This is a genomic window from Shewanella sp. 0m-6, from assembly GCF_052977325.1.
The window spans coordinates 173,015-371,907 of the sequence record NZ_JBRIMD010000001.1 but is presented as its reverse complement, the minus strand read 5'-3'; the positions used below and the strand labels follow the sequence as shown (position 1 = coordinate 371,907).

General features: G+C 44.8%; 168 protein-coding genes and 1 pseudogene (1 of these 169 cut by a window edge). 94 read left to right on the top strand and 75 right to left on the bottom strand.

What is annotated here, in order from left to right:
- Positions 1 to 349 precede the first annotated feature (349 nt).
- Both pyrE and rph read right to left on the bottom strand, forming a co-directional pair.
- Entirely contained in the window at positions 350 to 991 is a 642-nt protein-coding gene (pyrE, locus tag ACVBJC_RS01610; RefSeq protein WP_447161734.1) for an orotate phosphoribosyltransferase, read from the bottom strand.
- Between the two features lie 119 nt (positions 992 to 1,110).
- A complete protein-coding gene (gene rph, locus ACVBJC_RS01605; RefSeq protein WP_012157036.1) occupies positions 1,111 to 1,824 on the bottom strand; it encodes a ribonuclease PH in 714 nt (237 codons plus the stop codon).
- A 273-nt stretch (positions 1,825 to 2,097) separates the two neighbouring features.
- On the opposite strand from rph, the gene ACVBJC_RS01600 reads away from it, so the two are divergent.
- From ACVBJC_RS01600 to ACVBJC_RS01590, 3 genes are all read left to right on the top strand, one after another.
- Positions 2,098 to 2,961, top strand: a complete 864-nt coding sequence (locus ACVBJC_RS01600; protein WP_447161735.1) for a YicC/YloC family endoribonuclease — start codon at positions 2,098 to 2,100, stop codon at positions 2,959 to 2,961.
- Between the two features lie 225 nt (positions 2,962 to 3,186).
- A complete protein-coding gene (locus tag ACVBJC_RS01595; RefSeq protein ID WP_447161736.1) occupies positions 3,187 to 4,482 on the top strand; it encodes a tyrosine-type recombinase/integrase in 1,296 nt (431 codons plus the stop codon).
- Positions 4,479 to 5,204 carry a hypothetical protein gene (locus ACVBJC_RS01590; RefSeq protein ID WP_447161737.1) on the top strand — a complete coding sequence of 242 codons (726 nt, stop codon included), beginning with the start codon at positions 4,479 to 4,481 and terminating at the stop codon, positions 5,202 to 5,204. Before ACVBJC_RS01595 ends, ACVBJC_RS01590 begins: the two co-directional genes overlap by 4 nt.
- 149 nt (positions 5,205 to 5,353) lie before the next feature.
- Here the strand turns inward: ACVBJC_RS01590 and ACVBJC_RS01585 are convergent, their stop codons facing one another.
- On the bottom strand, positions 5,354 to 6,049 hold the full coding sequence (locus tag ACVBJC_RS01585; RefSeq protein ID WP_447161738.1) for an HNH endonuclease: 696 nt from the start codon (positions 6,047 to 6,049) through the stop codon (positions 5,354 to 5,356).
- Positions 6,050 to 6,246: 197 nt separating this feature from the next.
- The gene (locus ACVBJC_RS01580) at positions 6,247 to 6,747 is read right to left on the bottom strand and encodes a hypothetical protein (protein ID WP_447161739.1); all 501 of its coding nucleotides are present in this window, start codon (positions 6,745 to 6,747) and stop codon (positions 6,247 to 6,249) included.
- A gap of 272 nt (positions 6,748 to 7,019) precedes the next feature.
- Between ACVBJC_RS01580 and ACVBJC_RS01575 the strand changes: the two genes are divergently transcribed.
- The 5 genes from ACVBJC_RS01575 (at position 7,020) to ACVBJC_RS01555 (ending at position 11,337) form a co-directional block, all read left to right on the top strand.
- On the top strand, positions 7,020 to 7,256 hold the full coding sequence (locus ACVBJC_RS01575) for an AlpA family phage regulatory protein (protein WP_447161740.1): 237 nt from the start codon (positions 7,020 to 7,022) through the stop codon (positions 7,254 to 7,256).
- 372 nt (positions 7,257 to 7,628) lie between these two features.
- Entirely contained in the window at positions 7,629 to 8,438 is an 810-nt protein-coding gene (locus ACVBJC_RS01570) for a YagK/YfjJ domain-containing protein (protein ID WP_447161741.1), read from the top strand.
- 73 nt (positions 8,439 to 8,511) lie between these two features.
- Positions 8,512 to 9,216, top strand: a complete 705-nt coding sequence (locus tag ACVBJC_RS01565) for a hypothetical protein (protein WP_447161742.1) — start codon at positions 8,512 to 8,514, stop codon at positions 9,214 to 9,216.
- The gene (locus ACVBJC_RS01560; RefSeq protein WP_447161743.1) at positions 9,213 to 10,700 is read left to right on the top strand and encodes a protein PacB; all 1,488 of its coding nucleotides are present in this window, start codon (positions 9,213 to 9,215) and stop codon (positions 10,698 to 10,700) included. Before ACVBJC_RS01565 ends, ACVBJC_RS01560 begins: the two co-directional genes overlap by 4 nt.
- Positions 10,701 to 10,875: 175 nt before the next feature.
- Positions 10,876 to 11,337 carry a hypothetical protein gene (locus tag ACVBJC_RS01555; protein ID WP_447161744.1) on the top strand — a complete coding sequence of 154 codons (462 nt, stop codon included), beginning with the start codon at positions 10,876 to 10,878 and terminating at the stop codon, positions 11,335 to 11,337.
- 21 nt (positions 11,338 to 11,358) lie between these two features.
- Here the strand turns inward: ACVBJC_RS01555 and ACVBJC_RS01550 are convergent, their stop codons facing one another.
- The 9 genes from ACVBJC_RS01550 to ACVBJC_RS01510 form a co-directional block, all read right to left on the bottom strand.
- Positions 11,359 to 12,684 carry an McrC family protein gene (locus ACVBJC_RS01550; protein ID WP_447161745.1) on the bottom strand — a complete coding sequence of 442 codons (1,326 nt, stop codon included), beginning with the start codon at positions 12,682 to 12,684 and terminating at the stop codon, positions 11,359 to 11,361.
- The gene (locus tag ACVBJC_RS01545) at positions 12,665 to 15,367 is read right to left on the bottom strand and encodes an AAA family ATPase (protein ID WP_447161746.1); all 2,703 of its coding nucleotides are present in this window, start codon (positions 15,365 to 15,367) and stop codon (positions 12,665 to 12,667) included. Before ACVBJC_RS01545 ends, ACVBJC_RS01550 begins: the two co-directional genes overlap by 20 nt.
- Positions 15,368 to 15,733: 366 nt before the next feature.
- Positions 15,734 to 16,615, bottom strand: coding sequence for a hypothetical protein (locus tag ACVBJC_RS01540; protein ID WP_447161747.1), 882 nt, complete (start codon positions 16,613 to 16,615; stop codon positions 15,734 to 15,736).
- A gap of 2 nt (positions 16,616 to 16,617) precedes the next feature.
- Positions 16,618 to 18,213 (bottom strand): AAA family ATPase, encoded by a 1,596-nt coding sequence (locus ACVBJC_RS01535; protein ID WP_447161748.1) that lies wholly within the window; start codon positions 18,211 to 18,213, stop codon positions 16,618 to 16,620.
- Complete coding sequence (locus ACVBJC_RS01530; RefSeq protein ID WP_447161749.1) at positions 18,210 to 19,829, bottom strand: restriction endonuclease subunit S; 1,620 nt, start codon at positions 19,827 to 19,829, stop codon at positions 18,210 to 18,212. The genes ACVBJC_RS01535 and ACVBJC_RS01530 overlap by 4 nt, the downstream gene beginning before the upstream one ends.
- Positions 19,826 to 21,337: an N-6 DNA methylase gene (locus tag ACVBJC_RS01525; protein ID WP_447161750.1), complete on the bottom strand. Its 1,512-nt coding sequence runs from the start codon at positions 21,335 to 21,337 to the stop codon at positions 19,826 to 19,828. Before ACVBJC_RS01525 ends, ACVBJC_RS01530 begins: the two co-directional genes overlap by 4 nt.
- 71 nt (positions 21,338 to 21,408) lie before the next feature.
- Positions 21,409 to 24,825 carry a type I restriction-modification system endonuclease gene (hsdR, locus tag ACVBJC_RS01520; protein ID WP_447161751.1) on the bottom strand — a complete coding sequence of 1,139 codons (3,417 nt, stop codon included), beginning with the start codon at positions 24,823 to 24,825 and terminating at the stop codon, positions 21,409 to 21,411.
- Between the two features lie 599 nt (positions 24,826 to 25,424).
- Positions 25,425 to 26,681, bottom strand: coding sequence for a type II toxin-antitoxin system HipA family toxin (locus ACVBJC_RS01515; RefSeq protein WP_447161752.1), 1,257 nt, complete (start codon positions 26,679 to 26,681; stop codon positions 25,425 to 25,427).
- The gene (locus ACVBJC_RS01510; RefSeq protein WP_447161753.1) at positions 26,678 to 26,989 is read right to left on the bottom strand and encodes a helix-turn-helix domain-containing protein; all 312 of its coding nucleotides are present in this window, start codon (positions 26,987 to 26,989) and stop codon (positions 26,678 to 26,680) included. The genes ACVBJC_RS01515 and ACVBJC_RS01510 overlap by 4 nt, the downstream gene beginning before the upstream one ends.
- 374 nt (positions 26,990 to 27,363) lie before the next feature.
- Here ACVBJC_RS01510 and ACVBJC_RS01505 point away from each other — a divergent pair, with 374 nt between their 5' ends.
- The 3 genes from ACVBJC_RS01505 (at position 27,364) to ACVBJC_RS01495 (ending at position 33,200) form a co-directional block, all read left to right on the top strand.
- Positions 27,364 to 30,564, top strand: a complete 3,201-nt coding sequence (locus ACVBJC_RS01505) for a DUF3427 domain-containing protein (RefSeq protein WP_447161754.1) — start codon at positions 27,364 to 27,366, stop codon at positions 30,562 to 30,564.
- 355 nt (positions 30,565 to 30,919) lie between these two features.
- Positions 30,920 to 31,759, top strand: a complete 840-nt coding sequence (locus ACVBJC_RS01500; protein WP_447161755.1) for a 5'-methylthioadenosine/S-adenosylhomocysteine nucleosidase — start codon at positions 30,920 to 30,922, stop codon at positions 31,757 to 31,759.
- Positions 31,760 to 31,931: 172 nt separating this feature from the next.
- Positions 31,932 to 33,200 (top strand): NupC/NupG family nucleoside CNT transporter, encoded by a 1,269-nt coding sequence (locus ACVBJC_RS01495; RefSeq protein ID WP_447161756.1) that lies wholly within the window; start codon positions 31,932 to 31,934, stop codon positions 33,198 to 33,200.
- Positions 33,201 to 33,272: 72 nt separating this feature from the next.
- Here the strand turns inward: ACVBJC_RS01495 and ACVBJC_RS01490 are convergent, their stop codons facing one another.
- The 7 genes from ACVBJC_RS01490 to ACVBJC_RS01460 form a co-directional block, all read right to left on the bottom strand.
- On the bottom strand, positions 33,273 to 34,511 hold the full coding sequence (locus ACVBJC_RS01490) for a type II toxin-antitoxin system HipA family toxin (protein ID WP_447161757.1): 1,239 nt from the start codon (positions 34,509 to 34,511) through the stop codon (positions 33,273 to 33,275).
- Between the two features lie 11 nt (positions 34,512 to 34,522).
- The gene (locus ACVBJC_RS01485; RefSeq protein ID WP_447161758.1) at positions 34,523 to 34,744 is read right to left on the bottom strand and encodes a helix-turn-helix domain-containing protein; all 222 of its coding nucleotides are present in this window, start codon (positions 34,742 to 34,744) and stop codon (positions 34,523 to 34,525) included.
- A gap of 384 nt (positions 34,745 to 35,128) precedes the next feature.
- Positions 35,129 to 36,136 (bottom strand): YecA family protein, encoded by a 1,008-nt coding sequence (locus tag ACVBJC_RS01480; RefSeq protein ID WP_447161759.1) that lies wholly within the window; start codon positions 36,134 to 36,136, stop codon positions 35,129 to 35,131.
- 108 nt (positions 36,137 to 36,244) lie between these two features.
- A complete protein-coding gene (locus ACVBJC_RS01475; RefSeq protein WP_447161760.1) occupies positions 36,245 to 36,895 on the bottom strand; it encodes a GntR family transcriptional regulator in 651 nt (216 codons plus the stop codon).
- Positions 36,896 to 36,994: 99 nt separating this feature from the next.
- The gene (locus ACVBJC_RS01470; protein WP_447161761.1) at positions 36,995 to 37,897 is read right to left on the bottom strand and encodes a LysR substrate-binding domain-containing protein; all 903 of its coding nucleotides are present in this window, start codon (positions 37,895 to 37,897) and stop codon (positions 36,995 to 36,997) included.
- An 80-nt stretch (positions 37,898 to 37,977) separates the two neighbouring features.
- Positions 37,978 to 39,156: a UxaA family hydrolase gene (locus ACVBJC_RS01465; RefSeq protein ID WP_447170564.1), complete on the bottom strand. Its 1,179-nt coding sequence runs from the start codon at positions 39,154 to 39,156 to the stop codon at positions 37,978 to 37,980.
- On the bottom strand, positions 39,156 to 39,491 hold the full coding sequence (locus ACVBJC_RS01460; protein ID WP_447161763.1) for a carbohydrate kinase: 336 nt from the start codon (positions 39,489 to 39,491) through the stop codon (positions 39,156 to 39,158). The genes ACVBJC_RS01465 and ACVBJC_RS01460 overlap by 1 nt, the downstream gene beginning before the upstream one ends.
- A gap of 520 nt (positions 39,492 to 40,011) precedes the next feature.
- Between ACVBJC_RS01460 and ACVBJC_RS01455 the strand changes: the two genes are divergently transcribed.
- The 3 genes from ACVBJC_RS01455 to ACVBJC_RS01445 all read left to right on the top strand — a co-directional run bounded on the left by ACVBJC_RS01455 (position 40,012) and on the right by ACVBJC_RS01445 (position 43,653).
- Complete coding sequence (locus ACVBJC_RS01455; RefSeq protein WP_447161764.1) at positions 40,012 to 41,604, top strand: BCCT family transporter; 1,593 nt, start codon at positions 40,012 to 40,014, stop codon at positions 41,602 to 41,604.
- Between the two features lie 3 nt (positions 41,605 to 41,607).
- Complete coding sequence (locus tag ACVBJC_RS01450; protein WP_447161765.1) at positions 41,608 to 42,729, top strand: mandelate racemase/muconate lactonizing enzyme family protein; 1,122 nt, start codon at positions 41,608 to 41,610, stop codon at positions 42,727 to 42,729.
- Positions 42,730 to 42,954: 225 nt separating this feature from the next.
- Positions 42,955 to 43,653, top strand: a complete 699-nt coding sequence (locus tag ACVBJC_RS01445) for an SOS response-associated peptidase family protein (RefSeq protein WP_447161766.1) — start codon at positions 42,955 to 42,957, stop codon at positions 43,651 to 43,653.
- Between the two features lie 56 nt (positions 43,654 to 43,709).
- Here the strand turns inward: ACVBJC_RS01445 and ACVBJC_RS01440 are convergent, their stop codons facing one another.
- The 3 genes from ACVBJC_RS01440 to ACVBJC_RS01430 form a co-directional block, all read right to left on the bottom strand.
- Positions 43,710 to 44,777, bottom strand: coding sequence for a phosphotransferase enzyme family protein (locus tag ACVBJC_RS01440; protein ID WP_447161767.1), 1,068 nt, complete (start codon positions 44,775 to 44,777; stop codon positions 43,710 to 43,712).
- Between the two features lie 92 nt (positions 44,778 to 44,869).
- Positions 44,870 to 45,775: an NTP transferase domain-containing protein gene (locus ACVBJC_RS01435; RefSeq protein ID WP_447161768.1), complete on the bottom strand. Its 906-nt coding sequence runs from the start codon at positions 45,773 to 45,775 to the stop codon at positions 44,870 to 44,872.
- A 207-nt stretch (positions 45,776 to 45,982) separates the two neighbouring features.
- Positions 45,983 to 47,113, bottom strand: coding sequence for a DUF805 domain-containing protein (locus tag ACVBJC_RS01430; RefSeq protein ID WP_447161769.1), 1,131 nt, complete (start codon positions 47,111 to 47,113; stop codon positions 45,983 to 45,985).
- A gap of 338 nt (positions 47,114 to 47,451) precedes the next feature.
- On the opposite strand from ACVBJC_RS01430, the gene gmk reads away from it, so the two are divergent.
- From gmk to ACVBJC_RS01290, 28 genes are all read left to right on the top strand, one after another.
- Positions 47,452 to 48,075: a guanylate kinase gene (gene gmk, locus ACVBJC_RS01425; protein WP_447161770.1), complete on the top strand. Its 624-nt coding sequence runs from the start codon at positions 47,452 to 47,454 to the stop codon at positions 48,073 to 48,075.
- Between the two features lie 61 nt (positions 48,076 to 48,136).
- The gene (gene rpoZ, locus ACVBJC_RS01420) at positions 48,137 to 48,421 is read left to right on the top strand and encodes a DNA-directed RNA polymerase subunit omega (protein ID WP_447161771.1); all 285 of its coding nucleotides are present in this window, start codon (positions 48,137 to 48,139) and stop codon (positions 48,419 to 48,421) included.
- A 13-nt stretch (positions 48,422 to 48,434) separates the two neighbouring features.
- Positions 48,435 to 50,540, top strand: a complete 2,106-nt coding sequence (gene spoT / locus ACVBJC_RS01415) for a bifunctional GTP diphosphokinase/guanosine-3',5'-bis pyrophosphate 3'-pyrophosphohydrolase (RefSeq protein ID WP_447161772.1) — start codon at positions 48,435 to 48,437, stop codon at positions 50,538 to 50,540.
- Between the two features lie 39 nt (positions 50,541 to 50,579).
- On the top strand, positions 50,580 to 50,963 hold the full coding sequence (locus tag ACVBJC_RS01410; RefSeq protein ID WP_447161773.1) for a RidA family protein: 384 nt from the start codon (positions 50,580 to 50,582) through the stop codon (positions 50,961 to 50,963).
- Between the two features lie 91 nt (positions 50,964 to 51,054).
- Entirely contained in the window at positions 51,055 to 51,741 is a 687-nt protein-coding gene (gene trmH, locus ACVBJC_RS01405; protein ID WP_447161774.1) for a tRNA (guanosine(18)-2'-O)-methyltransferase TrmH, read from the top strand.
- 305 nt (positions 51,742 to 52,046) lie between these two features.
- Complete coding sequence (locus ACVBJC_RS01400; RefSeq protein WP_447161775.1) at positions 52,047 to 53,702, top strand: AMP-binding protein; 1,656 nt, start codon at positions 52,047 to 52,049, stop codon at positions 53,700 to 53,702.
- A 181-nt stretch (positions 53,703 to 53,883) separates the two neighbouring features.
- Entirely contained in the window at positions 53,884 to 54,810 is a 927-nt protein-coding gene (locus ACVBJC_RS01395; protein WP_447161776.1) for a calcium/sodium antiporter, read from the top strand.
- Between the two features lie 170 nt (positions 54,811 to 54,980).
- Positions 54,981 to 57,056, top strand: coding sequence for an ATP-dependent DNA helicase RecG (recG, locus tag ACVBJC_RS01390; protein ID WP_447161777.1), 2,076 nt, complete (start codon positions 54,981 to 54,983; stop codon positions 57,054 to 57,056).
- 141 nt (positions 57,057 to 57,197) lie between these two features.
- A complete protein-coding gene (locus ACVBJC_RS01385; RefSeq protein WP_447161778.1) occupies positions 57,198 to 58,061 on the top strand; it encodes a DUF3014 domain-containing protein in 864 nt (287 codons plus the stop codon).
- 260 nt (positions 58,062 to 58,321) lie between these two features.
- Positions 58,322 to 59,053 carry a beta-ketoacyl synthase chain length factor gene (locus tag ACVBJC_RS01380; protein ID WP_447161779.1) on the top strand — a complete coding sequence of 244 codons (732 nt, stop codon included), beginning with the start codon at positions 58,322 to 58,324 and terminating at the stop codon, positions 59,051 to 59,053.
- Positions 59,054 to 59,120: 67 nt separating this feature from the next.
- Entirely contained in the window at positions 59,121 to 59,894 is a 774-nt protein-coding gene (locus tag ACVBJC_RS01375) for a lysophospholipid acyltransferase family protein (protein ID WP_447161797.1), read from the top strand.
- Positions 59,891 to 60,145 carry a phosphopantetheine-binding protein gene (locus ACVBJC_RS01370; RefSeq protein ID WP_447161780.1) on the top strand — a complete coding sequence of 85 codons (255 nt, stop codon included), beginning with the start codon at positions 59,891 to 59,893 and terminating at the stop codon, positions 60,143 to 60,145. The genes ACVBJC_RS01375 and ACVBJC_RS01370 overlap by 4 nt, the downstream gene beginning before the upstream one ends.
- 8 nt (positions 60,146 to 60,153) lie before the next feature.
- Positions 60,154 to 60,402, top strand: a complete 249-nt coding sequence (locus ACVBJC_RS01365) for an acyl carrier protein (protein WP_447161781.1) — start codon at positions 60,154 to 60,156, stop codon at positions 60,400 to 60,402.
- Positions 60,402 to 60,950, top strand: a complete 549-nt coding sequence (locus ACVBJC_RS01360) for a hypothetical protein (protein ID WP_447161782.1) — start codon at positions 60,402 to 60,404, stop codon at positions 60,948 to 60,950. Before ACVBJC_RS01365 ends, ACVBJC_RS01360 begins: the two co-directional genes overlap by 1 nt.
- On the top strand, positions 60,947 to 62,326 hold the full coding sequence (locus ACVBJC_RS01355; protein WP_447161783.1) for an AMP-binding protein: 1,380 nt from the start codon (positions 60,947 to 60,949) through the stop codon (positions 62,324 to 62,326). The genes ACVBJC_RS01360 and ACVBJC_RS01355 overlap by 4 nt, the downstream gene beginning before the upstream one ends.
- Positions 62,323 to 62,709 (top strand): ApeI family dehydratase, encoded by a 387-nt coding sequence (locus ACVBJC_RS01350; RefSeq protein WP_447161784.1) that lies wholly within the window; start codon positions 62,323 to 62,325, stop codon positions 62,707 to 62,709. The genes ACVBJC_RS01355 and ACVBJC_RS01350 overlap by 4 nt, the downstream gene beginning before the upstream one ends.
- On the top strand, positions 62,709 to 64,460 hold the full coding sequence (locus tag ACVBJC_RS01345) for a glycosyltransferase family 2 protein (RefSeq protein ID WP_447161785.1): 1,752 nt from the start codon (positions 62,709 to 62,711) through the stop codon (positions 64,458 to 64,460). Before ACVBJC_RS01350 ends, ACVBJC_RS01345 begins: the two co-directional genes overlap by 1 nt.
- Entirely contained in the window at positions 64,457 to 66,016 is a 1,560-nt protein-coding gene (locus ACVBJC_RS01340; protein ID WP_447161786.1) for an HAL/PAL/TAL family ammonia-lyase, read from the top strand. Before ACVBJC_RS01345 ends, ACVBJC_RS01340 begins: the two co-directional genes overlap by 4 nt.
- 133 nt (positions 66,017 to 66,149) lie before the next feature.
- On the top strand, positions 66,150 to 66,602 hold the full coding sequence (locus ACVBJC_RS01335; RefSeq protein WP_447161787.1) for an acyl-CoA thioesterase: 453 nt from the start codon (positions 66,150 to 66,152) through the stop codon (positions 66,600 to 66,602).
- On the top strand, positions 66,599 to 67,333 hold the full coding sequence (locus ACVBJC_RS01330) for an outer membrane lipoprotein carrier protein LolA (RefSeq protein ID WP_447161788.1): 735 nt from the start codon (positions 66,599 to 66,601) through the stop codon (positions 67,331 to 67,333). The genes ACVBJC_RS01335 and ACVBJC_RS01330 overlap by 4 nt, the downstream gene beginning before the upstream one ends.
- On the top strand, positions 67,333 to 69,756 hold the full coding sequence (locus tag ACVBJC_RS01325; RefSeq protein WP_447161789.1) for an MMPL family transporter: 2,424 nt from the start codon (positions 67,333 to 67,335) through the stop codon (positions 69,754 to 69,756). The genes ACVBJC_RS01330 and ACVBJC_RS01325 overlap by 1 nt, the downstream gene beginning before the upstream one ends.
- A complete protein-coding gene (locus tag ACVBJC_RS01320) occupies positions 69,746 to 71,056 on the top strand; it encodes an NAD(P)/FAD-dependent oxidoreductase (protein ID WP_447161790.1) in 1,311 nt (436 codons plus the stop codon). Before ACVBJC_RS01325 ends, ACVBJC_RS01320 begins: the two co-directional genes overlap by 11 nt.
- Positions 71,044 to 71,706, top strand: coding sequence for a DUF3261 domain-containing protein (locus ACVBJC_RS01315; protein ID WP_447161791.1), 663 nt, complete (start codon positions 71,044 to 71,046; stop codon positions 71,704 to 71,706). The genes ACVBJC_RS01320 and ACVBJC_RS01315 overlap by 13 nt, the downstream gene beginning before the upstream one ends.
- A 34-nt stretch (positions 71,707 to 71,740) precedes the next feature.
- Entirely contained in the window at positions 71,741 to 73,033 is a 1,293-nt protein-coding gene (locus ACVBJC_RS01310; RefSeq protein WP_447161798.1) for a beta-ketoacyl-[acyl-carrier-protein] synthase family protein, read from the top strand.
- Entirely contained in the window at positions 73,026 to 73,502 is a 477-nt protein-coding gene (locus tag ACVBJC_RS01305) for an ApeP family dehydratase (RefSeq protein WP_447161792.1), read from the top strand. The genes ACVBJC_RS01310 and ACVBJC_RS01305 overlap by 8 nt, the downstream gene beginning before the upstream one ends.
- 138 nt (positions 73,503 to 73,640) lie before the next feature.
- Positions 73,641 to 74,366 (top strand): 3-ketoacyl-ACP reductase FabG2, encoded by a 726-nt coding sequence (locus ACVBJC_RS01300; protein WP_447161793.1) that lies wholly within the window; start codon positions 73,641 to 73,643, stop codon positions 74,364 to 74,366.
- Positions 74,363 to 75,610, top strand: coding sequence for a beta-ketoacyl-ACP synthase (locus tag ACVBJC_RS01295; protein WP_447161794.1), 1,248 nt, complete (start codon positions 74,363 to 74,365; stop codon positions 75,608 to 75,610). Before ACVBJC_RS01300 ends, ACVBJC_RS01295 begins: the two co-directional genes overlap by 4 nt.
- 402 nt (positions 75,611 to 76,012) lie before the next feature.
- Complete coding sequence (locus tag ACVBJC_RS01290) at positions 76,013 to 76,339, top strand: rhodanese-like domain-containing protein (protein WP_447161795.1); 327 nt, start codon at positions 76,013 to 76,015, stop codon at positions 76,337 to 76,339.
- Here the strand turns inward: ACVBJC_RS01290 and dtd are convergent.
- From dtd to ACVBJC_RS01270, 4 genes are all read right to left on the bottom strand, one after another.
- Positions 76,336 to 76,773, bottom strand: coding sequence for a D-aminoacyl-tRNA deacylase (dtd, locus tag ACVBJC_RS01285; RefSeq protein ID WP_447161796.1), 438 nt, complete (start codon positions 76,771 to 76,773; stop codon positions 76,336 to 76,338). The two genes, ACVBJC_RS01290 and dtd, sit on opposite strands and share 4 nt — an antisense overlap.
- Before the next feature lie 484 nt (positions 76,774 to 77,257).
- Positions 77,258 to 77,830 carry a hypothetical protein gene (locus tag ACVBJC_RS01280; RefSeq protein WP_447158891.1) on the bottom strand — a complete coding sequence of 191 codons (573 nt, stop codon included), beginning with the start codon at positions 77,828 to 77,830 and terminating at the stop codon, positions 77,258 to 77,260.
- Between the two features lie 18 nt (positions 77,831 to 77,848).
- On the bottom strand, positions 77,849 to 78,784 hold the full coding sequence (locus ACVBJC_RS01275) for an alpha/beta fold hydrolase (RefSeq protein ID WP_447158892.1): 936 nt from the start codon (positions 78,782 to 78,784) through the stop codon (positions 77,849 to 77,851).
- The gene (locus ACVBJC_RS01270; protein ID WP_447158893.1) at positions 78,784 to 79,755 is read right to left on the bottom strand and encodes a virulence factor BrkB family protein; all 972 of its coding nucleotides are present in this window, start codon (positions 79,753 to 79,755) and stop codon (positions 78,784 to 78,786) included. The genes ACVBJC_RS01275 and ACVBJC_RS01270 overlap by 1 nt, the downstream gene beginning before the upstream one ends.
- A gap of 121 nt (positions 79,756 to 79,876) precedes the next feature.
- On the opposite strand from ACVBJC_RS01270, the gene ACVBJC_RS01265 reads away from it, so the two are divergent.
- From ACVBJC_RS01265 to ACVBJC_RS01250, 4 genes are all read left to right on the top strand, one after another.
- On the top strand, positions 79,877 to 80,098 hold the full coding sequence (locus ACVBJC_RS01265) for a hypothetical protein (RefSeq protein ID WP_447158894.1): 222 nt from the start codon (positions 79,877 to 79,879) through the stop codon (positions 80,096 to 80,098).
- 26 nt (positions 80,099 to 80,124) lie between these two features.
- Positions 80,125 to 80,772 (top strand): DUF2959 domain-containing protein, encoded by a 648-nt coding sequence (locus ACVBJC_RS01260; RefSeq protein WP_447158895.1) that lies wholly within the window; start codon positions 80,125 to 80,127, stop codon positions 80,770 to 80,772.
- Between the two features lie 183 nt (positions 80,773 to 80,955).
- On the top strand, positions 80,956 to 82,170 hold the full coding sequence (locus tag ACVBJC_RS01255) for a 4Fe-4S binding protein (protein WP_447158896.1): 1,215 nt from the start codon (positions 80,956 to 80,958) through the stop codon (positions 82,168 to 82,170).
- A 488-nt stretch (positions 82,171 to 82,658) separates the two neighbouring features.
- On the top strand, positions 82,659 to 83,855 hold the full coding sequence (locus tag ACVBJC_RS01250) for a DUF418 domain-containing protein (RefSeq protein ID WP_447158897.1): 1,197 nt from the start codon (positions 82,659 to 82,661) through the stop codon (positions 83,853 to 83,855).
- 257 nt (positions 83,856 to 84,112) lie between these two features.
- Here the strand turns inward: ACVBJC_RS01250 and pdxY are convergent, their stop codons facing one another.
- The 3 genes from pdxY to typA form a co-directional block, all read right to left on the bottom strand.
- Complete coding sequence (gene pdxY, locus ACVBJC_RS01245; RefSeq protein WP_447158898.1) at positions 84,113 to 84,976, bottom strand: pyridoxal kinase PdxY; 864 nt, start codon at positions 84,974 to 84,976, stop codon at positions 84,113 to 84,115.
- A gap of 288 nt (positions 84,977 to 85,264) precedes the next feature.
- On the bottom strand, positions 85,265 to 86,719 hold the full coding sequence (locus tag ACVBJC_RS01240) for a disulfide bond formation protein B (RefSeq protein WP_447158899.1): 1,455 nt from the start codon (positions 86,717 to 86,719) through the stop codon (positions 85,265 to 85,267).
- A gap of 651 nt (positions 86,720 to 87,370) precedes the next feature.
- Complete coding sequence (typA, locus tag ACVBJC_RS01235) at positions 87,371 to 89,182, bottom strand: translational GTPase TypA (protein WP_447158900.1); 1,812 nt, start codon at positions 89,180 to 89,182, stop codon at positions 87,371 to 87,373.
- Between the two features lie 713 nt (positions 89,183 to 89,895).
- Between typA and glnA the strand changes: the two genes are divergently transcribed.
- The gene (gene glnA / locus ACVBJC_RS01230; RefSeq protein ID WP_447158901.1) at positions 89,896 to 91,305 is read left to right on the top strand and encodes a glutamate--ammonia ligase; all 1,410 of its coding nucleotides are present in this window, start codon (positions 89,896 to 89,898) and stop codon (positions 91,303 to 91,305) included.
- Between the two features lie 100 nt (positions 91,306 to 91,405).
- Here glnA and ACVBJC_RS01225 read toward each other — a convergent pair whose 3' ends face one another.
- Positions 91,406 to 92,413 (bottom strand): WD40/YVTN/BNR-like repeat-containing protein, encoded by a 1,008-nt coding sequence (locus tag ACVBJC_RS01225; RefSeq protein WP_447158902.1) that lies wholly within the window; start codon positions 92,411 to 92,413, stop codon positions 91,406 to 91,408.
- A gap of 242 nt (positions 92,414 to 92,655) precedes the next feature.
- On the opposite strand from ACVBJC_RS01225, the gene ACVBJC_RS01220 reads away from it, so the two are divergent.
- Positions 92,656 to 92,961 carry a hypothetical protein gene (locus ACVBJC_RS01220; RefSeq protein WP_447158903.1) on the top strand — a complete coding sequence of 102 codons (306 nt, stop codon included), beginning with the start codon at positions 92,656 to 92,658 and terminating at the stop codon, positions 92,959 to 92,961.
- Between the two features lie 47 nt (positions 92,962 to 93,008).
- On the opposite strand, the gene ACVBJC_RS01215 is transcribed toward ACVBJC_RS01220, so the two are convergent.
- Positions 93,009 to 94,124, bottom strand: a complete 1,116-nt coding sequence (locus tag ACVBJC_RS01215) for an aminotransferase class V-fold PLP-dependent enzyme (protein ID WP_447158904.1) — start codon at positions 94,122 to 94,124, stop codon at positions 93,009 to 93,011.
- A gap of 1 nt (position 94,125) precedes the next feature.
- On the bottom strand, positions 94,126 to 95,301 hold the full coding sequence (locus tag ACVBJC_RS01210; protein WP_447158905.1) for a PrnB family protein: 1,176 nt from the start codon (positions 95,299 to 95,301) through the stop codon (positions 94,126 to 94,128).
- A 183-nt stretch (positions 95,302 to 95,484) separates the two neighbouring features.
- Here ACVBJC_RS01210 and ACVBJC_RS01205 point away from each other — a divergent pair, with 183 nt between their 5' ends.
- The 5 genes from ACVBJC_RS01205 to ACVBJC_RS01185 all read left to right on the top strand — a co-directional run bounded on the left by ACVBJC_RS01205 (position 95,485) and on the right by ACVBJC_RS01185 (position 99,485).
- Positions 95,485 to 95,937, top strand: a complete 453-nt coding sequence (locus tag ACVBJC_RS01205; protein WP_447158906.1) for an Lrp/AsnC family transcriptional regulator — start codon at positions 95,485 to 95,487, stop codon at positions 95,935 to 95,937.
- An 87-nt stretch (positions 95,938 to 96,024) separates the two neighbouring features.
- Positions 96,025 to 96,627 (top strand): TetR/AcrR family transcriptional regulator, encoded by a 603-nt coding sequence (locus tag ACVBJC_RS01200; RefSeq protein WP_447159132.1) that lies wholly within the window; start codon positions 96,025 to 96,027, stop codon positions 96,625 to 96,627.
- Between the two features lie 165 nt (positions 96,628 to 96,792).
- Positions 96,793 to 97,950, top strand: coding sequence for an iron-containing alcohol dehydrogenase (locus ACVBJC_RS01195; protein WP_447158907.1), 1,158 nt, complete (start codon positions 96,793 to 96,795; stop codon positions 97,948 to 97,950).
- A gap of 110 nt (positions 97,951 to 98,060) precedes the next feature.
- Complete coding sequence (locus tag ACVBJC_RS01190; protein ID WP_447158908.1) at positions 98,061 to 98,738, top strand: type 1 glutamine amidotransferase domain-containing protein; 678 nt, start codon at positions 98,061 to 98,063, stop codon at positions 98,736 to 98,738.
- Between the two features lie 123 nt (positions 98,739 to 98,861).
- Positions 98,862 to 99,485: a glutathione S-transferase family protein gene (locus ACVBJC_RS01185; protein ID WP_447158909.1), complete on the top strand. Its 624-nt coding sequence runs from the start codon at positions 98,862 to 98,864 to the stop codon at positions 99,483 to 99,485.
- A gap of 194 nt (positions 99,486 to 99,679) precedes the next feature.
- On the opposite strand, the gene ACVBJC_RS01180 is transcribed toward ACVBJC_RS01185, so the two are convergent.
- On the bottom strand, positions 99,680 to 100,366 hold the full coding sequence (locus ACVBJC_RS01180; protein WP_447158910.1) for an MliC family protein: 687 nt from the start codon (positions 100,364 to 100,366) through the stop codon (positions 99,680 to 99,682).
- A gap of 258 nt (positions 100,367 to 100,624) precedes the next feature.
- Here ACVBJC_RS01180 and ACVBJC_RS01175 point away from each other — a divergent pair, with 258 nt between their 5' ends.
- From ACVBJC_RS01175 to glnG, 3 genes are all read left to right on the top strand, one after another.
- On the top strand, positions 100,625 to 101,173 hold the full coding sequence (locus ACVBJC_RS01175) for a DUF4124 domain-containing protein (RefSeq protein ID WP_447158911.1): 549 nt from the start codon (positions 100,625 to 100,627) through the stop codon (positions 101,171 to 101,173).
- A gap of 149 nt (positions 101,174 to 101,322) precedes the next feature.
- Positions 101,323 to 102,363, top strand: a complete 1,041-nt coding sequence (gene glnL, locus ACVBJC_RS01170; RefSeq protein ID WP_447158912.1) for a nitrogen regulation protein NR(II) — start codon at positions 101,323 to 101,325, stop codon at positions 102,361 to 102,363.
- A 17-nt stretch (positions 102,364 to 102,380) separates the two neighbouring features.
- Complete coding sequence (gene glnG, locus ACVBJC_RS01165) at positions 102,381 to 103,790, top strand: nitrogen regulation protein NR(I) (protein WP_447158913.1); 1,410 nt, start codon at positions 102,381 to 102,383, stop codon at positions 103,788 to 103,790.
- Between the two features lie 110 nt (positions 103,791 to 103,900).
- Here the strand turns inward: glnG and fieF are convergent, their stop codons facing one another.
- Positions 103,901 to 104,770, bottom strand: a complete 870-nt coding sequence (gene fieF, locus ACVBJC_RS01160; protein WP_447158914.1) for a cation efflux pump FieF — start codon at positions 104,768 to 104,770, stop codon at positions 103,901 to 103,903.
- A gap of 181 nt (positions 104,771 to 104,951) precedes the next feature.
- Positions 104,952 to 105,440 carry a Spy/CpxP family protein refolding chaperone gene (locus ACVBJC_RS01155; RefSeq protein ID WP_447158915.1) on the bottom strand — a complete coding sequence of 163 codons (489 nt, stop codon included), beginning with the start codon at positions 105,438 to 105,440 and terminating at the stop codon, positions 104,952 to 104,954.
- Positions 105,441 to 105,671: 231 nt separating this feature from the next.
- Here ACVBJC_RS01155 and ACVBJC_RS01150 point away from each other — a divergent pair, with 231 nt between their 5' ends.
- Complete coding sequence (locus tag ACVBJC_RS01150; protein WP_447158916.1) at positions 105,672 to 106,355, top strand: response regulator; 684 nt, start codon at positions 105,672 to 105,674, stop codon at positions 106,353 to 106,355.
- On the top strand, positions 106,356 to 107,726 hold the full coding sequence (locus ACVBJC_RS01145) for an ATP-binding protein (RefSeq protein WP_447158917.1): 1,371 nt from the start codon (positions 106,356 to 106,358) through the stop codon (positions 107,724 to 107,726).
- A gap of 29 nt (positions 107,727 to 107,755) precedes the next feature.
- On the opposite strand, the gene ACVBJC_RS01140 is transcribed toward ACVBJC_RS01145, so the two are convergent.
- Positions 107,756 to 108,403 carry a TetR/AcrR family transcriptional regulator gene (locus ACVBJC_RS01140; protein ID WP_447158918.1) on the bottom strand — a complete coding sequence of 216 codons (648 nt, stop codon included), beginning with the start codon at positions 108,401 to 108,403 and terminating at the stop codon, positions 107,756 to 107,758.
- 121 nt (positions 108,404 to 108,524) lie between these two features.
- Here ACVBJC_RS01140 and ACVBJC_RS01135 point away from each other — a divergent pair, with 121 nt between their 5' ends.
- A complete protein-coding gene (locus tag ACVBJC_RS01135; RefSeq protein ID WP_447158919.1) occupies positions 108,525 to 109,412 on the top strand; it encodes a LysR family transcriptional regulator in 888 nt (295 codons plus the stop codon).
- A 93-nt stretch (positions 109,413 to 109,505) separates the two neighbouring features.
- Here ACVBJC_RS01135 and ACVBJC_RS01130 read toward each other — a convergent pair whose 3' ends face one another.
- The 4 genes from ACVBJC_RS01130 to ACVBJC_RS01115 all read right to left on the bottom strand — a co-directional run bounded on the left by ACVBJC_RS01130 (position 109,506) and on the right by ACVBJC_RS01115 (position 114,189).
- Positions 109,506 to 110,612, bottom strand: coding sequence for a hypothetical protein (locus ACVBJC_RS01130; protein ID WP_447158920.1), 1,107 nt, complete (start codon positions 110,610 to 110,612; stop codon positions 109,506 to 109,508).
- 133 nt (positions 110,613 to 110,745) lie between these two features.
- Entirely contained in the window at positions 110,746 to 111,990 is a 1,245-nt protein-coding gene (locus tag ACVBJC_RS01125) for a hypothetical protein (protein ID WP_447158921.1), read from the bottom strand.
- A 296-nt stretch (positions 111,991 to 112,286) separates the two neighbouring features.
- Complete coding sequence (locus ACVBJC_RS01120) at positions 112,287 to 112,640, bottom strand: cytochrome c3 family protein (RefSeq protein WP_447158922.1); 354 nt, start codon at positions 112,638 to 112,640, stop codon at positions 112,287 to 112,289.
- A gap of 28 nt (positions 112,641 to 112,668) precedes the next feature.
- The gene (locus ACVBJC_RS01115; protein WP_447158923.1) at positions 112,669 to 114,189 is read right to left on the bottom strand and encodes a flavocytochrome c; all 1,521 of its coding nucleotides are present in this window, start codon (positions 114,187 to 114,189) and stop codon (positions 112,669 to 112,671) included.
- Between the two features lie 616 nt (positions 114,190 to 114,805).
- Between ACVBJC_RS01115 and ACVBJC_RS01110 the strand changes: the two genes are divergently transcribed.
- Entirely contained in the window at positions 114,806 to 115,738 is a 933-nt protein-coding gene (locus ACVBJC_RS01110) for a LysR family transcriptional regulator (protein WP_447158924.1), read from the top strand.
- A 341-nt stretch (positions 115,739 to 116,079) separates the two neighbouring features.
- Here ACVBJC_RS01110 and acuI read toward each other — a convergent pair whose 3' ends face one another.
- On the bottom strand, positions 116,080 to 117,060 hold the full coding sequence (gene acuI, locus ACVBJC_RS01105) for an acrylyl-CoA reductase (NADPH) (RefSeq protein ID WP_447158925.1): 981 nt from the start codon (positions 117,058 to 117,060) through the stop codon (positions 116,080 to 116,082).
- A 272-nt stretch (positions 117,061 to 117,332) separates the two neighbouring features.
- Between acuI and exaC the strand changes: the two genes are divergently transcribed.
- The 4 genes from exaC to ACVBJC_RS01085 all read left to right on the top strand — a co-directional run bounded on the left by exaC (position 117,333) and on the right by ACVBJC_RS01085 (position 122,029).
- Positions 117,333 to 118,853 (top strand): acetaldehyde dehydrogenase ExaC, encoded by a 1,521-nt coding sequence (exaC, locus tag ACVBJC_RS01100; RefSeq protein ID WP_447158926.1) that lies wholly within the window; start codon positions 117,333 to 117,335, stop codon positions 118,851 to 118,853.
- A gap of 197 nt (positions 118,854 to 119,050) precedes the next feature.
- Positions 119,051 to 120,619: a YjjI family glycine radical enzyme gene (locus tag ACVBJC_RS01095; protein WP_447158927.1), complete on the top strand. Its 1,569-nt coding sequence runs from the start codon at positions 119,051 to 119,053 to the stop codon at positions 120,617 to 120,619.
- A 59-nt stretch (positions 120,620 to 120,678) separates the two neighbouring features.
- Positions 120,679 to 121,557 (top strand): YjjW family glycine radical enzyme activase, encoded by an 879-nt coding sequence (locus tag ACVBJC_RS01090; protein WP_447158928.1) that lies wholly within the window; start codon positions 120,679 to 120,681, stop codon positions 121,555 to 121,557.
- A 313-nt stretch (positions 121,558 to 121,870) separates the two neighbouring features.
- Positions 121,871 to 122,029 carry a hypothetical protein gene (locus ACVBJC_RS01085; protein ID WP_447158929.1) on the top strand — a complete coding sequence of 53 codons (159 nt, stop codon included), beginning with the start codon at positions 121,871 to 121,873 and terminating at the stop codon, positions 122,027 to 122,029.
- Between the two features lie 33 nt (positions 122,030 to 122,062).
- Here the strand turns inward: ACVBJC_RS01085 and ACVBJC_RS01080 are convergent, their stop codons facing one another.
- Complete coding sequence (locus ACVBJC_RS01080) at positions 122,063 to 122,668, bottom strand: hypothetical protein (RefSeq protein ID WP_447158930.1); 606 nt, start codon at positions 122,666 to 122,668, stop codon at positions 122,063 to 122,065.
- A gap of 1,929 nt (positions 122,669 to 124,597) precedes the next feature.
- A complete protein-coding gene (locus ACVBJC_RS01075; protein ID WP_447158931.1) occupies positions 124,598 to 125,530 on the bottom strand; it encodes a LysR family transcriptional regulator in 933 nt (310 codons plus the stop codon).
- A 185-nt stretch (positions 125,531 to 125,715) separates the two neighbouring features.
- On the opposite strand from ACVBJC_RS01075, the gene trmL reads away from it, so the two are divergent.
- Positions 125,716 to 126,177: a tRNA (uridine(34)/cytosine(34)/5-carboxymethylaminomethyluridine(34)-2'-O)-methyltransferase TrmL gene (trmL, locus tag ACVBJC_RS01070; RefSeq protein ID WP_447158932.1), complete on the top strand. Its 462-nt coding sequence runs from the start codon at positions 125,716 to 125,718 to the stop codon at positions 126,175 to 126,177.
- A 164-nt stretch (positions 126,178 to 126,341) separates the two neighbouring features.
- On the opposite strand, the gene ACVBJC_RS01065 is transcribed toward trmL, so the two are convergent.
- Positions 126,342 to 127,802: a M16 family metallopeptidase gene (locus ACVBJC_RS01065; protein ID WP_447158933.1), complete on the bottom strand. Its 1,461-nt coding sequence runs from the start codon at positions 127,800 to 127,802 to the stop codon at positions 126,342 to 126,344.
- Entirely contained in the window at positions 127,799 to 129,130 is a 1,332-nt protein-coding gene (locus tag ACVBJC_RS01060; protein WP_447158934.1) for a M16 family metallopeptidase, read from the bottom strand. Before ACVBJC_RS01060 ends, ACVBJC_RS01065 begins: the two co-directional genes overlap by 4 nt.
- A 278-nt stretch (positions 129,131 to 129,408) precedes the next feature.
- Here ACVBJC_RS01060 and ACVBJC_RS01055 point away from each other — a divergent pair, with 278 nt between their 5' ends.
- Positions 129,409 to 130,077, top strand: a complete 669-nt coding sequence (locus tag ACVBJC_RS01055) for a flagellar brake domain-containing protein (RefSeq protein ID WP_447158935.1) — start codon at positions 129,409 to 129,411, stop codon at positions 130,075 to 130,077.
- 82 nt (positions 130,078 to 130,159) lie between these two features.
- Here ACVBJC_RS01055 and ACVBJC_RS01050 read toward each other — a convergent pair whose 3' ends face one another.
- The 3 genes from ACVBJC_RS01050 to ACVBJC_RS01040 form a co-directional block, all read right to left on the bottom strand.
- The gene (locus tag ACVBJC_RS01050; RefSeq protein ID WP_447158936.1) at positions 130,160 to 131,131 is read right to left on the bottom strand and encodes a hypothetical protein; all 972 of its coding nucleotides are present in this window, start codon (positions 131,129 to 131,131) and stop codon (positions 130,160 to 130,162) included.
- A 148-nt stretch (positions 131,132 to 131,279) separates the two neighbouring features.
- A complete protein-coding gene (locus ACVBJC_RS01045; RefSeq protein ID WP_447158937.1) occupies positions 131,280 to 131,915 on the bottom strand; it encodes a class I SAM-dependent methyltransferase in 636 nt (211 codons plus the stop codon).
- Between the two features lie 37 nt (positions 131,916 to 131,952).
- Positions 131,953 to 132,270, bottom strand: a complete 318-nt coding sequence (locus ACVBJC_RS01040; protein ID WP_447159133.1) for a hypothetical protein — start codon at positions 132,268 to 132,270, stop codon at positions 131,953 to 131,955.
- Between the two features lie 450 nt (positions 132,271 to 132,720).
- Here ACVBJC_RS01040 and ACVBJC_RS01035 point away from each other — a divergent pair, with 450 nt between their 5' ends.
- On the top strand, positions 132,721 to 134,859 hold the full coding sequence (locus tag ACVBJC_RS01035; protein ID WP_447159134.1) for a putative bifunctional diguanylate cyclase/phosphodiesterase: 2,139 nt from the start codon (positions 132,721 to 132,723) through the stop codon (positions 134,857 to 134,859).
- A gap of 230 nt (positions 134,860 to 135,089) precedes the next feature.
- Here the strand turns inward: ACVBJC_RS01035 and ACVBJC_RS01030 are convergent, their stop codons facing one another.
- Entirely contained in the window at positions 135,090 to 135,683 is a 594-nt protein-coding gene (locus tag ACVBJC_RS01030) for a tRNA-uridine aminocarboxypropyltransferase (RefSeq protein ID WP_447158938.1), read from the bottom strand.
- Positions 135,684 to 135,982: 299 nt separating this feature from the next.
- Between ACVBJC_RS01030 and ACVBJC_RS01025 the strand changes: the two genes are divergently transcribed.
- Complete coding sequence (locus ACVBJC_RS01025; protein ID WP_447158939.1) at positions 135,983 to 136,999, top strand: putative porin; 1,017 nt, start codon at positions 135,983 to 135,985, stop codon at positions 136,997 to 136,999.
- Positions 137,000 to 137,136: 137 nt separating this feature from the next.
- Here the strand turns inward: ACVBJC_RS01025 and ACVBJC_RS01020 are convergent, their stop codons facing one another.
- Positions 137,137 to 138,339, bottom strand: coding sequence for a multidrug effflux MFS transporter (locus ACVBJC_RS01020; RefSeq protein WP_447158940.1), 1,203 nt, complete (start codon positions 138,337 to 138,339; stop codon positions 137,137 to 137,139).
- A 100-nt stretch (positions 138,340 to 138,439) separates the two neighbouring features.
- Here ACVBJC_RS01020 and ACVBJC_RS01015 point away from each other — a divergent pair, with 100 nt between their 5' ends.
- Both ACVBJC_RS01015 and ACVBJC_RS01010 read left to right on the top strand, forming a co-directional pair.
- On the top strand, positions 138,440 to 139,414 hold the full coding sequence (locus ACVBJC_RS01015; protein WP_447158941.1) for a LysR substrate-binding domain-containing protein: 975 nt from the start codon (positions 138,440 to 138,442) through the stop codon (positions 139,412 to 139,414).
- Between the two features lie 187 nt (positions 139,415 to 139,601).
- Positions 139,602 to 139,931, top strand: coding sequence for a hypothetical protein (locus tag ACVBJC_RS01010; RefSeq protein WP_447158942.1), 330 nt, complete (start codon positions 139,602 to 139,604; stop codon positions 139,929 to 139,931).
- Positions 139,932 to 139,992: 61 nt separating this feature from the next.
- On the opposite strand, the gene ACVBJC_RS01005 is transcribed toward ACVBJC_RS01010, so the two are convergent.
- The 3 genes from ACVBJC_RS01005 to ACVBJC_RS00995 all read right to left on the bottom strand — a co-directional run bounded on the left by ACVBJC_RS01005 (position 139,993) and on the right by ACVBJC_RS00995 (position 143,952).
- Positions 139,993 to 141,261 (bottom strand): hypothetical protein, encoded by a 1,269-nt coding sequence (locus ACVBJC_RS01005; RefSeq protein WP_447158943.1) that lies wholly within the window; start codon positions 141,259 to 141,261, stop codon positions 139,993 to 139,995.
- A gap of 386 nt (positions 141,262 to 141,647) precedes the next feature.
- On the bottom strand, positions 141,648 to 143,078 hold the full coding sequence (locus ACVBJC_RS01000) for a DUF4145 domain-containing protein (protein ID WP_447158944.1): 1,431 nt from the start codon (positions 143,076 to 143,078) through the stop codon (positions 141,648 to 141,650).
- A gap of 127 nt (positions 143,079 to 143,205) precedes the next feature.
- Positions 143,206 to 143,952, bottom strand: a complete 747-nt coding sequence (locus ACVBJC_RS00995; RefSeq protein ID WP_447158945.1) for a hypothetical protein — start codon at positions 143,950 to 143,952, stop codon at positions 143,206 to 143,208.
- A 207-nt stretch (positions 143,953 to 144,159) separates the two neighbouring features.
- On the opposite strand from ACVBJC_RS00995, the gene ACVBJC_RS00990 reads away from it, so the two are divergent.
- Both ACVBJC_RS00990 and ACVBJC_RS00985 read left to right on the top strand, forming a co-directional pair.
- Positions 144,160 to 144,678 carry a DUF2780 domain-containing protein gene (locus ACVBJC_RS00990; RefSeq protein ID WP_447158946.1) on the top strand — a complete coding sequence of 173 codons (519 nt, stop codon included), beginning with the start codon at positions 144,160 to 144,162 and terminating at the stop codon, positions 144,676 to 144,678.
- 111 nt (positions 144,679 to 144,789) lie between these two features.
- A complete protein-coding gene (locus ACVBJC_RS00985) occupies positions 144,790 to 145,251 on the top strand; it encodes a tellurite resistance TerB family protein (protein ID WP_447158947.1) in 462 nt (153 codons plus the stop codon).
- Positions 145,252 to 145,422: 171 nt separating this feature from the next.
- On the opposite strand, the gene ACVBJC_RS00980 is transcribed toward ACVBJC_RS00985, so the two are convergent.
- Positions 145,423 to 146,400 carry a LysR family transcriptional regulator gene (locus ACVBJC_RS00980; protein WP_447158948.1) on the bottom strand — a complete coding sequence of 326 codons (978 nt, stop codon included), beginning with the start codon at positions 146,398 to 146,400 and terminating at the stop codon, positions 145,423 to 145,425.
- Positions 146,401 to 146,638: 238 nt separating this feature from the next.
- On the opposite strand from ACVBJC_RS00980, the gene menD reads away from it, so the two are divergent.
- From menD to menE, 4 genes are all read left to right on the top strand, one after another.
- Positions 146,639 to 148,348, top strand: a complete 1,710-nt coding sequence (gene menD, locus ACVBJC_RS00975) for a 2-succinyl-5-enolpyruvyl-6-hydroxy-3-cyclohexene-1-carboxylic-acid synthase (RefSeq protein WP_447158949.1) — start codon at positions 146,639 to 146,641, stop codon at positions 148,346 to 148,348.
- Positions 148,348 to 149,163, top strand: a complete 816-nt coding sequence (gene menH / locus ACVBJC_RS00970) for a 2-succinyl-6-hydroxy-2,4-cyclohexadiene-1-carboxylate synthase (protein ID WP_447158950.1) — start codon at positions 148,348 to 148,350, stop codon at positions 149,161 to 149,163. The genes menD and menH overlap by 1 nt, the downstream gene beginning before the upstream one ends.
- Before the next feature lie 14 nt (positions 149,164 to 149,177).
- Entirely contained in the window at positions 149,178 to 150,263 is a 1,086-nt protein-coding gene (gene menC / locus ACVBJC_RS00965) for an o-succinylbenzoate synthase (RefSeq protein ID WP_447158951.1), read from the top strand.
- Positions 150,264 to 150,332: 69 nt separating this feature from the next.
- Positions 150,333 to 151,766, top strand: a complete 1,434-nt coding sequence (gene menE, locus ACVBJC_RS00960; RefSeq protein ID WP_447158952.1) for an o-succinylbenzoate--CoA ligase — start codon at positions 150,333 to 150,335, stop codon at positions 151,764 to 151,766.
- Between the two features lie 44 nt (positions 151,767 to 151,810).
- On the opposite strand, the gene ACVBJC_RS00955 is transcribed toward menE, so the two are convergent.
- From ACVBJC_RS00955 to ftsY, 7 genes are all read right to left on the bottom strand, one after another.
- Positions 151,811 to 152,149, bottom strand: coding sequence for a hypothetical protein (locus ACVBJC_RS00955; RefSeq protein WP_447158953.1), 339 nt, complete (start codon positions 152,147 to 152,149; stop codon positions 151,811 to 151,813).
- 675 nt (positions 152,150 to 152,824) lie between these two features.
- Complete coding sequence (locus ACVBJC_RS00950) at positions 152,825 to 153,265, bottom strand: YkvA family protein (protein WP_447158954.1); 441 nt, start codon at positions 153,263 to 153,265, stop codon at positions 152,825 to 152,827.
- Between the two features lie 379 nt (positions 153,266 to 153,644).
- Entirely contained in the window at positions 153,645 to 153,890 is a 246-nt protein-coding gene (locus ACVBJC_RS00945; RefSeq protein ID WP_442529482.1) for a hypothetical protein, read from the bottom strand.
- 64 nt (positions 153,891 to 153,954) lie between these two features.
- Complete coding sequence (rpoH, locus tag ACVBJC_RS00940) at positions 153,955 to 154,812, bottom strand: RNA polymerase sigma factor RpoH (RefSeq protein ID WP_447158955.1); 858 nt, start codon at positions 154,810 to 154,812, stop codon at positions 153,955 to 153,957.
- Between the two features lie 337 nt (positions 154,813 to 155,149).
- Positions 155,150 to 156,115 (bottom strand): permease-like cell division protein FtsX, encoded by a 966-nt coding sequence (gene ftsX, locus ACVBJC_RS00935; RefSeq protein WP_447158956.1) that lies wholly within the window; start codon positions 156,113 to 156,115, stop codon positions 155,150 to 155,152.
- A gap of 9 nt (positions 156,116 to 156,124) precedes the next feature.
- The gene (ftsE, locus tag ACVBJC_RS00930) at positions 156,125 to 156,817 is read right to left on the bottom strand and encodes a cell division ATP-binding protein FtsE (protein ID WP_447158957.1); all 693 of its coding nucleotides are present in this window, start codon (positions 156,815 to 156,817) and stop codon (positions 156,125 to 156,127) included.
- 71 nt (positions 156,818 to 156,888) lie between these two features.
- The gene (ftsY, locus tag ACVBJC_RS00925) at positions 156,889 to 157,776 is read right to left on the bottom strand and encodes a signal recognition particle-docking protein FtsY (protein ID WP_447170466.1); all 888 of its coding nucleotides are present in this window, start codon (positions 157,774 to 157,776) and stop codon (positions 156,889 to 156,891) included.
- Here ftsY and ACVBJC_RS00920 point away from each other — a divergent pair.
- The 3 genes from ACVBJC_RS00920 to ACVBJC_RS00910 all read left to right on the top strand — a co-directional run bounded on the left by ACVBJC_RS00920 (position 157,775) and on the right by ACVBJC_RS00910 (position 160,080).
- Complete coding sequence (locus tag ACVBJC_RS00920; protein WP_447170476.1) at positions 157,775 to 158,305, top strand: pentapeptide repeat-containing protein; 531 nt, start codon at positions 157,775 to 157,777, stop codon at positions 158,303 to 158,305. The genes ftsY and ACVBJC_RS00920 overlap by 2 nt on opposite strands.
- A gap of 863 nt (positions 158,306 to 159,168) precedes the next feature.
- A complete protein-coding gene (gene rsmD, locus ACVBJC_RS00915) occupies positions 159,169 to 159,798 on the top strand; it encodes a 16S rRNA (guanine(966)-N(2))-methyltransferase RsmD (RefSeq protein WP_447158958.1) in 630 nt (209 codons plus the stop codon).
- Entirely contained in the window at positions 159,799 to 160,080 is a 282-nt protein-coding gene (locus tag ACVBJC_RS00910) for a DUF1145 domain-containing protein (protein ID WP_447158959.1), read from the top strand. It begins immediately after the preceding gene.
- 513 nt (positions 160,081 to 160,593) lie between these two features.
- Here the strand turns inward: ACVBJC_RS00910 and ACVBJC_RS00905 are convergent.
- Complete coding sequence (locus ACVBJC_RS00905) at positions 160,594 to 161,157, bottom strand: NapC/NirT family cytochrome c (RefSeq protein WP_447158960.1); 564 nt, start codon at positions 161,155 to 161,157, stop codon at positions 160,594 to 160,596.
- A 387-nt stretch (positions 161,158 to 161,544) separates the two neighbouring features.
- Here ACVBJC_RS00905 and ACVBJC_RS00900 point away from each other — a divergent pair, with 387 nt between their 5' ends.
- The 6 genes from ACVBJC_RS00900 (at position 161,545) to ACVBJC_RS00875 (ending at position 168,821) form a co-directional block, all read left to right on the top strand.
- Entirely contained in the window at positions 161,545 to 162,018 is a 474-nt protein-coding gene (locus tag ACVBJC_RS00900) for a hypothetical protein (protein WP_447158961.1), read from the top strand.
- A 261-nt stretch (positions 162,019 to 162,279) separates the two neighbouring features.
- Positions 162,280 to 162,699, top strand: a complete 420-nt coding sequence (locus ACVBJC_RS00895) for a DUF2057 family protein (protein ID WP_447158962.1) — start codon at positions 162,280 to 162,282, stop codon at positions 162,697 to 162,699.
- 117 nt (positions 162,700 to 162,816) lie between these two features.
- Positions 162,817 to 163,233, top strand: coding sequence for a hypothetical protein (locus tag ACVBJC_RS00890; RefSeq protein ID WP_447158963.1), 417 nt, complete (start codon positions 162,817 to 162,819; stop codon positions 163,231 to 163,233).
- Positions 163,234 to 163,378: 145 nt separating this feature from the next.
- Positions 163,379 to 163,813 carry a heavy metal-binding domain-containing protein gene (locus tag ACVBJC_RS00885; RefSeq protein ID WP_447158964.1) on the top strand — a complete coding sequence of 145 codons (435 nt, stop codon included), beginning with the start codon at positions 163,379 to 163,381 and terminating at the stop codon, positions 163,811 to 163,813.
- A gap of 24 nt (positions 163,814 to 163,837) precedes the next feature.
- Positions 163,838 to 165,658 (top strand): efflux RND transporter periplasmic adaptor subunit, encoded by a 1,821-nt coding sequence (locus ACVBJC_RS00880; protein WP_447158965.1) that lies wholly within the window; start codon positions 163,838 to 163,840, stop codon positions 165,656 to 165,658.
- 13 nt (positions 165,659 to 165,671) lie between these two features.
- A complete protein-coding gene (locus ACVBJC_RS00875) occupies positions 165,672 to 168,821 on the top strand; it encodes an efflux RND transporter permease subunit (RefSeq protein WP_447158966.1) in 3,150 nt (1,049 codons plus the stop codon).
- A gap of 99 nt (positions 168,822 to 168,920) precedes the next feature.
- Here ACVBJC_RS00875 and ACVBJC_RS00870 read toward each other — a convergent pair whose 3' ends face one another.
- Positions 168,921 to 169,703, bottom strand: a complete 783-nt coding sequence (locus ACVBJC_RS00870) for a VOC family protein (protein ID WP_447158967.1) — start codon at positions 169,701 to 169,703, stop codon at positions 168,921 to 168,923.
- Positions 169,704 to 169,893: 190 nt separating this feature from the next.
- Between ACVBJC_RS00870 and ACVBJC_RS00865 the strand changes: the two genes are divergently transcribed.
- Positions 169,894 to 171,054 (top strand): GGDEF domain-containing protein, encoded by a 1,161-nt coding sequence (locus tag ACVBJC_RS00865; RefSeq protein WP_447158968.1) that lies wholly within the window; start codon positions 169,894 to 169,896, stop codon positions 171,052 to 171,054.
- 68 nt (positions 171,055 to 171,122) lie between these two features.
- Here ACVBJC_RS00865 and ACVBJC_RS00860 read toward each other — a convergent pair whose 3' ends face one another.
- Positions 171,123 to 172,346, bottom strand: coding sequence for an HlyD family secretion protein (locus ACVBJC_RS00860; protein WP_447158969.1), 1,224 nt, complete (start codon positions 172,344 to 172,346; stop codon positions 171,123 to 171,125).
- Positions 172,339 to 172,685: pseudogene (locus ACVBJC_RS00855) on the bottom strand (MFS transporter). Before ACVBJC_RS00855 ends, ACVBJC_RS00860 begins: the two are co-directional and overlap by 8 nt.
- Positions 172,686 to 172,819: 134 nt before the next feature.
- Between ACVBJC_RS00855 and ACVBJC_RS00850 the strand changes: the two are divergent.
- Positions 172,820 to 173,842 (top strand): AraC family transcriptional regulator ligand-binding domain-containing protein, encoded by a 1,023-nt coding sequence (locus ACVBJC_RS00850; RefSeq protein WP_447158970.1) that lies wholly within the window; start codon positions 172,820 to 172,822, stop codon positions 173,840 to 173,842.
- A gap of 59 nt (positions 173,843 to 173,901) precedes the next feature.
- Here the strand turns inward: ACVBJC_RS00850 and mtr are convergent, their stop codons facing one another.
- The 7 genes from mtr to ACVBJC_RS00815 all read right to left on the bottom strand — a co-directional run bounded on the left by mtr (position 173,902) and on the right by ACVBJC_RS00815 (position 183,209).
- Positions 173,902 to 175,158: a tryptophan permease gene (mtr, locus tag ACVBJC_RS00845; protein WP_447158971.1), complete on the bottom strand. Its 1,257-nt coding sequence runs from the start codon at positions 175,156 to 175,158 to the stop codon at positions 173,902 to 173,904.
- Complete coding sequence (gene plsB, locus ACVBJC_RS00840) at positions 175,158 to 177,581, bottom strand: glycerol-3-phosphate 1-O-acyltransferase PlsB (protein WP_447158972.1); 2,424 nt, start codon at positions 177,579 to 177,581, stop codon at positions 175,158 to 175,160. The genes mtr and plsB overlap by 1 nt, the downstream gene beginning before the upstream one ends.
- Positions 177,582 to 177,834: 253 nt before the next feature.
- Complete coding sequence (locus ACVBJC_RS00835) at positions 177,835 to 179,136, bottom strand: hypothetical protein (RefSeq protein ID WP_447158973.1); 1,302 nt, start codon at positions 179,134 to 179,136, stop codon at positions 177,835 to 177,837.
- Positions 179,137 to 179,145: 9 nt separating this feature from the next.
- Positions 179,146 to 179,829, bottom strand: coding sequence for an ABC transporter ATP-binding protein (locus ACVBJC_RS00830; protein ID WP_447158974.1), 684 nt, complete (start codon positions 179,827 to 179,829; stop codon positions 179,146 to 179,148).
- Positions 179,830 to 179,861: 32 nt separating this feature from the next.
- Complete coding sequence (locus tag ACVBJC_RS00825; protein WP_447158975.1) at positions 179,862 to 181,088, bottom strand: ABC transporter permease; 1,227 nt, start codon at positions 181,086 to 181,088, stop codon at positions 179,862 to 179,864.
- Between the two features lies 1 nt (position 181,089).
- Entirely contained in the window at positions 181,090 to 182,319 is a 1,230-nt protein-coding gene (locus ACVBJC_RS00820) for an ABC transporter permease (RefSeq protein WP_447158976.1), read from the bottom strand.
- Positions 182,319 to 183,209: an outer membrane lipoprotein-sorting protein gene (locus tag ACVBJC_RS00815; RefSeq protein WP_447158977.1), complete on the bottom strand. Its 891-nt coding sequence runs from the start codon at positions 183,207 to 183,209 to the stop codon at positions 182,319 to 182,321. The genes ACVBJC_RS00820 and ACVBJC_RS00815 overlap by 1 nt, the downstream gene beginning before the upstream one ends.
- Positions 183,210 to 184,303: 1,094 nt before the next feature.
- Here ACVBJC_RS00815 and ACVBJC_RS00810 point away from each other — a divergent pair.
- The 4 genes from ACVBJC_RS00810 (at position 184,304) to ushA (ending at position 193,262) form a co-directional block, all read left to right on the top strand.
- A complete protein-coding gene (locus ACVBJC_RS00810) occupies positions 184,304 to 185,356 on the top strand; it encodes a porin (RefSeq protein WP_447158978.1) in 1,053 nt (350 codons plus the stop codon).
- 32 nt (positions 185,357 to 185,388) lie between these two features.
- On the top strand, positions 185,389 to 188,646 hold the full coding sequence (locus tag ACVBJC_RS00805) for an ExeM/NucH family extracellular endonuclease (RefSeq protein WP_447158979.1): 3,258 nt from the start codon (positions 185,389 to 185,391) through the stop codon (positions 188,644 to 188,646).
- Between the two features lie 75 nt (positions 188,647 to 188,721).
- Complete coding sequence (locus tag ACVBJC_RS00800) at positions 188,722 to 191,361, top strand: endonuclease (RefSeq protein ID WP_447158980.1); 2,640 nt, start codon at positions 188,722 to 188,724, stop codon at positions 191,359 to 191,361.
- Positions 191,362 to 191,528: 167 nt separating this feature from the next.
- On the top strand, positions 191,529 to 193,262 hold the full coding sequence (ushA, locus tag ACVBJC_RS00795) for a bifunctional UDP-sugar hydrolase/5'-nucleotidase UshA (protein ID WP_447158981.1): 1,734 nt from the start codon (positions 191,529 to 191,531) through the stop codon (positions 193,260 to 193,262).
- Positions 193,263 to 193,920: 658 nt separating this feature from the next.
- Here ushA and ACVBJC_RS00790 read toward each other — a convergent pair.
- Together ACVBJC_RS00790 and ACVBJC_RS00785 are read right to left on the bottom strand one after the other, a co-directional pair.
- On the bottom strand, positions 193,921 to 194,505 hold the full coding sequence (locus ACVBJC_RS00790; RefSeq protein WP_447158982.1) for a class I SAM-dependent DNA methyltransferase: 585 nt from the start codon (positions 194,503 to 194,505) through the stop codon (positions 193,921 to 193,923).
- Positions 194,506 to 194,644: 139 nt separating this feature from the next.
- On the bottom strand, positions 194,645 to 194,995 hold the full coding sequence (locus tag ACVBJC_RS00785; protein WP_447158983.1) for a cupin domain-containing protein: 351 nt from the start codon (positions 194,993 to 194,995) through the stop codon (positions 194,645 to 194,647).
- Positions 194,996 to 195,906: 911 nt separating this feature from the next.
- Between ACVBJC_RS00785 and lexA the strand changes: the two genes are divergently transcribed.
- From lexA to coxB, 3 genes are all read left to right on the top strand, one after another.
- A complete protein-coding gene (gene lexA / locus ACVBJC_RS00780; protein WP_447158984.1) occupies positions 195,907 to 196,527 on the top strand; it encodes a transcriptional repressor LexA in 621 nt (206 codons plus the stop codon).
- Positions 196,524 to 197,048: a cell division inhibitor SulA gene (locus ACVBJC_RS00775; RefSeq protein WP_447158985.1), complete on the top strand. Its 525-nt coding sequence runs from the start codon at positions 196,524 to 196,526 to the stop codon at positions 197,046 to 197,048. Before lexA ends, ACVBJC_RS00775 begins: the two co-directional genes overlap by 4 nt.
- Before the next feature lie 477 nt (positions 197,049 to 197,525).
- Positions 197,526 to 198,893, top strand: partial view of a cytochrome c oxidase subunit II gene (gene coxB, locus ACVBJC_RS00770; RefSeq protein WP_447158986.1) — the 5' portion only. The gene runs 219 nt beyond the window's last position; the window shows 1,368 of its 1,587 coding nt (coding positions 1-1,368); it begins with the start codon at positions 197,526 to 197,528; its stop codon lies off the right edge, out of view.

Here is a 198,893-nt window from a genome sequence, read left to right as displayed (position 1 = left end):
CTAGGACCTTTTTTGCACCTAGCACCTGTTTGTTAAACCTAGTACTTTCTTTAAGTAGGTTGGGCTTTAGCCCATCAGCATTAATTACAAAATCAAAATAAATGACGGCATAAATGCCGACCTACAAGGTTAAGCGCTTTACCTAGGACCTAGGACCTTTTTTGCACCTAGCACCTGTTTGTTAAACCTAGTACTTTCTTTAAGTAGGTTGGGCTTTAGCCCATCAACATTAATTACAAAATCAAAATAAATGACGGCATAAATGCCGACCTACAAGGTTAAGCGCTTTACCTAGGTTCTAGGTTCTAGGTTCTAGATTCTAGATCCTAGAACCTAGGACCTAAAAGCTTTAAATCCCATACTGGTCGCGGTAAGCGCTTACTGATGCAAGCTGCGCTTCCATACCCGTGTTTTCTGACAGGTAGTTAATCAAGTCTTCGAGCTTAATGATAGACACGATGTCACAGCCAAAGTCGCGCTCAACTTCTTGAATCGCAGAAAGCTCGCCCTTACCCTTCTCTTGGCGGTCAAGGGCAATCAGTACGCCCGCAAGTGATGCCTTATGCGCCTGAATAATCTCCATTGACTCACGAATAGCCGTACCAGCAGTAATCACGTCATCAACCAACATTACGCGTCCTTGAAGCTCGCTACCCACCAAGCTGCCACCTTCGCCGTGCTCTTTCTTCTCTTTACGGTTAAAGCAGTAAGGCATGTCGATATCGTGGTGATCACACAGCGCTACCGCAGTCGTTGTAGCGATTGGAATACCTTTGTAGGCAGGGCCAAATAGCAAGTCATACTCAATACCCGAATCAACCAATGCCGCCGCGTAGAAACGACCTAAGCGTGCTAAATCGCGACCCGTGTTAAACAGGCCAGCGTTAAAGAAATAAGGGCTAGTGCGGCCTGACTTTAACGTAAATTCGCCAAATCGAAGTACCTGACGCTCTAGGGCAAATTCAATAAACTCACGTTGATAGGCTTTCACAATCTCTCCTTAAAAATGTAGGGGTAATACTCTATGTATTATTTAGTAGTATTTAGTATTTTTTGATTTTTTTTACTTACAAAAAGGACCCCGAAGGGCCCTAATAACAAAAACGATGATTAGCTCAATGACGCTTTCTGGATATCAACGATTTCGCGAATACCGTGCTTAGCCAAATCAAGTAAACTTAATAGCTCTTCATGGCTAAATGGCTCACCTTCAGCTGTTCCCTGGATCTCGATGATCTTACCAGTTTCAGTCATAACCACGTTCATGTCAGTTTCAGCAGCGCTGTCTTCGATATATTCTAAATCGCAGATTGGCTCGCCTTTATAGATACCAACACTGACCGCAGCAATCAGGAACTTAAGTGGGTTAGTCTTTAAGATGCCTTTACCACGAGCCCAGTTTAGTGCGTCAACTAATGCAACACATGCACCAGTAATCGCAGCGGTACGTGTACCACCGTCAGCTTGAATCACATCACAATCGATAACAATGGTGTTTTCGCCTAGTAGCTTCATGTCTACGGCTGCGCGTAGTGAACGACCAATTAGACGTTGAATTTCTTGAGTACGACCAGACTGCTTACCGCGAGCGGCTTCGCGCTGCATACGGCTATGCGTTGAACGTGGCAACATGCCATATTCAGCCGTTACCCAACCTTGACCTTGGCCTTTAAGGAAACGCGGTACGCCTTCTTCAAAACTAGCGGTACACAGCACTTTAGTATCACCGAACTCAACTAAAACCGAACCTTCGGCGTGAGCAGTAAACTGACGAGTAATAGTCACAGGGCGAGACTGTGCTGGAGTTCTGTTGCTTGGGCGCATGATGAATTCCTGTATATAAGGGCATTGGGGTAATTTGGCTGCATATTATAGGGACATGTTAGCCACTATGCTATCTGAATCATAAAACAGAGACCCAAAAAACCTAAGCTCAATCACATTGCCTAAGCCTATTACTTACCGCGGCCTAAAATGCTCGCGAACACCCAATCTCATCGAGTTTGCACGCGTAAAATTAACACTAATACCTGCACCTGCAATTTATTTGAGTATATAATCACTACTCACTTAGACGAACTACACTGGAAATCATCCATGATCCAAAGCATGACAGCCTACGCTCGCATTGAGCACAAAGCAGATTGGGGCACCGCCTCTTGGGAAATCCGTTCAGTTAATCAGCGTTACTTAGAAACCTATTTACGCCTACCAGAACATTTCCGCAGCTTGGAGCCTGTTCTTAGAGATCGTCTACGTAAACGCCTTAACCGCGGTAAAGTCGAAGTCAACCTTCGCTATGACCTAAACGAAAAGAGCGACAGCGAACTACAACTTAACCAAGATCTAGCCAAGCAAATTATCAACGCCGCTAACTGGGTTAAAAACGAAGCTGGCCAAGGCGAGCTTAACGTGGTTGATGTACTGCGCTGGCCAGGTGTGATGTCAGGCTCTGAGCAAGACATGGATGCCTTAGCTAAAGAGTTGTTAGTGGCTTTTGATTCGGCAATCGATCAATTTATCGAAGCCCGTGGCCGTGAAGGTGATGCCATCAACACCATGCTGCAAACCCGTCTTGACCAAATCGTTGAGCAAGTCGCCGTTGTCCGCGGTCACATGCCAACAGTTATGCAATGGCAGCGTGACAAGCTAACTAACCGTTTAGCCGAAATCACCGGTGAACTAGACCCTGCTCGTTTAGAGCAAGAGATGGTACTACTCGCGCAAAAGATGGATGTTGCCGAAGAGATGGACCGTCTTGACGCCCACGTAGCAGAAACTCGCCGTATTCTTAAGAAAGGTGGCGCACAAGGTCGCCGTCTAGACTTTATGATGCAAGAGTTCAACCGTGAGTCAAACACCCTAGCGTCTAAGTCAATCAGCAACGATGTCACTGCAGCAGCAGTAGAGCTTAAAGTGCTTATCGAGCAGATGCGTGAGCAAATTCAGAACGTGGAATAAGATTTAAAGCTGTTCTACAGCCCAACCTAAACACCGCTTAAAGCCCGTAATTACGCCTGTAATTACGGGCTTTTTTATATTTCAAATACTTTGTACATGTCCGACATTGTCTGCTACTGTCTTGAACAAGTGGTGACCCAAATGGTGACCATAAAGCCTAAAAACTCAAAATAACTAAGGAAATGACCAAAAATCCCTCTTGGTCACCAATTTCGTGGTAACACTATGAATGATAAGCAAATAAAAGCTTTTTTAAAAAGTGGGGCTGTAGAAAGAAAGGCTATAGGCAATGGCTTGTATATTCGTTCTAGAGGAACGGGCGTAGGCTACTGGGAGCTTAGGTACTCCATACATGGTAAACGCAGGAGCATGGCTATAGATGGGGGGACATACCCTCAAATGAGTCTTGCAGATGCAAAAATGACTGCAGCGATACTTATCCATAAAGCTAAACAAGGAATTGACCCGCTAGCTGAGCGTGAAAGAGATAATGATGAAAAGCTCGTTACTGTCGATGACTTATTCGATGACTGGTATCTCCAGATAGCAAAACGACTAAAGCATCCAGAAATACCTAAACGGATGTACACCAAAGAGATTAAGCCAACAATAGGACGATTGAAAATTGCTGATGTGAATGCTCGAGATATTAGAGCAATCATTAGCAAAGTTGCAATCAGCGACCGTCAGACGGTATCGAATAAAACCCTATTCTGTTGCAAACAACTTTTTGATCACGCTTGTAAGCTAGATCTTATTTCTGCAAATCCAGCCAGTGCTTTTAAAGTAGCCGATGCTGGTGGCGTTGAATCTAGCAGGACCAGAAAACTTACATTTAATGAGCTTCAAGCAACATTTAGAGTCTTACGTGAAAATGATCATACCTTCACTAGAGATAACTATTTAGCAATCGCGTTATTAGTCAGTCTCGGTGTTCGCAAGGGAGAACTTATTGCTGCTAAATGGGATGAATTTGATTTCGACAATCTGCAGTGGCATTTACCAACAGAAAGGAGCAAGACAAAAGCCGCAATCACCATACCTCTACCTGAGCAGGTTGTCCCATGGTTTAAAGAGATCCATGTTAAAGCAAACGGTTCAGACTTTGTTTTTCCATCTAGAAGGGTAAGCAAATCGAAAACAGATAAGCCTAAAGGGCACATATCAAGTGACACGCTCAACCATGCTTTAGCCAAACTATTTGGGAAAAAAGTAGATAGTGACAAGGAACCTAATGAAAACCATTTAGGGAATGCAGGCATTGAACATTTTGTTATTCATGACTTAAGACGAACATGCCGAAGTCTATTAGCAGAGATCGGTGTGCCAAATGATATTGGTGAGAGATGTTTAAATCACAAGCGTAAACGCATTGAAGCGGTATATGACCAATATGACTACTTGAAAGAAAGAGCTGAAGCACTGAGCAAGTTAGCTTCAATGATTGCTCCAATGGTCAACAACCAGTCCAACGTAACACCTTTTACAAAACCAGTTCGCATTAGTGTAGGTGAAAAATGAGCTTCGACATAAATTTAGACTGCCAGATTTGGATAGACGATATAGCTAATCACTTAACAGATGGTGAGCTCACTATAAGTAAAATCAATGAGCTTCGAGCGCTCCCGCAAAAAGACCTTACACCTGAAGCCGTCTGTGACCATGTAAAATTATCACTAGAACATATTCAGACTAATCTAGGTATGAGTATCTCAGAAGCAGAAGAACTCGAATCTCTTTCAAGCATTCTGGCTAAAGCAGGGCGCTTTTCACGGGAATTAACCCAAATGAAAGCCAGTTTGCCAGCAGACAGCCACCAGCAACTAGATAATTTAGTAATGACGTTCGGCGTTCTTAATTATGAAATAGGTATACACAACACAGCAGCACAAACTGAGCAGGCAATGAGTCGAGGAGTAAAATCAAAGAAGGACACTACAAAAGGTGCAAATGTAGTTAAAGCAAAAAACAATAAATTTTGCGACGTAACCGTCGCAATAGCTCAAGACTTTTACCAATTGCCTGAACACCAAACAGTCAAGTACGCCTACGTGGCAAGAGCCATTAAGCAACTCATTAGGGACCGTAAAAACATTTCGGTATCAGAAGGGCTAATCAAGAAGCAGATCTTCGAGCATGTGCCAGTGCTAGCAAGAGCTGGTGGGCGACCTGATAAGGAAACTCCATGTAAAGACATAGTGCACGAGCTCATTCTTAGAGACTATTCCAAATTATTTGAATAGTTCTAAGCTATAACTTTAGGAAACCAGGGAGAGTGACTTAGCAGGGGGATATGTTACTCAGCTAAGTCATTTAGGACAAGTATCGCTACCGGATGTTCGCTAACGGCCAAAGCAATCGTGTGAATTTTCGCATCGATTGCCTTTGCTTGTTAAGTTTTCTCGCCAAGTTTGTCAGGGTTCTCTTTAAACTCTGTGGGAGGGATGTACCTAAAATACATCACATCCGCTGGAGTGCCATCTTCTTTTTTGTGCGTGTCAGAATAATGAATCGTCATTTCTTCGTTTTGCACATAATCATCTGGAATTGATACCCCTAAAGAACTCATAATAGCTTCTAACATTCCACGAGGAGTTTGATTCCACACCTGGTATGCCTGCTCAATACTTCTTCCGTTAAATATGGCAGCATCTGGAATCCCTTGGATTTTTTTAAAGGCATCTAACGCGCCATCACTAAAGTAGTAATAATGCTCTTGAAATAATGCTCTATCACTTGAATCAATAACAAGCGCACCTAGATACCCAGTAAAGAGGTCTATTTTCTCTCCACCTTGTGTATCCATAGGTAGGTTTAGATCAGGCCTTCCATTGAAGCCAGCATGTGGATCCTTATGGCAAATATGGCAAAGTGTAATTCCATTTCCCGTCATGAACCTTAGACTTTTCCATAGGCTTTTTCTAATCACATGGTGAGCAGAAAGGCGTTTTTTTGATTTACAAATGACACATCTATTTCCATCTCTCTCTCTGATAAACTGGCTCCACAGTCTCAGACAATAAGTATTGCTTCTTCTATTCACGACTGCCTTTCTTAACCTGCCGTATAGTGTATCTAAATCTGCCATTAGAACTCCATTTCAATGATAAACTTAACGCTTTAGATATTGAGCCGCTGCTTTATCCAGAAAACCTCATAAAGCCCAAAAGATCGTATCAATAATGGCCTTGTTGAACTGCCGCTATAGCTGTGATGATTGCTCAATTGTTGGTGTCGAATCAGCCGTTCTATTAATCAATAGACTACCTTAAGAAAAAACATTTATCATCCTTGATAACAATACGAGACGGCAGTGCTTCTAGCTTTGCCATAGTCCACTAAATTTATCTTCCTGCTAGTAACACTCTTGATCGAACTATTTTGCCATATCGTGTATTTTATAGTCATAGTTTCCCAGTTTTCTACCGCCTCAATAAAACGCAGGTTATTAATCGTTGTTAATAGATCCGTACCAATATCACTTGGAGCTACATAAAACTTTCGATGTTCATGTTCATTTGAATATTCAACATATGTGTGTATATCTTGCCCATACTCAGTCATCTTTAGTTTCAAAAATTCCGCTTGAAAACCATCTGAGTTATATGCGCAGGTAAACCAAATCCGTTGCTCTCTATCAACATCAAAGCCTACTGATGTAGCTGAATAAGGGGAGTTCTCATGATGCTCGTGCTTTAGCACAGACCAATATTCAAAATTAACTCTCTCAGTAGCATCGACATTTGAGGCCAAAGCACTAACTAATAATAAAACCAATGCTTTCATTTTATCTCCCCTTACACTTTTTAAATTGATAATCCTGACCAGGTTCAATCATTAATCATGTTAGATCAATGGCTTTCTGATGAAATTGTCAGTTGTTACTGATCAAAGTAGGAATTCGACATAAACATGCCAAATAAGCATACCCCCCAATAAACTACCCTACCGCTAGCGAAACTATAGTTTCGCTAGCGATTGCTATTTTTCTTCACAAAAAAACCATAGAAGATGCCCTCGAACTGAAAAGGTCAGTTATCCAATTAATCGAGGTAATTATGAGTAAAACAACTGCTACCACAACATTCGAAGATAGGCTTGTCCGTGAGCATGAGCGTAAGTCCATTACTGGAATATCAAGATCCACAGCTTGGACACTTGAACGTAAAAGCCTTTTTCCTAAACGTCGGGAGTTGATCCCAGGTGGGGATGAAATAGCTTGGTCTTTTACGGAGCTTATGGAGTGGGTTCACTCTCGTAAAGTGATCAATCTTGGAGAGCATCATGCCAAGTAGGTCGTCAGTTCACGACCTAAGGCTTTATATCGAAGACAGTCGAATTATTACTAAGCGAGAGCTACTACCGATCCTAAAGCAAAAGGTATCTAGCTCAATACTGAGTCGCCAGATCAAATCAGGAGAGTTCCCGGCCCCCACTGTAAAAAAGGGAAATGCTCATTGCTGGCTATACAAAGATATTACAAAGCTCATAGAGCTTAAAAAGTTACCAAGCTAACCAAATAGAGCGCACAGCTAACACCCCGAGTTGTGTGCCCTATTTATTTGTCCAAATCAGCGATAAACAAGCTCAAACAAAAAAAGCGGTATTTAAATAATATAAACCGCCACATAAACCTTAGATGTAGTAAACCAATAGAGATAAAGCTCATGTCTTTTCTAATCACAAAACACAACTCCCTCCCTTATGTTTACAAAAATCATAGTTATCCAATCATCAAACCCAAGATAAAAGGACACTTTAAAAGACCGTTAAAGAAGATATTCGAATTATGTGAAACCATGCTAGATCGCTATACAAAAGTGTTCGTGGTTCGATTCGATCTACACCCCACTGAATTCTCTGATTCGAATAAAGATATTGGCTTGTATTTACAAACCGAAAAGAAAAGGCTGCAAAAAGAGTATAAATGCAAAGCGGCCTACTTTTGTACCAGAGAGCAAGCCTCCTCACCGATACAGCACTACCACGTTGTTTTCATGCTAAGCGGCCAAAAAATTCAACATCCCAGCAGACTCCTAGACTTACTTGAAAAGTCCTGGACACGGTTTTGTGGAGGAAAATTAGCAAAGGTACCCCACTCCTACGGCACTATGGTCAAAGGCAACAAAGCTTCCATTGACCCAATTGTTTATCGCATTAGCTACTTAACCAAAGAGGACACTAAAGAGCTCAACGGAAGTGCAAGAAACTTCATTTTGAGTAGGCTAAAACCAAAGGTAAGTATAGATAAGCATAATGATCTGTTGCTTGTAGACCCACTAGTTACGTTCTTAAAAAATCACAAAAGACATGTCTTCTCAAAAACCAATGATTTAATGGGAAAAATCTATAAAAAGCCTAACCGAAAGCATGGCTGGTTTTCTGAAAAAGATTTACCTATATCGATTTATGACCTGATTAACTCAAGCATTCGAGCTCAAACCAAGACTGATACAGGCTTTAACGGCGTCACCTAATGACATAGGTATAACACTAACATCACGCTGAACGCTTCAAACTTAAAAAGTATGCAACTAGGGAGGTGGGAAAATGAAAAAAGCTAACATGACCAAAACAGCTAAACAAAACACTGACTACAGCATTGCCCACAAAACCCGGCGTTCACGGTTCCAAAGTAACAACAGCGCAGCCCTCGTTCATGGCGGTTTCTCTAGCAAGATACCAAAGGAGTTACTTAGCTCAATCTTAGATAATGATCTTGGCTTTGAACTGGGCGTGTTAAAAGGGCAACTGTCTAATATTACCCGACTAGGGCAAGAGGTAATAACGAGGTTAATCAGTGAAGGGGAAGACTCTGTAGCGCTTAGTGTAGTGCTTTCTTGCGCAGATAGAACCGCTAAACTTGTCCCTCAAATCCACAAAGTACTCGATTCATCGTTTGCCCAAACAGAATCAACTCAAGTAATTAAGAGTCGCAACCGCTGGCTAAATAAACTCTATAAAGGAAATTGTTTAGCTAGTGATGTGGCATATCAGTTTGAGGTCCACCAGCTAGGAGAGTTACCTAAGTACGTACAACAGATGCTCTCTAATGAACTATTAGCACAACAAACCGATACCGATCATGCAAACCTAAGTCGGGAGCAAATATTTGAAAAACTCGAAGACTACAAAGTCGCTATTGCTGCGGAAGAGGAGCAGATCAAATTACGTCAGCATGCGGTATCAAAAGAGAAGCAAAAAATTAATCAGCAGCTTTTTACTAACACTGAACCTAGCGAGGATGAAAATTGAAAAAGCTAAAAACAATCCTAGCTGACCCTCGCTATATCGAACTCTTAGCCATGTTCCAACGCGACTGGATTGGCTTTGCCTCAGTATTAGTAGGGAAAAGTCCTACCTGGCAACAAAGACAGATCATCTCAGCAATTCAAAAGCAAGGTGCAAGAGTGTCCGTATCTAGCGGACACGGTACAGGCAAAAGCGATATGACCAGCATTATCATCCTCGCTTTTATCATCTTAAACCCTGAAAGCAGAGTGGTAGTGGTTGCCAATAACGCAGCTCAAGTACGTAATGTCATTTGGAAGTACCTTAAAATCAACTTCAAAGCTCTCTGCCGTAACATTCCTTGGATAGAGCGCTACTTCGATTTGAACGAACGAGAGTTCTACGCTATCGGTTACAAAGGTATATGGAGCTGTATTGCCAAATCTGCTCGCCAAGGCAATGAAGAGGCTTTAGCTGGTGAGCATTGTCATACCTACCTAGTGGTTGTTGATGAAGCCAGTGGTTTATCAGACAAAGCCCTAAACGTATTGAGCTCAGCGCTAACCGAAGCCAACAACAATATGTGTTTACTCAGTCAACCTACCCGAACATCAGGCTTCTTTTACGATACTCACCATAGGCTAGCTAAAACAACTGATAACCCTAATGGGATCTGGGCGGCAATCACCTTAAATTCTGAAGAGTCACCGCTTGTAACACCCGAGTTTATTGGTGAAAAGCTAATTTCTTATGGTGGGGAAGATTCACCGGAATACCAGATAAAGGTGTTAGGACAGTTCCCTGACAATATGGATGGTTACCTTCTTAGCAGAACCGATTGTGAACGAGCGTCAAGAAGCTCACCAACGCTAAATGATGGCCAATGGGGCTGGGTTGCTGCGTGTGATGTCGGAAATGGTAGAGACAAATCAGTAATCAATATCTGCAAGGTATCGCTAGAGCCTGCTAATACTCGGCTGGTGGTCTCTCACTCCATTATCGAAATGCGCGCAGATATAGACCCTATAGACTTCGCCTACGAGATAAAAAGGCACGTAGAACCCTATGAGAGCCAAAATATCAGCATTTTAATTGACGGTGATGGCGTTGGCTTCTCGACTGTCAAAATCGCCTTAGAACTCGGTTTAAACGTTCAAGAGATCCGCTGGGGAAAACCAGTCTTTAATCATAACGAGAAAAGCCGCTTCATCAATCAACGTGCCTATAGTCACATCATGATGCGCGATGCGATAAAGACCGGAAGAATGCAGATTGATGGCTCCGAACTTACTAAAAGCCAGATATCCCGTTTACCTGTCTACCTCAATGAACTAGGCCAATGGGTTGTGTGTGCAAAGAAGGAAATGAGAGAAAAACACAATATCAAATCCCCCGATAGATCCGACACCTATTGCTTCATGTTTTTAGCTAATCCGGAGCCCATATTTGCAAAAGTAACCGAGGCCGAATCAGAGCGAGAAGAGGCTGTAAATCAATGGATGAGTTAAAGTAAACCTAAAACTGAACGTGGTGAAACACCGCGCGCGCGTAGCAAAGATCGTTTGGATCAACAAAAATACGAGGGTTTTATTAAACAGGTGATTTGACACACAATTACTGAGCATAGGATTTGCTCATCCGATTCAGATAAATCAATCTACCGATTTAACAAGAGAAGAAAAAATGAAATTTACGCCAGAAGAAATTTGCTACATGGAACCTGAAATGCTTGAGCGAAATAGCTGCGAACTATATAGAGTTTCTGCAGAACTCAGAGATGAATACCCCAAGGCCGCATCCTTTATATACAGGCTAGTTACATATATAAACGGAGGGTTTATCATATTATCGCCTAAAATTATTAAGCAAATACTTATATCCCTTTCGTCTTCTGGAGGCTCTGAAGAACCTTATCAAATGGATCAAGATTTGATTGAAGAGAAAAACAACAAACTATATGAAATTTGCGATGAGCTCACACCAAATCATACTAATGCAGCATCTATCTTATACGATATTGTATATTTCCTTTACGGAGATAGTCGGTCTACTCCTGAGATCATCAAGCAAAAGTTAATATCTTTCTCACTTGGTGAAAGTACTTTACAGTTAGGCGAACGTTATAAGAACATGAAGTACTTATAGGTTTCGGTATAAATATAGTGGTCAATTAACATTGGCCACGCTTTTAGAGTTTAACCAGAACAACCTTTCTGACTCATTTATAGCGCAAACATCAGTTTCAAGGTCATAAGGCACTACATGTAACTTCAAACCAGATTTGAACTCAAAGTGCCCTATTGGCTCAGTAAAACCCGCGTGTTTAGGATAAATCAGATACAAATTACCTTGGCCTTGAAGATACTTATCACCATAAGCAAACAGCTGGTACATATCAGATTGGCTTAAATTATACTTATGCTTTGTACTGTCGAGTGAAGCATCGAGCAACTTCCACTTGGTATCCATTACAGTGACCACTCGCGATTTATCATAAACAACGATGTCTGGTTTTAGTCTGAACCAGTCTTTGTCCTTGTGCTTTGTTAAGTTGTGGCTAGCGACCTGCTCTTTTAACTTTAATGCTGGTGGTAGTTGACCCTGTAGCTGCTTGGCAACATAGCGCTCAAACAGTTGTTCCATCGGAAATAGGAACGATAAACCGTTATGTTTTCCCACCATAGCAACTGGTGACTGATAACTAAGAATAAGCTCACACCAAGGTTTTAAAGGTCGATAGTGAGCAAGACTTCTATCATCCTTCCAGAGCCTAAAATCGTAAGAATAATTCGATGATAATTCAATATCATGAAACACAAAAAGCAGTTCGCTCGCTAGTCGCTGGTTGGCACTCGATTTGGACCATTTAAGTACCTGCTTTAATGATGAATGCAAAAGGCGATTCTCGGCACGATTAGCATGGTAAATATCGTGAGAAACATGAAAAAAGTGCTGACGACCTGGGCGCTGCCGGATTTGCTTAGAAACCTGCAACTGGCCTTTTAGGTAGGGGGATTCACGCTCTATACGCTGATACTCGCTTCTTACTCCCTGTTTAATTAGCTTAGAGACCGCCTTTAAAAAATGACTGATAAGCAATTCATAGAGCGGTTGTTTCAATAGCTGTAGTTGAGATCGCTGAAACTCCTCCAACTTTAAATTCTCAACCTTTGCTAACATCTTTAGCAGGGTTTTACGGGCAATCTCAGGTTCACACTCTTCAGTAGAGGTCTTAGGTAAAATTTCAATACGAGTCCGACATGGAGTTTCAAGTACGCCAACAAAATTGACCACCTGTAAGGCAATCGATTTACCATATCTCTTTACCTTAACTAGCTCCCGCTGCATTTCACCATTGCTGACTCCATTAGCAAGCAACCACTCAAAGGCACACTTAGGTATTGAGTGACAATCTATGCTACTACTGTCGCCCTCATTAGTTAAAAGAGCAAACTCCCTAACGGTAACATCGTTAACTTTGGAGCGAGTCATATATCCCTATATACGCTTCTGGATTGTTTAATGCCGTCATATTACGTTTATATGGGCGAACGCCATCTTGTAACCAATCACTGCCCATCAGCTGCGATACGGAAGCCTCAGTGAACTTTTCCTCGATGAACATCAACTTCGGTTCTGATTTAAGGTGATCACCCAATACCTGCCCTACACGCTCCCAATCCTCAAAGAAGTATTCCTCAAGCAAAGGCAATATTTCTAGCTCAAAGATACGAGCTAAACGTTCAATCGTAGGCTCATCCTTTAGTGGTAAAAAGAAACTATGACCGATGGTATGCTCACGGTCATATAACAACTCAATGCGCTGGTTTATGGTTTTAAGCAGTTGGGCGATATTGATACCTTCAACATCAATATTCTCAAGCAATTCATGTTTTGGCATCATCTCAACAAACTCAAAGCGACGACGCAAAGCAATGTCGACTTGAGCCAAAGACTTGTCAGCCGTGTTCATGGTACCAATAATATGCAGGTTAGAAGGTACTGAAAATGATTCTTTCGAATAGGGTAATTTCACAGAGAGCGCTTCAGCTCCACCAGCACGTTTACTCGCCTCGATCAGTGTGATGAGCTCACCAAAAATATTTGAGATATTGCCACGATTAATCTCATCAATTATCAATACGCGCTTATCAATACTACTCGTTACCTTATCAAGGCCATAATGGTGTATAGCTTCGACTAGGGGGGCTAAGACATTTGGATAGCCATTAACGATATACTTTTCCATATCGGTATCGACTCTTTCAAATACCCTCTTTGATCTAATATCATCAATCGTCAGTTGATTACTTGAAACCATAGACACAAGGCTATCCACAATCATCCTCGGCATAGGTAATAGCGAACCATTAGGTTTTCTTAGACTGATAATCTCATCAGAAATAGATTCCACTTGATACGATGAAATCTGAGCTCCTATAGCGACAGCAGACACTGAGCCATCTTTTATCGTTTCACCAGCCAGCATTTCCTGAAGCTTTGCTAAATCTAATGCAGGCTCACGTAATCGATACAATGTCATCTGAGATAAATTCTTATTAAACAATTCATCAACGGGTAAAGAGGGCTCATATACACGATGCCATATAACCTTACGTAATTGCGAATAACCATCATCGTCAGTCGCTTTAGGATCAAATTCATAGTCCCCCGTAACTTCTGCTACGGCTCTAAATTTTCGATTCCCATCCGAAACAATGATTAAGTCGCCAATTGACATAACATTCTTAAAATTCTGAACAGATGTTACCCTGTAATCATTGCTCTCTTTTTCTATCTCAATCCCATTAAACTTATACGCATCAATAACACCCTTTCTGTCTTTTGAAGCGCTAAAGTCAACATTGTTACCATACCCAAGCAATACATAGTTGTTATCAATACACTGCTTATAGATATACACCTCATCACCCAACGTATCACCAAGTGACATTTTCCAAACTTTACGCCCAGAAATATCAATTCGACGCTGAGACTGCGCCATTATCGGCGTAGCATTTGCAGCGGCGCACATCCGCTTAAAAATACCATCCTCAATGTCGTAGCTGATTTTCCCTGTTTCATCGCTATTAGCTTTTAGCCCTTCGACAAAGTCTTCGTAACTAAAACTCTGATGAAAAGTCACAAAGCCAATACGATTTTTCACAACAAGTTCGTCAAAACGAGCTTTGATTTTCTTACGGTCAGCCTCATTTTCAGATAGATATTTAGGATCAACAATGGCAAGAGCGTCATTAATCGTATTGTAGGTTTTACCAGTGCCTGGAGGTCCATAGAGTATTTGATTTAGAGAATGATATTGTTCCATATTTAAGATCTCGTCGTTCGAAGAGTAATCACTATTTGAGTCTTCCACACCATTACCATCAAAGGACAGAACTCTATCTAACACAGCAAAATTTATAGGTAAACCTGATGCGTTCAACTGCCTTCGCACCTCTAGAGCGAAATCAGTATAAGCAGTTATACTCTTAAGGTTATTTTTGTTGAATTTGGTGAATCCAAATTCTGACATTCTATCAATTACATAACTATTAATGAGGGGGAAAGCATCATCACGTATTGAAAATAGTACTGAACCTAATGTTCGAACATTGAAAAACTCTGGCAAGGGAATATCCGCTAATATTTCACGGGTTATTTCAATACATTGCTCTGCTGATAACGCCTCAGCGTCATTAGATAAGAGAACTATCAGTAGTCTATAAAGAGACTCACAAAAACCAGATAACTTACTGTCAGCTTCTACTTTTTTTCGGTTCATATTAAGCGCTAGCAATGCTTTACTACTGATTGGCGATGTCCCTACTAGTAACCACTCGGGAGCACTTTCATCTTGAGCGACCAATAAGTAACTATCGAGGGCGCGCCGAGCCTGCTCCAATTGGACAGTTGATATACCTTGTTGCTGCAGTATTAACACCTTCTCTGAATTGGGATAATTAATGCTTAGCTTAATGAGATCTATTATGTTTTGTAAGTTAAACTCACTTAACATATCAATGTATAGGTGCAGTAATTCTCGATTAACCTTTGCTCCATGACATACGATTTTAATTTCTGATTTAATATTTTTTCTATTAAAAATATTTTTAAATTCAGGTGATAAAACAACTGTATTGCCAACATTTTGCCCACGGCGATAACGGTCCAAATTGTTACCTCTTTAATTTTACAAAGTAGCAGCTCTAGTCATTCAGAAAAACCAAGATGATCATTGAGCAATTCAACTCTCGCCAGCGAAGGATATTAAAGGTGGTCCCACACGACCAACACCTGTAAACACGCGATCTGAATAGGAAGCGCTCTTATCTGAATACATCTATTTGAGAATCGCTCCAAGCGAACATCCGCTCAATACTAACTCGCTTCGAGGTTGCACCTATATTACTAGGACATAAAAATATCAACCACAACATTTCTGCAGCTAGCACTTTGGCATTAGCAAAAGTATTCGTCAGCTGGGTTTCTAGCTTTTAAAAAAAGTGTCTGTCACCACAATATCTATCCATGTCAGTCCTTAAGGATTTAAATCCAAGTGAGGTAATACATTCGCCAACCAATCCTCAGCTCTTTTTGGTTTAACAAAAGCTACAGCCGCGGCAGAAAAGGGGGATTTACGGTCACATGCTTTAATTAACCTATGTTCAGCAGTATTAACAACAGATTGCATGGTTTGCCTTGCTACGATAGGTAGCCCCCATGTAAGCTCTAGCAATTGAAGGTCACTTTGTACAGCCTCAATAACTTTCAACCTCTCATCTTTAACCGTTTTATGATTGAGATTGTAATACTTGGCGCTATCTTTAACTCTTTCATATTTATCAGGATCTGTTCTCTTATCATATCGAGAATGAACTAAACCTGGTGACTTATCAAATGAAAGCAATTCGATATCAGTAGCAACACAAGGATCTAATAGCTGAACTTGCTCTTTTGTATGGGCCTTCAGAGAGCATGATCTCCATACTCTTGTAGATTCGTCTGTTAAAGGAAAGTAATCATGTTTGCCACCACCATCCCTAGGTTGATTGGCATACTGACACGAATAGCGATAATTCTTGGGCTCAAAAGCTAACCACCAATATCCAGGATGTTTTTTATTCTTGCCACGAGCTAACATTTTTGTGGCATAAATTCCTTTGGTCTTTTTTACCGCACCTTTCGGACGAAAATGATCAACATTGAAATCGGTATTCATTCGAGGAACCTCTGAGTACCAGCATTTGTCACCGAATTTATTAATAAAATTCGGCTTGAATGGACTCCATACGCTCCCTAAACGATTGAACTCGAGGCTTTTATCCTTTGCGCTTTTAATAGCCAACAGCCAGACTTTGGCGGCTGCATCCCAATTCACAGGCTTACAAGCTTCGACTTGTTGAAGGTCAATGTATCGCACTCTTATAATAGTCCTTTATTCTTGAGTATCATCTGAATCATCTCTAAGCGATAAGCTGTATCGTCTAAACCTTTATCTTCCATTTGTTCCAAGGCTTTATGTCGCTCAATCAAAAACTGCCTGTAGTCTTCATCTGGATGCGTATAACCATACCCTAGCCTTTCAAGAGAACTATTTAACTTTCGTAGTTTTACTTTATCTTCATCATTAAACTCGACTTTTTCTAATATCTTACGCCGATCTTCAATAACTTTACTGGTATGTTGATCAAGTGTGGTCGCCATGCCAAACATGTCGCTAGTTAATATGCCGTTCACTCCCATACCAATAGGACTTTCAGCTGGTTTCTCAGCATAGGAAAGGCCATTTGATTCACGACGAAGCACCTGTATTTGATCTCTATCTAGCTCAGCGATAGCTAATGGATGATGAGTCACCATTACAATATGGCAATGTTTTTGATTAGGAATAAAGCGATTTAAAAATGCATGATATTTAGCAGCCCATGCAGGGTTAAGGTGGGTATCAGGTTCATCTAGTAAAAATAATGAGTCCGATTCTGCAGTAAATTGTAACAAGCCAAATACAGTGAGTAGCTGCTGCTCCCCTTCACTCAGCTCGCTAAAACTAACTACCTCATCATTATTCAGTACAACCTTTACATGAACACTAGAAATCAACTCTGAGAGCAGCGTGCTTTCCAGCATTTTAAAGAAATTTTTAGGGCTGAGTCCTTTGGCTGCACCATTTAGCGCTTGCAAATCAGGCAAGTATAAATGCACAAAATCATTATCAACACCTGATCCAGTAAGAGAAGTAGTTTCCTTACGAGTTGCCTTAACTGCTCCATAGGTGTGGGGTATTAATCGGTCTAAAAACTGTCTTACAACCCCTCGAGAGCCCCAAAAAGTGTCATTTTGGTTTTTAGCTTGGATCCATGAAGGTTTTCTAAAAACGAAGTGAGCAGAGTGAAATCGCTTAATCCCGAGTTGCCCCTCTAGGAACTTGCGGCCAGCATCACTTTGACCACTTAAAAAGAAAGCTAATAACACAAATTGGCTGTGATAGGGCTTGGCGTAAAACAAAGGCCTAACTTCATCTTCAATCTGTAATTTTTCGTTTAACAGACTGCTATAAAAGTTAGTGCGATGACGTATAAACAAGTTTTCAAGTCTGTCACTAGGTCCTGAGTAATAAGCAAAAAGGTGCTTTGGCAAGTATGGTGACTTACCTTCTTTATCTCGCTTTACTTTCGACAAGGAAACTTTATTCCATGTAGGCATGGTATGTGAGTCGACCCTTTCGGTTACTTCTATCAAGTGTTGAGATATCGGGGTGTGTCCATAACTGGGGTCAGCATCTACCTTGACCCAAGTGCTATTTTCAGCACCTAACGAATAAACCAACTCATAACTAAAAGGCGCGACTTCGCCTAAATCTAAAGCCCGGAATATTTTAACCAGAGCTTCAATGATATTTGATTTACCGGAACCATTGCGCCCCACCAGCACCGTCAGTAGTTGGCCTTCATCAAAATCCACTGTTAGATCACTGATGTTTTTAAAGCCAGAGCGAATGGTTAGGTAATCTAACTTCATTTTTTAGTAACCTTAAAGGTACACCTTTCTCCAATGCCAGCTTTGGTTATAGCATGGGCATCGAGCAAACGTTTCAGCTCGGTAAAGAGTACATCGACTTGCTCAAATGTTTGCTCGGTTAACTGATCCATGATCTGCTGCGCACTTAACTCATCACTCGTTTTTTGCAAAATCGACAGCACTTCACTTCCCAATTGACTCGGTTCTACAACTGCGACTGTTACCTTTATTTCTTGGTTCACTTTTTTACTTGGGTTACGAGGTTTTTTTGCCGGTTTGGGAGCATCAAGTTGTTGTTTAATTCGTTCAAGTAGCAGACTTGCTGGTTCATCATTAGGATCTTGTTCAACCAACTCACCACGGAAAGCTTTTGCTAAGATAGATGGCGTCAAACGGTCGAATCGTTTCTTGGCAGTTAAATACTGCTTCTCTATCAGTACAGCTTTTGCTAAAAGTAACTCCACTCTACGAACAACCTCTTGTTGCTCATATAATGTCGGGAAATTGATAGGAGCATTAGATACAACGGACTGGTTAATTTTTGGCATGTTACCCGTTGTTCCAGTAGCGTTGGCTCTAAAATATCTCCTAACTAACTCTGATGACAGACAAAAATATAAAAAATTTGGTAATATTTTCTCATTTGCACGGCACTTCATAATGAGGTCAGGGTAAATATACCGATCATCCTTACCTTTATATATTGCGCTTACACCTACATATTCAATTGAGTTTGCTCTTTGAATTAAAATGTCATCATTCTTAAGCCAAAGATGAGAATCGGGCGAAACATCTAGATCAACAAATTTATATTTATCTTCAACAAAATATCCAAGTGTAGTAGCAGATAAAGTTAAATTTCTAATACCTGTATCATAATCAACACCTCTAGGCGACTTACCATTTCTAGGCTTAGAAATTACAACATCTAACAACTTAACAGTAGACCAAGGCTCGACGATACAGTTATCTTCACGCCACTCACTTGTCAACTCACCAGATGTAGCGGCGGTGAGGACTGATTGACGAAAGCGTTTTAGGATGCTGGGGATTTTTTCGAGGCAAGCTTGAGCTTGGTCAACTTTGGCTAAAATCAAATCCAGTTTATCCACAATACGGATTTGCTCGTTTAGTGGCGCTAAGAGAACTGATGATTTTTTAAGATGTGTCTTATTAAATTTTTGTTGTGCGTTGCCACCAGTGATCTCTTTTAAACCTTCTTGACCTATAGGTGATTTAATATAGTAATTTAAATACCGATTATTACTAGCACCTTTAGCTCGCACCCTTATTCCATTAGGCGCTATTGTCATAGGCTTTTTTAAATCAGGCACTAAAAATGTTCTACCTGGCGCCCCAACATTAGCTAAGAATAAATCACCTGGTATTAATGAACTTTTTGACAAAAACTTATATGACTCTTCTGTTATATATTTAAAAGCGCCATGCCATTTTTTTGTTTCATCTTTTAAACGAACTAAGATGGCATAATCTTCATCATGGCTCTGTATTACATTTTCTTTTAGGGCTGCAAAGCTCCCATTTGCAACATAATCAGTATAGGTGGCAACGTCGTCATAAGTAACTTTAACCCAGCCTTTCGGTAACTCACTCACAGTACCACCTCATCAGATTCTTCCGCCGAGCCAAGCTCTACTAGAATAGCTTGCAGCTCACGCATCGCCCCTGCCATTTCTTCCAGGGCTTCGTTAATCAGTACATCAGGTTCTGGCAAGTTGGCACTGTCTTCTGTGCTATCGTCACGGATCCAGGCTAAATCCAGGGAGTCATCTTTCTTTGAAATTTCTTCACGGCTAAAGCAGCGCAGGCGACAAGTGTCAACATTACCAATCTCGCTGCCATTTTTATGGCTTTTAATGAAGGCATGACGCGCTGCGTCGTCGACTCGGGTTAAGTCACTGCCGATCGCTTGATAAAACTCGTCAAAATGAGTTTTGGTCAATACAGTGCGTTTACCAAATTGCGGCATGTTAGAACGTAGGTCATACACCCAAACGTTTTTAGTTTGACCTTTATCTTGTTTTACATCACTCGATTTTGAGAAAAATAGCACATTGGTTTTAACACCTGCCGCATAAAAGATTCCTGTTGGCAGGCGCAAAATGGTGTGCAAGTTACACTTTTCCATTAGGTCATTGCGGATAGTTTGTCCGGTTGAGCCTTCAAATAATACGTTGTCGGGCAATACCACCGCTGCACGGCCACCGGGCTTTAACATGCGTAAGTACATCAAATGCAAAAACGCTAACTGTTTGTTGCTGGTGTAGGTAACCAAATCATCACGAGTTGGTATACCACCACCTTGCTTAGTTCCAAATGGCGGGTTAGCTAGAATAAGGCTTGCTGGTGGAAGGGCTTTACCTTCATTAGAAAGCGTATCACCAAATAAAATACCTGAGTTTTCATCATCAACTGCTAAGTCGTGCAACATTAGATTCATCATGGCTAGACGACGTGTATCAGGTACTAACTCCATACCAAAAAATGTCTCGTGTTGATACTTATCGTATGCAACAGGGTCTAACGCTTGTACGTCGTTGTACTCAGCAAGGTAATGGTGAGCACTAATTAAAAAGCCGCCTGTTCCTGCCGTCGGGTCAACAATGACATCATCAAGGCTTGGTTTCATCAATTCAACCATGGCATTGATAAGTACGCGCGGAGTAAAGTACTGGCCTGCACCTGATTTTTTCTCACCTGCGTTGATCTCTAATAGACCTTCGTACATATCGCCTAAACCTTCGGTTTTAGCGCTATACCAATCAAGCTTATCAATCTCAGTTACCAACTTATTCAATGTGGCTGGTTTACGAATTACGCTGCTAGCATTAGCGTAAATTGCTTTGGTTATAATTGAGCCGTTTGAGCCTAAGTGAATGAGTAATTTTTTGTATTCTTCAAGGCGCGTAGCTGAATCGTATTGCTCTAAATTTGCCCAGCGGTAACCAGCTGGGATATTTTTATCCTCACGACCTGTTTCATCCACCATTTTAAGAAAGACTAGATAGGTCAACTCATTGATGTATTCATGGTAGGTGACGCCATCATCACGGAGTAAATTACACAGGTTCCACAATTTGGCGACCAGATCTTGAGTGCTCATTTTATTACCTAATTTAATTTGTATAGCTAAACATTGGTTGTTTGAACTTATGCTTTAACATTGAGATTTGTTTATGCTGATTTACTAGCATTGTTCTGCCATAGGGCTTGATTAAACATTAGCAACACTTCTGTTATAGGCCGTTCAAACAGCTTATTTGCGCGTTTAGTGCCGCCTTGATGTGAAAAGATGCCTTGGTCTAGTGCCGCTTCATCGACGATTGTTGTAGCCTTCATTTGCTTTGCGATAGTATTGAGCCATTGGATTTGCGGTGTTTTCCAGTCTTGGTTTGCTAATATTCGCTCAAGCGCATTATCTACCCTTTGCTCAAATGGGATAAGCGCCTCGCCGATAGCAGCTTGTCGGATAAAGCCAATAATGCGAGCGGCGATATCTTCCTTTTTTACCTCATGCCAAGCGACTTGTAGATCTTGTTCTCTAAACTTGTTTTGTTCAAGCACTAATGCCAGTTCTTTTAAGCTTTGTCGGGTTAATTCCCACGGGGCTTGCACGACAGTTTGAATTGCAAGCAAACGGTTGCTATTAGCATTAACAAAGTCATTAAATGATCGTAAATAGTCCTCAGGCTTTTGCCCTTCTCCATAACCTGTAGTGATGTTAGTAACTTCATCCTCATGGTCTGAAATGTAGAGCGGATTACCACCGTTACCACCTTTGACTTTTTCATCAAGCAGCTCACCTAAGCCTGGATGACGTGTGAACCACTCGGCAACTTTCTCTACCGACATGGCTTTCAGGTCTTTAATAAATTGTGCTGGTGGCTGTCCTGTGAGGGTTTCAAACTTATCTTGCTGTTCTGGGGTTAAATGACGGCGCTTAACTTGTAGCTTGGCGATAAACTGATTTTTGGCTAGGGCTTGTAGATCTTCATTAGTGGCATCAGCCATTTCACGCTCTAAATCAACAAAGCTGATGTCCACATTCGTAACAACGGGTTTCATGGTGTTGATATTTTCTAGCTGTTTATAGATATCTACCGCGTCGTAAATTTTAAATGGTCCCTTGCCGATTTCGGGACTAAGTCTGGTTGCGCGGCCTAACATTTGCTCAAATAATATTCGGCTGTTCACTCGACGCAAAAATACTAAATTACAAATTTTGGGGACATCAATACCCGTTGTAAGCAAATCGACAGTAACCGCAACATTTGGCAAACGATCATTTTTGTATAAGCGGATTTTTTCTAGCGGTTTATCTGTTGCGCCAGTGATTTTTTGAATTGCATCGTCTTCAACTTCACCATGATAATCTTCACAGGCTTGTTTGAGCGCTTCAACAACCTCATCAGCATGTTTATCGGTCACACAAAAAATGAGAGTTTTAGCTTCTGAGTATGGGTTAATTGCATCACTTTCTATCAACCATTTAGTGACGACTTTGGTAAAGCTAGGCGCTATCACTTTCTTGTTAAACTCAGCGACTTCAAAGTCGAGTTCGTCAGGGGTGTTATAGATTTGAATATCGTTATTCTCGACATCATAAACTTTCACCTCTTCATTGACGTCGTAATGAATACCTTGTTCAGCAAGCTTTGTATGAATGCGAATGGGCGGTAGGTGATCATTTAAATGGCCATCGAGGACAGCTTCAGTATAGCTATAGCTGAAAACAGGTTCGCCAAATATATCAACGGTATGCAATGCTGGCGTTGCGGTTAGGCCTATTTTGAAGGCATCGAAGTAATCTATTACAGAGCGGTATTTTGATTGATAGTCTTTTTGATCGCGAAATACGATTTCAGTATCGCTGAGCTCTCTATCTAGCAAATAACCACGATGACATTCGTCTACAACAATACAATCATATTGACCTACACCTGGTTTAGTATCTTTATCACTAGGATATAAAATACGCTGCACTAAACCTTGAACTGTAGCCACATGCACCTTTGTACTGTCGTCAGGCTTCTTATCATCAAGCTCCATTAGTTCGAAAGTATCAGCAAAAGTTTGCAGGTTCTCCATCCGGACTTCTTTAAAGTCGTTGACAGCTTGTTCTCCTAAAGCTGAACGATCTACTAAGAAAAGTATGCGTCTAAAACGCTCTGATTTAAGCAAACGATAAACTAATGCAATGCAGGTTTTTGTCTTACCTGTACCAGTTGCCATGGCGACGAGAGCACGGTCTTCACCTCGCTTAATGGTTTGCTCAACAGCCTTAATAGCATCGACTTGGTAGTCACGTAATTTAAGGTCGTAATCAAAATCCATTGCATTGAGCTTTTGCTCAGCTTGCTGTGGAGTCTGCTTTAACAGAGTTTTGATTTCGTGTGGCGAGTACCAACCTTTAAGCGCCTTACGCCGATTTGCATTGTCACGAATATCCAAGAACCAAATGCCACTCTCTTGCTCAAGTTGCTTGAGATAAGGTCGGCCATTAGTGGCAAACGTAAGTGGAACCTTGAAGTCCCCCCATGTAGTTTCTATTGTGAAAGCATTTTTAGTTTCAAGACCTTTAGCGTAGCGCTTTGCTTGATCAATTGAACCATAGACATTCTTTGCTGACTTTTTAGCTTCGACTACCGCAACAGGAATTAGCCCCATAAATAGCACGTAATCTGCGGGGCCCGATTTGGTAGGCCATTCAGCGATAGCCCGATTTTCATTAGCGACTGGACGTACTTTTTTAGAATATCTAAAATTAACAGTATCGGCTTTCCAACCAGCATCATTAAGCTGCTTATCGATAAGAATGCGAGTTTCAGCCTCATCCATATGAAATGGAAGCTTTTCAACTCGTTTAATTTCTTTGGCTTGAGCTTTTTGATCTTTAGCTTGGAAACTAGTACGCAATTCAAGATTGGCAGCGTCCATCTTAGCTCGGTATTCATTAAGCAAAGCTTCTTGTTCGGTAGCAACATCTTCCCAAATTTTGCTATCTGCTAGCATTTGCTCTGAACGCTTTTTCTCTGCTTTAGCTTTTTTCTCTTCAAGTTGCTTTAAAGACTCTGCAGCAGCTAATCGATCAGATGTACGTTGCTGCTGACGCTCGAGCTCCACCATTTTCTCTTCGAGCACACGAACTTCATCAGATGGGTCATTAGGCTTTTTGAAAGGACCTGCTTTAAAACCTTTAGCTTTATCGCCACCGTATAGCTGGTGATACCAGACGCTTAAAGCGTATCCAATTTGTAACGATTGCAAAGCATCTCGATGACTATTAGAGGTAATATCGTGATTGGCTGCATTGCCTAACTTTCTGATGGTATGAAATGCATCTTTGATTCGCTGATCAAGCCTCAACGAATAATCAAGGTTGCGTAGTAAATCAACTTGTTTTACCTCTTTACCTGACTCGACACCTACTCGAGCTGCAATATTTTTAGCTAACTCTTCACCCAGCTGTCGCATTTTCAATAATGTCGTATTTGGGTCAGGAGCAAAACACCACTCAGCCGTTTGAGCCAAACGAAGTAATAACTCATCGTGATGTTTAAGAAAATCGAAGTTACTAATAGTGCATCCCATCAATAGCGCCTTCTGGTGAAGAAATTGAGCAATTCTGTATCAAAAGATAGTACCAACATTCGTTAGAGCAGGCTATAAAATCCAAATTAGTTAGAAGGTTAAGTTTCAATTTTGAGACAGGGAAAGTTAGTGAACTACTTAGAAGGGCTAACATTGCTTAGAGCTCATTATTTGGATCTAATACCAATCAAAGATAAGATTTCAGAACCTAACCAACACAGCGAGGCAGGTTAGATAGGGATTATGTTCTGTGATAAAGGTTCAAGCTAAATAGCTGTTATCTAATAGCGTTAACAAATGATAAGTGGTGACCATATTGGTGACCAAACTCAAAACACGAATACCAACATAGCACCTAAGATATTGTATTTATTTAATTAGACTATTTTAGGCTACATTCAAATTCAGAACGTAGAATAAGCTTTCTACGTTTGGAGAAGCCGCTTTAAAAAATAAGTAGAGCCCAGTTTACCGCTGGGCTTTTGTTTTGCTTTAGTCTGTCTTTATGGGATGTCAGCTCAGCATATGTCGATACTATCGACATATGCACTCAGCACTCGTAAATCATGTCGATAAAACCTGATTTTAACGACATAAAACTAACGAACCTTAAAGTCTGGTGATAACGTTTGCCAATGACTTTGCAAAGCTTCTTTATGCTCATCTAGCATAGGCAATGCTTCGAGCATCTCTGGCCACATAGAGCGAGCCTTCTCTATCGTATCGAGAAGATGTGGTTTAATTGCAACCCATGGAACACCTACCGTATTTGACCATTTCTCAAAATGCTGCAACGTCATTTCATACCACTGTTTTGACTTGGCCATATTCAAAGCAAGGCTGTCATCTTGTATGTAAGGAGCTGTGAATACCACATCATAGAGCGGTGACAAACGAGGAGAACGCTGATCTTGGTAGATGATTGTCCAATTCTTAAGGTGAGCATCATCATTACCTAACAGTATATTAATCAGTAATCTTCTCGCCATTTGCTGTATATCACCCAAGCGATCATTACTTGTACGGAATAGTACCTGCCCTAATTGTTCATAGTTAACTTTCTGATATTTATCTGTAGGATATAGGCCAAAGATTTGAGCAAAGTCTTCAGTATGCACTCGCCCTTCATGAGTACGATCAAAACGTTTTATACCATAAGCGTATGTTTCATCGGGGAGTCTGATATTTGGTAATCCCTCTAACTCATTGAGTTTGATTAAGCGTATATCTGGAATTTTTGCGCCTGCAGCTTCGGCTAACTTCATACAGGTATATTCATTAACAGACACACCTTTATGCACCGTTGAAGGCGTTTTAATAATCCACATATCTTCAGAGATTTCCTGATCAATGTGATAGCGACCATCTACATGAGAAGATGAGAATTTCATCTGTACACCAGCAAGCGAGAATTTAGTATCTGCATGTTTAACGTTAATCTGCTGTGGTTCGGTCACTAAACGTTGTTCTAATGCCCAAATTGGCATTTTACCTGCCCTGATAGGCGTCGCCACCAATGCACCAGGCAAATTAGTCCCCAAATAGGCCAAAATCGAGAACTCGTTATTTACGTGACATTGAAGTGCTTTCGCCACAATATCTCTTAAGATCCCTTCTGGTAATAAATTAGATAATACAGGTGGTATTTTTTCACTGCGGATTTGAGGCTTAGAAAAATAATTAGGATCTTGAAGCTGTCTAAGTGTAAGCACTGGTCTTTCATGCTTGGGCATTGCAATATATTCAGGGTTAAAACTAAGTATGTTCTTTCCGCCAGCATAATGAGCAACAACGCCAATATCGACACCGTGTAGCTGAATATTCAATCCTTCTACTTGCTCTGTTTGTTTGCTCATTTCTGATCCTCAGATCCAAACCAAAACCCTAAATCATCCGAATCATCTTCTAGCGATTCAACACTGGCATCACTTGAAGCGACTTCTAATCTAGGTTGATCAATATTGCTTCCCTTAGGGGTAATAGATAATTCCATATTTAAGCCATCTAGCACACGTAATAGAGTAGACAACTTCATATCGCTACCCGCTTCGATACGCTGATATTGCTGCTGCTTCATACCGATACGCATATACATATCTTTTTGTTCCATCTGGAGCTGTTTACGTCGAGATGAAAGTAGTTTGGAAATTTGATCAATCGTCATCACACCCAACCTTAAACAATAGAAAAGTTGTACACAAACATATAAACAACATATTAGTTGTAAAGCTAGCTATAAACAACTTACCTGATGTATTAAGCCATCAATACAACTTAATAGTTGTAAGCGTATTTTGAAGGATCGATAGTCAGAGCTCTACAAACAGATCCAGAACGTAGAGTAACTGCTTCTGAGCTTGTGAAAATCGTTATAAAAGACAAGCAGTAAAATATGAGTAGAGCCCAGCTAAATGCTGGGCTTTTTGTTGCCGGAAAATCAGTATTACTAATTCCGTTGATAAGTTTGAGCACCACTACTTATTTCTATTAATCAATTCGGTTACTCTTAGCTAACTTCAAATGATAAAAGCATTTTTCATGAACCAAACCGGCATATACGAGCAACTGATAACTCAATTGGTCGAACAGAAATTAGATCGCAAAGCTTTCTATGTTGGCGAACGTTCGTTAGAAAATGGTGAAGCCGCTTCTTGGCTTTCTCGCTTTTTGACTCGAATTATCGAAATAGCAATAGACTCTGTACCTAATGGCAATGATCGCGTTTTTGAGCAAATCAGTTTAGCCAATAAAGTCATCGAATGGCTTAGTTCTAATATTGCCGATAGTGAGCTGATTACCGAAAACTTAATTGATACTCAAGGCAAGATTCTGACAGCATTGCTCGACAAGCAAAATCCAATATCGTCAGATTTGCCAAAGTATATTGACGGCATCATGCCACTAACTGGACTCACTCAAAGCGAGTTATTCTGTGGGAGCAATGCAGGCGTATCTCTTGAAACCGAAATTAAACGTGAAATTCAGTCATCCGATAAGATCTATTGGTTAGTCTCATTTATCAAATGGGCTGGGATCAGGATCTTTAAAAAGGAACTAGAAGAATTTACTCGCAGTGGTAAGCAGTTAAAAGTTATCACTACCTCCTATATGGGAGCGACTGACGCTAAGGCCGTTGAATTCTTAGCATCTTTGCCAAATACGGAAGTAAAGCTGAGCTACAACACCAACAGAGAACGCTTACACGCAAAGTCCTATCTATTTATGCGTAACTCGAGCTTTCATACTGGTTATATCGGTTCATCCAACCTGTCACACTCAGCTTTAACCAGTGGCTTAGAGTGGAATTTAAAGATCACCTCGCAAGAGATCCCACATATTATTAAAAAATCTCTCAGTACATTTGAAACCTACTGGGAATCACCTGATTTCGAATATTTTGATGGTAAGACCCAAAGCAAAGAGCGCTTAGTTAACGCGTTGCAAGAAGCCAGAGGCACCTACGATACATCCACGCAAAGCTTTTATTTTGATATCAAACCCCACTCCCATCAGCGAGCCATCTTGGACAAACTAAAAGTTGAACGTGAATTACATGGGAGGTATCGAAACCTCGTTGTCGCAGCTACTGGAACAGGTAAAACCATCATTTCAGCGTTTGATTTCGCTGAATTTTATGCAGCTAACCCTGAAGCTAAGTTTTTATTTTTAGCTCATAGAGAGGAAATTTTAAAGCAAGCGAGAAGTGCATATCGCGGCGTTTTAAAAAGTAACCAGTTTGGTGAACTACTCGTAGGACAACATAAACCGCAAAGATTTAGTCAGTTGTTTGCGTCAATCCAAAGCTTAAACAATCAACTAGCGACGATTCAATTAACCGAAGATTACTTTGACTACATTGTGATTGATGAAGTCCATCATATTGCAGCAAGCAGTTACCGTGCGATTCTAAAACACTTTACACCACAAGTCTTACTCGGTTTAACAGCCACACCAGAGCGCCATGATGGCGCCGATATTCTTAAAGACTTTTGTAATGTCATTGCAGCTGAAATCAGATTACCAGAAGCCATTAATCAACGTCATTTATCACCGTTCCAATACTTCGCTGTTGATGATAATACCGATCTCACAAATATTTCATGGGCTAAAGGCCGCTATGATATAGCTGAACTAACCAAGCTCTACACTTACAATGACCAAAGGGTCTTTCGAATACTGCAAAGCTTAGAAGAAATCGTCACCGACATATCACAGATGCGCGCATTGGCGTTTTGCGTAAGCAAAGATCACGCTAACTTCATGGCGCAAAAGTTCACTTTAAGCAATATTCCTTGCGGCGTACTCACAAGTGACAATTCGAAAGAACGAGACATTCAGCTGCAACGTTTAAAATCGAAAGACATTAACGTTTTGTTTGTGGTTGATATATTCAACGAAGGTGTCGATATTCCAGAGCTGGATACATTACTGTTTTTAAGACCTACAGAAAGCTTAACCATATTTCTTCAGCAGCTAGGACGTGGGTTAAGACTAACTAAAGATAAAGAGTGCTGTACCGTCATTGATTTTGTTGGTAACTCTCGCCCTGAGTATGATTTTTCCCATAAGTTTAGAGCGCTTATCGGCAAAACAAACCAATCTATTTCAAAAGAGATCAAACAAGGGTTTCCACATTTACCTTTAGGATGTCGAATAGAGCTGCAAGAAAAAACACAGCAAATGATCTTAAAGAACATATCGCTAGCAACCTTAAACAAAAATAGACTGCTTAGCTTAATTTCAAACTACGCTAACGCGACAGATTTACCCCTCACGCTAGCAAACTTTCTACATATCTATCCTGACTTGTCATTAGAGGATATCTATAAAGTAAAAGTGGGTAAGTTTGGTGGTTGGCGAGCACTTGTAGAAACAAGCAGTGGAGAAGAGATACAGCAGAACGAACTAGACATTTATGCCGCTTACTATCGTGCAATCAACAATCGTTTATTAAGTTGTACTTCGATCTCTTATTTACTGTTCATCAAAGCCTTGTGTGAAAGTGATTTTTCACTACCAACCCAAGCTGGTGTTGAGCCGAAAGATGAGCAACACAATCAGCTTTTCTCAACCATGTGCCATTATGACTTTTGGGATAAAACAGGCAAGCAAGCTGGATTTGATACTATTGAGCATAGTTTGTTTGCACTCAAACATAAGAAACTACAAGACGAGCTTAATGACGTTATTTCACTGCTTATTGAACGCTTAGCCACACAAGAATTTAAGATGCCTGCTGTAGGTAATATTGTGGTGGATGGCTCTCCGTTAAAGATGCATGTACGTTATCCCAAGGAACATATATTAGTCGCGTTTGGTGATAGTACATTTGATAAAAAGTCATCCAGTAGAGAAGGCGTACTAAATATTGCAGAAGCCAATGCAGAACTGCTGTTTGTTACCTTAGATAAATGCGAAAAGCAGTTTTCAGCAACGACCATGTACCATGACTACGCGATCAGCCCAACGCTATTTCATTGGCAAACCCAGAACAGCGCCAAGCCAACCTCAGGTAGAGGATTAAGCTATATAACGCAGCAAGAAAACAACAAGACGTTCATCTTATTTGTTAGAGAACAAGCTAAAGATGAATACGGAAAAACCATGGGATTTGTCAATTTTGGTCCAGTAGACTTTGTTAAGCATGAAGGCTCTCAACCAATGAATATTACGTGGAAGCTAAAACAAGCTATGCCTGCATATATGTGGCATGACACAGCTAAGCTAGCTGTTGGCTAATAGATTACTTTGCTAAACCGATCCACCAGCCTATTTTCGACATCACAAAACGAGTGGCTTTACGCCACTCGCTCATTTAAGCAACCTCAACCGCCCCCACTAACTAGCCTGTTTTCTTAAACACTGTTTTCTAATTTAAAGTCATTGCCAAACGCGGCACGTTCAACAAATAAACACCTTTTGAAATATCCTTACAAAATAAGTGGTTACAACACCAAGAAATTAGCTGCTCAAGCCAGAAATTGTGCGTTTTATAGGCCAGCTAAACCGCAACAAGTATTTTACTTTTCATTTCGTTGTTTAGGCTAAATCCCATTGCTACCATCCGCGCACTTTCCATTTGAAGTTATTTGTCATGCCAACTTGCGAGCAGCCAAAAGCTGAAAAGTTAGACCCTGAACACGTAAACTCTGAACAGCCACACAATGAAAAGTTACCCTCAAAAATGCTAAATCCTATCTTAGTTCAAGGCGCGATGGACGTTGAAGTCGAGACGCTTGTTGCCGCTCTAAACGATGTAAAACAAAAGACATATGGTGCGTGGACGTTCTGGCAAGGTCTATTAGATGGCTACCCAGTTGTGGTGTCGCGTACCGAGATTGGTTTGGCTAACGCTGCCGCATCTACCACTTTGGGCATTGCGCACTACCAGCCAAAAGTTATCATCAATCAGGGCACCTCTGGTGGCCACGATCCTAAGCTATTTCGCTCTGACATCGTGATTGGTGAAACCAGCTTTAATATGGGCGCTTACAAAATTGAGTTCGTTGAAAAAGGCCAAGGCATACACCCAACCACTTGGCAGAACTTCGATATGCCAATGTACCTACGTGAAAACGGTGTTGTAGTTGAGCACAATCATTTTAAAGCCGACCCAGCACTAGTTGAAATCGCCCTTTCGCAAGCAAGCAGCTACACCCAAGGTAAAGTGGTACTGGGTAGAATTGGTAGCTGTGACGAATGGAACCGTGAAGTTGACCGTATTAACTGGTTCCACGAGACCATGGGTACCTCAGTTGAAGAGATGGAAACCTCAGCGGCTGCGCAAGTTGCCGAAGCTTACAAGCTACCTTTTGTGAGTATTCGCGTGCTGTCTAATACCGACCAACATAAGCAAGATTTTGAGCCGCAAACGGCGATTGATTGTCAGGTGTATGTGCTTGATGTCATCAAGGCATTAATTAAGACCTTTTAAAGCCAGTTTAAAAAAAGCATCTAATCAACAAGATGAGTGACGGGAATAACAATGGTATTCCCGCCTGCTTTCGCTCGCTTTTAAAACGGTAATTTAACGCTCAATCGCGCAAATATGAGCCTGAGCGTTAGCTAATCCCTTTCTTTAACTTAGAGAGTAATAGACAAAACAAATGCAAATTTTAATCAGTATTGTTGGCATCATTGCCCTACTTTCAGTGGCTTTTCTGGCGTCTGAAAATCGTAAAGCCATTAACTACCGTACGGTTGGTTTGGCATTTTTACTGCAGTTAATTATGGGTGCGTTTGTCATCTATTCATCCTTCGGCCAAGCGGTTATTTTTAATATGGCAGAAGCGGTGTCGACCGTGATTGGTTACAGCAACGAAGGCATGTCGTTTATGTTTGGCGGCCTTGTTAGCGATAAAATGTATGAACTGTTTGGCCCGGGTGGTTTTGTTATCGCCTTTAAAGTCTTACCGATTATCGTGTTTTTCTCGGCGATTTCGGCGGTGCTGTACTATCTCGGAATCATGCAATGGGTGGTTCGCATCGTTGGCGGCGCACTGCAAAAAATCCTTAATACCAGCAAAGCGGAATCTATGTCTGCCAGTGCCAATATCTTCTTAGGTGTCACTGAAGCGCCACTGTTAATTAAACCTTATATTCCTAAGATGAGCCGCGCCGAGCTGTTTGCAGTAATGTGCGGTGGTTTGGCGTCGATTGCCGGCACCATGCTAGCGGGTTATGCCCAGCTTGGGATTAAGATGGAATACCTGTTAGCAGCCTCATTTATGGCGGCGCCAGGTGGTTTACTATTTGCTAAGTTATTAATTCCGCAAACTGAGAAAGTAAACGACCAAGATCTAACCGTTGTAGAAGAAAATCCACCAGCCAACATTATTGATGCGGCGACAACGGGCACCATGAATGGCCTGTCGTTAGCCATGGCAGTGGGCGCTATGCTATTTGCCTTTGTCAGCTTAGTGGCACTAATGAATGGCATGTTAGGTGGCATTGGTAATTGGTTTGGTTTTGACGGCCTAAGCTTGCAGCTGATTTTAGGCTACCTGTTTGCCCCTGTTGCTTGGTTGATGGGTGTGGCGTGGGATGAAGCGCTATTAGCGGGCTCGTTCATCGGCCAGAAAATTGTGATTAACGAGTTCTTTGCTTATATCAACTTAGCCCCATACCTAAGCGGTGATGCGATTGTTGCAGCAACAGGCATGCCTATGTCTGAGCGCACGCAAGTGATTCTATCGTTTGCACTATGTGGCTTTGCTAACCTAGGTACAGTGGCGATTGCGATTGCCGGTATTGGCGGCCTAGTGCCAGAGCGCCGCTCTGAGATTGCTTCTTTAGGCTTAAAAGCACTGCTTGCAGGCGTGCTTTCAAACCTAATGGCTGCAACCATTGCCGGTTTATTTATGAGTTTTGTTTAATCAACGGATTCTCATCGACTAGTTAGCAAACAGGCCCATATGACATAAACGTCATATGGGCCTGTTTTGTTTTTACGCTGCAAAAAAGCAATCCCTTAGTAAGTCCCTTTCCCCTTTGGAGATGCCTGCTTTTTTTGCTAACTCTTCCCATCCTGATACCACTGCAATCATTCTTTCATAAATGTCTTTAGCTTTCTTAGCATCTACATGAAAGTATTCTGTCACTTCAAATACAAGTTCAATATCTAGAGCGTTACTCATATCATCAATATTCAGATGCAACCCGGTAGCATTGGGCGTAGGGTTGATGTCATACGCAGGTGATAGACGCCATCCTGTTACATCAAGAATAAAGCCGTGATTCCTTAAATGGTCGTCACTGTTGGATACCATTACATTGAACAATATACGTGTCCAAAGCTGCTCTAAGTCTTCTTGTGTGTTTGAGCCATTCTGAATTAAAAACTCTGCTAACTCTAGATAACTTGCGCCATCATCATGGCCATCAAAATACTCCAATTGCGTCATAGCCGAAGTGAAGTGGAGTCTTCCCCCCGCCTCATCACGATCAAACCTTTTAGTCAGAAATATATGATGTTCCCCTATGAGTTCAACCTTTGATTCAGTCATATTGATACCAGCTTCAAGCGCCATCTGGTAAACAATAAATTCCCATAGTCCAATATCATAATCATCATAACGGCTGGGGAATTTTGCTAACCACAACGTTTTATCTATCTCTCTTACTGATGCTTTAGGGCGAGCACCTCCTAGTGAAGATCCAGGAGAGATAAGCATATTTAACCATTTTAGGTAGTCAGGGTTATCAAAGTCGGGTTTATCCTCAATACCTAGTGTTGCTTGCTGCAACTCAGCTAGTGACGTTATCGCTGGAGCTGCCAAATCCTCATTATTATCAAGAAAAGGCCCCTCTTCAGAAATACTAAAACGTAGAGCGCCCATACGAAAGGAGTCATGTACACCGAGTAGATAATCAGTTTCAAATAATCTACGTACTCGACGTTTTTCTTGGCGAGCAATCACAGCTTCTCTACGCTGCATCAATAACCTTCCCCAGCGATCTGGGCATGAATCAAGGAAGACTTTGAAATTTCTATCATCTTCGGCATGCTGATCACCGACATATAACTGTAGAGCTGGATCTATTTGTCTTACGTACTTAGAAGCTAACCAATCTTCATCGTAATTAAAACTAAAGTGCTCTTTAGCTCTGATTTCTGATGATCTCAACTTACCGACTAACACAGGTTTTCCTAAGTCAGTCCAATCAGCATAAACGTAGATTTCCAATTGTGGCCCCTTTAACGGTTCTTCTTCAATAGCTCTATATCTTGAAGCTTTCTGCCAAGTTCATCATCAAGCGCCACTTTAGCAAGGTCACCCAGCAAGCCTAAAACAGCCAAAACATTTACGTAGTGGCCAATAGACACAGATGAGTCACCTTTCACTATCCTTCTCAGAGTAGGCTTAGATAACCCTGTTCTCTTATGCATCATGTCTTGAGTTATTCCGCGGCGCTTCATAGCCAGCGTGATATTCTCACCCAGTGCATTTAGGATTTTCTGATTTTTGGGGAAGATGACCGCCCCACGTTTAACTGGAGCATTTATATTATTAAAAATGAAAATACCCTTTCACTTAACCTTAATTAGTGAAATTATAGTTTCACATCAAAGCTAAAGTAAAGAGCCGTATTTAAAGTCTGATTCCATCGAAGGGATTCTAACAACACATAGATGTGAAACTAAAGCACCATAAAAGCGCAATAAGTGAAACCTTAGTTTCACTTTTCTGCATTTCCTACTTAAATCATCAATCGATTCAAAGCTAATTTTTAGGACCCTATCTATGCCGCAGGCATAACATAAGGTTGGTAGATGATGATGTTTACCAAAGCTTATAAACCTTTATGGGTTGTTAATACTGAATTTAAAGGTTTGTATCAGCAGCGGTTGAATATCAACTTTCCTAGACGTTAACTCGCTGATAGAAACTAGCTTAGGCTCAAACGTCACAAATCCCCAAAATTGTAAAAATCGATTAATAAAGCGTGATTCAATCAACATGCTAAGTAACTTTATTGGCGAGAAATGCTCTTCCGATTGTAACTGAAGCAGGATATCTGGAAATGCAGTTTCTACCTCCTCAATCAGCTGGTCAATGCTGCCATGCTTTTGCAGACGCCAAAGCATAAACAACCAGAAAGTTCGTAGATCTATATCTAGCTCCCAACTATCTAGGTAGCCCCAATTATATTTGGAGATTGCGGCTTCGAGCATAGGTAAGAAAAAGACGTTAATCCCATGAGATTGATACAACTTCTGCGCTGACTTCTTTACATGGAAGCGACCACTTCGAAGATAAATAATACCCGCTATTTCCGCCAAAATTCGGGCGTAGTGCAAGGTGTTAAATTTGTCTTCATTGCTACCAGCAAATTCACTGATACTGGTATATTTTTGATGTTGAGAGACTGCAAACTCAGGCAACAACTCACTGGCTTGCTTGACTATCTTTGTTGGTAGGTTGCCCTTACTGGTCGCTTTAAATGAACCGTTATTCTGTATGGCTTCATCTAGAGTCAATTCCAAATAGCGCATTACCGGGCTGCTTAATATGTTATCTGGTGTACTGAATGTTACCCCAGTTAACTCATTAAAAGGGGCATATAACCAGTTAGACATTTGGTTAGGTGTAAGGCCACAAAAATCAGTTTCGGAGCGATTATTACGCTCATGCATGCGCTGCTGCGTAACTAAGTTAAGTTCATCAAGGGTAAGGTTCAGGTTCATTGCTGCGGTTTGTGCAATGTCATCAAACACTTCTGCATGCCGTTTTGAAGCACTGTCCATACAGCAACCCTTGTATTTTTTCCCGCTACCGCAGGGGCAAGGATCGTTTCTACCCGGTTTCATGCTAAGCCCTCTACGCCATTTTAAACTTTTATACCATTATCCTAAGTTAATAAGTATTGCCACTCTATACCTTGTCCACTAAACAAGTAAGGACAGTAACTTATCTGACTATTTTGTTTCGAGCACATCAACATCACGAAACATTGGCGTGATATTAGCTCTGGCTTGCTCGGCTGCAGTTTCGGCGTCGCCTGCGCAGATGGCTTGTACCAATGCCTGATGACTTGAGGCGCTGTCAGACAGGTCATAATCTTGGTGGGTGATGGCAATATACGCCTGCAGTGGGTATAAGATCTGCTTGTATTGATTGAGCATTCGCTCACTGCCGCAGATCTCGATGATCAGTAGATGTAATTGCCAGTCCATCTCGCTGATTCGACGGGTATCGTCACTATTTTGTAAACACAGCAGTTGGTAATCTTGAAAAAAATCCGCTAAACGCGCTTTATCATCGGCGCAGGCCCACTTAGCGGCCATAGCCGCGGCTTCGCCTTCTAGTGCGACACGTAAATGATACAGCTCCCATAAGTCTTGCTGGTTTATCTCAACCACTTGCCAGCCTGAGTAAGGCTTTTGAATGACTAAGCCTTCATTGACTAACGAGTTCAGCGCCATACGCACTGTGCTACGCGATAACTCTAGCTGCTTGGCTAATGCGCTTTCCACCAGCTTTTCGCCTAACTTGATATGGCCTTCCAATATATGCGTGCGCAAATAACGGGTGGCTTGAGACTCCAAACTTTCTTTAATGATTTTCATAGCGCTTACTGCTGGCTCAAATAGTTAATGCTTTTGATAGTAGTGGAAAAAAAATAGGCCACTGACTATAACCCGTTGCGGCCCAAACACAAGATACTGTTAGTTCAGCATGGCTTCTCGGACAAACTGCATAAAACTATGAGCTTGTGGCGATAACGACTTATTCTTGCGGGTTAAAATATAGTAAGCGCGCTGATGACGCACTTTTAGCTCTGGAAATGGCATCACTAAGCGACCATCAGCTAACTCCTCTTGGATCTGCTGATAGGCACAAACGGCTACACCTAAGCCACTCATTGCTAGCGACATTACTACCTGGCTTTCACTGGCATAATGGCACTTTTGTAGCTCTAGTCGAGCGACTGGATAATAATTTAGCCAGTACTTCCAATCGAAGTTATCGCGGTCATGGATAATGTTGGCATCAGCTAAGTCTGCAGGCACCGTCAAAGGTTTACGCTTGAGGTATTCAGGCGAGCAAACGGGTACATAATCAAGACTACACAAAAACTGCGAATCAAAGCCTTCCCAGTCACCATCGCCCCACTTTATCGCCAATTCAGTTTGCGGTAAAAAATCAAAATGATTAGTCGTCAGCATCTGCCCGACCAATAACGTAGGGTACTGAGCTAAAAACTTAGGTAATAATTTGCTGACAACCTGTCGACTAAAAACCGGTTCCATCTCAATATGTAAAGTGTAATGCTCAGCATTATTATGAAAGCCATCAACTACGCCCATTAACTCCTGGATCGGCTGATTGACCTGTAACAGTAATCGCTGACCATCTTCGGTTAACTGCACTTGTCTGCCGCCGCGATAAAACAGCTTTGTACGCAGCACCGCTTCAAGCTTGGCAACTTGCTGGCTAATGGCTGACTGAGTCAGGCATAGCTCACGGCTAGCCTCGGTAAAGCTTTGTTTATCTGCCACCGCTTTAAATGCCATAAACCAAGATAACTGCGGTAAACGGGCACTTGAACTAGCTTGAGTTGTATTCATAACATCCTGCGATAGTATGCCCCTATACAAACATGAGTATAAGGGCGTTGCTTGATTAGCGACTTATGCTTTGAAAAAGCTTAGCAGCCTGGCTTAAAGCGCAACACCGTCTCTAAACGTTGGTCTTTCTGGTACAGGCTACAATAGCTATAACCAATCTCTTCAATATTGGTCTGCTGGCCTTGAGCGACAGTGCCAACTTTGGCAACGATGCGCTCAGCAACACTTTCTACACCTTCTTCGGCGCGCATGATACCAGATGCGTCAATATCTATATCTTCATTTAGCAAATATTGGTTACCGCTCACACGGATCACTGGCACGATAGGATTATTAAAGCCTGCACCGCCGGTTGTCCATAAAATCAGATGCGCGCCCAGTGCCGCAAAGTGCATTCCCGCGCTGCCACATAGGTGCGTGGCTTCCGATAGATAAAAACCTGGCGTGGTGGGTTTTTCATGTACGAGGTGATTAATCTGCAATACATCTTGGATTGGGCGTGTACCGGTTTTACTCAGCGCACCAAAAGACTTTTCTTCTAGTGTGGTTAAGCCGCCCACACTGTTACCAATACTCATGGTTTCCACTTCTGCGCCATCTACATGCCAACGCGCTTCTTCTTGCTGAATAAGGCGCTCTAGTTTATCGGCTACCTCTGGCGATACTGCGCGCTGACGTAGAATCGCTTCACAACCAACTAATTCAATCAATTCACCGGCAATGGCGGTTGCACCGATATCAACTAAGGTGTCTACCGCACGGCCAACACTTGGATTAGAGGCAATACCTGAACTGGTATCTGAACCACCACATTTAACCCCGATAACTAGCTCTGATATCGGCGTTTCGACTCGCGGCGCTGCATTAGCAGCTTGCTGTAACTCTTGTGCTAAGGCTTTACCTTGAGTAATGGTTGATCGTGTACCTTGTTGCTTGATGCACACTAATGAAAACGCAGGGCGGCCGCTAGCGCGAATAGGCGCGGCAACGATTTCAGGATCGATACTGCCACAACCCATCGCGAGTACCAGAACACCGGCCACATTCGGGTTATTGCCCGTATGTATCATGGTATTGATCATCTCTTCGTTACCACCATACATACAGGTGTTGTAATTGGTGACCACAATGCCGTTATCAATACTGTCAGCAATCGCGCGCGCGATGCCGTCACAACATTCATCAACTGCCATAATCAGTACATGATTACGAATACCCACGCTGCCATCGCTGCGGCCAAAACCCATAAATGTGCTCATCATGCTTGCTCAATCCCCATCTGTTTAATGATTTCTTGAATAATGTTGTCGGGAATGTCTAGACGTTGGCTACGCACATTTTGCACATGTGCCAATTGACCACGAGGTATGCCCATAATGGCTACGCCAACGGGGTAACTCGCTTTAGTAATAAGCTGCAGGTTGGCAATATCGGTTAACGCCACTTTATTACCAAAGGTAATGGCTTGCAGGCAGGTCACAACATCTATGACTTGGTTATTGGTTGAGATAATGGCTATCTCATCGCCTTTAGTGGCATCTACGAGTAGCGTGGCGACGTTGTCGCTTGGGTCGAGCTGAATGGCTTTTTTCATTCTGTTTAGCGTTAGATTGTCGGACAATCCTACAATCTAATTGTTTTTTGCTATTTATCAATCCACAAATATCGATATTGAGCCCTAAAATAGCGGCCAGTTATATGAAATGTGATGCAGCATCCACTTTAAGAGATATCTCTTTTGCTAATAACAAAACGTAATTAGTCATTTTACCTACAAGTAGTCAGTGTATGTCGCCACCCGCAAATGTGGTTATCTGCTTTAAAAAGGCGATACCGCCGACACTAAGGGACGCTAAGCAACACAAGATAGTAACAGTACTCACACAAGCTCAACCTCACCCCAAATATAACTACATTTATCGAATGATTCAGCAATCACAGTATTAAAACGCCCTTGGTGAGCCACCTCCCACTATTACATTTTGTAATGACTGAATAAGCTTTTATTGTTGTCACTCAGCGCCTTCTTCGCTCAAAATCCGCCCGAATAAAAATTCCCTGTGCGGTTTACCTTATAACGTAAATCGCACTATTACTTTTGTAAGGATGTAGTCGTGACTGATTTAACAACGGCACCAGTGACAGATGAAACTGTTACTCAGCAATCCCCCGTTCAAAATGATAAAGTTCAAAACGACAAACTACTGATCTCAGTGAGTTTGGCTGTTGTATTTGCTGTCGTCATGATGCTGATCTTTAACCCAGATCAAGTACAAGCTGCTGGTAAATCGGCTTTTGCTGCATTAACCAATACCTTTGGTTCTTTCATCCAGCTGTTTGCCTTTGCTGCTGTGTGTACCATGCTGTACATCGCGGTAAGCCGCTACGGCACCATTAAACTGGGCGAAGGCGAGCCTGAATACAGCAACATGAGCTGGTTATTCATGTTTATCTGTGCCGGTTTAGGTTCAGCGACCATGTACTGGGCGTTCATGGAATGGGCTTACTACTACAACGGTATTGGTCTGAACATTGAAGGCCAGAGCAACGAAGCGCTGCGTACTAGCTTGTCTTACGTGATGTTCCACTGGGGTATTACGCCTTGGGCTATCTATGGCCTAGCGTCTATCACTATGGCGTACCATTTCCACGTTAACCGCGCTAAAGGCCTAAACCTGTCATCGCTTATGGTGTCTATTCTAGGCATGAAAGAAGACAGCACAGCTAGCCGTGTAATGGGACGTTCTCTGGATCTGATCTTCTTATTCGCGACGTTTGGCGGCCTAATCTTAACGACAACAGTGACGGTAAATACGGTTTCAACCGGCTTCTCTGAGCTGTTTGGCATGGAAAATACCTTTGCGATCAAGGCTATTTTACTGGCACTGATCACCCTGACCTTTACCCTAAGCTCTTACATCGGTATTGCTGAAGGTCTACAAAAAATCGCTCATGCTGCTTGTGGTATGTGCTTTGTGTTTGCTGTGATAGTACTAGTACTGGGCGACACAGGCTTTATCGTTGATTTCTTTGTTAACTCGCTAGGTCTGACACTAACTAACTTTGTTGAGATGAGCCTATTTACTGATGCGACAAATGGCGGCACCTTCAACAAAGATTGGACAGTGTTCTACTGGTTATACTGGTTCACTTACACGCCAGCGGTAGCAATTTTCGTTACCCGTATCTCTAAAGGTCGTACGATTCGCCAGGTTGTTTTAGGTCTAATGGCGGGTGGTTGTGGTGGTTGTTGGTTCTTCTTCGGCGCGCTAACTGGCTACTCAGTTGATGCAATGGTAGATGGCATAGTGAATGCACCCGCTCTACTAAACAGCGCTAATGGCGACATCGCAGTGGCTCAGCTAATTGCTAACCTGCCATTTGGTACCATCTTGTCAGTATTCTACTTCGTGCTAATGATGTTGTTCCTAGCTTCTCACTTAGATGCTACCGCGTTCACCGTAGCTGCAGTAAGCACCAAGAACCTAAAGCAAGGTCAAGATCCAACTCGTGGTCTACGCGTGTTCTGGTGTGTGATGCTAAGTCTATTACCACTAGCAATGCTGTATATCAATGCTTCACTGGATACATTGAAAACAGCGGTAACCCTAACTGCGGCACCATTTGTAATCGTACTGATGCTGTGTATGTTTGGCCTAAAGAAATTCCTGTCAAACCACAAGTTTGATGACGTTGCAGAGAAATAAATCATGTTGAAAATTACCGATATTGAAGTCATCCACCTACGCGTACCTTCGATGGATGCCGAGTGTGAATGGGGCGAAGACGCCGTCATTGTTAAAGTGCACACAGATAAAGGTATCGTGGGTATTGGTGAAGCTGACTCTAGTCCACTAGTGGTTCAAGCTTGTATCGAAGCGCCACAAACTAACTTCTACTGTAACGGCCTAAAGCGTCTGTTGATCGGTGAAAACGCGCTAGAAATTGAGCGTCTGTGGAACAAGATGTACTGGGGTTCTAACTACATGGGTCGTCGCGGCGCTGGCATCCATGCGATCAGTGCTATCGACATCGCGTTATGGGATATCGCTGGTCAGTTCTACGGCGTACCAGTACACACGCTTCTAGGGGGTAAATACCGCGAGAAGATCCGTTGCTACGGTACCTTCATCCCGGCTGATAAGCCTGAAGACAACGTGGCGATTGTGCAGGGCTTGAAAGACCAGGGCTTTACTAGCATTAAGTTTGGCGGCGGCGTGATGGGCGATGACCCAGACACTGACTACGCGATTGTTAAAGCAGTGCGCGAAGCAGCAGGTCCAGAGATGGAAGTACAGATTGACTTAGCGTCTAAGTGGCACACTTGTGGTCATTCAGCCATGATGGCGAAACGTCTTGAAGAGTTTAACCTGAACTGGATTGAAGAGCCGGTTTTGGCAGATAGTCTTATCAGCTATGAAAAGCTGTCTCGCCAAGTGTCACAAAAGATTGCTGGCGGTGAGTCTTTAACGACGCGTTATGAGTTCCAAGAGTTCATCACTAAGTCTAACGCCGATATCGTTCAGCCAGACATCACCCGTTGTGGTGGTATCACTGAAATGAAGAAGATTTACGACATCGCGCAGATGAACGGTACTCAGCTGATCCCGCATGGCTTCAGCACCGGCATTTTGTTGCATGCTTCAGTGCACTTCTTAGCCGCTTGTGAGCAAGGCACCTTGATGGAGTTCTCTCAAAGCAGCAGCCCACTATTCACTAGCTTAGTGAAAAACCAGCTACAGTTCGACAACGGCTATGTAGCTGTATCTGATGCACCTGGTTTAGGTATCGAGCTAGATGAAGAGTTGATTGCCAAGTACCGCGCAAATTAGCATCGCGTAAATTAGTATCGCGTGAACTAATAGCGTTAACTTTATCCGCTAAACAACAATGCCAGTAAGTGACAGCTTACTGGCATTTTTTTATGCCCCTTAGTCATTAATAACCTCACTTACCACTACACACTTTGTTGCTAGCTAATCTGGTAGCTTTGCTAGTGTTTTTTATCAGCAAGAGACATACTCTAGCCTAGATACATTAGATTTTTGGATAGCTTAATGTGTGGTCGGCTCAATATTATTGATGACATGTTTGTACAAGCGCTGATGCAAGACTTGCAGGTAAAGAACGCTGAGGAGATGCTGTTTGGGCGCTTCAAGATACCCACCAACGACATTAGTATCGTGCGTGAAATTGATGGCGAGCGCCGCTTACAGACCGCCACTTGGTGGTTACTGCTTGAAACTTGTTATGAGGGCTTTAAACCCAGCCGTTACACTTCTTTTAATACTCGATTTGATAAGTTAAATACACCCAACAGCGCAGGCTTTAACGCATTTAGAGAGAGTCGCTGTGTGATTGTCGCTAGCGGTTTTGGTGAAAACGATAAAAGGGGTAAAGAGACTTACTATCATGACTTTATTGCCGAGAATTCGGCGATGGCATTTGGTGGCTTGTTTCGCGAGTGGCAACATCCTAAAACAGGGGAAATAACCACATCATGCTCCATCATTACCAATCCGCCCCATCCTGATCTTATGCCGTTTCATAGCAAGGCTAGCCCGATGATTTTGCCGCAAAATGATGAGGTGCTCGATGCGTGGTTAAATCCTGCGAACCAGCAGGTGGAGATGTTTGATGATCTGCTCAAGCCAACATTGAGACATGACTTTACTGTGCAACAAATAAATAAGCCGAGTCAGTATCAACCTATCGGTCAAACTACTCGGCTTATTCCTAACGACTATTATTCCTAACGACTACTATGCCTAACCGCTAGCATTGAACATCACGCTGTCGCGACTAAAAAGGCTTAATTAAGATAAGCGCTTAACGTGTCTTGCTGGCTCAATAAGCTTTGGTACAAGGTAAACTGATTGGCTGCGCGTTCTACGTTATGGCCTGGATGATGAATTTGAAAATAGACATCACCGTTTAAATGATCGGTTAAGAATCTCACGCCGATCATCAAGCACATCACTCTAGCGCCTAGCCATAGGCTCTTGCGTTCATCATCTGAAAGTACGTCACCTAGCTCACTTAAATAGCCTTTACAGATAGCTCCGAAGATAGACTCCCTCACCTGCACTTTATCAAGCGCGGTAGAATCTTCCTCTTCAGGACTACAGAAAGTACGCACCATGTCGCCAAAGTCATACATCAGATAGCCTTTCATACAGGTATCTAAATCAATAATGGCAAGGCTTTTCATGTCACGCTTATCAAACAGCATATTGTTGATTTTGGTGTCGTTATGGCAAATACGACGAGGAAGCGTTGCTTCAACTTGTGCCAGTTCGTGTAGCAGATCTTGCTGCGACAATACGAAATCAATCCAGGTTTGACACTCACTTACCCGGCCATGACTGTCAGCGCTAATCGCCTGCTTGAGTAATTCAATTCGCCCAGGCAGGTGATGAAAATTAGCAATAACATCTTCTATCTGCTCTGCATCAAGTTCTGTTAATGCACTAGAGAAATGGCCAAATGCCTTAGCCGCCATTTCTGCATCCGCACTGCTACCAACCACATCGATGCTGTGGCTAAATGGTAGATAATTAATAGCACGCCAGAAACCTTGCTCACCGAGATCGACACAAAGCTCATCGCTGGCAGTTAGCTCAGGTGACACCACTTTTAATTGGTACTCACCCGCAGCCACTTTCATTTTTAAGTGCTGACTAATTTTAGCCGCATTGTTCACCAATGCAGACGGCGTTTTGAAGACTTCGGTATTAATTTTTTGCAGTACAAATTCGCTATCAACGCCACGCACCAAAAAAGTATGGTTAATATGGCCATTCCCCAATGGAGACACTTTGGCACTTTCTGCATCAATGCCAAAATGGGACAAAATATTTTGTCTTATAAAATCGATCACCCAACACTCCAGTTATTCTTTTAGATCTCTTTTGCTATCTGGGCTTTTCTCCAGACTTTCCGTGCAAATTGATTACTTAAATGCGCTTAGAACTAATTTGAGCAAAGAGTTTGCTGTAATTTCTGCCTTACCCATTGCACGTCTTCAGGGTAAGTCACCCCGTACCAAGATTCCTTAGCGACACGGACATTAACTACCCGATTAGACACACCGTTTTGCTGCTGGTCTAAACGTGCTTGTACCACTGTTGGAAGATAACATTCCGTTTTTGGCTGATGGCCATTCTCTTTAATAAAGGCGCTAAACTGCTGCTCAATAACATCAAAGATATCAGGCTTAAAGCCCCAGCAGGTCATCGAAACCACGGCATCATCGTCAAGTGTCTTACGTTGCCCGTCTAACGTACCAGTTAAACCCGCTGTATCACAGCGAATATCAAGCCATTCGGCCACATCGACAAGCTTACCCGCCTCAACCTGGCATAAACCTCGGTTAACGCCGCCATTGTCAGAGAGGGTTAAGCCGATTGGGTAAGCGACCATCATCCAGTCATCATTAACAGTGGATAAACCTTCTGCAAGCAGGCTAAAAGCGCTGTCGCCATAAAAATCATCAGCATTGATCACAGCCATAGGTCCATGGACATGGTTCCTTGCACTCCAGAGCGCATGCGCTGTACCCCAAGGCTTCTGGCGCTTTGCAACATCGGCAAACTCACGTGCCTGTACAGGTAAATCGTCTAACGACTGAACGCAGTATTGGCAGGTAAAATCATCACTCAACTTACCCGCTAAGGCTTGATCTAGCATGCTGGCTAACTCTGGACGGATCACCAATACCGCACGAGTGAAGCCTGCTTTATAGGCGCTTAGTAACGATAGCTCCAACATGGTTTCACCCTTTGGTCCAAGCTGCGCTAACTGCTTGTCACCACCAAAGCGGCTGCCTAACCCTGCGGCAAGGATCACTAAGGTTAAATCCTGCTTGTTATTACCCATTTCTCTCTCTCAAACAATGTCACTCTCTTAAACAATGTCACTCTCTTAAACAATGTCACTCTCTCAAACAATGACACTTAAACAACAGCGCTCTCAAACGATTAAAGTGCCGCCGTGTGATAAGGCGGAGCAGTTTAATGAGTCTATAGCTTAATTTCCAGCGCTATTGCCTTAAATACCTATGCAGATCCAAGCTTATAATAAGAGTTATAAATAAGTACGGAAAGCGGCGACCTTGCCCAATGCTGCTTGGCTGCCCTTTAAACTAAAGTTATAACCACACAGGCTGACATTACCGCGCCTTGCCATATCAACAATAATCGCTTCGGTATCAAGTGGCGAAAATCGTGCTTCAGTGCCAGTATCTGCCAGTAAATCGACAACTAATGGCCTATATTCGGTACCATTATTAAAACGCAGTCGTGAACATGTTTTATCACCTTTAGCAGTAGCTAGAGACCACAAGTTACTCGCAGCCCCCGTTTCACCCAGCCAGCGTATAATCAATACATCCTCTTCGAGCGCTAAGCTAAATCCATCTGGCATCGATGTCGAAATACGATTAACTGGCGCGAGCCCAGCCGTGTCATCAACCACTTGCGAGCTGCTATCGCTAGCACTTTCACTGTCAGCCTCTGATACAGGAATGAGTGACACTAGGCTCACTATTAGCATCAGCCCCACTACAGAGCCTGCAGCAATAAAGACTAACTTTTTATTGGTTTGCAATAGGCCTTGCAGCTGCGCCAAATTAAACGTTGCTTGCTTTTTACTTCTGCGAGAACGCTGCACATCGTCTCTGACAGTTTCTGGGCCTTGCTGCACTTCAGCGCGGGGATATACCTCCTCGGTATGACTAACCGCTATCGCCTCTGCTGTCTCAGCGCCACCTAGAGTGGGCTCAACTCGAACGCGGCTACCTGCCATTCGGGCTGAGCTTTTGTTGCTCGTCATATCCACAGGCCCCGAATAGCCTTGCACATAATCGACTCTTGAAACGGCAGGTAATACCGCTAAATAACCAATAGCAAGGCCTGCTGCAACTAGTAGCGACAGCAATAGCATCATGCTGTGAATATGCACCAAGGTGAGCAACACAAGCCAAAACGGCACTAACGTTAACAGCGTAAACTGTTGTGGCTTAGCGCAGTCTCGTAATCTACGTATGCTCGTAAATGCTAATACCGGCGTAAGTAATAGCCCGACAAAGTACAAAGCCAGCGAAGGACTAAAAACCACAACCGCTAGCAATAAAATGAAGTAAATCAGACCACTAATTGCAGCAAAACGCTGACCATTATCTAAACCATTGACACAAAAAAACGACTTAAACTGCATATTGGTACCGACCTTAACAATATTCTTTAATTCGGCTGCTCCACAATTTATGTAGTTACAGCACACCCTATTTCTATGCCCAGGCGAAAGCATAAAACGTAATGAAGTAGCCTACCCAATTTAGCTCTCAATGTCAGTGTTTTCGGGCAATATTGTCAATTTGAGCCAATAATAAAGCCGTCAACTCACCATGAGCAGAATATCAATTACCATACTAATTCATGCATCTGCGACTAGCGTAAATATCACCCTAGGCTGTATAATGGCTCGCTTAATCTTTTACTCGACCTATTTGGGCTAACCTAGCTCCAATAGTGCCAACATCGGATATGCAGCTCATGACCGCTCGCGGAAACCTATTTATCGTCTCGGCGCCAAGCGGCGCAGGTAAATCATCGCTTATTTCAGCCCTGTTACGAGACCAGCCTGTAGATATGCAAGTTTCAGTTTCGCACACCACAAGACAACCTCGTCCTGGTGAAGAGAACGGTCAGCACTATCATTTCGTCAATCAAGATGAGTTCAAGGGCTTAATTGCCGATGGCGCTTTTTTTGAGTGGGCTGAAGTGTTCGGCAACTATTATGGCACCTCTCGTGTCACGATTGAGCAGACACTCGCGCAAGGTATTGATGTATTTCTCGATATCGACTGGCAGGGGGCTCAGCAAGTTAAACAACTGATGCCTGAATCTATTGGTATTTTTATTCTACCACCGTCAAAAACTGAGCTAGAGCGTCGCCTAACTGGCCGTGGACAAGACAGTGAAGAAGTGATTGCAGGCCGTATGGCACAAGCAGTTTCCGAGATGTCACACTACAATGAATACGACTTCGTTTTAGTCAATGACGATTTCGACAAAGCATTGGCCGATCTTTTAGCGATCATTCGCAGTCAAAGACTAACCTCTGCTAGCCAAATTCATACGCAAAATGGTATGATTAAAGATCTGTTGGCAGACTAACTGTCATCATGTACAATTTTGCGTCATTTTTTCAATCGATTAAACACTGGAGTTTCCAAACATGGCTCGCGTAACTGTAGAAGATGCCGTAAACCAAATCGGCAACCGTTTTGATATGATTCTGGTTGCAGCGCGTCGTGCTCGCCAAATCGCTGTGCAGGGTAAAGACCCTATGGTTGATGAAGAGAACGACAAGCCAACGGTTATCGCCCTGCGCGAAATCGAGCTAGGTTTAGTCACAGCTGATACTTTGGATGCCGATGAGCGCCAAACAGTTCGTGAACGTGAAGCAGCTGAAATTGCTGCTGTTGCTGCCATCGCTGAAGGCCGCAACAACGTCATATAAGGAGTAGAGTCACTTGTATCTGTTTGAAGGTCTCAAGGAGTCTGCGTCAGGTTATTTAGAACCTGAGCAGGTAGAATTACTCAAGCAGGCCTATCAGGTGGCGCGTGATGCCCATGAAGGTCAGATGCGCACGAGTGGCGAACCTTATATTACCCACCCGGTTGCGGTTGCCCGCATCCTGGCCGATATGCGTCTCGATCATGAGACGCTTATGGCTGCCCTCTTGCACGACACTATCGAAGACACCCCGGTAACCAAAGAAGAACTGGCTGAACTATTCAGTGAGTCGATTGCCGAATTGGTTGAAGGCGTCTCTAAGCTAGATAAGCTAAAGTTTCGCGATAAGAAAGAAGCCCAGGCTGAAAACTTCCGCAAAATGATGATGGCGATGACCCAAGATATTCGAGTCATCTTAATCAAGCTTGCCGATAGAACCCACAATATGCGCACCTTAGGTGCACTACGGCCTGATAAGCGCCGTCGCATTGCCCGAGAAACTCTCGAAATTTACGCTCCTATCGCTAACCGTCTTGGTATTCATAATATTAAGAGTGAGTTAGAAGATTTAGGTTTCCAAGCCTACTATCCAATGCGATATCGTGTACTCAAAGAGGTGGTGAAAGCCGCTCGCGGTAACCGTAAAGAGCTTATTCAAAGTATCGAAGCTGCAATCGAAACTCGCCTCGAAGACACAGGTCTTGAAGGTGCGGTAAAAGGTCGCGAAAAAAATCTTTATTCCATCTATAACAAGATGAGCAATAAAGAGCTGCAATTCCAAGAAGTCATGGATATCTATGCCTTTAGAGTCATCGTAGACTCAATCGATACGTGTTATCGCGTGATGGGTGCCATGCACGGCCTTTATAAGCCGCATCCTGGTCGCTTCAAAGATTATATCGCTATCCCTAAAGCTAACGGCTATCAGTCGCTACATACTTCACTTTTTGGTCCTCACGGCGTGCCAGTTGAGATCCAAATTCGTACCGAAGATATGGACCAAATGGCTGATAAAGGGGTCGCGGCTCACTGGCTGTATAAGAAAGGCAGTTCAGCAGAGCAAGGCACGACCACTCAAGTGCGTGCCCGTAAGTGGATGCAAAGCTTGCTAGAACTGCAGCAAAGCGCCAGCACCTCGTTTGAATTTGTTGAGAACTTTAAAACAGAACTCTTTCCTGAAGAGATTTATGTCTTTACCCCTGAAGGCCGTATTTTAGAGCTTCCAGTGGGCGCAACACCGGTCGATTTTGCTTACGAAGTTCACACTGACGTAGGTAATACCTGTGTCGGTGCTAAAGTAAACCGCCAGGCTTACCCATTAAGTCAGCCACTTATCTCCGGTCAAACTGTTGAAATAATTACCGCTAACGGCGCACGCCCGAATGCGGCCTGGCTTAACTTTGTGGTTACCGGTAAAGCACGCGCTAAAATCCGTCAATTACTGAAAAGCTTAAAAGAAGACGATGCTATTTTACTGGGCAAGCGCTTACTCAATCATGCGCTAGGTGAAACTAAGCTCGATAGCTTATCAGCAGAGCAAATTGAAAAAGTCGTTAAAGATACCAAGCATGACACACTCGATGCATTGCTAGCCGATATTGGGTTAGGTAATGCCATGAGCATTGTTATCGCTCAGCGTCTTCGCGGCGACCGAGTTGATACCGAAGAGCAAAAAGAAGCTCACACCATGCCTATTCGTGGTGCTGATGGCATGTTGGTCACGTTTGCAAATTGTTGTCGCCCCATTCCGGGTGATGCGGTTATTGCCCACGTGAGCCCAGGCAAAGGCCTTGTGGTTCATATGGAAAGCTGCGCTAACATTCGTGGTTATCAAGGTGAACCTGATAAGTACATTCCTGTGCAGTGGGATAGCGCCGATGGTGTTGAATACCAGGCTAACTTGCGTGTAGAAATCGTTAACCACCAAGGTGCGTTAGCTAAGATCACTTCGATTGTTGCTGCCGAAGGCTCAAATATTCATCACTTAACCACAGAAGAGCGTGATGGGCGTGTTTTCCTCATCAACTTACGTATTTCTGTGCGTGACCGTATTCATTTAGCTAACGTTATGCGTAGAATTAGAGTACTTCCTGAAGTATTACGTACATCTCGAAACCGTTAATTAACGCTGCATCGCACTCAATAAAGACAAGGACAGATCATGGCAGAGAAGATCATCATAGCAACCGACAAAGCGCCTCAAGCAATTGGCACTTACTCTCAAGCAGTTAAAGTTGGTAGCACGGTTTATTTATCAGGCCAGATCCCACTAAATCCTGAGACAATGCAAATTGTTAGCAGTGAGTTTGAAGCGCAAGTTGTTCAAGTATTTGACAACCTAATTGCTGTTTGCGAGGCTGCCGGTGGTTCGCTCAATGATATCGTGAAGCTAAATATCTTTATGACAGACTTGAGCAACTTTGCCACTGTAAACGAAATTATGGGTCGCTACTTTGAGCAACCTTACCCAGCACGTGCCGCAATCGGTGTTAAGCAATTACCGAAAGATTCACTTGTTGAAATGGATGGAGTCATGGAGATCTAATCTTCTATTACTCTTCCAAATGGGCGCTACGGCGCCCTTTTATGATTTAACGCTAACTATCATCGCCAACAGCATTTTACAGAAGCCCATCATGAGTCCTGAACGTTTCGCCCGCATAAACCAGATGCTTGATAACCGCCAACCTGATTTAACCGTATGCTTAGACACCGTACACAAAGGCAATAACATTGCCGCCGTTTTGCGTACCGCAGACGCTGCGGGTATTCATGAAGTGCATGCCGTGTGGTCTGAACTTGAAATGCGCGTATCGGGCAATACCGCATCGGGTAGCCAACAATGGGTTAAGACCCGAGTGCACCAAAGTATGGCGCAAGCAGTCGATGATTTTCGTGGTAAAGAGATGCAAATTCTGGCGACCACCTTTTCTGATACGGCCGTCGATTTTAGAGACATTGATTATACCCGCCCAACCGCCATCATTTTGGGTAATGAACGTGATGGCGTGAGCCCTGAAGGCATCGCTAGCGCCGATCAACATATCATTATCCCTATGATAGGCATGGTGCAATCGCTCAATGTGTCAGTAGCTGCAGCGCTTATTATGTATGAAGCCCAGCGTCAACGCACAGCTGCAGGTATGTACGGTACACGCAAACTTGATGATGCTTACTGTCAAATAAAGCTATTTGAAGAAGGCCACCCAATTTATGCCAAAGCCTGCCGCCGTAAGAAACTGCCTTACCCTGCCATAGATGAAGATGGCCAGATTGTCGCGGATGAGGAATGGTGGCAAAAAATGCGCGCCCCTTCAGACTAAAACTAAGCATAAGGCTAAAGTTAAAGCTCGGGCTCAACCAAAATTAGCAGCACTTAGACCAATCAATATTAAGTGCTGATATTTTGCATCCCTAACAACTCAATCCCCCGCACGTTCAAATCACCCGCTACAAATAACACTCTCAACCCACCACAACAAAATTGTAACACCCGTTTGAAAAAGTTTGTCTTAGATCACATTTTTCGCCATACTCAATATTGCAGCAGCCTGTTAAACGAACGATTAAAACAAAAAACACTGCAACAGGTTGAATTGGAATCAACAATTATCAATATGGAAATGCGATGGAATCTTCTATGAAAACCCCAATTGAGATGCTTGAACATTGGGTTGAAAAACAAGGCGACCAGGTTTATCTAAAGCAGCCTATTGACGGTCAATACAAGACGTTTACCTGGCGCGATGTGCAAACCAAGATGCAGCAAATCGCCGGTGCTCTTAGACATTTAGGCCTAAACCCAGGCGATAAAGTCGCTGTTCTCTCTAAAAACTGTGCCGAATGGTTTATTACCGATCTTGCCCTAATGCACGGCGGCTATATCAGTGTACCAATTTACCCCACGGCGAATGCCGACACTATTCGCTACACCCTTGAGCACAGTGAAGCCAAAGCAATTTTTATCGGTAAGCTAGATTATTGGGCCGACCAAGAAGCGGGCGTTGGTGGCGATATTCTGCGTATTGCCATGCCGTACGACACCATGCCCTCGCAGTACCATTGGGATAAAATGCTTACCTTAGGTCAGCCATTAATTGATGCGCCTTTGCCTACAGCCGAGCAAGTGATGACCATTATCTACACTTCTGGCTCAACCGGTAAGCCTAAAGGTGCGATTCAAAACTTCGCTAGCTACACCTGGACCTGCACCGCAGTTGTGCGCGATCTTAAAACCGGTGTTGAAGATAGATTGCTATCTTATCTTCCACTGGCGCACATTACCGAGCGTGTTGCCATTGAAGGCTCATCTTTTTATTCTGGCAGCAGCGTTGCCTTTGTCGAGAGCCTAGATAGCTTTGTGGCCGACGTGCAACGCGCCAGGCCAACGGTATTCTTCTCGGTACCGCGCCTGTGGAGCCTATTTCAAAAGAACATTATCGACAAAATTGGTTACAGTAAGCTTAACTTTTTGCTTAAAGTGCCCATCCTAAGTAGCATCGTTAAACGTAAAATCCATCAAGGATTAGGTTTAGAGCATTGCCATTTACTTGGCTCAGGCTCTGCCCCCATCCCACCATCACTTGTTGAGTGGTACCACAAAATTGGCCTCAATATCAGCGAGGCCTGGGGCATGACAGAAAACTGCGCCTATTCCATTATTAACTACCCATTCGATGCCCGTAAAATCGGCTCTGTTGGTCGCGCAGTTGAAGGTTGTGAAGCCAAGTGTTCCGATGTCGGTGAACTGCTAGTTAAGAGTCCTGGCCTAATGCAGGGCTATTATAAACAGGAAGAAGAGAGCGCTAATTGCTTCGATGAAGATGGTTTCTTCCACACTGGTGACTTGTGCACCATTGATGATGAAGGCAATGTCAGCATTACAGGTCGTGTTAAAGACAACTTTAAAACCTCGAAAGGTAAATATGTCGCGCCTGTACCTATCGAGCGCAAACTGGCACAAGACCCACATGTTGAAATGATCTGTGTTATCGGCTCAGGCTTACCTCATCCTGTCGCTTTAGTGCAACTTTCAGAAGGTGCCAATGTGCAACCTCGAGAAGAAGTCAGAGCATCATTAAAAGCCACCGTCGACTCTGTTAACCCCCATCTTGAATCACATGAGACTGTTGATGCGATTGTGATTGTGAGTGAACCTTGGGATGTTGAAAATGATGTATTAACACCGACACTCAAAATAAAGCGCCATGTACTTGAAAAGAAATTTAGTGAAAAAGTAGATGGTGTACGCGGTGGTAAAGTCTGCTGGGAAGATGAAATCTAGATCTTTCAGGGTGTCAAATTAACCCATAACGACACACTTTAAGGTGTGTCGTTTTGTTTTTGTGACAAACAATCAGCAATTAACTAAATTTAATGAGTAAGAAGCAGTTTTTGATTGCGCAATTTTTGAAAGAAACTATTCTTGCCATCCTTTCAAAGAAACCCAAATTATAGAGTTAACCATGTTTATTTTATTGTCGATACTCGGCGGCTTTTTAATTCTAACAATAGGCGCTGAAGCCTTAGTTCGAGGTGCAAGCCAAATTGCACTCAGATTAGGACTTACACCACTTATTATCGGTCTCACTATTGTAGCTTTTGGTACTAGTGCGCCTGAACTCGCTGTAAGTGTAAAGTCAGCTATTGCGGGCAACAGTGGCATTGCATTGGGTAATGTCATTGGCTCAAACATCGCTAACATCGGTCTTATTTTAGGTATTACAGCGCTTATTCGTCCCATTAAGATTGAGTCTCAAATGGTGCGCCGTGATATTCCTATCATGATTGGCGCCTCGCTATTATTTTGGAGCCTATTACTCGATGGCGGTTTAAGCTTCTGGGACGGCGCAATTTTATTTGCGTTACTTGTCGCTTATTTAACTTTCAGCTATTTCACGGCTGAAAAACAAACTGCTGATGACGTTGAAGATACCAAGCAAAATCCAATGTTGTCAGTACTGTTTATTGTTATCGGTATCAGCATGCTTGTTGGCGGCGGTATTTTATTCGTTGATGGCGCGGTGGCTATGGCTAAGTCGTTTGGTATCAGCGAAGTGATTATCGGCTTAACTATCGTTGCTATTGGTACCAGTATGCCTGAGCTTGTCACCTCAATCGTGGCAGCACTTAAAGGCCAGAGTGATATCGCCATTGGTAATGTTGTTGGCTCTAATATCTTCAACGTACTCGGTATTCTAGGTGTGACAGCGCTTATTCACCCTATTATCGGCAGTGAAATTAGTAACCTGGATTGGGCTGCTATGATTGCCTTAGCCGTGCTATTACTGCCATTTGCCTACACAGGTTTACGTATTGGGCGCCGCGAAGCAGGCTTATTAATTGCTGGTTACTTCGCCTATATCGGCTACATAGTATTACAAGCCATATAATTCGCCCTTCCAGCAAATGCTGAAATAAATAGGCCTAACGTGCAATCTGCAAGTTAGGCTTTTTTTTGCGTTATTTTCACTGTTATCGCGACACTCATACGCGCAGATTTGCGTAAACCGATATCTCTGATAATATATGTATAAATTTACAGTGTTTGAGTGTTAACCGTTTGCAAAGACTCGATCTTGTTCCTATCACAGAGCTTAAGGGCGTCGCTAAAAAGATGGCCGAGAGATTAGCTAAGCTGAGCATAACAACAGTGCAAGATCTGTTGTTTCATCTGCCGCTGCGCTATGAGGATCGCACTCAAGTCTACCCCATTTCCTCGCTTTACCCGGGCAGTTACGGCACCATCGAAGCCGTCATTCAATCAAGCCAAATTATTCAAGGCCGTAAGCGCATGCTGACCTGTACGGTCCGCGATGATACTGGCAGCTTAACCCTACGCTTTTTTAATTTCTCAGTTGCGCAGCGTAACGGCCTACAGATCGGCATGACCATTCGTGCTTACGGCGAAATTCGCCGTAGTATGCATGGCGTCGAGATTATTCACCCTGAATATAAAGTGATATCTCCCGGTGAAGACCTGCAGCTGAGCGATACACTGACGCCGGTTTACCCCACAACTGAAGGCTTAAAACAAGCAAGTTGGATTAAGCTGACTGAGCAAGCACTTGCCATGCTGGATAATGGCGGCTTACAAGAACTACTCCCGCCTCACCTGCAGCCAAATAATTTGGATTTAAAGCAAGCATTACAGATCCTGCATCGACCTAATAATCAAGTGTCGTTATTTGAGCTGGAACAAGGCACCCATCCGGCGCAGCAACGCCTCATTCAAGAAGAATTGCTGGCCCATAACTTGAGCATGCTACGCCTGCGTCAACGTAGTAACCGTGACAAAGCGGTCAGCATGCATGCCACAGGTCAGTTACTTAACCCTTTTTTAGCCTCGCTTCCCTTCAAGCCTACTGGAGCACAACAGCGGGTAGTTGCAGATATAACCCAAGACTTAGCTAAGCATGAGCCTATGATGCGCCTCGTTCAAGGTGATGTGGGTTCGGGTAAAACCTTGGTGGCAGCCTTAGCGGCATTGCAAGCGATAGAAAGCGGGTACCAAGTGGCCATGATGGCACCGACGGAGCTATTAGCCGAACAACACGCGCTAAACTTTGCCAGTTGGTTTGAACCTTTAGGCCTAAAAGTTGGCTGGCTTGCGGGAAAACTAAAAGGTAAGGCCAGAGCGCAATCGTTAGCTGATATTGAATCTGGCGATGCCCACATCGTCATTGGTACCCATGCTATTTTCCAAGAGCAAGTGGTGTTCAATAAGCTGGCGCTGATTATTATCGATGAGCAACATAGATTTGGTGTACATCAACGTTTGGGTTTGCGCGAAAAAGGCATTAGTCAGGGCTTTCATCCGCACCAGCTGATCATGACCGCCACCCCAATTCCGCGAACTTTAGCCATGACCGCCTATGCCGACCTCGACACCTCGATTATCGATGAACTGCCGCCGGGAAGAACGCCGGTTACAACCGTCGCAATTTCTGAGCAACGCCGAGAGGAAGTGATAGACCGAGTCAGACAAGCCGCCATTAACGACAAGCGTCAAACTTACTGGGTATGCACCTTAATCGAAGAGTCTGAAGTGCTCGAATGCCAAGCGGCAGAAGACACAGCAGAAGAACTTAAACGTGCCCTACCCGAGTTAAAGGTTGGCTTAGTTCATGGTCGTATGAAGCCTGCCGAGAAACAGCAGATCATGGCTGACTTTAAAGCCGGCGAGCTAAATTTATTAGTGGCTACAACAGTGATTGAGGTTGGTGTTGACGTACCTAACGCCAGCTTGATGATTATTGAAAACCCTGAACGATTAGGTTTAGCACAGCTGCATCAGCTTAGAGGCCGTGTTGGCCGTGGCGCCGTTGCCAGCCACTGCGTGTTGCTTTATAAGGCGCCGCTATCGGCTACTGCAACCAAAAGGATTGGAGTGCTCAGACAGAGTAATGATGGCTTTGTTATTGCGCAGCAAGATTTAGAGATCCGTGGCCCGGGTGAGGTACTAGGCACAAAACAAACGGGTATCGCCGATATGAAAATTGCCGATCTAATGCGAGATCAGGCACTTATTCCTCATGTACAAAAACTCGCTGTTCACGTTATGCAACAAGCCCCTGCTAGCGTAGACCCGATTATTGAACGCTGGTTAGGCGATCGTGAGCAATTTGTACAAGCATAAGCTGCTATGTCAGTCAGTTTTATAAATTAAATATCCTTAATAGAGCTTCAGACTATAGACAATCTCCTGGATTTTTGCAGAATGGATTGAAGCTATACTTTTATCATTAGTCGTATCACTGCCCAGTGCAGAGGAGTTACAATGCAACTCAGTCAAGAAGATAGAATTTCGCCACAGGAAAAGACCTCTGGCACCAATGGCCTGGCTATTTTGGCTATCGTTGTCGTTGTAGCGCTATCTGCAGGTGGCTACTATTACCTCAGTGGTGATGCTCCAATTGAAGAACCACTCATTATTGCCCCTGTGGTGATCCCCGACCCAATCCCAGAGCAGCCACTAGAAACCGAAGCTGTGCCAGAGCCTGAAGTCGTTGAAGTTGAAGCGGTACAGCTACCAGAGGTTGATCCTGTAGCTGAAGTCGAGCCTTTACCCGCTTTAGCTGACAGTGATGGCTATGTACACCAGAAAGTGACCGCTATTGCTGATGGTATGGCAATTGAGCCACTATTGATTGAAGACAACATCGTCCGCCAGTTTGTGGTTTTTGTAGATAACTTAGCTCAAGGCGAATTGGCGCGTAAAGTGAGCCCACTGCAAGCCCCAAGCAATAGCTTTACCGTATCTGAAATTGCCAATAAGACCTATATCAACCCAGATAGTTACCATAGGTATGATCTATACGCTGACTTCCTTTCAAGCTTAAATGATCAAGAGTTAGCTAAAACCTATAAAGAGATGACTCCACTACTGAGTGAAGCATTTAGCGAACTAGGCTATAGCAAGACTTCGTTTAATGACCGTATGCTGCAAGCTATCGAGGTGATGTTGGATGCTCCTATTATCGAGCAACCGATTGAATTAGATGGTGTTAGCGTCAACTATCAATTTGTTGACCCCAAGCTAGAAGCCTTGCCTAATGCGCAAAAGTTGATGATTCGTATGGGCCCTGAAAACGCGCGTAAAGTGAAGTCGGCACTGCGCCGGCTCCAGAAGCAATTAAGCTAACGCCAAGTTTTCTCTTCTATATCCTATCAAAAAGCCCTGCATTAACAGGGCTTTTATTCAATTCCAACATTTTATTACCCAATAGCTACCTACAAGCGACAGCTGTATCATAAAAGGGCTTATTACGCCCACCATTTATGATGTAGAATAATCAGCTTAACCGCTACATTTTGATCGCCAACAGGCACTTGTATCCTGTTCGGTCAAAACTATCTTTTTATTAGTCAGGGCAATACGAAAGGATATTCGTATCTGAGGCGATGCAATTGAAGTTCAGCATTCTTTCATGGGGCGCATGGTCGCCGCACTATCAACACGCTTCAGATTGGCTCAACTGGCCACACGGTGTCATCGATGACGCTATACAACTCAGTGCCGCCCCCAAATTGGCCCATGTGCCAGCTATGCAGCGCAGGCGTCTGAGCAAACTCACCAAAATTATTCTTGAGGCCGTAAACCAATGCTGCCCTGCTGAGCAATGCCGTAGCATTTTTGCCTCCCAACACGGTGAAATTAATCGCACCATTGGCTTACTTAACGATATCGCTGAGCAATCGCCATTATCGCCAACAGGGTTTAGCCAATCGGTACATAATACTGCCAGCGGTATTTTCAGTATTTTAACTGGCAATCAAGCTCAATCGACCTCTATAGCTGCGGGTAGCAACACGTTTTCCCAGGCATTTATCGAATCCTATGGTCAGCTACATGCAGATCCAGAGCCATTATTATTAGTCTATGCTGACGAGCCTGTGCCTGAAGTTTATCGCCAATTTGCCCATGAGCCAGAATGGCCCATAGCAGTGGCTTTTATGCTAGCCCCAGCTAACGACACACAAGATGCACTGGCCACACTAACGTTAACTCCTTTGGATGAACAAGCTGAACTCGACAACGAACTCAGCTTTGCTCTATTGCTATCGAGTTTGGCAGCTCAACACAATATCAGCGGAAATTTGTCTGGTTGGCACTGGGACCTGAGCTGTGACTGAACCCTTTATGAATAAGTCCGCTGCCAATAAGCCCATCAATGACAAGCAGCCTCTGGCTCCCAAACTAATGGGCATAGCTTACGCCCCACGCTGGCTTGGCGGCACCGCTTGCTACATCGCCTTTGGTCTTGGTGGATTGCTAAGTTCACTGACCATATTGCCAATACTTAGATTTTGGCCTGGTAACCGCCAGCAACGCATTGAGCGCGTACAAAGAGCCGTGCACATCATGTTTAAAGGCTTTGTCAAAATGCTCACTTGGGCCGGCGTTATCAAGGTTACTCACGGAGACTTAAGCCGCCTCAGCAATGCTAAAGGGGTCATTGTCACCGCTAACCATCCAACATTAGTCGATGTGGTTGTGTTAATCAGCTTGATGCCTAATGCTGGTTGCATCGTTAAACAGGGGCTATGGCGTAACCCCTTTTTACGCGGCGTTGTCTCTTGCGCTGGCTATATTCCTAATCGCGGTGCGGAGTTACTTCTGCAAGACTGTAAATCAGTGCTTGAACGCGGCACTAACCTCATCATCTTTCCGGAAGGCACACGCACCAAAATAGGTGAGAAAATTAATGATTTTGCACGTGGGGCCGCCAATATCACTGTGCGTACCCATAGCGATCTGTTGCCTGTATTTTTAAAAACCAATACTGTAGGCCTAAGCAAGCAGCAAAAGTGGTACCAGTTGCCTAGACGGACAATTGGCATGCATGTGGAAATAGGCGAAACCCAGCCCTATTTACGTTATGATGCCGATGCAGGTGGCGACGCAAAGATGGCACGACAACTCACTCGTGACTTAGAAAACTATTATAAACAACAATTAGATAGATACTTATGAGCTTAGATAACGAAATAAAACAACTGATCATCGACTGTCTCGATTTAGAAGACGTCAGTATTGATGATATCGACTCTGACGCCCCACTATTTGGTGAAGGCCTAGGGCTCGATTCTATCGACGCATTAGAACTTGGCTTAGCAATTAAAAAGCAGTTTGATGTGAAAATTGAAGCTAATTCTGATGCAACCAAACAACACTTCTATAGCGTTGCCAGCTTAGTCAGCTTTATTGAGTCACAGCGAGCGTAGGAGAAATTATGCAAAGTCGTGAACAGATCCTTGAAATGCTGACTCAAATTTTAGTCGATGAGTTTGAAATTGACGCGAGTGATATCACCTTAGAAGCCTCTTTGTATGAAGAGCTCGATCTAGACAGCATCGATGCCGTAGATTTGGTAATCAAACTACAGCAAATGACAGGTAAAAAAATTAAACCTGAAGAGTTTAAAGCGGTGAGAACCGTTAACGATGTCGTGTCGGCTATCGAAGGCTTAGTCAAAGAGTAATGCGACTCTTTTTGCAAATAGTGACAAGCTTAGTGGTCATCGCTTATCCACTTGCGGTCTATTTTGGTTTGCACTATTTGCCCGCTAGCACCATTGCGATCGTCTTATGCGCAATATTAGTCTTACGACTGGTATTACAACAGCAAAAAGTAAAGTCATTGATGTTGCCACTGCTTGTTGGCATCGGCTTAACAGCAGGAAGCTTTGTTGCTAAAGAGAATAATTGGTTACTGTTTTATCCTGTGGTGATTAACCTCACCATGCTGGGTCTTTTTGGTTACTCACTAAAACATGGCCCTAGCATGATAGAAAGGCTAGCCAGACTGAAAGAACCCGACCTGCCCGATGAGGCTATCGGTTATCTCAATAGCATCACCTTAATTTGGTGCGGCTTATTTATCTTTAATGGCTCGATGGCGCTCTATACAGCGCTGTATACCAGCATCGAAACGTGGACGCTTTATAACGGGCTAATCGCCTACTTGCTCATAGGGTCGCTACTTGGTGGCGAGTGGTTATATCGAACATTTTGGTTAAAAAAGTCATGACGAATCTACTTAAATCTTGGCTATGCCAAGGGCCTACTGCTCAACAGCTAATTAGCTTCAATCATCACGATATTGTAACGGGAGCGGCCTTTACTGCTCAAGTCGCACAATTGCATCGACAATTAAGTGATTCCGATTCCAAACGCTGGCTACTTAGCTGTGAAAGCAGTGACCTTTTTGCCGTCGGACTCTGCGCCGGGTTACTTGCCGGTAAACAGATAATCCTGCCTGCCAATACTCAAGCTGGCACCTTGAGTGAACTCACTCACGAGTATGATGGCGTGCTCGCCAACATGCCAATTTGTGAAGGTAAGGCGTTTTTACGTCTCGATAAAGATCTCAATCCGACTGCGAGTGACTGGCCACAAACACAAAATTGGGGCGAACTGGTACTCTTTACCTCAGGTAGCAGCGGCAGGCCAAAACGCGTAGCCAAAACCATTGAGCAACTCGACGCCGAAGTCAGCGTGCTTGAGCATACTTTTGCCCAGCACCTGCCTCATTGCAGCGTAATATCGACCGTGACTCATCAGCATATTTATGGCTTGTTATTCAAAGTTCTTTGGCCACTCGCTGCCAGTCGCCCCTTTTTGAGCGATCTGGTTGAATACCCTGAAACCTTAAGCTACTACGCGAACCTGTTTCCAAACCTCTGTTTGATCAGCAGTCCTGCCCAGCTGTCTCGATTGCCCGACGCTCTCGATAATGAGCGACAACTGCGTTCACCTAGCTTAGTGTTCAGCTCTGGCGGACCATTGAGCTTTGAAGCATCACAAGGTGTCGCTAACTGTTACGGTCAAGCGCCTATCGAGGTATTTGGCAGCACAGAAACCGGTGGCATCGCCTACCGTCGTCAACACCAGCCTAATGCAAACTGGCAAGCTTTCGCGCCAATTGAGATCCAACAAACGCAAAGTGATGGTGCGCTGATGCTAAAATCACCTTACCTACCTGATAATGAATGGCTAAAGTGTGATGACAAAATTGATCTGCAAGCCGATGGCACTTTTTCTCTGCAGGGGCGCTTAGACCGCATTATTAAAGTTGAAGAGAAACGCCTGTCATTGGTACAGATGGAGTCACTATTAGAGAGCCATCCCTATGTCGCACAAGCGGCATTGGTGATGTTAGAGCAACCTAGAGTGCAACTCGGCGCCGCTATAACGCTTTCCCCTCTGGGCATGGAACAACTCGAAGCTAAGGGTAAACTCGCGCTAAATAACCAACTCAAAAACCACTTGCTCAGCCAATTTGAGCGGGTCACGCTACCAAGGCGTTGGCGTTACCCTGAAGCCTTACCGCTTAATCCGCAAGGTAAGCGGGTACACGCAAACATGTTAGCCCTGTTCGATATCGATAAGTTTAAGAGCAAATGATTACCTCTACATTGCCCACCATTATCAGCCATAACAGTGAGAATGACTCTGTCACCTGGCGGCTAGAGATTGCTGCCGACCTCGTGTATTTCAATGGCCACTTTCCAGAGCAACCCGTGTTGCCGGGTGTCACTCAGCTCGACTGGGCGATAAAGCTTGGCTGCGCGCATTTTGGTTACCCGGTCAATGTTGCCAGCCTAGAAGTACTTAAATTTCAACAACTGATGCTACCTAACTCCCAGGTTGACCTGACCATTAGCCATAATCCCGCCAAGGCCAAACTGGTATTTACCTATAGCGATGGCGATAAACGTTTCGCATCGGGGCGTATTGCACTCAGTAACGAAGCGGTGCAGGCCATCAACAGTACGGACAATAACTAATGCGGCTCGCTCTGGTTATCCCCAACTATAATCACCGCGGTGCCATTGAACGTACCCTAGAGCAATTAGCGGCTTTTAATCTACCTTGTTATTTAGTTAACGATGGCAGCGACGACGAAACGCGCTTCTTGCTGATCGAGCTGGCTGAAAAATATGACTGGGTGACCCTGCTTCACCACCCATATAACCGGGGTAAAGGCGCTGCAGTAATGACCGGACTACGAACCGCATATGCAGAGGGTTACACCCACGCCCTGCAGGTCGATGCCGATGGTCAACACGATTTAAACGATATACCCGCCATGATAGCCCAGGCCGAGTCGACTCCAGTGGCGCTGATTTCTGGCTTGCCGCAATATGACGAATCCGTGCCGAAAGGCCGATTATACGGCCGTTACATCACTCACTTCTGGGTATGGATAGAAACGTTAAGTTTCGATATTCAAGACTCCATGTGCGGCTTTCGTGTCTATCCGCTCGAGGCAACCGAGAAACTGTTTTTAAGCCATGCCTTAGGCGAGCGCATGGACTTTGATATTGAAGTCTTAGTGCGTCTTTACTGGCAAGGCGTGCCGGTGATTCATTTGCCAACCCGAGTGATCTACCCAGAAGATGGCGTGAGTCATTTTCAAGGGGTTAAAGATAACGTGCGTATCTCATTGATGCACAGCAAACTCTTCTTTGGCATGTTGCTGCGTCAACCGAAAAAGCTTTATCGAAAGCTGCAGCAAAAGCTCACAAGTTCAGGCCAGAATAAGCATTGGTCGAGCATGGGTGAGCGAGGCAGTTACTGGGGAATTAAGCTACTCGCAGAAAGCTACCGCTTAGGGGGGCACTGGCTTTGCCGCGCTATCATGTATCCGGTGATCATCTATTTTTTCATTACCGGCACCACGGCAAGAACCGCTTCTAAGCAATTTTTAACTCATGTGAAGCTTAAGCAACCCAATCATCCACAGCTGGGTGAGCCACTGAGCTGGCGCGACAGCCTGAAGCACTTTTTCGCCTTTGGTAATGCCGCGTTAGACCGAATTGACGCTTGGTGCGATCGCATCAAGCTCGAACAGGTCGATTTTCCTAATCGAGAAATGCTAGCCAATCAATTACTCGCGGGCAATGGCGCGGTATTACTGGTATCGCACTTAGGTAACTTAGAGCTGTGCCGCGCAATATCAATCCACCAGCGCCAAGTCAAAGTCAACGTCATGGTGCTGACGCAAAATGCCGAGAACTTTAATAAGGTGCTCAAGCAGCTCAACCCCGACAGCTCACTAAACCTCATCCAAGTCACCGAATTAGGCCCTAGTACTTCGATTTTGCTACAACAAAAAATTGAAGCGGGGGAATTGGTTGTCATTGCAGGCGATAGAACCTCGTCACAGACTGCTGGTCGCGTGATTTACCAAGACTTTTTAGGCGAGCCAGCTGCATTCCCTCAAGGGCCATTCATTTTGGCCGGGCTACTTGATTGCCCGGTTTATACCATGTTCTGCCTACGCCAAAATGGCCGCTACCATGTGCATTTAGAGCATTTCGCTAACACCTTAAAAGGCCCTAGAGCCGGACGAAGTGAACGACTCGAGCAAGCCGTTAACGAATTTAGTCGTCGCTTAGCGCATTTTGCGCTTAAAGAGCCACTACAATGGTTTAATTTTTATGATTTTTGGCGCAAGGACGAAGAGTTCCAACGAGCCAATGTGCAATGCAAGCAGAGCAATAGTTGCGATATAAAGGACAAGCAAAGCAAATGACCCAACAAACCACTTATAACCCTAGCAAGCAAACAGTTGAATTTGGCTACAATAGTCTGGCACTTGAAGATGTGGTTGCTATTGCCAAAGGGGCACAAGCTAAGCTTAACCAAACCGCTGAGTATCAGGCCTATATTCAAAAAGGCGCGCGGTTTATCGATAGCCTACTGAAAGAAGAAGGCGTCGTATATGGGGTAACCACAGGTTATGGCGACTCTTGTACCGTGACCGTTGGGCTCGATTTAGTCCACGAACTCCCACTGCATCTGACCCGTTTTCACGGCTGCGGTATGGGCGATATTCTGTCTCCTATGCAGGCTCGCGCAGTAATGGCGTGCCGCCTAAGCTCACTCGCTGTAGGCAAGTCAGGCGTCACTTACGAGCTGCTTAAGCGTATAGAAACCCTGCTTAACCTCAACATCACCCCGGTGATCCCTGAAGAAGGCTCAGTGGGCGCGAGCGGCGACTTAACGCCACTGTCTTACCTTGCGGCAGTACTTGTAGGTGAGCGTGATGTGATTTACCAGGGTGAGCGACGTCCAACCAGTGACGTATATAAAGAACTTAATATCGTGCCGCTCACGCTACGCCCTAAAGAGGGCTTAGCACTGATGAACGGTACTGCGGTTATGACCGCCCTTGCTTGTTTAGCTTACGATCGAGCGCAGTACGTGGCGCGCCTTGCCAGTCGTATTACTGCTATGGCGTCGCTGACACTTAAAGGTAACTCGAACCACTTCGACAAAATTTTATTTGCCGCAAAGCCTCATCCAGGGCAAAACCAGATTGCCGCTTGGATCCGTGAAGACTTAAACCATCACATTCACCCTCGCAACTCTGACAGACTGCAAGACAGGTATTCGATCCGCTGTGCACCGCACGTGATTGGAGTACTGCAAGATGCGCTACCGTTTATGCGCCAGTTTATTGAAACCGAGCTTAACAGCGCTAACGACAACCCAATTGTCGACGGTGAAGGTGAGCACATTCTACATGGTGGGCACTTCTACGGCGGGCATATTGCCTTTGCCATGGATGCGATGAAAAACGCAGTGGCTAACATTGCCGATCTTATCGACCGCCAGATGGCGCTGGTGATGGATCAAAAGTTCAACAATGGTCTACCTGCAAATCTTTCAGGCGCTAAAGGCAAACGTAAAGCGATTAACCACGGCTTTAAAGCGGTACAGATTGGCGTATCGGCCTGGACGGCTGAAGCGCTTAAAAACACCATGCCAGCCAGTGTATTCTCTCGCTCTACCGAATGTCATAACCAAGACAAGGTCAGCATGGGCACTATCTCAGCCCGTGACTGTATGCGCATATTACAGCTAACCGAGCAAGTAGCAGCTGCTGCGCTATTAGCCATGTCTCAGGGCATTCGTCTGCGAATAGCGCAGGAAGAATTGGTGCCCAGCTCAATTACCCCGTCACTGGGTAAGACCTTAGCGCAAGTCGAAGCCGATTTTGAGCTACTGACCGAAGACAGACCACTAGAGCAGACACTGCGTTCAACCGTCGATAAGATCCAAAGTGGCTACTGGGAAGTATGCTAGTGAGAAGAGCGCTAATGAAGGGCATTTTACACGCAGAGATGGAAGTCGAAATCCCGTTTCACGACGTGGACTCGATGGGCTATTACTGTTGGCATGGCTTATCTGTTCGAACAGTTTCACTTGGAGTTTCCCAATGAAGGGCATTTTACACGCAGAGATGGAAGTCGAAATCCCGTTTCACGACGTGGACTCGATGGGGATCACCTGGCATGGTAACTACCTGCGTTACTTTGAGCTAGTACGCTGCAAGCTACTGGATAAAATCGGTTACGGCTACCGCGCTATGCAAGACTCTGGATTTAGCTGGCCAATTGTTGATGTGCAGATAAAGTACGTGCAATCGAGTACGTTTGAGCAGACGGTCATCGTCAAAGCTGCGCTGGTTGAATGGGAAAACCGCATTAAGATCAACTATCAAGTGCTTGATGCTCTAACAGGTAAGCGCATCACTAAGGGCTACACCATTCAGGCCGCCGTCGATATGCAGACCCAAGAGTTATGCTTTGTCACACCAGAAGTCTTTCAGCAGAAAATAGCGCATTTAATTTCAGCAGAAACCAGTAACAAAATAGAGCTGCGCCAATGAAGTACTTATTGCGCTTAGTATGCACTCTGTTCCTCTTACTACTCTCATCATTAGTGAGTAGCACTAGCTACGCCGAGCCTGATAACAGCCAATCTAGCTATACAGAGCTATTTCAATTTCCCGCAAACAAGGCGGATTTGCTCAGCTTGAGTAAACAACTATCTCCTAGCGAGCACGCTAAAGGGAAGTTCACTCAATACCGTTATTTAAAGGTGCTAAAAAAACCTTTGGTAAGCCAAGGCGAATTTGTTTTCTCTAAAAGCCTTGGGGTGATTTGGCAGCAAAACAGTCCTTTTGCTAGCACATTGATCTTAAAAGATAAGCAGCTGATTCAGATAGACAGCCAAGGGAATATTAGCGTTAATAACGCGCAGCAAGCGGGTGGAGGTATGAGTGATATCATGCCGACACTACTCAATGCCCTGTTAAGTGGTGACATTAATGCTCTTGAGCAGCACTTTGAATTAAGCCTAAAACGTGCAACTACAGCAACTGATACTAGTCATGAGCTAAACCCGCAGTGGCAGTTAGGGCTTAAGCCGCTTGATCCTTTACTTGCCAAAGCCATGCCTAAAATGCTGCTCGCTGGTAAGCAACAGATCCAAACGTTAGTGCTATATAGCGCTAATGGCGATCGCAGCCAGATCGAGTTTTCATCACTGGATGAAAGCCCACTAAGTCAGCAAGACAAATCGCGTTTCGAGCCTGAGTCTAAGAGTGCTCAGCCATAATGAAACCAAGCCTTAACGCCTTATTAAACCAAAAGACCGCCAAGTTACGATTTATACTGTGGCTGGCATTAATCCTAGTCTCCGTAGTAACTGGCTTTACCCTGTGGCAAAGCGGCGCTCGCGTACAAAGTGATATTTTGGCCATGCTGCCTAAAGTCAGCGAAAGCCCGATGACCCAAAGAGCAATGGCACAAGTTGAGCAGCAGCTGGCTAACCGCGTCTATTTGGGGCTTATCAGCGATAATGAACACACCGCCATCGCAGCGGCAAAGCTAGCGATGCAAACGCTTAAACAAACGAGCCCAAACCAAGCTGCATTTATTGATATCAGTAGTGCCGATATGGCTCAGATTGATGCCCTTAATCAGTATTATTTTAAGCACAGATTCCAGCTATTAACCGACAAGCAGCAACAAAGCTTACAGCAAGGTCAATGGCAACAACTGAGCCAGGCTGCACTAGAAAAGCTATACAATGCGTTTAGTTATGCCAATAGCGAACTGCTTAGCCGCGATCCTTTGCTCCTGTATCCAGATTCTTTGCTTGCTCTTGCTCCTTCACAACAGTTAACCGTGAAACAGGGGGTATTGGTTGCCACTATAGCGCCATCGGCGAGTGTTCCACGACCTCGTTTTGCCGCTATCGTGATGGCTAAAGGTAAGGTCAGCGCCTTTAATCCTAACGCTCAACAGCTACAACTTAGCGATCTTAACCTCGCCTTTAATGCCGTTACATCGCATTTTGCAGATGTAGACATCATTAAGGCTGGCGCTTTATTTCATGCTGCTGCAGCGACCGACAATGCTAAACAAGAGGTTTCAAGCATCGGCTTGTTATCGCTTATCGGGGTCGTAAGCCTAGTGTGGTTAGCATTTCGCTCTTTCATGCCACTCTCTATTGCGGTGGTTACTGTGAGTACCAGCTTACTGTTTGCCGTGGTCACCACAGCACTCATGTTTGGTGAACTGCACCTACTCACATTAGTGTTTGGCACCAGTCTAATTGGCATCTCTATCGACTATTGCTTTCACTATTATTGCGAGCGCTTAAACCATCCCAATGACAGTAGCGAGAAGGTCATCAAAAAAATCTTTGCGGCTATCACGCTTGCCTTGCTAACCAGTGTTATCGCCTACAGCGCCATGGGGCTAGCACCTTTTCCCGGTATGCAACAGGTCGCCGTTTTCTGCGCAGCGGGGCTGACTGGCGCTTATTTAACCTTAGTGCTCGCCTACCCAACTCTCGCCGCTCAGCCATTAAAAGATGCCAGCCAAGCACTCGATGTGGCCAGTCGCTATCAACAGTTTATGCTGGCACGATTCACACCTAAAAGCCTTAAGTCGCAATTACTGCTAACGCTTGGCACGACAGCCTTTATCTTAGTGGGTCTATTGCAGCTAACTAGCAATGACGATATCCGTCAGTTACAGCACACCCCGAGTGATATTCAGGCAGAGGAAAATAAACTTCGTACCTTACTAAGTGGCGGTACCGATAACCAATTCCTATTAGTCTCAGGCAAAACCGAAGAGCAGGTAAAACAACAGCTGGCGAAACTTGAGCCCGTCTTAAAACAGGCCGAGAAAGATAAGTTAATCGGTAACCATTTAAGCCTAAGTAAATTCTTGCCAAGCCAAGCAGAACAAGCGCTTAACTATCGTCTGCAAGGGCAAGTCTACCTTGAACACTTAGATGAGATTATTGCGAGCTTAGGCTTAGATCCCCAGATTAAACCGGCGCTGATTAAAGCCTACCAAACGGCCAAAACAGACGTTATCAGCGCCGATAATTTCTTGAGCCATCAAGCGGGTGCCAGCTTTAAACCGCTTTGGTTATCACCAACAAATCATTTAGACGAAACTGGCTACGGGGCTATCGTGTTACTCGGTGGCATCAAGCAGCTCGATACATTTGCCGCGTTATTTAATGAGCTGCACCATGTACAGCTGATCGATAAGGTTGGCGACATATCGACCGTGATGGGGCATTACCGTCAGCTCACCTTAATGTTACTGCTCATCGCCTTAATCGCGGCGGGCATCATATTCACCTTTAGGTTTGGCCGAAAACTCGCAGCAGTGGTGGTCGCCGTACCAGCCTTGTCTGCGCTTTTAACCCTAGCCTGCTTAGGCATGCTGCAAAATCCGCTGAGCCTGTTTCATGCTCTGGCTCTGATCTTAGTCTTTGGTATTGGTGTTGATTACAGCCTATTTTTTGCTGAGTCTAAACAGCAAACTCGCGGCGTGATGATGGCCGTATTAATGTCAGCGGTATCAACCTTACTGGCCTTTGGTCTGCTCGCCTTTAGTCAAACACCAGCGATAAACGCGTTTGGCTTAACCCTGTTACTGGGGATTAGTTTTACCTTTTTGCTTTCGCCTTTTATTCAAAATTTCACAAGGAAGACCGTTAATGTCGACTGATAAAGTAGTTCAGGATGAGTGGGTTCGATGCGAAACCCAAACGGTCGATGTCGCCATTATTGGCGCCGGGCCATCTGGTAGCATTGCTGCGAGCCTATTACACGCCCAAGGTAAAAAAGTACTCGTGCTTGAGAAGCAGCACTTTCCACGTTTCTCTATCGGTGAAAGCTTACTGCCGTGCTGCATGCAGGTTATCGAGCAAGCTAATATGCTCGAAGCCGTTAATCAGGCAGGGTTTCAATTTAAAAATGGTGCCGCATTTAGACATCAACACAAATACACCACGTTTGACTTTACCGATAAGTTTACTCAAGGCCCGGGCACCACGTTCCAGGTTGAACGTGCCACATTCGATAAGTTACTCGCTGATGAAGCGGTTAAACAGGGCGTTACTATCCGTTTCGGCCACACGGTCGAGTCGATAGATTTAAGCGCTGAGCCCAGCCTTGAAGTGAGCAACGATAAAGGCCAAATACAAACCATCAAAGCAAAATTTGTACTCGATGCCAGCGGCTTTGGCCGAGTACTACCCAGGTTGCTGGACTTAGAGAAACCATCTAGTTTACCCACCCGCAGTGCTGTGTTTAATCATGTTAGAGACAATATTTCTGATCCGAGTTTCGATCGAAATAAGATCCTTATTAGTGTCCATCCAGACAACCAGGATATCTGGTACTGGCTCATTCCTTTTAGCGATGGTCGTTGCTCTGTGGGCGTAGTGGGTGAGCCCCAACTGATTGCTGCTCTTGGCGGCTTTGCTGATGACAGTATTAACAGCAGTAATAACAGTATTGGCGGCAACTTAGATACCGTTCTTAACACCATGATAGCTCAAGAGCCGGGACTGAAAAAGCTGCTACAAAATGCCGAACTCATCAATGATTCAGGCCTGCTCAAAGGCTACTCGGCTAACGTGAAAACACTGGCTACCGACCAATTCGCCCTACTCGGTAATGCAGGCGAGTTTCTCGATCCGGTATTTTCATCTGGAGTTACGATCGCCATGCAATCAGCTTCCATGGCAGCTGCAACCCTGTGCAAACAACTCGATGGCGAGCACGTCGACTGGCAGCAGGAGTATGCCAAACCGTTAATGAAAGGGGTCGATACCTTTAGAACCTATGTCGAAGCTTGGTATGACTGTAGTTTTCAAGATGCGATCTTCTTCGACAGTCCAGATCCTAAAATCAAGCAGATGATCTGCTCTATTCTTGCTGGTTACGCTTGGGATGAAAAAAACCCATTCGTTAGCGAGTCTAAACGTCGGTTAAATATGGTTGTCGAACTATGTCGAGATTAAGCCAACACATCATCTTGCTCGCCCTGGGCTCTGTACTACTCACAGCTTGCAGTCAAACGTTACAGCGACAAACTTGTGTCGAACTGGCGCAAGATGTGAATTATTGCCTTGCGCCAGTTGCTGAGCAAAGGATGCTCTCAGAGCAAACAGCGACTCAACCCGCAATTAGCGTTGCCCAAAAGGTCACTATCAAGACTCAAGCTAGCCAACATGAACTGTTAAGTCAGTTAGAGCTCGATCAACAGCAATTAACTCTGGTTGGTCTGGCGCCACTAGGGCAAGCACTTTTTACACTGACCTATGATGACTACACTCTTATGAGTGAGCAAAGCCAGCTACTCGGCGATCAATTTAACGCTGAATACCTACTGGCCATCATGCAACTTATTTACTGGCCAGACAGCAGCGTAAACCGCCATTTACAGGGAGCCCAAATTCGCCCCTATGCCTGTGACGTCGCTTTGTGTCGTGGACTGTTTTTTGCTAAAAATGAAGCTGGAAATGAAACTAAACAGACGCCTAATGCCGAACAGCCGATAATCGCTATCCGCTATAGTGATTTCAGTCAGGGCAGCGAAGACAAGTGGCAGGCCCAGGTTCAGCTCAGCATTGATGCGGCTAACTTTACGCTCGCCATCAGCCCGATATAAACCAAATTTAGTGGGAGTTTAAGTGAATTCAGCAATGCCAATAGCAATAACCCATTTAGGTTTATGCACCCCTCTAGGGCAAACACCTCAGGCTGTGCTCGACAACCTGGTTGCTGGCAATACCAGCGGCATGCAGTGGCGAGATGACCTCTTGTTTGAGCGCCCCGTGCTCGTTGGCCAGGTCAGTATTAAGCTCCCCGAACTCCCCGACGAGTTACGCCGATTTGATACTCGCAATAATCAACTCACCTTATTGATTGCACGGCAGATAGAAGCAGCCGTTAGCCAAGCTAAAGCACAATATGGTCGGCAGCGCATCGGTATCGTTATCGGTACAAGCACATCGGGAATAGCCACCGGCGAGTCAGCCCTTGCTGAACACCATAGTGCTGGCGAGTTTCCTAAAGATTATGATTACGCTAAGCAAGAATTAGGTGATACCAGTCAATTTCTACAAGCCTACTTTGAGTTGACGGGTCCCTGCTTTACCGTTTCTACCGCCTGCTCTTCTAGCGCTAAGGTTTTTGCCAGCGCTAAGCGTCTTATCGACGCCGATGTTTGCGACATGGTCATTGTCGGCGGTATCGATACCCTTTGTAAGCTCACACTTAATGGATTTTATTCACTGGAGTCTATTTCTAGCGGACACTGCCAACCTTTTAGCGCTAATCGCGATGGTATTAATATCGGTGAAGGCGGAGCGCTCTTTACGCTAGAGAAGGCAACGCTAGAAAAAATATCACAAGACAATACGGCTATCATAGTCAGCGGCATTGGCGAGTCTAGCGATGCTCACCATATCTCGGCGCCACATCCTGAAGGCCGCGGTGCAATAGCTGCGATGCAAGCGGCATTAATCATGGCAAGCCTTGGGCCAGAACAGATTAATTACCTCAACTTACATGGCACCGCAACGCCGAAAAATGACGCCATGGAAAGCCGTGCAGTACATCAGGTCTTTGGCCAAGCCTTACCTGCAGCAAGCTCTACCAAGCCCCTTACCGGACACACCTTAGGGGCGGCGGGCGCAATTGAAGCCGCATTTTGTTATCTGCTGCTCAGTGATTACAATAAGCAGCAATATTTACCGCCACAGGTGTGGGATAAGCAACAAGATCCAAATGATCCAGCGCTACCTCTGGTAAGCAAAGGTATGCAGAGCAATATAAGCCATGTAATGAGTAATTCATTTGCCTTTGGTGGCAGTAATGCCAGCCTGATCTTCAGTCGTGTGGCACCAATCCACTCACTCGCGGGCCAGGCACCCGAGCCATTAAATACAGGCTCATTAGGCAAAGATTCAACAGAGATAAATCAAGATGTTTGATGCTACAAAACTTGCAGATCTCGATGTCGCGGAGTTCATCCCCCATCGTCAGCCGATGATCTTAATCAACCAGCTGCTGAATCACAGCCATGATAGCTTGTTAACACAAACGGATATTTCAGCAAATAGTCCCTATTTCGATAGCCACTTGAATGGCGTGCCCAACTATGTCGGCATTGAGTATATGGCCCAAAGTATTGCCGCTTTAGCGGGGGTTGAGGCCCATCTGCGTGACGACATCATTCGCGTAGGATTCCTGCTCGGTAGCCGTAAGCTTAAGATGCATATCTCTCAGTTTGATGCGGGGCAAAGTTACCAAACACGTGTTACTCGTCTATATCAAGAAGAGTCAGGACTAGCGGTTTTTGATTGCCAAATCTTACATAAGCAAGTGGTTGTCGCAGAAGCCAACGTCAACGTGTTTCAACCTCAGGATACTCAGGCCTATATTGCCGAGTCGACGCACTGAACCTCATGTGGCTGAGTCAATACAACACTGAATATGACAGTAAATACGACACCGACACTAAATACAAAGTACAGCCGCTGTTCGCCCACACATTAAGTATGTGACACACAATAAGACGACGGCGCAGGGAGTAGCAAGATGACAAAACGAGTATTAATCACAGGTTCAAGCCGCGGAATAGGTAAAGCGATCGCCCTAAGACTTGCCCGCTCAGGCTTTGATATCGCGATGCATTTTCACAGCAACCAAGCAGCAGCCGAGACCACAAAGTCTGAGCTTGAACAACAGGGCATTAAGGTCAGCTGTTTGCAGTTTGATATCGCCGACAGAGCCGCGGTTAAGCAGGCTATCGAGCAAGATATCGAGCAGCACGGCGCTTATTATGGCGTAATCCTCAATGCAGGCATTAATGCCGACACCGCTTTTCCTGCAATGACAGAATCGGAGTGGGACAGGGTAGTGCATACCAACCTCGATGGGTTCTACAATGTTATTCATCCAACGGTGATGCCGATGGTACAAAGCCGTCAAGGCGGACGTATCATCACCCTAGCGTCAGTATCTGGCATTGCGGGCAATCGCGGCCAGGTAAACTATAGCGCCTCAAAAGCGGGCATTATCGGCGCAACTAAGGCGTTGTCACTCGAGCTCGCTAAACGAAAAATTACCGTCAACTGCATCGCTCCCGGTTTAATCGAAACTGACATGGTCAGCGACATTCCAAAAGAGATGGTCAACAACCTAGTACCGATGCGCCGTATGGGAAAACCTGCAGAGATTGCAGGGCTTGCGAACTATTTAATGTCTGATGAGGCGGCCTACGTGACTCGCCAGGTGATTTCGGTCAACGGAGGCATGATATGAGCCGGCCAGCTTTTCCACGCCGCGTCGTGATCACAGGTATTGGCGGTATTTCGGCGCTAGGCCATGACTGGCCGAGTATTGCCATGAGCTTAAAAGCGCAGAAAAATTGTGTGGTACGTATGGACGAATGGGACAGATTTGAAGATCTGCATACCCGCTTGGCCGCACCGATCACTGACTTTGAAGTGCCAAGCCACTACAAGCGTAAAATGATCCGCTCTATGGGACGGGTATCGATAATGGCCACTCGCGCCAGTGAACTTGCACTGATTGATGCAAACTTACTTAATGATCCTGTCATTATCTCTGGCGCTATGGGCATCGCTTATGGTTCATCGACGGGCAGTACCGATCCAATCATCGCGTTCGGAGATATGCTAAAAGATGGCGATATGTCTGGCGTAACGGCCACTAGCTATATCCGCATGATGGCACACACAACAGCGGTAAACGTCGGCGTATTCTTTGGCCTCAAAGGCCGCGTGCACACCACCAGCAGCGCCTGTACCTCTGGCAGCCAAGGTATTGGTTATGCCTATGAAGCGATTAAATATGGCCAACAAGATCTGATGCTTGCTGGCGGCGGTGAAGAGCTTTGCCCGACAGAAGCCGTCGTCTTCGACACGCTATTTGCAACCAGTACAAAAAATGAAACTCCAACCGAGACGCCGCGACCGTTCGATAAAGGACGAGACGGCCTTGTAATAGGCGAAGGCGCCTGTACTTTAGTGCTTGAAGAGCTTGAGCATGCTAAGGATCGCGGCGCAAAAATCTACGCCGAAATCGTGGGCTTTGGCACCAACTCTGATGGATTGCACGTGACTCAGCCTAATGCTGGCACCATGGAAACGGCTATCCGTTTAGCGCTTAAAGATGCCGCCATCGAAGCTGAGAGCATTGGTTATGTCAATGCTCACGGCACCGCTACCGATCGTGGCGATATTGCTGAAACACAAGCCACTCATGCGGTGTTTGGCGCGAAGCAGCCTATCTCATCACTTAAAAGTTATACCGGCCATACACTGGGTGCTTGCGGCGCGTTAGAAGCTTGGGTGAGCATAGAGATGATGAACGAGGGCTGGTTTGCACCGACGCTAAACCTGACAGATATCGACCCTGAGTGCGGCGAGCTAGATTACATTCGAGATGACATTCGCCATCTTGAAACAGATTACGTGATGAGTAATAACTTCGCCTTTGGTGGCATCAACACCTCGCTGATCTTTAAGCGTTTTAAGGGATAGGTTCTAGGAATAGAAGGTACTAGGGCCTAGGGAAGGCTAAGAAAGGTACTAGGGAAAGCAGGTTCTAAGATCTTTAAAGCAAAGACGAACGGTCTACGGCCTTACGGAAAAGATGGAAAAAGCTAACAAAGACGCTTGCTTTTGCTGTTCCTAGCAGGGCTTTAGCCCGCCCTCGCAGCGCAGCGTTCTAGAACCTAGGTCCTTGTTTTAAAGCGCAGCATCCTAGAACCTAGGTCCTTTGTATAGCTGATTTTCATCGTTAGTTTCCCTGCTTTAGCCATAAATCGTTAACCATCACAAATCAAGCATTAGAAAAAACTTATTGAAATTAATCTAATTAAAGGTTTAAATATCAGCTTAAGTTTTAAGCATTCGTTTTAAGCATAATAAAGAGAGGTGGATATGTTAAACACTCAAATTTCAAAGTTATCGACCAAACCCGCTGGCAGCCAATGCTGGCAATTAATTGAAGACGGCGCAACAGTAATTGATGTGCGCTCGCCGCAAGAGTTTGCTGGCGGCCATCTGCCACAGGCGATAAACGTGCCACTGGATACTTTAGAGACTTGGCTGCACAAGCTTGAAAATCGTCAGCAAGTGTTTGTGCTGTATTGCGGAGCGGGCATTCGCGCCCAAAAGGGCTGCGATATTTTAACGGCCAATGAATTAAAGAATGTGATTAACGGCGGGGCATTAAAAGATCTACTCTGCTGTGAGCCAAAGCGCTAGACCTGCAGGTTAAAGGTTACCGGGCCGTCGTTAACTAATGACACTTTCATGTCTGCGGCAAACTGACCGGTCTGGGTATTCACGCCCTTTGATTTACAGAAATCGACAAATGCCTCATACAGTTCTCGGGCTTGATCTGGCGTACCAGCCCCTGAAAAACTCGGGCGCAAGCCACGGCCGGTATCAGCAGCGAGTGTGAATTGCGACACGACTAGCAGACTGCCACCCGCTTGCTCAAGATTGAGGTTCATCTTGCCATTCTCATCGGCGAACACACGGTAACTCATCACCTTGGTGGCCAGCTTTTGCATCTTCTCAATGTTATCCTCACGCTCAACACCGAGTAACACCAACAGGCCTCTATCTATCTCACCGATAGTCGCGCCATCAACGACAACTTTTGCTTCACTCACACGTTGAATTAAGGCAATCACGTACACAATCTCCGATAAAAAATTAAAAGAAGGACCTAGGTTCTAGGACGCTTCGCTGCGAGGACGGGCTTCGCCCTGCTAGGAACAGCAAAAACCAAAATTGATGGGCTAAAGCCCAACCTACAAAAGAGACATGCTTTTCCGTCTCAGCCTTTGCCATCTTTTCTGTAAGCGCAGCGTTCCGTAAGTGACGTAGTCACGTTCCCTAGGCCGCAGGCCGTTCGTCTTAGCTTTAAAAGAAGGACCTAGGTTCTAGGACGCTGCGCTGCGAGGACGGGCTGCGCCCTGCTAGGAACAGCAAAAACCAAAATTGATGGGCTAAAGCCCAACCTACAAAAGAGACATGCTTTTCCGTCTCAGCCTTTGCCATCTTTTCTGTAAGCGCAGCGTTCCGTAAGTGACGTAGTCACGTACCCTAGGCCGCAGGCCGTTCGGCTATTATCGTCTTAGCTTTCCCTGCCTTTCCTAGGTCCTAGGACCTTTTTTAAACACTCTTCATGACCGGAATAGGCTTAATCACATCTTCCGCCCCTTCAGGTAATGACTCGGCGACTTGACGTAGCCCTTCATCAATCCAAAGGATGAAACGACGGATCTCTTCCATAGAAATGGTGTCGACAAAGGTTGCCGCGCCTTGTACCTGAATGACTGCACCTTGGTCACGAATAACAAACTTAGCAAAGTTAAGTTTTTGGTTTAACGAACCAATCATCAACAGCATCTCTTTACTGCCCACATATTTAGGGTGGATAGCATAAAAACGGTTCATCATGATGCGATCGATACCGTCTGGGTTGATACTAGGCTGCAGAATAAATTGGGTATTATCAAATTGAACTGCGACTCCACCTGGGCCTGCTCGTGAAGCTAAATAGCTTTTATTTAATAGTGCTTCAAGCAATTTAGTCGTGGCTTCTTCATTTGATAAGCCCCCTAACTCAACACTATCTGGGGCCCTAACCGCAACCTCAACGTCTTCAGTTTTTTCAGTTGAAGCACAGGCTGTTAAGCCCATCATTAAGCTCATGGTTAAGCCCGTAAGGATCTGTTTTTTCATAGAGTCTATATTTCCTTTTTATTGTTCGGCCATTTCCTTTATCGCGTGTATGACTGCTTTTGCCATCTTAACATCGGCCAAAGCGTGATACCCACCTTTAATCTCAGTCACGCTAATCAACTGACCTGTTCTGCCTTTAAAGAAATTTTGTAACACTTTAAAAGGACAAACCCAATCCATTTCACCTTGCAAGACATATGTTTGGCACTGGATCAGGGGTAAGTTAACGATGAGTTTTTCAAATGCGCCAAAGTAATCATTAGCTACATAATAAAGCTCAATGCTTGCTAGAGACTGACTGAAGGGGGCATTTATCTCACTCGCCATACAGGCGGGATAGGCTAAAGCCATCTCCCAGCTAAGCCAACCTTGAGCAGCATCTTGGCGAATATCCACACAGTCATCCTCTAACCTTGATCTAAAATGAGTAAATAACTCACTTAACTCTGGCCGCTTGTCTACGCCCTTAGTAAAAGCACGGTAATCATCTTTAAACAATCGCGCCGCACCACTGTCACCATACAGCCATTCAATACCTGCAGGGTTAGGAATAAACAGCCCCCATAGCACTTGTGAGATCACTCGACTGGGATAACAAGCCGAATATAACAGGGCTAAGGTTGCACCAAATGATCCGCCAGCCAACCTCCATTGCTGAATATTGAGCCAACAACGTACTTGCTCAATATCGGCCAGTAGCTTGTGAAAGTTATTATGCTGAAGCTCTCCACGAGGACGCGAACGCCCAGCTCCACGCTGATCGAGTAAAATGACATGGTAAATCGATAAATCGAATAAGGTTAAATCTTCAGTGCTGCACCCCGCTCCTGGCCCACCATGTAGATACAACACAGCAAGCCCATTGGGATTTCCATACTGCGCCACATATAGCTGATGCCCATCACCGACATCTAACCAGGTTTGACTAAGCGCTTTAGGTCGCGCATTGAGCATTAACTCCTGGTTTCCTTATCTTGGGTCTCATGTTTGGCAGATTTGGGGTCTATAGTGGGACTTTCAATTTCTGTTTCTTCTGCTTCTGCTTCTGCTTCTGCCAACAGCTTTTCACGGCTAAGTTTACACTCCTGTAAATACTCAGGTAGGCCTGCAGTGATCTCGGCGCCAACCAGTACGATCACCCAAGAGACGTAGACCCACACAAACAAGATCGGGATCGTTGCCAAGGCACCGTAAATCGCCTCATAGCTTGGAAATTGGGTCACGTAGTATGCGAAACCTTTCTTGCCTAGCTCAAATAGCATTGCAGCGACGAGCGCACCAAGTAATGCGTGTAAAAACTTCACCTTCTTGTTTGGCACGACCATGTACAAGAGTAAGAAGGCCGCAACAGAAAACAACATCGGCAACCGTTCTACCAGCAATGGCACAACACCCGACAACTCTGAACTATTAAATACTTTTAATGACACTATGTAGGAAGTTGCCACAAGGCTAGCACCAACTAATACCGGACCTAAGGTCAGCACCATCCAATACATAGAAAAAGACACTGCGACTTGGCGTTTTTCTTTGGTACGCCAAATGCTATTAAGCGCCTTATCAATCGCCGATATCAACAACAATGCTACTACCACTAAGGCGGCCACGCCCACTGTGGTGCCTTTTGAGGCATTGTCGACAAACTCATTAATATAGAGCTGCACCGTATCGCCTGCTGCTGGCAGAAAGTTGTCGTAAACAAAACCTTCTAGCTGTTCTCGAATGCCAGAAAAGACTGGAAACGCCGACAACATAGAAAACATGACCGCCACAATAGGCACCAATGACAATAGGGTGACGTAGGCCAAATGGCCAGCCTTGATATTGACCTGGTCTTCTTTAAAACGACTAAGTAGGTGCAAAAAAAATGCCCAAATACTCAGTAAAAAAGAACGTAGCTGATTTATCACTATCTTATTTTTCACGTGTTACTCTTGATTCTGTTAAAGTTGGTCTTAATCTATTAGAGGATAAATGATCTGCGAATCATTATCTTGGTACAATAAAGCTTATAACCTTCTCTTTACAAGCATAAGGATTGAATTGATGTCTCAACAAGGATCTGCTGGCAATGTTATTGCCGCAATTGCGAGCTTTTTTTTCCCAGGTCTTGGACAGTTAGTTCAAGGGCGTATTTTGGCCGCACTGATTTTTTGTGTTGTTGCCGTTGTCGGTTATGCCATGTGGTGGCTAATTTTTCCAGCCATCATTGGTGGCATTGCTCACCTATGGAGCATTATCGACGCAGCAAGATATCGCTCAGAGTAACTAACCTAACTTGGGAAACACACAAGATGAAAAAACTAATCACCACGGCCATTATTAGCACTAGCTTGCTACTTGGTGGCTGCCAGAGCGCCTATTATGGTGCAATGGAGAAAGTAGGTTATCACAAGCGCGATATCATGGTTGACCGCGTAGAAGATGCCAAAGAGTCTCAGGTTGAGGCACAGGAGCAATTTAGCTCTGCACTCGAAGAGATGCAGGCGCTGCTTAATCATGACGGTGGTGACTTAGAGGGGGCTTACAATAAGGCTAAAGACGAATATGAGTCTGCTCAAGATGCGGCTGATGATGTTACCAATCGCATCGACAAGGTAGAAGATGTTGCTGAGGCGCTATTTGATGAATGGCAAACCGAGATTGGCGAGATCAGCAAAGCCAGTCTGCGACGTAACAGTGAGTCAAAGTTAAAAGAGACTCGCCGCTCATATAATCAGCTGGTTAAAAGCATGCGCCGCGCCGAAAGTAAAATGGAGCCAGTGCTGGTCGCAATGAAAGACAACATGTTGTATTTAAAGCATAACCTAAATGCACAAGCCATTGGTGCGATCAAAGGTGAGTTCGCCAGTCTACAGACAGATATCTCAGGCTTAATTAAAGAGATGAACACGTCTATCGACGAGTCGAATAAGTTTATTGCTTCATTAGAAAGCAAATAAGCTGTGACTAAAGTGTGGTTCCTAAGCCTAAAGACTTAGGAACCAAACTTGTGAACTAGTGCGGTTTTTTCGACACTCTACTTACAAAACTTAGATCTTCCCCACAAGCTACAAACCAATTAAGAACTTCTCTTTATAAAAAGTTTCACAATAGTATCAATCATATTATTGCCGATATTATTTATGAGCTTCATCGAATCCTTAACCCTTGCCTTAGCACTAACCTACAGCGTCAGTCTTATCTATTGGAGTGGCAAGAAGTGGGGCGCGCTAGCATCAGGCATGCTAGCGGCAGGAGCCATTATTTCCAGCCTGTATTGGCCACTCATCGCTGCATTGGCCATTGCCGTTGTTATCACAGGCTTAGTTACAAAATTCCAGCCTGAGGTCGCCAAGGGGCATATCAGGGCCAACAACCTAAGAGAAGGCGTGCAACACCTGCTTGCCTTATCCATGTTGCTAGTTGGCGCGCAGTTTGCCGTTAATGCTGCATTGTTAAAGTCGGGGATCACGCCTTGGCTAATGCGACCTGATGTGGGTGATGCTTTCTTACCGATTGCCGGTGGTATCGAAATCAAAGCAATTTTAAGCCTAGGTATTTGGGACCAAAACCACCCCGCCGCAGCCGTTATGCTCACAGTGGTTTTACTCACTGGCCTGCTGTGTAAACGCGCCTTTTGCGGCTGGGCCTGCCCCCTTGGATTAGCTGGAGAGTACCTCTATAAACTTAGAAAGCGTTTTGTTAAGCAGGAGCTATTGCCACCAGCCTGGATAGATTGGCCATTACGCATGGTCAAATACCTGCTGCTACTGGCCTTGTTATATATCATTATTGGCATGCCGAGCCAGAGTATTCCGAGCTACTTAAACAGTAACTACCACAAGATTGCCGATCTCAAGATGGCGCTATTTTTTATCACACCAGGGCTCGTTACCTTAATCTGTTTCGGCTTTATTTTGGGCCTCGCAGCGTGGCGTAGACAAGGTTTTTGCCGCTACATCTGCCCTTATGGCGCACTATTAGGGCTATTAAGCTTCTTAAGTCCCTTTAAAATTCGCCGTAACACTCAGCATTGCTTAATCGACACCAAAGGCATGAGTTGCGATAAGTGTAGCCGCGCTTGCCCTGCTAATATTTCGGTGCATAGCCAAATCAATATTCGCTCAGACGAATGCCAAGCCTGCATGCGCTGCGTATCCGCTTGCCCTAAGAAAGAGGCGCTGCAATTTAGTACCCGTAATGGCTGGAAGCTGTCAGCCCGTGGTCTATCCATCATGCTACTCACCATCATGTTTCTATTGCCACTCATCGCTTATTTAGGCGGGTTCTGGCACAGCGAAACGCCAGTTGAAGCGCGCATGTACTTGATCCAGCATTTAGATAGGATTGGGCATTAACGGAAGGTGCTAGGAAAGAAGGTCCTAGGCCCTAGAAAGAGCTAAGACAAACGGCCTGCGGCCTAGGGAAAGCCAAGACGGAAAAGCATATTTTTCTGTAGGTTGGGCTTTAGCCCATCGAGCTTGGTTTTTATAAAGAATTTGTCGGCATAAATGCCGACCTACAGAAAGCCGAAAAGCTAACAAAGACGCTGGTACAGTTTTTTCTTTTGCTGTTCCTAGCAGGGCGCAGCCCGTCCTCGAAGCGCAGCGCCCTAGGATCTAGGGTCTTCTTTTAAAGCTGAGACGGTAATAGCCGAACGGGCTACAGCCTAGGGAACGTGACTACGTCACTTACGGAAAAGGTAGGAAAGGCAAAGAAAGGTTCTAGGACCTAGGAACTTGTTTTAACACGAAGTATGCTAGTGAATAAGATTCATTTCTACTGTGTTCAAATTATGTGTTTATGTTGATAAGCTTCGGCAAAATAGGAAATTCAAAGGGTCAACATGGAACTGTCGACACAAAAACACGCTCAAGCCACGTCAGCGTCACCTTCTACAAGCTCAACAACCCGTAACGCCAATCTTGATGCCATTCGTGGCCTAGCAGTACTTGGTATTTTGTTTATCAATATCTACTCCTTCGGCAACGGCTATTCTGGTTACTCAAACCACCCAATAACTCCGTGGTATGACTCGGCAATTGATATCTTCAATAGCTTTTTTATTGAAGGACGGTTTTTGAGTTTATTTGCGATACTTTTTGGCGCAGGATTAGCCATTCAGTCAGAGAAAAAACTCAACTCAAACCAAGCTAACCAGATGAAGTCACGGCTTAAGTGGCTGATACTATTCGGTGCTTTACATGCCACTTTCATTTGGTTTGGCGACATTTTGTTTACTTACGGCGTCAGTGGCTTATTAACCCTTTGCTATATTTCACTGACACAGCAAAAAATACTCCGCAGAGCCGGTCTATTTTGGGCCATTGGCTTAATCAGTTTAATCCTTATGACAGTATTTCTCTCAGAGCCTTTCCCGCTTCGAGAGAGCGCCGCAGCAGAGTTTCAATACCAACTATGGACAGGCCCTTATTTAAGCCAGTTAATTGAACAAGTTATTTTATTCTTAGCCATTGCCGTCACAACACCTTTAACAATAATGTGGTTTGCATCGGGACTAATGTTATTAGGTGTATACCTGTATCGAGAGGGGATGTTTGAGCAAGGCTTTAGCCGCAAGCAGCTGTTACGCTTAATGATTACTGCACTACTGCTTTCTGCCATAGATGGTCTTTGTAGCTTGTCTAACTCTGCGCTATTGCAAAGTTTCAGCCCGGCGATAGTCGTGATCAGCGCGCTTCCCACTGCATTAATCTACATACACATTTTGGTTAAGATATGCCAAAACCGAGCAACTATCCTCACACCATTGCAGAATGTTGGCCGCTTAGCATTGAGCTTATACATTCTGCAATCAATTGTGATGTCTCTATTATTTAGATACTTCGCACCTTCGCTACTATTAACCTTAGATAGACCAGGCTATGTGGCTATTGCCATTGGTTTTTCAGCCATACAGTTGCTCCTTGCTAGTGTGTATCTGAAGTATTTTAATCAAGGTCCACTCGAATGGTTATGGCGCAAGCTCTCCGGCAGCGGCACGATTGCGCCAACTGCCAACCCTATTACAAACAACCAATAAAAATATCACTTACGCTTAAAACCAATCAGTATAAAATGGCTGCAGGATGCAGAGGCTGATTAAGTATCTACATCCTTAAACAATGCTTACAGAAGGCTGGACACAGGTAACTCTCATGGCAAGCTTAGGTGTGGTTTGCATTCAGCTATCAACTAAAAGCCATTAATCAAAAAGCAAAAGCCCTGAAGCTATGATAGCGACAGGGCTTTTCAGCATGACTCGCAAAATGTATTTAGCAACAAATTAGCATAAAACCACTAGCTAACTTTTTTGGCCTGCTGCTTAATTGTCGGTGATGCTATCGCATCTTGAGCAGCGATTAATTGCAGCTCATAAGCGCCTTGATTAAAGGTCTCCAATAGCACGGCATCAACGGAGGCATTAGTGCGCTCAAATGCAGCTACAGGGCTAAAGCCCGCCTGCAAGTTAGCCAACATCAATCCACTGATTAGGTCGCCAACGCCTACCGGTTGCTTTTCAAACTCATACAAAGGACGCGATACTAGGTAGCTGCCGCCTTTTATCACCAGCAACATCTCAAACTGCTCTTTGCAGGTTGCCGCTTTTGCAAGATGCTTAACCACCACCATCTTAAGGCCTTTGGCTAGCAAACTCTCACAAGCATCAATCACTTCATCCAGATTATGCAGCTTTGTATCGGTGAGTGTTTCTAATTCTAATAAATTAGGCGCTATGATGTCAGCTTCAGCTAAGGCTTGGTTTTTAAGAAACTCCTGCACGCCCGGCGACACAATACAGCCCTTTTCTGGATGGCCCATTACCGGATCGCAAAAGTAGATAGCATTAGGGTTGAGTGCTTTCATCTTTTTCACTGCGTCTGCAATTTCAGCGCCTTGCTCTGCACTGCCCAAATAACCACTTAATAAGGCATCGCAGGTTTGCAGCTTGCCAATATTATCTAACCCTTGCACCAACTCAGTGATCTGACCCGCTGGCATAATCATTCCAGCCCATCCTTGTGCGTACTGCGTATGGTTAGAGAACTGCACCGTATTAATTGGCCAAACCTCCATACCTAGACGACGCATTGGGAATACAGCACTGCTGTTTCCAGCGCAGCCAAATACCACATGGGATTGAATGGATAAAATCCGCTTCATTGGTCACTACCTTTAATGTTATTAGCGATGTTAATTGAGGGTGCTCTATTGCCGTTTATTGACAACTAGCAGAGATTTTTAGCAATTATACCAATTAGGCTAAATTAGTATTCTCAAACTTAATCAGCTTGTGAGCTATTGCATAGGATTTGTATTCTCGATGGCCAATCACCAGCCTGATAGATCACCTTTGCATGCCACCAGTAGGCTTAAAGCATTAAAAAAGCCCTTAACGATTAATTAAGGGCTTTGTATTATTAAAGCAATTTATTACATTGCGTTAAATTATTAGTGCTGAACTTGGTAGAAGTTAACTCGGTTGTTAGCTTCTGTCGCATCTAATACTGCAAACTCACCATTAACAACTGTCATTGCTTGTGGGTTATTTAGACCCGCAATATCGCTAGCTGTAACAACGGTATTTGAAGTCAAGTCCATGGTTAACATTTGCTGACCAGAATGGCTAAGTAAGTAAGCTTTATCGTCTGCCACGCTAATACCGGTTACATTCGGGTATTGCTCAGCGTCAATGCTAATAATCGCTTCACTGTTAAGCTCGTAATCTTTGCCGCTTAAACGCGAAACCACAAAGTTATTACGCTTAGTATCAGGCAGAGTCACCATTAAGTACTCTTGAGTGTTCGCGTCCCAACCCACGTTAGCAACGTAGTTGTACTTAGCACGCACAGTCGCAAAGCGGCTACGCTTTAGCTCACGCACGCCATCAGTGCCTTCGATAAAGCGACCATAAGTATCATCAAACTTCACACTTGGGTCGTACTCAACGCGTACGAAACTCTTGTGATCTGCTGTTACTAATACTGAGGTTTCACCGTCGAAAGTCACACCCGCAAGGTTAGAGATCTCAGCAGAGAATGCCGCATCAATCTGCACTTTTGCTAAAATAGTTGTCAGCGTGTCATCTAAGAAATAAACCCAATTATTGCTAGTCACTACTGCGTATAGCTTGCTTTGAGGGTTGTAGCTCATACCCGTTGCTAAGCCGAAGATGTCACTTGGTAGCTCAACGCTTTTAAGCAATTGAAGCTCGTCGCTTGTCGCAACTTTAGTCGCATCATTTTGAGTCATGGTTGCAAAATCAGGCTTCTCGATTGAGTAAGCACCACGCGCTGACAGCTTAGAAAGCGTTGGCCAGTTAGCTGTAGACCAAATGGTTTTCTCTGAATCAAAGGTCATGCGCACTGGGTCGCTTTGACCGATATACGGGAATGGGCCTGTTTGCGTAAAGGCTTGTACTATGTTGAAGCCAATAATGACTAGGAACACGTTAACCGTTACCTTGTTCAGTAAGCTCCATTCACTGCTATCACTTTTCTCTACTAGCTTGTCGCCTTGTAGCAGCATTAATACGCCAGCAAACAATAAGATAATCGCAAAGACCACAATCACCCATACATAGGTGTGAACGCCAAAAATCGCTGGGCCAAAACCTTGGCCAATATCACGAAGAATATGCGCTGAACTATGACGATAACCTGCCCACAAGCCGTATACCGCAGTAATAATCAGTGCACCAATATACTTTGGCTTTAAGCCGTAACGCATGATAAAAATCGCGATTAGCGAGACCAGCACCATAGCGGTGCGCTCTTGCCAACAAAGAATACAAGGGGTGTCACCCATGGCAAAGCCCAAGATGATACAAGCGATACCTACTGGTAAAGCGATTAGCGCTAATGCCGCTAACGATATAATTCTGTTTACTGTTAATTCATTCATCATAGTGTTCTCACAAGTTACCGGCAGGCACTAACATGCCCCAAGTGGCGATCAACCAAATCCCCATGCTCATTAAAATGCTCAGAGCCAAAAAAATATGCGCCATTTTTTGTTTGTGAGGTTTAAAGGCAACCAAGAAACAAGCAATAAAAATTAGGCAAAAAAGTAGAAATTCCACAACTTTCTCCAATAGAGTTCACTCGAACTCAATTCAAAAATGCGCTTAGTAATAAGCCAAATATCGGCTAAAAATGTCGACAGCATTCGCTGTAATACTTGGTAATTTGTAGTGCAAGTTACTCAAGCTGAGACTAAATTACGGTAAATCTACTGAAAAAAATGTGCCCCAACCGCCATACCTCTAAATGAGTATTAGCGTGTTCTGATTTTTGCTAAGCAGGTTCATTTATCACTAAATTAGTGAGCGCTAGCGCTTACACACAATTGATGAGAGAGCGGCGATTCACACTCTAAAGCGAGTTGTGACCCTAGGCTAAAAGCATGAATTAATGGGATTTAAAACAAAGATCTGGATATAGGGTGAGCAATGCCACTAAACACACGCTACTGCAGATAACAAAAAAGCCCCCAACATTTGCATGTTGGGGGCTTTCAATACTTAACCTGGTTACAGGTTGAAGCTAAACGCGGTCATTACTTACGGTTATGACGCTTACGCTCGTTTTCAGTCAAGTAACGCTTACGAACACGGATGTTCAGCGGAGTTACTTCTACTAATTCGTCATCATCGATGAACTCAAGCGCTTGCTCTAGTGTCATTTCGATATGCGGAGTTAGTACCTGTGCTTCGTCAGTACCAGATGCACGCATGTTAGTTAGCTGCTTACCTTTCAAACAGTTAACTGTTAGGTCGTTAGCGCGTGCATGAAGACCAACTACTTGACCTTCGTATACTTCTGATGCGTGAGTAATAAACAGACGACCACGCTCTTGTAGACCGAATAGTGCGAATGTTAGTGCTTTACCAGTAGCGTTAGAGATCAATACACCACGTGCACGTTGACCAATATCACCGCCTTTCAAAGGACCATAATGGTCGAATGAATGGTAAATAAGACCAGTACCAGAAGTCGCTGTCATGAACTCAGTTTGGAAACCAATTAGACCACGGCTAGGGATAACGAAGTCGATACGTACACGACCCTTACCGTCTAACTGCATGTCCTTCATGTCACCCTTACGGATACCAAGCTTCTCGATCACTGCACCTTGATGCGCTTCTTCAACGTCAACAGTTAGTGTTTCGAACGGCTCACACATCTCGCCATCGATCTCTTTAACGATAACTTCTGGACGAGAAACAGCTAGCTCGTAACCTTCACGACGCATGTTTTCAATCAAGATTGAAAGGTGAAGCTCACCACGGCCTGATACGCGGAAACGATCTGGGCTGTCAGTTTCTTCAACGCGCAATGCTACGTTGTGTACTAGCTCTTGTTGTAGACGCTCAAGGATGTTACGTGAAGTTACGTACTTACCTTCTTTACCCGCAAACGGAGAAGTGTTTACCTGGAATGTCATTGTTAGTGTTGGTTCATCAACAGACAATGGAGGTAATGCTTCTACGTTAGTAGGGGCACAAATTGTGTCAGAAATCTGTAACTGGCCAAGACCAGTAATCGCAACGATGTCACCAGCGTTAGCATCTGTAACTTCGTGACGCTCTAGACCCATGTAACCTAATACCTGGCCGATTTTACCGTTACGTTTCTTGCCGTCAGCGCCAAGTACAGTAACTTGTTGGTTAGTCTTAACACTACCACGCTTGATACGACCAATACCGATAACACCCACGTATGAGTTGTAGTCGATTTGAGAGATTTGCATCTGGAAATCACCTTCAGCATCAGCATCTGGTGAAGAAACTTTTTCAACGATCGTTTCGAAAAGTGGCGTCATATCTGCGCTAGTTTCGTCTGGATCTAATGTTGCAAAACCGTTTAGTGCAGAAGCATAAACGATTGGGAAATCTAGCTGCTCATCGGTAGCGCCTAGGTTGTCGAACAAGTCAAATACTTGGTCAATAACCCAATCAGGACGTGCGCCAGGACGGTCAATCTTGTTAATAACAACGATTGGCTTAAGACCTTGAGCAAAAGCTTTCTTAGTCACGAAGCGAGTCTGTGGCATTGGACCATCCACAGCGTCAACTAGTAGTAATACTGAGTCAACCATAGATAGAACACGCTCTACCTCACCACCGAAATCGGCGTGACCTGGGGTATCAACGATGTTGATACGGTAATCGTTCCACTTGATGGCAGTGTTCTTGGCCAGAATCGTGATACCACGCTCCTTTTCAAGATCATTTGAATCCATCACCCGCTCAGTGGCTTCTCCTCGAGACTCAAGGGTTCCTGACTGCGCCAGCAACTTATCAACCAAGGTAGTCTTACCATGGTCAACGTGTGCAATAATGGCGATGTTACGTAAATTCTCTAACACGGCTAAACCTCTTACCATCGGTATAATATATAGGGGGGGTTACTGCCAACGACTAAAACCAATCTAGTATAGTAGTTGCAATAAAAAGCGTGACATTCTACTCTAGCTCAGCGTTATCTCACAGGATTATTTTTAACCAATCGTTAAAAATAACTCTTTCGCATTGATTTTTTTTGCCTTAACGTCTGCTTTTTACACACTTTTTTATACTTTAGTTGTGTGACACTATTAGGTCATCCTAGACAAACACTCCTCCTTAAATTCATCATTTTCACCTTTTAAAGCTATTTTAAGCCTCAAATTCCGCTAGAAAACAACGGATATTCTCTTCACAAAAAAACAAAAAACATGACTGTCCTTAATCCTAATAACACTTATTGAAAATCTAATGTTATTTGCTTGACCTCCCCCCTATAAAAGTACTCATTGCTTAGTTATTCTGTGTAACGATTTTTAGCGAGACGCCAACAGTTGATTACAGGGAAAATAGCGGCTGCACTGTTATAGCGCGTGCACCATCTCGATCCATCCAGCGCACCATTACGGTGCAACAAGGATGTCGGTATCGAGAATAAAAATATTATAACCCCTAATTATCAGTTAGTTACAAATTTGGCATAAGTCTCGCTTTAAGAATGCCAGAATCGCATTAAGCGCTAAATATTAAAGATAAAACAAAGGGACGCCCCTTTACCCTACTCGGAGACTTTAGAATGTCAGCAGAATCAGTTTTACAACAACTAAAAGAATTAGAAGTTAAGTTTGTTGATTTACGTTTTACCGATACGATAGGTAAAGAGCAGCACGTAACCATTCCAACTCACCAAGTCGATGCTGACTTTTTTGAAGACGGTAAAATGTTTGACGGTTCTTCAATCCAAGGTTGGAAAGGCATTAATGAATCAGACATGGTATTGATGCCAGATCCTGCAAGTTTTGTACTTGACCCTTTCACGGCAGAAACTACTGCTAACATTCGTTGTGACATCCTAAACCCTGGCACAATGACCGGTTACAACCGTGACCCACGCTCTATTGCTAAAAAAGCAGAAGACTACCTACGTTCAACAGGTATTGCTGACACCGTATTGGTAGGTCCTGAGCCAGAATTCTTCCTATTTGACGATGTTAAGTTCGGCGCTGACATGTCTGGTTGTTTCTACAAGGTTGATGCTGAAGAAGCAGCTTGGAACTCAGGTACTAGCTACGATGGTGGCAACAAGGGTCACCGTCCAGGCGTGAAAGGTGGTTACTTCCCAGTAGCACCAGTAGACTCTTCACAAGACATCCGTAGTGCTATGTGTTTAGTGCTAGAAGAGATGGGTCAAGTTGTTGAAGCGCATCACCATGAAGTTGCTACAGCGGGCCAAAACGAGATCGCGACACGTTTCAACTCACTAACACTTAAGGCCGATGAAGTTCAGGTACTTAAGTATGTTGTTCACAACGTGGCCCACGCTTACAACAAGACAGCGACATTTATGCCTAAGCCAATCGTTGGCGACAACGGTAGCGGTATGCACGTGCATCAGTCTCTTGCGAAAGATGGCGTTAACTTGTTCGCAGGTGACAAGTACGGTGGATTGAGCGAAACAGCTCTATTCTACATCGGTGGTGTGATTAAGCATGCGCGTGCAATTAACGCATTTGCTAACCCATCGACAAACTCATACAAGCGTCTTGTACCACACTTCGAAGCGCCTGTTATGCTTGCTTACTCAGCAGCTAACCGCTCTGCTTCTATCCGTATCCCAGTGGTACCAAGTGCAAAAGGTCGTCGTATCGAAATCCGTTTTGGTGACCCAGTGGCTAACCCATACTTAGCGTTCTCTGCAATGCTAATGGCTGGCCTTGACGGTATCCAGAACAAGATCCACCCAGGTGAAGCAATGGATAAAGATCTATACGATCTTCCAGCTGAAGAAGCAGCAGAAATCCCAACAGTTGCCACTTCACTAGAAAATGCACTTGAGTGTCTAGACGCTGACCGTGAGTTCCTAACTCGTGGCGACGTATTCACTAACGACTTTATCGACTCTTACATCGCCCTTAAGTCTGCTGATGTTGAGCGCATCAACCAAACAACTCACCCAGTAGAATTCGAGCTTTACTACAGCTTGTAATCCTCTGAGTGACCCGCTAACCACTCGTAAGTGATTAGTCTTTAAAGCCCTAAACAGTCATGTTTGGGGCTTTTTTATTTAGCAGGTAAATGACTAATCTTTAAAACTGATACACCGCAACACGGCCATTATGCCCTGCAGCAACTAGTGTATTGCCCTCGATAGCCAAAGTAAAAAATCCCTGAGACTCACCGTTAATCAGCAGTGGCTGCCAACTATAACCATGATCATGAGAAATATCGGTTGATAGCTTACCGGTGGCAATACAGGTTTCTTCGTAGCACACCATAGCGCTGCGCAAACCTGGGGTTGTGCCGGGGGCTTTATGCCACACATAGCCTTTTTTATACACCATATTGGCAGCATGCTTATCACGCTGCTGATAATCGCCTCCCAGTACAAATAGATCATCTAGATGATTAAATGCCAGCGCATAACCACCGGCAGTTTGAGTATCATCATAAAGTGCGATTGGATGCCGACGCCAATGCGTGCCTGAATCGGCGGTAAGGTAGACTGAGCTACTATATCCTCCGGTAGTAAACCAGGCGCGGCCTCTCTTGCCAACAACTAAGGTGTTACCGCTAGCGGCAAACGCGACCTCTTTATCAAGCATTTTGGGTAACCCACCTTTCGCCACTCGCTGCCAAGATTTTCCGCCATCGGTTGTACGCAAAATCACATAGCAACCACCAACCGGATCACCCAGCAATAAGCCGTTATTACGATCCCAAAAGGCGATTGAATTAAAAAAGCCGAGTTCATCTGGATTATCAAATATTAATTGCCAACTTAAACCCTGATTTTCGGTGATATACAGCTTAGATAAGCCCCCTTCACCCGCGCCCATAACAATGGCAGTGTTGGCATCGAATACTTCAATATCGCGAAAGTCAGTCAAAGGGTGATGTTTTACCGACACATCTAACCAGGTGTTACCTTGATCTTTGGAGATATAAACACGGTTATCTGTTCCCGTAACCCAAGCAACCCCATCAAGTATGGCGCTACCTCTCAAAGCGGCATTGGCCCCAAGCGTTTGCACATTCCAATCCATGGATGAGGTACTGAAGCAACATAAGCTAAGTAACAGTATGAATATCTTCATTTAATTTCCTTAAAAACGGCATCATAAATACTATCGGCCAATCATAGGTAATAGGCAAGCCTAAAGGTGGCAAGCATTTAGCCCATTATTGCTCGCTCACATAAACATCAGTTTATTAGCCTAAGCTAAATAAAGCATGATTAAACAACAAGTTAATAACAAGTATTGCTGGACACTGGCCACACGATAGCCTAAATTAAAAGTGTGACGAAGATCACCATTTAAGTAATAAGGAACCTACTATGAGAAAAACAGCCACTCGAGTAACACTATTAAGTGCAGGACTACTACTTTCCACCACAAGCCTAGCCGCGATGAGCCCGATTGCAGAATGTAACGATTGCTCAAGCCAAGCAGCACTAAAAGCCGCAGAATCACAACAAAGCGACAGTGTTTTCGTGGTTGATTTTGTGAATCGCACCGCCAAAAAGTTTGTCACCGATGACCAAGGCAGCGCATTACTGACCAAGCTTTCAGTTGGTGAGCTAAGTCAGCTCAATCAAGAATTCAATTACCGCAAAGTACATTTAAGAGCGGTAAAACCATAAGTTAACAGTGACATGTCAGGCCTTAACATTAAGGCCTGTTTTTCTTTTTATACGTTTTTTATCACAGACAGAAGCCGCTCAATATCGGCCATATCATTATAAATATGCGGTGACACACGAATACCTTGGCTCCGCAGATCCACGCTCACATTCGCCTGTTGCAATGCTGCTAACACCTGTTGTTGCTTAGCGCCAAAATCTAAAATCAACGTACCACTGCGCTTTGCCTCAAGCCTTGGAGATACAAACTCCTGCTCAAACTGTTCTGCAACCACATCGATTAACCATTGGTTATGCTCACGAAGCTTATGAGAACCTATATTGGCAAAGTAACCTATGCTATGCGCCGCTATCGCATAGGGAGCAATCGAAGGTGTACCGCCCCAAAACTTAAGTGCGCTTTGGTGATAACGAAAATCGTGAATATCAAACTCAAACGGATTTTCATGGCTAAACCAGCCCACATCTTTTGGCTGGCAGTGCTCAATATGCATTGCGTTTATCCATAAATAAGCTGCGCCCGGACCACCACATAACCACTTAACACTTGAGCCGATTAAGAAGTCAGGCTGCAGAGCCTGTAAGTCTAACGGCACGATACCTGCCGATTGCGCCACATCGAGTAGGGTTAATACATTTTTAGATTTTGCAGCATTAACAATTTCTTCGACAGGGGCTTGCTGCCCCGTGTTGGAATACACATGGCTGACAAACACTAAATCGATATCGGCACTAATATGTGACTGCCAGACCTCGGCATCGGTAATATCTAAAGACTTAGGAATAAAGCGCAACTCACAGCCCTGTGGCAGGGCTTTTTTAAGCGCAAACCCCATACTTGGGAAGTCAATTTCACTCATCAGAACGACTGCATGCTGCTGATTAAGCCGCTCTAACGACATCACCAACTTAGTCAGCGCGCTAGAGAGATTAACCTGAGGACAAAACTCCTCGACGCGCGCATTAAACAACTTAGCCAGCCCCTGACTAAATTGTTCAATCACCTGCAACCAATCATGCCAGGGCTCTTTTCCCGATGTTTGCCAAGGCGCAAAAAACTGCTTTGAGAACGCTTGCTCGGCATCTTTCAATGGCCGACCCACCGAATGGTTAAGCAGGTAGCTCCCTGGCGATAAACTAAAATCATCTTTAAAAGACTGCATATTACTCTGCCTCCAAACTCGCTTTTAGCGTGCAAATATCATCAAAACGAGTTCGGATATCACTACGTTTAGCAGCGGCTCTTCTATCGCGTAATTTTTCTAGCGAGTTAAGCAATACCGGTAATGGTGGGCCACTGGCGGTGACTTTTGACATATGTTGCTGCTGCATATTTTTTGAAGGCTGAGCAATATACTTAGATACCAGCTCATTATGATGCTGAATCGCCGTTTGCCCGTGTAATTCACATACCTCCAAAAACAACTGAAGATTTTGCTGGTACCATTGCTCGTGACGTAAATGACTCATGCCCAGTAACGCATCCATAAAGCTGGTTCGGCGCATACAGTCACGTAAAATGCGTTGATCTTCAGGCATCATGTATAAAAACTTATCCACCAGCATCTGCGAGTAACCGGGCTCGTTTGCAGCGCATAAGCCCAGCAGCATATCGATAACGTTGATCCCGGCAAAATCCCCCGCATTAGCGCCGCGATAAACTTGGCTACCTACACGATAAGGTTTGTAATAGGGTCTCACGCAATAGAAGAAGTCATCGGCATCAAGCTGCAAAAACAAGACTCGGTTTGATTCAATCACATCTTGTAAGGCTTGCTTAGCGACGTTCAGCAGATCAGAGGCAATGGGATGATCTATGCCTAACGGCTGAATTTTTAACAGTGCATCGGCGGCACGCTTATAAGCCAAAATGCCTTTGGTGTTATAATCAACAAACAGCTTCTCGGCAGCTAAATCAGTAAAGCGTTTATACACCCCCTGGTGTGCACGGTTATGGGTAGTAAGGTGCGCCGTGGCAAATCTTGGGGTCACACCAATAGAGGCGCCAATATGCATAGCAAGGGTAGACGCCTCTGTCAGTGGTGATACGGTTTCTCGTGAAGGCTCGGTAATTTCGTGCCTACGGCATGCCGCCATATACAGGCCAACATTACCAAGCAGATCAAAAGCATGATCAAAGCCTTCGTCAGTATTTCCCTCGGCCAGCAAACTGGCTATCAGCTGGCGCCCTTCAGATTCAAGTTGCAGCTTTAAGTGCTCGCCAACACCTTCAACATTAGCCCTGTCGCTCTGCTCAGCGTAAAGCGATTCAAGCTCACTATTGAGTTCAACAAAACGAGTGCGGATCCAATGATCGAATGCCTGAGTATTTTGCGTCATCTATTAGTCCTTATTTTTATTTTTTCGATGAGACTGTGCAGTAATCTATAGTCACTTAGCCTAGCAGGATCCCTATGGTGTAAATCGATAAACTGGCGCGAATAACTTCCATTTAAGGTCGAGATCCCCTATAAAATGGTTAATTGATACCGATTTTCACCACAAAAAATAAAAAGGCCTCCAATGGATAACAAGGACCGCAACATACTCGCCATATTACAACGTCAAGGCCGTATCGCGATTAGCGAGCTCGCTGCCAAATTAAATATGTCGGATACCCCCTGCCTTCGCCGCGTGAGAAAGCTAGAGCAAACGGGTGTGATTAGCGGTTATGCGGCGCAAATCGATCCTAAAGAAGTTGGGCTTAACGTAGTGGTGTATGCTTTTGTACGCCTCAAAGAAAATTCAGATCAACATGCAATTGTGTTCGAAGAAAGCATGGAAAATCTCGAGCAAGTCATGGAATGTTCAGTGGTCACCGGTGCCCACGATTACCTGCTAAAAATCGTTGCTAGCGACCTGCTCAGTTATGAAAGCTTCGTAAAAAAGTCGCTTGGCAGCTTAAGCTGTATCGCCGGGATCGAATCTACCGTCGTGTTAAAGCAAAACTTCTCGCGCAATACATTGCCGCTATAGCGGCATTCACGCCCCTAAAAATAACTGATAAAAAAAACACTAGACGACCGGTCTAATTGTGTTAGTCTGTTTACTATGAAAACAAGTATCAAAACAGATCCTCAGCAAACACGTCAGCATATTATCGACTCAGGATACAGCCTGATTTCGAGCAAAGGCTTTTCCAATGTCGGTCTATCGCAGATCTTAAAATTTGCCGATGTGCCTAAAGGTTCTTTTTACCACTACTTCAAATCCAAAGAGCAGTTCGGTGAAGAGGTGATTAACAGTTACTTTAAAACTTACTTAAGCAGTATCGACAGCCTATTTGCGCCAGAGAATGGCTCAGGCTTAGAGAGATTGATGAGCTACTGGTTACGCTGGCAAAGCACCCAAAGTGATGCCTGTATCGACCAAAAGTGCTTAGTGGTCAAACTCAGTGCCGAAGTCTCAGATCTATCAGAACCCATGCGCCTTGCCCTAGACAAGGGCTCATCAGCGGTTATTGCTCGCCTTGCGAGCTGTATTGAAGCTGGAATAGAAGATGGCTCTCTGACTGCAATGAATGCAGCCTATACCGCAGAAACCTTATACCAGATGTGGTTAGGTGCCAGTTTAAGAAATAAATTAACCCGTGATCCCAATGTCATCACACGCGTATTACAGATGACTCAAGCCCTGCTAGCTAATCCTGTTTCGGTATTGAAGTGATCTAAAGTGAAATGCTCTTCACTGAAATAATCAGCAAATTTATCTCCCCCGCCTATGCTTATACCTGTTGATGGCGGGCATTTTTTTAACCGTTTACTAGACGACTGGTCTACTAAATGTTAGGCCTTAGTATCATTCGACAATTAGTCGACTATAGGAAAGATTATGTACAGCTTCGATTACTACAACCCTACTCACATTAGTTTTGGTGAAGGAAAAATTGCTGAACTGGATAACTTAGTCCCACAAGATGCAAAGGTCTTAGTGTTGTTTGGCGGCAACAGCGCCAGAAGCACAGGTACTCTCGATGAAGTAAAGGCTGCGCTTAAGCAGCGTGAAGTTGTTGAATTTGGTGGTATCGAGGCGAATCCAACCTACGAAACATTGATGCAAGCGGTCGAAGTCGTAAAACAGCAAAATATCGACTTTCTCTTAGCAGTTGGTGGTGGCTCGGTTATCGATGGCACCAAGTTTGTGGCAGCTGCCGCGCTATTTGAAGGTGAGCCATGGGACATTCTTTTAAGCTGGGGCGCTAAGGTCACTCAAGCAATGCCATTCGGTACGGTTCTGACCTTGCCTGCCACGGGTTCTGAGATGAATAGCGCCAGCGTGGTTACCCGTAAAGAGTTCCAAGCTAAACTCTCTTTTATGAGCAATCACGTCTTTCCAAAATTTTCAGTATTAGACCCAAGCAAAACCTTCACATTACCAGAACGCCAAGTCGCTAACGGCGTTGTCGATGCTTTTATTCACATCACTGAGCAATACCTTAACTACCCTGTTAATGCGCCAGTGCAAGACAGATTCGCCGAAGGCTTGCTTCAAACCCTAATCGAATTAGGGCCAAAAGCCCTAAGCCAACCTCAAGACTTCGATGTACGTGCCAACCTGATGTGGGTGGCAACAATGGCACTGAGCGGCGTGATAGGTAAAGGCGTGCCACATGACTGGGCAACACACATGATTGGCCATGAAATTACCGCGCTTTACGGTGTTGACCATGCCCGTACTATCGCGATGATTTTACCGGGTATGCTCGATGTTCGCCGAGAAGCTAAGCAAGAGAAGTTACTGCAATATGCCGATCGCGTTTGGGGAATTAACCAAGGCTCGGTTGATGAAATCATCGATGCGGCGATAAGCAAGACCCGCGACTTTTTTGAAGCGATGGGCATTAATACTCGCCTATCAGACTACGATTTAGACAGTAGCAGTATCGATGAGATCATTAGCAAGCTTGAAGCCCACGGCATGACGGCTTTAGGTGAAAAACAAGATGTTGATCTGGCTATGAGCCGCAAGATTTTAGAACGTAACTTATAACTCTTAATAATTAAACAGATACAAACTTAACAGAGACCTCAGCTAACTGGCAGGCATCACGTAATAAGGATGCCGCTATTGGCAAACCAACAGATAAAAAGGACGACAAAATGAAGATATTGATGGTACTGACCTCACACGACAAACTTGGCGACACAGGCTTAAAAACAGGCTTCTGGCTCGAAGAATTTGCCAGTCCTTTTTATCGCTTTAAAGACAGTGGCTGTACTGTCACCTTAGCTTCACCTGCTGGCGGACAACCACCAATAGACCCTAGTAGCGAGCAGCCGGACTTTCAAACGGCAGCGACCGATAGATTCAATCAAGATGAACAGGCCAAGCAGCAACTGGCAACCACTAAAGTGTTAGCTGAGATAAACCAAGCTGATTACGACGCGATTTTCTATCCAGGTGGCCATGGGCCATTATGGGATCTCACTAACGATGATCACTCTATCGCATTAATAGCCGCTTTCTACCAGGCTAAAAAGCCTGTAGGACTTGTGTGTCACGCACCGGGGGCACTTAAAAATGTGAAAAACCCCGATGGCACGCCTTTAGTTGCTGGCAAGCAAGTGACAGGATTTACTAACGGTGAAGAGGCGGCAGTGCAGCTGACTGATATCGTGCCTTTCCTCGTGGAAGATATGATGCTGGCAAATGGCGCGCTGTATAGCAAAGGCGATGACTGGAGTAGCTACTTGGCGGTCGATGGCAACTTAATCACTGGCCAAAACCCAGCTTCTTCTGAAGTGGTGGCCGATGAGATCATCAAGCAACTGAAGTAACTCAAGTAGCTAACTTCTGACTACACTCTTGACTACATGAACTATGGCGCGATTAACTTCGCGCCAGATTCTATCTTTCGCACAGAACTTCTTAATAGCTCTTATTAATTGTAAGGACCGCCAATGATCACTCTGCATCATTTAAATAAGTCTCGCTCAAAACGTATCATCTGGTTACTTGAGGAACTTGGGGTAGATTATCAAATAAAAGCCTATCAACGAGATAGCCAAACTTTCCTAGCGCCGCCAGAACTCAAAGCCATTCATCCACTAGGCAAGTCACCTGTGATTGAGTATCAACAGCAAGTGATTGCAGAATCAGGCGCAATTACCCAATACCTTATCGATAACCATGCAGCAGGAACGCTCGCACCAGAAAAGGGCAGCCCTGATTATGTTGAGTATCTACAATGGCTTCACTTTGCAGAAAGTTCAGCAATACTGCCTTTATTACTGAGAATGTTTGTCGCCAAAGACGGCTGTCAAACCAACTTCTTAGAGGGCTACGCTGCCATTGAGTCTGAAAAAATTCTTAGCTACGTCAATCAATCGCTTGAAGGTAAGCGTTACCTTGTCGCCGACAAGCTTACTGGCGCGGATATCATGATGTCGTTTATCGTTGAGCTACTCGTGGCCAGTGGTGAAGCTGAAAAGTACCCGCATATTGCCACTTACGCTAAGCAGCTTGGTCAGCACGCCAATCACATTAAGGCTGGCGAGATTGAGCAGCAATACGATAAAAGCTAGCTGTTAGCTGTCAAAAGCTAAAAATGAATATTCAATAGAAAGGCAGCCATAAGGCTGCTTTTTACATAAGCTAATTATGATATTCAGTTTAACGATTCACTTTAGTGCGCCGTCGACTTACGTGACTAAGATTAACTTATGTCGACGGCACAGGCTTACTTAACTAGCACTAACTTAGTGTAGCTGGCACTAACTTACGGAACGGGTACTAACTTAGTAGCAGGCACTGACTTACGTAACTGGCACTGGTAACGTTCACCGAGGTACTGCACGCTGGCTTCGCCTTGATGCTCCCAAAATTCAAAGTTACGTCCCTGGTATTTCGCGCCGCTACCGCTACGCACATTGGTTGCTAACAGCTGTTGTTCACCCATTTTTTCACTCGAAAAGGTAAATACCGCAGTAACCGGATCGAGCTGGGTATAAAAAACCGCAGTGATCTGTGGATGATTATCACAATCAAAAACTACGGCTGCAGGCACCTCTAACAATCCACCTTGGATCTGTAATTCAATAATCCGGCTTTGATAATTTTGTAATACGCACTCACGTACATCTTGCGCCTTCCAACAATCATTACGACCTTTAATCCAGCCTCTTTGCATCGCCTTAGGCTGCTCTGCTGCGGGAATATTAACAACCGCCGCTTGATAAACCTGCGCCATTTTCTGATCTAACACCGCTAACTCGGGATCATTGCAGATTAAAGTTTCAACTTGTCCCTGAGCCTTAGCGCAATCAAAAGCCGGAGCAACATGTTGATGGCCATCAACTGTAGCAGCACTGTCGACTGCCGCTATCGCTGGAGCTGTTTGAGTCGTTTGAGTCGAATCACATGCAGCCAACAATAATAGGCTACTCACTAACATCGTTTTTTGCATCTGTTATCCTTATGTGTTGCCAGCAATAATCTAAGCTAATTGATAGCCATCTTACTGCTAAATTACTGCTAAATTACTACTAATTTACTGCTAAAAACTGGCTATCAACAAGATGCCAATCAAGTGAAATGAGCTTATCACTCAAGACAGTCAGCTTCTGCACGACCCCTCGCGGTATAAAATCACCACAAAGTTCATGATTTTTTATGTTAAAACAGCTAATCTTCGGTATCAAACCCTGTAACAAAGGATGTCACAATGCGTGCTGGCTTTATACTACTTATGCTACTGGTTACAACGCTTGCTCATGCGACGGTTTATAAGTGGGTCGATGAAAATGGTAACGTTCATTTCTCTGATGAACCGGTAAAAAATGCTGAAGTGGTCGAATTTAAAGAGAACACTCAAAACAGCCTTAAATTACCAGAAGTCTCCGTACTCCCCGGCACGACAAGCGATTCCGAAGCCGTTAAGCCTCTTTATAAAATGAGTATTGCCTCTCCAACTGAAGAAGAGTCTATCCGCAGCAATGATGGCGATATTACCATTATCACCAATATCACTCCGCAGATCGCAGCAGCACATCAATTAGCGCTCTACATGGACGGCAATCAGATAGGCAGCAAGCAAACCATCGGCATATTTAAGCTGAAAAACATTAATCGTGGTGAACATACCTTTGCTGTTAAGGCTTTCGATCAGAACGGCAAAATAATTGCATCGACTTCTACCAGAACGATTTTTCTTCATCGGACGTCGATTTATGGGCCTGCTCGCTTAAAACCTCAGCCTAGAGATAATGGGTAAATACCTTTTAATATAAAAGCTTAGGATTATATTGATTTAGTCTACATTCCGATGAAGTCCAGTTGCAGGGTGCACCACTTTGGTGCACCATAGTGGTGCGATCAACTGAAATGCCCAAACAGGTGCATGCGCATAATTCGGAGTAGCTGATGGATACAAGTTTATTGCTCAACCATTTAGTAACGGCGGTAATCGTTACCAATGAAGAGCTTGAGTTACTCTACGTGAATGCGGCCGCCGAGCAGTTGCTCGGTGTGGGCAGTCACCGCCTTAGCGAACACCCTTTACCCGAACACTACCAATTACTCGGTGTCGATCCTCAAGTGCTAAAATTGGCAATTTTCGATGGTCAAGGCCTGAGTATTAATACTGTCTCTTTAGTCACCCTTGATGGTCAGCAACATACTGTCGATGTCACGCTCACGCCACTTGAGCAAGAACAGAACCTTGCTCTGATAGAATTTCGCCAAGTAGATCAACAGCGCCGCATCCATCAACAGTTGACTCAAGATGCTCAGCAGCAGGCTGCGCAATATTTAGTGCGTAACCTCGCCCATGAAATCAAGAACCCATTAGGCGGATTGCGTGGCGCTGCGCAGTTGCTATCTCGTGAGCTAAAAGAGCCTGAGCTTAACGAGTTTACCGATCTTATTATTGAGCAAGCAGATAGACTACGTAACTTAGTCGACCGTTTGCTCGGCCCACAAAAGCCGACGCAGCATAGCCTGTTTAATATTCATCAAGTCATCCAAAAAGTCGTCAAGTTAGTCAATGTCACCCTACCTGATAACATTGAGCTCACCCAAGATTATGATCCCTCTATTCCTGATATTGAGATGGATCCGGACCAACTGCAGCAAGCTATTCTCAACATTGTGCAAAATGCGATTCAAGCCTTAGAGCCTATGGGTGGGCATATTCGCCTGAAAACCCGTACTCAACACCAGATCACCATAGGTACACAGCGCCATAAGCTAGTGCTGATGTTATCGGTCATCGACGACGGTCCAGGCATACAGCCCGAGCTAATGGACACGCTGTTTTACCCTATGGTCACTGGTCGTGAGCAAGGCTCAGGTTTAGGCCTATCTATTGCTCATAATTTTGCTCGCTTGCACGGTGGACGCATAGATTGCGACTCAACCGTAGGCCATACCGAATTTACCATTACCTTACCCATCAATAGTTAATAAGAGGAAAACACTCAATGGCTGAACAAGTTTGGATCCTCGACGACGATAGTTCGATACGCTGGGTATTAGAAAAAGCACTACAAAGCGCTAAATTTAGCTGCGCCAGCTTTGCCGCAGCCGAATCGCTGTGGCAAGCCTTAGAGATGGCGCAGCCTCAAGTGATTGTGTCAGATATCCGCATGCCCGGCACCGATGGCTTGACTCTGCTGGAGCGCCTACAAAATCATTACCCGCATATTCCTGTCATCATCATGACGGCACACTCCGATCTCGACAGCGCAGTGAGTGCCTATCAGGCAGGTGCATTTGAATACCTACCTAAACCTTTTGATATCGATGAAGCGATATCTTTAGTCGACCGTGCGCTCACCCACGCTAAAGAGCAAACATCGAGTATCATCGTTGAAGAGCCGCTAGTCGCCACACCAGAAATCATTGGTGAAGCCCCTGCGATGCAGGAAGTCTTTCGCGCCATTGGCCGCCTTTCTCGTTCTTCAATTAGCGTATTGATTAACGGCCAGTCGGGTACGGGTAAAGAGCTCGTTGCCAGCGCACTGCATAAACACAGCCCGCGTAAAGGTAAGCCGTTTATTGCCATCAATATGGCAGCCATCCCTAAAGACTTAATTGAATCAGAACTTTTTGGTCACGAGAAAGGCGCTTTTACTGGTGCAGGCAGTGTGCGACAAGGCCGTTTTGAACAGGCCAATGGCGGCACTCTCTTCTTAGATGAAATTGGTGATATGCCGCTCGATGTGCAAACTCGACTATTACGTGTGTTAGCCGATGGGCAGTTTTACCGTGTTGGCGGCCACTCACCGGTACAGGTAGACGTGCGTATTATCGCAGCGACTCACCAAAACCTTGAACAGCTGGTGCAGCAAGGGGATTTTCGTGAAGACCTGTTTCATCGCTTAAATGTCATTCGTGTGCACCTGCCGCCACTGTCTCAGCGTAGAGAAGATATCCCACAACTTGCGCGTCATTTCTTGATGATTGCCGCCAAAGAGATTGCCGTTGAGCCAAAAATGCTAACCAAAGAGACCGCGACTAAACTGTCGCAGCTTCCTTGGCCCGGTAACGTACGTCAGCTTGAAAACACCTGTCGCTGGTTAACCGTCATGGCCTCGGGACAAGAGATCTTACCTCTAGATCTACCACCTGAGCTATTGCAAGAGCCTAAGCTCAATAGTACACCAAGCAGCGATAGTGATGACTGGCAAGGCGCATTGAAGCTGTTTATCGATCAACGTCTCAGCGACGGCGACAGCGACTTGCTAACCGAAGTGCAGCCCGCATTCGAGCGGATATTACTGGAAACTGCGCTTAAACATACTAATGGCCATAAGCAAGAAGCGGCCAAACGTTTAGGCTGGGGTCGCAACACCTTGACCCGAAAACTGAAAGAGCTAGAGATGGATTAACGAGATTTTCAATGCTTGTAGTAAAGAATCCACCTTCTGAAGAAGGTGGTTTAGGGCTGAAAACAAAAAGGAGAGCCACAGGCTCTCCTTTTTTGCTTATACGCTAACGGCTACACCGGATCTTGGTGAATAATCACCTCTGACTCCACAAACTCTTTGCGCACCCGCTCGGAGGTTTCTACCGCAATTTTATGTGCCTGATGCAAGCTCAACGTCCCGTCGAGTTCGAGATGAAACTGAATAAACATGGTCTTACCCGACTCGCGGGTGCGTAAATCATGGATCCCTTTGACTTGAGGATCTTGCTTAGCTAAATGCGTAATTCTCTCCCGAGTCTCATCATCAAGTTCTCTATCTAACAAAGACTGCACCGAACGATAAGCCAGCCCCACCGCTTGCTGACCAATAAACAACGCAATTAATACCGCAAATAAACCATCAGCCCACCACCAGCCATATTGAGATAAAACCAGTGCCAGTAATACCGCCGCGTTTAAGAATAGATCCGACTTATAATGCAGCGCATCGGCTTCAACAACAGTGCTTGAGGTCGCAGCTAAGGCTCTTTTCTGCAGCATAACCAATGCCAGTGTCAGCAAAATTGCGATAACAGAAACAATCACCCCCAACGTGGCGTGCTGCACCTCTACCGGATTAATCAGGCGTTCGCTGCCGTGCAACATCAGAAAGAAAGCAGAACCTAAAATAAAGGCTGATTGCGCTAACGAGGCTAACGGCTCAGCTTTACCATGCCCATAGCGATGATCTTGATCCGCAGGCACGATAGCGTAGCGGATTGCAATAAAGTTAACGATTGATGCAAGCGCGTCAGCAAAGGAGTCGGTCAATGAAGCCAGCATACTGGCGGAACCAGAATACATCCATGCTGCAAGTTTGATGGTAATAAGGGTTAACGCTGTCGCAACCGCTGCGCGGCTGGCCAGCTTAACCCAGAAGTCATATTGGGAAGTGTCATTCATAAAATCTGTTTACTAATATAGTAAGGGAAACACAGACCTTAAGTTTATAACAAACCTGAGGGAAAAACTGATGTTTCCCCTCAAGTTAATAGCAATCGACCTAATAGAGAAAAACAATTAACCTCTATTACACCCAAGTGGCTTGGGTAGCTGGTGCAATCGTGTTCAAAGCATAAGCTAATTATCTTTTATGATGCTTAGCAAAACGCTGTTTGAATTTTTCTTGCTGCTCAGGTGTTAGCAACTGATACGCTTGGTTTTGCAACTTCAGCATATTAACGGCCTTTTGCTGACGCGCTTCTTGTTTAGCGGCTAATGCCTGCTTCACTTCAGCTTCGTTAAAGTTAGCTGCAGTAATAAAACCTAACATCTGCTGTTTTTGTGCCGCGCGCGCTTCTTTAGAAGGACGATTTTGTTTCATCTCGTCACGATGCGCACTAAATAGCGCTTTCATCTCAGTCTTCTGCTCATCGGTTAAGTCCAAACCGCGAAACATCTTGCGCAGGTCGTGATGGCCGCCACGCTCGCTTTGCATCTGGTGATGGCCATTCTTGCCATGCCCATCACGTGAGCCATCTTGGTCATCGGCAGCATTTACACCAGCGGTTAATAATGCGGTGCTGGCCACTATGGCAAGCAAACCTGCTTTAAACGTATTCTTTTTCATCATGGTAGCCTCATTTGAATTTGCTCAGCACTGCTAAGCTTGATTTGACGCTTATCAGTTTAGTCTACTCAATGTAAGCTTGGGTTTGTACAGCGTAAAGCTCTGTAAAGCTGTTTAAATGAGGCTCGATAATGCCAAGAGCTGCCGTTCTTTACGTTGAATTACACTCCTAAACTGCAATTGACATCAAACAGGGTATACTCGCCACAGTAAGAGTACATTAGAAGGTTAAATATGAGCCGTATATTATTGATAGATGATGACTTAGGTCTATCTGAATTGCTTGCACAACTGCTAGAACTTGAAGGCTTTGAACTGACACTGGCCCACGATGGGCAGTCAGGGTTAGATCTGGCCATAGAGCAGCAGTTCGACCTTATTTTACTCGATGTAATGCTACCTAAACTCAATGGGTTTGAAGTCTTGCGCGCGCTGCGCAGCAAGAAACAAACACCGGTACTGATGCTAACCGCCCGAGGTGATGAAATCGACCGTGTAGTGGGTTTAGAGATCGGTGCCGATGATTACCTGCCGAAGCCGTTTAACGACCGTGAACTGGTTGCACGTATTCGTGCCATTATCCGTCGTACTCATATTCAATCAAACGAAGCAACGCAGACAACACATCAGTACGGCGATATTAATTTAGATCCCGCACGCCAAGAGGTGCACTGCCAAGATCAGCTCATCATTCTCACCGGCACTGAATTTAGCTTACTGTTTGAATTGGTTAAGCATGCCGGTGAACTGGCCAGCAAAGAAGTCTTAAGCGAAAAAGTGCTCGGTAAAAAACTGATGCCTTTTGACCGCAGTTTAGACATGCATCTTTCTAACTTACGCAAGAAGATGCCTGAACGAGACGACGGCCGCCCACGTGTGAAAACGATTCGTGGTAAAGGCTATATCTGGTTACCTTAAATGCAGCTGAGAAAAACCCCCAACAATATATTCGTTAAATTACTACTGGGCTTTTGGCTCTGTAGCTCACTGATCATCGCGCTCATTGGGCTGCTGCCTTTATTGCAGCAAAACCATGATCAATCAGCACTGCCACCTCCGCTTGAACGTATGCTTGAAAAAAGTGCCGAGCGTATTAGTGCAAATCCGCAGGTTCTGGGCACTGAAAAGCTCAAACATTTAAGCCGCTTTAAAGAATTTAAAGGCCGGCCGGCCCGCATCTATTTGGTCGATGAGTACGGCAAGGTACTCAATACCCATAAACAATCTCGAGCTTTAAGACGCTTTATGCTGATGGCCGATGAAGCTGGCCATCCGATTAAACACCAATTTAAAGACGAGCTGATTTTCGGCCCCTATAACTTTGACGTTGAGGGCAAGCCTTTCAGCCTATATGGCCGTTTACCAGAACATCATCCACGGCCCTGGTTCTTCTTCTTTATCGATAATAAAATCTTAACCCTTAGCATCGCGATTTTACTATCAGGGTTATTATGTGGCTTATTTGCCTGGCATTTAGGTAAGCCATTACGCTCACTCAAACGCAGTGCTGATGCACTTGCCGGAGGCGATTTAAGTCACCGGGTCGATATGGCAACAGCCCATCGAAACGATGAAATTGGCCAGCTTGCTCAAGCCTTTAATGGTATGGCCGACTCGGTTGAAAATATGGTTAAGAGCCAACAAAGATTGATCAGCGATATCTCTCATGAGCTGCGCACACCACTGACAAGGCTAAAATTGTCTTTAGCGCTAAGCCGTAAAAAAGGCCAAGAAACAGCTGAAACCGAGCGGATTGAGTATGAAGCAGATCAACTTGAGCAGATGATTGCCGAGCTGTTAGAGCTGTCTAGAGTCAAGCTTAACGCTAACGAAAACAAGCGCAGCCTTGAGCTTGCTGAAATCTTAAGCCAGGTATTAGACGATGCCGATTTCGAAGCTCAACAGCAAAAAAAGCAGCTGCATATCGACATAGATGAATCAATTACGCTGCCGCTTTATCCTCGGCCTTTATGCCGAGCGGTTGAGAACTTACTGCGTAACGCCATCCGCTATGCCAACACGCAAGTCTCGATTCAAGCATTTGCCAGTGGCAGCAGCATACAAATTGAGATTATCGATGATGGCCCAGGCATTAGCGACGAAGCTGACTTAGAAGCGATTTTCGAGCCTTTCTATCGCCCACAGTCTGCGCGCGATAGAGAGTCCGGCGGCTGGGGCTTAGGTCTCGCGATTGCTAAAGCCGCCATTCAAGCCCATCAAGGTAAGATAAAGGCAGACAACCATCAAGCTCACGGATTGAAAATAAGTATCAGCCTACCGATGGAATAACCATTATCCATTACAATGATGGATAATAACTAAGCAGCGTTTGCCGCGGGCTCGAGTCTGGTTAACCAGCAGGCATAATCTGCCTGCTTAGGAATACGTTTATCTGAGTGCCCCATCAACTGCGCTAGGGCATAGCTAAATTGATAGTACAAACCCGCGTCATCATATTGCTTGCCCGCATCGTCGCAGTTGATTTGAGCGCCGCGCAGATAGTTGGCAACCAGCTCTGCACGGTTAAAGCCCTCGACCACCCCAACAGACTTGATGAGATCGTTATTCCACTGTATATACTCACCATAAACCTGTTCGAATGCCTGACGGTTATCATCAGTGACTTGCTCTAACAGCTCTGGGTTAGGCATCACACGGGAAATAATAAAACGGTCATATAGCAGATCGTCATGCAGTCCCCAGCAATGGTGCATCAAGAAGCGGGTTAAATAGTCTTGATAAACAGCGTCATCAATCGCGGCTCTTTCAAGGCGTTTTCTAAAATGTGCCGTAGCAACTGCCACGACTAAATCTGCTTCACTTGGAAAATGATTGTAGATGGTGCCTTTGGAGATCTGACTCGCTCCAACCAGGTGAGAACGGCACAAATCAAAGCTTTTATGCCCTCTTAAGCAGCGCTCCGCAATGTCGGTTAAATAGCTTTCTCGCTGTTGCCAGTTACTCATGTCGACCTCTTCACAAATCTAACAATCAATATAATTTAAGTTCACATTCATAAAATAGCAGCCTAGGTATCAAGCGGGTATTGAGTAATACTGATAGCATCATGAATAAACTCAATAGCCCATGTTAAAAATTGAACTATTAGAAAGCTTTATTGCGGTAGTTGAATGCGGAAACCTTTCCAAAGCTGCTGAGAAACTTTGCCGTACACAGTCAACGATAAGCCTGCAAATCAAGAAGTTAGAAGAGAGCGTTGGTAAGCCTTTGTTACTTAGAGATAACAAAGGTGTCACCATGACCGAGTCTGGTAAGACGCTGCTTAACTACGCTTATAAGATGCTGCAACTCAGTTCGCAGGCGATTGACGAGCTAAAAGATTGTCAAAACCGTGAAGTCATACGGCTCGGAGTGCCAACTGACTACATCAATCGTTATTTAGGCAGCTTCTTATTAGAGTTTATTCGCGAGTTTACCTGTATCGAATTAGTCATCGATACCGATGTCAGTGGCAATCTCTATAAGCGTCTACATAATGGCGAATTTGATGTGATTGTTGCGACTCATTGGCAAACACCCGCAGCGGGTCATGGCGAGTTACTATTTGAGCGACGTTTTCATTGGGTTGCAGCCAAAGACGGCAGCGCCCATAAGCGCGAAACGGTACCGATGGCGTTATATCCAGAAAACTGCCCTATTCGGGCGCAAGTTTTTGCTAATCATCAGATCTCAATGCGCCCCATGAGTGTGCTACTTTCTACGCCCTCACCAACGGCTATGTGTATGGCCGTTGAAAATGATTTAGTCATAGCGCCCATTGCTGAGTTTCGCATTAGCGATAAGATGCAGATCCTCGATCCTATCGAGCATAACATTCCGCCATTACCGACCTTTAATGAGTCGCTGTATATCAACCCAGAGACACAAACTGATGCAACAAATCAGTTAATCAACTTGATCAAGGCCAATGTGCTAGCGCTAGGTGAAGCCACTCAAGCGCAAATGCTTAGCTAAACTGGCTTGAGGCTTAAAGTAAAAATGCCAACGAGAACGTTGGCATTTTTGTATCTGAGCTTAAATAACTAACTTAAATAAACACTTAAATAATTAAAAATAGTAAGCTAGGTTGATATTAAAGCGGTGATCCCAATTATCATTAGTTTCGACTAACCCCAAACTATTGCCCCCAAGCCAAAGCACATTCTTCGCCATATAATGGTCCACATACACAAAGACGGGACCATAGGCTAGCGATACCCCTGTGGAGTTTAGTATGGAGTCATCAAACTCTTCAAAGTCTGGCTGTATCATACTGAAATCGTTATACACAGTTAGGCTACCCCACGAGGTGCCAATACTTTTAGACAAGTTAGCCGTATAGATATTACCTTTACTTGCGACTTCATAGAATCCACCTAGCATACCCATACCAATTTTATCTGGGTCGATTTGGCCATCGTCATACTGGTCAAAATCAAAGGCTAAGTACTGTGCTTGAAAGCCCCAACCGGCATAGTTCATATCAAGGTGCACTGCATAATTTAGCGTATCGCCATTCTCACCAAACTCTGAGTTATATAGCTGACCATACTCAACTGACGCACCCAATATTGTGGTTAGCTCACCACTGGTTAAGGTAAAGCTTTGGCGCGCAACCAGAGTATTGGTTTCTTCGTTGTTATAACTAGTACCATCGACAGTGCCCTTAGCCACAGTACCCGCAAAATCGCGGTGATCAGTGCCGCCGTAAACCGCGTTTTTAATAAAGGCAAATTCAGATAATGAAACCCCATTTTGGTACTGAGCACTGACACCCACGCCATAATCGTCTTCAAAACCCATGTAATAGTTTAAGCTGTACCACCAGTTATGAGATGCGTAGCCTTTATTACCAAAGGGTTTACTAATGACACCACCATTAATGGTGAGATCTTTATTTACATCCCAAAAAGCATAACCGTATTTTAAATGATCATAACCATCATAAAAACGGTACTCCGCTTTAACGCCAATGTCATTCCACTTATCTGAAAAAGTAATAGAAAGAAGATTGAAGTCAAAATCACCCATTTTATCTTTTGATGGCTCGGAATAATCACTGTAACTATAATTTGCCCGAACAGAGCCACCAATATTAAGATCATCTGCAACCGCTGTATGACTTGCCAAAGCCATTAATATTGACAATGGTATTGCTGTATTTAATTTATTCATCTGAAACATCCATTTCATGTAAAATAAATATAAATTGCGTTAATACGTACAACGTCATCATATTAATACAATTTATATTTCAATATCGCCATAAAAAGTGGCAAGGTCATTGCCACCCATACTTATCAAATGACTACCATTTAACTTTGGTTAAGTCGCATTGAATCACTTCACCGCGTTTAGCAGGTGTGCCTGGGTTATTTGCTGATTCACACAACAAAGTCGTTCCGTAGTCATTGCGTTTGTCGTTGGCATTACTGCGGGCCCATACCGATACAATCGCGCGCTCTTCAGGCTTCGCTTCACAACTACCATCAACATCAAATGCGTGAATCGTATTTTGATGGAAGTAGATCAATGGATCTTGCTCGCTGCTGCCAGACAGCCACATTGTTTGAGAGTTGTGCTGTCCCTCATCAAACTGCACCCGACGCACCTTGTCGTCCTCTTTAACTGTGCTAACTAATGGTGAGTCTTCACGGATAGCCATAGTTTTAAATTGATTGGTGCAAGCAGGTACACGCATGTTGTAGTACATTTCAGAAACCGCATGGTTATGGAACGGATACAAGGTATCAACTGACTGAACCGTCATGCCGACTTCTGCCCCCACCTTTTCACCATTAATTTCGTCAATACGCAATAAACCCCAATGACCAAAAATTTCTGCATAGGCATAACCACCGCGAATATTATTGAAATTCTTATCATTTCGCTTACTTTCTTCGGCATACATAGGGAACCAGCCAGCTGCTGCCCACAAGTTAGGCAATGAGTTAGCGCTAATGTCGTAAGGGAATACAGCCGGCATTTTCACTTCATCACCGGTGACCATTTTGTAGAAGTTTTTAGTAAAGCTTTTGCCGTATTGCTGCACTTGTTTATCGGTCACTTTCTTATCGAAAAACTCGTCAAAAGTCGTACGACTAAAATGCTGTGCCACTGGAGAATTCTTGCTGAGCTCGCCACCTGGGTTATAAATCCAACTCACATCTTCTCGTGCACCAAAACACTTCTTTGCTTCATCGCTATTGTTAATCACTTGGTAGATGTTTTTAACCATCAGCTTCATATCGCGTCTGTCCATCACGCACATATGTTGCCCACCCTCAGTAGAGTCAACCATTGCGGTATCTGAATTTAAACAACCACTGGCTTGGCCATTGGTTAATGCAATAGCGTAAGCCTCTAAATACGTTAATGTTTCATCCCACAAAATATCAATATACTTTTGATCTTTAGCGCTGTATTGAGGGGAATCACCTAAACACTGAAATTGAGCACTATTAATATCGTTTTTATCTAGAAAGTCAGGAATATCAGCTGCCACAACACTGTTTGATAAAAGTATTGTTGCGAGCACCAGTTTACTATTCATACATCACCCTATTGGTTTAAATTATAATTTTTAATAACTATATAAATACTATATTTGGAATGGTTTCCAAAAATGGTCCGATAGCTAACTTTACTTATTAAAACCCAATATTTGTCACATATTAAAAACAAATGTAAAAGATATAAACAATATTAAAACATGCTTGTTTATTAAGGCTAAACCGTTTAAGCAGAAATAATTAAAAGACAAAAAAGGCCATAATTGAATTAATTATGGCCTTACTCATTATTCAGTGTCGTTGAGATGAAACGACACTAAAAATATTTGAGTTGAAGTTACTGCTGAAACTTATCAAACTTAAATGTATGACAGTTACTACATAATGGCTGCTTAGTGCCATGTTCGCTATGACACTCTTGGCAAGGAAGCTCTTTGCCGTAATGTAAGTTGTTGTGTGGGTTCTGCCACTTATCATCTTCACTACGTGCTGTTTGCTCTGCTAAGTCATCAACATCATGACACTGCAAACACGCTTGATCTGATGGAAATTGCTTGATGCCATTGTCATGACATGTTTTACAATCTTTACCGATCACTTCTTTATGGTGGTCACGTATTTCTACAGCTTGTGCAGATAGGGTTAGTAGGCAACCAAAGGTTAGCGCTAATACCGCTTTTAATTTACTCATCGCTCATTCCTCTTATTATCTGGCAAGTTTAGGCTTTCATCATGCTGCGCGCAGCCGTCATACCCATCACCATGCATTCAGGAATAGAGCAACTCCCTAAACGGCTCACACCATGAATACCACCACATACTTCACCGGCCGCATATAGGCCTGGGATAGCTTGCCCAGTAAAGCTGTCTTTTACTTCAGCGTTAGTGTTGATCTGCACACCACCTTGGCAGTAATGCACTTTTGGCCATAAGCGAACCACTGTGAATGGCGCCTCAATATACTTACCCTTTGCCTCTGTCATATTCTTACCAAACTGAGGATCATTTTGCGTTTTAACGTACTCGTTATACTCAGAAATTTGCTGCTTAAGCGGCGCTAATGGCACATCGAAATGCTTCGCAAGATCTTCAATTGAGTCAAACTTCCAACCCACATCGTACTTAAGCACTTTCTTGGTATTAGGATGCTTTTTAGAATCCTTATAGCTAGTGATCAAGATTGGAGGCAGAGCGTTACCTTGTGCATCACGACAATTTAGCTCGGCATCAGCACGGGTTTTACGGTCGGCAATCTCGTTCATGAAACGCTGACCGGTTAAACGGTTAATCGCCACTGAATGCGGGAAGTTATAAATAGAGTAGTTAGACACATAACCAAAACCACCTTCATCTGGTGATGCCCATGGGCCAGACTGGATATGTGCTAAGTGAACAGGAACCGCGCCTAGGCGGAACATTTCGTACATCCCTTCACCTGTAGCGCCAGGTGCGTTAGTACAACCTACTTCAGCTGTCAGCGTTGGGTCTTGCGCCATACGCAGATCAACGTTTTGCGCGAAGCCACCTGTCGCCATAATCACGCCACGTGTCGCACGAATATTACTGACTTTACCCGGCTGATCTTCACCAAAGTGATAATTGTCACGCATTTTCACGCCAACGACTTCACCTTTATCACCGACTAAGAAACCTTCAAACTTAGCACGGTTATGAGTATGCACACCTAATTTGCGACACTCATGCAGTAATGGCTGGGTGATCCCCGCGCCACAGCTCACTGTTGTTTGATAAGTACGTGCAACAGAGTGACCACCTAACTGCTGTAGGTATGGGTGATATTCAGAACCCGCATCTAAAGTCATCTGTAGCGCTTCTACAGCGTGTTCAGCTACGTGACGTAATAATGCCTCATCAGCAATACCACGGCCCGACTTTAACTGGTCGGCAACCATGATTTCTACAGAGTCTTTAACACCTTCTTGCTTTTGCATCGGTGTGCCCGGGGCTGCGAACAAACCACCGTTAATGGCAGAGTTACCGCCAAAATAAGACATCTTTTCGAAAATATGTACATCTTTTGCGCCTTTACGCGTGGCTTCAATCGCCGCCGCTAAACCCGCAAAACCTGAACCGATAATTAGGACTTCTACTTCTTGGTCCCATTTAACGCCATCCGCTTTCTCAGATACGGCCAATGCTGGTGCAGCTAGCGCCACGCCAGCTGCAGCTCCGAATCCTTTAATGAAATTACGGCGTCCTAGCAGATCTTTATTGCTCATCTGTCATCACCCTATTAGTTTTATTAGACGCAATAATCATAGGGCTGGAACCCGTTCCAAAACGGGAGGTAAACAAGGATTTACTGTATACAATAAAATAACATTTACGAATTTTAACCGAGATCTAATGTTTGAGTTTTTTATTACTTTAGAGGTATTTTGGAATCCATTCCAAATGCAGACCAAGTGCAAAGTCCTTAACAACAAAACCTTAAAAATGCTGAGATAGCGCGAGTTTACTTGCATTATGACGTAAGCCGTATCCCCCTTTAAAAGCAAATTTAATCTGGCAACAACCCCACGATATGTTTAGGTTGTATTTTTGTAACCATGACAGAGAAAACGCACTCATAATCAGCGCAATAATCTCGCCAAGATAGATAACCTTTCGCTTTAAAGGCGATGATTTGATGATTAAACTCATTCAAACTTGATTACAATTTCCGATTACAGTTTTCGATTACAGTTTTCGATTACAGATATGGATTCGAGTGGAATTACGGATCTGATACAGGTACTTATATTAAAAAAGCGCTAAACTCTCGATAACAGTAACGATAAGGGTAACTATCACGCCTTTATGCTGCTTAGTATTAATTGGAAAACCTGACATATTATGGAATTAGAAGAGATCTACCGCCAAGATCTGAGCTTATTGATCGCCCTGCAAATTTTGGTCGAAGAGCGCAGTGTCACTCAAGCAGCCAAACGCTTGCACCTGAGCCAATCGGCGACTAGCCGCATATTATCTCGCCTGCGAGAGATGCTAAACGATCCTTTGTTTTCACGTGTTGGCCAGCAACTCGTGCCCACTTCATTTGCACTCGAGTGTTATCAGCAATTACGCCAACCCACAGGCCAGCTCATCGAGCTGCTAACTCCAAAAGCTTTTGTGCCCGAGGAGTGCCAGCAACAATTTTCTATCGCAGTGACTGATTACGCCATGCAGGCATTAATCCCGTTTATTTTGCCCGGTATTTACCAAAAAGCGCCGCAGATCAGGTTAGAGATCGTGCCTGTGCAGCAAAAAGAATTACAAGCGCAGCTAAGTGTTAAAGGCGCCGATATGGCAATTTGCCGCGCCATTGGTCAAACCGGGAATCTGCAGCACACCTTTCTTGGGAAGGTCGGCGTCAGTTGCTTATTGTCCCCTAACCACCCACTGGCTAATAGCGACATCAGCTTAGAAGATTACCTGCATTATCCCCATGCCACCATTGCGATTAGTGATGGGGTCAAGGCGTTGCTCGATGATGCCATAAGCCAATATCCGCCGCGCACCGAACTACTGCGCACGCCGCATCTAGATACCGCGTTGGCACTGCAATCGGTTAATCCGCTGATTATTACCCTGCCAGAAGGCATGGCTGAAATGGCAGCCCAGCGACATAAACTAACAGTTAAACCGCTGCCCTTTAAGCTGCAAAGCCTAGATTACAATCTGTTTTGGCATTCTCGCTGTGAGCAAGACAAGGCGCAAAAGTGGTTACGCCAAGAGATAGCTAACGCCACACAAACCTTGTTGGAGCAAACGCCACAAAATCTGTAACCGATTAGTATTTTCTAGCTCCTAGGACGCAGTGCTTCGAGGGCGGACATAATAAACAAGGTTCTAGGTTCTAGGCCCTAGAGTGCTGCGCTTCGAGGACGGACTTCGTCCTACTAGGAAAAGCAAACACCAAAACAGTGCCTTTGCCACTTTATGTAGGTCGGCATTTATGCCGTCAAAAAAATAAATCGAATTAGAGATGGATTGAACTGCAGATAGACATCAAAGATATGGGTCGCATGCATGATGGGCTAAAGCCCAACCTACAGAAGAAAGCATGCTTTTCCGGCTTTCCTAGGACCTAGGCTCTTTCTCAGCTTTTCCTAGATCCTAGCACCTGCTTATAGCTGAACTAGCACGCGACCAGTTACCTGGCCTTTAATAATCCGCTGTGCAAATCCTGGCACTTGCTCAAGCGAAATCGTCTCGCAAGCATCTTCAAAGTAGCTAGCTGGTAGCAAGTTAAGTACCGCTTCCCACGCTGCTTGACGCTTGTCAAATGGGCAAGAAACCGAGTCAACACCTAGCAGCCTCACGCCGCGTAGAATAAATGGCATCACGGTAGTCGGTAATGCAAAGCCACCTGCTAAACCGCAAATAGCAGCAGCGCCGCCGTAGTTCATCTGTGCTAATGCTGTTGCCAATACCTTATTACCTACGGTATCCACTACGCCGGCCCAGCGCTGCTTTTCAAGCGGGCGCGAGTCCACTTCAAGCTCGCTGCGATCAATGACTTCACTGGCACCTAACTTAGTTAGCAAGGCACCGTTTTGCTCTACGCGACCGGAGCTTGCCACCACACGATAACCTAACTGCGCTAGCAAGGTCACCGCAACTGAGCCAACGCCACCACTGGCGCCAGTGACTAATACATCGCCATCACTAGGCTGTACACCCGCCTGCTGCAATGCTTGAACACACAACATCGCCGTTAAACCTGCAGTACCAATCTGCATCGCTTTAGCAGCATCGCAATTGCTTGGCATTGGTACTAGCCAGTCGGCTTTAACACGGGCTTTCTCGGCTAAGCCGCCCCAGTGATTCTCGCCTACGCCCCAGCCAGTTAAAATCACCTTGTCACCCGCTTGATAACGCTCGTCACTCGACTCAAGTACCGTACCCGCAAAGTCGATGCCCGGCACCATAGGGAAGTTACGAATGATTTTGCCAACACCTGTAACCGCTAAGCCATCTTTGTAATTGAGTGATGAACATGAAACGTCCACCAACACTTCGCCTTCAGGCAAGTCAGCCTCGGTGATTTGACGAACATTCGCCAAAGTAAGCTTTTCTTCTTGGGTCAAAACAAGTGCGTTAAACATAACAAGTTCCTATTTAAACTGATGAGAGAAGCATAGGCCATAAATAGTTATGAATGAAGTGCATATTTTGCATAGAAACAATGCACCTGATTCATATTTGATAGCGACTAGCACAAATAACCAAAACCAAAGTCTCTAATTATTGTTATATGGAGCAACAATATAGCCAAAAAACCTAGCAATAAGCTACTCGACTTTTTTCCTATACCCTCGCCATTATTTTATCTACTACACTGAGTTATCGCATAAATAATACACAAGGAATCGTTCGTATGATTTATAACAAACCAGGCACCCCCGGCGCCATTATCAATTTCAAACCACAGTACCAAAATTTCATTGGCGGTAGATGGACTAAACCGGTTAATAATCTTTACTTTAACAATACTTCCCCCGTAGATGGCCAGGTATTTTGCCAGGTGCCACGCTCAGGTTCAGTTGATATTGAACTTGCACTCGATGCCGCCCATGAAGCCAAAGACAGTTGGGGCAAAACCTCGGTCACCGAGCGTGCAAACATCTTGCTACGCATTGCCGATCGCATTGAGCAAAATATTGAATACTTAGCCATTGCCGAAACTTGGGATAACGGTAAAGCTGTACGCGAAACGCTAGCGGCCGATCTACCGTTAGTGGTCGACCATTTCCGCTATTTTGCTGGCTGCATTCGCGCCCAAGAAGGCAGCGCCGCCGATATTGATGCTAATACTGTTAGCTACCACTTTCCCGAACCCCTTGGCGTGGTTGGTCAGATTATTCCGTGGAACTTCCCACTACTGATGGCGGCATGGAAAGTTGCCCCCGCGCTCGCTGCTGGCAACTGCGTGGTACTCAAACCTGCTGAGCAAACACCGGTATCAATTCTAGTGCTGCTCGAACTCATTGAAGACTTACTGCCAAAAGGCGTGCTGAATGTGGTCAATGGTTTTGGCGCTGAGGCCGGCCAAGCGCTAGCCACCAGCAAGCGCATTGCAAAACTGGCCTTTACTGGCTCAACCGAAGTAGGTCACCATATTTTAAAGTGCGCCGCTGAATCATTGATTCCATCAACCGTCGAGCTTGGCGGTAAGTCTCCTAACGTTATTTTTGCCGATGTAATGGATCATGAAGATGAATACCTCGATAAAGCCATAGAGGGCATGTTGTTGGCGTTTTTCAATCAAGGTGAAGTCTGTACCTGCCCATCACGCGCATTAATTCACGAGTCTATTTACGACAAGTTTATTGCTAAGGTGATTGAGCGCTGTAAAACCATTAAGCAAAGTAACCCACTCGATACCGACACCCAAGTGGGGGCGCAGGCCTCACAGGAGCAGTTCGATAAGATCTTAAGCTACCTGGACATAGGTAAAGACGAAGGTGCTGAGGTATTGATTGGTGGTGACATATGCAAACTTGAAGGTGAACACGGTCATGGCTTTTATATTACGCCGACAATCTTAAAGGGCACCAATGATATGCGCATCTTCCAAGAGGAGATTTTTGGCCCAGTCATTTCGGTAACTACCTTTAAAGATGAGGCTGAAGCCTTAGCAATTGCCAACGATACCGAATACGGTTTAGGCGCTGGCGTGTGGACTCGCGATATGAATACCGCCCAGCGTATGGGACGCGGCATTCAAGCGGGACGCGTATGGATTAACTGTTACCACGCCTACCCTGCTCACGCCGCCTTTGGCGGTTATAAAAAATCAGGTATTGGCCGTGAAACCCACAAGATGATGTTAGATCACTACCAGAACACTAAGAACCTGTTGATCAGTTACGATGCTAATCCGTTAGGTTTCTTCTAGCTCGCTTTAGCTTTGTTCTCACCTTATGCAGGCTGGCAGTTGCCAGCCTGCCGCGCTCACCGACTCACTTTCAAATAAGTTGAGAACCCTGGCTTCGGATTTCCAAATTGGCAATCACTCTTTAGCCGTTTTTCACTATAAGAATTTAGCGTTAGCATCTTAAAATATATCCATAAAATATTAGTGGATACTGCACCATGACCGTCGCAAACAGAATCGCTCAAATAGCTCGTGACCCTAACCTTTCGCCAAAGCAAAAGTCTAACTTCTTAGCCTTAGAAGCAGAAGCGAGTCTGCCTTATGTTGAGGTGTCAGATGCCGTAGCCGAGGCCAAAGAGCAAGGTGTTATCTGTGATATGTTTGAAGGCAACGCGCCGTTCAAACCAAGATATGTTCTGCCCGATTACGCCAAGTTTTTACAAAATGGTTCTGAGTATTTAGAGCTAAGCCCGGCGCAAGACTTAGATGAAGCCTTAAATGCATTAACTATCATCTATCACCATGTACCATCAGTCACCAATATTCCCGTTTATCTAGGTCAACTCGATGACGTGCTATTACCATTTTGCCAAGGTCTTGATGACGAGACTATTTATCGTAAATTAAAGCTATTTTGGATCATGCTAGACCGCACCTTGCCAGATGCCTTTATGCACGTAAACATCGGCCCGACAGACAATATTGTTTGCCGCACCATTTTACGTGTCGATGCCGAGCTTAAGCAGATAGCGCCGAATCTAACCTTTATGTACGACCCACAAATTACGCCGGACGAGCTACTACAAGTTGCCGCCAGCAATATTTGTGAGTGCAGCAAACCCCATATTGCTAACTACCCAATCCATGCCAACACGTTTGATAACAAAGGCTTCGGCATTGTCAGTTGTTATAACTCGCTGCCATTAGCCGGTGGTGCCAACACCTTAGTAAGACTGAACCTAAAAGAGGTCGCCCTTAAAGCCAATAGCATCAGTGACTTCTTCGATAATATCCTGCCGCAATACTGCCAGCTCACATTCGAGCTGATTGACGCGCGCGCTAAATTTTTGCATGAAGAATCTAACTTCTTTAATAGCTTTTTAGTTAAAGAAACCTTGATTGAAGAATCACGTTTTGCGCCTATGTTTGGGATCTACGGCATGGCCGAGGCTGTTAGCATTCTGCAGGGCACACCTGATTTCAATGAAAACAACATAGACCAATCAAGAGAAGATAAGCCAAGCAGCCATTATGGTCATAGTGCGGCAGCTAACGAGCTTGGGCATAAGATCTCTAAAGCACTCGATGCCATCGTAAAATCAACACCTGTAACTTACGGCTACAACGGCCGAGCGTTATTGCACTCGCAGGGCGGCATTAGCATCGACAAAGACGTGACGCCGGGCGTGCGTATTCCCTATGGCACCGAGCCCAACCCGATTGCGCATATTCAAGCGCTCGCCGAGCATCACCAATATTACACCTCGGGGATTAGTGACATTCTCACCATAGATGAAACGGTTAAAGCCAACCCACAGGCGATGATGCAGCTGTGCAAAGGTGCGCTGAGTTTAGGTTTTCGCGAGTTTACCGCCAACGTGGCCTCAAACGACTTGATCCGCGTCACAGGTTATATGGTTAAGCTGTCTGATATCGCCAGCTTTAAAGCAGAGGGCTCACGCACCAATACCACATGGTTAGGCGCTGAGGCAGCAGAGAATACTAAGATTTTGCAGCGTCAGCCTCGTGTGGTAGCTAATGAGCATGCGCCGGTATACGCCAAATAACGGCCAAGTAAGCTGCTTATAAATTAACAATTAGTTTAATACAGGGTTTAGAGTAAAACATGGGCAGAGTCGCGACGGTTAACCAAATTATTCCCTTCTCTTGCGTCGATGGTCCAGGCAGTCGCCTAGTCATCTTCCTGCAGGGGTGTAATTTTAGCTGCAAAAATTGTCACAACCCGTACACCATAGACATGTGCGACAGTTGCGGCGATTGCGTGGCCACCTGCCCAGCAGATGCGTTAGCTCTGACAACAACAGTTCAAGGTAAATCTAAGATCGTTTGGGACAGTGACAAGTGCACCCAGTGTGATATTTGTTTAACCACCTGCCCTAAGCAATCTAGCCCTAAGACTCGTCAATTCAGCGTAGAGCAAATGCATACGCTCATCCGCAGCCAAGTGCACTTTATCAACGGCATCACCGTCAGCGGCGGTGAAGCCACTTTGCAACTGCCGTTTATCGTCGAGCTGTTTCAAGCGATAAAAGTCAGCGCAGATTTAGCTCACTTAAGCTGCATGATCGACAGTAACGGCTATGTAAGTGAAAACGGCTGGCAGCAAGTTATGCCCTACCTAGATGGCGCGATGATCGATCTAAAGTCCTGGCAAGAGCACACTCATTATTACATCACAGGCCGCGATAATCATCGGGTCTTTAGCAGTTTAAAACGGCTTGCGGCAGAGGGAAAGCTATACGAAATACGCCTACTGTATATTCCGAGAATAAGTGATATTGACAGTGAGGTTAATGCCATAGCAGGCTATCTAAGTCAGTTACCTGCCAATGTAAGAGTTAAGCTTAACGCCTTTCAACATCATGGCGTAACAGGCGAAGCCCTTAATTGGCCAACTTGCAGTGAAGCGCAGATGCTTGAGTTAGCGGCACGGCTAACTGAGCGTGGAGTACGTAATTTAGTTTTACCCAATGTTTATTTGTAGGCTTTGAGCTAAGCCTAACTTTGTAGCTTTATAGCTAAAGCGGTGAACCTGTAAGTTGTTCGTTATTTGCTTCCATGAAGCAGCTTCTAACACTGGTGGTTCCAATTTTTTGAAACTGTTACGCAGTTGAGAGCTAAAGCGAAGAACCTTTAGCTTCTTCATCGCTTGACTCTTCAAACCAACTTATCATATTTGTGGTTCCAATGGCCTGCAGCCGGCGTATGTGCAGAGGTTAAGGGGTTCATTTGCGCGAAACATACTCAGACTTGAAAGCCAAAGCGGTGAACCTTTAGGTTGTTCGTTATTTGCATCCATGAAGCAACTTCCCACACCAGTGGTTCCAATGGCCTGCGGCCAGCGTATGTGCAGACACTTCTTAGGCACGCTACAAGTACTTCCATGTAAGCTCTACGATGGCATCCATGCCATCAAAGGCCTAAGCCGCATCTACACTGGGTTAGAAAAGCATTAAACAAACACTTCGGCGTCTTTAACTAAAAATTAATTACCTTCTAAGGCGTCTTAGTAAACCTTTATAGTCCGTTTGATTCCTTTCAATTTCCTTACTATTTTCAAACCTCAAAATATTGAAATCAGAAGTATCGCCACACCCGTGATATGAGTTAGCCAAACCACGTGCATCATCAAAAACCTTACGAGTTTTTTCAAATTCTTGTAGTACTTTTTTTTGTTCTTTAGATGATAAGAAACTCAAGGAAAAATCCATTAACCTAATAAAACTGTCCTTTTCAGCAAGGTAACACTTCTGTAAATCTGAGTAGTCTTTTTCGGAATTAGCATATACAACATTCTGAATATAACCTTCTAGCAAGCTATCAAATGATTCATATAGAGCCCTCAACTGAGTTTCTAAATTGACTATGGCTTTGAACTTCTCTGCGTGATCAAACTGACTTTTCCATGTATGGAGAGCATATAGTGCAATAAGCATCGTTGATGCAGCTATAACAACACCACCAACGGAGGATAGAGCTTGTATCCAAGCGAGGGTTTCTTCTGTTGGAGCATCATATGAAACTCCTATGACAATCCCAAGCATCACAAAAAGCACAGCCAACAGGCTACCGCTAATAAGGAATATTGTTTTCAAATAGGTTCAACCTTTACTGAATGTAAGTATGGACTAAATGATGAATATTTATTATCAAACAACAGCCTTTCAAAACCTAATTAAAGTTATTGATTAGTAACTCTTAATTGAGTACTCCTAACTCACAGGAAACACCAGTTCCCCATCGAAGTTGCCGAAGTACGTAGATAAAAATGCCGTGGAACCATCATGGATGATGGTTCAGGCTCGGGGGGACATGGATGTCCCATCTGAGCCGTTAGGCGATTTTTATTGGAGTATGAGGCCTGCATCCAATGCATGTAACTTCGTCGGGGCGTCATGGTGGATGCAAGGAGGATAGGACGAGCAGTCCTCCTTGCCCGGGTGTGGGATGGAATACCACGACGTTTATCAAGCGCAGCTTGATTGCTTAAGGGTCAGGCGCAGCCTGATAAGTGGCAAGGCCACGACTTTAGTTGTTAGACGAAATCTAACTATAGAGTTCAGACGTAGTCTGATAAATAAAGTCGTTAGACGAAGTCTAACCATCAACCAAAATTCAAAGCAAAAAAAAGCATCCCGCTGGGATGCTTTTTTGTTTTACTGCCTAACATGAATGCTGATTTGTTAGGCTTATCAAAGTTACCCGTGGGTAACTCAATGGGTATCCGATAGTATTCGCAAGACTCGGATTGAAAAGTAGTTCGGTCGAAGCTTCTAATAACAATGCCTCAGCTCTGTCGAATCCGGCTCAGCCAGCGGAGCTAGCTAATGTCGAACTCCCAGTCGATTGAGTCCTCGTTATATCAATGAACTCTCCGACCTAAACCGCTGAGTTCAAATTAGCAATAAAACGTGACGCGTGTCAAACTTTTATTCATATAAGTTTAAATACTGTTCAACTGCGGTTTTTAAATAGTTAACTCTATTGATTGGTTCTAGAACAACCAACAGAAGAATAATTCACCACAAAGGATACAGATACCTGGTCATTGTGGCCTCAGAGTTTTTACACTGAAGCTAACTGTTCTAATGATGTGACCAATTACCTCATAGATCACTTTCAGCATCGTATGCAGCTAATTGCCTACAGCAAGTGTATATGCAGAGGGTAAGGGGTTCATTTGCGTGAAACTAACGCAGACTTTAAATCTAAAGCATGCGAACCTTTGGCCTCATAGCCATTTGAAGGTATGAAGCCAATTCCGACATCTGTGGTTCCAATGGCCTGCAGCCAGCGTATGTGCAGAAGTTAAGGGTTTCCTTTGCGGGAAACTTGCTCAAGCTTTAAATCTACAGCGTTAAACCTTTAGACTCTTCATCACTTGAATCTTCAAACCAACTTCTGGCATTTGCGGTTCCAATAGCTTGCAGCACGGGCATGTGCAGACACTGCTGAAACACGCTCTGCGCCATCCCTGGCCGCTCTGCGGTTTCATCCCTGAAACCGAAGGCTTCAGCCGTATCTGCACGAGGTTAGAAAGGCATAATCATTTCACTACTGAGCCATTAATATGAAAACACAGAATTAAAACCCGCTCACTTTGTGTCAGAAAACATCCATCCCCCATCGAAGTTGCCGAAGTTATTGAAGAACTCTTGTAAATAGAAAGTCGTGTGAGCGAGGCAGGATGCCGAGATCGCCTTAGGTGAGCCATGGACGGCGAATATGAGGCTATAGCGATTTTCGAAAATAACTGAGGCCCGTATCAAATGCATGTAACTTCGTAGGGGCGTCATGGTGGATGCAAGGGCGAAGTCCATAACTATGGACTCTCTGAGCGAGAACCACGGACGGCGAACTGGCTTTTGAACAAGGATGTTCTTGATAAGGACGAGCAGTCCTCCTTGCCCGAGTGTGGGATGGCATCCCACGACTTTTATCAAACGAAGTTTGATTGATGTAGTTGTTAGACGAAGTCTAACTCAAAGCTCAGGCATCGCCTGATGCCAAAAATCAGAATTAACTTACTCGAATTCCACCTGAGTAAAAGCAACCAACTGTTGGTACAACCACCTAAGTGCAGGATCATTCATACTCTGCTTATGCCACACCAAACTATACGCCACTTCACCATAATCAAGTGGCATCGCCTTGGTCACCAAACCTTTTGCTTGCAACGCTATTTCAGCCCAGCGCCTCGAGCAGGTAAACAGCAACTCACTGTGATGACACAGTAACGCTGCACTACCAAAATCTGAAACCGAAATCGGTACCGCACGATAGCGTGCTTGCTGCGCTAACTGCATCTCAAAAAATGGGGTATTTAAATCAGTATCGCTAATACCAATATGGCTATAACTTAAGTAATCATCGATAGTGATCTGCGTTTGAGTCGCCAGCGGATGCTCAGGATTCATCAGGCATACCATCTCGTCATTGATCAAGGTTTCCCATACCAGTTCATGCTGGGAGATCGGCGGCTGACTTCTATCGTGAGGCAACACGATAAAGTCTAAACTGCCTTTAACTAAACCATCAAAACCCACGCTGTCTTTGGCAAAAATATCTAAACGAATATTGGGCGCCTGCGTCAGCACATGGGCGGTTAACTTGGCGGCTAATAATTCAAAGGTGCTTTCACGCATCGCCAGTGAAAATCGGCCTTTATATTCAGCAGGATTAAAGGCTTCTTGGGTCATCAGCTGATTCATATCATTGATGATTTGATGCACGCTAGGCCCCAGCCTTCTCGCTAATGGCGTGGCCACCAGCTTATTGCCGTGACGGTAAAACAGCTCGTCATCTAAACTCTGCCTGAGCTGGCTTAAGGTCTTACTCACCGATGACGGGCTTAGACATAAACGCTCAGCACTGGCGGTCACGCTCAAGGTGTCGAGCATCACATGCAGGGTGATCAAGTGCTTCATGCTGATCCGAGAAAGTTTAGCGAGATCCATATGTCTGCCTAAATAAACCGTGTATTCGTAAAGCGGAATATAGACCTAAAACAGCGGTTGGCATATTGCTAAACCACATAATCACGACCTATCTCACGCAACATGTTGCCATCACCGCTGCGAGATTTTCCGCATCGAGGTTTTTGCCGTATAATCTCGGCTCACCAATTTTTAGGCAGGCCAGCATGTTTCATATCGCGCTTTACGAACCCGAAATCGCCCCAAATACCGGTAATATTATCCGCTTAATCGCCAATAACGGCTGCCAGCTGCACCTGATTGAGCCATTAGGCTTCGATCTAGAAGATAAAAAACTGCGCCGTGCGGGTTTAGATTATGCTGATTTGGCTAATGTGACTCACCATAAAAACTTCGAGGCGTTCCTTGAGGCTATGGATGGTAAGCGCATTATGGCGTGTACCACTAAGGGCAGTCGTCCACACTCTGAGCTGACCTTTAAGCAAGATGACGTGTTGTTATTTGGCCCTGAAAGCCGCGGTCTACCCGCTGATATTATCGACTCGATCCCTACCGAGCAGCGCCTGCGCATTCCTATGATGTCGACCAGCCGTAGCTTGAACCTGTCGAATGCCGTAGCCATTATCAGCTATGAAGCTTGGCGTCAGTTAGATTACGCAGGTATGTAACCAGACTCGTATTCGAGCATAAATGTTGCAGACAACTGTTCCTGACACAAGCCCAAAAGCTATCCGTCCATGGGCTTTTGCCATAACTGTTCCAGACAGCAAAAAGCCGCGATTACCGCGGCTTTTTGCTGTGTTCCGTTATGTATTTACGCCCTTAAGGAAGCTTAGCCACCAAAGCCCACTTGAGTCATGTCTACTTGCTTTACCTTGCCATACTCTTTGGCAATCGGCGCTATCTTGGCTGCATTGCCGATGATGACAAACTGTAGATTCTTCTTCGGGAAGTAAGTGTCGATTAAGCGCTTTGATTCTTCTAGCGTTAATCCATCCACCTTGGCCTGAAACTCATTGATAAAGGTATCATCAAAACCATACAGGTACATATCCGTCATTAGCCCGGCAAGTTGAGCACTGGTCTCATACTTAGGCGGAAACTGACCTTTAACATAAGCTTTGGCAGAGTCTAAGGTCGCTTGATCTAGCCCTTGCTCCCATAACCTTGCATAGGTTTTTAAGGCTAAGTCGATGGTTTCTTTGGTGGTCGCCGTTTTGGTAAAGGTGCTGATCCTAAATGTGCCTGACGCCGAGTAAGGGATAAAACCAGAACGTGCGCCATAAGTCAGGCCCGCATTGACCCTTAGCTCGTCATTAAGCCATGAGGTAAAGCGGCCACCCAAGATGGTATTGATCACGGTAAGCCCAACAAAGTCAGGATTATCACGACGAATACCCATACCACCAATTAAGAAGGTCGTTTCAATCGCATCAGGCTTATCCACCAGTAGTACTGCGCTTGCATCAAACTTAGGTAAACCCTTGGTAAGATTGATTAAGGTGACAGGCTCAGCGTCTTGCCAATTGGCAAACAGCTTCTCTAGCTTGGCTTGCATCTGTGCAGGCTCAAAATCACCGACGACACTAATGGCCGTATTCGACGGTTGATAGTAACTCTTATGAAAAGCACGCAACTGCGGGATCGTTAGCTCGGCCAACGAATCACTGTTACCTGATGTAGCATTGCCGTAGGGATGCTCACCAAAAACAAGTTTATCGAAGTAGCGACTGATCACTGCACGCGGGCTCTCTTTCGATTGCGATAAGCCAGCAATTTCTCGCTGACGTAACTTATCAAACTCTGTGGTATCAAAGTCTGGCACAAGCAACATATCTTTAATTAGCGGCAGCATCTTATCTGCATCTTTTGCCATAAAGTTAGCACTGATATAGCTGCCCTCTTTACCTGCGCCGCTGCTTAAACTGGCACCTAAAAAATCAACCTCCTGTTCTATCTCCAGCTTACTTTTACCGCCTGCACCTAACATTAAACCTGCGGCGGTCATTTCGGCCACACCAGAGGTGGTGTCGTTAACCGCACCCGCACGGACGATGGCATCGATAGTGATAAGCGGCACTTCACGCTGCGGCATCATATACACGGTTAAGCCATTAGACAGAGTAACGTGTTGATATGCAGGTACGCTAAAGCTCCCCGTGTCGACTGTCTTTGCCGGATCCGTGGCAACACAGCCAGTTAGCGCGAGCTCCCCCGCAACAGCCACCACTGTGAGTAGTTTTTTAGATTGCAGTAAGGCCGAGGCACTTAAGCTTAAATTACACTTTTTCATTGGTCAGCCTCCTCGGTTGCAGCCAATACGGCAACAGTGCGGTTTGCACGTTTAAGATAAGTTTGCGCGACACGTTGAATATCTTCTGGTGTCACCTTGTTATAAGCCTCTGGCGCATTAAATAGCTTATCAAAACTACCAAAGAACAGCTCGTAGGTCCCTATGGTGTTGGCCTTGCCGTTAATCGTTTCCATGGCGCGATAAAAGCCCATTAGCTTGATGTTTTTTACTTTCTCAAGCTCTTCTGCCGTAACACCATCACGGGCTACACGATTGATCTCGCTGATCATCGCATCTTCTAACTCTGGAGCCGTCACCCCAGGGTTAGCCACCCCCATCACGTAAAACAGGTTCGGGTCGAATGACATCGGCATATAAGTATCAACTTCTATGGCAACTTGCTTATCGACTAAGCCTTGATACATGCGTGAACTGTTGCCTGTGGTCAAGATAGACGACAGTAGATCCAGTGCGTAATAGTCAGCATTTGAGGTCGCAGGAATATGGTAGCCTAGCATCACATTTGGGGTGCTCACTGATGCTTTTTGCACAAATACACGGCGCTCACCTTTTTGCAGAGGCTCGACAGTTTTCACCGCTCTTGGTGGCGCTTGCGCTGGAATTGGCGCAAAGTATTTATCGGCTAACTTTTTAACCTCGCTAAGCTTCACGTCACCCGCAATCACCACCACTGCGTTATTCGGTGCGTAATAGGTTTTGTGGTATTGAGTCAGGTCTTCTAACGTCCAAGCGGCAATATCGGATTCGTGACCGATAACCGACCAGCTATAAGGGTGTGCCCTAAACGCTGCGCCTTTAAGCTCTTCTTGCAACACCCGCCAGTTAGAGTTTTCAAGCCCAGTTAAACGCTCTGAAGCGACAACTCCACGCTCACTTTCCACCATCTGCTCGTTGATATCGAGATTTTCGATACGGTCGGCTTCTAGATCAAAAATAGTCTCTAGCGCATTAGCGGGGAACCAGTCGGTGTATACGGTGAGATTCTCTGTGGTGTAAGCGTTATTTGCGCCACCCGCGGCTTCCATGGTGCGGTCAAACATCTTAGGGCCATATTTTTTAGAGCCATTAAACATCATGTGTTCGAAGAAGTGTGAGATCCCTGTGATCCCCGGCACTTCATTACGTGAGCCGACTTTCCAAAATAGGTACATGTTGGCATTGGGTATCGAGCTATCTTCCAATACCATAATCTTCATGCCGTTACCCAAAGTAAAACTCTGAATATCTTTGGCCTCTGTGGCTTGAGCCATCGGCATTGCCATTAGCAATCCTAGGCTCAAAAACAATGCCTTTGTATAGCGCTTCATTATCCGCTCCTTGTTTGAGCACCTTTGCCATACTTAACCTTTTCCAGTCAGCGTATGACGAAAATTTGTGTTTTTCCGACTATTATTCTTTTTCATCGCGATGTTTCGCTATGAAAGCAGCGTCCATCAAAAAGCAAATTGTGATGAAAATCAAATTAACTGCGGCAAATATTTGTAACTCAAGGTAAACCAGACGCAACGCCGGTGTGTTCTCGTTGTTGAAAACGACTCTTTTATGTTAGCTTCAAGCTCTGCTTAATCGACGGGTAGGTTGCTTTATGCCATCAGAAAAGGACTTCAATACATTAGACACGATAAACTGCGGCACTGGGGTGCACCTGCAGTTACTCACACCAACACAAACAATTCGCTTGCGTAGCCGCTTAATCGGCATAGATCCCGGTCGTTCGGTTATCTTAGCCTTAGGCAATGACAAAGCTTGGCAAGCTGCAAGTGCCTATATCAGAGAGCGACAGAGTGTGATCCTTCGGGTCGTCAGTAGCGACGAGCAAGATGCCAAGATCTTGGCCTTTAGAAGTACTATTCAACAAGTTGTTAGCTCTGTAGGTCGCTGGCTAATAGTCACCTATCCCAAAGAGTTGCAAACGGTTGCCTTGAGGCAGCATTCTCGCGTGCCTATCAATGTCAAAGCCAGTCTTATTGCACTCGATTGTGCTGATGTTATTTCAAGCGGTTATTTAAAAGATATCTCAATTAAAGGCGGGGCATTTGTAGGTAAAGCCAGAAGCGATTTTATTGTGGATAGCCAATTTAGGCTCGAAGTTGAGCTTGATGATGAGCTAAAAACCATTCCTGTAACCCTGAAGAATCAGCAAGAGTTAGAGCCACAAACAGGCTTAGCACAATATGGTTTTGCCCTAGATTCAGAGGCTGAAGCGACACTAGAGTTAGTGCAAAAGGTAATACTGCATCACTTAAACAGCTAAATAGATATGGCTGGTACCGAATAACCGCACTGATAGCTTCAGCTAAGGTTAATGAGATCACCAGCCACGTTATTTATTCAAATCACTGAGCAACAAAAATCTGCTCGATGCTATGCAGTAGTTTTGGCGATTTAAGCTCGGTTTCGCCCGTCATTAAGAATGAAAAGTTCTCTGCAATGATCTCTTCTGGATGGATAATATAGTTGGTATTACGGCCAATTTGCTTAAAGAAGCCCTTTAGCTCAGACACTTTTACAATTTGTGCATTGGCCGGATCATAAGCTGCGGTATTTGGCTGCTCATCACTGCCGACAATCACAAAGTTAAACTCTAAATAATCAAAAAACTCACCGCCTTTCTCTAGGCTATATTGCTTATCAGCCGAGTACAGAATAGGCACAGCCCAAACCAGCTTATCGTCATAGCGAACTCTAATGGCAAAGTCGTTGATGGGTGCATCGGGATTGGTGATTTTTTGCTTGGCAAGCGCCGTAGGAAAACTAATCTCGCCGACAGGGTAAAAGCCAATCGCTTGATAAAGCTGCTGTTTCATTTGGGGATTAAAACGAGAAAATATATGCAGTAACTCATGGGCAACTAACCCAGGCAGGCCTTGTTCATTTGTCAGCTGCTTTTGCTGCAAAATAATGGCTTGGCCTCGGGTATAAGCCGCGCCGCCCTCTTCTAAGCCGGTGGTTTTAATAAACTCTATGGGTGTTGGCAGTGACACTTTTAATGCCGCTAGTTGAGGCTGGATCTGGGCAAATGCTTGCTTCACAGCAGTACGCTCTTGCTCACTCCAATCTAAGGTCTGTCCTGCAACAAAAGCCAGATACTCAGCTTTACTCGGACTGTCTGCACGCTTCATGCGTGAGGCCATATCAAATTGACTAATACCACGAACAAAGTCATCTTCTTGGGTTAATACGTTAGCGGCATCGGCTTTGTTTAAAAACGTAATCGAGTCACTCGACGCAGCCTGTGCAGCGCTCGATAGCGAAGCACTAAAGCAGATACACGCCCAATAGATAAGTGCCGAAATTGTTACTTTCATACTGCTCATTCCTTTGTTCATATTAACAATAAGGCCCTATAGAAGAGCCTTTGCAGATGGGGGGTTTATTTTTACACAGCGACTATTTTTACACAGCGACTATAGCAAGTTGTTGCCAGCTTGAGGACAGGGCTTTACGCACCTGCCGTTAATCTTTAGTAAAAAGCACTACATCATTACCCATGACTTCGAGTGTCCAGCCGTACTGCTTGGCTATCCATTCAAAGGTCGCGGTTGAGTAAAATCTTATATGAGTCGGGTCGCCTTTATAATGCCAGTTGCGAAAAGCGTCGAGATCGCCTGCCCGCTTAGTCATAATTACCAATAGGCCGCCAGGTTGTAGCAGGCTATCGAGTGTCGCTAATAAGGACTTTGCATCCGCTACATGCTCAATCACCTCTGTGATTGTGACAAAATCATATTGCTGCTGCAGCTTTTGAGGGGCGTTGCAATAATAGAGATCGTAATTATCAACCTTGATGCCTTTTTCTGCCGCCATCACGCTAATTGTGGGACCGGGGCCGCAGCCAAAATCTAGCCCCTGCGCATCTTGAGTGACTCGCGCTAAAATAGGATCCAGTGCCCTTGATAAAAATTTACGGTAACCAAGATCATCAGGATTATTCTGATGTTGATCATAAACGGCTTTTTCATCAACACTATTAAGCAAGAAGCGATCTGGAACGCTGACCAGTAAGCAATGATTGCAGCGCTGATATTCTCTCAGCTTATCTTGATGGAAAGCCTGTAAATCAGGCTGCTGGCACAAGGGACAAATACTCACTGGATATTCCTAACTCTATTTATTTTGGTAATAAGGCTTATTCAAAAGGCTTGGGGATTTTGCGATCTTTACTGGCCGCTTCTCGCGCTTCACGCAAGTATTTTTCTTCACGCGATTCACGCTGCTTAAATTGTGTTTGTGCTTTTTCTCTTTGCTCGCTTTCCCAATCACCAGACTCTTGCCTTTCAAGCACTTTGCTTTCGCGCTCTTGCCTTTGCTTGGCGGCATCACGCGCTTTTTGCAGTTGCTCATGCTCAACGCGTTGCTTGGTTTTTTCTGCTTGTAGCGATAAAGAATGGGCCCGCTCAGCGGTCGCTTCTGGGTCCGCCGCGGCTAAATCTAAACTCATTCCCATAAAACCAAGAAAAACGAAGAGCTGACTCGTTAATGCTATTTTCTGAATGGCCACTTTTATTCCTTTTATAAGAAGCACTTCTCTAAATGCATATTCTACCCATTTCCTCGGTGCTCGCATCGTCTTTTATTTTGTCTTGGCCACTATTTATCTCAAGCAATTGAATTAAAGTGCTTAAATTAAAACCGTTGTATTACAGCAAACCGTCACTGCGATGGTTAGCAACGATTTTAATCGGTACTGACTGCTTAACTTATCGATTTCAAAACTATTTTTGTTGTAAATGTTCTCTAGATTCAATTTTGTTACATCTTAATTGTACAAAGCGTCAAATAAAGGTATTTTTGACGCCAATCGAATAAAGCTATACTAAATTGCTGGCTTTATCATCAATTCCTGTGTTGTTCTAGCACTGAATAGAGTCATACCAAAAGGGAAGAGTGTATGAGTGTGTCAATGTGGTCTAAGCTATATTCGCGTGTATCTTTTACCGTCCCCGGATTATCAGATCAGCTCAAGCTTTGGCAAAACGAGTCTGAGCCCACTGCATTGGCTATTATTCAAGGTTCTCGCTTTTTGGCAGCTAATGCTGCAACGCTCAACTATTTTGAGAGCCAAGAGCATAACTTTCTTCATGCAACACCGTTTGATTTTTCCCCTAGGATCCAATCATCAGGCAGAAGCAGCGTCGAATATGGCCAGCAAATGCTCAAAAGAGCCGCTAAAGGCGAAGTTGTATCGATGAGCTGGCTACACATGAGCCAGCAAGGCAAAGACTTACCCACAGTTGTGACTATCTATCCTGCTGAACTTGATGAAAAACAAGTGATGATTATTTCGTTTAAGCCTATGAATAGGCGTAAGCGCACTAGAGAGACCATCAGCAACGGCTTTGAAACCTTGCCCAAAGAATTGATGTCAATCACCTTAGAAGACAGCGCTGAAGCGGTTTATATCACCGACGAGAGCAAACGTATCTTGGCGGTAAATAAAGCGATGTGCCGTATTTGTGGTTTCAGTGCTGAACATTTACTCACAAAAACCCCCGCCGACCTGCATCTTGAAGTGCAGCTCGATACGCACACATCCAGCACACAATTAAACGATCGTGGTAGCTGGCAAGGTGAAGTTTGGAAATGCCGCTCTGATGGCTCTACTTTTCCTGCATGGCAGAGCTGTCGACGGATTTATGCCGATGGACAGGTCTTCTATGTCAATCTATTTAGTGATATCAGTGACAAAAAAGCCCTCGAAGCTAAACTCACTCAACAAGCCATGTATGACAAACTGACCGGGCTACCCAACCGTTTTCATCTGATTAAGCTCCTCAATAAATCCATTAGTCATATCAAGCATAAGCCTGACATGATTGGCGCCTTAATGTTCTTAGATCTCAATGGTTTTAAAAATGTTAACGACAGTTTTGGCCATTCAACGGGTGATAAAGTCTTACAGCTTGTAGCAGCAAGATTAGAAGCATGCTGTATTGAGAATGCTGAAATTGCGCGTCTTGGTGGCGATGAATTTACTTTAATACTGCCTGAGTGCGCTAGCAGACAAGAGATTGAAGCATTTTCAGAGTTAGTACTCTCACTGTTTGAAGCACCGTTCGAGGTCGATAGTCAAAAGTTTTATCTGGGAACCAGTATCGGGATCTCGCTTTTTCCGCAACAAAGCGATGAAGCGAATCAGCTACTGAGCATGGCTGATACCGCAATGTACTCAGCTAAAAATAGCCCTAATCATATTCGCTTTTATAACGCTACGATTCGAGAGGCTGCTGAGAAAAAGCTCCACATTTTAAATGATCTGCGCCATGCACAAGGTTTAAGGCAATTTAGTTTAGTCTATCAAGGTATTGTCGAGCTTGAGTCTAGCGAGTTAGTGAGTGTCGAAACCCTGCTTCGCTGGCAACGAAGTAATGGTGAAATCCTTGAAGCTCACGACTTTGTTCCTCTATTAGAAGAGACGGGCTCAATGGTCAACGTGGGGCAATGGGTATTGGAGCAAGCCTGCTTACAGATGGTAAAATGGCGTAAAGAGTTCAACCCAATATTAAAAATTAGCGTCAACATTTCAGCCTCACAGCTTGAGCATCCCGATTTCATCTCCATGCTTGAAAGAGTATTAGCACGAACACAGTTACCTGCTAATGCCTTAATTATAGAGATCACCGAAAGCGCGCTTATCCGCCGACCGACGCTCATTACAAAAGTGCTGACCCAATTAAAAGCGATGAGCATCAGCATTGCCATTGATGACTTCGGTGCAGGCTTATCTTCATTGAGCCATTTAAGCACCTTGCCAATTGACACCCTAAAAATTGACTCTGAGTTTGTCCAAAATCTACACTGCGAGCAGGGAGTTAACCTCTGTAAAGCCGTCATCCAGTTAGCTCAGACCTTGAAGATCCGCTTTATTGTTGAAGGGATAGAAACCAGACAGCAAAGAGATTTGCTTTTAACCATAGGGAAAGGGATGGGCCAAGGCTACTATTTTGGCAAACCGACAACCAGCGAACGCTTTTCTTTAGAAACATTGAAGTCAATTACGCGAGAAGATTCGCTCCCCCAAGCATGTGGAGGGTAGCTACGCCAGCACTCTGAATGTAATTACTCAGTGTCGCTCCCTGCAAAAGCTGTTGCCAGCGTAGCCACTATCATCACCATAAGATGATAGGCATATTAAACCCTATTACCGCTAAAATTAGCGTGATATCGACAGGGTTTTTTCAAGGAATAAACGATGTGAATCACAAAAGCTCACATCGATGAACGGACTCATCGACACACCTCATACCTGCAAATCAATAAAGATTCTTAGCGATATCTGGCTCTTACTTCTGCTGGCATAGACGCTAGCCTCTGCTCAACCATCGCGCTTAAGGCATGAGTTAACGGCGTAACATCTTGCTGCTGATCGATCGCCTTGAGCATCATGGCCGCCGCTTCTAATGTTGACAAACTATCACTGCGACTGGCTTTGCGTATTGTGTAATTTGACGCGGAATCTAGATCCAAATGCAGCGCAGGATAAGCCTGCAGCCAAGGGTTTAACTGCAGTAACTTATACGCCTTACGCCAGGTACCATCTAAAAAAAGCAGTATTACCTCTTTCTCAACCTGAGTCTCGTTTGCCGATACACTATTGTCTGACGGATACACTAAATAAATAGGCTTATTCGACTGCGCTAATTGCTCACGCACCCCTGCAAAATCATCGGGGTTTTCACCCACTACAACTTGCGTGTTTGTAATGACAAGCTCTAGCAAGCGCACACTATTTTTGGCATGGCCGACTTCACTCGGGTCTTGCAAAATAATCAGTTCAGGTTTGACCTGCATGGTTTGAATACTGGCACACAAACACGCATTTAACGGATAGTGACAGTTAGGACAAGTTGGACGAGACACAAAACCTCTAAGTATTTGTTTGGAGTAGCCTGCAAATTGTAGCTGAGTGTTGTTACAAATTACACGACTACTTAGCTTTACAATTGCGCTTGATATAGCGTAAGTTTCAACCAGATCATTTTAAGTGGCTAATTTAAAAGAATGAATTAGCCGTACACCTGGATCTTATTAGATAGTTTATCTGCGCTAGCTTGTACAGATTATTTGCTATTTAGACTACGGGTGAACTGAGTAATACCACTCAGTATAAAGGTCATCATCGCAGCCCTATCAATTTAGGGCTCTAACAAGGACGTAAAATGAAAAGAAGCACAATATCTCTGGTTATATTATCTAACCTTATTGCCTGTAATGTTCTAGCAAGCGATGCTCCAACTCAGACAAATAACAGCTATCAACACGAATTAGATCTTGCCCTTGGCACCTATAGTGATGACTTTGGCGATGGTATTTGGAATTTTGGTTATCGCTACTACTTTACCCCCGTCGATATTTCTAAAGGTCCTTATGCACTTAACGGAACCCTAGCGCAAACCTCAAATATTGGTGTGCAATATTCCCAAATGCAAGTGATTAACGATGTTGATGTCTATCATGTTGATGCCACATACGTGTTTAATTCAAAATGGTTTGCTGGAGGCATATACGCAAAGACCGATAATAACAGTCACCACACGATACTAGATAGAAGCCAAGATACCTATCAGTTAAGCTTAGGTTACTATTTTAACGACACCTCTGAAGTTTCCATTTACTACACCAATACCAATGGTTCAGATAGCATTGAAGATACTTATAACATGAACCAACCCCCTATCGGGTACGTGTATAGAACATCCTTTGAAGACAACTCTGATACTTATGGGGTAAAGGCGCGTAGCTTTATTCCAATGCAATCATTCACGGGTATAGAGCTAGCAGGATTTTGGCAGTACAGTAAAACTGACGATCTAAATACCTTAAGCTACTACACAGGCAATGCCGACGAAGTGGGGCACGCTCGATATGAAGGAAACACAGAGAGTCACTTAGTGCATCTTTCCGCTGATTTCTATATCAATCATTCATGGTCAGTGGGTGGGGAATATTCATGGCGCAATTTTGATAGTAAATTGATGTCGTGGCACAGCCAGGACGACAGTCTTTATCAAAATAGCCATGACAATAGCGATAGCCTTTACGCCATCAATACTGCCTACTGGTGGCAGTTCTCTAATATTTTCGCAGCCAACGCTTCTGTAGCTAAGTACTTCGATGACGAAGGTGACTCACCTGATGGTGTTTTCTTCCGTCTGGCCGTTAACGCCCGCTTCTAATCTCATACACTAAAATAAAAAAACACTAAAATAAAAAAAGCCTGCAGAGATGGTTAGTCTATGCAGGCTAAGGGTGTTTCAGGGTGAAACAAAGTTAACTGTTACTATTAGTTATCAGCCGCTCTCGGCAGACAAGCCTAATAAGCGTGTTGCTCTTGATGCCAGTGATCTAACTTTGGCATCGCCATCATAGCGAGTAGCACGATGGCACCAGAGCCCATCAGCATTGCTACTGCATAAGGGGCTGGCAGACTCGTTTGCTGCACTAACGCCGTAAGTAGTGAAGCGCCACTCATCTGAATAAAGCCAAGCATTGCCGTTGCAGTGCCCGCTCTTTCACCAAAGGCTGATAGCGCCATGCTGGTTGCAGGGCCAAGTAACAGTGCAAAGCCAATACATAGCAGCATCATAGGTAGCATATAGCTATACGCCGCCATCATGCCTGTTTGCGGCCCAACGAGCTGCACTATGACCTGAGTTACCGCAGATACTAGCATTAGCGCTAATGCGATAATCACTGTAGAGCGGTTACCTAATTTTTTCATCACTAACGGCGCTGCAAAACAAGCCACGATATTCACTGCTGCATTTAAACCAAACAGGCCACTGAAGGCTAATTCAGACACTCCAAGGTGACCAATCAACCAGACTGGCGCATAAGACACATAACTAAGAATCGCAGCCATACCTGCCATACAAGCGATAGCATAAAACACAAAATGTGGCTCGGTTATCACCGGCTTATAGCGTGCCCAGCGATATAGCGGCCCATCACTCACGGTATTTTGTGGGCGAGTCTCAGGTAAGCGATAGGTCACTAACGCAAGAATAACCAGGCCATATAGCGCCATAAAAATGAAGTTAGAGCGCCAGCCAAATTGCAGCGCTAACATGCCGCCAAGTGTCGGTGCTAATGCAGGAATAATACAGATCATGCCATTCAAATAGCTGTAGTATCGCGCGCCTTCTTTTGGTGAAAAGCAGTCCCTTACGGCACTAAATACCACTATTGAAGTTGAACACGCGGCTAGGCCCTGCATCACTCTGGCTATTTGAAGCCAATGAAACTCCACAGCGATAGCGGCTAATACACTGCTAATCATGTAAAAAATGATACCGCCAATCGCAATGGGGCGACGACCATAACGGTCTGCTAACGGCCCGATTAATAGCTGGCCTGTGCCCATAGCAAATAAGAAAAGCACTAGCGTCGATTGGATCTCGCTCGCTGACACAGAAAACTCTGCCGCCATTGCAGGCATAGATGGGAGGTAAATATCGATAGCCAACGGGCTTAAAATCACCATTGGCAATAAAATAGGTAACAAACTACGACGCATGATCTTTCTCAGAATTAGGAAAACAGCGCTATAGTAATCAAACTAAGGTATGAACAGAAATGATATTATTTCCATTATGAATTTCCATTGAGGAATATCTTTGAAACTTGAAAACCTCGCACGTATCGATCTAAACCTATTGGTTATCTTACAAGTGCTATTAGAAGAACAAAGTGTCACCCGTGCGGCCAACCGTTTGCATGTCAGCCAGTCAGCGTTAAGCAAGAGTTTACACCGGTTAAGAGAAACCCTAGGTGACCCGCTTTTTCTGCGCACAGCTCATGGACTTAAGCCAACGGCTCATGCCGTGCAGTTAGGAAAAATGCTGCCGCAATGCTTACAAGGGCTGCACCAATTAACCTTGCCGCCCAGTTTTACGCCACATAACAGCACGCGCCAGTTTTCATTTGCCATGGTTGAGAGCGCCTATGAAACATTGATCCCCTACTTTATTGGTACGCTGCTCAATCGAGCGCCCAACCTTAAACTCAATAGCTTTGTATGGACAGAAAACTCGATTCAAGCTATTCAGCAAGGACAGATAGACTTTGGTATTTCAGGGCGGGAACTGCATCCACAGGCTGCCTTTCAAGTCGATAGATTACCCGAGGGCATAGCGCACCAGACCTTATTTACCGACCATCAAGTCTGCTTAGTCCGCCAAGACCACCCCATTCTCTCAACAATAGCGGCTGGTCACTGGGATCTTGATATTTATCTTGAGATGTCACATGTTCAAGTACGTTGTGAAGGCAATGACTGGTGGGCACTCGATTACCATCTAGCTGATTTAGGCCATCATCGTCGCCTAAGCACCACCGTGCCTGATTTTTATGGGGCCGCGAGCGTATGTGCCCATAGCGATCTGATTTTTACCTTACCCGCGAGCTTCGCTAAACATGCTAAGAAGCTTTATTCACTCGTTGAGTTACCTCTACCCTTTGAGTTTATTCCTCTCGCCTATGTATTACTTTGGCATGAACGTAATGCTGACGAACCGGGACACAAGTGGGTAAAAGAGATTATTTGCGAAAGCGTAGCGAATGCACTTTCTAGCCATAATATCCCTAAATAGCCTGCGCAGAGTTGGGGGATGAATGCCACATATTAAGATGAAGCTTTATTAACGTGATCTTAGTTTAAATATTCGGCAATATAATATTTAACAGTTAGCCTTAGAGATCACGAACAAAAGACTAAAGCCATTCAGTCTTCATTCATCTTCTTCGTGTAAGCTAACATTAAGACATTTGGGAGAACATATGATTTATAGCCAATTTCAACACAATCCGATGCTGAATCGATTTTCTGGTACTCGTGGTTGGTTAGCATTCGTTATCGGCTTAGCGTTTATGACGTTAGCGTTGGTTGCATTGCCATTTTTATTACTATTTGGCGCCATTACTTTTGTCGTACTCAGTCTATTTGGCCGAGTATTCCTAAAGCGTCAGCTAGCTCGCTTTCAAAAGCAGCAAGCGAATCAAGAGTTTCACAGCCAAAGTGAAGAGTTCCAGGAGACTATTTTCAAAGAGACCTCCTCAACTCCACGTCAGGGTCGTACTTTTGAACACAACCCAAATGAACCAGTTTAACTCAGCTCTAACTCAAGCTTAGCACAGGTTTAACTGGGCTCGAGTTAACTGGCCTCGCAGGCTAAACGAGCATATCTGATGCATTAAGAGGTCTTGATAACAGGGCCTCAAAGCGTGTCCATTTATCTGCTTTAGTCTCAGCTCTAGCCTCTACCCAAGCAGCAACAGCATCTTCGCCCACGCTGTAGTTAATCACATACGAACGATTACGATCAAAGAACTGCACTCGTTGTTTAGCACGAGAACGCGGATATAGCGCGCCATCGATTAGCATCTTTTCAGCCGTTTCAGCATCAACCTGTTTGTCGGTTAAACACTGACTGACATAGTTTTCGTAGTAGCCAAGTTTCTTTATCAGCTTTAATACCTTATGGAATAAAGCCAGATCCCCCTCTAGCCCTGCCAGCGGCATTAGCACATCACGCTCAAAGGCCAATACTTCGTCGTCAGACATGATCAAACTCAACGCATAGTTTGCACTGCCCTCAGAAAGGTAAGAGATTGGGCTATATAACGGATAAATGGAATATTCTAGCCATTGTTTAGCCTTCACTAACTTCTGCTCTTGCAAGACATTAAATACATGATGCCCAGGATAGCCTTCATGGGACGCCAACTCTAAGTAGCGCTCAATACCTAATGGTTGGTCTTGATTTAACTGGATTAAACTGTGGGAGTCACCCTTATACCAGTTATACGCCGTCCACACTTTGTCGTTCACATATTCAATTTCAAAGCTTTCGTTGTCAGGCAAGTTCATGTGCTTGCTGGTGAGTTGCCTAGCAATATCAACCGAGGCCGTAAACACCTGTGCCGCTTTGTCTTTTGGAACAATAAACTGAGACTTAAATTGATTATAACGCTCGGTCAGGCAGCCATCTCCCGGTAGTAGAGCTTCTATGTCAGCCAGCACTTGTTGATGCTCTAGCAGTGAATAGGGACTTAAATGGCAATCATATAAAGCAACCGCTTCTTCATTAAAGCTCAGTTGCTTGCCTTGTAAGAAATTAAGATACGCACCGACAGAATGCCACTGCGTCTTTAAGAATTGATAACGCTCAACAAGCTCATCAGCGCTTACCTGTAGTGCCAGTGTTGCTAATAACTCAGAACCGAATTGATGCTGACTTTGAAGCTCTGCTAACGGTTGCCAATAGGTCTCTTTCTGCCACTCTTCTGGCCCGTAGTATGCGTCAACATAATAGCTATCATGTTGACCTACAGCTAACACCAGCTTGATATAGCGCTCTGCAAACTGATTCAGCGTAGCTTGTTGTGCATCAAATGATAAGGTTGCAGCACTGTCTTGTTCAGTATCAAAGTTTGGCAAAAGAACTCCTAGCGGGTAAGCGGATAATCAAGATCACAACCCAAGTATACATTATACAATTATAACAGTCGATTAAGCAGTTTGACTAACTAGTCAACGAGGATAACAGACAATAGATAGGGCAAGCTCAGAGGATTAAAGAGTTACAGGCTAACAGGAGCTAAATATAGCAGGGTACTGAACATGAAAAGAACTCACCCAGCAGCCCAATCGAAGTCAATCTTTGGTGCTAACCCATGCATTGATAATTATATTTTATCACTGATAATGCATAGTTATTCTGAGGTTAATTCAAGTTTAGCTGCGGAGTTAAGCGCGAATAGCGACTGAATGGGGACAAGAAAGTACAACATAGACTAGACGAACAATGCTACGGGCTCGAGTCATTACTCAGCCAACTCTGTAGGCTCTGACAATAGTTCTGCCGCTTTGTGTAATGACACACGCTCTTCTTTTGAATCGCTCACCGCTAATACCGCATCGACTTGGTGTGATAATGATCCCCATAAAGGCAAGATCACATCTAGCTCTTCCTGATTCGCTCGCTCCCGTGCCATTTTGAGTAAGGCGGCGGCAGACACCACGTCAATGTGCCCCAAAATACCATCGGCAAGGGCGATACTCAGCTCTATCATGGCTGGGACACTGTGGCCGTATTTAATCACTTCACGTAAGTAAGATTCTGCCTGGGAGAGATCTTGTCCTAATGCATTATCATCATGCAACATGGTTTGTGCGCGTGACAGCATAGCGTCAACCTGCCCTTGCTCTGCAGCCTCCGCCATCCAATAGGCACTCTTTACGCTGTCTTGCTCACAGCCTTCACCGCGAGCTAGCATCAAGGCTAAATGAAATTGTGCATGAGGAAAACCGGCCTGTGCCGCCCGATTAATATACTTATAAGCCGTGGTTAAATTATTTTGCTGGTAATACAGTACCCCAAGATTGGCCATCGCTTCTGATTGCTCAAGCTTAGCAGCCTGACTTAGAAATTTTTCGGCCAGATTTAGGTCGACACTAAATTGCTCGCTCCCCACCAGATAGAAATAACCTAGCAGTGCCATCGCATTGGCAATTCCTGCATCTGCAGCTTTAGCAATCGCTCGCTCACCAGCGGCTACGTCAGTCTCTCCACTGTAGCCATGGATTAAAGACACGCCGTGCTCATACAAGGCATTTAACTCTTTTTCCGAGGCTTGGGCGAACCAATAGCTGGCTTGTTTCAGTGAAGCTGTTGAGCGATCTTCCACCGCCTCCTGACCACTATCGTGCAGTGCCAACTCTTGCTCACGCTGCATCAATGCCCGCGTTTTTAGCGACATACCCACTAAATACTGAGACTCGGGATCTCGCTCCATTACCGCACGATAACAAAGATCTCGTCCCGCCAATGAATCAAACTCTTCGAAGTAGTAGTCGGGTTTATCTTGTTTCGTCACGCTCACAAACAGCGATTCAACCAAAGACAAAAGGTGCTTGATCGAACGTTCACTTAGTTGCTGTAACTGATCTGGAGTCAGGTGATATTTTTCAGGGTGGGCGCCACGGTTACCATCGCTTCTAAGCTTATGCAGTGCGCGTGTGGTTTTAACATCTATGAGTCGGCGTTGATTTAACTGCTCGATTCGGTCATAGAGGTTGGGGCTTTCAAAGTGAACCTTCTTCGGCTCAGCCAGAAGACTCGTTAGCTTATGACTGAAGCTACGCACATGCAGTAAAGCCTGGGTAGGAACATCTTTTACATAGCTTTTAGCCTTGCGATAATCCTCGCCTAATTCCGCAGAAAACAGATTCACGAATTCAATATCGTTCAACAAGACGTATACCCCTAACCACAACCGAAAAATATCGCTGCTTAAGCGAGTCGCAATTTTAAACTAACACGCTAACCCGGCAGCACTTTACTCGAAAGCAAAATACTGCAAGGCTCAATACAATACTGATTTAATCAGTGCTGCTGTCGTTTTCTTGAATGTTGCCAGGCGTTTCAGGAGTCGGACGCGACACCATATACAAACGGAACAGGGCAACGTTCACAAATAGGCCAAAGAAGGCCACAATCACTTCGCCAATAAGCTGTACAGGAAGGCCACCTAGCTCAGTGATTTGTGCCAATATGCCACCAAATAGCGACAATGGAATGTATAGCAATAGCACGACAATTGTTTTAAGTACGATTGGACCACTAAAACTAAAGCTGCGCTTAATCGCTTCCATTGGTGTCAGTCTTTCAACCACAACCATGAAGTTAACGAATGCCAGGCGAGCAAACAGATAAAGCGATACAAAGATACCGATAATCATCAAGTTGACATTAATCGCAGCCAAAATCATCACTGGCGCGGCAACGGCAAGACCCGAGAACACTCCCGCTAACAATAGCGGTGGAACAAAGTTCAAACCCGTCTTTAAGATCATGCCATTACTTGGGCTGTGACCTTGAGAACGGATCTCTAAAAATAACGTTAAAGCGGCGATCAGGAACGAAAACACCAGCAACAGCACCATCATGGCGACCATGTGGCTAGTGCCAAATTGTGGGTTTTCAAGATCGGCAGAACTAATCTCTAAACTTAGCCATAGTTGTATACCAACTTGTATAAATAAAATTGGTACAAACAAAAATGCTAACTGACTAATATTGTTTCGAAAAAAGTTAAAAGCTTGAGTCAAAATTGCTGACAATGGCATAGGGTTTTCCAAAAGATAAAATTCAATAACACGAGTTAACGCTAAGGATACCCAAGTTTATAAATTAATGCACAATTGAAATCACTAATTACACCACTCAAACTGAATATGTGATTCGTATTCGTTGGTGTCGACAAACAAAAAAATGCAAACAAATTGTTAAAACCGCTAGAATAGACAGAATATAAACAACTAAGGACAGCCCAAATGAAATTAACAACTGCAAGTTTGCTTGCCATTACCGCCCTACTGAGCACTCCAGCCAGTGCTGGAATTTTGGACCAATTAGGCCAAGCAACTGAAACCGCTAAAGCACCGAGCGAGCAAGCCGAGTCAAGTGACTTAGTCGGTAGCGTGATGTCACAACTGGGTCTGAGTCAGACCCAAGCTGAGGGTGGATTAGGCAGCTTGCTTTCACTGGCGAAAAGCTCTTTAGGTAGCAATGACTTTAGCTCAATAGCTGATTCGATCCCAGGGGTCGATGGGCTGTTAAGTGCAGCTCCTGAGCTAAACAGTGACTCAGGCATGTCTGGTTTATTATCAAAAGCCGGTGGCTTAGGTGAGTCTCTTCAAGGGGGTGCCATGGTGTATGACGCCTTTGAAAAGCTAGGGATTTCAAAAGAGTTAGCAGCGCCTATGGTCGATATTGTAAAAGGATACTTAGACACCAACGGTAGCGCTGGCACAGCAGATCTACTGATGAAAGGCCTTAACTCTATCTTATAAACGCCTTTCTCCTTCTCAGTTATCGGCGTATAACTGAGAGGGAACTCTCGATGAAAATAGTGCTCTAAATATCATTATAATCACATTCCCTCTTCAGCTTTAGGAGTTAATATGCTTGCAAAACTCAAACATTTCTTTGCTAATCCACACGTCAAACTATCTGATGAAGAGCTCGCCGAACATTTAAATCTAGCAGCTGCAAGCCTACTTTTAGAAGTGGTAATGGCTGATGAGAGTGTGTCTGAGCAAGAAAATAAACTCCTGCCAGAGCTGTTAACCACCACTTTAAATCTCAGCATTAACGATGTAGAAACCTTGATTAGTGATGCAAAAAAATCACAAGAGAAATCCACCTCTTTGTATGAGTTTACTCAAGCGATTAATGACAATTTCGATGTAGAACAAAAACAGCAGCTGATCTTAGCAATGTGGCAGCTTGCCTATGCTGATGGTCATTTATGTCGCTATGAAGACCAAATTATTCGCCGCACTGCTGAGCTTCTATATCTGCGCCATAGCGAACTGATCCAGATGCGAAATATCGCCATGGAACAACTCGGAAAGCCCTCTTAGACTTAGCAGGTTTTAGAATGAAGGTTCATTCTAAAACCGCATTAATCTTATTAGATGATTATGTACCTGTTAACCAGCGGAGAACCGTCTAAATGAGTTACCCTCCGCCAACAACATCAAGTTAAAATACCAATACCTGAGTGAGTTAACTTGGTTTCCATCCTCTTATCATTACGCAGCCTGAGCTAGCTTTTGCTGGTCATATAATTCTTGAGCAAGCGTGAGCTTTTCAGTTAACAGCGTCGATAACGCCTTAGAAAAATCATTTTCATGGGAATGGTGATACTGCAAATAGTAGGTATAACTTTCACGGTCACGGCTAGGAAACAGCACCTGATTATAAAAATCCGTTGCATCGATATAATCGATATCATTCCGGTTATTAAAGTACAGATGAGAGAAGATGGAGGCTGTCCAACACACATCATCACACTTAGTAAGATGATTGAGCGCCATCGCTAAACTCGTCGTTTTAAAACTCACTTTAAGGTCTAAGTCATGTTCTTTTGTATAACTTTCAAACCAATGATCAACTAAGCCCACTTTAGAGTAGTTAATAAAAACCAGCTTATTTTCGAGTAGATGCTTCAGCGTCAACTCTTTCTCAAATAATGAGTGCCCCTTCTTTGCAGCCAGAAAGTAATACTTAACGTCTCCAACCTTGACGTTCTGTACTACATCAGACGCTTTAGCGTTTACCGTAATTGCGAAATCGACTTTTCCCTGAGCCAATAACTCTTGCACATTATCGCTCCAAGGTTGAATGCTCACCGACATATCTAGCCCTTGGCGCTGACAAACTTCAGTAATCGATTCGACCAAGAATCCAGATAAATGCTCTTGAGCTGCGATCACTAATTGATTTTTAGCAGGGCGTTGAGCAGTCGCATCAGCCATCTGTTCATAGGCCTGAACAATAGATTTGGCGATAGGATATATTCTATCCGCCATTACATTAGGCTCAACACCATATTGGCGCCTAACAAACAATTCATCACGGACCACCTCTCGCATATTACTTAAAGCGCGGCTCACCTTTGGTTGTGTCGTACTAAGTTTCTGGGCAACAACCGAACCATTTTTAAACTCAACTAAGCCAACAAACACCTTGAGAGTAAAATAGTCTAACTTCGAAAGTTCCTTACGCATCAAATCCTTGCCTAAAAAAACATTTTATTAATTATTGTATACAATACTATAACACTGAAAAGTATACGATTTTGCTACCCCAATCACATCTATACCTAATTGTAGGTATAAAAATATAAAGACTGACTCTCTCTATTAATGCCTGACAAAATGCTCGCTAAAGAAAACTCTAGAGTGATCATACTCCTTTAGCCTAAAGCAAGTTAAACTAAGGCTATCAATGAGATGGTAAATACCTATGCAAACTGAACACACAGCTGAACTGAACCTGCTTTGGGGAACGTTAATCTTAGAAGAACTGGCCCGCCTTGGTGTAAAACACGTCTGTATGGCGCCAGGTTCCCGTTCCACCCCATTAACTCTAGCGGCGGCAAAACAGTCGAAGCTCAGCCAACATATTCACTTTGATGAAAGAGGCCTAGGCTTCATGGCGCTGGGCTTAGCTAAAGCAAGCCAAGCGCCTGTTGCGATTATTACCACGTCAGGGACAGCAGTCGCTAACCTTTACCCTGCAGTGATAGAAGCTTGGCTCACCCATGTGCCTTTAATCGTGTTATCTGGCGATAGACCGCCAGAGCTTATCGACTGCGGTGCTAACCAGGCCATTATTCAGCCCGCTATTTTCGCGCAATATGCTAAACAGCTAAATTTGCCAACACCCGACATGAATATCGCGCCACAAGCGCTACTGAGCATGTTAGATGAAGCGGTGTGTAACCAATCACAACCCGTGCATATCAACTGTATGTACCGTGAACCTCTATATCCAAATGAACCTAGTGTCGATTTTTCTCGCTATCTAGCGCCAGTGACCCAGTGGCAGCAACAAACCACGCCTTACAGTCGGTTCGCTCCAATGAATACAAGCCAGATGCCGACATCTGATGCTCTTGCCCGTTTTGTTCATGGTAAAGGAGTCATTGTTGCCGCGACACTCGCACCCGAGCAACAACCTGAGCAGCTCATCGCACTTGCACAAAAACTGGGCTGGCCCATTGTCACCGATGCACAGTCGCAACTGAGACAGCATGGCGGCGCAATCGGTAATATCGATCAACTGCTGCACCAGCCAAAATCAAAGGCACTGTTAGCTCAGGCTGAAAAAGTCATTGTGTTTGGCGGTCGTATTCTGTCCAAACGCCTCATTAGCTATCTCAATGACCAAGACTGGAAAGATTATTGGCAAGTACTGCCGCAGCAGCAACGGCTTGACCCCAGTAATAAATCTAAGCAGGTTTGGATTGCCCCAGCCCATCAATTTGCCGCGCTCGCCTGGCCAAGATCGTCACAAGCAAATTGGGCACTAAACTTAGTTCAATTTAACGATGAGTTAGAAACCCTGTATCAGCAGCAGATTGATCATGCCGAGTTTGGTGAAGCGCAAACCATTCGAGCGATTGCCAAGATGCAAACCAATGAGCAGCAACTGTTTATCGGTAACAGTCTTCCCGTACGCCTGTATGACATGTTCGCACCTATCACCACCGGCAGCGCAACGGTTTTCACTAACCGCGGCGCATCAGGCATTGATGGCTTATTAGCTACCGCTTGCGGTGTCGCTATTGCCGAGGCCAAACCAACGACACTCATCATTGGCGATATCTCTGCGCTACATGATCTTAATTCGCTGGCAATAGCCCGCAGTGTCACCAGCCCGTTGGTGATCGTCATTCTCAACAACGATGGCGGTAATATCTTTAATTTATTGCCTGTGCCCAATGAGCAGCTCAGAAGCGACTACTATCGTTTATCTCACGGACTCGAATTTGGTTTCGGCGCTGCCATGTTCGGCCTAGCCTACAATCAAGTCGACTCGTTAACCGACTTTATAGAGTCCTACGAGTACGCTATGACCTACTCTGGCCCCTCTGTCATAGAAGTCACAGTGGCCCAGAACCAAGCCAGCGAGCAGATAGCGCAACTAGCCAATTGGGTAAAGCAAAGCTAATGCTGAGCTATCGCTGCGCAGGTCAAATAGGCTCGCCAGCCGTGGTATTCCTGCACGGCTTTTTAGGCAGCAAAGAAGACTGGAATGAGGTTGTAGCGCAGTTACAAGATGACTTTTTTTGTATTGCTCTCGACCTGCCCGACCATGGTGATAATAACCTTGAGGCTTGTCAGGCAAACCCATTCCTCTTGCCCACGCCGGGGTTTAACCGCTGCGCAGAGCTTATTCAAACGACCTTATCGACGCTTAGCATTAGCCAATACCATTTAGTGGGCTACTCTCTTGGCGGGCGTATCGCATTGCATATCGCAAACCTGTACCCTCAGCAATTACTGAGCTTGGTTTTGGAGTCTTGTCATCCCGGTTTAAAACAAGAAAGTGATAAACTTGCTCGTAAAGAGAGTGATTCAGCATGGGCATTAAAACTGGCAAACCTGCCCATTAAACGCTTTTTAGGCCTATGGTATCAGCAAGCTGTATTTAGTGATTTAACCGACGTTGAACGCGTCCACTTAATCGACAAGAGGGCGACCAATAAGCCACAACTGCTAGCCAATTGCTATCAAGCGACCTCGCTCGCCGAGCAAGGCGACCTTTGGGATACACCCAGTCGATTGAGCGTCGTTACACACTTTATAGCAGGCCATCAAGACAGTAAATTTATGGCGCTGGCCAAATGCTGGCAACAACAGCAAGCGCTAGAGTTACATGCTATTGAAGCCAGCGGCCACAATGTGCACTTAGCAGCGCCCATCCTCTTTGGTAAACTACTAAAACACGTTTTTACCTCGACCTCTAACTCGACTTCTAACTAAAGAGTGAGCACTCAATGACAGCAACTCAACAGCAAGCAGCCCCATTAACTCTTACTCAATTGAGTCTGCATCAGTTTGCTATCGACCTAACTAAGCCACTGCCAGTAGGCAAGCAGCGCATTGAGCAGCGCCAAGGCTTAGTACTCACTGGAACAATTATGACAGCCGATGGCGATAGGCAAGAGTCGGTTGAGATCTCACCGCTTAGCGGCTCCGACAGCCAAGGGCAAATGATTACAGGCTTTAGCCGTGAGACATTAGCAGCGGTTAGCCAGCAACTCATTGAAATATTGCCATTGCTGCACCAGCAGCCAGCCGATAAGCTGTTAGACATTGCCGAACAAAGCGCGATTGCTAATCAATATCCCGCACTCGCTTATGGCCTTAGCCTGCTGCACGGTAAACTGCACGGCAAGTTAGACAGCCACCTAATAACGCCACGTACCGTGCCGCTTATTTATCGTCATGCCGATGAACCGCTTAACGCCGTCGCAGACAAAGTCCGCTCTTTGCCTAAAACTGTTTTTGCCGTAAAAGTTAAAGTGGCTCAAGACTCATTAGAAGATGAGATCAAGCTTATTCATCAGATCTTAGCGATTCGACCCGATCTAAAATTGCGTTTAGACGCTAATCGAGGCTTTAGCCTGGAGCAAGCCATAGAATTTGCCGCCTGCATACCACTTAACAGCATTGAGTATATTGAAGAGCCCTGTCAAAACCCTGAGGATAACCACGCGTTTTATCAAGCCATTGAGCTGCCATGGGCACTAGATGAAACACTCAATAGCCCAGACTATCAATTTGAAATGCAACCAGGGCTACGTGCGCTAATCCTCAAGCCAATGCTGCTTGGCAGTCTCGAGACGTTACAACGACTGATTGATACAGCTGAAGAACATGGCGTTCGCTGTATGTTAAGTTCTAGTTTAGAAGCCAGTTTAGGTATCGACGCCTTAAGCCATTTGGCACGGATCATGACGCCAAATGAGATCCCAGGGATCGACACGCTTGGCGCCTTTAGCCAGGACTTGCTCGCTCATTCAGGCAAAGCAGACTGTTTAAGCCTTGATGATTTGACGCTACTCGTCGCACTTAAGTAAGCGACTACCTCAGACCTCTATCTATAGCAGCTCAACAAGATCCACATAGGCCAAATAACGGATAACTGCATGCAAGCTAAGACACGCTCACCCATCCACAACATCGCGCAGCGTCACGGCGCTAACGCAGCCTACAAATTTGCAGGTAAAGCGGTGAGCTATAAGGGGCTAAGCCAGCAGGTTAACTCAGTTGCAGAGCAGTTATCAGCGCAGGGGCTGCAAAAAGGCGACCGCCTCGCCTGTATCGCTCATAATTGCCCTCAGCTGCTACTACTCTATTGGGCCTGTGTCGACAGCGGCATCCTCTTTTGTCCCATATCGCCACGCTTTGCTGCTAAGCAAGTCGTGGATCTGATGCAAACTCACAGTTATCGTCACTACTGGCTTGCAGTTGATAATCCGGTGGACTCGTCACTGGTTCTGGCCTTAAGCAATCAAAACCAGTTTGAGTCCGTGACTGTAGATTTTACACTCCAAAGCCAGCAGCTAGCACCAGCTCTTGAACCTCTCGTTGCCGTTAACGCAATACTCACCTCTGGCAGCAGCGGTACGCCCAAAGCCGCCGCCCATAGCCTAGCCAACCATATCGCCAGCGCGGCAGGTTCAAGTGAACTAATTACGTTAGCTGCAGGGGATAATTGGTTGCTGTCGCTGCCGCTATTTCATATCGGCGGCCTCGCGATTTTAAACCGCTGCGCCCTCGCGGGGGCGTGTGTGGTATTTGAAGACAAGCACCTAACTCTGACTGAACAACTCAGTCGCGACGCTATCACCCACCTGTCTTTAGTCAGCGCGCAGCTACAACAGCTTCTTGGTAGCGGTAGCGACAACTTAAGCCAGGTCAAAGCCATGCTGCTCGGCGGCGGCGCCATTTCAGCCAACCTGTTAGCCGAACTGGCTAAGCGCAATATCAAGGCCTACACCAGCTACGGCATGACAGAAATGGGATCGCAGATCAGCACCGGTATCGCCCGCAGCGACGGCTCTAGTGGTAACGTCTTATCGGGGCGAGAGTTAAAGGTTGTTGATGGTGAAATATGGGTAAAAGGCGAGTGCTTATTCCTTGGATATTTAACCGCTGATGGCTTTAATCTACCGCTAGATAAGGACGGCTGGTTCTACACCAAAGACTTAGGCCACTTTGATGATAACGGCAACCTCTGCATCGACGGCCGCGCCGACAACATGTTTATCAGCGGCGGCGAGAATATCCAACCCGAAGAGATAGAAACGGCACTCAAGCTACATCCACTGATCAGCGATGCCATCGTATTCCCAGTGGCAGATGCCAAGTTTGGCTATCTACCATCGGCTATTCTTAAACTAGTGAGTGGCACCAGTCATGACCAAGAGCAGTTGCCCTCGGAAGCCGAGCTAACTAAGTTCCTCGCCGACAAAATTGCCCGCTTTAAGCGACCAAGGCGTTATTACCCTTGGCCAGAAGTCAGCAGCGCAGGAATTAAAGTTATCCGTAAACAGGTTATTGAGGCGATTAAGCGTTAATGCCGCAATCAGGGCTGATAATTGTTAACTAGAATGTGTAGCGACTAATAACCCCGAACAACCAAAAAAAGTACACAAATAGCAACCAAGGCCAGAATATATAAAATTGCAGGGCCAGGATTTCCATTCTGAGCTTCTGATGCTAAATATGCATTGAACTCTTTTTTACTTTGTCGGCGTCCATATTTTGAAGCTAAATTATGTTCACCTATTGGCGTGGTACCGTCATTAACATATTGTTTTGCTGCCGCCAACGTTGGTAAAGGGCCAAAATCTTGTTGTTGTTCACTGTTTAGAACGTACCAGCTTGAGCCGCTTTTAATTATATACCGACCATCAGATACAGAATATTGACCTGCTTGAATCCTTTTTACAGCCACCATGCCAACTCCTGACGCCTAACATTTTATATGAGGTATGCGCGTATATTTGGCAAAACGTACATGCACATGTAATAAACCGATTATTACGGGCTCATAAACTTGAACCTATTGATTAATAGGTAATCTAGCAAATTGCTACTAGGAAAACGAGCGCAGCAAGTCGACAAAGTGCGCATAGCCTCTCCCCTCCCTCAAAGCGGTGAACCTTTGCTTCATCAATTCTTAGCCAGCACTTGATCTGCCTTTCAACATAGTGGTTCCAATGGCCTGCGGCAGGCGTATGTGCAGACACTGCAGAGGCACGCTTTTGCTCTTAATAACAGAACTGCCCCTGACCGCTCCACGAAAACAAACAACATCCCAGTTTAAAGGCCAGTTCGGCATCCTTACCTCTCGTTCGAGAGCTTGATAACTCCGTTATCTCTCACCAAGCCACCGACGGCCTCAGCTGTATCTACACCGGGTTAGAAAAGCATATTCACCTCACCCATTGAGTTATCAACAAAAACGAAAGACTGAACATTCACACAAGATTCTCAGGAAACACCAATCTCCCATCGAAGTTGCCGAAGTACATTGAAGACTCTTTATAAGCCAAAGTCCGTGACGCAGACATGGACGTCGGCATAGCTTTCGCGGGGCAGGGTGCCCATATGTGCTAGCTTTCAATAACCCTTAGCCAAAGATGTCTTTAACTTTTTCTTGTGCTTTACTAATTACACCTTCATCAATACAAGACGAAACAGCCACAAGAGCGGCACCTATAAGGCCAACATCATCCGTATAGCCTAAAAAAGGAGTTAAGTCAGGAATGGCATCAATAGGAGATATGAGGTATCCGAGAGCTCCGTAGATTGCTGTTTTATGGACTAAAGTACAATCCTTATGCTCTGTGGCATAATAAAGGGTAAATGCTTTTTCTAATCCAGCCTTACCAATTGAAGTTGCATAGTTTTTACATTTATCCCAAAAGCCTTCTTCACTATAGTCTTCGTTGTTTTTTTCCTGTGCTTCTTCTAATGCAACTTTGTTTTTGAGCTCTTCTTTTTCAGAAACGGTGTCAGTTTCTGGTTTATCTTTTGAAGCCTTTAATTTATCCATAGCCTTACTAAACATCCAAAATCCCTTTTTAAAGATAAATTTATTTTCAAGGTGAATGTTGGCAAAAATTACTACATATGTCTACAAGCTCACCTTTATAGACATGCAAAACTAACAATCCTACCTAACTTACAGGAGACACCTATTCCCCATCGAAGTTGCCGAAGTACGTTGGAATAAATCTCGTGATGCCGACATGGACGTCGGCATAGCTTTCGCGGGGCAGGATGCCCCATCGGAAGCGTTAGTGATTTATCCATAAGTATGAGGATCAACAACTTCGTCGGGGGCGGCGGGGAGATCCAAGAGGGGGTTGCTGTTGACCCCTTCTTGGCCGTGTGTGAGCTGGAAGCTCACGACCTTTATCAAACGAAGTTTGATTGATAAGAACTACCTACATGCCTAGGTAAACTCTAGGCATAAAAGCCCCAGACATAAAGCCAAAAGCTACCCATCCATGGGCTTTTGGCATAAATGTTCCAGACATAAAGCCAAAAACTACCCATCCATGGGCTTTTGGCATAAATGTTCCAGACATAAAGCCAAAAGCTACCCATCCATGGGCTTTTGGCATAAAAGCCCCAGACATAAAGCCAAAAGCTGCCCATCCATGGGCTTTTGGCATAAATGTTCCAGACATAAAAAAACCTGCTTGGGTAAGCAGGTTTCAATTATTAATAAAGTCTCTAAAACTAATAATGGAATTAAACTTCCATACAGCCTTTAAGCTTGTTCATTGCATTCTTTTCCAACTGCCTGATACGTTCAGCAGACACTTGGTAAGTCGATGCTAAATCTTGCAATGTGGTCTTGTTTTCATCTAACCAACGCGCTTGAAGAATATGTTGGCTACGCTCATCAAGTGTCTTGATGGCCGATAGCAAACGCGCTTGATTATTCTGCTCCCAGTTGTCTGTTTCAACTTGAGACGCTAAATCTGATGAATGATCTTCAAGGTAATGCATAGGAGCATAATCTTGTTCGTCATCGTTATCGCTAGCCAGATCAAATGCAGGATCTTGCGCTGCCATGCGTGATTCCATTTCGGTCACGTCGGCTTTTGATACACCTAGATTTTCAGCCACCATGCCCACTTCGCTATCACTAAACCAACCTAAACGCTTTTTAGCTTTACGAAGATTAAAGAACAACTTGCGTTGTGCTTTAGTGGTGGCCACTTTTACGATGCGCCAGTTTTTAAGCACATACTCATGAATTTCAGCTTTAATCCAATGCACGGCAAACGATACCAAGCGTACGCCCACATCTGGGTCGAAACGCTTAACCGCTTTCATCAGGCCGATATTGCCTTCTTGAATCAAATCAGCCTGTGGTAACCCGTAGCCTGAGTAACCTTTTGCAACGTGTACTACAAAACGTAAGTGCGACATAATTAACTGCTTCGCAGCCTGCAAATCACCCGTTTCTTGCAGACGCTTCGCTAGCTCATATTCTTTATCAGCTTCCAACATCGGGATGTTGTGTGCTGAATGAACATAAGACTCGAGGCTTCCACTACTCTGGGGAATCATCAGTGCCATTGATTGCGTTTGTTCTGTCATTTACGCTCCTGCGACTTGCTTACAAAGGTCTTGCTAAAATCTACTTTCGAGCCGCTCATTACTGAAACGGACTGTGAACTATCGACTAATTGACAAAATATGTCAACCATCGGCGTTATCTAATATGTACGCTTATGTATCACTTATATAGTAGGTATAGAGTGAGCATACTGACTCACAAAAACCGCTTATCATACCAGTCTAGTACCCAAGCTAAATGCCATACTTAAATTCGCCAACAAAATATTACACCTAGCTATCGTTAACGCAAATGAAAAAAAGTTCATCATTTAGCCTGAGCTTTTGTTGGCTAGTTGTCAGTTAGAATAGTCTTTTATTATGACGGTTCTATTGCTCTGAGATGCTGACGCACAGAAAGATAGGAACCTAACCACCCCAAAAACGAAGCGAGTAAGACTAATTGCCCAAGTTCAGCAAAGGTGAGAGATTCCATGTGCAACGTACTGCCATATAAACCCAACAATTCCGCTAGCGCTGAGTCCAGATACCAAACCAATAAGTTAATGATAATCCACGCTAACACACCACCTATTACGCCATACCAGATCCCGGTATAAAGGAAAGGTCGCTGAATAAAGGCTTCGGTTGCACCAACCAGTTTCATCACTTCAATTTCAGTACGGCGGTTCATAATCGCTAAGCGAATCGTATTACCAATGACCAATACCACGGCTAATACTAGAAGTGCTGCGATGGCTAGTACAGTGCGCTCTAATAATTTAACGACCGCTTGCAGGCGTTCTAGCCACTCGATATCTAATCGGCCAAAGCTCACTTCGGGCTCTTGCTCAAGCTTACGCAGTAGCTCTCTCGCACCAGCTGGGCTTGAATACTTAAGACTAGGCGTTACCATTACAACGGCCGGAAGCGGGTTTGAGTCTAAATACGACAGCGCCTCACCAAAGCCTGATAAACGCTGAAACTCTTCTAACGCCTGATCACGATCTATATAGCTGACGTTACTCACCTCTGGATAAACCTTCAGGCGGGTAATTAAACTTTGAATCACGGTTTCGCTGCGACCTTCATCAATAAATAGCGATATTTCAGCAGCGCTATTCCAGGACTCGGTAATGGTCTCTGCGTTTTTCACTAATACCTGTAGTGCCGCGGGCAAGCTTAAACTCACCCCCAGTACTGCCATCGTCATCATGGACGATACCGGATTACGCCATAGTTCGCCAAGGCTGGCCATAGCATGTTGAATATGACGGATAAAAAACATCACGATTCTGCCGGAAATTGGCAGCTTGCTGCGGTTTATCTGAGGTTGCTGGCTCATCATTTATCCTCAGTTAGTGCCAAAGTTATCTTGAGTATTTAGCTCTTCGGCACCTAATACTCGCCCTTGCTTAAGCGTTAAGGTACGGTATTTCATTCGCGCAATTAAACCAAGATCATGGGTGGCGATAAGTACTGTGGTACCTGCATCGTTGAAGGTTTCAAATAGACGCAGGATATCCATCGATAATTTAGGATCTAAGTTACCCGTTGGCTCATCGGCTAATAATAGTGGCGGTTTGTTTACAATCGCGCGGGCAATGCCCACACGCTGCTGCTCACCGCCTGACAACATAATAGGATTATGTCGCTCTTTACCATATAAGCCGACCATATCCAGCGCTCCGGCTACTCGCTTACGAATTTCACCAATCGAAAAACCTTCAATGATCAAAGGTAAAGCCACGTTATCGAACACGCTTTTATTCATTAATAAATGATGGTTTTGAAAAATCATACCGATATCGCGGCGCAGATAAGGCACCTGCGAGCGGGTGACTTTAGCGATATCGTGGCCATTAATCGAAACGCGACCACCGTTAGCTCTTTCGATAACGGTGATCAGCTTGAGCAGCGTACTCTTACCAGCGCCTGAGTGACCCGTTAAAAAGGCCATCTCACCACGCTTTAGATGGAAACTCACATCCGATAGGGCTTTTTGCCCTCCGGGGTAAACTTTACTTACCTGCTCAAATCGAATCATTAATTAGATTTCTTATTAGTTGGTATTACCACATCGAGTATGCAGCTTAAATTATCTTCTATAAGCTAACGCTATTTAACGTCTTTGTCGTCTTTTGTTTGACTAAACAAAGCTTCAATAAAGTCTTTCGCATCGAAGGTACGTAGATCGTCGATCTGCTCACCCACACCGATATGACGAATTGGAATACCAAACTTGTCAGCGATCGCAAAAATAACGCCACCCTTTGCGGTGCCGTCTAGCTTACTGATAGTAATACCCGTTACGCCAACCGCCTCTTGGAATAACTGCGCCTGACTAATCGCGTTCTGACCCGTGCTTGCATCTAAGGTTAACATCACCTCGTGTGGCGCCGTTTCATCTTGCTTCTTCATCACTCGAACGACTTTCTTAAGCTCGTCCATCAAGTGTGCTTTATTCTGCAAACGGCCTGCAGTATCGGCTATCAATACGTCGACATTACGAGCGCGAGCCGCTTGTAATGCATCAAACAATACCGATGCACTGTCTGCACCTGTGTGCTGAGCGATAACCGGAATATTGTTGCGTTGACCCCAAACCTGTAGCTGCTCAACCGCTGCTGCGCGGAAAGTGTCACCTGCCGCTAACATGACCGACTTGCCTTGCGCTTGATATTGCTTAGCAAGCTTACCAATGGTGGTGGTTTTACCCACACCATTAACACCGACCATTAAGATCACAAATGGGCCATCGGCGTTTTCTGGCACTAATGGTACAGAAACCGGATCTAGCGTCTTTTGCATCTCTTCGCGCAGTAACTCATACAGCGCTTCGCCATCTTTTAGCTGCTTGCGACTCGCTTGCTCAGTTAAGTTCTTAATCAAGCGTGTCGTCGTTTCAACACCCACATCGGCAATCAATAACTGCTCTTCTAGCTCTTCAAAAAGATCGTCATCGATCTTCTTCCCGCTAAACAAACCAATAAAGCCGCTACCAATGCTTTCACTGGTTCGTTTTAAGCCACGCTTAAGGCGGGCAAATAAGCCTTCTTTTACTGGTTTAGCTTGCGGTTCTGGCTGCTGCTCTTCTGCCGCTTCTAGCTGTGCCGCTTGCTCTGCAGCAGTTTCAGCTTCAATACGCTCAGCTTCAATGCGTTCAGCTTCAATGCGTTCAGCTTCAATGCGCTCAGCTTCAATACGTGCAGCTTCAATACGTTCAGCTTCAATACGTTCAGCTTCAATGCGCTCAGCTTCAATACGTTCAGCTTCAATGCGTGTAGCTTCAATGCGTTCAGCTTCAATACGCTCAGCTTCAATGCGTGCAGCTTCAATGCGTTCAGCTTCAATGCGCTCGGCTTCAATGCGTGCAGCTTCAATGCGTGCAGCTTCAATACGTTCAGCTTCAATGCGCTCAGCTTCAATGCGTGCAGCTTCAATGCGTTCAGCTTCAATGCGTTCAGCTTCAATGCGTTCAGCTTCAATGCGTGCAGCTTCAGCTTGTGCGACTTGCTCTGCAGCAACTCTTTGAACTTCAGCTTCTGCCACGGCGGCATTTTCAGCCGCAATACGGGCAGTCTCAGCTTGAGCCACTTGCTCTGCAGCAACTCTTTGCGCTTCAGCTTCTGCCACGGCGGCATTTTCAGCCGCAATACGTGCTGACTCAGCTTGAGCCACTTGCTCTGCAGCAACTCTTTGAGCTTCAGCTTCTGCCACGGCGGCATTTTCAGCCGCAATACGGGCAGTCTCAGCTTGAGCCACTTGCTCTGCAGCAACTCTTTGAACTTCAGCTTCTGCCACGGCGGCATTTTCAGCCGCAATACGTGCAGTCTCAGCTTGAGCCACTTGCTCTGCAGCAACTCTTTGAGCTTCAGCTTCTGCCACGGCGGCATTTTCAGCCGCAATACGTGCTGACTCAGCTTGAGCCACTTGCTCTGCTGCAATACGTTCAGCTTCTGCCTGCTCTGCAGCTAGGCGAGCCTCTTCTGCAACTCTTTGCGCTTCAGCTTGTTCGGCAGCAAGACGCTCAGCTTCAACTCTTGCTAACTCAAGTTTTTCAGCTTCTTCTAATTCAAGCTTTTCAGCTTCTAATTTCGCCGCTTCTACAGCCTGCGCTTCTTCTTTAGACTTATCCTTGCGGAACCAGGAAAAAAAACCTTTCTTTGCCATGTGTTATACCGGTGCTCAAATAGCTGTACATAAATGCATTAGGGTGGAGGACGTTATATCAAAAATCAGCTTAGATTACGCAGATAAAAGCAGCAAAACCGCCATTCATACGGATTCTAACAACGGCTTTTTACCTTTTAGCTGTGCTTTGATATAAAATAACGACCTGAATTCAGACGGCATAGTCTACCACTTTCTTTCATTAGGCAAAATCACGAGGACACCATGGTCAAAAAAAGACCTTCTAGCGGTCAAGTTAGGATTATTTCAGGCCAGTGGCGCTCTCGAAAGTTGCCCATTCATGACCTTGAAGGGCTACGCCCAACCACAGATCGCGTTAGAGAAACCCTATTTAACTGGATTGCTAACGATATTCGCGGTGCACGCGTACTCGACTGCTTTGCAGGGAGTGGCGCACTGAGCCTTGAATCACTGTCGCGATACGCAAGTTACGCGAAGATTTTTGAGCTACAAGCCCAGGCTGCGAAACAGCTCGTGGCCAACTTAGCCACGCTCAAGTGCGATAACGCAGATGTGATTAAAGGTGATAGCTTAGCCTTGCTGGCGAATAAACCTAGCGAAGGATTCGATCTGGTTTTTATCGACCCACCTTTTAGAAAGTCACTCGCCGAGAAGAGTATTACGCTTATCGAGCAGCACGAATGGCTTAATGACAATGCACAGATCTACGTAGAAACAGAGAGTGAAATCGCGATGTTAACCGTACCCGCGAGCTGGAGTTTGCTAAAAGAGAAAAAAGCAGGCCAAGTGATCTATCGTTTGTATCAATACTCTGCAGTAGCACTTGAAGAAGAAATTGATAATTCAAATAACGATGCACAGGAAACGAACTAAATGAAAGTTATGTTAATTCTAGGGAAAATCGTCACCGCATTTGCTTGGTTGATGATGCTATATAACATAGCTTTCCCCTTTGAAGGTGGCATTGCAGTGGCTCTTAATATTCTGTTTGTAATGACAATATTGATGCACTGCTTTCAAACCTTCATTTTCCACAGTTTATTTAGCCAACTTTTAACACTAAGAAAAAGCGATTATCTGCAGGTATTCCTATTCGGTGTATTTAGCTTACTGCAATACCGCAAACAAGTGTTAGATAAGCAGGTTAAAGCCTAGGTTCTAGGTTCTAGGTTCTAGGTTCTAGGTTCTAGGTTCTAGGTTCTAGGTTCTAGGTTCTAGGTTCTAGCAACAGTCGAAACAACACAGGCAAAACGGCATCAGCTTTTTTGCCTTTTCCGTCTTTTCCGTCAGCATAGCGTTCCGTAAGTGACGCAGTCACGTTCCCTAGGCCGCTGGCCGATCGTCTAAGCCTTTCCTAGGACCTTTCTTCGCTTTGCATTTGTAGGTCGGCATTTATGCCGTCAGCTCGTAATGAACGGTTCGAGTAATAAATGATTAACGTATTGATGGATCAAAGCCCAACCTGCAGAAAAATCCTAGCCCGCAACTCAATAAAGGCAAACCATCTCAGGCTTATCTAGCTTTTCCGTCTTAGCTTTCCCTAGGGTCTTTATCTGCTTTTCCTAGCGCCTTGTTAGATTTTAAAAACAAAAAAGCCCCAATTAAGGGGCTTTTAGCGATTAACTTGAAGAGTTAGCAGGCTTAGCTAACTCTAGGTTTGCTGGCGTATTATCCCTTAGGATAAACGTGAGCAACACCTTTGTGACAGTCTACACAAGTCTTACGCTTGTCTTCAGCTTTCTTGAAGTTGTTAGCGTGCATTCTCTTCGCCATCTTGCTCATAGCTTCAGGCTGGTCCTCGTAGATACGAGTGTGACAGTGTCTACAGTTAGCAGAGTCATTGCCTTTGAAATACTTAAGCGCTAGGTCAGCCTGCTCTTTACGGTTTGCATCCAACCACTCTTGAGTGTTGAAACCGTCAATCGTTAGGTAACCGTATAGATCTTTAGATACGATGATCTTCTTCACTAGGTACTTAACTGGGTTGTGTGGAAGGTGACAATCTTGACATTGTACCGTAACACCCGCGCTATTACCGCCGTGAGGTGAAGCAAGAACTTCTGCTTTCAACGAATGGTTGCTGTGACAGCTCATACAGAATTCATCTGTACTTGTAGCATGTAACGTTTGCTGTGTAGCAAAATAGCCTACAACACCGACAACTACACCGATAACTAGCAAGGCTAGAATCGAATATTTTGCGCTAGGTTTAAATAGTGCTCGCCAGTTCATCACTCTTCTCCGAATATTTAATTTTTATATCGATGTAAGTTAACTTCATCGCTATTTATGCCTTCCAGTATAAACTAGATCCTACTCATTGATCTGGAACTAAAAGTGCAAAATGAGACATGGCTCTAACTCTGTTTTCTGAGCCCTCAATTGCTCACATTATATGCACATTTACTAAAGCTACTCTAAAGCCTTGATTGCCGCAAGGTTAATAGGCTATCAAGCTGATATTTGAGCAGTATAAATTCTTTAGTTTGAAAATCTTTTAGATGTAAAAGGAGGCATGCCATACATCTAAAATCAAAAAAATTATGAATAATGAAACTTTATCTATAAAACCTAGGTCTTCTAATTACATCAACTTGATTTGGTCACATTAAGGTTAGCATGCGTAAGCAAATTGTATATTTAGCATTTTTCATCTCACTGGTAGGGCAGTTTATCTTGTCTCCAGCGATGGCGATGCCAAAATTTTTGCATGCTAGCTCACACGTCTATCAACCACACGTCTCCGAAAATAATCAGCCCCAAGCTTCACTCATACCCACAGCAGTACTCATAGCTGAAAGTTTTCGACTGCCCCATATTGCGGACTCGCAGATTAGCTGTGATTCAACAGCACCAAATTTAGACCTAGATGGTTTAGGCGATTTTAGCTTAGTTGAGATTGATTGTGACGCCCTATGCGAGCTGTTAGGGGCGGATAACTGTGTATCCCACTATGTATCGGCTCCAGGCATTATGGAGCAAGAACAATTTACCACTAGCGCCCAAAGTTCTACGGCCAGTGTACAAACGGTTTTTTGGTCTTTACAGACTGCTGAGTTGTCGCCCATCAATTCCCCTCCCATCAGTCTTTAAGCTTTATCTCAACTTAATCCATATTGAGCGCCTAGCAATACAGCGCTTAGCATTACAGAAATATTGCGCCTTTGCTGTCACACATTATTGATAGCTGGCCAGTAGCGCACTGTCTCATATCATGTTGGCTTTAACTGGTAATGATTTTTAGAACGCTCATTTGAGCCAAAACAATTACCCCCTGCATCGATTGCAGAAACACTCTTTGAAGCCGAAGAGATATTCGCATTAATAACGACTTAATTTAGTTTGGAGTTTATTATGAAAAAGTTTATTGCTGTTATCGCACTATCACTCACCAGTTTCATCTCTTCTGCTGCATCGGTGTCCTTTCCTGAGTCTATAGAAGTACTCGCTGTTAACGGACTAAGTAAAGTCGATAGCCGCTACCTAGAGCTCGACAATGGTCCCAATCTGATCGAGGTTCAATATCGTGATCTTTTTGATATCAACGCCGAAGATTCTAACTGGGTTAAATCAGAGCAGCTTTATCTATACATTGATTTTAATAGCGGGGCTAATTACGAGGCGCTCACTCCGAGCATTTTGTCTGAAGCAGATGCTTATCAATTTATCGATAATCCGACCATTCAATTAACTGACAGTATGGGAGGACAGCAACAAGTCAGTCTAATGACTCATGGTCAACTTATGACAAAGTTACTACTATCAAAACAATAGGATATTCACGCTATAACTTATAGAGATGGCACATTGAACAGATAAAATTGTGAAGTTTATCAATGTGCCACATAATTCCTATGATAGACTTATCGCAACTTATTGTTTGGATACATCATGCTTAGCATATTCCGTCGACATACATTACTAGCCCTAACGCTACTCGCTTTGCTGAGTCAGCTAGTGCTATCTAATGGATCCTTGATGGTACCCAGTGCGATGGCTGGTGATATGCAAATGATGAGTATGCAAGACGGAACTGAATGTCATCAAGTTCAAATGGATGAAGGGGCTCATTGCTGCGATTCTGAAGAACAAATGCAAATGCTTCCCGGCAATTCAAAAGATTGTTGCAACGGCAATGGATCATGTCAGAGCGACTGCAACCATTGCTTGGTTATTTCAGTAACAGGTACCCTGCTTAGTGCGTCACCTTGGCCAGGTTTCACCACTTCCGAAATTGTAACGGCCACTCCAATGCCTCATTTCCACTCTATTTCATTGCCACAAGATTTAAGACCTCCAATCGCTTAAACAGAGGCTATACGTCTCTTCGTATACATCTGTTCGCGGATCAGAAACCGTTATTAATCTTAATCAGCAATTATTTTAGCCGTTAATTGTTCTGTTGCTTATGCTAAGCACAGCCATTCGGCCATCTCTATGATGGAGTAGAATTATGAAAACCCTTATAAGTTTAGCCTTATCTGCCTTGTTAATGTTGTCTTGGACAGGCACTGCGTCAGCAAATGAGCATCATCACGGTGCACATAAAAACCAACATGCAGTACAAAACCAAGCTTATGCTTGCCCAATGCACCCAGAAGTAACTGGTACGAAAGGTGATTCTTGCCCTAAGTGCGGTATGGATTTAGAAGTCACAAAAACGGCAGCTAAAGCCCATAACCAAAACTGTGATTCTTGCCCTAATAAAGAGTCGTGCCCTAATAAAGCTAAAAAACACCAGAAACATATGAGCAAACATACCCATGCATGCCCAATGAACCCAGCTATTACAGGTCAAGCAGGCGATAGCTGCCCTAAGTGTGGTATGGATTTAGAACCTGTCGCTACTGGCGATAAAGCGACTAAATCAGCTCACACGCATCACTAATCATTAGGGTGGAGATAAGGCATTATGAGTTTATTTAAGATAAAGAAAATACGCCAAACTGCCGTTTGTGCATTAAGTCTAATGATGGCATCGACCCCACTCATCGGATTTAGCCAAACAGCAGAAACAGCCAATAGACAACACACTCAAGCTCACCAGCATGAGTCTAATCAAGATGGAGCAGAGTATTACTGCCCCATGCACCCAGAGGTGACCAGCCATGAGCCCGGTCGCTGCCCAGAATGCAAAATGTTCCTCGTTAAAGATGAAGAGCAAAGTGACCACTTAGCTGACGGTAGCCAACATGCTAAGGCTGCAGTCGAAAACTATTACTGCCCTATGCACCCTGACGTGACCAGTCATGAGCCCGGTCGCTGCCCGGAATGCAAAATGTTCCTCGTTAAAGATGAAGAGCAAAGTGACCACTTAGCTGACGGTAGCCAACATGCTAAGGCTCCAGTCGCAAACTATTACTGCCCTATGCACCCTGACGTGACCAGCCATGAGCCCGGTCGCTGCCCAGAATGTAAAATGTTCTTGGTGAAGGAAGAGGAAGAAGAAACTCAAATAGATGAGCATGCGGGTCATAACCATGCTGCGCAGCCAGCCGAGTCGACTCCGCAATCTAACGCAGAAAAAATACTTAACCAGCCCAAGCCAACACTTATGCCTGCGGCGCAAACTAACAACGATGGCAACATCAAATATGTTTGCCCCATGCATCCCCATGTGGTTTCTGATGTACCAGGCACTTGCCCAATATGCGGTATGGATCTTGAAAAAATCACCGTCGGCGGCGTCGCTGAAGAGGTGGTTGTTGGCGTATCTGGTGGTATGCAACAAGCGCTCGGTATGCGCAGTGAGAAAGTCACTAAGGGCACACTTTGGAAACTGGTTAAAACCATTGGCACAGTTGAGTACAACGAAAACGCGATCGGCCATAGCCACACCCGCGTTAACGGCTGGATTGAAACCTTGATGGTGCACAATGTCGGTCAGCGAGTTAAAAAGGGGCAGTTACTGTACGAGCTATATTCTCCGGAATTAATCAATGCTCAAGACGATTATATGCAAGCGGTCGACTACCTTAAACACGATAAGAGTCGAGGCCAAGATCTACTGCGTAAGGCCCGTTTACGCCTGGAGTTATTAGGCGTAAGTTCCAATACGATTAAACAGCTAGAACGCACCCGTAAAACCATCTATCGCGTGCCATTTTATGCAGAGCAAGATGGCTTTATTAGCAAGTTAACCGTTCGCCATGGCATGTATGTTCAGCCCGGTGATACCTTGTTTGAAATCGTCGACTTAAGCAGTGTATGGGTCATCGCCGATGTATTTGAAAATGAGCAAAGCTGGTTAGAACAAGGCCGACCTGTGGAGGTCACCTCTGCCGCTCAAGGACTTTTCGATATCGAGTCAAACATTGACTACATCTATCCCGAACTCGACCCCGTCTCGCGGGCGATGCGAGTCAGAATAGAGTTAGACAACCCAAACAAATTACTCAAACCGGGTACCTTAGTTGACGTAAAACTCTTTGGTGGCCCAAAGCGAGAAGTGCTGTCGATCCCAACTGAAGCACTCATACTCACCGGTCGTGAAAACCGCGTGGTAGTGCAACGTGATGATAACCGCTTCGCCTCAGTTCCGGTCAAAGTGGGCATGATAGCCCAAGGCAAGGCTGAGATTATCGAAGGTCTACAGGCTGGTGATAAAGTGATTGTCTCTGGTCAATTCTTATTGGATTCTGAAGCCAGTATCCAAGGGAGTTTACAGCGCTTAAGTGGCAGCAACAGTGGCAGCGATAGCAAGGCTGCTAGCGATCCACACGCAAACCATTAATCGGAGGCTATCTATGTTAGAAAGAATTATTAGCGCCTCGATTAAACAGCGGGCGATGGTGTTAGTGCTTACTGCGGTGATAGCCTTAATCGGTTATCAAGCGATGCGCATAACACCGCTAGATGCACTACCTGACTTGTCTGATGTGCAGGTTATCGTAAAAACATCTTATCCGGGACAAGCACCACAGCTCGTTGAAGATCAGATCACTTACCCGTTATCGACAGCCATGCTGGCGGTACCGGGCGCGAAAACCGTTCGCGGCTTTTCCATGTTTGGTGACTCCTACGTCTATATCATTTTTGAAGATGGTACCGACATCTATTGGGCGCGCTCGCGGGTTTTAGAATACCTATCACAGACCCAAGGACAGCTGCCAGATAGCGTTACACCAACCTTAGGGCCCGATGCTTCAGGTGTCGGCTGGGTGTTCCAATACGCCTTGGTTGACCGTAAAGGCAAACACGACTTAGCCCAGCTGCGATCCTTGCAGGATTGGTTTTTAAAGTTAGAGCTGCAAAGCGTGGCTGGCGTATCAGAAGTGGCCACGATTGGTGGCATGGAGCAGTCCTATCAGATCATTGTCGACCCACATAAATTAGCCCTGTATCAAATTGATTTAATGACGGTAAAAAATGCCCTCGATAACTCCAATAGCTCCACTGGTGGCTCTGTTATCGAAATGGCTGAAGCCGAATACATGATCACCTCATCGGGTTACCGCCAAACCTTGGCAGATTTTGAGGAGATCCCACTAGGGATCGTGTCAGAATCAGGCACACCCGTACTGATGAAAGACGTGGCGCAGCTGCGCACCGGTCCTGCTGCACGTCGCGGTATTGCCGAGCTTAACGGTGAAGGCGAAGTCGTGGGGGGCATTGTGGTAATGCGTTACGGCGAAAATGCCCTCGCGACCATCAATAATGTTAAAAACAAGCTCAAAGAAGTAGAGAACGGACTCCCCGATGGCGTTGAGTTAGTGATCACTTACGATCGTTCTGAACTCATTCTCAACTCGGTCGATAACCTCATGCACAAGGTGCTAGAGGAGATGCTCGTTGTCGGTGTCATCTGCTTGATCTTCTTACTGCATGCTCGCTCGACCTTAGTGGCGATAATCTCACTACCCATATCGATTCTAATCAGCTTTATCGTGATGAATATTATTGGCGTTAACGCCAACATCATGAGTTTAGGCGGTATCGCCATCGCTATCGGCGCCGTGGTAGATGCTGCCATCGTCATGGTCGAAAACACTCATAAACATCTGGAGCACTATCGAGAAAAGCATAACGGTGCAACGCCCACAGGTGAGGCTCACTGGGAGTTAGTGCGCAAAGCCTCGGTGGAGGTTGGCCCGGCACTGTTTTTTAGTCTACTGATCATTACCTTAAGCTTTGTTCCGGTATTTGCCCTGGAAGCGCAAGAAGGTCGCTTATTCCACCCGCTAGCCTTTACTAAGACGTTTGCTATGGCTGCGAGTGCGATATTGGCGATTACCTTAATTCCGGTATTGATGGGCTATTTCGTTCGCGGAAAAATTCCCGATGAACGTAAAAACCCGATCAGTCGATTCCTCATTGCGATTTATGAGCCCGCGTTACGCTTGGTGTTACGCTTTCCTAAAGTCACCATTTTGCTAGCGATGCTCGCCTTAGCAAGCGCTGCCTATCCGATGAGTAAAATGGGCAGTGAGTTTATGCCAGAGCTTGAAGAGGGTGATTTGCTCTACATGCCAACAACCCTACCCAGTGTCAGTGCTGGTAAGGCAGCAGAGATCTTGCAGCAAACCGATAGACTGATTAAGACCGTACCCGAAGTGAAGCGAGTATTTGGTAAAGTGGGACGCGCCATGACAGCAACGGATCCAGCCCCTTTAACCATGCTTGAAACCACCATCATGCTTAATCCTCGTGATACTTGGCGTGATGGTATGACCCTTGAAGGGATCATTGCTGAACTCCAAAAAACGGTGAAAGTGCCGGGAATGACCAATGCCTGGGTACAGCCAATCAAGACCCGTATCGATATGCTTTCAACCGGTGTGCGAACGCCTGTGGGCATAAAGATATCTGGCGCAGATATCGATGAGCTGCAGCGCATTGGTACTGAGATTGAAGCGGTAGTCAGTCAATTGCCTGGCACTGCATCGGCATTTGCTCAGCGCACCAGTGGTGGTCGTTATATTGATATAGAGCCCGATCTAAAAAATGCAGCGCGTTACGGAATGACCTTAAAAGACATTCAAGACGTAGTGCAGATGGCCATTGGCGGTATGCAAGTCGGTCAATCGATTCAAGGCCAAGAGCGCTACCCTATCAATATCCGCTATCCAAGGGAGCTACGCGATAGCATTGAAAAGCTCGAAGACCTGCCTGTATTAACCAAAACAGGTAAGTACTTACCACTGGGCAACCTTGCTAGTATCACCATTAGCGACGGTGCGCCTATGCTTGCCAGTGAAAACGGCCGCTTAATTAGCTGGGTATTTGTCGATTTGAAAGATATCTCTATCGGCGAATACATAACAACAGCAAGGGCCGCACTGGATGAGCAGATAAGCTTACCACCGCGTTATAGCTATAGCTTTGCTGGCCAATATGAATATATGCAACGCGTTGAAGCCAAGATGCAACTCGTGGTGCCGCTGATGTTAGCGGTCATATTTATGTTATTGATGATGACCTTTAGCTCATTTACTCAAGCTTCGGTGATCATGTTAAGCCTTCCGTTCTCACTCGTAGGTAGTGCATGGTTATTATACTTTTTGAACTTTAACTTCTCTGTCGCTGTATCGGTGGGAATGATCGCGCTTGCTGGTGTTGCTGCCGAGTTTGGCGTGGTGATGCAGGTGTATTTAAATAACAGCATCAAGGATCGTAAAGAGGCTGGGCAATACAATAAGCGCAGTGACTTATGCGAGGCGCTTATTCATGGTGCGGTCATGCGTATTCGCCCTAAAGCGATGACAGTAGCCACAATCTTCTTTGGATTGCTGCCCATCATGTGGGGCAGTGGTACGGGGAACGAAGTGATGCAAAAAATTGCCGCGCCTATGGTTGGCGGTATGGTTACCGCCCCCTTGCTGTCGCTGTTTGTTATCCCTGCGATCTACTTACTGGTGTACGGCCGCTCTTTAGCTAAAGACCAAACTAACGAATAAGTTAAAGAGTTAGGGAGCCATACATAAACAGGGTAGCAAATTGCTACCCTGTTACTTTTAGTTGCTGCTGATTGCTGTTAGTTATTTTAGTTATTAATGCTAATTTCCCATTCGCAGTTCAATAATCGAAAAAAAACCACCGCTTGGATCGTTAATCACAGCAAAACGACCCACATTAGCAATATCGGTTGGTGCCACGCAGACTTTACCGCCGAGTTGCTCGACTTTGGCGGCTTTGTCATCACAGCTATCAACGGTGAAGTACAACATCCAATGGGCGGGCATGTCCCCCCACTGTGCAGTCATCGCCATCATGCCGCCCACATCTTGGGCGCCGACTTGCCACTCGGTATAGTCCATGCCTTCCATATTTTCCGTTCTGGAACCCCAGCCAAAAATATGCGGATAAAACTTTTTAGCTAGCTCAGGATCGCGACAAGCAAGCTCGACCCAGCACAAGGTATTAGGCTCTGCCGCTCGCTTGGCGCCGATATGATTTTTAGCTTGCCAAATAGCAAACCTTGCACCTTCTGGATCTTGAATGATTGCCATACGCCCGGCTTCGCCCACATCATGGGGACCAATAATCAAGGTGCCACCTGCCCCAGCAACATCAACGAGGGTAGAGTCGAGATTTTCAACCGCAAAGTACACAGTCCATTGTGTTGTATCACCGTTAGCAATCATCTCTTCGGGCAACTGGTACATGGCGCCAATATCATCGCCATCGATTGCCAACATGCTATAAGTACCTTGTGGAATGGGCATATCGATAATTTCCCAGCCAAATAGACCGCTATAAAACGACTTGCTGCTATTGATATCCAAAGAGGCTAACTCAACCCAACAGGGCTGCCCTTGAAAATACTGGTCAACGTTCATCACTTTTGTCCTTCTTAGCTCAATCCTTTGAGTTAAGACCGATTTTGCCAGGCTGTCCAACTAACGGCACTAATTAGCGAGTAACGACGACATTACATAGGGGAATGAAACTCAAGTTTTAATGGATCAACTATAATCTAGATCCCGTCATTATCATGGAGGATTGGCAGTGCTAGTATTAGAGCGGAGCTTGCGCTATCTCCTCGTCCCAATTGTCATCACTTTTCTCTATATAGTGGTCACACAGCAATTAGCCTTCGTATGGCAAGAGTGGTTACCCAGAGCCAACGAACTGCCCTATTATTTGCTGTGTATTTCTGCGCTGCTAGCACTGCAGTTTAATTGCTGCCGTCTCAGCTATCTGTCTTTACTGCTACTGATTTACTACTCTATTGAGTCAAACGCCTCATGGAGCCCCGAACTTGCGCTGCTTAATCGACAACAAACCCTCCTTGTTGGTACTTTAATTATTACGTTTTTCGCTATCATTAAGGACAAACCACTATTTTCATTATATTTTTTTAAAGTAGTTCTTGGGGTTGGACTATGTTTTATTTTAACCCTGGCATGGAGTGCGATTATCACTTCTCTAGGCTCTTTCAGTACTAAGCCACTGGTTAACATACTTATGTCTGCCTATCTCCCCATCGGGATCGCATGCCTAGTGCTTTCTGTTTTCACCGTTTGGCGTGCGACTGGCGTCGATTCGGCCATTATGGTCACGCTATTTATCTGGTTGTTTCACTTCTACTTACCCAATGAACTCCCGCTGTCCATCCTGCTATCCATATTGGCCATCACATACTTAATCTCCCTCCTGGTTAGGAGTTATGATTTGGTTTATCGGGATGAGTTAACCGGGGTGGGCTCCCGTCGAGCACTTAATACGATGGCGGCATCACTGAGTAAACATTACAGCCTCGCCATGGTCGATATTGATCACTTTAAAAAATTTAATGACACCTATGGCCATGATGTCGGTGATCAAGTATTGCGCTTGGTCGCAATGAAACTGAGCCAGGTAAAAGGAGGCGGTAAAGTCTTTCGCTATGGCGGAGAGGAGTTCACCATTGTTTTTGCCAATAAAGATATCGAACTCGTATTGCCTCATTTAGAAGCTATCAAGCAAAAAATCAGTCACTACAATATTGTACTGCGGAATCATAAACGTAAGACCAAGACAAAATCAGATAGGGAAACCAATAACAATCAACATCCTGTAGTGAATATAACCGTCTCTATTGGGGTTGCCCAGCAGTGTGGCGACACCTCATTTGAGCTCACCTTAAAGCAAGCTGATACTGCACTTTATAAAGCGAAAAATAATGGTCGTAATCAGGTATTTACTTAACCATATATTTTCGATATCAGCATAACCCCAAGCCGATGACTTGGGGTTAAACCGAATTGATATGCAAGTTAAATAGAGTAGAAGTAGTAGATTTGTGACTTCATTCTTATCACGATACCGCGGATAACATCTAAAAAGGCTAAGAACTCTATCGGTTTCGTACCAGAGATCCACGCCAAGCCCACCGAACCAACGGGGATATCGTAATCTCCTGTTTCGGTCAGTTTGAGTCTGACAAAGTGATGCTTATTATTTAGGTTTTGCCCTGTGGTTTGCCTAACATTGTCATCTAAAGCAACCAAACGACCTTGGGCTTCCCCTGTCGCCTCTACAATGCCCTCGACTTCGGCGCTAAATATCTTGCCTGGGTAAACCGCTGAAGCAAACTCAGCGAGCTGACCAACTTTAACATTACGAATAGCCTGATGATTTACCCGCATCAACACATACTTTTCATTAGTGTACATCTGCATACGTGGTGCGACACCAATGTACTGGCCCTCACGCATAATAAAGTTAGTCACGTAACCATCGGCTGGAGCATAGATCTTGGTGTTATCTAGATTCCACTGCGCCTGAGCGACATATTCACTTTCACTATCTAGATCTGACTGACGGCTCAGCACTGCTAGACGAGATTTTTCGATATTTAGCAGCGCTGTATGCTCTGCCATCTGCGCCTTTTCAATTTGGGTTGCGTAAGTATTTACCTGTGCCTGAGCCAGATCGACCGCTGTTTGTTGCTCATCCAGCAAACTCTTAGTGACGGTATCTGGTACGACTCGGTTCTGCTCAATATAGCGCGCTAAAGTTTTTTGCTTCCACGCTAAATCTTTAGTGGCTGCCTTAAGCTGATTTTTAGTGATGCTGACATCGGCAATGGCGACCTCGTGTTGCTTTAATGCCAATTTGACATCTTCTTTCGCCAGCGAAAGCCCTACGTTTGCGCTTTCTTTCGCGACTAACGCCATATTTAACCCAATTTTGTACGGCTCAGCATCTAAGTCATAGACCAGCTGCCCCTCTTTTACCTGCTGATTAGGCTGCACATAGATATTGTCAACGTTGCCTCTTATCTGCGAGTTGGCTGGGCGCAACTGAATATGGGGCGATTGCACCAAAGAACCACCCGAGAGATCCATCGGGGTATAATTGAGTAACCCCACCCATACAAACATCAGCCAGCCCGTCCCTCCTAAATAGGCAAAAGCCTTACTGTAGGTGTTCCATGGCATACCGACTAGGCGCAGTAGATAAATAAACAGTGCCCATACCGCTAATCCCTCAAGCATTCGTTTGCTCCTCTTTGGCAGTCATATCAACCTGCTCTGTCACCGATTCTTTCTCGCGCCACACATCTCTAATTCGGCGCAGCGCTTTTTCACCGTCGACAAAAGCGATGATGACCGCAATAACCCATACCCAATGCCAAATAAAACCTATCCAGGTAAGCGCGGTAATCAATCCTATTTGGTGATGTTGCTCCTATGCGCTTTATTAATTGGCATGTCATGAATTTTCCAAAATCCAAATGCAGCAGCCGCTACCGTAAGCACCATGACCACTGCAGCAACACTATGCAGCGCGGTATCAACTCCTGAATCAACGAATGGCATGCTGAACAAGCTCATAAAAAAACCTCAAAAAGTGTTTTGGCTGCGTAGTTTGCCTTTTCTTTGCCTCACCACAAGATGAAGTACACTTATATATCATTTTACGTCACTTTATGATTCAATTAGGTCATTAGTCTCCTTGGGTATTCACTATGTTGCTTAATACGGCCTTTATCCGCTCTTGCTATATCGCTTCGGTGTTAAAGGGCGTTGAGGCTCATTATGGCGTGACGCCAGCCGATTTAGGGATCCCGGCGCTGCTGCTTCAAGACAGAATGACGCTGATCCCTTTTACGCAAGTGTCGAAGTGGTTTGAACAAATAGAGAGCCTGACTGCTGAAGCGGGTTTTATGATGAAAATTCAGCAACACCTGACTTTAGAAGGGTTAGAAGTTCCCGGGAATTGGTTTTTAAGCGCCCCCGATCTTGCGATCTCATTTCGGCGTATCAACCATGGAGTTTGTTGCTTTCAGTCTGGTGCGAGCTATTACGCTCAGCAGTCGGGGAAAATTTTAAAGTGGTGTTACTGCAATCCTTTTGTCAAAGGTAAAGCCCGATCTCACGACTCTCTACGAGTGGCTTTGACCCTGTTTAACGCCATCAAAAACTATGTTGGCGATAATTATAGCCCACGTAAAGTGCGCCTGAGTGGCTCTCCAATTCAACATGCTGAGATTGAGGCGCTATTTGGTTGCCCAGTCACTTGGAACGCGCCACAAACTGAGATCTGGCTAGGCATTGATCAGCTGTTAATGTCTACCGACGACTACAGCTATATACCTGAACCTCCTACGGCGTCGATTCCGCTGTATCAGCTAGAAAACTATTTAAATATGCCTCAGCCTACAGACACGCCTAAGGTTCTCTACGAGATGGTCAATTATTCACGTTATTATGGCTTACCCAGCGTGGATACGGTGGCCAACCTTTTCAATATTTCGCGCCAACAAATGCAAAGACGATTGCAAAAACTCGGCTTCACTTTTACCTATCTATCTGGCTATATTCTGTGTAATCAGGCGATAAAATATATGCTGGAAGGCATGGATATTGCTGAGATAGCGAGCCGACTCGGTTATGCCAACACCCATAGTTTTAGCCGGTCATTCGCTCGTTTTCGCCGTCAAACACCTACCCAGTATCTGCATAAGCTAAATCTCAAGAAGAAAAGCTAAAAAGCAAAAAGCCTCTGTAACAGAGGCCTTTGATATAGGTCGATTCAATAGCAATAAATCTAGCCGTAAACGGGTAACACTCCAGCCATAGCCAGTAAGTGACAAGCACCTGTCACCAAACCAAATATAATCACCAGTATGATTAAAGGTGTACCGCCAGGGACGGTAAAGCTGTCACTGCCCGCAAACATCTTACGTGACTTATAGGCCATCATAGCCGGCACTATCGCCGCCCAAATAGTGGCTGCCAGCGCTGCAAAACCAATCGCAACCAAGAAACCGTTCGGGAATAAAATACCCATGATTGTTGGTGGAATAAAGGTTATCGCCGCAGTTTTTAAGCGCCCACTACGTGACTCATCAAAGCCAAAAAGATCGGCTAAGTAATCAAATAAACCTAAGGTTACCCCTAAGAAAGATGACGCAACGGCCAAATTAGCAAATAGGCTCAACATGGTGTTTAACCAACTACTGGCCATCACTTCAGATAAGGCACCAACCAGCACGCCCATATTGCCGCCCTGAGCGATAATGTCGATAAATTGGCTACGCGGGATATTACCCATGGTCGCCATTAACCAGCAACTATAAATAACAAGCGCAATAAAGGTACCAATAAACAGTGCCTTGATAATTGTTTTTGGCTCTTTACCGTAATACTTAACTAGACTGGGTACGTTACCGTGATAACCAAAACTCGCTAGTCCAAAAGGCAGCGCAGCGAGTAGATACGGCGCGTAACTTTGCTCGCCATCAGGCATAAACAGCTTTGTGGTATCGATATCGATCAGCAGATTACCTACCGCAAGGAAGAAGGTAATAATCATCCCGCCCAGCATCACAGTGGTGATCCTATCGACCGCTTTGGTACTGATAATCACGATGCTTGCCAATACTGCGGCAAACACTAAACCTGCAACACTTTGCGGCAAATTAATGCCGAGCCCTGCAAGGCTATGGTTCACAATGGAACCGCCACCGCTGATATAAGCATAAGTCAAAATATAGAGGACAAATGCTATCGACAGGCCGTTAACGATACGCCAAAACTGGCCTAAGGTGGTTTTAGTTAACGTATCGAAACTCGCTCCGGGTTCAAAGTGCAGGTTAGTTTCGAGCAACATCAAGCCCGACACCAGCATGCAAAACCAGATCCCGACTAGCATCAGCATCGAATAACCAAACCACATGCCCGCGCCAACAACTGGTAACGAGAACATACCAGCGCCAACCGTGGTGCCAGCAATGATCATGGCTCCACCTAGCAGCGACTTACCTGCAGCCTTATTTTTAGCTGCATTCATATGATTTGCCATTAAGCAATCTGCTCCGCATGCACACTATCTACGATAGTTTGTCGTACAGATGAACGTAACAACAAGTTAGCCGTCTCTTTTATACGTTTGATATCACTACACCCTTCGCTATCAGCTAGGTACCCTAGCTCTTTTAATTTGACGCTCAGCGTAGCGTATAACTTCTTATCATAAAATTCTGGTGCAGTAATACCGTGAAGTGCGCCTAATCTTTGTGCCAAGCGGTGACTGTCTTTCTCAAGCTCTGAACGCTCCATATTCGGCTTAACTTCAAGTAAGTTAAACAAAATTGCATAACGTTGCATGGTTTCACTGACAGTGCCTGACAAGAGTAGCAACTGGTTGATACTGCTATCCACAACAGCAAAACTCTCCGTTTCAACAACCAAGCCTTGAGCCACGAAGATATCGAGGATCTGGTTAGCGTACTGAGTAGGATCTGTAATCCCCATAAACAGCTCAGCTTCAAGCAGCGGATAGAAGTCATTAACGATACTGATGACATCTTCACGACGACAGCTCTCTTTACGCAGCAAACAGGCAGCGATTAAAGAAGGGACAACCATAAGGTGAATGATGTTGTTGCGATAGTAAGTCATGGTAATCGCAATGCTTTGATCGATTGAAATGATATCGCCTAGCGGATCGCTTTCAATCTGCAGCTTTTTAAGCTCTAAACCTTGAGACACCAAGTCATTACCAGTCCCTTGAGGCACTGAAGTATATTCAGTATATGGTCGCTCTTTTAGCAAGGTTAAATACAAGTCTAACTGCTTCTCTAACTGAGTTCGCTCTAAGGCATTTTGTTCAGAAGCGAGCAACACCATACTGGTTAACGTCACTGAGCTCACCGCTGCAGCATCGTTAATATTGGTCATTACCTGATTTGCCAAAGTATTCACCACAGGCGTTAACCAGGTTGGCTTTTGATCGGGATCTTTTGCAATATCATCGCGCCAGCTAGGCGCCTGTTCATTCAAGAAGTTATGTAAGGTAATTGGCTTACCGAAATTCACATAACCTTGACCAAAATTACCTAACTTACGAATAGCACCAAAAATCTGCCAAACGGATTCTTTCTTTTTCTTTTTACCACTCAATTCTTTGTGATAAGTCGCCACTTCCATTACATGGTCATAGCCAAGGTATACAGGCACTAGCGTCACAGGGCGCTCAACACCGCGCAGCACACTGTTAAGTGTCATCGCGATCATGCCCGTCTTAGGTGCAAGCAAGCGACCGGTACGCGAGCGACCCCCTTCAGTGAAATATTCTACCGAGTAACCCTTAGCAAATAACTGATCTAGATATTCACGGAACACGGCAGTGTAGAGCTTATTACCACCGAAACTACGACGAATAAAGAAGGCACCGCCACGGCGAAATGCAGGGCCTGCAGGCCAGAAGTTAAGGTTAATACCGGCAGCAATATGCGGCGGTACCATACCTTGATAATAGAGGATATAAGACAGCAGTAAGTAGTCCATATGACTACGATGACACGGGACATAAACAATTTCATGACCATCGTGATGCAACTGCCTGACCTGCTCAGCACCCTTAATATTGATGCCTTTATAAAGCTTGTTCCACAGCCAGGTTAAGAAGCGCTCGGCAATACGCACTAAGCTATCGGAGTAATCTGCAGCCACTTCATCTAGATACTCCATCGCCTTAGCGCGTGCTTCTGCTTCAGAGATTTTCTTACTTGCCGCTTCCTCTTTAATCGCTTTAGTAATCGAATCGGATTTAAGTAAAGCGTGGAATAGCGCCTGACGCTTAGGCAGCTGAGGACCCGTCATCACTTTACGCTGACGCTCGAAGTGCGCTCGCGCGACACGAGCAAGTTTTTGGGCAATACGTTTATCAGTGCCGTGCTCATCCGCCATATAACGTAATGAAACGGCATTAGAAAACTGTACAAAGTTATGACGGCCTAAAAATAAAATCATTAGGCACTTGCGTAACCAGGTCGGGTTTTGACGCTCAAGAACCGCAGCGCGCATAGTGTCGTCTTCTTTACCTGGAGTACGTCCCCAATAAAGACTGACTGGCACTAATTGAATGTCTAACTCGCGGTTCTGCTTATGAACGCTGAGTAACCTTTTGAAGCTATCAATGTACTGCTCTCCGCCTTCACGCTGACCAAAAAGAGGCTTGCCTCCTTCTAGACAAACAACTCTAGGCGATCGGATACCATTGACCTCCAAGTCCTCATAAGGGCTTGGTAAGCCGAGTTTAGCCGTCATTTCGCTAAGCGCTGCAATGTCACTGACAGATTCAGTTTTCATTACATAGGCTAGGGGCTTGCTCGGATCGAGATTGAGATCGTCAAATGGATCGTGAGGCACCACGACAGTGTGAACGAGTTTACGCTGCAACCAGCGTAAAGATTTGAACCAAAGAGAGTCTTGTTTGGACATATTTATATGCAATGTTAGTCGCTTCTAATAAGCCGCTAGAATACCAGATATTTAAATAGTTTGCGCTATTCTCTTATCCCAGCGACGAATCAAAGCTGTATATTTATAGAACAATGACTTACAGCAATAATCCCGCATAACAGACTAATAATTAAGCATTAAATTGTATTCACTCTGGTTTAACCACAGAACACACCAAAGACCGAATAACATACGATTTAACTTATCGTTAGCTTAAGGCCGAACGTCGGCTTTAAAAATACCAAGCAAGCTGCGCGTAAAGGGATAACTCGAAGCTAAAATACTGACCAGTCGCTAATTTAAGCCCACCATACTCAGTACCATTAGCGCCGATAGGCAAAGAAAGCGCCGAGGTAAAACGCACATCATCGCTGACACTATGTTGACTCAGTAACTGATATAAAGCTGAGTTGTCTGACATATTATAAAACAGGTTTTGCGATACAGACCAAAGGGGACTCATCTCGATATAAAGCCGGCTCGCAAGGTAATCTTGCGCCAAATTATACAGTTCACCCCGCTGAACTCTGGCCACCAGCTCAGGATGCAACCTAAGTGACTCTGGGCTGTAATCTCCATCACTAATGCCAAGACCATTGTAGAAATACTCTACGGTTCCAGTCATATTGTTATCAAATCCAACCCAAGAATAACTCACATTACTGACTAAAGAGAGATAACTCTCATCGCCCCAGGTGGCAACAATATCCGTTGCCCAAATCGCCCCCCCTAAGCTGATGGCGCTAGCGAAAGCCGCAACGGTATCCTCATAGTGTTCGGCTAACAAAAGGTCATACTCATGAACATAATTAATAAAGCCGTGATATTTAACGGCGGCAGTCGCGACATCAAAAGTGACCTCAGAACGATTATTTCGACGAATCACATAGGCCGCCTGCAAGTCGCTGCCATCTTGCAGCAAATGCTGGCCATACAAGATGTCATCGCCAGTTTTATACTCCTTATCAAGTGCGGTCGGGTCGAATGGGTTTACAAAATCCATAGGATTAAAAAACTGACCATTACCCCAGGTAATCGCCTGACGGCCAAACTTAACCACATTGTTATTGGTTTGATAACCCACCAAGGCCCTATCTAAACGTTGAACCATCGCAAAATCGCGATGCTCAGCGAGGGGAGCGGTGAGATTGAAGAGTCGTTGATCATCATTAATAATCGAACTAAGACTGAGATAGTTATTCACCCATGTGGAAGTTTGGTAGCGGCGCTCTCCATAGCCGGCAAGCAACTGATAATCGGCTTCGACTAACCAGCCAGATTGCCATTTGCTGCCAAGGTGATAACGAAACTGCGCGGTTTGATTGACCTGAGTCTGGCCATAGAGTTGCTGATAAACACTTTTGTGAGTAAAAGCATAGCCGTCTAGCTCATACTTAAGGTGCCCATGATGTTCAATTTCTGCAGCGGCCAGAGGAAGCAAGCAATCGCCAAGCCCCACAAGAAAGATAACAGCAGTGAGCTTTTGCCAAAAAACGATGTTAAATATCCGCCTGCTGTCATCTATGTTCGCCATAAGCTCTGCTCAACTGGCTGAGTCGGTGACAATTTGGCCATCAACCATATGGATATGACGTCGGCAATAATCAAATACCTGCGCATCATGGGTGGCTATCAAAAAAGTAATCCCGTGCTGCTGATTCAGTTGGGTGAATAACTCCAATAGCTGCGCCGATGTTTTAGTATCCAAATTAGCCGTTGGCTCGTCAGCTAAGATCAATACAGGCTTGGAGGCAATTGCGCGCGCGACTGCCACCCTTTGCTGCTGACCACCAGAAAGTTGCGCAGGCCGGCGACTCTCAAGCCCCGTTAAGCCCACCTCTTCAAGAATGTCCTGACTGCGCAGTTTGCGATCTCTTGCTGCGACACCTTGTAACTGCATAACAAATTCTACGTTTTCCTGTACGGTTAACACAGGAATAAGGTTATAAGCCTGAAAAACAAAGCCAATCCGCTGCAAACGTACATCCGCACGCTCCGCCTTTGTCAATCCGGTAATCTCAACATCACCCACATAAATCGTCCCGCTATTGGGCTCATCAAGACCACCAATGGCATTGAGCAAAGTGGTTTTTCCAGAACCGGACGGGCCAGACAACACCGTCATCTCACCTTGTTGAATCGTTAACGAAACATGATTTAACCCATAGATTGTTTGATCACCCTGCTGGAATGTTTTGACCAGATCCTTACAAACGATATTACTCATGGATTACCTTCTTATTGCCCCATTCACTATCACTAAGCAGCGGTATTAATCGATTCAATAGGATTCGCATTGGCCGCTTTAATTGCAGGCCACAAACTGGTGATAATCCCAAGCACAATGACAATAATATTAGCCGCAATAACATCTTGGCGATAAATCACTGGATATAACGTCGTATCCATACCTGCCATCGCCAATCCATCGGCGATAGAAGATAGGTCGATCCCCGCTGACAACGCACGGGTCGTGGCCAGTGCTAATGTATCTCCAATCACTAAACCTATAATCAACAACAGCAGCGCCTCTATAACAATCATAAAAATCACAGCCTTGGACTGTAATCCTAACGCCATAATTAAGCCTATCTCTTGCTGACGTTCAAATATCGACATCAACAAGGTGTTGGCTAAGCCAAAACCCAACACAGTAAATACGATGACAATAAAAATAAGGATATAGCTATTCATCAAATCGGATATTGCTGCAAGGTAACCGTTAAGTTCACGCCAAGTTTCAACTTCATACTGGTTATCGACCACGCCTTTAAGACGCTCGGCCACTTGCTGTAAAGGCTGTTTACCATCGGTAAAAACTGCGATTTCGGTGACTTTATCAGGCATATTTAGCAAGTTCTGCATAAAGCCCTTGCCAGCATAGATAGTGGCAAGCTCTTCTTGCTCTGTCGGTTTACTGTAGATCCCAACAATGCGTACTCCCGACTCTGCAATGTCATTATCAATATCTTGTAAGGTAATCACCACCCGCTTATTAAGCTCGGTTTTAAGCCGCACAGCCATTTTCTCACCGATGACAATGCCGTTATCCTCGCCATCTTTAAGCATTCTTCCCGCCACTAAATCAAGTTCATTAACGGTAAAAAGCTCTTGCTGCGGTTCAAACGCAATCACCTCAGAGCCCAAGGTGACCCGTTCACTGGCAATAATCACAGGGGAGCGTACTCTAGCAGCCCATTGGCTAATCCATTGTTGATTGAGCTGATTTAATAACGCTCCTGAGGGTTCAACAATATGATTAATGACATTTTGATCATTAAGAAAATCGACTTGGTGAATTTGAATTTCGCCGGGCAGGTTATTTAATGACGTCTGGTTCATGCCATCAACCATGCCACGCAAAAAAGCCGAAACCACTATCATCGACCACACACCAAAGCTAATCGCCAACAGCAAAATAAGGGTACGCCTGCCATTGCGCCAAAGGTTGCGCCACGCCAAGACAAATAGAACAGAATTAACCATGTTATTTACCCTGCATCGCACTAATGGGTTCCAGCCCTAGGGTTTTAAACGCCGGATATATAGCAACCAGCACAGAACCAATACACACAACGACGGGCCCTGCCAGCACCGAAAGCGGCGATAACAACGGATAAATACGATCCCCAATGCCAAATTGCGCCCCAATATCTCCCATGCCCGGAAGGGTTATACCGACCAGACTAAAGTATGCCGCAAGCAGCGCACCGAGTAACATTCCTATCATCCCCATCATCAATGTTTCAATAATCACTTGGGTAAATAGCCTGCTCGGTTTTGAGCCTATCGCTAGCATGATGCCAAACTCTTTTGTACGCTCTAATACCGCCATGAGCTGAGTATTCATCACCCCTAGTATCACCAATAACACCAACACGGCATACATGATGATAGCGCTCGATAAGTCCGCCTCAATCCCTTGCTTTATACCGGGGTTAAGCTGCTGCCAGTTATGAACGGTTAACTTAGCCTCCGTGTGTACCAGAGTCGCCAACAAGCTTTGCAATTGTTCTTGGTACAAGCTCACCTTTGACATAGAGGGAGCGTTGATACTCACAATCGACACTTGATTAGGCATGGCAAATATTCGTTGAAAAGTGGCCATTGAGATTTGTGCGCTACTGCGGTCTACCTCATTAATCCCGGTTTTAAAAACACCGACGACTGCCAACACATCCGCGGCAAATCCGCCCTCCATGGTAGAGCCCATAACCGTTAATTCATCACCGACTTTGACCTGTAAGTTTTTGGCCAGACGCTCACCCAATACGATTTGCCGCTGATCTGTGGCCATAAGGTAATGGCCACTAATAATTTGCTGAGGAATAATCGAAGCTAAGCGCTCCTTATCCGGCATCACGCCATTAACTAACATGCCAACACTACGCTGATCACTGGCCGCCAACAAAAAACCGTGACTACGTGGGATAACGTCGAGCGCAGGGAACTGCTGCTCAATTTTTGTAATCAACTCATTGCTATCAATAATACGTTTACGCAGTTCTGGACTATCAAGGTATCCCTGCTGATTAATCTGCAATTGGCTCGAAAAAATACGCAAAGTATTTTCAATCATCATCGGATAAGTACCAGCCTGTATGGTGATCATCAATACCAGCAAGGTATTACAAAAAATCATCGCACCAATGGTGAGCCATGTACGACGTTTATGCTGCCACAGGCTTCGCCAAGCCAACAAAATTTGCGTACTCATCAACGTGGATTTCTTAAGTTAGACAGGGTGAACATATAGCCGGGTAACGTAATATCAAACTGAACATTTTTGTTGCGTATTTCAGTCCACTCACCGCTTTTTTCAACCTGCGCCATACGACAACGCATCGCGACATGTCTCGCGCCAACAGGCTTTATATCGCCACAATCCATAGCCTTAACCAGTTGATTGTCTTGGTCCCAATACTCTTGACGCAGCATCACCCAGTCATCACGGAGTCGAGTCACCTGCTTGCCCCACACCACAGGAGCGGATTCATGAGGGATCGATTCAATGGTGTACACTTGATGCCCATCAACCTCTTCTGTCTGCAATAACTGATGGGAATAATCATCGAGTAGCTCAGTGGTGCGACTGACATCTTTGTTTGAAAAATCACTGCCCATCCAGCTTTGATTCATCATGGATGATGGAACCTTGATAACTCGATTAATTTTGGGCGAGTAACTCCACATCTGTTTATCATTGATAAGAAAAGCATTGCCCGCATCAACTTTAGGCTCAATGACCCGAACTAAAGATTGTTTATCACCCTCTGTCCAGGCTTGTACCGTCATAGAGCGCTGCCAGTCAGGCCGATGGATCACCATGGTTAATTCACTCGAAGATGTCAGCCCACGCCAATTCTCCATCGCTTTTTGAATCATCTGTTGTGCGGCGTCTTGATTAGAGAGTTGAACGGAGAGTTGACTAGCGTCTTGATTAGAAAGCAGAGCAGTGCTTTTGGCAGGGTTAAGCTGATCATAAATAAGAGAAGAGGCAAGAGCTGAGGCCGTCAGAACAGTAGATAACATCACACCAACCGCTAGCCCCAATACCATCCACTTCAGGCGAATTAAGGCCGTGATGTTGTTACAAGTATCACTCATAACTTTGCGCTCGATTAATTAATTAGAGTAATAACAGTGTAGTTCAAAAAACCGAATGCTTTTGCTAGGTTAAGTAATAATGAAGCAAGGAGTTACATGTGATTTTTGTGCCAAAAAGTAAGTTGTTTCAAACTGAAACACTCACTGTGTAATAAACCCTTGGGCTTTCAACACCACAATCCCATTCTTTCGCAATGTAACAGTTACCCCTGCTGGATTTTTTAAGTTTGGAACTCCCTCTAATGCAAAATAAATAAGTTAAGCGCATAAATCCGGACAGCATATTCGTACTATCCCGGATAAGGTGAAACTATACGCAAAAGAACTCGAAGACATTAACGTGAGCCTGCAACTAGCATTTAAGCCGCTGGCTTCTGCTGGGATCTACATAGGTGAAATTAGCCCCCTAGTGTCACTAGGATGATCGGCACTGTTCTCACTTCATCCGTATCTGAATTAACAATGGGAGCTGTTGGGGCGCAGTAATCGATGAAGAGCTTTTCGCCTGGCGCATACTGCTTCTTAAGCCAGCGAGTGTAGTATTCCTCCCACTGTAGACGTTTGGTGATGGTCCCTTGATAACCGTTTTATCCCTGAATCGGAGATCGGATTACTCCGAAACCTGCATCCCTCTGTAGTAGCAGGTTAATAATTAAAATTTAGTTTTTCATAAAAAAGTCTCATTAATTTTCACCTCATTTCACACAAAAAAACACCACACCCTGTTCTCACCTAAGTTACTGATTCACAGAGACCAAAGCACACCATACAACAACCCTGTTCTCAAGCGCGCCCAATGAAACTCTGTTTTTCTTTGTTTAACAAATACTTATACACTCCAAATGTGACTAGCCCTTCTTTTTTTTGTTACAAAACTCTGCAACAATCGCGACACGCGTTAACGAAAGTTAGCGACATTATTACAAGAATGGGGTTGATATATGAAATATGTAATAAAGCTGTCGGCGGTTTCGCCATCGAATTCTCCACCTACCTGAGCAGTTAACAGTTTTAGATATTACGAATAAACATTTTTAATTTTGAGCTTGGCCTTCAATCAAAGGCTGACAAATTACTAATCGGAAGTAACAGCAATGTTAAATAAATCAACAATTGCAATCGCTATCGTCACTATGTTTAGTGCTGGTTCAGTGAACGCTGTAATGTTAGATGGTGACAGTCAAGGTGACCACGTTCGCTTATATGGCGAAGTGGGCGTAGGTGGGCATTTTGATACTCATGCAGATTATAACCACGATGAGTTCTACGATACCAAGGGCTATGTAGATGATAGCTTCGCAACTTTGGGCGTAGCGGGTCAACGTGAACAATTCACTTATCGTCTTGAACTGGACTACCAACGCCGTAACTGGCTTGGCGGCGACGGTGAGTTCGAGTTGGCCATCGACAAGTTGTACGTAGGCTACCTATTAACCGAACAGCAGTGGATCGAGCTCGGCTTGACCGATACTGCATTCGACGATTACGACCACTTCGGTGATTTCACCTTTAACAAGTCCATTGAAACCGGTGAAGCCGGTGACCAAGAGAATACCGTTAAGTACCAAGCCAAGTTCGAACATCTTATTGTCGGTGCTTCCTACTCATATGACGGTGAACACAAAAGTGGTGCCCTACAAGGTGACATCATTAACGGATATGCAGGCTGGATGTCAGATCTGCTATCTGTCGTGGTTGGCTTAGAAACGCGCGGCGGCTCCAATGGCGTCAGTAAATATGGTGAGCAGCAACAGATAGGTTTGGGTGTTCGCCTTAAACTAATGCCAGAGTTCTCTATTGGTTTCAATGGCTTTCTAGAAGATGAAGACTTATCTACACGTAAGAGTGGTGACGTACACCTAGATTATCAGACCTTCCGCAACAAGGGGGCAACGGTAAGTGCCAAGTATGACCTGAATGAACATTGGGAATTCATCGGCTCCGTAAATCACGAAGAATACGAAGGCTGGGATCTGATCAGTCCTAACTACGACTACTCTGAGCTGCCACCTGAGTACGGAAAAGAGCGTCAGTGGGCCAGCTTAGGTTTCAACTATCGCCCTGCCCGCGACATCGTGCTGTCTGTAGAAGGCCGAGTTGGCGAAGCCCCTGAAGCAGCCTACGCCTACGCGCGTATGTACTTTTAGTCCGTATCGAATCCAATTGTATAGAGTCTACTATGAAGAAAAGTTTCCTATCGCTGGCCATTGCCAGCACCATCAGCATGGGCGCCTTCGCTGGCGTTGAAGACCTGCTGATCACCGAAATGACCCAAAGTTCCGATGCCAATGTGGGCTCGGTTGAGATCACTAATACAGGCTCTGATGCCTTTACCTTTACCGCTGACATTACTGCATACCAACGTTCTAGCGGCAAGTACGACAACGAGTTACTTAACGCTGATGCTAAGCCGCTATTGACAGGTCAGACGCTTGCTCCTGGTGCCTCTCTAGTGCTTGTCAACAGTCGAGCTTCCGAAGAGTTTCGTAATGCCATTGCGACTCAAGGTGGCAGCGTTGTTATCTCCACATATGATGCCAGTAATAAGTACAACAACCTGTTCATGACCAGTGATGACGGTTTTTTCCTAAAAAATGGCGATATTGTTATCGATCGTGTCGGAGCTGAAAACGACACGAGCAAGTGGGCTCCGAACACAACTCTGCGTCGTAAAAAAGATGCTGATGGTAACAATCCCACTCAATCTGGTACCTTCGACGCGACTCAATGGCAAAACATTTTGCCGATGAGGACTGACGATTTAGGTAAATCCGAGCTGCCAGCAGCGGATGCTGATGACATCATGGATATCTTCACTTGTCCAACGGATATGAATGAAATTAAGTCTCCTAGTGAAGTTCAGGGCACAGGTTTTACCTCGCCTCTGATTGCTGATGGTGAAACCGAATCAGCTGAAAAAGTTGCCGTAGAGGGCATCATCTCAGCTAAGGTGTCTATCCCTAATGAGGGTTTCTATCTTCGCAATCTTGCCTCTGACAACAACCCTGAGACTTCCGATGGTATCTTCGTTAGCTCTAGTGCTGCCGGTGATCTCAAAGTGGGTCAAACCATTTGTATCGGCAGTAAAGTGGCGGAGTACCAAGGCCAGACTCAAATGTCAGCTGATACGGCATTTAGCTGGAACGTTACTGATACTGACATCCTAACTGAGCCTACCGATATTCAGGTAATTAGCTCTGATAACGGCTCTTTCGATAAGACGTTGGAGCGTTACGAAGGTATGCTGGTCAATCTGCCTACAGATCTGGACCCTAGTACTCCTAGCGATGAAGCCAAAGAGGATATGCGTATCACTCGCAGCTTTAGCTACAACTACCTGTCGTCTCCTAACGGTCGCAACAACATAGTGGCAGCTTATAAGCGTCCTAACTTGCAGCCCAACCACTTGTATGTTGCAGGAAGCCCTGAATCTAAAGCAGCTTATGAGCAAAACAATGACTATCGTTTAGTTATTGAAAGTGCCACTAAGTCCAATGGCACCGAGTTGCCTTATTACGCTGGTTTTAACAGTGACCCACACACCAACTACATCCGTATCGACGATAGTCTCGTTAACGCGCAGGGTGTGATCAGCCAATACGAAACTGAGTTGATCCCAGGGACTGATAAGTATGATCAGGACTACAGCCTGACTATAACCAACCAGTTGACTAGTGATAACTTTATTCACAACTTACCACGTACAGAGACACCTGATCTGCAAGACACTGTGGCAGACGATGATTTTGCTATCCGTATTTCTAGTCAGAACCTGTTTAACTTTTTTAACTCTCCTTTCGGTGGCGACAACAACAACTTTGGTCAGAGCCGAGGCGCAGATAGCTACGATGAATACATTAACCAGCGAACCAAGCTGGTAGAAATTATTCGTGCTCAGGATGCCGATGTAATGGCCCTGATGGAGATTGAAAACAACGGTTTTGGCGATGCGAGTGCCATTGCTGAGATTGTGAACCAGGTCAATATCCAATATGTGGATGAGAGACCCCAGGATTACAATGGTCCTAACTCCACCGAAAACCGTTATGTATTTGTTGGTTTTGACAACAATGGCAATCAAATGCTGGATAACCTTGACGCCATTGGTTCTGACGCCATTGCTACAGGTATCATATATCGCCCAAGCAAGATGAGCATTGAGCGCACTCGCGTTATCCCAATGCCTCAACAGAAAGCGCCTACCATAGTGAACGACTTAGGTGAGGTGATCAAAGATCAGAATAAGGAAATTCTAGAGAACGGTCAGAACTACCACCGTGACGCCCTGGTTGTAACCTTTATTGTTAACCAAACAGGCAAGCGCTTAACGCTAGCTGTAAATCACCTTAAGTCAAAAGGCTCTACTTGTTGGGAAGAATGGCAAGGTGTTGAGTTTGGTAATGCTACAACCTGGAACAACCGTACAGCCCCAGATCTGGACTACCAAGGGTCTTGTGCAGAGTTCCGCGTAGCCGGTGCCGTGCACCTAGGTGAAGAGATGGAAGACGTTCTTGGCGATAAGATCATCCTTGGTGATTTGAACGCCTACGGTAAAGAAGATCCTGTATTAGTTCTTACCGAGAACCCACGCAACAAGACGATCGTTACCGCTAGCCACACTTTCCTTGGACCTAAGCCTCAGTTTAACGAAGATGGCTCACCAGTCACCATCACTAAAACTTATGGCTACATAGATATCGTCGGTGAAAAGCTCAAGGAGAAAGGAGAGACGCCTTGGAGTTACTCTTTCAGTGACGAAATAGGCTCGCTTGATCACATCTTGATCTCACCGTCTCTGAAAGACCGCGTGATTGATGCCACTGACTGGCATGTTAATGCTGCAGAGACCGGTCTGTATGACTACCAAAACCGCTTTAAAGGTACCATCGACGGTACTGGAACGCATAAGTTCTACAAAGAGGACATCTATCGCGCGTCGGATCACGATCCTGCACTGATTACCCTTAGCTATAAGCCTGGTGATACGGATCCTAACGTACCTCTGAACCTGCCAAAACTAAGAAAGCTAATCAAGGTTCCTTACCAGATCCCTGCGGGTATTTCGACTCAAGTTGGCGATGTCGCAACCGTCAGTATGAGTCCTGATGATGATGAACAGCGTTTAGATTTGAGCCAAATGGTTCTGCCTAATGTGGTGCTTTCTAATGACACAACAGCTTTGGTAAATTTCGAGGTCTTTGGTGCGCCATCTGCTATCTACAACGTTTCCGTAAGCCTACAGCGTGACGGAAAACTTGTAGCTGGGTCTGAGCAATCTTTCCTAGCGAAGGTATCTAACCGCGACTCCTTGATTGCTGACATTGTAGAAGAAGAAAGCGATAACACTGGTGGTGACGGTAGTGCTGGTAGCACTGGTTTCATCAGCTTGTTATCCCTATTCGGGCTGGCAGCTATGCGCCGTCGTCTTCGCAAATAAGCGTTGCTCTCGACAATGAAGCGCCTGCTTTCGGGCAGTGCGCTTCCCATCAAGGATTCAAAAAGAGATACGATTATGAGAATTAAAATGAATGCAGTTGCTGCGGCCACTGCTATGGTTTTGGGCACCCTGTCCACAGCCGCCAATGCAAATTTGGTTATTACTGAGTACGTTGAGGGTAGCAGCAATAACAAAGCGCTGGAGATCTCCAATGTAGGTAGTAGCAGCATCGATCTGGATGCCAACACTTACAAGCTAAACCTTTACTTCAACGGCAAAACTACAGTTGGAAAGACTGAAACGCTGAGTGGCACATTGGATGCGGGTAAAAGCATTGTTTACCACAACTCTAGTGCTGCTGATGACTTTAAGGTCGGCACAGCATCAGAGATTACCTGGTTTAATGGCGATGATGCCGTTGTGTTGACCAAGGATGATGCAGTGATCGATCGCTTTGGCAAGTTGGGCGAAGATCCTGGCTCTGCTTGGACTGATCCAAATAACGCCGATTTCTCCAGTGCTAATAAGACTCTGCGTCGCAAAGCCAGTGTTACCACAGGTGATACCGATGCTGCCGCGGCCTTCCCAAGTGGTGACCAGTGGGCAGTGTTTGATACTGACACTTCTGATGGTCTGGGCTGCACCGGTGAAAGCGCTTGTAGCTCTGAAGCCACTCCAGGCTTACTGTTGCTTACCGAATACATCGAAGGCAGCAGCAACAACAAAGCTATTGAAATCTCCAACGTAGGTGGCACAGCCATCGATTTGGATGCCAATGTTTACAAGTTGACTCTATTTGGCAATGGTAAGACAGAGCCTGGTAATACAGAGACCTTAACTGGCACTCTGGATCCGGGCAAGAGCCTTGTGTTCCACAACGCTGGTTCCGCCGATGAGTTTAAAATAGGCAACGCTTCTACCGTGACCTACTTCAACGGTGACGATGCCCTAGTATTGACCAAAGATGATGTGGTTATCGATCGCTTCGGTAAGCTCGGTGAAGACCCTGGCTCTGCTTGGACTGATCCAAACGACGCAAATTTCTCCACTGCGAATAAGACGCTGCGTCGTAAAGCCAGTGTCACTGCAGGAGATACTGTTGCCGAAGCTGACTTCCCTAGTGCTAACAATCAGTGGGCTGTATTCGATGTCGATACCTCTGACGGCCTTGGTTGTGCTGGTGAGAGTGCCTGTGACGGTTCAGTAACGCCTCCAGAACCAGAGCCAGAAACAGGCCCTTGCACCAACTGCGAGACGCTAACTCCGGTTGCCGACCCTACTACGTTCAATGGTGAGATCTATTACTCAGATGTATTAAGTGGTGATTTTGCCCATGCAGATGAGCTTAAGAATGCGCTGTCGATCATTATAGCCAAAGATCACAAGTATCTGACCTATAAGCAGGTTTGGAGCACACTAACCCACGCTGACCAAGATCCTGATAACGATAAAAATGTTATTGAAATCTACACCGGTGCTTCTATTTCTAAGTACGACAACCAGACTAGTGGTAGCGGTGCGGGCAAGTGGAATCGTGAGCACGTTTGGGCCAAGAGCCATGGTTTCCCTAGCGACTCGCAGTGGGGCTACACCGATGCTCATCACCTGCGTCCTTCAGATCCTGGCATCAACACAGCACGAAGCAACAATGACTTTGGTGCGTGTATGGATACTGGTGAAGAGGTGATGTTCAACGGTATGGGTACTGGTAACTACCTCGACAAAGCTACCGACTGCTGGGAACCTCGTGATGAGGTGAAAGGCGATGTCGCTCGTATGATCATGTATATGGATACTCGATATCAGGGTACTGATACCGCTACAACGAATATGCCTGATCTAGTCGTAGTCGATCGGCTAACGACTACTGCCGAGGATAGCGAACCGCTCATCGGCACGCTTTGTACTCTGTATGCATGGAACAAGTTAGATGCTGTTGATACCTACGAGCAGAACCGTAACAACCAGGTATACAAATACCAGGGCAACCGTAACCCCTTCATTGACCGCCCTGAGTTAGTGCAGCAAGTGTATGGTGCAACCTGTGGTGACGATCCAAACCCAGGTTTGGTAGTCGAAGGTGATATTGTTACTCCTGAGAGTGTCACTGAAGGGTCTGCATACACCATAGATGCCTCTGCAATCAACGCTGGCGAAGGTGTTACTCTTACTTACAAGTGGGAGCAGATTGTTGATGAAGAGAAGATGGTTGTTGGCGACATGGCTATATTGTCTCTGACTGCGCCAATGATTAAAGCCGACGAGACTTTGAACTTTACGGTGACCATCAGCGACGGCACGTTGGAAACAACCAAAGCTGTTAGCCTGATCGTGACTAACGTGCCTCTAACTTTAGATGTAACGTTTGCAGGCAACACGCAGCTGACTGAAGGTGATAAAACTTCCATCACAGCGACGGTTACAGATGCTCCAGAAGGGACTAGCTATAGCTGGAAGCAGGTATCTGGAAACACGGCAGTGTTTACCGCTTCAGGTCTGACACTTGATGTGACTTCACCTAGCGTCGATATTGATCAAGTGCTTGTGTTCGAGCTTACGGCAACGGTTGACGAAGAAAGCTTCGTTAAGTCTGTTAGCATTGAGGTGAAAAACACCGAAGAACCTGGTTGGACTAAGCCTGATGGGGCGGGTAGTTTAGGTGGTTTTATTACTTTGCTGCTACCGCTAATGTGGTGGCGTCGCCGCCAAGGCTAATCATCAGTTAAGCCTATAAAAAGCAGCACCGGGATCGCTCTGGGTGCTGCTTTTTTTAACTGTACAGACGTTGTCTACATCTCGCCTTGTGCGCGTTGCTCTCAGAATGAGAAATCAGCTATTAGGGCAAATGACAACGCTTATCTGAATAATATTGAAGGATTATTATGAATACTTCACTCCGTCCTTCTAGCCTACTTCTTACCGGCTCAGCTATCGCTCTAACGTTAACATTGAGCGGCTGTGGTAAGGAAAAGGTGGAAGAGGCGCCTAAGACGACAGCATCTATCGCCTGTCAAGCCGCTGGTGATGACTGTAAGCGCTTCACCTTGCTCCATACCAATGATCACCACGGCCGTTTTTGGCAAGGCTCTAGAGGTGAGTATGGTATGGCCGCGCGAAAAACCATTCTCGACCAAATTCGTAAAGAGGTCACCGAGCAAGGTGGGGAAACGTTACTGCTCTCAGGTGGCGATATTAACACTGGCGTACCTGAGTCTGATCTTCAAGACGCCGAGCCAGATTTTATCGGCATGAACCACCTTGGATATGACGCCATGGCCGTGGGTAACCATGAGTTTGATAATCCATCGACGGTGATGGATAAGCAGAGAGGCTGGTCAAAGTTCCCGTGGTTATCGGCCAACATCTATCGCCAAGTCGATGGTGAATGGCAACGCTACTTCGAACCCTACAAGCTATTCGAGGTTCAAGGCTTGAAGCTAGCCGTAGTCGGCCTGACTACCGAGCATACCGCTGAGATAGGTAATCCAGAATTCGTTGAAGATCTAAAATTCACTTCAGCACAAGCTGAGGCAAAAAATATTTTGGCAGAGCTTGAGCAGAAGCATCAACCGGATCTTGTTTTTGGTCTCACCCATATGGGTCACTATGAAAATGGTAAACATGGAAGTAACGCGCCCGGTGATGTTGCTCTTGCCAAAAGCCTAAAGCCTGGCCAGATCCAAGCAATCATTGGCGGACATTCACAGTTGCCTGTGTGTATGGAAGGGGACACTGGTGAGTACGTAGAAGATTATGGTCGAGATGAGCCTTGTAGGCCTGATCGTCAAAATGGCACTTGGATCATGCAAGCCTACGAGTGGGGAAAGTTCGTTGGTCGCGCCGATTTTGAATACTATGGTGGTAAGCTACACTTGGCAAACTACGAGTTAGTACCAGTGAATACAGAAACCAAGTTTGGTTCCTACTATCCGCCTCATATGCTAACGCCTAAGGATAAGGAAACCCTCGAACTGCTTCGGCCCTATCAGCGTAAGGGGCAGCTGAAGTTGAGAGAACAGATTGGTGTTGCAAAGGCGGACTTCATTGGTAAGCGTAAGATTGTTCGTTACCAAGCTACGCCTCTGGGGGTGATGATTGCGCACGCTCAAACTCAGCTTCCTATCCCCGCAGATTTTGGGATCATAAACTCAGGTGGTATTCGAGCCACCATAAAGAAAGGGCCCATTCGCTATCGTGATGTGCTTAAGGTGCAGCCTTTTTCCAACAGCGTGACTGTAACCGAGATGAATGGAGCCGAACTAAAGAAGTATTTGTCTAGGGTTGCGCTTAAGACTCGAGGCTCTGGAGGCTTTGCCCATTTTAGCGGTATCAAGATGACCGTTGACTGTAAAGCTAAAGATGTCGATATCAGAACTGTTGGTGATAAGCCCTTCAAGCTAACAGATAAATATCGATTTACCCTCCCTAGCTATAACGCTGCGGGCGGTAATAAGTATCCCAAGTTAAAGGAAAAGGCGAGAGATACCGGCTTTATTGATGCAGATATGCTTTATCAATTCATCAAAAAGCATGACACGCTCGATCCTGCCAATTATGACAGAGCGAAAGATGTTCGCTATATCAACTCCAGAAGTTCTGATGGCTGCGGCGGTTAATCTTAGCAGTTAATAAGGTTAATCAGCTGGCACCTTAGATCTCGAAACAGAGCCCAACCTTTGATTGGGCTCTGTTTTTAAGGTATGTGTTCGGCAAACTACACCTAGCCTTTTTGTACATACCAAGGTCTTCAGCAAGTATAAAGTAGAGCAAATGCCTTGTTGCTTACCACTCCCTTCTTCTCGTTCGAGCTTTGGTAGCTGTCAGGTAAAAGTGCAAGGAAATAAAGTTGAACCAACAGCGGGCGCAAGAGGCTCAATTGCGCGGACTTATTTGTCTATGGAACAAACGCACCCGAGATACTAAATGAGTAGGCAACAAAGTCAGCTAATGAACGCTTGAGATAAAGAGATACCTTCAGGCGCTACCCAATAACGAGTTTCACATCGCTGGATTTATTTCATTTGAAACTGGATCCCACAAAAATGTGGGATCCAGTTTCAAGTGAAATTCCCCCTAATATGAAATCAATAAGTTAAGGGGCGAAATCCAGATAGGTATATCGGCTTGATCCGGGATAATGTGAAATTTACCACCAGAAATCCAGCCAAAATGAAACTCTCAATTTCAGCGAATTACAGGCCTCATTTAGAGGTAGTGCGGATCCGCATACAGGGTGGTATGGGTGCTGGAGGCTAGATACCCCCGGCTACCCGATTATGCATTTTTTGCTATTCCCATTATAACTTTCATAGTGCCTTTTTCACTTGTTAGAGAAAACGCCTCTGAAGCACGAACAACAGAAAGGCCTACCTTTGAATATGCATCAGTAATTATTTCATTGGTAAAGCCGAAATCATCTTCTCCATTGCTTCGCTTCCAATCCCATTGGATAAAAGTACCGCCTTCTTTTAGAAGAAGCTTAAGATCAGATAACGTTTTCTCGTAATCTGGCACAAAAGCACAAACGGATGACGCAACAATTAAATCAAAACCTGACTCAAAAATAGGATTGTTATTGATCGAGTTTCTTGAAATTTCGCATGATAGTGAGTTTACATTATGAATATTTTTATTCTTTAAAACTTTAATCATCTTTGGTGAGGAATCAATTGCAACAACTGAAGATGCAACATGAGCTATTTTTTCAGTTAGTTGGCCAGTTCCACACCCAAAGTCTAAAACATTTAAACCATCTAAACTTATGAATTTACACAGCGAATCAAAGGCCTTATTAGAATACTCGATTACATCTGAATTTGAATCCCAGCCATCTGCGTAATCATCCCAACTATCACTCATTATATTTTCCTATACTCGAAACGGTTCACGACTGCATAACGCCCTGCTAATAAGTGAACCATGTGCTGGCGGGCGATTTGTTCAGCAAATGGCATGACAGCCTTGGTGAGTCTGGATTTAGCTGCTTGTTATAAGCACACTACTCAATACTCATCTGTATGATTAACAACTCTATGTTTTCGTTTGAATCATTAACCAATCCATGCTCACCAAAAGGAGGGTTTTTAATCATGTCTCCTTTTTTAACTCTATATTCTTGATCTGCAATAGTCATTGTTCCGCTACCTTCAAGAATGATATACATCTCTTCATTGTTACCGTGTTTGTGATAACCAACAGTAGAATTTGGCGGTATAATTTGCCTATCAATAAAATCACATCCGCTGATAAAATCTGATTTACCCCAAATTTCATACAACTCTACAGCACCTTTTCCATCATGTGCTGAATGCTGAATTTGTTTCTCTGTCTCTAGAAAGTTGCGGATCATCTGAAAACTTCCTTGTGCTTATAACGTCTTAGTATTTGTGCGTTGCGCTGTTTGCAAGGCACAAATCGCTTGTTGGACTTAGTCGATGCTGAATCCAGATTAATTGGTATGCTTTATGCTATAGGGATTTGCTTTTTTTGATGCTGGCTCTGGGCTGTAGAGCAGGTTTTATCAATTGATATCTAGTAGAAGGTAAGTTTTTCATTGAAATTCCGTTGTCATTGTTGTGCTCCTTCGCATTTCTTTAAGTCTAACTGATCCAATGTAGGTTATACACTCGATTGAATATTTTTTAGGCCCCGCGCAGCGGCTTAGTTCAACATTTGTATAGTGTGCATGCGCGTATATTTGGCAAAAAGCGCATGCATATTTAATAAACCTACTATTTAATTTTTGTTGAAGAAAAGCTATTGATTTATCTGCACTCTACAAAAGTATTACTGGATAAACGCGCACAGAAATGAGCAAAGTGAGTATTGATGTTGAATCGAAAGTAATTCGTGATTATTGCTTATCGATTCGTAAAAGTAGGCCAACAGACTCTTCACTGTTCTTTCCTGCTTATTGCCTGTAGCTAATAAAGGGGCATGAACAGTTTAGGCAACGAGGAAGGATTCCTTCCTAGCTGGTTGCACGTAATGGGCATAAATGAGCTAAGACTAATTTATATATTCACTCAAAAATCCCCTTCCCATCGAATTCTCATCCGGAGGCCTTATCTAAATTTATAAGTGCTGATGTCCAGCAAAATATTAGTTAATTTCAGACGCTGTCCAATAACGAGTTTCACATCGCTGGATTTATTTCATTTGAAACTGGATCCCACAAAAAACAATATAACTGGTTATTACTTGCACTCAAAAAAATACTGTATATACTAACAGTTACTGTATAGAAAGACAGGGTTAACCATGAGACCACTTACACCGCGCCAAGCTGAAATTTTAGAGCTAATTAAACGTAATATTGCTGATACTGGCATGCCACCTACCCGTGCCGAGATCGCTAGACGTTTAGGTTTTAAGTCAGCCAATGCTGCTGAAGAACATTTAAAAGCCTTAGCTAAAAAAGGCTGCATTGAAATTATGCCGGGCACGTCTCGCGGTATTAAGTTAACCCAAGAAGACACTGAAGATGCAGATTTAGGTTTACCCCTTATCGGCCAAGTTGCTGCAGGTGAACCGATTCTTGCGCAAGAGCATGTCGAGCAACACTATAAAGTCGATCCTGCCATGTTCAAGCCATCAGCAGACTTCTTACTCAGAGTCCGTGGTGACAGTATGAAGAATATTGGCATACTAGAAGGTGATCTACTGGCTGTACACAAAATACAGCAAGCACGTAACGGCCAAGTGGTTGTAGCACGCGTTGAAGATGATGTTACCGTTAAGCGTTTTGAGAAAAAGGGTAACAAAGTTTTCTTACATGCTGAGAACGAAGAGTATTCACCAATTGAAGTGGATCTAGCAAACCAAAGCTTAAGTATTGAAGGTTTAGCCGTTGGTGTGATCCGTAATGGAGACTGGCAATGAACAAACTAATGGGAACGAGTCCTCGTCACCCTGGACTGTGGCAGGATATGCCATCGACCAATATGGTGAGCAGCACGAGTAATGACATCACGACTATGGTGACCCAAACTCAAGGGCGTGATGAGCTGAACCAGATCAGTGCTCAGCTTTCACAATTGAGCCAACAGGGTCGCTGGATTGTACTGATTAGCCCGCCGAATATTGGCTACAAGCAGATGCTAGCAGCTGCAGGTGTAAGAATGGACCGCATTTTACTGGTTCATGCTAAAGATGAAGTGGAAACACTTTGGGCAATGGAAAAAGCCTTAACAAGCGGTACCTCAAGTGCGGTGATTACTTGGACCAACTCTTTAGATGCTCGTGACAATCGACGCCTACAAATCGTTGCCAAAAGCGCTCGCGCTGTCGGCATTGTCATTGAACATTCGATTGATAACACAAATAAGCAACAATCTTGTCGCTCAATCAATATGCAGGATAGTGCTTTTGGTCAAGCCTCCCTGTTTGGTGCTGTTCATTAAGCAGAACATCTCCTCGCTTTCTAATACATGATGACTAGGAGGTGCGTTTTAGTAAGCGCCTTCTAGTACAAACGATTTTCTAAAGCCCTCATTCGAGGGCTTTTTTATTATCAATAATTGAAAAAGTGATCTTGATCAATATTTAAACACCAAGTAGTGTAGGAAGTCATAACAACGATATTTTGTTATATCCGAGCGATTTAGTTGTCGGTCTTTGCTCTGGGATTAGTCCTGAATTTAAAGCTTAGACTGAGATTGGCCTGATATATTTCAGCCGTATGTGCCAACGTGGTTACACCAGCAGTGAATAGCACTGAATACAATAGCCTGTGTCGCGATCCCATTAATTGCGACTCGATAGGCAAGCCACTCGCGCACTTTGAAGTCATCGTTGCTTTTTTGGGAACTGAAGAGTTTACATAGAGCAGAGACTTACTGTGTGACTCTTCTTTGTCTTGTGGACAGAGGAGAAGTCTAGTGAAGCAATTGTTGTATTGTGTGCTGGCGTTGCTATTTTCGCCCGTACTTGTTGCATCAGAAATGCCGCTTAATATGACAGAGGGTGTTACGGATATCAGTGGGCGGGTTTACAACCTCCATATGATTATTCTCTACATCTGCTGTGCTATTGGCATCGTGGTTTTTAGCATCATGATTTACGCTATGATCAACCACCGCAAATCAAAAGGCGCAGTCGCCGCCAACTTTCATGAAAGTACTAAAGTCGAGATCCTTTGGACTGTTGTACCTTTTATTATTCTTATACTTATGGCTATTCCCGCAACCAAGACATTGATTGCTATGGAAGATCCAAGTAATGCTGACCTCACCATCAAGATTACCGGCTCACAATGGAAATGGCATTACAGCTATTTCAACAAAGATGTTGAATTTTTCAGTCTGCTTTCTACCCCCAGAGCGCAGATAGATGGCGAAGAAGCAAAAGGTAAAAACTACCTTTTAGAGGTAGATAAGCCACTGGTACTACCGATTAATCGTAAAGTACGTTTCTTAATGACTTCAGATGATGTTATTCACTCCTGGTGGGTACCCGCATTTGCCGTTAAAAAAGATGCTAATCCAGGATTTATTAATGAAGCCTGGACCCGCATCGACAAACCGGGCACTTATCGTGGCCAATGTGCCGAGCTCTGCGGTAAAGACCATGGCTTTATGCCTATTGTTGTTGAAGCTTTATCAGAAGAAGATTTTGATGCTTGGCTGATTGCACAACAACAAGCCGCCAGCAATGCCGAAGTGGCAGCAAAGGCTGCCCTATCGCAAACGCTAACAATGGAAGAATTAATGGCGCAAGGCGAGCAAGTCTACCTTGCACGCTGCGCTGCCTGCCACCAGCCTAATGGTGCTGGCCTACCTGGCGTATTCCCTTCTCTTATTGGCAGCCCGCTTATTAAAGGGCCTGCTCAGCTGCATATCGATATTGTATTAAATGGTAAATCGGGCACTGCTATGCAGGCGTTTTCTAGCCAGTTAACTGCAACTGAAATTGCTGCCGTAGTGACTTATGAGCGCAATGCCTGGGGCAATAACTCAGGCGACACTGTTCAAGCAGCCGACGTAAGCTCAGATACGACCACGCCAGCAACATCGGTAGATACAACCCCAGCGACTCCAAGTGCAATACCTGCGACCTCACCTGCAACACAAGCTGAGGTTAATCAAGATACAACCTCAGAAACCAAAGCTGATGACGAGGTAACTAAAGAACTAACAACGGCACCATTAGGTGACCTAGCCATGAATGAACTCCTGACCATGGGGGAAAAAGTCTATATGACTAGCTGCGCGGCTTGTCATCAAGCAGCGGGGACAGGCCTACCTCCA

What these genes read in the sequence shown, in the direction of transcription:
- rph (WP_012157036.1), bottom strand. Translation starts at nt 1,824, where the DNA reads ATGCGCCCAAGCAACAGAACTCCAGCACAGTCTCGCCCTGTGACTATT.
- ACVBJC_RS01600 (WP_447161735.1), top strand. Translation starts at nt 2,098, where the DNA reads ATGATCCAAAGCATGACAGCCTACGCTCGCATTGAGCACAAAGCAGAT.
- ACVBJC_RS01595 (WP_447161736.1), top strand. Translation starts at nt 3,187, where the DNA reads ATGAATGATAAGCAAATAAAAGCTTTTTTAAAAAGTGGGGCTGTAGAA.
- ACVBJC_RS01590 (WP_447161737.1), top strand. Translation starts at nt 4,479, where the DNA reads ATGAGCTTCGACATAAATTTAGACTGCCAGATTTGGATAGACGATATA.
- ACVBJC_RS01585 (WP_447161738.1), bottom strand. Translation starts at nt 6,049, where the DNA reads ATGGCAGATTTAGATACACTATACGGCAGGTTAAGAAAGGCAGTCGTG.
- ACVBJC_RS01580 (WP_447161739.1), bottom strand. Translation starts at nt 6,747, where the DNA reads ATGAAAGCATTGGTTTTATTATTAGTTAGTGCTTTGGCCTCAAATGTC.
- ACVBJC_RS01575 (WP_447161740.1), top strand. Translation starts at nt 7,020, where the DNA reads ATGAGTAAAACAACTGCTACCACAACATTCGAAGATAGGCTTGTCCGT.
- ACVBJC_RS01570 (WP_447161741.1), top strand. Translation starts at nt 7,629, where the DNA reads ATGTCTTTTCTAATCACAAAACACAACTCCCTCCCTTATGTTTACAAA.
- ACVBJC_RS01565 (WP_447161742.1), top strand. Translation starts at nt 8,512, where the DNA reads ATGAAAAAAGCTAACATGACCAAAACAGCTAAACAAAACACTGACTAC.
- ACVBJC_RS01555 (WP_447161744.1), top strand. Translation starts at nt 10,876, where the DNA reads ATGAAATTTACGCCAGAAGAAATTTGCTACATGGAACCTGAAATGCTT.
- ACVBJC_RS01550 (WP_447161745.1), bottom strand. Translation starts at nt 12,684, where the DNA reads ATGACTCGCTCCAAAGTTAACGATGTTACCGTTAGGGAGTTTGCTCTT.
- ACVBJC_RS01535 (WP_447161748.1), bottom strand. Translation starts at nt 18,213, where the DNA reads ATGAAGTTAGATTACCTAACCATTCGCTCTGGCTTTAAAAACATCAGT.
- ACVBJC_RS01525 (WP_447161750.1), bottom strand. Translation starts at nt 21,337, where the DNA reads ATGAGCACTCAAGATCTGGTCGCCAAATTGTGGAACCTGTGTAATTTA.
- hsdR (WP_447161751.1), bottom strand. Translation starts at nt 24,825, where the DNA reads ATGGGATGCACTATTAGTAACTTCGATTTTCTTAAACATCACGATGAG.
- ACVBJC_RS01515 (WP_447161752.1), bottom strand. Translation starts at nt 26,681, where the DNA reads ATGAGCAAACAAACAGAGCAAGTAGAAGGATTGAATATTCAGCTACAC.
- ACVBJC_RS01510 (WP_447161753.1), bottom strand. Translation starts at nt 26,989, where the DNA reads ATGACGATTGATCAAATTTCCAAACTACTTTCATCTCGACGTAAACAG.
- ACVBJC_RS01505 (WP_447161754.1), top strand. Translation starts at nt 27,364, where the DNA reads ATGAACCAAACCGGCATATACGAGCAACTGATAACTCAATTGGTCGAA.
- ACVBJC_RS01500 (WP_447161755.1), top strand. Translation starts at nt 30,920, where the DNA reads ATGCCAACTTGCGAGCAGCCAAAAGCTGAAAAGTTAGACCCTGAACAC.
- ACVBJC_RS01495 (WP_447161756.1), top strand. Translation starts at nt 31,932, where the DNA reads ATGCAAATTTTAATCAGTATTGTTGGCATCATTGCCCTACTTTCAGTG.
- ACVBJC_RS01485 (WP_447161758.1), bottom strand. Translation starts at nt 34,744, where the DNA reads ATGAAGCGCCGCGGAATAACTCAAGACATGATGCATAAGAGAACAGGG.
- ACVBJC_RS01480 (WP_447161759.1), bottom strand. Translation starts at nt 36,136, where the DNA reads ATGAAACCGGGTAGAAACGATCCTTGCCCCTGCGGTAGCGGGAAAAAA.
- ACVBJC_RS01475 (WP_447161760.1), bottom strand. Translation starts at nt 36,895, where the DNA reads ATGAAAATCATTAAAGAAAGTTTGGAGTCTCAAGCCACCCGTTATTTG.
- ACVBJC_RS01470 (WP_447161761.1), bottom strand. Translation starts at nt 37,897, where the DNA reads ATGAATACAACTCAAGCTAGTTCAAGTGCCCGTTTACCGCAGTTATCT.
- ACVBJC_RS01465 (WP_447170564.1), bottom strand. Translation starts at nt 39,156, where the DNA reads ATGAGCACATTTATGGGTTTTGGCCGCAGCGATGGCAGCGTGGGTATT.
- ACVBJC_RS01460 (WP_447161763.1), bottom strand. Translation starts at nt 39,491, where the DNA reads ATGAAAAAAGCCATTCAGCTCGACCCAAGCGACAACGTCGCCACGCTA.
- ACVBJC_RS01450 (WP_447161765.1), top strand. Translation starts at nt 41,608, where the DNA reads ATGTTGAAAATTACCGATATTGAAGTCATCCACCTACGCGTACCTTCG.
- ACVBJC_RS01445 (WP_447161766.1), top strand. Translation starts at nt 42,955, where the DNA reads ATGTGTGGTCGGCTCAATATTATTGATGACATGTTTGTACAAGCGCTG.
- ACVBJC_RS01435 (WP_447161768.1), bottom strand. Translation starts at nt 45,775, where the DNA reads ATGGGTAATAACAAGCAGGATTTAACCTTAGTGATCCTTGCCGCAGGG.
- ACVBJC_RS01430 (WP_447161769.1), bottom strand. Translation starts at nt 47,113, where the DNA reads ATGCAGTTTAAGTCGTTTTTTTGTGTCAATGGTTTAGATAATGGTCAG.
- gmk (WP_447161770.1), top strand. Translation starts at nt 47,452, where the DNA reads ATGACCGCTCGCGGAAACCTATTTATCGTCTCGGCGCCAAGCGGCGCA.
- rpoZ (WP_447161771.1), top strand. Translation starts at nt 48,137, where the DNA reads ATGGCTCGCGTAACTGTAGAAGATGCCGTAAACCAAATCGGCAACCGT.
- ACVBJC_RS01410 (WP_447161773.1), top strand. Translation starts at nt 50,580, where the DNA reads ATGGCAGAGAAGATCATCATAGCAACCGACAAAGCGCCTCAAGCAATT.
- trmH (WP_447161774.1), top strand. Translation starts at nt 51,055, where the DNA reads ATGAGTCCTGAACGTTTCGCCCGCATAAACCAGATGCTTGATAACCGC.
- ACVBJC_RS01400 (WP_447161775.1), top strand. Translation starts at nt 52,047, where the DNA reads ATGGAATCTTCTATGAAAACCCCAATTGAGATGCTTGAACATTGGGTT.
- ACVBJC_RS01395 (WP_447161776.1), top strand. Translation starts at nt 53,884, where the DNA reads ATGTTTATTTTATTGTCGATACTCGGCGGCTTTTTAATTCTAACAATA.
- ACVBJC_RS01385 (WP_447161778.1), top strand. Translation starts at nt 57,198, where the DNA reads ATGCAACTCAGTCAAGAAGATAGAATTTCGCCACAGGAAAAGACCTCT.
- ACVBJC_RS01380 (WP_447161779.1), top strand. Translation starts at nt 58,322, where the DNA reads ATGCAATTGAAGTTCAGCATTCTTTCATGGGGCGCATGGTCGCCGCAC.
- ACVBJC_RS01375 (WP_447161797.1), top strand. Translation starts at nt 59,121, where the DNA reads ATGGGCATAGCTTACGCCCCACGCTGGCTTGGCGGCACCGCTTGCTAC.
- ACVBJC_RS01370 (WP_447161780.1), top strand. Translation starts at nt 59,891, where the DNA reads ATGAGCTTAGATAACGAAATAAAACAACTGATCATCGACTGTCTCGAT.
- ACVBJC_RS01365 (WP_447161781.1), top strand. Translation starts at nt 60,154, where the DNA reads ATGCAAAGTCGTGAACAGATCCTTGAAATGCTGACTCAAATTTTAGTC.
- ACVBJC_RS01360 (WP_447161782.1), top strand. Translation starts at nt 60,402, where the DNA reads ATGCGACTCTTTTTGCAAATAGTGACAAGCTTAGTGGTCATCGCTTAT.
- ACVBJC_RS01355 (WP_447161783.1), top strand. Translation starts at nt 60,947, where the DNA reads ATGACGAATCTACTTAAATCTTGGCTATGCCAAGGGCCTACTGCTCAA.
- ACVBJC_RS01350 (WP_447161784.1), top strand. Translation starts at nt 62,323, where the DNA reads ATGATTACCTCTACATTGCCCACCATTATCAGCCATAACAGTGAGAAT.
- ACVBJC_RS01345 (WP_447161785.1), top strand. Translation starts at nt 62,709, where the DNA reads ATGCGGCTCGCTCTGGTTATCCCCAACTATAATCACCGCGGTGCCATT.
- ACVBJC_RS01340 (WP_447161786.1), top strand. Translation starts at nt 64,457, where the DNA reads ATGACCCAACAAACCACTTATAACCCTAGCAAGCAAACAGTTGAATTT.
- ACVBJC_RS01335 (WP_447161787.1), top strand. Translation starts at nt 66,150, where the DNA reads ATGAAGGGCATTTTACACGCAGAGATGGAAGTCGAAATCCCGTTTCAC.
- ACVBJC_RS01330 (WP_447161788.1), top strand. Translation starts at nt 66,599, where the DNA reads ATGAAGTACTTATTGCGCTTAGTATGCACTCTGTTCCTCTTACTACTC.
- ACVBJC_RS01325 (WP_447161789.1), top strand. Translation starts at nt 67,333, where the DNA reads ATGAAACCAAGCCTTAACGCCTTATTAAACCAAAAGACCGCCAAGTTA.
- ACVBJC_RS01320 (WP_447161790.1), top strand. Translation starts at nt 69,746, where the DNA reads ATGTCGACTGATAAAGTAGTTCAGGATGAGTGGGTTCGATGCGAAACC.
- ACVBJC_RS01315 (WP_447161791.1), top strand. Translation starts at nt 71,044, where the DNA reads ATGTCGAGATTAAGCCAACACATCATCTTGCTCGCCCTGGGCTCTGTA.
- ACVBJC_RS01310 (WP_447161798.1), top strand. Translation starts at nt 71,741, where the DNA reads ATGCCAATAGCAATAACCCATTTAGGTTTATGCACCCCTCTAGGGCAA.
- ACVBJC_RS01305 (WP_447161792.1), top strand. Translation starts at nt 73,026, where the DNA reads ATGTTTGATGCTACAAAACTTGCAGATCTCGATGTCGCGGAGTTCATC.
- ACVBJC_RS01300 (WP_447161793.1), top strand. Translation starts at nt 73,641, where the DNA reads ATGACAAAACGAGTATTAATCACAGGTTCAAGCCGCGGAATAGGTAAA.
- ACVBJC_RS01295 (WP_447161794.1), top strand. Translation starts at nt 74,363, where the DNA reads ATGAGCCGGCCAGCTTTTCCACGCCGCGTCGTGATCACAGGTATTGGC.
- ACVBJC_RS01290 (WP_447161795.1), top strand. Translation starts at nt 76,013, where the DNA reads ATGTTAAACACTCAAATTTCAAAGTTATCGACCAAACCCGCTGGCAGC.
- ACVBJC_RS01280 (WP_447158891.1), bottom strand. Translation starts at nt 77,830, where the DNA reads ATGAAAAAACAGATCCTTACGGGCTTAACCATGAGCTTAATGATGGGC.
- ACVBJC_RS01275 (WP_447158892.1), bottom strand. Translation starts at nt 78,784, where the DNA reads ATGCTCAATGCGCGACCTAAAGCGCTTAGTCAAACCTGGTTAGATGTC.
- ACVBJC_RS01265 (WP_447158894.1), top strand. Translation starts at nt 79,877, where the DNA reads ATGTCTCAACAAGGATCTGCTGGCAATGTTATTGCCGCAATTGCGAGC.
- ACVBJC_RS01260 (WP_447158895.1), top strand. Translation starts at nt 80,125, where the DNA reads ATGAAAAAACTAATCACCACGGCCATTATTAGCACTAGCTTGCTACTT.
- ACVBJC_RS01255 (WP_447158896.1), top strand. Translation starts at nt 80,956, where the DNA reads ATGAGCTTCATCGAATCCTTAACCCTTGCCTTAGCACTAACCTACAGC.
- ACVBJC_RS01250 (WP_447158897.1), top strand. Translation starts at nt 82,659, where the DNA reads ATGGAACTGTCGACACAAAAACACGCTCAAGCCACGTCAGCGTCACCT.
- pdxY (WP_447158898.1), bottom strand. Translation starts at nt 84,976, where the DNA reads ATGAAGCGGATTTTATCCATTCAATCCCATGTGGTATTTGGCTGCGCT.
- ACVBJC_RS01240 (WP_447158899.1), bottom strand. Translation starts at nt 86,719, where the DNA reads ATGATGAATGAATTAACAGTAAACAGAATTATATCGTTAGCGGCATTA.
- glnA (WP_447158901.1), top strand. Translation starts at nt 89,896, where the DNA reads ATGTCAGCAGAATCAGTTTTACAACAACTAAAAGAATTAGAAGTTAAG.
- ACVBJC_RS01225 (WP_447158902.1), bottom strand. Translation starts at nt 92,413, where the DNA reads ATGAAGATATTCATACTGTTACTTAGCTTATGTTGCTTCAGTACCTCA.
- ACVBJC_RS01220 (WP_447158903.1), top strand. Translation starts at nt 92,656, where the DNA reads ATGAGAAAAACAGCCACTCGAGTAACACTATTAAGTGCAGGACTACTA.
- ACVBJC_RS01215 (WP_447158904.1), bottom strand. Translation starts at nt 94,124, where the DNA reads ATGCAGTCTTTTAAAGATGATTTTAGTTTATCGCCAGGGAGCTACCTG.
- ACVBJC_RS01210 (WP_447158905.1), bottom strand. Translation starts at nt 95,301, where the DNA reads ATGACGCAAAATACTCAGGCATTCGATCATTGGATCCGCACTCGTTTT.
- ACVBJC_RS01205 (WP_447158906.1), top strand. Translation starts at nt 95,485, where the DNA reads ATGGATAACAAGGACCGCAACATACTCGCCATATTACAACGTCAAGGC.
- ACVBJC_RS01195 (WP_447158907.1), top strand. Translation starts at nt 96,793, where the DNA reads ATGTACAGCTTCGATTACTACAACCCTACTCACATTAGTTTTGGTGAA.
- ACVBJC_RS01190 (WP_447158908.1), top strand. Translation starts at nt 98,061, where the DNA reads ATGAAGATATTGATGGTACTGACCTCACACGACAAACTTGGCGACACA.
- ACVBJC_RS01185 (WP_447158909.1), top strand. Translation starts at nt 98,862, where the DNA reads ATGATCACTCTGCATCATTTAAATAAGTCTCGCTCAAAACGTATCATC.
- ACVBJC_RS01180 (WP_447158910.1), bottom strand. Translation starts at nt 100,366, where the DNA reads ATGCAAAAAACGATGTTAGTGAGTAGCCTATTATTGTTGGCTGCATGT.
- ACVBJC_RS01175 (WP_447158911.1), top strand. Translation starts at nt 100,625, where the DNA reads ATGCGTGCTGGCTTTATACTACTTATGCTACTGGTTACAACGCTTGCT.
- glnL (WP_447158912.1), top strand. Translation starts at nt 101,323, where the DNA reads ATGGATACAAGTTTATTGCTCAACCATTTAGTAACGGCGGTAATCGTT.
- glnG (WP_447158913.1), top strand. Translation starts at nt 102,381, where the DNA reads ATGGCTGAACAAGTTTGGATCCTCGACGACGATAGTTCGATACGCTGG.
- fieF (WP_447158914.1), bottom strand. Translation starts at nt 104,770, where the DNA reads ATGAATGACACTTCCCAATATGACTTCTGGGTTAAGCTGGCCAGCCGC.
- ACVBJC_RS01155 (WP_447158915.1), bottom strand. Translation starts at nt 105,440, where the DNA reads ATGATGAAAAAGAATACGTTTAAAGCAGGTTTGCTTGCCATAGTGGCC.
- ACVBJC_RS01150 (WP_447158916.1), top strand. Translation starts at nt 105,672, where the DNA reads ATGAGCCGTATATTATTGATAGATGATGACTTAGGTCTATCTGAATTG.
- ACVBJC_RS01145 (WP_447158917.1), top strand. Translation starts at nt 106,356, where the DNA reads ATGCAGCTGAGAAAAACCCCCAACAATATATTCGTTAAATTACTACTG.
- ACVBJC_RS01140 (WP_447158918.1), bottom strand. Translation starts at nt 108,403, where the DNA reads ATGAGTAACTGGCAACAGCGAGAAAGCTATTTAACCGACATTGCGGAG.
- ACVBJC_RS01135 (WP_447158919.1), top strand. Translation starts at nt 108,525, where the DNA reads ATGTTAAAAATTGAACTATTAGAAAGCTTTATTGCGGTAGTTGAATGC.
- ACVBJC_RS01130 (WP_447158920.1), bottom strand. Translation starts at nt 110,612, where the DNA reads ATGAATAAATTAAATACAGCAATACCATTGTCAATATTAATGGCTTTG.
- ACVBJC_RS01125 (WP_447158921.1), bottom strand. Translation starts at nt 111,990, where the DNA reads ATGAATAGTAAACTGGTGCTCGCAACAATACTTTTATCAAACAGTGTT.
- ACVBJC_RS01120 (WP_447158922.1), bottom strand. Translation starts at nt 112,640, where the DNA reads ATGAGTAAATTAAAAGCGGTATTAGCGCTAACCTTTGGTTGCCTACTA.
- ACVBJC_RS01115 (WP_447158923.1), bottom strand. Translation starts at nt 114,189, where the DNA reads ATGAGCAATAAAGATCTGCTAGGACGCCGTAATTTCATTAAAGGATTC.
- ACVBJC_RS01110 (WP_447158924.1), top strand. Translation starts at nt 114,806, where the DNA reads ATGGAATTAGAAGAGATCTACCGCCAAGATCTGAGCTTATTGATCGCC.
- acuI (WP_447158925.1), bottom strand. Translation starts at nt 117,060, where the DNA reads ATGTTTAACGCACTTGTTTTGACCCAAGAAGAAAAGCTTACTTTGGCG.
- exaC (WP_447158926.1), top strand. Translation starts at nt 117,333, where the DNA reads ATGATTTATAACAAACCAGGCACCCCCGGCGCCATTATCAATTTCAAA.
- ACVBJC_RS01095 (WP_447158927.1), top strand. Translation starts at nt 119,051, where the DNA reads ATGACCGTCGCAAACAGAATCGCTCAAATAGCTCGTGACCCTAACCTT.
- ACVBJC_RS01090 (WP_447158928.1), top strand. Translation starts at nt 120,679, where the DNA reads ATGGGCAGAGTCGCGACGGTTAACCAAATTATTCCCTTCTCTTGCGTC.
- ACVBJC_RS01085 (WP_447158929.1), top strand. Translation starts at nt 121,871, where the DNA reads ATGAAGCAACTTCCCACACCAGTGGTTCCAATGGCCTGCGGCCAGCGT.
- ACVBJC_RS01075 (WP_447158931.1), bottom strand. Translation starts at nt 125,530, where the DNA reads ATGGATCTCGCTAAACTTTCTCGGATCAGCATGAAGCACTTGATCACC.
- trmL (WP_447158932.1), top strand. Translation starts at nt 125,716, where the DNA reads ATGTTTCATATCGCGCTTTACGAACCCGAAATCGCCCCAAATACCGGT.
- ACVBJC_RS01065 (WP_447158933.1), bottom strand. Translation starts at nt 127,802, where the DNA reads ATGAAAAAGTGTAATTTAAGCTTAAGTGCCTCGGCCTTACTGCAATCT.
- ACVBJC_RS01060 (WP_447158934.1), bottom strand. Translation starts at nt 129,130, where the DNA reads ATGAAGCGCTATACAAAGGCATTGTTTTTGAGCCTAGGATTGCTAATG.
- ACVBJC_RS01055 (WP_447158935.1), top strand. Translation starts at nt 129,409, where the DNA reads ATGCCATCAGAAAAGGACTTCAATACATTAGACACGATAAACTGCGGC.
- ACVBJC_RS01050 (WP_447158936.1), bottom strand. Translation starts at nt 131,131, where the DNA reads ATGAAAGTAACAATTTCGGCACTTATCTATTGGGCGTGTATCTGCTTT.
- ACVBJC_RS01040 (WP_447159133.1), bottom strand. Translation starts at nt 132,270, where the DNA reads ATGGGAATGAGTTTAGATTTAGCCGCGGCGGACCCAGAAGCGACCGCT.
- ACVBJC_RS01025 (WP_447158939.1), top strand. Translation starts at nt 135,983, where the DNA reads ATGAAAAGAAGCACAATATCTCTGGTTATATTATCTAACCTTATTGCC.
- ACVBJC_RS01020 (WP_447158940.1), bottom strand. Translation starts at nt 138,339, where the DNA reads ATGCGTCGTAGTTTGTTACCTATTTTATTGCCAATGGTGATTTTAAGC.
- ACVBJC_RS01010 (WP_447158942.1), top strand. Translation starts at nt 139,602, where the DNA reads ATGATTTATAGCCAATTTCAACACAATCCGATGCTGAATCGATTTTCT.
- ACVBJC_RS00995 (WP_447158945.1), bottom strand. Translation starts at nt 143,952, where the DNA reads ATGCCATTGTCAGCAATTTTGACTCAAGCTTTTAACTTTTTTCGAAAC.
- ACVBJC_RS00990 (WP_447158946.1), top strand. Translation starts at nt 144,160, where the DNA reads ATGAAATTAACAACTGCAAGTTTGCTTGCCATTACCGCCCTACTGAGC.
- ACVBJC_RS00985 (WP_447158947.1), top strand. Translation starts at nt 144,790, where the DNA reads ATGCTTGCAAAACTCAAACATTTCTTTGCTAATCCACACGTCAAACTA.
- ACVBJC_RS00980 (WP_447158948.1), bottom strand. Translation starts at nt 146,400, where the DNA reads ATGCGTAAGGAACTTTCGAAGTTAGACTATTTTACTCTCAAGGTGTTT.
- menD (WP_447158949.1), top strand. Translation starts at nt 146,639, where the DNA reads ATGCAAACTGAACACACAGCTGAACTGAACCTGCTTTGGGGAACGTTA.
- menH (WP_447158950.1), top strand. Translation starts at nt 148,348, where the DNA reads ATGCTGAGCTATCGCTGCGCAGGTCAAATAGGCTCGCCAGCCGTGGTA.
- menC (WP_447158951.1), top strand. Translation starts at nt 149,178, where the DNA reads ATGACAGCAACTCAACAGCAAGCAGCCCCATTAACTCTTACTCAATTG.
- menE (WP_447158952.1), top strand. Translation starts at nt 150,333, where the DNA reads ATGCAAGCTAAGACACGCTCACCCATCCACAACATCGCGCAGCGTCAC.
- ACVBJC_RS00955 (WP_447158953.1), bottom strand. Translation starts at nt 152,149, where the DNA reads ATGGTGGCTGTAAAAAGGATTCAAGCAGGTCAATATTCTGTATCTGAT.
- ACVBJC_RS00950 (WP_447158954.1), bottom strand. Translation starts at nt 153,265, where the DNA reads ATGTTTAGTAAGGCTATGGATAAATTAAAGGCTTCAAAAGATAAACCA.
- ACVBJC_RS00945 (WP_442529482.1), bottom strand. Translation starts at nt 153,890, where the DNA reads ATGTCTGGAACATTTATGCCAAAAGCCCATGGATGGGCAGCTTTTGGC.
- rpoH (WP_447158955.1), bottom strand. Translation starts at nt 154,812, where the DNA reads ATGACAGAACAAACGCAATCAATGGCACTGATGATTCCCCAGAGTAGT.
- ftsX (WP_447158956.1), bottom strand. Translation starts at nt 156,115, where the DNA reads ATGAGCCAGCAACCTCAGATAAACCGCAGCAAGCTGCCAATTTCCGGC.
- ftsE (WP_447158957.1), bottom strand. Translation starts at nt 156,817, where the DNA reads ATGATTCGATTTGAGCAGGTAAGTAAAGTTTACCCCGGAGGGCAAAAA.
- ACVBJC_RS00920 (WP_447170476.1), top strand. Translation starts at nt 157,775, where the DNA reads ATGCTTTCACTGGTTCGTTTTAAGCCACGCTTAAGGCGGGCAAATAAG.
- rsmD (WP_447158958.1), top strand. Translation starts at nt 159,169, where the DNA reads ATGGTCAAAAAAAGACCTTCTAGCGGTCAAGTTAGGATTATTTCAGGC.
- ACVBJC_RS00910 (WP_447158959.1), top strand. Translation starts at nt 159,799, where the DNA reads ATGAAAGTTATGTTAATTCTAGGGAAAATCGTCACCGCATTTGCTTGG.
- ACVBJC_RS00905 (WP_447158960.1), bottom strand. Translation starts at nt 161,157, where the DNA reads ATGAACTGGCGAGCACTATTTAAACCTAGCGCAAAATATTCGATTCTA.
- ACVBJC_RS00900 (WP_447158961.1), top strand. Translation starts at nt 161,545, where the DNA reads ATGCGTAAGCAAATTGTATATTTAGCATTTTTCATCTCACTGGTAGGG.
- ACVBJC_RS00895 (WP_447158962.1), top strand. Translation starts at nt 162,280, where the DNA reads ATGAAAAAGTTTATTGCTGTTATCGCACTATCACTCACCAGTTTCATC.
- ACVBJC_RS00890 (WP_447158963.1), top strand. Translation starts at nt 162,817, where the DNA reads ATGCTTAGCATATTCCGTCGACATACATTACTAGCCCTAACGCTACTC.
- ACVBJC_RS00885 (WP_447158964.1), top strand. Translation starts at nt 163,379, where the DNA reads ATGAAAACCCTTATAAGTTTAGCCTTATCTGCCTTGTTAATGTTGTCT.
- ACVBJC_RS00880 (WP_447158965.1), top strand. Translation starts at nt 163,838, where the DNA reads ATGAGTTTATTTAAGATAAAGAAAATACGCCAAACTGCCGTTTGTGCA.
- ACVBJC_RS00875 (WP_447158966.1), top strand. Translation starts at nt 165,672, where the DNA reads ATGTTAGAAAGAATTATTAGCGCCTCGATTAAACAGCGGGCGATGGTG.
- ACVBJC_RS00870 (WP_447158967.1), bottom strand. Translation starts at nt 169,703, where the DNA reads ATGAACGTTGACCAGTATTTTCAAGGGCAGCCCTGTTGGGTTGAGTTA.
- ACVBJC_RS00860 (WP_447158969.1), bottom strand. Translation starts at nt 172,346, where the DNA reads ATGCTTGAGGGATTAGCGGTATGGGCACTGTTTATTTATCTACTGCGC.
- ACVBJC_RS00850 (WP_447158970.1), top strand. Translation starts at nt 172,820, where the DNA reads ATGTTGCTTAATACGGCCTTTATCCGCTCTTGCTATATCGCTTCGGTG.
- mtr (WP_447158971.1), bottom strand. Translation starts at nt 175,158, where the DNA reads ATGGCAAATCATATGAATGCAGCTAAAAATAAGGCTGCAGGTAAGTCG.
- plsB (WP_447158972.1), bottom strand. Translation starts at nt 177,581, where the DNA reads ATGTCCAAACAAGACTCTCTTTGGTTCAAATCTTTACGCTGGTTGCAG.
- ACVBJC_RS00835 (WP_447158973.1), bottom strand. Translation starts at nt 179,136, where the DNA reads ATGGCGAACATAGATGACAGCAGGCGGATATTTAACATCGTTTTTTGG.
- ACVBJC_RS00830 (WP_447158974.1), bottom strand. Translation starts at nt 179,829, where the DNA reads ATGAGTAATATCGTTTGTAAGGATCTGGTCAAAACATTCCAGCAGGGT.
- ACVBJC_RS00825 (WP_447158975.1), bottom strand. Translation starts at nt 181,088, where the DNA reads ATGGTTAATTCTGTTCTATTTGTCTTGGCGTGGCGCAACCTTTGGCGC.
- ACVBJC_RS00820 (WP_447158976.1), bottom strand. Translation starts at nt 182,319, where the DNA reads ATGAGTACGCAAATTTTGTTGGCTTGGCGAAGCCTGTGGCAGCATAAA.
- ACVBJC_RS00815 (WP_447158977.1), bottom strand. Translation starts at nt 183,209, where the DNA reads ATGAGTGATACTTGTAACAACATCACGGCCTTAATTCGCCTGAAGTGG.
- ACVBJC_RS00810 (WP_447158978.1), top strand. Translation starts at nt 184,304, where the DNA reads ATGTTAAATAAATCAACAATTGCAATCGCTATCGTCACTATGTTTAGT.
- ACVBJC_RS00805 (WP_447158979.1), top strand. Translation starts at nt 185,389, where the DNA reads ATGAAGAAAAGTTTCCTATCGCTGGCCATTGCCAGCACCATCAGCATG.
- ACVBJC_RS00800 (WP_447158980.1), top strand. Translation starts at nt 188,722, where the DNA reads ATGAGAATTAAAATGAATGCAGTTGCTGCGGCCACTGCTATGGTTTTG.
- ushA (WP_447158981.1), top strand. Translation starts at nt 191,529, where the DNA reads ATGAATACTTCACTCCGTCCTTCTAGCCTACTTCTTACCGGCTCAGCT.
- ACVBJC_RS00790 (WP_447158982.1), bottom strand. Translation starts at nt 194,505, where the DNA reads ATGAGTGATAGTTGGGATGATTACGCAGATGGCTGGGATTCAAATTCA.
- ACVBJC_RS00785 (WP_447158983.1), bottom strand. Translation starts at nt 194,995, where the DNA reads ATGATCCGCAACTTTCTAGAGACAGAGAAACAAATTCAGCATTCAGCA.
- lexA (WP_447158984.1), top strand. Translation starts at nt 195,907, where the DNA reads ATGAGACCACTTACACCGCGCCAAGCTGAAATTTTAGAGCTAATTAAA.
- ACVBJC_RS00775 (WP_447158985.1), top strand. Translation starts at nt 196,524, where the DNA reads ATGAACAAACTAATGGGAACGAGTCCTCGTCACCCTGGACTGTGGCAG.